The 230,686-nt window shown below is 45.1% G+C and carries 201 protein-coding genes, 1 other RNA gene, 2 pseudogenes and 1 CRISPR repeat array (2 of these 205 only partly in view); of the genes and pseudogenes, 84 read left to right on the plus strand and 120 right to left on the minus strand.

Features of this window, described 5'->3' with window-relative positions:
- On the minus strand, positions 1–1,731 hold the 5' portion of the coding sequence (gene dnaK / locus ACRRS0_RS16315; RefSeq protein ID WP_432452161.1) for a molecular chaperone DnaK. It extends 186 nt beyond the left edge of the window; the window shows 1,731 of its 1,917 coding nt (coding positions 1–1,731); it begins with the start codon at positions 1,729–1,731; its stop codon lies beyond the left edge, outside the window.
- Between the two features lie 290 nt (positions 1,732–2,021).
- On the opposite strand from dnaK, the gene ACRRS0_RS16320 reads away from it, so the two are divergent.
- On the plus strand, positions 2,022–3,356 hold the full coding sequence (locus ACRRS0_RS16320) for a dicarboxylate/amino acid:cation symporter (protein ID WP_432452160.1): 1,335 nt from the start codon (positions 2,022–2,024) through the stop codon (positions 3,354–3,356).
- Positions 3,357–3,410: 54 nt separating this feature from the next.
- Here the strand turns inward: ACRRS0_RS16320 and can are convergent, their stop codons facing one another.
- From can to grpE, 3 genes are all read right to left on the minus strand, one after another.
- Complete coding sequence (gene can / locus ACRRS0_RS16325) at positions 3,411–4,019, minus strand: carbonate dehydratase (protein ID WP_432452159.1); 609 nt, start codon at positions 4,017–4,019, stop codon at positions 3,411–3,413.
- An 83-nt stretch (positions 4,020–4,102) separates the two neighbouring features.
- Positions 4,103–4,360, minus strand: coding sequence for a DUF1289 domain-containing protein (locus ACRRS0_RS16330; RefSeq protein ID WP_432452158.1), 258 nt, complete (start codon positions 4,358–4,360; stop codon positions 4,103–4,105).
- 380 nt (positions 4,361–4,740) lie between these two features.
- Positions 4,741–5,370 carry a nucleotide exchange factor GrpE gene (gene grpE / locus ACRRS0_RS16335; RefSeq protein ID WP_432452157.1) on the minus strand — a complete coding sequence of 210 codons (630 nt, stop codon included), beginning with the start codon at positions 5,368–5,370 and terminating at the stop codon, positions 4,741–4,743.
- 153 nt (positions 5,371–5,523) lie between these two features.
- Here grpE and nadK point away from each other — a divergent pair, with 153 nt between their 5' ends.
- Both nadK and ACRRS0_RS16345 read left to right on the plus strand, forming a co-directional pair.
- The gene (nadK, locus tag ACRRS0_RS16340; protein ID WP_432452156.1) at positions 5,524–6,405 is read left to right on the plus strand and encodes an NAD(+) kinase; all 882 of its coding nucleotides are present in this window, start codon (positions 5,524–5,526) and stop codon (positions 6,403–6,405) included.
- Between the two features lie 34 nt (positions 6,406–6,439).
- The gene (locus tag ACRRS0_RS16345; protein WP_432452155.1) at positions 6,440–7,144 is read left to right on the plus strand and encodes a flagellar brake domain-containing protein; all 705 of its coding nucleotides are present in this window, start codon (positions 6,440–6,442) and stop codon (positions 7,142–7,144) included.
- Between the two features lie 57 nt (positions 7,145–7,201).
- Here the strand turns inward: ACRRS0_RS16345 and ACRRS0_RS16350 are convergent, their stop codons facing one another.
- From ACRRS0_RS16350 to ACRRS0_RS16370, 5 genes are all read right to left on the minus strand, one after another.
- A complete protein-coding gene (locus ACRRS0_RS16350) occupies positions 7,202–8,410 on the minus strand; it encodes a multidrug effflux MFS transporter (protein WP_432452154.1) in 1,209 nt (402 codons plus the stop codon).
- A 299-nt stretch (positions 8,411–8,709) separates the two neighbouring features.
- Positions 8,710–9,564, minus strand: coding sequence for an ABC transporter permease (locus tag ACRRS0_RS16355; protein ID WP_432452153.1), 855 nt, complete (start codon positions 9,562–9,564; stop codon positions 8,710–8,712).
- A gap of 11 nt (positions 9,565–9,575) precedes the next feature.
- Positions 9,576–10,433 (minus strand): ABC transporter permease, encoded by an 858-nt coding sequence (locus tag ACRRS0_RS16360; RefSeq protein ID WP_432452152.1) that lies wholly within the window; start codon positions 10,431–10,433, stop codon positions 9,576–9,578.
- Positions 10,423–11,538 (minus strand): ABC transporter ATP-binding protein, encoded by a 1,116-nt coding sequence (locus ACRRS0_RS16365; protein ID WP_432452151.1) that lies wholly within the window; start codon positions 11,536–11,538, stop codon positions 10,423–10,425. The genes ACRRS0_RS16360 and ACRRS0_RS16365 overlap by 11 nt, the downstream gene beginning before the upstream one ends.
- Before the next feature lie 57 nt (positions 11,539–11,595).
- Positions 11,596–12,666 (minus strand): extracellular solute-binding protein, encoded by a 1,071-nt coding sequence (locus tag ACRRS0_RS16370; protein ID WP_432452150.1) that lies wholly within the window; start codon positions 12,664–12,666, stop codon positions 11,596–11,598.
- A gap of 560 nt (positions 12,667–13,226) precedes the next feature.
- Between ACRRS0_RS16370 and recN the strand changes: the two genes are divergently transcribed.
- Positions 13,227–14,894, plus strand: coding sequence for a DNA repair protein RecN (gene recN, locus ACRRS0_RS16375; RefSeq protein WP_432452149.1), 1,668 nt, complete (start codon positions 13,227–13,229; stop codon positions 14,892–14,894).
- Between the two features lie 77 nt (positions 14,895–14,971).
- Positions 14,972–15,337 carry an outer membrane protein assembly factor BamE gene (locus tag ACRRS0_RS16380; RefSeq protein ID WP_432452148.1) on the plus strand — a complete coding sequence of 122 codons (366 nt, stop codon included), beginning with the start codon at positions 14,972–14,974 and terminating at the stop codon, positions 15,335–15,337.
- 49 nt (positions 15,338–15,386) lie between these two features.
- On the opposite strand, the gene ACRRS0_RS16385 is transcribed toward ACRRS0_RS16380, so the two are convergent.
- The gene (locus ACRRS0_RS16385) at positions 15,387–15,728 is read right to left on the minus strand and encodes an RnfH family protein (RefSeq protein ID WP_432452147.1); all 342 of its coding nucleotides are present in this window, start codon (positions 15,726–15,728) and stop codon (positions 15,387–15,389) included.
- Positions 15,729–15,730: 2 nt separating this feature from the next.
- Positions 15,731–16,159, minus strand: a complete 429-nt coding sequence (locus ACRRS0_RS16390; protein WP_432452146.1) for an SRPBCC family protein — start codon at positions 16,157–16,159, stop codon at positions 15,731–15,733.
- 101 nt (positions 16,160–16,260) lie between these two features.
- Here ACRRS0_RS16390 and smpB point away from each other — a divergent pair, with 101 nt between their 5' ends.
- Together smpB and ssrA are read left to right on the plus strand one after the other, a co-directional pair.
- The gene (gene smpB / locus ACRRS0_RS16395; protein ID WP_432452145.1) at positions 16,261–16,746 is read left to right on the plus strand and encodes an SsrA-binding protein SmpB; all 486 of its coding nucleotides are present in this window, start codon (positions 16,261–16,263) and stop codon (positions 16,744–16,746) included.
- An 86-nt stretch (positions 16,747–16,832) separates the two neighbouring features.
- Positions 16,833–17,199: a transfer-messenger RNA gene (ssrA, locus tag ACRRS0_RS16400) on the plus strand.
- 68 nt (positions 17,200–17,267) lie between these two features.
- Positions 17,268–18,552: a CRISPR direct-repeat array (repeat unit 32 nt; unit sequence GTTTCAATCCACGCCCCTGCGTGAGGGGCGAC).
- 177 nt (positions 18,553–18,729) lie between these two features.
- Here the strand turns inward: ssrA and cas2 are convergent.
- From cas2 to ACRRS0_RS16470, 14 genes are all read right to left on the minus strand, one after another.
- Positions 18,730–19,023, minus strand: a complete 294-nt coding sequence (gene cas2, locus ACRRS0_RS16405; RefSeq protein WP_432452144.1) for a CRISPR-associated endonuclease Cas2 — start codon at positions 19,021–19,023, stop codon at positions 18,730–18,732.
- Between the two features lie 10 nt (positions 19,024–19,033).
- Positions 19,034–20,062 (minus strand): type I-C CRISPR-associated endonuclease Cas1c, encoded by a 1,029-nt coding sequence (gene cas1c, locus ACRRS0_RS16410; protein ID WP_432452143.1) that lies wholly within the window; start codon positions 20,060–20,062, stop codon positions 19,034–19,036.
- Positions 20,059–20,691: a CRISPR-associated protein Cas4 gene (gene cas4 / locus ACRRS0_RS16415; RefSeq protein WP_432452142.1), complete on the minus strand. Its 633-nt coding sequence runs from the start codon at positions 20,689–20,691 to the stop codon at positions 20,059–20,061. The genes cas1c and cas4 overlap by 4 nt, the downstream gene beginning before the upstream one ends.
- On the minus strand, positions 20,691–21,572 hold the full coding sequence (gene cas7c, locus ACRRS0_RS16420; RefSeq protein ID WP_432452141.1) for a type I-C CRISPR-associated protein Cas7/Csd2: 882 nt from the start codon (positions 21,570–21,572) through the stop codon (positions 20,691–20,693). The genes cas4 and cas7c overlap by 1 nt, the downstream gene beginning before the upstream one ends.
- Positions 21,569–23,362, minus strand: coding sequence for a type I-C CRISPR-associated protein Cas8c/Csd1 (cas8c, locus tag ACRRS0_RS16425; RefSeq protein ID WP_432452140.1), 1,794 nt, complete (start codon positions 23,360–23,362; stop codon positions 21,569–21,571). Before cas8c ends, cas7c begins: the two co-directional genes overlap by 4 nt.
- Positions 23,359–24,021 carry a type I-C CRISPR-associated protein Cas5c gene (cas5c, locus tag ACRRS0_RS16430; protein WP_432452139.1) on the minus strand — a complete coding sequence of 221 codons (663 nt, stop codon included), beginning with the start codon at positions 24,019–24,021 and terminating at the stop codon, positions 23,359–23,361. The genes cas8c and cas5c overlap by 4 nt, the downstream gene beginning before the upstream one ends.
- A 491-nt stretch (positions 24,022–24,512) precedes the next feature.
- The gene (cas3, locus tag ACRRS0_RS16435; protein WP_432452138.1) at positions 24,513–26,795 is read right to left on the minus strand and encodes a CRISPR-associated helicase Cas3'; all 2,283 of its coding nucleotides are present in this window, start codon (positions 26,793–26,795) and stop codon (positions 24,513–24,515) included.
- 114 nt (positions 26,796–26,909) lie between these two features.
- Positions 26,910–27,728 (minus strand): helix-turn-helix transcriptional regulator, encoded by an 819-nt coding sequence (locus ACRRS0_RS16440; protein WP_432452137.1) that lies wholly within the window; start codon positions 27,726–27,728, stop codon positions 26,910–26,912.
- Between the two features lie 391 nt (positions 27,729–28,119).
- Positions 28,120–29,079: an alpha/beta hydrolase gene (locus ACRRS0_RS16445; RefSeq protein WP_432452136.1), complete on the minus strand. Its 960-nt coding sequence runs from the start codon at positions 29,077–29,079 to the stop codon at positions 28,120–28,122.
- Between the two features lie 7 nt (positions 29,080–29,086).
- On the minus strand, positions 29,087–30,295 hold the full coding sequence (locus ACRRS0_RS16450) for an MFS transporter (RefSeq protein ID WP_432452135.1): 1,209 nt from the start codon (positions 30,293–30,295) through the stop codon (positions 29,087–29,089).
- A 208-nt stretch (positions 30,296–30,503) separates the two neighbouring features.
- Positions 30,504–31,706: an enoyl-ACP reductase FabV gene (gene fabV / locus ACRRS0_RS16455; RefSeq protein ID WP_432452134.1), complete on the minus strand. Its 1,203-nt coding sequence runs from the start codon at positions 31,704–31,706 to the stop codon at positions 30,504–30,506.
- 14 nt (positions 31,707–31,720) lie between these two features.
- Entirely contained in the window at positions 31,721–32,143 is a 423-nt protein-coding gene (locus tag ACRRS0_RS16460) for a MaoC family dehydratase (protein WP_432452133.1), read from the minus strand.
- Positions 32,144–32,244: 101 nt separating this feature from the next.
- The gene (locus tag ACRRS0_RS16465) at positions 32,245–33,837 is read right to left on the minus strand and encodes an acyl CoA:acetate/3-ketoacid CoA transferase (RefSeq protein ID WP_432452132.1); all 1,593 of its coding nucleotides are present in this window, start codon (positions 33,835–33,837) and stop codon (positions 32,245–32,247) included.
- 264 nt (positions 33,838–34,101) lie between these two features.
- The gene (locus ACRRS0_RS16470; RefSeq protein WP_432452131.1) at positions 34,102–35,010 is read right to left on the minus strand and encodes a LysR family transcriptional regulator; all 909 of its coding nucleotides are present in this window, start codon (positions 35,008–35,010) and stop codon (positions 34,102–34,104) included.
- A gap of 331 nt (positions 35,011–35,341) precedes the next feature.
- Here ACRRS0_RS16470 and fabG point away from each other — a divergent pair, with 331 nt between their 5' ends.
- The 4 genes from fabG to ACRRS0_RS16490 all read left to right on the plus strand — a co-directional run bounded on the left by fabG (position 35,342) and on the right by ACRRS0_RS16490 (position 39,833).
- Positions 35,342–36,076: a 3-oxoacyl-ACP reductase FabG gene (gene fabG, locus ACRRS0_RS16475; protein ID WP_432452130.1), complete on the plus strand. Its 735-nt coding sequence runs from the start codon at positions 35,342–35,344 to the stop codon at positions 36,074–36,076.
- Between the two features lie 9 nt (positions 36,077–36,085).
- Positions 36,086–37,294 carry an acetyl-CoA C-acetyltransferase gene (locus ACRRS0_RS16480; RefSeq protein WP_432452129.1) on the plus strand — a complete coding sequence of 403 codons (1,209 nt, stop codon included), beginning with the start codon at positions 36,086–36,088 and terminating at the stop codon, positions 37,292–37,294.
- 208 nt (positions 37,295–37,502) lie between these two features.
- A complete protein-coding gene (locus ACRRS0_RS16485) occupies positions 37,503–38,777 on the plus strand; it encodes a hypothetical protein (RefSeq protein WP_432452128.1) in 1,275 nt (424 codons plus the stop codon).
- A gap of 507 nt (positions 38,778–39,284) precedes the next feature.
- On the plus strand, positions 39,285–39,833 hold the full coding sequence (locus ACRRS0_RS16490; protein WP_432452127.1) for a hypothetical protein: 549 nt from the start codon (positions 39,285–39,287) through the stop codon (positions 39,831–39,833).
- A gap of 141 nt (positions 39,834–39,974) precedes the next feature.
- Here ACRRS0_RS16490 and ACRRS0_RS16495 read toward each other — a convergent pair whose 3' ends face one another.
- Positions 39,975–40,670 carry a pirin family protein gene (locus ACRRS0_RS16495; RefSeq protein ID WP_432452126.1) on the minus strand — a complete coding sequence of 232 codons (696 nt, stop codon included), beginning with the start codon at positions 40,668–40,670 and terminating at the stop codon, positions 39,975–39,977.
- A 195-nt stretch (positions 40,671–40,865) separates the two neighbouring features.
- Between ACRRS0_RS16495 and ACRRS0_RS16500 the strand changes: the two genes are divergently transcribed.
- A complete protein-coding gene (locus ACRRS0_RS16500; RefSeq protein ID WP_432452125.1) occupies positions 40,866–41,777 on the plus strand; it encodes a LysR family transcriptional regulator in 912 nt (303 codons plus the stop codon).
- Between the two features lie 85 nt (positions 41,778–41,862).
- Here ACRRS0_RS16500 and ACRRS0_RS16505 read toward each other — a convergent pair whose 3' ends face one another.
- Complete coding sequence (locus ACRRS0_RS16505) at positions 41,863–43,230, minus strand: Do family serine endopeptidase (protein ID WP_432452124.1); 1,368 nt, start codon at positions 43,228–43,230, stop codon at positions 41,863–41,865.
- Between the two features lie 1,024 nt (positions 43,231–44,254).
- On the opposite strand from ACRRS0_RS16505, the gene ACRRS0_RS16510 reads away from it, so the two are divergent.
- Positions 44,255–44,974: a DUF5020 family protein gene (locus ACRRS0_RS16510; RefSeq protein WP_432452123.1), complete on the plus strand. Its 720-nt coding sequence runs from the start codon at positions 44,255–44,257 to the stop codon at positions 44,972–44,974.
- Between the two features lie 75 nt (positions 44,975–45,049).
- Here ACRRS0_RS16510 and cynS read toward each other — a convergent pair whose 3' ends face one another.
- From cynS to ACRRS0_RS16530, 4 genes are all read right to left on the minus strand, one after another.
- The gene (gene cynS, locus ACRRS0_RS16515) at positions 45,050–45,499 is read right to left on the minus strand and encodes a cyanase (RefSeq protein ID WP_432452122.1); all 450 of its coding nucleotides are present in this window, start codon (positions 45,497–45,499) and stop codon (positions 45,050–45,052) included.
- 220 nt (positions 45,500–45,719) lie between these two features.
- Complete coding sequence (locus ACRRS0_RS16520) at positions 45,720–47,453, minus strand: protein kinase domain-containing protein (RefSeq protein WP_432452121.1); 1,734 nt, start codon at positions 47,451–47,453, stop codon at positions 45,720–45,722.
- A gap of 17 nt (positions 47,454–47,470) precedes the next feature.
- Positions 47,471–48,331, minus strand: a complete 861-nt coding sequence (locus ACRRS0_RS16525) for a formate/nitrite transporter family protein (RefSeq protein ID WP_432452120.1) — start codon at positions 48,329–48,331, stop codon at positions 47,471–47,473.
- A gap of 537 nt (positions 48,332–48,868) precedes the next feature.
- A complete protein-coding gene (locus tag ACRRS0_RS16530) occupies positions 48,869–49,441 on the minus strand; it encodes a phosphoribosyltransferase (protein WP_432452119.1) in 573 nt (190 codons plus the stop codon).
- A 90-nt stretch (positions 49,442–49,531) separates the two neighbouring features.
- On the opposite strand from ACRRS0_RS16530, the gene ACRRS0_RS16535 reads away from it, so the two are divergent.
- The gene (locus ACRRS0_RS16535; RefSeq protein ID WP_432452118.1) at positions 49,532–50,137 is read left to right on the plus strand and encodes a phosphoribosyltransferase; all 606 of its coding nucleotides are present in this window, start codon (positions 49,532–49,534) and stop codon (positions 50,135–50,137) included.
- 164 nt (positions 50,138–50,301) lie between these two features.
- Here the strand turns inward: ACRRS0_RS16535 and ACRRS0_RS16540 are convergent, their stop codons facing one another.
- Positions 50,302–52,029: a DEAD/DEAH box helicase family protein gene (locus tag ACRRS0_RS16540; protein ID WP_432452117.1), complete on the minus strand. Its 1,728-nt coding sequence runs from the start codon at positions 52,027–52,029 to the stop codon at positions 50,302–50,304.
- A gap of 203 nt (positions 52,030–52,232) precedes the next feature.
- On the opposite strand from ACRRS0_RS16540, the gene ACRRS0_RS16545 reads away from it, so the two are divergent.
- The gene (locus tag ACRRS0_RS16545) at positions 52,233–52,508 is read left to right on the plus strand and encodes a nitrogen fixation protein NifW (protein WP_432452116.1); all 276 of its coding nucleotides are present in this window, start codon (positions 52,233–52,235) and stop codon (positions 52,506–52,508) included.
- 577 nt (positions 52,509–53,085) lie between these two features.
- On the opposite strand, the gene ACRRS0_RS16550 is transcribed toward ACRRS0_RS16545, so the two are convergent.
- From ACRRS0_RS16550 to ACRRS0_RS16580, 7 genes are all read right to left on the minus strand, one after another.
- A complete protein-coding gene (locus ACRRS0_RS16550) occupies positions 53,086–54,264 on the minus strand; it encodes a dienelactone hydrolase family protein (protein ID WP_432452115.1) in 1,179 nt (392 codons plus the stop codon).
- Between the two features lie 238 nt (positions 54,265–54,502).
- Complete coding sequence (locus tag ACRRS0_RS16555) at positions 54,503–55,714, minus strand: hypothetical protein (RefSeq protein WP_432452114.1); 1,212 nt, start codon at positions 55,712–55,714, stop codon at positions 54,503–54,505.
- A 9-nt stretch (positions 55,715–55,723) separates the two neighbouring features.
- Entirely contained in the window at positions 55,724–56,371 is a 648-nt protein-coding gene (locus ACRRS0_RS16560) for a TonB family protein (protein ID WP_432452113.1), read from the minus strand.
- A 2-nt stretch (positions 56,372–56,373) separates the two neighbouring features.
- A complete protein-coding gene (locus tag ACRRS0_RS16565; protein WP_432452112.1) occupies positions 56,374–56,781 on the minus strand; it encodes an ExbD/TolR family protein in 408 nt (135 codons plus the stop codon).
- Positions 56,782–56,807: 26 nt separating this feature from the next.
- Complete coding sequence (locus ACRRS0_RS16570; RefSeq protein WP_432452111.1) at positions 56,808–57,332, minus strand: MotA/TolQ/ExbB proton channel family protein; 525 nt, start codon at positions 57,330–57,332, stop codon at positions 56,808–56,810.
- Complete coding sequence (locus ACRRS0_RS16575; protein ID WP_432452110.1) at positions 57,322–58,674, minus strand: MotA/TolQ/ExbB proton channel family protein; 1,353 nt, start codon at positions 58,672–58,674, stop codon at positions 57,322–57,324. The genes ACRRS0_RS16570 and ACRRS0_RS16575 overlap by 11 nt, the downstream gene beginning before the upstream one ends.
- Positions 58,674–59,483, minus strand: coding sequence for a DUF3450 domain-containing protein (locus ACRRS0_RS16580; RefSeq protein ID WP_432452109.1), 810 nt, complete (start codon positions 59,481–59,483; stop codon positions 58,674–58,676). Before ACRRS0_RS16580 ends, ACRRS0_RS16575 begins: the two co-directional genes overlap by 1 nt.
- Before the next feature lie 296 nt (positions 59,484–59,779).
- Here ACRRS0_RS16580 and ACRRS0_RS16585 point away from each other — a divergent pair, with 296 nt between their 5' ends.
- The 7 genes from ACRRS0_RS16585 (at position 59,780) to ACRRS0_RS16615 (ending at position 68,208) form a co-directional block, all read left to right on the plus strand.
- Positions 59,780–61,867 carry a TonB-dependent siderophore receptor gene (locus ACRRS0_RS16585; protein ID WP_432452108.1) on the plus strand — a complete coding sequence of 696 codons (2,088 nt, stop codon included), beginning with the start codon at positions 59,780–59,782 and terminating at the stop codon, positions 61,865–61,867.
- A 9-nt stretch (positions 61,868–61,876) separates the two neighbouring features.
- Entirely contained in the window at positions 61,877–62,746 is an 870-nt protein-coding gene (locus ACRRS0_RS16590) for a siderophore ferric iron reductase (RefSeq protein WP_432452107.1), read from the plus strand.
- A 46-nt stretch (positions 62,747–62,792) separates the two neighbouring features.
- Positions 62,793–63,581 (plus strand): ABC transporter ATP-binding protein, encoded by a 789-nt coding sequence (locus tag ACRRS0_RS16595; protein WP_432452106.1) that lies wholly within the window; start codon positions 62,793–62,795, stop codon positions 63,579–63,581.
- Positions 63,578–64,513 (plus strand): iron-siderophore ABC transporter substrate-binding protein, encoded by a 936-nt coding sequence (locus ACRRS0_RS16600; RefSeq protein WP_432452105.1) that lies wholly within the window; start codon positions 63,578–63,580, stop codon positions 64,511–64,513. Before ACRRS0_RS16595 ends, ACRRS0_RS16600 begins: the two co-directional genes overlap by 4 nt.
- Positions 64,514–64,524: 11 nt before the next feature.
- On the plus strand, positions 64,525–66,507 hold the full coding sequence (fhuB, locus tag ACRRS0_RS16605; protein ID WP_432452104.1) for a Fe(3+)-hydroxamate ABC transporter permease FhuB: 1,983 nt from the start codon (positions 64,525–64,527) through the stop codon (positions 66,505–66,507).
- 771 nt (positions 66,508–67,278) lie between these two features.
- A complete protein-coding gene (locus ACRRS0_RS16610; protein WP_432452103.1) occupies positions 67,279–67,719 on the plus strand; it encodes a hypothetical protein in 441 nt (146 codons plus the stop codon).
- An 84-nt stretch (positions 67,720–67,803) separates the two neighbouring features.
- Positions 67,804–68,208 carry a hypothetical protein gene (locus ACRRS0_RS16615; RefSeq protein ID WP_432452102.1) on the plus strand — a complete coding sequence of 135 codons (405 nt, stop codon included), beginning with the start codon at positions 67,804–67,806 and terminating at the stop codon, positions 68,206–68,208.
- 1,577 nt (positions 68,209–69,785) lie between these two features.
- Here the strand turns inward: ACRRS0_RS16615 and ACRRS0_RS16620 are convergent.
- The 3 genes from ACRRS0_RS16620 to ACRRS0_RS16630 form a co-directional block, all read right to left on the minus strand.
- Positions 69,786–70,304: a hypothetical protein gene (locus ACRRS0_RS16620; RefSeq protein WP_432452101.1), complete on the minus strand. Its 519-nt coding sequence runs from the start codon at positions 70,302–70,304 to the stop codon at positions 69,786–69,788.
- Between the two features lie 185 nt (positions 70,305–70,489).
- A complete protein-coding gene (locus ACRRS0_RS16625) occupies positions 70,490–71,500 on the minus strand; it encodes a M48 family metallopeptidase (RefSeq protein ID WP_432452100.1) in 1,011 nt (336 codons plus the stop codon).
- 7 nt (positions 71,501–71,507) lie between these two features.
- A complete protein-coding gene (locus ACRRS0_RS16630; RefSeq protein ID WP_432452099.1) occupies positions 71,508–72,707 on the minus strand; it encodes a YjgN family protein in 1,200 nt (399 codons plus the stop codon).
- Between the two features lie 379 nt (positions 72,708–73,086).
- Here ACRRS0_RS16630 and ACRRS0_RS16635 point away from each other — a divergent pair, with 379 nt between their 5' ends.
- The 5 genes from ACRRS0_RS16635 to ACRRS0_RS16655 all read left to right on the plus strand — a co-directional run bounded on the left by ACRRS0_RS16635 (position 73,087) and on the right by ACRRS0_RS16655 (position 77,388).
- The gene (locus tag ACRRS0_RS16635) at positions 73,087–73,809 is read left to right on the plus strand and encodes a response regulator (RefSeq protein ID WP_432452098.1); all 723 of its coding nucleotides are present in this window, start codon (positions 73,087–73,089) and stop codon (positions 73,807–73,809) included.
- 24 nt (positions 73,810–73,833) lie between these two features.
- Positions 73,834–75,186, plus strand: coding sequence for a sensor histidine kinase (locus tag ACRRS0_RS16640; RefSeq protein WP_432452097.1), 1,353 nt, complete (start codon positions 73,834–73,836; stop codon positions 75,184–75,186).
- A gap of 180 nt (positions 75,187–75,366) precedes the next feature.
- Complete coding sequence (locus ACRRS0_RS16645) at positions 75,367–76,002, plus strand: 3'-5' exonuclease (protein ID WP_432452096.1); 636 nt, start codon at positions 75,367–75,369, stop codon at positions 76,000–76,002.
- Between the two features lie 97 nt (positions 76,003–76,099).
- On the plus strand, positions 76,100–76,429 hold the full coding sequence (locus tag ACRRS0_RS16650; protein ID WP_432452095.1) for an RNA recognition motif domain-containing protein: 330 nt from the start codon (positions 76,100–76,102) through the stop codon (positions 76,427–76,429).
- A 557-nt stretch (positions 76,430–76,986) separates the two neighbouring features.
- Positions 76,987–77,388, plus strand: a complete 402-nt coding sequence (locus tag ACRRS0_RS16655; RefSeq protein ID WP_432452094.1) for a thiol-disulfide oxidoreductase DCC family protein — start codon at positions 76,987–76,989, stop codon at positions 77,386–77,388.
- 121 nt (positions 77,389–77,509) lie between these two features.
- Here the strand turns inward: ACRRS0_RS16655 and ACRRS0_RS16660 are convergent, their stop codons facing one another.
- A complete protein-coding gene (locus ACRRS0_RS16660) occupies positions 77,510–77,689 on the minus strand; it encodes a hypothetical protein (protein WP_432452093.1) in 180 nt (59 codons plus the stop codon).
- Positions 77,690–77,909: 220 nt separating this feature from the next.
- Between ACRRS0_RS16660 and ACRRS0_RS16665 the strand changes: the two are divergent.
- The 4 genes and pseudogenes from ACRRS0_RS16665 to ACRRS0_RS16680 all read left to right on the plus strand — a co-directional run.
- Positions 77,910–78,122, plus strand: a pseudogene (locus tag ACRRS0_RS16665) (VF530 family DNA-binding protein); the annotation flags it as partial.
- 206 nt (positions 78,123–78,328) lie between these two features.
- Positions 78,329–78,952, plus strand: coding sequence for an NAD(P)H-dependent oxidoreductase (locus ACRRS0_RS16670; RefSeq protein ID WP_432452092.1), 624 nt, complete (start codon positions 78,329–78,331; stop codon positions 78,950–78,952).
- The gene (locus ACRRS0_RS16675; RefSeq protein WP_432452091.1) at positions 78,949–80,862 is read left to right on the plus strand and encodes a monovalent cation:proton antiporter-2 (CPA2) family protein; all 1,914 of its coding nucleotides are present in this window, start codon (positions 78,949–78,951) and stop codon (positions 80,860–80,862) included. The genes ACRRS0_RS16670 and ACRRS0_RS16675 overlap by 4 nt, the downstream gene beginning before the upstream one ends.
- A 75-nt stretch (positions 80,863–80,937) precedes the next feature.
- On the plus strand, positions 80,938–81,588 hold the full coding sequence (locus tag ACRRS0_RS16680; protein ID WP_432452090.1) for a DsbA family oxidoreductase: 651 nt from the start codon (positions 80,938–80,940) through the stop codon (positions 81,586–81,588).
- Here ACRRS0_RS16680 and ACRRS0_RS16685 read toward each other — a convergent pair.
- The 7 genes from ACRRS0_RS16685 to ACRRS0_RS16715 are packed head-to-tail and all read right to left on the minus strand — an operon-like array spanning position 81,585 to position 86,928.
- On the minus strand, positions 81,585–82,034 hold the full coding sequence (locus tag ACRRS0_RS16685) for a chalcone isomerase family protein (RefSeq protein ID WP_432452089.1): 450 nt from the start codon (positions 82,032–82,034) through the stop codon (positions 81,585–81,587). The two genes, ACRRS0_RS16680 and ACRRS0_RS16685, sit on opposite strands and share 4 nt — an antisense overlap.
- 34 nt (positions 82,035–82,068) lie before the next feature.
- The gene (locus tag ACRRS0_RS16690; protein WP_432452088.1) at positions 82,069–82,542 is read right to left on the minus strand and encodes a DUF2878 family protein; all 474 of its coding nucleotides are present in this window, start codon (positions 82,540–82,542) and stop codon (positions 82,069–82,071) included.
- A gap of 3 nt (positions 82,543–82,545) precedes the next feature.
- Positions 82,546–83,769 carry a class I SAM-dependent methyltransferase gene (locus tag ACRRS0_RS16695; RefSeq protein WP_432452087.1) on the minus strand — a complete coding sequence of 408 codons (1,224 nt, stop codon included), beginning with the start codon at positions 83,767–83,769 and terminating at the stop codon, positions 82,546–82,548.
- A gap of 22 nt (positions 83,770–83,791) precedes the next feature.
- Positions 83,792–84,526, minus strand: coding sequence for a DUF1365 domain-containing protein (locus tag ACRRS0_RS16700; RefSeq protein WP_432452086.1), 735 nt, complete (start codon positions 84,524–84,526; stop codon positions 83,792–83,794).
- Positions 84,523–85,776 (minus strand): NAD(P)/FAD-dependent oxidoreductase, encoded by a 1,254-nt coding sequence (locus tag ACRRS0_RS16705; RefSeq protein ID WP_432452085.1) that lies wholly within the window; start codon positions 85,774–85,776, stop codon positions 84,523–84,525. The genes ACRRS0_RS16700 and ACRRS0_RS16705 overlap by 4 nt, the downstream gene beginning before the upstream one ends.
- 1 nt (position 85,777) lies before the next feature.
- Positions 85,778–86,503 carry an SDR family NAD(P)-dependent oxidoreductase gene (locus ACRRS0_RS16710; RefSeq protein WP_432452084.1) on the minus strand — a complete coding sequence of 242 codons (726 nt, stop codon included), beginning with the start codon at positions 86,501–86,503 and terminating at the stop codon, positions 85,778–85,780.
- On the minus strand, positions 86,500–86,928 hold the full coding sequence (locus tag ACRRS0_RS16715; RefSeq protein ID WP_432452083.1) for a nuclear transport factor 2 family protein: 429 nt from the start codon (positions 86,926–86,928) through the stop codon (positions 86,500–86,502). The genes ACRRS0_RS16710 and ACRRS0_RS16715 overlap by 4 nt, the downstream gene beginning before the upstream one ends.
- Before the next feature lie 143 nt (positions 86,929–87,071).
- On the opposite strand from ACRRS0_RS16715, the gene ACRRS0_RS16720 reads away from it, so the two are divergent.
- Genes ACRRS0_RS16720 through ACRRS0_RS16730 form a run of 3 tightly spaced genes read left to right on the plus strand, consistent with a single transcriptional unit; the run spans position 87,072 to position 89,012 of the window.
- Positions 87,072–87,686 (plus strand): hypothetical protein, encoded by a 615-nt coding sequence (locus tag ACRRS0_RS16720; protein ID WP_432452082.1) that lies wholly within the window; start codon positions 87,072–87,074, stop codon positions 87,684–87,686.
- A gap of 32 nt (positions 87,687–87,718) precedes the next feature.
- The gene (locus ACRRS0_RS16725) at positions 87,719–88,345 is read left to right on the plus strand and encodes a sigma-70 family RNA polymerase sigma factor (protein ID WP_432452081.1); all 627 of its coding nucleotides are present in this window, start codon (positions 87,719–87,721) and stop codon (positions 88,343–88,345) included.
- The gene (locus tag ACRRS0_RS16730) at positions 88,338–89,012 is read left to right on the plus strand and encodes a ChrR family anti-sigma-E factor (RefSeq protein ID WP_432452080.1); all 675 of its coding nucleotides are present in this window, start codon (positions 88,338–88,340) and stop codon (positions 89,010–89,012) included. The genes ACRRS0_RS16725 and ACRRS0_RS16730 overlap by 8 nt, the downstream gene beginning before the upstream one ends.
- 66 nt (positions 89,013–89,078) lie before the next feature.
- Here ACRRS0_RS16730 and ACRRS0_RS16735 read toward each other — a convergent pair whose 3' ends face one another.
- Together ACRRS0_RS16735 and ACRRS0_RS16740 are read right to left on the minus strand one after the other, a co-directional pair.
- Positions 89,079–90,353 (minus strand): hypothetical protein, encoded by a 1,275-nt coding sequence (locus ACRRS0_RS16735; RefSeq protein ID WP_432452079.1) that lies wholly within the window; start codon positions 90,351–90,353, stop codon positions 89,079–89,081.
- Between the two features lie 297 nt (positions 90,354–90,650).
- Entirely contained in the window at positions 90,651–91,589 is a 939-nt protein-coding gene (locus ACRRS0_RS16740) for a chemotaxis protein CheV (protein ID WP_432452078.1), read from the minus strand.
- 253 nt (positions 91,590–91,842) lie between these two features.
- Here ACRRS0_RS16740 and trhO point away from each other — a divergent pair, with 253 nt between their 5' ends.
- Positions 91,843–92,829, plus strand: coding sequence for an oxygen-dependent tRNA uridine(34) hydroxylase TrhO (trhO, locus tag ACRRS0_RS16745; RefSeq protein WP_432452077.1), 987 nt, complete (start codon positions 91,843–91,845; stop codon positions 92,827–92,829).
- A gap of 13 nt (positions 92,830–92,842) precedes the next feature.
- Here the strand turns inward: trhO and ACRRS0_RS16750 are convergent, their stop codons facing one another.
- From ACRRS0_RS16750 to ACRRS0_RS16760, 3 genes are all read right to left on the minus strand, one after another.
- Positions 92,843–93,355 (minus strand): RNA methyltransferase, encoded by a 513-nt coding sequence (locus tag ACRRS0_RS16750; RefSeq protein ID WP_432452076.1) that lies wholly within the window; start codon positions 93,353–93,355, stop codon positions 92,843–92,845.
- 119 nt (positions 93,356–93,474) lie between these two features.
- On the minus strand, positions 93,475–93,942 hold the full coding sequence (locus ACRRS0_RS16755; protein WP_432452075.1) for a VF530 family DNA-binding protein: 468 nt from the start codon (positions 93,940–93,942) through the stop codon (positions 93,475–93,477).
- Between the two features lie 815 nt (positions 93,943–94,757).
- Positions 94,758–95,747 carry a Gfo/Idh/MocA family protein gene (locus ACRRS0_RS16760; RefSeq protein ID WP_432452074.1) on the minus strand — a complete coding sequence of 330 codons (990 nt, stop codon included), beginning with the start codon at positions 95,745–95,747 and terminating at the stop codon, positions 94,758–94,760.
- A gap of 436 nt (positions 95,748–96,183) precedes the next feature.
- Here ACRRS0_RS16760 and ACRRS0_RS16765 point away from each other — a divergent pair, with 436 nt between their 5' ends.
- Positions 96,184–96,669 carry a DUF2937 family protein gene (locus ACRRS0_RS16765; protein ID WP_432452073.1) on the plus strand — a complete coding sequence of 162 codons (486 nt, stop codon included), beginning with the start codon at positions 96,184–96,186 and terminating at the stop codon, positions 96,667–96,669.
- Positions 96,670–96,750: 81 nt separating this feature from the next.
- Here the strand turns inward: ACRRS0_RS16765 and ACRRS0_RS16770 are convergent, their stop codons facing one another.
- Entirely contained in the window at positions 96,751–97,605 is an 855-nt protein-coding gene (locus tag ACRRS0_RS16770) for a carboxylate/amino acid/amine transporter (RefSeq protein WP_432452072.1), read from the minus strand.
- Positions 97,606–97,918: 313 nt separating this feature from the next.
- Between ACRRS0_RS16770 and ACRRS0_RS16775 the strand changes: the two genes are divergently transcribed.
- A complete protein-coding gene (locus tag ACRRS0_RS16775) occupies positions 97,919–98,818 on the plus strand; it encodes an HAD-IIA family hydrolase (protein WP_432452071.1) in 900 nt (299 codons plus the stop codon).
- 133 nt (positions 98,819–98,951) lie between these two features.
- Here the strand turns inward: ACRRS0_RS16775 and ACRRS0_RS16780 are convergent, their stop codons facing one another.
- From ACRRS0_RS16780 to ACRRS0_RS16800, 5 genes are all read right to left on the minus strand, one after another.
- Positions 98,952–99,374 (minus strand): hypothetical protein, encoded by a 423-nt coding sequence (locus ACRRS0_RS16780; protein WP_432452070.1) that lies wholly within the window; start codon positions 99,372–99,374, stop codon positions 98,952–98,954.
- Positions 99,375–99,728: 354 nt separating this feature from the next.
- The gene (locus tag ACRRS0_RS16785; RefSeq protein WP_432452069.1) at positions 99,729–99,830 is read right to left on the minus strand and encodes a MetS family NSS transporter small subunit; all 102 of its coding nucleotides are present in this window, start codon (positions 99,828–99,830) and stop codon (positions 99,729–99,731) included.
- Position 99,831: 1 nt separating this feature from the next.
- Positions 99,832–101,319, minus strand: coding sequence for a sodium-dependent transporter (locus tag ACRRS0_RS16790; RefSeq protein ID WP_432452068.1), 1,488 nt, complete (start codon positions 101,317–101,319; stop codon positions 99,832–99,834).
- 363 nt (positions 101,320–101,682) lie between these two features.
- A complete protein-coding gene (gene sstT, locus ACRRS0_RS16795) occupies positions 101,683–102,930 on the minus strand; it encodes a serine/threonine transporter SstT (RefSeq protein WP_432452067.1) in 1,248 nt (415 codons plus the stop codon).
- Positions 102,931–103,516: 586 nt separating this feature from the next.
- A complete protein-coding gene (locus ACRRS0_RS16800; protein ID WP_432452066.1) occupies positions 103,517–104,149 on the minus strand; it encodes a YiiX/YebB-like N1pC/P60 family cysteine hydrolase in 633 nt (210 codons plus the stop codon).
- Positions 104,150–104,726: 577 nt separating this feature from the next.
- On the opposite strand from ACRRS0_RS16800, the gene ACRRS0_RS16805 reads away from it, so the two are divergent.
- Entirely contained in the window at positions 104,727–106,181 is a 1,455-nt protein-coding gene (locus ACRRS0_RS16805) for an SLC13 family permease (RefSeq protein ID WP_432456152.1), read from the plus strand.
- 56 nt (positions 106,182–106,237) lie between these two features.
- On the opposite strand, the gene ACRRS0_RS16810 is transcribed toward ACRRS0_RS16805, so the two are convergent.
- The 7 genes from ACRRS0_RS16810 to ACRRS0_RS16840 all read right to left on the minus strand — a co-directional run bounded on the left by ACRRS0_RS16810 (position 106,238) and on the right by ACRRS0_RS16840 (position 116,407).
- Complete coding sequence (locus tag ACRRS0_RS16810) at positions 106,238–107,974, minus strand: methyl-accepting chemotaxis protein (protein WP_432452065.1); 1,737 nt, start codon at positions 107,972–107,974, stop codon at positions 106,238–106,240.
- Between the two features lie 149 nt (positions 107,975–108,123).
- Positions 108,124–109,377, minus strand: a complete 1,254-nt coding sequence (gene lamB / locus ACRRS0_RS16815) for a maltoporin LamB (protein ID WP_432452064.1) — start codon at positions 109,375–109,377, stop codon at positions 108,124–108,126.
- 246 nt (positions 109,378–109,623) lie between these two features.
- On the minus strand, positions 109,624–111,696 hold the full coding sequence (locus ACRRS0_RS16820) for a beta-galactosidase (RefSeq protein WP_432452063.1): 2,073 nt from the start codon (positions 111,694–111,696) through the stop codon (positions 109,624–109,626).
- A gap of 21 nt (positions 111,697–111,717) precedes the next feature.
- Positions 111,718–112,953, minus strand: coding sequence for a glycoside hydrolase family 53 protein (locus ACRRS0_RS16825; protein WP_432452062.1), 1,236 nt, complete (start codon positions 112,951–112,953; stop codon positions 111,718–111,720).
- Positions 112,954–112,955: 2 nt separating this feature from the next.
- On the minus strand, positions 112,956–113,798 hold the full coding sequence (locus ACRRS0_RS16830) for a sugar ABC transporter permease (protein ID WP_432452061.1): 843 nt from the start codon (positions 113,796–113,798) through the stop codon (positions 112,956–112,958).
- A 10-nt stretch (positions 113,799–113,808) separates the two neighbouring features.
- Positions 113,809–115,113 carry an ABC transporter permease subunit gene (locus ACRRS0_RS16835; RefSeq protein WP_432452060.1) on the minus strand — a complete coding sequence of 435 codons (1,305 nt, stop codon included), beginning with the start codon at positions 115,111–115,113 and terminating at the stop codon, positions 113,809–113,811.
- Between the two features lie 55 nt (positions 115,114–115,168).
- Positions 115,169–116,407, minus strand: coding sequence for an extracellular solute-binding protein (locus ACRRS0_RS16840; RefSeq protein ID WP_432452059.1), 1,239 nt, complete (start codon positions 116,405–116,407; stop codon positions 115,169–115,171).
- A 282-nt stretch (positions 116,408–116,689) separates the two neighbouring features.
- Between ACRRS0_RS16840 and ACRRS0_RS16845 the strand changes: the two genes are divergently transcribed.
- Positions 116,690–117,808 (plus strand): ABC transporter ATP-binding protein, encoded by a 1,119-nt coding sequence (locus ACRRS0_RS16845; RefSeq protein ID WP_432452058.1) that lies wholly within the window; start codon positions 116,690–116,692, stop codon positions 117,806–117,808.
- Positions 117,809–118,152: 344 nt separating this feature from the next.
- The gene (locus tag ACRRS0_RS16850) at positions 118,153–119,151 is read left to right on the plus strand and encodes a substrate-binding domain-containing protein (RefSeq protein ID WP_432452057.1); all 999 of its coding nucleotides are present in this window, start codon (positions 118,153–118,155) and stop codon (positions 119,149–119,151) included.
- 175 nt (positions 119,152–119,326) lie between these two features.
- Here the strand turns inward: ACRRS0_RS16850 and ACRRS0_RS16855 are convergent, their stop codons facing one another.
- Complete coding sequence (locus ACRRS0_RS16855) at positions 119,327–119,809, minus strand: YajQ family cyclic di-GMP-binding protein (protein ID WP_432452056.1); 483 nt, start codon at positions 119,807–119,809, stop codon at positions 119,327–119,329.
- A gap of 74 nt (positions 119,810–119,883) precedes the next feature.
- On the opposite strand from ACRRS0_RS16855, the gene ACRRS0_RS16860 reads away from it, so the two are divergent.
- The 3 genes from ACRRS0_RS16860 to ACRRS0_RS16870 are packed head-to-tail and all read left to right on the plus strand — an operon-like array spanning position 119,884 to position 121,686.
- The gene (locus ACRRS0_RS16860; protein ID WP_432452055.1) at positions 119,884–120,249 is read left to right on the plus strand and encodes a VanZ family protein; all 366 of its coding nucleotides are present in this window, start codon (positions 119,884–119,886) and stop codon (positions 120,247–120,249) included.
- Entirely contained in the window at positions 120,192–121,130 is a 939-nt protein-coding gene (locus ACRRS0_RS16865; protein WP_432452054.1) for a ketopantoate reductase family protein, read from the plus strand. Before ACRRS0_RS16860 ends, ACRRS0_RS16865 begins: the two co-directional genes overlap by 58 nt.
- Positions 121,123–121,686 (plus strand): DJ-1 family glyoxalase III, encoded by a 564-nt coding sequence (locus tag ACRRS0_RS16870; protein ID WP_432452053.1) that lies wholly within the window; start codon positions 121,123–121,125, stop codon positions 121,684–121,686. Before ACRRS0_RS16865 ends, ACRRS0_RS16870 begins: the two co-directional genes overlap by 8 nt.
- 376 nt (positions 121,687–122,062) lie before the next feature.
- Here the strand turns inward: ACRRS0_RS16870 and ACRRS0_RS16875 are convergent, their stop codons facing one another.
- From ACRRS0_RS16875 to ACRRS0_RS16905, 7 genes are all read right to left on the minus strand, one after another.
- The gene (locus ACRRS0_RS16875) at positions 122,063–122,809 is read right to left on the minus strand and encodes a carbonic anhydrase (protein WP_432452052.1); all 747 of its coding nucleotides are present in this window, start codon (positions 122,807–122,809) and stop codon (positions 122,063–122,065) included.
- Positions 122,810–123,057: 248 nt separating this feature from the next.
- Entirely contained in the window at positions 123,058–124,041 is a 984-nt protein-coding gene (locus ACRRS0_RS16880; RefSeq protein WP_432452051.1) for a substrate-binding domain-containing protein, read from the minus strand.
- A gap of 455 nt (positions 124,042–124,496) precedes the next feature.
- Positions 124,497–125,480, minus strand: a complete 984-nt coding sequence (locus ACRRS0_RS16885) for a substrate-binding domain-containing protein (protein ID WP_432452050.1) — start codon at positions 125,478–125,480, stop codon at positions 124,497–124,499.
- Between the two features lie 213 nt (positions 125,481–125,693).
- The gene (locus tag ACRRS0_RS16890; protein ID WP_432452049.1) at positions 125,694–126,149 is read right to left on the minus strand and encodes a DUF1499 domain-containing protein; all 456 of its coding nucleotides are present in this window, start codon (positions 126,147–126,149) and stop codon (positions 125,694–125,696) included.
- Between the two features lie 113 nt (positions 126,150–126,262).
- The gene (gene lysS, locus ACRRS0_RS16895) at positions 126,263–127,744 is read right to left on the minus strand and encodes a lysine--tRNA ligase (RefSeq protein WP_432456151.1); all 1,482 of its coding nucleotides are present in this window, start codon (positions 127,742–127,744) and stop codon (positions 126,263–126,265) included.
- Positions 127,745–127,784: 40 nt separating this feature from the next.
- Positions 127,785–128,883, minus strand: a protein-coding gene (gene prfB / locus ACRRS0_RS16900) for a peptide chain release factor 2 (RefSeq protein WP_432452048.1) whose coding sequence is annotated in 2 segments (ribosomal slippage) — positions 127,785–128,807 and positions 128,809–128,883 — 1,098 coding nt in all. Because the reading frame shifts where the segments join, the coding sequence is not laid out codon by codon here.
- Between the two features lie 334 nt (positions 128,884–129,217).
- Positions 129,218–130,330: an adenosylhomocysteinase gene (locus tag ACRRS0_RS16905; RefSeq protein WP_432452047.1), complete on the minus strand. Its 1,113-nt coding sequence runs from the start codon at positions 130,328–130,330 to the stop codon at positions 129,218–129,220.
- Between the two features lie 275 nt (positions 130,331–130,605).
- Between ACRRS0_RS16905 and ACRRS0_RS16910 the strand changes: the two genes are divergently transcribed.
- The 3 genes from ACRRS0_RS16910 to ACRRS0_RS16920 all read left to right on the plus strand — a co-directional run bounded on the left by ACRRS0_RS16910 (position 130,606) and on the right by ACRRS0_RS16920 (position 132,589).
- Complete coding sequence (locus ACRRS0_RS16910; RefSeq protein ID WP_432452046.1) at positions 130,606–130,947, plus strand: DUF3316 domain-containing protein; 342 nt, start codon at positions 130,606–130,608, stop codon at positions 130,945–130,947.
- A 114-nt stretch (positions 130,948–131,061) separates the two neighbouring features.
- On the plus strand, positions 131,062–131,979 hold the full coding sequence (locus ACRRS0_RS16915; protein WP_432452045.1) for a LysR family transcriptional regulator: 918 nt from the start codon (positions 131,062–131,064) through the stop codon (positions 131,977–131,979).
- A gap of 250 nt (positions 131,980–132,229) precedes the next feature.
- Positions 132,230–132,589, plus strand: a complete 360-nt coding sequence (locus tag ACRRS0_RS16920; RefSeq protein WP_432452044.1) for a hypothetical protein — start codon at positions 132,230–132,232, stop codon at positions 132,587–132,589.
- 102 nt (positions 132,590–132,691) lie between these two features.
- On the opposite strand, the gene tyrA is transcribed toward ACRRS0_RS16920, so the two are convergent.
- Both tyrA and ACRRS0_RS16930 read right to left on the minus strand, forming a co-directional pair.
- Entirely contained in the window at positions 132,692–133,816 is a 1,125-nt protein-coding gene (tyrA, locus tag ACRRS0_RS16925; RefSeq protein WP_432452043.1) for a bifunctional chorismate mutase/prephenate dehydrogenase, read from the minus strand.
- A gap of 14 nt (positions 133,817–133,830) precedes the next feature.
- A complete protein-coding gene (locus tag ACRRS0_RS16930) occupies positions 133,831–134,904 on the minus strand; it encodes a 3-deoxy-7-phosphoheptulonate synthase (RefSeq protein ID WP_432452042.1) in 1,074 nt (357 codons plus the stop codon).
- 293 nt (positions 134,905–135,197) lie between these two features.
- On the opposite strand from ACRRS0_RS16930, the gene ACRRS0_RS16935 reads away from it, so the two are divergent.
- Positions 135,198–136,853, plus strand: coding sequence for a LytS/YhcK type 5TM receptor domain-containing protein (locus ACRRS0_RS16935; protein WP_432452041.1), 1,656 nt, complete (start codon positions 135,198–135,200; stop codon positions 136,851–136,853).
- Entirely contained in the window at positions 136,850–137,596 is a 747-nt protein-coding gene (btsR, locus tag ACRRS0_RS16940) for a two-component system response regulator BtsR (protein ID WP_432452040.1), read from the plus strand. The genes ACRRS0_RS16935 and btsR overlap by 4 nt, the downstream gene beginning before the upstream one ends.
- Positions 137,597–137,705: 109 nt before the next feature.
- On the opposite strand, the gene ACRRS0_RS16945 is transcribed toward btsR, so the two are convergent.
- The gene (locus ACRRS0_RS16945) at positions 137,706–138,302 is read right to left on the minus strand and encodes a DJ-1/PfpI family protein (RefSeq protein ID WP_432452039.1); all 597 of its coding nucleotides are present in this window, start codon (positions 138,300–138,302) and stop codon (positions 137,706–137,708) included.
- A 465-nt stretch (positions 138,303–138,767) separates the two neighbouring features.
- Between ACRRS0_RS16945 and ACRRS0_RS16950 the strand changes: the two genes are divergently transcribed.
- Positions 138,768–140,252 (plus strand): carbon starvation CstA family protein, encoded by a 1,485-nt coding sequence (locus tag ACRRS0_RS16950; RefSeq protein WP_432452038.1) that lies wholly within the window; start codon positions 138,768–138,770, stop codon positions 140,250–140,252.
- Positions 140,253–140,496: 244 nt separating this feature from the next.
- Here the strand turns inward: ACRRS0_RS16950 and ACRRS0_RS16955 are convergent, their stop codons facing one another.
- From ACRRS0_RS16955 to ACRRS0_RS16965, 3 genes are all read right to left on the minus strand, one after another.
- Positions 140,497–141,183 carry a TIGR01621 family pseudouridine synthase gene (locus ACRRS0_RS16955; RefSeq protein ID WP_432452037.1) on the minus strand — a complete coding sequence of 229 codons (687 nt, stop codon included), beginning with the start codon at positions 141,181–141,183 and terminating at the stop codon, positions 140,497–140,499.
- Positions 141,184–141,251: 68 nt separating this feature from the next.
- Positions 141,252–144,956: a DUF748 domain-containing protein gene (locus ACRRS0_RS16960; protein WP_432452036.1), complete on the minus strand. Its 3,705-nt coding sequence runs from the start codon at positions 144,954–144,956 to the stop codon at positions 141,252–141,254.
- A 30-nt stretch (positions 144,957–144,986) separates the two neighbouring features.
- The gene (locus tag ACRRS0_RS16965; RefSeq protein WP_432456150.1) at positions 144,987–145,613 is read right to left on the minus strand and encodes a LysE family transporter; all 627 of its coding nucleotides are present in this window, start codon (positions 145,611–145,613) and stop codon (positions 144,987–144,989) included.
- Positions 145,614–145,946: 333 nt separating this feature from the next.
- On the opposite strand from ACRRS0_RS16965, the gene ACRRS0_RS16970 reads away from it, so the two are divergent.
- On the plus strand, positions 145,947–147,218 hold the full coding sequence (locus ACRRS0_RS16970) for a GGDEF domain-containing response regulator (protein ID WP_432452035.1): 1,272 nt from the start codon (positions 145,947–145,949) through the stop codon (positions 147,216–147,218).
- Positions 147,219–147,241: 23 nt separating this feature from the next.
- Here the strand turns inward: ACRRS0_RS16970 and ACRRS0_RS16975 are convergent, their stop codons facing one another.
- The gene (locus ACRRS0_RS16975; RefSeq protein WP_432452034.1) at positions 147,242–150,163 is read right to left on the minus strand and encodes an HD domain-containing phosphohydrolase; all 2,922 of its coding nucleotides are present in this window, start codon (positions 150,161–150,163) and stop codon (positions 147,242–147,244) included.
- A gap of 244 nt (positions 150,164–150,407) precedes the next feature.
- Here ACRRS0_RS16975 and ACRRS0_RS16980 point away from each other — a divergent pair, with 244 nt between their 5' ends.
- Together ACRRS0_RS16980 and ACRRS0_RS16985 are read left to right on the plus strand one after the other, a co-directional pair.
- Positions 150,408–151,727 carry a DEAD/DEAH box helicase gene (locus ACRRS0_RS16980; RefSeq protein ID WP_432452033.1) on the plus strand — a complete coding sequence of 440 codons (1,320 nt, stop codon included), beginning with the start codon at positions 150,408–150,410 and terminating at the stop codon, positions 151,725–151,727.
- 115 nt (positions 151,728–151,842) lie between these two features.
- The gene (locus tag ACRRS0_RS16985; protein ID WP_432452032.1) at positions 151,843–153,639 is read left to right on the plus strand and encodes an ABC transporter ATP-binding protein; all 1,797 of its coding nucleotides are present in this window, start codon (positions 151,843–151,845) and stop codon (positions 153,637–153,639) included.
- A 2-nt stretch (positions 153,640–153,641) separates the two neighbouring features.
- Here ACRRS0_RS16985 and ACRRS0_RS16990 read toward each other — a convergent pair whose 3' ends face one another.
- The 3 genes from ACRRS0_RS16990 to ACRRS0_RS17000 all read right to left on the minus strand — a co-directional run bounded on the left by ACRRS0_RS16990 (position 153,642) and on the right by ACRRS0_RS17000 (position 155,067).
- Positions 153,642–154,109: a TIGR02444 family protein gene (locus ACRRS0_RS16990; RefSeq protein WP_432452031.1), complete on the minus strand. Its 468-nt coding sequence runs from the start codon at positions 154,107–154,109 to the stop codon at positions 153,642–153,644.
- Between the two features lie 217 nt (positions 154,110–154,326).
- A complete protein-coding gene (locus ACRRS0_RS16995) occupies positions 154,327–154,539 on the minus strand; it encodes a cold-shock protein (protein ID WP_432452030.1) in 213 nt (70 codons plus the stop codon).
- A 270-nt stretch (positions 154,540–154,809) separates the two neighbouring features.
- Positions 154,810–155,067, minus strand: a complete 258-nt coding sequence (locus ACRRS0_RS17000; protein ID WP_432452029.1) for a DUF3820 family protein — start codon at positions 155,065–155,067, stop codon at positions 154,810–154,812.
- Positions 155,068–155,154: 87 nt separating this feature from the next.
- On the opposite strand from ACRRS0_RS17000, the gene ACRRS0_RS17005 reads away from it, so the two are divergent.
- Together ACRRS0_RS17005 and ACRRS0_RS17010 are read left to right on the plus strand one after the other, a co-directional pair.
- Complete coding sequence (locus tag ACRRS0_RS17005) at positions 155,155–155,436, plus strand: pyrimidine/purine nucleoside phosphorylase (RefSeq protein WP_432452028.1); 282 nt, start codon at positions 155,155–155,157, stop codon at positions 155,434–155,436.
- Between the two features lie 9 nt (positions 155,437–155,445).
- Complete coding sequence (locus ACRRS0_RS17010) at positions 155,446–155,721, plus strand: hypothetical protein (protein WP_432456149.1); 276 nt, start codon at positions 155,446–155,448, stop codon at positions 155,719–155,721.
- Here the strand turns inward: ACRRS0_RS17010 and ACRRS0_RS17015 are convergent.
- From ACRRS0_RS17015 to gloA2, 4 genes are all read right to left on the minus strand, one after another.
- On the minus strand, positions 155,707–156,123 hold the full coding sequence (locus ACRRS0_RS17015; protein ID WP_432452027.1) for a MerR family DNA-binding protein: 417 nt from the start codon (positions 156,121–156,123) through the stop codon (positions 155,707–155,709). The genes ACRRS0_RS17010 and ACRRS0_RS17015 overlap by 15 nt on opposite strands.
- Positions 156,116–158,500, minus strand: coding sequence for a heavy metal translocating P-type ATPase (locus tag ACRRS0_RS17020; RefSeq protein WP_432452026.1), 2,385 nt, complete (start codon positions 158,498–158,500; stop codon positions 156,116–156,118). Before ACRRS0_RS17020 ends, ACRRS0_RS17015 begins: the two co-directional genes overlap by 8 nt.
- A 58-nt stretch (positions 158,501–158,558) precedes the next feature.
- Positions 158,559–160,007, minus strand: coding sequence for a deoxyribodipyrimidine photo-lyase (phrB, locus tag ACRRS0_RS17025; RefSeq protein ID WP_432452025.1), 1,449 nt, complete (start codon positions 160,005–160,007; stop codon positions 158,559–158,561).
- A 123-nt stretch (positions 160,008–160,130) separates the two neighbouring features.
- Entirely contained in the window at positions 160,131–160,514 is a 384-nt protein-coding gene (gloA2, locus tag ACRRS0_RS17030; RefSeq protein ID WP_432452024.1) for an SMU1112c/YaeR family gloxylase I-like metalloprotein, read from the minus strand.
- A gap of 410 nt (positions 160,515–160,924) precedes the next feature.
- Between gloA2 and ACRRS0_RS17035 the strand changes: the two genes are divergently transcribed.
- Together ACRRS0_RS17035 and ACRRS0_RS17040 are read left to right on the plus strand one after the other, a co-directional pair.
- A complete protein-coding gene (locus tag ACRRS0_RS17035; RefSeq protein ID WP_432452023.1) occupies positions 160,925–162,160 on the plus strand; it encodes an OmpP1/FadL family transporter in 1,236 nt (411 codons plus the stop codon).
- A 129-nt stretch (positions 162,161–162,289) separates the two neighbouring features.
- Positions 162,290–162,997, plus strand: a complete 708-nt coding sequence (locus ACRRS0_RS17040; protein WP_432452022.1) for an SDR family NAD(P)-dependent oxidoreductase — start codon at positions 162,290–162,292, stop codon at positions 162,995–162,997.
- A 37-nt stretch (positions 162,998–163,034) separates the two neighbouring features.
- Here the strand turns inward: ACRRS0_RS17040 and ACRRS0_RS17045 are convergent, their stop codons facing one another.
- Both ACRRS0_RS17045 and ACRRS0_RS17050 read right to left on the minus strand, forming a co-directional pair.
- Positions 163,035–163,853 carry an AraC family transcriptional regulator gene (locus ACRRS0_RS17045; protein WP_432452021.1) on the minus strand — a complete coding sequence of 273 codons (819 nt, stop codon included), beginning with the start codon at positions 163,851–163,853 and terminating at the stop codon, positions 163,035–163,037.
- A 40-nt stretch (positions 163,854–163,893) separates the two neighbouring features.
- Positions 163,894–164,487, minus strand: coding sequence for a LysE family translocator (locus tag ACRRS0_RS17050; RefSeq protein WP_432452020.1), 594 nt, complete (start codon positions 164,485–164,487; stop codon positions 163,894–163,896).
- A gap of 202 nt (positions 164,488–164,689) precedes the next feature.
- Here ACRRS0_RS17050 and ACRRS0_RS17055 point away from each other — a divergent pair, with 202 nt between their 5' ends.
- Positions 164,690–164,944, plus strand: a complete 255-nt coding sequence (locus tag ACRRS0_RS17055) for a TIGR02647 family protein (RefSeq protein ID WP_432452019.1) — start codon at positions 164,690–164,692, stop codon at positions 164,942–164,944.
- 175 nt (positions 164,945–165,119) lie between these two features.
- On the opposite strand, the gene ACRRS0_RS17060 is transcribed toward ACRRS0_RS17055, so the two are convergent.
- Complete coding sequence (locus tag ACRRS0_RS17060; protein ID WP_432452018.1) at positions 165,120–165,359, minus strand: hypothetical protein; 240 nt, start codon at positions 165,357–165,359, stop codon at positions 165,120–165,122.
- A gap of 411 nt (positions 165,360–165,770) precedes the next feature.
- Between ACRRS0_RS17060 and ACRRS0_RS17065 the strand changes: the two genes are divergently transcribed.
- The gene (locus ACRRS0_RS17065) at positions 165,771–165,989 is read left to right on the plus strand and encodes a hypothetical protein (protein WP_432452017.1); all 219 of its coding nucleotides are present in this window, start codon (positions 165,771–165,773) and stop codon (positions 165,987–165,989) included.
- 132 nt (positions 165,990–166,121) lie between these two features.
- Here ACRRS0_RS17065 and add read toward each other — a convergent pair whose 3' ends face one another.
- From add to ACRRS0_RS17115, 10 genes are all read right to left on the minus strand, one after another.
- On the minus strand, positions 166,122–167,126 hold the full coding sequence (add, locus tag ACRRS0_RS17070; protein ID WP_432452016.1) for an adenosine deaminase: 1,005 nt from the start codon (positions 167,124–167,126) through the stop codon (positions 166,122–166,124).
- Positions 167,127–167,313: 187 nt separating this feature from the next.
- Entirely contained in the window at positions 167,314–167,931 is a 618-nt protein-coding gene (locus tag ACRRS0_RS17075; RefSeq protein WP_432452015.1) for a hypothetical protein, read from the minus strand.
- Positions 167,932–168,086: 155 nt separating this feature from the next.
- Complete coding sequence (locus ACRRS0_RS17080) at positions 168,087–169,985, minus strand: transglutaminase TgpA family protein (protein WP_432452014.1); 1,899 nt, start codon at positions 169,983–169,985, stop codon at positions 168,087–168,089.
- Entirely contained in the window at positions 169,985–170,953 is a 969-nt protein-coding gene (locus tag ACRRS0_RS17085) for a hypothetical protein (RefSeq protein WP_432452013.1), read from the minus strand. Before ACRRS0_RS17085 ends, ACRRS0_RS17080 begins: the two co-directional genes overlap by 1 nt.
- Before the next feature lie 2 nt (positions 170,954–170,955).
- Entirely contained in the window at positions 170,956–171,876 is a 921-nt protein-coding gene (locus ACRRS0_RS17090; RefSeq protein ID WP_432452012.1) for an AAA family ATPase, read from the minus strand.
- Between the two features lie 182 nt (positions 171,877–172,058).
- The gene (locus tag ACRRS0_RS17095; protein WP_432452011.1) at positions 172,059–172,316 is read right to left on the minus strand and encodes a CBU_0592 family membrane protein; all 258 of its coding nucleotides are present in this window, start codon (positions 172,314–172,316) and stop codon (positions 172,059–172,061) included.
- Between the two features lie 1,207 nt (positions 172,317–173,523).
- Positions 173,524–173,991 (minus strand): OsmC family protein, encoded by a 468-nt coding sequence (locus ACRRS0_RS17100; RefSeq protein ID WP_432452010.1) that lies wholly within the window; start codon positions 173,989–173,991, stop codon positions 173,524–173,526.
- Between the two features lie 759 nt (positions 173,992–174,750).
- Positions 174,751–175,419: a class I SAM-dependent methyltransferase gene (locus tag ACRRS0_RS17105; RefSeq protein ID WP_432452009.1), complete on the minus strand. Its 669-nt coding sequence runs from the start codon at positions 175,417–175,419 to the stop codon at positions 174,751–174,753.
- A 71-nt stretch (positions 175,420–175,490) separates the two neighbouring features.
- The gene (locus tag ACRRS0_RS17110; protein WP_432452008.1) at positions 175,491–175,937 is read right to left on the minus strand and encodes a DUF1330 domain-containing protein; all 447 of its coding nucleotides are present in this window, start codon (positions 175,935–175,937) and stop codon (positions 175,491–175,493) included.
- A gap of 2 nt (positions 175,938–175,939) precedes the next feature.
- Positions 175,940–176,362 (minus strand): MarR family winged helix-turn-helix transcriptional regulator, encoded by a 423-nt coding sequence (locus ACRRS0_RS17115; protein ID WP_432452007.1) that lies wholly within the window; start codon positions 176,360–176,362, stop codon positions 175,940–175,942.
- 667 nt (positions 176,363–177,029) lie between these two features.
- On the opposite strand from ACRRS0_RS17115, the gene ltrA reads away from it, so the two are divergent.
- Positions 177,030–178,361, plus strand: coding sequence for a group II intron reverse transcriptase/maturase (gene ltrA, locus ACRRS0_RS17120; protein WP_432452006.1), 1,332 nt, complete (start codon positions 177,030–177,032; stop codon positions 178,359–178,361).
- 81 nt (positions 178,362–178,442) lie between these two features.
- Here the strand turns inward: ltrA and ACRRS0_RS17125 are convergent, their stop codons facing one another.
- Positions 178,443–178,892 carry a hypothetical protein gene (locus ACRRS0_RS17125; RefSeq protein ID WP_432452005.1) on the minus strand — a complete coding sequence of 150 codons (450 nt, stop codon included), beginning with the start codon at positions 178,890–178,892 and terminating at the stop codon, positions 178,443–178,445.
- 257 nt (positions 178,893–179,149) lie between these two features.
- Here ACRRS0_RS17125 and ACRRS0_RS17130 point away from each other — a divergent pair, with 257 nt between their 5' ends.
- Complete coding sequence (locus tag ACRRS0_RS17130) at positions 179,150–180,130, plus strand: integron integrase (RefSeq protein WP_432452004.1); 981 nt, start codon at positions 179,150–179,152, stop codon at positions 180,128–180,130.
- Positions 180,131–180,374: 244 nt separating this feature from the next.
- A pseudogene (locus ACRRS0_RS17135) lies at positions 180,375–180,500 on the plus strand (transposase); the annotation flags it as partial.
- Between the two features lie 749 nt (positions 180,501–181,249).
- Here ACRRS0_RS17135 and ACRRS0_RS17140 read toward each other — a convergent pair.
- Entirely contained in the window at positions 181,250–181,501 is a 252-nt protein-coding gene (locus tag ACRRS0_RS17140) for a DUF2960 domain-containing protein (RefSeq protein WP_432452003.1), read from the minus strand.
- A 401-nt stretch (positions 181,502–181,902) separates the two neighbouring features.
- Here ACRRS0_RS17140 and ACRRS0_RS17145 point away from each other — a divergent pair, with 401 nt between their 5' ends.
- The 4 genes from ACRRS0_RS17145 to ACRRS0_RS17160 all read left to right on the plus strand — a co-directional run bounded on the left by ACRRS0_RS17145 (position 181,903) and on the right by ACRRS0_RS17160 (position 188,519).
- Positions 181,903–183,591 carry an AMP-binding protein gene (locus tag ACRRS0_RS17145; protein WP_432452002.1) on the plus strand — a complete coding sequence of 563 codons (1,689 nt, stop codon included), beginning with the start codon at positions 181,903–181,905 and terminating at the stop codon, positions 183,589–183,591.
- Positions 183,592–183,726: 135 nt separating this feature from the next.
- Complete coding sequence (gene icd / locus ACRRS0_RS17150; protein WP_432452001.1) at positions 183,727–184,980, plus strand: NADP-dependent isocitrate dehydrogenase; 1,254 nt, start codon at positions 183,727–183,729, stop codon at positions 184,978–184,980.
- A gap of 334 nt (positions 184,981–185,314) precedes the next feature.
- Entirely contained in the window at positions 185,315–186,805 is a 1,491-nt protein-coding gene (locus ACRRS0_RS17155) for an EAL domain-containing protein (protein WP_432452000.1), read from the plus strand.
- 199 nt (positions 186,806–187,004) lie between these two features.
- Positions 187,005–188,519, plus strand: coding sequence for an EAL domain-containing protein (locus tag ACRRS0_RS17160; RefSeq protein ID WP_432451999.1), 1,515 nt, complete (start codon positions 187,005–187,007; stop codon positions 188,517–188,519).
- 365 nt (positions 188,520–188,884) lie between these two features.
- On the opposite strand, the gene ACRRS0_RS17165 is transcribed toward ACRRS0_RS17160, so the two are convergent.
- Both ACRRS0_RS17165 and ACRRS0_RS17170 read right to left on the minus strand, forming a co-directional pair.
- Complete coding sequence (locus tag ACRRS0_RS17165) at positions 188,885–189,445, minus strand: hypothetical protein (protein WP_432451998.1); 561 nt, start codon at positions 189,443–189,445, stop codon at positions 188,885–188,887.
- 146 nt (positions 189,446–189,591) lie between these two features.
- Positions 189,592–190,539, minus strand: coding sequence for a LysR family transcriptional regulator (locus ACRRS0_RS17170; RefSeq protein ID WP_432451997.1), 948 nt, complete (start codon positions 190,537–190,539; stop codon positions 189,592–189,594).
- 411 nt (positions 190,540–190,950) lie between these two features.
- Between ACRRS0_RS17170 and ACRRS0_RS17175 the strand changes: the two genes are divergently transcribed.
- Both ACRRS0_RS17175 and ACRRS0_RS17180 read left to right on the plus strand, forming a co-directional pair.
- Positions 190,951–192,723: a putative bifunctional diguanylate cyclase/phosphodiesterase gene (locus tag ACRRS0_RS17175; protein WP_432451996.1), complete on the plus strand. Its 1,773-nt coding sequence runs from the start codon at positions 190,951–190,953 to the stop codon at positions 192,721–192,723.
- An 83-nt stretch (positions 192,724–192,806) separates the two neighbouring features.
- A complete protein-coding gene (locus ACRRS0_RS17180) occupies positions 192,807–193,664 on the plus strand; it encodes an alpha/beta hydrolase (RefSeq protein ID WP_432451995.1) in 858 nt (285 codons plus the stop codon).
- Here the strand turns inward: ACRRS0_RS17180 and ACRRS0_RS17185 are convergent.
- The 3 genes from ACRRS0_RS17185 to ACRRS0_RS17195 all read right to left on the minus strand — a co-directional run bounded on the left by ACRRS0_RS17185 (position 193,657) and on the right by ACRRS0_RS17195 (position 198,088).
- The gene (locus ACRRS0_RS17185; RefSeq protein ID WP_432451994.1) at positions 193,657–195,963 is read right to left on the minus strand and encodes an FdhF/YdeP family oxidoreductase; all 2,307 of its coding nucleotides are present in this window, start codon (positions 195,961–195,963) and stop codon (positions 193,657–193,659) included. The two genes, ACRRS0_RS17180 and ACRRS0_RS17185, sit on opposite strands and share 8 nt — an antisense overlap.
- A gap of 10 nt (positions 195,964–195,973) precedes the next feature.
- Complete coding sequence (locus ACRRS0_RS17190) at positions 195,974–196,906, minus strand: formate dehydrogenase accessory sulfurtransferase FdhD (protein WP_432451993.1); 933 nt, start codon at positions 196,904–196,906, stop codon at positions 195,974–195,976.
- A 297-nt stretch (positions 196,907–197,203) separates the two neighbouring features.
- The gene (locus tag ACRRS0_RS17195) at positions 197,204–198,088 is read right to left on the minus strand and encodes an endonuclease/exonuclease/phosphatase family protein (RefSeq protein ID WP_432451992.1); all 885 of its coding nucleotides are present in this window, start codon (positions 198,086–198,088) and stop codon (positions 197,204–197,206) included.
- Positions 198,089–198,359: 271 nt separating this feature from the next.
- Here ACRRS0_RS17195 and ACRRS0_RS17200 point away from each other — a divergent pair, with 271 nt between their 5' ends.
- Positions 198,360–198,638, plus strand: coding sequence for a DUF3634 family protein (locus tag ACRRS0_RS17200; protein ID WP_432451991.1), 279 nt, complete (start codon positions 198,360–198,362; stop codon positions 198,636–198,638).
- A 13-nt stretch (positions 198,639–198,651) separates the two neighbouring features.
- Here the strand turns inward: ACRRS0_RS17200 and ACRRS0_RS17205 are convergent, their stop codons facing one another.
- Positions 198,652–199,404, minus strand: a complete 753-nt coding sequence (locus ACRRS0_RS17205; protein ID WP_432451990.1) for a substrate-binding periplasmic protein — start codon at positions 199,402–199,404, stop codon at positions 198,652–198,654.
- A 435-nt stretch (positions 199,405–199,839) separates the two neighbouring features.
- Here ACRRS0_RS17205 and ACRRS0_RS17210 point away from each other — a divergent pair, with 435 nt between their 5' ends.
- A complete protein-coding gene (locus ACRRS0_RS17210) occupies positions 199,840–200,193 on the plus strand; it encodes a DUF2750 domain-containing protein (RefSeq protein ID WP_432451989.1) in 354 nt (117 codons plus the stop codon).
- A gap of 233 nt (positions 200,194–200,426) precedes the next feature.
- On the opposite strand, the gene ACRRS0_RS17215 is transcribed toward ACRRS0_RS17210, so the two are convergent.
- Positions 200,427–200,600 (minus strand): PA3496 family putative envelope integrity protein, encoded by a 174-nt coding sequence (locus tag ACRRS0_RS17215; protein WP_432451988.1) that lies wholly within the window; start codon positions 200,598–200,600, stop codon positions 200,427–200,429.
- Positions 200,601–200,919: 319 nt separating this feature from the next.
- Between ACRRS0_RS17215 and ACRRS0_RS17220 the strand changes: the two genes are divergently transcribed.
- Entirely contained in the window at positions 200,920–202,083 is a 1,164-nt protein-coding gene (locus tag ACRRS0_RS17220; RefSeq protein ID WP_432451987.1) for an MFS transporter, read from the plus strand.
- Between the two features lie 38 nt (positions 202,084–202,121).
- On the opposite strand, the gene puuE is transcribed toward ACRRS0_RS17220, so the two are convergent.
- Together puuE and ACRRS0_RS17230 are read right to left on the minus strand one after the other, a co-directional pair.
- Complete coding sequence (gene puuE, locus ACRRS0_RS17225) at positions 202,122–203,054, minus strand: allantoinase PuuE (RefSeq protein WP_432451986.1); 933 nt, start codon at positions 203,052–203,054, stop codon at positions 202,122–202,124.
- Positions 203,055–203,170: 116 nt separating this feature from the next.
- The gene (locus ACRRS0_RS17230; RefSeq protein WP_432451985.1) at positions 203,171–203,842 is read right to left on the minus strand and encodes a GntR family transcriptional regulator; all 672 of its coding nucleotides are present in this window, start codon (positions 203,840–203,842) and stop codon (positions 203,171–203,173) included.
- A 241-nt stretch (positions 203,843–204,083) separates the two neighbouring features.
- Here ACRRS0_RS17230 and ACRRS0_RS17235 point away from each other — a divergent pair, with 241 nt between their 5' ends.
- Positions 204,084–205,541 (plus strand): NCS1 family nucleobase:cation symporter-1, encoded by a 1,458-nt coding sequence (locus ACRRS0_RS17235; RefSeq protein ID WP_432451984.1) that lies wholly within the window; start codon positions 204,084–204,086, stop codon positions 205,539–205,541.
- 218 nt (positions 205,542–205,759) lie between these two features.
- Positions 205,760–206,068, plus strand: a complete 309-nt coding sequence (locus ACRRS0_RS17240) for a DUF1330 domain-containing protein (RefSeq protein ID WP_432451983.1) — start codon at positions 205,760–205,762, stop codon at positions 206,066–206,068.
- Between the two features lies 1 nt (position 206,069).
- On the opposite strand, the gene ACRRS0_RS17245 is transcribed toward ACRRS0_RS17240, so the two are convergent.
- Both ACRRS0_RS17245 and ACRRS0_RS17250 read right to left on the minus strand, forming a co-directional pair.
- Complete coding sequence (locus tag ACRRS0_RS17245; RefSeq protein ID WP_432451982.1) at positions 206,070–207,602, minus strand: methyl-accepting chemotaxis protein; 1,533 nt, start codon at positions 207,600–207,602, stop codon at positions 206,070–206,072.
- Positions 207,603–208,129: 527 nt separating this feature from the next.
- Positions 208,130–209,056 (minus strand): LysR family transcriptional regulator, encoded by a 927-nt coding sequence (locus ACRRS0_RS17250; RefSeq protein WP_432451981.1) that lies wholly within the window; start codon positions 209,054–209,056, stop codon positions 208,130–208,132.
- Positions 209,057–209,163: 107 nt separating this feature from the next.
- Between ACRRS0_RS17250 and ACRRS0_RS17255 the strand changes: the two genes are divergently transcribed.
- From ACRRS0_RS17255 to ACRRS0_RS17265, 3 genes are all read left to right on the plus strand, one after another.
- Entirely contained in the window at positions 209,164–209,397 is a 234-nt protein-coding gene (locus ACRRS0_RS17255; protein ID WP_432451980.1) for a hypothetical protein, read from the plus strand.
- A gap of 2 nt (positions 209,398–209,399) precedes the next feature.
- The gene (locus ACRRS0_RS17260) at positions 209,400–210,329 is read left to right on the plus strand and encodes a sodium-dependent bicarbonate transport family permease (RefSeq protein ID WP_432451979.1); all 930 of its coding nucleotides are present in this window, start codon (positions 209,400–209,402) and stop codon (positions 210,327–210,329) included.
- Between the two features lie 350 nt (positions 210,330–210,679).
- Positions 210,680–212,035, plus strand: a complete 1,356-nt coding sequence (locus ACRRS0_RS17265; RefSeq protein ID WP_432451978.1) for a hypothetical protein — start codon at positions 210,680–210,682, stop codon at positions 212,033–212,035.
- Between the two features lie 340 nt (positions 212,036–212,375).
- On the opposite strand, the gene ACRRS0_RS17270 is transcribed toward ACRRS0_RS17265, so the two are convergent.
- Positions 212,376–213,560 (minus strand): aromatic amino acid transaminase, encoded by a 1,185-nt coding sequence (locus tag ACRRS0_RS17270; RefSeq protein WP_432451977.1) that lies wholly within the window; start codon positions 213,558–213,560, stop codon positions 212,376–212,378.
- Between the two features lie 439 nt (positions 213,561–213,999).
- Between ACRRS0_RS17270 and ACRRS0_RS17275 the strand changes: the two genes are divergently transcribed.
- Positions 214,000–214,278: a peptidylprolyl isomerase gene (locus ACRRS0_RS17275; RefSeq protein ID WP_432451976.1), complete on the plus strand. Its 279-nt coding sequence runs from the start codon at positions 214,000–214,002 to the stop codon at positions 214,276–214,278.
- A gap of 120 nt (positions 214,279–214,398) precedes the next feature.
- On the opposite strand, the gene ACRRS0_RS17280 is transcribed toward ACRRS0_RS17275, so the two are convergent.
- On the minus strand, positions 214,399–216,159 hold the full coding sequence (locus tag ACRRS0_RS17280) for an alkaline phosphatase D family protein (protein ID WP_432451975.1): 1,761 nt from the start codon (positions 216,157–216,159) through the stop codon (positions 214,399–214,401).
- Between the two features lie 616 nt (positions 216,160–216,775).
- On the opposite strand from ACRRS0_RS17280, the gene ACRRS0_RS17285 reads away from it, so the two are divergent.
- Together ACRRS0_RS17285 and ACRRS0_RS17290 are read left to right on the plus strand one after the other, a co-directional pair.
- Positions 216,776–216,949, plus strand: coding sequence for an ATPase (locus ACRRS0_RS17285; protein WP_432451974.1), 174 nt, complete (start codon positions 216,776–216,778; stop codon positions 216,947–216,949).
- 352 nt (positions 216,950–217,301) lie between these two features.
- Complete coding sequence (locus ACRRS0_RS17290) at positions 217,302–218,636, plus strand: ferredoxin reductase family protein (RefSeq protein WP_432451973.1); 1,335 nt, start codon at positions 217,302–217,304, stop codon at positions 218,634–218,636.
- A gap of 192 nt (positions 218,637–218,828) precedes the next feature.
- On the opposite strand, the gene ACRRS0_RS17295 is transcribed toward ACRRS0_RS17290, so the two are convergent.
- Positions 218,829–220,913 carry an autotransporter-associated beta strand repeat-containing protein gene (locus tag ACRRS0_RS17295; protein WP_432451972.1) on the minus strand — a complete coding sequence of 695 codons (2,085 nt, stop codon included), beginning with the start codon at positions 220,911–220,913 and terminating at the stop codon, positions 218,829–218,831.
- A gap of 455 nt (positions 220,914–221,368) precedes the next feature.
- Between ACRRS0_RS17295 and ACRRS0_RS17300 the strand changes: the two genes are divergently transcribed.
- The gene (locus tag ACRRS0_RS17300) at positions 221,369–222,598 is read left to right on the plus strand and encodes an aldose 1-epimerase family protein (protein ID WP_432451971.1); all 1,230 of its coding nucleotides are present in this window, start codon (positions 221,369–221,371) and stop codon (positions 222,596–222,598) included.
- Between the two features lie 114 nt (positions 222,599–222,712).
- Here ACRRS0_RS17300 and ACRRS0_RS17305 read toward each other — a convergent pair whose 3' ends face one another.
- The gene (locus ACRRS0_RS17305; RefSeq protein ID WP_432451970.1) at positions 222,713–224,836 is read right to left on the minus strand and encodes a methyl-accepting chemotaxis protein; all 2,124 of its coding nucleotides are present in this window, start codon (positions 224,834–224,836) and stop codon (positions 222,713–222,715) included.
- 899 nt (positions 224,837–225,735) lie between these two features.
- Between ACRRS0_RS17305 and ACRRS0_RS17310 the strand changes: the two genes are divergently transcribed.
- The 5 genes from ACRRS0_RS17310 to ACRRS0_RS17330 all read left to right on the plus strand — a co-directional run.
- On the plus strand, positions 225,736–226,983 hold the full coding sequence (locus tag ACRRS0_RS17310; protein WP_432451969.1) for a hypothetical protein: 1,248 nt from the start codon (positions 225,736–225,738) through the stop codon (positions 226,981–226,983).
- 9 nt (positions 226,984–226,992) lie between these two features.
- Entirely contained in the window at positions 226,993–227,946 is a 954-nt protein-coding gene (locus ACRRS0_RS17315) for a methionyl-tRNA formyltransferase (protein WP_439022889.1), read from the plus strand.
- Between the two features lie 143 nt (positions 227,947–228,089).
- The gene (locus ACRRS0_RS17320; protein ID WP_432451967.1) at positions 228,090–228,578 is read left to right on the plus strand and encodes a hypothetical protein; all 489 of its coding nucleotides are present in this window, start codon (positions 228,090–228,092) and stop codon (positions 228,576–228,578) included.
- A gap of 132 nt (positions 228,579–228,710) precedes the next feature.
- Complete coding sequence (locus ACRRS0_RS17325) at positions 228,711–229,322, plus strand: phage tail protein (protein WP_432451966.1); 612 nt, start codon at positions 228,711–228,713, stop codon at positions 229,320–229,322.
- A 126-nt stretch (positions 229,323–229,448) separates the two neighbouring features.
- Positions 229,449–230,686 carry the 5' portion of an Ig-like domain-containing protein gene (locus ACRRS0_RS17330; protein WP_432451965.1) on the plus strand. Its footprint extends 9,007 nt past the window's final position, so only the first 1,238 of its 10,245 coding nucleotides appear in the window; its start codon is at positions 229,449–229,451; its stop codon lies off the right edge, out of view.

The raw sequence follows: 230,686 nt of genomic DNA on the forward strand, positions 1-230,686 counted from the left end.
TTTACGCGCGGTCTCTAACTCTTCAATAGCTGCTTCGATTTTCTCTTTCTCGTCAGTCGGAAGCGCTTCACCCGCTTCTTCCACTTGTTTACGAGTACCGTGAACTAAAGCATCGGCTTGGTTACGAGCCTGAACTAACTCTTCGAATTTTTTATCTTCTTCAGCGTTAGCTTCTGCATCATTCACCATTTTACTGATTTCGTCATCGGATAAACCAGAAGAGGCTTGAATGGTGATTTTTTGCTCTTTAGCCGTATCTTTATCTTTCGCTGATACGTGTAAGATACCATCGGCATCCAAATCAAAAGTCACTTCAATTTGTGGTACACCACGTTGTGCAGGGCGAATACCTTCTAAGTTGAATTGGCCTAGAGATTTGTTATCTGCGGCGCGCTTACGCTCACCTTGAATCACGTGTACAGTTACTGCGCTTTGATTATCATCTGCAGTTGAGAACACCTGTGACCCTTTGGTTGGGATAGTGGTGTTTTTCTCAACAACACGCGTCATCACGCCGCCCATAGTTTCGATACCCAAAGATAGAGGCGTTACATCAAGTAGCAATACGTCGGTTTTATCACCAGACAATACCGCACCTTGAATCGCTGCGCCCATAGCTACCGCTTCATCAGGGTTAACGTCTTTACGCGGTTCTTGACCAAAGAACTCAGTGACCGCTTTTTGTACCATTGGCATGCGAGTTTGACCGCCAACCAAGATAACATCGTTAATATCGCCAACTGAAAGATCCGCATCTTTCAAAGCAATTCGTAGTGGCTCTAGTGAACGTTGTACTAATTCTTCAACCAAAGATTCTAACTTAGAACGAGTCACTTTGATGTTAAGGTGTTTAGGACCCGAAGCGTCAGCAGTGATGTATGGTAAGTTAACATCAGTTTGTTGTGCTGAAGACAATTCACATTTAGCTTTCTCTGCCGCTTCTTTTAAGCGTTGCATCGCTAGTGGGTCTTGCTTCAAGTCAAAACCTTGATCTTTCTTAAACTCATCAACTAAGTAGTTGATCAAACGGTTATCAAAATCTTCACCACCAAGGTGAGTATCACCATTAGTCGCTAATACTTCGAAGGTTTTTTCGCCATCTACTTCATCAATTTCGATGATAGAGATATCGAAAGTACCACCACCTAAATCGTATACCGCAACAACATTGTCGCCTTTAGAGTTATTCACACCGTAAGCAAATGCAGCAGCCGTTGGTTCATTAATAATGCGTTTAACGTCTAGACCAGCGATTCGGCCAGCATCTTTAGTCGCTTGGCGCTGTGAATCGTTGAAGTATGCAGGAACCGTAATAACCGCTTCGGTTACGGCTTCACCTAGGTAATCTTCTGCAGTTTTTTTCATTTTTTTCAAAACTTCTGCAGAAATTTGTGGCGGCGCTTTCTTCTCACCTTTCGCTTCTACCCACGCGTCACCATTATCAGCGGCAACAATGTTAAAAGGCATAATTTGAATATCACGTTGCACTTCATCATCAGTAAAACGACGACCAATTAAGCGTTTAATCGCAAACAAGGTATTTTTAGGGTTAGTGACTGCCTGACGTTTGGCTGGCTGACCAACAAGGGTTTCGCCATCATCTGTATAAGCAATAATCGACGGCGTAGTACGATCGCCTTCGGCATTTTCAATAACTTTAGGGGTATCGCCATCTAAAATTGCAACACAAGAGTTAGTGGTTCCCAAATCGATACCAATAATTCGACCCATGGTGGTGTTCTCCAAATTCTGTTTATTACTAATATTCTTTGTTGGATCATAAGTTGGGGGCGTCATTTTTCTTTTCAAGGGAAAAATCAAAAAAAATAAGCAAAATTTACTATCTCGTTATTTTCTTTCAGCACACTTCCACTCACCAACAAACATCATTGGCAGTTAAATAAACCAACCAACCTATAGGATTAAGCAGCTAAAATGGATTTTCTTATAACCTGTGGTACTATGCGCCAAACTTAAAGCTATATGCAGGCCAAAATCCTGCATAAAAATAGAGAAAAGAAATGATGAATACCTCTAAATTAAGTCTGACTCATAAAATATTAATTGGGATGATTACCGGCATCGCGCTTGGTGTGTTCTTGCAAACTTTTTTTGCTGAATCGACCTTTGTAAAAAGCTATATCGTGGATGGGATCCTCAACATTACGGGCTCTATATTTGTTGCCAGCTTAAAAATGTTAGTGGTTCCCTTGGTCTTTGTCTCGTTGGTGTGTGGTGTTGCCTCCATGAAAGACACCGCGCGTCTTGGACGATTAGGTGGCAAAACGGTGCTGCTTTATCTAGCCACTACCGCCATCGCCATTTCTTTAGCGATGGGCGTGGCTCTATTAGTACGCCCTGGTTCAGGTCTAGAAATGGTAAGCGATGCCGCTTTTCATGCCAAACAAGCGCCGAGCCTAAGCCAGGTGATCATCGACATGTTTCCGAATAATCCAATTGCCTCTATGGCAAAGGGCAACATGTTGCAAATCATTGTGTTTGCATTGTTATTTGGGGTCGCTATCGCGATTTCCGGCGAATCAGGTAAGCGTATTGCGAGCCATTTTGAAGATTTAAATGTCGTGATTATGAAATTAGTCACGATCCTGATGAACTTAGCGCCCTATGGCGTATTTGCCCTACTAGCCAAATTGTTCTTCGAGATAGGCTTTAGCGCAATTGCTAGCCTCATGAGTTACTTTATGGTGGTATTAGTTGTGCTACTGCTTCACTCATTGGTGATCTATCCAGTACTCCTTAAAGTGCTAACGGGTCTAAATCCGTTTTTGTTTATCAAAAAAATGCGGGAAGCCATTGTATTTGCGTTTAGTACCGCATCTTCAAATGCGACTATTCCAGTCACCATGGAAACCGCAACCCATAAGTTGGGGGTACGTAACTCAACCGCTTCCTTCACCATTCCTTTAGGTGCAACGATTAACATGGATGGCACCTCTATTATGCAGGGCGTGGCAACCATCTTTATCGCAACAGTTTACAGTATCGATTTAAGTGCTGGTGATTTCATGCTGGTGATTGTGACCGCAACCTTAGCTTCGGTAGGTACTGCAGGAGTCCCCGGCGTCGGCCTGATTACTCTCGCCATGGTGTTACAGCAAGTGGGACTGCCGGTAGAAGGGATCGCCTTAATTATTGGCGTTGACCGCTTATTAGACATGGTTAGAACCGCAGTGAATATTACCGGAGATAGCATGGTAACCGTTGCAGTTGCTAAGTCTGAGGGGGACTTAAACTTAGAGACCTACAACAACCCTCTCGCGGGTTTATCAGAAGAAGAGGTGCGCCTGCCTCACGAATTAGCAAATGATATGCCGCGCGACATAGAAAAAGCCTAAAGCCGAACCAATAAAAAATGCGGTCCAATGACCGCATTTTTTATGCCGCAAAACTTAGCTTTGCTCCAAGCCACTTTGAGTGATATTTAAATTATTTAAAATGCCATTTTGAATCGAATAAATACAGCCGTGTACCGCCAAGAGTTGGCCCTTCTCCCAAGCATTTTGCACGATGGTGGTTTGGCAAACATTCTTTACTTGCTCAATCACGTTTAGTTCACATAGTCGATCGCCACGTTTGGTTTTATCTTCAATTGCATCCAATTCTGCTTGGTGAAAACGGTAAACATCTTTGATGTGACGTAACCAATTATCGATCAAGCCTTTCTGTTCATCTTCCATCGAAGCCAATACGCCACCACAACCATAATGGCCGGTGACAATAATATGCTTCACCTTCAATACATCAACCGCATATTGAATCACCGAGAGACAGTTTAAATCGGTGTGCACAACCACGTTGGCAATATTACGATGAACAAAAACTTCCCCTGGCGGTAATCGCGCTAACTGATTGGCCGGAACCCGACTATCGCTGCAGCCAATCCATAAAAATTCAGGTGATTGTTGTTCGGATAGGTCGGTAAAAAAGGAGGGATTCTGCTCTTTTATATCTTTTGCCCAACTACGATTATTGTTTATTAGCAGATCTAAACTATTCATTAACACCTCAATTACACTTACCTCGTTAATATTGGCCATTATATTGCCCGATGCAGCAGTTCACCGCTACTGTTTAAGCACAATTAAAAAGGAAACTCAGTTTGACCGGTGCCACTTTGTTGTTTTGCCTGCTCAGCAAGTAATTGACGTTGTTTTCGAATATAACGCTGCCGACGTTGTTTACTTAACCGCAAAATGTTTTGTTGCTGGGAACTATCCAAAGTTTGCCAAGCAAATCGCTCTTGACGACTACGAAAGCACCCCAAACACAAACCACGACTATTGGTCTGGCAAATACCACGACAAGGATTGGGGATATCAAAAATCTCAAGCTGTTCCATCTAGCGAAGCCCTACGCCTACGACCAACAATACGAACAATTTCTATTTAGTTATTAACCATGGCATAGCTTACCCGATCAGGTCAAAAAAACATCGAAAATGCGGCTCAAGATAAGTCGTGGCAGCAGGTAATACCAATCTGATTAATTATATACTCAACTTATTGCGCAGAATAAATCTATCGACAACCAGCCATAAAGTGCAGTAAGCAGTGGCTCCAATTACAAGATGCATCAGGCAGTTAGCGCTGATTTAGGCCAGCAAGAATCAACGGATAATGAGTTAGATTGGTACAAAATGAAGATAACTTTCTGACCCAATAAGGCCCACAAAAAAGGGACCATACTCGGTCCCTTTCATCAATCATCAACAAATCCAGCTTAGGCGTTGGTATCGACCGATGCAGCTTTGGAGATCATCACCATCGCGGGGCGTAACAAGCGACCATTTAGCTCATAGCCTTTTTGCAATACCGCAACCACAGTATTGGGTGCGACACCTTCAACCTCTTGCATGCCCATTGCCTGATGTTTCGCAGGATCAAAGGTATGATCCTGTGGAGAAATTACTTCGATTCCGAATTTCTTCACTGCATCCAATAAAGCTTTCAGGGTTAATTCAACCCCCTCAATCATTGCAGCAAGCGCATCATCCTCATGATTGGCATGTTGCAGGGCCATCTCCATATTATCGATAACTGGCAGTAATTCATTGGCAAACTTTTCCAAAGCAAATTTACGCGCCTTATCCACTTCCTGAGCGGAACGACGACGAATATTATCTACTTCGGCTTTGGCTCGCACAACGCTGTCTTTTTGATCGGCAACGGTCTGCTCTGCTGTCGCTAAACGCTCCAATAACTCTGCAATACTAATTTCTTCAGCCGCCGACTCATTTTCTTCTGCGCTTTCTGGCTCGACAAGTTCTGCCTCAACGGCATCAACGACTTGTTCGTTATCATTTTCTAGCGGCACGTCTTCAGTCTGTGGTTTGTTTTGCTCACTGCTCATGCAGGGTCTCCGTAATTCTTCACAAATAACACTAATCTGATGCATATTATGGGGATCAAAGCCGTTGTTTCAAGTGATAGTCACGATAAAACTAGCTGAGTTTGATTTACCCGCGTTATAATCGTCAGTAACACAACGTTAAATCAACAAGTTATGACTCAATCTTTCAACACTATTGGTTTGATCGGAAAACCTCACCACGAGGGAGCCAATAACACCCTAACCGCACTCTATCAGTGGTTAAAAAAGCAATCTTTTACAGTACTGGTAGAAGAAATTACCGGTGCCCAACTGGCAATTAGTGACTTACCTTTAGTCAGTATTACCAATTTAGGAGAACAGGCCGACCTAGCAATCGTGGTAGGCGGCGACGGCAATATGTTAGGCGCAGCTCGAGTATTGGCCGACTACGACATTGCGGTGATTGGCGTGAATCGTGGCAACCTTGGTTTTCTAACCGATTTAGATCCAGATAACTTCGAACAACCCTTACAACAGGTACTGAATGGTCAATTTGTTACCGAGAAACGTTTCCTATTAGAAGCACAAGTGCTTAGACATAACACGGTAAAAAGCAGTAATAGCGCGGTCAATGAAGTGGTATTACACCTCGACAAAGTTGCCACCATGCTTGAGTTTGAAGTTTACATCGACCAACACTTTATCTTAAGTCAACGTGCTGACGGAATTATTGTTACCACTCCCACTGGATCAACCGCCTATTCACTCTCCGCTGGCGGACCAATTTTAACCCCAAATTTAGATGCCATTGCTTTAGTTCCGATGTTTCCTCACACCTTAAGTTCACGCCCCATCGTGGTGAACAGTGAAAGTGAAGTAAAATTAAAATTGTCACATGACAACAGTGAACACATGCATATCAGCTGTGACAGCCATATCTCTTTGCCAGTGTTGCCAGGCGATGAAGTCATTATTCGCAAACAAGCTAATCCGCTGCGCTTAGTTCACCCAACCAACTACGACTATTTTAAGATTTTGCAAACTAAATTGGGCTGGGGAAGCCGACTTTTCTAATAACAACAGCAGCAGCTACAAAGGATTTGAGAATTTGACAAATACCGCCACGCCAATTGTTAAGAATCGCCAACAAGTGGTTGAGATAATGCGCCACCTCAAGTTTAGCGACATTTTAGACGTACAGTTTGTCAAACAAGGGAATGTGCGTATCAAGTGTAAATTGCTTGGTCTCGATGATACTAACTTTCTAATGTTTGCCATTCCTCGCTATGCGCAACAGGGTCACAATGATGTACTCGTCGAAGGCATGGACTGCATTGTACGCTCCATTATAGAAGGAGAAGCGGGCCAATGTATTGCCTTTCGCAGTGTAATTACCGACATCATCAAATCCCCCAAGCACCTAATTTTTGTAAAATACCCCAACGAAATAGAACATTTCAGCCTACGTAAGCAACAGCGGGTAGCGATTCGCCTCCCAGCCACAATTAGCCACCGCTCCTCGGTGAGCGACCAACAAGTAGAACATGATTTAAATTTTGAAGGGATTATTTTGGATCTGTCCGCTGGAGGCTGCCGCTTCAAACTGGAATGGCCAGAAAGTTACGGTCCATTTTTATTAGAAAACATCTTTGTTTATATCCGCTTCCCCACTCAAATGGACAATAATGTGGTGATCGAAGGGAGCGTAAAAAGCCAAAGCCGAGATGGTTTAAATCATCTCGCCGTTGGCATCAAGTTCGAAGGGAAAGTCGCGCTAGATAACATTTTCAAGCATCTAGCGCTCGACATATAAAGGCAAAGCAAGGCTTTATCCTTAAGTGCTAATGGTAATAAAACTATCGCAATAAAACTAAGCGACTTCGGCTTTCTGCGGATGATCAAACAACCGAATTACAATTAAGCTAACCAAGGCCACCAATAAAAAACCAAGTACAATCGGGTAACAGGTAAAATTAAAGCTAAAACCGATTAAACTGCCGATTGGGATCCCCACCAGAGTTGATATAAAAGCAACAAAAGCTGAGCCCATCCCCGCGATAGCCCCTAAAGGCTCCATCGCCAAAGAATTCAAATTACCAAATAAAATACCAATACAAAAGAATGCCGGCATCATATAAACCATCAATAAAAAGAGCGACGGGACGCCATTGGTACTGATGAGTACACCAACAAACAAAACACTTAAACTCAGTAGGCACCACAACGCAATGTGGATCATTTTACGCATCCCAATACGGATCACCCAACGACCATTCACCAGCGATGCGACCCCAATCGAGCCAGCGGCCAACGCAAACAGTAAAGCAAAATTACTACCCTGATGGTAGAGTTGAATAAATAGCAGTGGCGCACTGTTCAAGTACCCCATAAATGCCCCAAATATCAAGCCAGAGACAAAGGTATAGGCCAAAGCAGCTCGCTCATTCATCAGTACTTTTAAACTATCCACAAAACTATTAATCGTCAGCGGTCGACGCTTTTCTGGCACTAAAGTTTCTTCTTGAAAAAAGCCGAACCATAGAGCCGTCACAACCGCCATCAGTAGCAAGACGCCAAAAATCCAACGCCAATGAGCAATGCTCATCACTAACTGACCAAGTGCCGGCGCAATAATAGGAACCACAATAAATACCGAAAATACCACCGACATCACGCGCGCCATCGCCGCGCCTTTAAGCTGATCCCTCACCAAAGCCATGGTGATCACCCTTGGTGCCGCAGCCCCCATGCCTTGTAGCACCCGTCCAGCGATGAACCAAACAAATGAATCGGCCACAATGCACAAAATACTCCCCAAGATAAACAAACCAAAGCCTAAATAAATAGGGCGCTTACGGCCCACCGCATCCGACCAAGGGCCATAAATTAATTGGCCAATAGACAAGCCAACAAATAACCCGGTAATGGTCCACTGCACTTGAGTTGCAGGGCTGAGATTGAAGTCTTCGGCAATTGTCACTAAGGCTGGCAACATGGCATCGACAGCCAAGGCAACCAACGACATCATTAATGCCAACAGAACAATAAACCCTTTTGAGTGTGCCGGAGTCGTGCCCACAATAGCCCCTTTAAAAATGTGATCCAACTCAACTTATAACATGAGCTGAACAACAATTGCGATAAGCAATAACAATAATCCGCTTAGTTGCGCGAAAAATAAGCCAATCAAGCAGCTCTTAGCTGTGCATGAAAAGCTCAGCCTGAACGCTGACAATTAAGCCAACAGCTAACGAGTAAACTCAACAGCAAAGCCTCAAGCAAAAGCAAAGCCTCGGCAGAGCAATCATCAAAATAAACCCGTTAAAACCCAAGGCGAGAAATAGTCCAGACTCTGTGTATTATAGTTCAGCCTGAGTACTAATCTTCAGACTTGCCATGACTCAATAACATCGAGAGCAAAGCCACTACCGCTGAGCTAAGCATCAGTAACAACGACACTGCATTCAGTACCGGTGTTGAGCCTTCTCTTAAACGGTCGTACATCGCAATGGTCAGTGGCGCATCCGATCCCACTAACATCAAAGTGGTATTAAAGTTTTCAAATGACATCAAAAAACTAACCACTGCGGCACCCACTAATGCAGGGCTTAAAAAAGGCAGTACCACAGTAAAAAAAGCAACCCAACGACTGGCGCCCAAATTGAGTGCAGCTTCCTCAAAACTAAAATCAAACTTACGTAAACGCGCCAAAATAATCAGCGTTGAAATCGTCGTAATAAAAGCCACCTGGCCAATAACCACTAAACTAAATCCCGGTCGCAACCACTCCCATTCCCATAAAAAATACTCTTCCAAACCATTGGCCAGCCGGCTACTGGCCACCAATATTGCAACCCCCAAAATGACTCCAGGGATGACCAAGGGCAATAACAAACCAATATATAACCAGTTTTTACCCGGAAAATCGAAACGTACAAATAGCCAAGCATTGGCCGTAGATAGCAATAACGAAAAAACCGTAACCAAACAGGCGATCATGGCGCTTACGCCAATACTAGACAGCAAAGGCTGATCGTAAAATATCCCCAGTTTGGGTTGCTGCTGACCGATAAACCAATCGAGGGTGAATCCCTGCCAAGGCAAAGACGCATACAAGCTATCGTTAAAAGCAAATAAACCAACAATGCTCAAAGGCAAAGCCAAAAAAACCAAAAATCCAACCATATAGAAACGGTAAACCGTGTTGGCTGGCCCGCGTAACTGATGCAACATACTAAAGTCCTTTAACGCCCCAGCGTCTTACTGAATGATTGGCCACTCAGTTTCAGCCCCAAGGCGACCACCGCAGAAGAAACCACCAATAACACCACCCCAAAAGCAGCCCCTAACTCCCAGTTAAAACGAGTAATAAACTGGGTGAAAATTTGCTCGGTAAACCAGAGGCTATCTTTTCCGCCCAATAAGCGCGGCGTTAAGTAATTCCCTAAACACAGCATAAACACCATAATGCATCCAGAGACGATGCCTGGCATGGCATAAGGGATCACGATCGATTGAGTCACGTTCCAGCCGTTTCCACCTAAATCATAACCGGCTTCAATCAAGCTTTGATCTAAGCCTTCCAGCGTACTCACCAAAGGCACCACCATAAACAGCATGGAGGTATAAACCAAACCAATCAACATACTCACATCATTGTATAAAAACTCGATTGGCTGCTCGGTTAAACCCAGAGCCATTAAGCCTTGGCTAATCACTCCAGATTCGCGCAACAGGATCATCCAGCCATAAGTTCGCACTAACTCACTCACCCAAAATGGCAATAAACAACTCAGCAATAACAAGCGCTTGCTACGTCCCTTAGCCACTTTTGCGATAAAAAATGCAACTGGAAAACTAATCACTAAGGTAATAAAGGTGGCCAATAACGACATCCACACGGTGCGTAACAAGGTGTGCCAATACAAGGGTTCAGAAAAGAACTGCTGATACTGATAAAGGCCAACACTGTCACCCACACTATAATCACGCTTGATTAAAGATAGCTCTAACATTTGCAAATGTGGCAATACAATCAACAGCACAAACCACAGCAGAAAAGGCAAGATTAATAAATAAAAGCCCAGAGTTTTAGCTTTCACCGTTCACCTCTTTCGTGATACAGCGCGCTTGAGATGCATTCCAATAAATACGTAATGGGCTACCGACCACAATATTTTGCAAAGCAAAGTCAGCGCCAGGGGAAACCCGATAAAGCTCATCATGATGCTGGTCTCTCACCATTAAGGTCGAGCTGGCGCCATCAAACAGACACTCCTCAACCTTCACATCAAACTGATTATCCGCTTTCACATCTTCACCCACCTTGGCGATACCAATCGCCTCTGGCCGAACAAATACATTTACGGTGGTTTGCGGACGCTGCTGCACATCGGTTTCAACGATCAAGTGTCGCCCTCGGGCGGTCTTCAATAGCGCCACCGCTTGCCGTTGCTCGACCACCACAGCCGATAGTTGATTGGTTTGTCCAACAAACTTAGCCACAAAGGCTGACTGCGGTTGATAATAAAGTTGCTGCGGACTTGCCACCTGCTCGAAGCGGCCACGGTTCATCACCGCTACTTTATCCGACATCACCAAGGCTTCAGACTGATCATGCGTAATGTAAATAAAGGTGGTACCAAACTCACGTTGTAAGTGTTTAAGCTCAACCTTCATCTTCTCTCTAAGTTTTAGATCTAAAGCACCTAGCGGCTCATCAAGTAATAATAAACGCGGCTCTAAGACCAGACTACGGGCGATCGCAATCCGTTGTTTTTGGCCACCCGACAACTGGGCAATTTGCTTCTGTTGGCTACCGTCTAAACCCACTCGGCTGAGTACATCTTTAATTTTTTCGCTTCGCTCAGCCGCTTTCACACCACGACGCTTTAAACCATAAGCGATGTTCTCAGCCACATTCATGTTGGGAAATAAGGCCAAATGCTGAAACACCATATTCACCGGACGCTTATTGGGCGCCAGCTCATTGACTCGCTTTTGATGGATACGGATCTCGCCCTCACTGGGGAATTCAAAACCAGCGAGCATCCTTAGCAAGGTGGTTTTACCACAGCCCGAAGGCCCTAAAATAGAAAAGAAAGACCCAGCTTCAACATTAAAATTTAAACCGTCTACTGCGGTAAAATCAGAAAAGTGTTTAGAGAGGTGTTCACATTCAAGATCAAATTTAGCGTTTCCCGCCATAGTACAAGTACATCCAAAGGTAAAAAAAGAAGGGCCTTACGGCCCATTGATAAGTGCTTATTGTGCCGCGTGCACGCGATCCAGCACCTTGCCTTCCATGGCTTCTAAGCCAGCAGGTACTGCGGGATACCATTTAATATTATCAATATCATCGCTACTAAAACTGGCATTAAACTGTGCTTTAGCCACTTCGTTCACATAGGCATCGGAGCCTTTCGAGGCGGTGAAGTTACCCGCAGACTCGGTAATTTTTGCTGCGATTTCTGGACGCATCACAAAATTGATCCATTGATAAGCGGCGTCGACGGCTTTTGACTTGCGTGGAATCGCAAAAGTATCAATCCAACCTAGCGCGCCAGACTTTGGTGCAACAAACTGAATATTGGCTTGATCTCGGTTTAACTTCCAACCGCCTGCATCCCAAGCCATCGCGGCAACCACTTCGTTGGCACGCATCAGGTTCATCAACTCATCACCACCAGACCAGTAAGTTTTCACGATGGGCTTACATTCCACAAGCTTCGCTTCAACCTTATCCAAGATCTGTTGGTATTTGGCAGGATCGGCGTAAGCCGCAAAAGGATCTTCGCCAAGAGCAAAAGCAAAAGCAATTAAAGTAGGACGTTTCAAACGATAAGAAATTTTGCCCTGATACTTGCTTTGACATAAATCGGTATAGTCAGCTACATCTTTGGCCATGTTACCGTTCACCACCAAACCGCTGGTTCCCCAAACATGCGGAACACCAAATACTTTATCGCCCACGGCAGTATTTTTCTTGGTCGCATCGAGCATTGAACTAATAATTTGTTTCTGGTCAATTCGGGCTAAATCGATGGGCTGATAAATACCAAACTGTAGTTGCACACCAGTGATACGGTCTTGACTAGGTTGCGCCAAATCGAAACCAGAGCCGCCTGTTGCGCGTAACTTAGAAATCATATCTTCGTTGTTTGATTTGGTAACTTTTACTTCAATACCAGTTTCTTTTTGAAACAAATCGATCACCTCTTGAGGCGCATAACCGCCCCAAGTTAGTAGACGAAGTGTTTCGGCACTGGCTTGCACACTTGCCATGGCTCCCATACCAAGTAACAAGCTGCTTATTGCAAAACGTTTATTCAACATAATATCTTCCATGTATTTCTAAGGTTAATTGGGCTACCGACTAATACAGCAGCGATACAACAACTATTTGATAAACATGCACTACTTTTATGACACAAATGTGAAGCTGCAAGCAACTAAAAAATGAATAAAAATCAAGCTAAAGCCAGCCAGGCCGCCTTAAAACAAGCGCTTACCTGACAAAACAACGGCCCAAAAAACCACCCATTGTGACAAAAATATGAATTCTAGATAACAGAATAACCAATGACCAGAAGTTAACCAGTAGTGAATTGTGCTACTTATATCGGCAATAAGCAGCTAACAATGCTACCTGCATACAATACCTCCAGTAACCACCAAATCATCGGCCATTTGCTACTTTATATAATTAAATCAATTGAATGAGTGACCTAGCTCCAGAATAATCCTCTCTCTTATGGGCGGCGACATAAGCGTATAAAAATATCCCTTGCCTCATCCTTAGCACCAGTAAACCAGCTTTTTACGATTTGCACTTGCATGCACAAAAATACCGCTATATATTTATACAGCAACTGTATGGATAAACAGGTATAGGAATGCTCACTCAACTCAGCGTACAAAACTTTGCAATTGTTCGGTTCTTAGAGCTCGATTTAAGCCGAGGCATGACCACCATCACTGGTGAAACTGGTGCCGGTAAATCAATTGCAATCGATGCCTTAGGCTTGTGTTTAGGTAACCGAGCGGAAGCGAGCATGGTGCGCCAGGGTGCCAGTAAGGCAGAAGTCAGTGCGCAATTTGAGATCAGCCAGAACCAAGCCGCGCGGCTATGGCTGCAGCAAAATGAGCTGTTAAGCGACGATGATTGCATATTACGCCGAGTAGTCACCAAAGAAGGTCGCTCTAAAGCCTATATCAATGGTACTGCGGTACCCTTGGCACAACTCAAACAACTAGGGCAATACCTCGTTAGCATTCATGGGCAACATGCGCATCAGCTATTGCTTAAACCCAGCCAACAACTGGCGATTGTCGATCAGTATGCCGCTCATCCGCAATTGCTGAGTGAAGTGAAACAAGCTTACCAGCATTGGAAAGGCCTCTGTAACGAGCAAGAACTTGCCCAACAGCAACAAAAAGAACTGCTGGCCCAACAACAACTGCTTGAATATCAGGTTAAAGAATTAGACGAGTTTTCTCTGGCTGAAGGGGAATACCAAACCATAGAACAACAACATCAGCGTCTTTCTCACAGCACCGAGCTGCAACAAAGTAGTTTTCAGCTTAGCCAGCTCCTAGCCTTAGATGAGCAAGTTAATGTACTAGACATGCTAGGCCAAGCCTGTAGAACTACCAGCCAGCTTCTCGCGCTCGATCCCAAACTCGAAAACATCAACAATCTGTTACACGATGCACAGATTCAGATTGAAGAAGCCGGCCAACAGTTAGGCCATTACAGCGAGCAGCTAGACTACGACCCAGAGTTATTTGCCGAGTTAGAACTGCGACTCAGCCAAGCCCTTGAGTTGGCCAGAAAACACCATACCAACGCCGAACAACTGCCAGCACTACATTTGAATTTACAGCAACAGTTAGAGCAGCTGAGTCAACAAAGCCAGCGCTTCGAGCATCTTACGGAAGACATTGAGCAGGCATGGCAGATTTATCTAAGTAAGGCCAATAAACTATCGAAAAGTCGCGAACGTGCCGCCAGTAGCCTCAGTAAATTAATCACCAAAGAAATCCATAAACTCAGTATGGCGAAAGCCCAATGTGAATTTGCACTACAAAGTGATGCCAGCCAGTTCACCAATTCAAATGGCGTAGATCGCGTCGAGTTGCGGGTAACCACCAACCCTGGTCAGCCGATGCAAAGTATTGATAAAGTGGCCTCTGGCGGAGAACTCTCCCGTATTGGTTTGGCCATTCAAGTGATTTGCTCAGCCAGTATTTTAACCCCAACCCTGATCTTCGATGAAGTTGACGTAGGCATTAGTGGACCAACCGCCGCAGTGGTGGGCGGCATGCTACGAAAACTTGGGCAACAGTGCCAAGTATTGTGTGTGACCCACTTACCACAGGTAGCGGGACATGGTCATCAACAGATGTTAGTGAGTAAGCAACAGAAGAAAAATGAAACCATCACCAACATGCTCACTTTAAACGGCCAACAACGTCTCGAAGAATTGGCTCGCCTGCTCGCCGGCGATGCAATTACCCCTTCTGCACTGGCAAATGCGCAAGAATTGTTGGTTGAAGACTAAATTCTTCGTAGTAGACGCTTCTTTTTCGGGCGGGGCTTGGTTATGATGCCTTCCTTAACAAGGAGCTTCGATTAACAATGCGTTTCACAGCTAAAATTTTTATTCTACTTGCCAGCCTCGGACTTAGCGCCTGTTCAGCCTTCGATTGGATGGTATATAAGGTTGATATCCCACAGGGTAACTACATCGACGATGCCAAAGTAGAACAGCTCCGCGTCAACATGACCAAGGAGCAGGTTCAATTTGTATTGGGTTCACCGATGTTAGTAGATGCTTTCGACCAAGAACGTTGGTACTACCTATACAGTTACAAAAGTGGTAATGGCTCACTCGAACGAAGAAATTTGGTGGTTGAGTTTGTGAATAACCACCTAGCGCTGGTTGAAGGTGACTACCAAATTAGTAAAGACTTTATGGTGCCTCTCGAAGACGAAACCAGCTAACTGCCCCCAAGCATATAAAAAAGCCAGATCATCGATCTGGCTTTTTGGTTTAAGCTTCAGCGCGTTGCTTGGGCCTGCCACCGGTGGTTTTATCTGCCCTCCCCGCAGCCTTTGCGCGTTCAGCTCTAATTTTACGAAGCTCTTTAGGATCGGCAATTAAGGGACGATAGATTTCAATTCTATCGCCATCACGCAAAGTTTGATCCAGTTTAGCCGCTCGACTAAAAATGCCAACCGAAGCCGACTCAGGCTCAATCTCTGGAAAGTGATCCACAATACCCGACTGCTTAATGGCGGCCAAAATATCGCAGCCTTGTGCAACACTCAGTGCCAGTAATACTTGACGCTCTGGTAAGCCATATACCACTTCAATATTAATTTTTTCGCTCACCACTAATACACCTGTTTTGCTCGGTCGACAAAAGCCTGCACCATCGAGCCGGCCAATTCTTGAAAGACTCGGCCAAAGGCCGCTGCAATCAACTTGTTGCTAAATTCAAAGTTCAAATCCAGCATCACCTTACAGGCTTGCTCATCTAAAGCGACAAAATGCCATACTCCAGTTAAGGACTTAAACGGCCCATTCACCAAATTCATCTGAATCGATTGATCTTCAGTTAAAGTATTTTCCGTCACAAAGCTGTTTTTAATACCAGCCTTGGCCACCCCAACCTGAGCCACCATGCTCAGTGGGCCCTGCTCAATAATTTCACTACTCACGCACCCCGGTAAAAACTCGGGATAAGCGTCAACATCATTCACTAATTGGTACATTTGCTTGGCGCTAAACATCACCAAGGCACTACGGTTTACTTGCGGCATAACCCACTCTTTCTTCAAATCTGGCAACATTTTAGCATTCGCACGGCTAAACCGCACAATATCAGTTTTAAACCCTCGCTGCATGCGTATAATAGCGGCCTATGAGTAAGAATAAATCAAAATCAAAAGCCGGTTCAAATACCATCGCGCTGAATAAAAGAGCGCGCCATGAGTACCGTATCGAAGATAAATTCGAAGCGGGTATTGAACTTCAAGGCTGGGAAGTTAAATCAATGAGAACCGGTAAGGTTAACATCGCCGAGAGCTACGTATATGTTCGCGACGGTGAAGCCTTTGTTTCCGGTTTAAATGTTCAACCCTTATTATCGGCTTCCACTCACGTGGTTGCCGACCCAACCCGGATCCGCAAACTGCTGCTAAACCGACGCGAGTTAGATAAACTGATTGGCGCGGTTGAACGCCAAGGTTATACCATTGTTGCCACGGCGCTCTACTGGAAAGCCTCTTGGGCCAAACTAGAGATAGGCTTAGCCAAAGGTAAGAAAGATCAAGACAAACGCGAAGACGAGAAAGATCGCGAATGGCAACGCACCAAAGACCGAGTGATGAAACACAGCTTTAGATAAACACTCAACTGGACAAATAAACAGCATTTAAACCCAAGCCGCTATCGGTTTATATCAGGCTTGTGTTAGAATGTTCTAGAAATTCCGGGGCTGAATTGGATTCGACAGGATCAGGAAGGCTTGTGGAGCATGTCGTGGGGCGGTTTGCCACGTAAAAAGCCGCAAAAAAATAGTCGCAAACGACGAAAACTACGCACTAGCAGCTTAATAACCTGCTAGAGCACTTCTACCCTAGCTTCCGCTTGTAAGACGGGGAATCATAGAAGTTCAAACCCAAACAAGATAGCGAGGGACGCTTTGACTAGAGAGCCGAACCGCGAAATAGAATTCTGGTATGTGAGTAAGTGGCGTGTTTGTTCGCAGCTTGCTAACGAGAATAAAGACAAACTAAGCATGTAGCGCCATTGGTTAGAATGGTTTTGGACGCGGGTTCGAAACCCGCCAGCTCCACCAATACCACAAAGAAAGACGTCTTAGGGCGTCTTTTTTTGTACCTGTAATTCGCCTTAGCAATACAAAGTATGTAAATCCACGCCCCTGCGTGAGGGGCGACTTGAGCATTTGAAGCGCAAAGCGCAAGCCTATCGTTTCAATCCACGCCCCTGCGTGAGGGGCGACCGTAAGCTGTTTTTATGTACTTAAAATCACTCATGTTTCAATCCACGCCCCTGCGTGAGGGGCGACATCAAAACCAAGGGGGATGCATGAGAATAAGTAAGTTTCAATCCACGCCCCTGCGTGAGGGGCGACGCTATAAGACCGTCAGACGAAACATTATCAATTTGTGTTTCAATCCACGCCCCTGCGTGAGGGGCGACCTATCGCCGTACTTAAGCGTGATCACTCAACCGAGTTTCAATCCACGCCCCTGCGTGAGGGGCGACTAGCCACTGGGAAAGCACGCCTTACTCGGTCAATGTTTCAATCCACGCCCCTGCGTGAGGGGCGACCCTAGTTCTTTTTCAGGGATTGCCGTAAAAGCATGGTTTCAATCCACGCCCCTGCGTGAGGGGCGACTCAACAAGGCGCTTGGTGATACCAGTAAAATAACAGTTTCAATCCACGCCCCTGCGTGAGGGGCGACGAGCCAGATTGCGATAAATCACCGTGATGCACTGTTTCAATCCACGCCCCTGCGTGAGGGGCGACATGAATAAGGAGCAATACAAATAATGGAAACACCAGTTTCAATCCACGCCCCTGCGTGAGGGGCGACGACAGCTACAAAAGAAACCAACGCGCAAAAACTGGTTTCAATCCACGCCCCTGCGTGAGGGGCGACGTAAACGAAGCCAAAATACTCGATTGGCTCCTAGTTTCAATCCACGCCCCTGCGTGAGGGGCGACACGGGGGGTATAGTGGCAGGTAAAAGTTACCATGTTTCAATCCACGCCCCTGCGTGAGGGGCGACAGTTAAATTGATAGCAGAACAGCAGCAAAGACCAGGTTTCAATCCACGCCCCTGCGTGAGGGGCGACTTTACGTGAGCATTTAAAGCGCGGTTGGTTTGATGTTTCAATCCACGCCCCTGCGTGAGGGGCGACGCCTGAGGGAGTAGGGACGTTATTTGTTATTGATGTTTCAATCCACGCCCCTGCGTGAGGGGCGACTTTTATTGTGATTGCGTTAGCGTAGAGATTGGGTTTCAATCCACGCCCCTGCGTGAGGGGCGACTTTGCTGGGGTCATTGGTGGCCCTCCATGTCAGGTTTCAATCCACGCCCCTGCGTGAGGGGCGACAACGGTGAAATAAAATCATTAATAACACCACTTTGTTTCAATCCACGCCCCTGCGTGAGGGGCGACTGCCGTGATTAAACGACAGGTGTAGCTTAACCTGAGAAGCCATGATTCGCTAGCCTAGTCATTAAGAACCCGAGTTCTCACGCTGCAACGGTCACTATCTCGATTAAACCTTTATTATTCAATGCGCTAAAAAAGCGCTAAACTACCGTGTTTTTAAAGAGCACTGGGGGTTAGCGTTCAAATAATCAAACTATCTTTGAATATGTCTAGTGCAGGCTTTGCACCATGGTGCTCAACCTTGCTTCGCCAGCCCTTGCCAAGCTTATAGAATCTCAGGCTATCGACTTCTTCATCATAAATATTAAGCAACTTCGCCTTAAAACTTAACCATTGTGCGTAGGTAATCTCACACTCAAAAACCGAGTACTGCACCCGCACACCGTAATCTAAACAGGTTTTCGCCAAATGACGTAAACGGCGTTGCCCGCCATCATCTTGCAAGCTTACATCGTAAGTAATCAGTACCATCATAAAAGTCTACCTATCGCGAATAAAAGGGAGGGTAATTCGCTAAATCACCTCGAATATGCCGCGCTAAAAGCATCGATTGCACATGGGGTAATAAGCCGATTTGAATTTTTTCTTTCAAAAATGGATGAAGAATTTCTTCTTGCTTTTTAGCCTGATAAGACTGGAGTAACAGTTTTCGCGTCTCATCTTTCATGGTAACCCCGCCAAGCATGTCTACCGTAAAATCTTTAGCCTTTATTTGTTGTCGGTTCACTAAAGTAAGTACTGTTCGATCCACAATATAGGCTCGAAATTCTTCCAATAAATCTTGAGCCAAACTGTCTCGACCTGGTCGCTCTGCATGTAAAAAACCAACTTGTGGATCGAGCCCTACACCTTGCAGCGCTCCGCTGATTTCCTTCCCTAATAGGGAGTACAAAAAAGAGAGCATGGCATTAATGGGATCTTTCGGTGGCCGTCGACTTCGACCATTAAACCGCAGCGCTTGATCATCCACTTTTATCAAGCCTTGAAAAACACCAAAATATTGGCTGGCAGCTTCTCCCTCCAAGCCTCTAATCTTATCTAAATCGGATTGAATTTTTAGCGCTTCGACAATTTGTTTCATTCGCTTTAAGGTTCGACTAAGAGCTGCGTTTTCTCCATGATTTCGCCGGTGACGTAACAGCAGCGCGCGTGAAGACTGTACTTTAGCGGCGACAATATCTCTCGCAATTCCCACTTTTTGGGGGTTGACCAACGCAAACTGAGCCCGTCGCAATAAAACATTGCCGCTTTGTTGACCCACCAGCCGTCCCTGAAATCGACCGAACTGATCGAAAAATGCCAGGCCAGTGCCATTTTCTCCGCAAAATCCCATCAATTGTGGCGATACCATGACATTGCCAAAGCAAAAAATACCACTGATCGAGTGGATGGGCACCTGCATCAATTTTTGCTTCACTCCATCAACCCGCTGCTCTATTAGCAAGGTTTCTCGTGCTTTGTGTAAATAAGCACCATCGCGGGTAATATACAGGGTATTTTGAAGTTTCTTCACTGGCTAACCTCATCATCGTAAAGCTGGCGAATATAAACCGAACTGGGATCGTTAGCTGATAGCAGTGGTTGGCAGGGTTCAATTAAAGAGCAAGCTTTGCAGCGTTTTGTATACTCCGCTACTGGCGTTTGCTTTGTCGAGAATAAATCATGAACTTGAGCAATCACGGCTAATGTTTGTTGCCGCAACGAAGCATCAATAGTAACCAGCTCTCGACGACGAGTTTGCCAATACCACAGCGCTCCCTGCTCTACCGAAGTGGCTGTCATCTCTTCTAAACACAGCGCCTGTGCGCAGAGCTGTATAGCATCAATATTGTCTTGTTTAGCTTTCCCTCGCTTATACTCCACCGGTGTTAATTGACCAGAAGCCAGATCTTTTTCCACTAAATCCAGCTTACCAGTCAATCCGAGCGTCGGAGCATTCACATGTACACCACGCTCGAAACGAACGCCTTGGCGTGTTTCTGGTTCTCCACTATCCACTCGCTGATGCAACAACTGGCCGTGAGCCGTGAGGTAGTTTTCGGCCCAAAGCTGCTCGTTGTGGATCAGAGCACACTGCCTTGGGCAAAACGCATAATGCTGCAAGGCAGAGAGTGGTATAAGGCGTTGGTCTTGCGCTGTCATTACCAAGCAATACGTTTGAAAAGTTCCAGCCCTTGAGGCCAGTTTTCTTCATCGATAGCGAGTTGATAATCACGAATACTACGAGCTGGACCATCGGTCGTTTTATCCACCCTTATTCGATCAAACAAACTATGCGCTGGCGCATTACCCAAGGCATTGTTATGTTTAAACACCAATAATGCCCTCGCGGCCATTTCACCTCGACTGGCAGAACGATCATGATCAAACATCTGCTCCAAAGCGGTGAAAAATAATTCCAAATCTTCATCACTAAACCCGGTCTGCTGAGCCAAATGAGCAGAAACGAAACCGTGACAGCAATAAAGGCCATAAGGTACGGTAAATTTTCGTCCCATGGTTCGATTATCACCATCTTGCGCTTCTGCTTCTTTTTCCGTTGCAACAGCCATCCTTGTAATACTGTGCTCACTGCTTACAACTGGGTCAACAGAACGAGAGAAGGTTAGTTGTACAGGCCCTCGAACCTGCCCACAGTTGACACCAGTAGACATCACCGCACCAAATGTCCGTACATCAAAAAAGTTATTACACATCCATTGTCGAGCTTCGCCCGTTTTATCACCGCCTTTTCTTTTTTTGTCATTTTTTAGTAATTCTTCTGCACCTATTCCAATATAAGCTCGTTCATGTTGGTTGTTTAGCACCGCTTTTTCCTTCACATAAATCTCATACGGCGGTTGCTCTCCCTTTACCAAAGTGACAAAATTTCGCACCTTGCGCTTCAGACAAACATCGGTGACCAAACCTTGGCCAGTTTCAGTATCCAAACGAGGTAAATTACCGGCATCAGGATCACCATTTGGATTGCCGTCTTTAACGTCAAATAACAGCACAAAGTCATATCGATTTTGCAGGCTCATAGGGTAGCTCCTTCTTCAGCCGATGATTTTTGTTGAGTCTCTTTTTTTGTATATAAAGATTGTTTCTGGTGATAATAGCCAATAGCAAACAGGCCCTGTTCATCTAAATTCAAATGCGCAGGAAACTCTTGGATAGATGTAACTATTTCTTGTATACGACGATCAGTAGTGACCCTGTAAGCGCCAGCAAGCTTATTGAGATGATGTGTTGAAAGTCTTATCAAGGTTGCAAACACAGCCTTTGGTGTACAACTTGCGCTGCTGTAATAACGGTCCCTGATCGTACTATTGAGTCCACTCCCTTGAGCATCCTGCTGCAATTTTTCGAGAACAGCGAACAGCCTACCCAAACGGTAGCCAATACGGGTATCTTCTTGGTTAAGTGACACAGTTAACTCCTTGTCTATAGAACTTAATACTTTGTTTATCTGTCGATGTCTTCGGTTAAGGCACGCCTTGAGCAAACAAGCTCTTTCGTAATTAACATAGCCACGCTCGGCTTTAATACGTCTTATAACCCCTTGAAAAAGAGTCGCGGGTAGCGGTAAACCCTGCAAAATAGCCAGATAGATATCCCCCATCAAGTTTGGCGGGAGATTGTCGGATTTTTGTAGTAAAGCGGTGCTTAAAACAAGTCGATACAAGGATGGAAAACCAAAAGCTTCATACCCTATTATTTGTATATCGCGAAACCAATCAGCAATGCGCAGCCTGAACTCGGCGACAGTTCCACATAGCCAAAAGCGCACCACGATCCTAGCCGGAGCATTCGGTGCGAGACCTAGTACATAAAATCTCTGTTGGTCATCCGCATTTTGTGCCGCACCATCATATAAACTCCGATAATGCTCAATAACTTTCTCTACGCCTTGATCTGGGGCATCGCTCTGCTGCCCAAACAGCATCGGCAGTTCCGTTTCAAGAGGAGCGTCGCGTTGCGCCCAACAAACCAATGTAGTGCCGCTAACGTATAGTTTTTGCTTAGAATCTCGGCGCAATAAATGGTTCAGCGCAGTTGCATATTGAAAAGCTGCCAGTTCACCAACTGGAAAATTGAGCCCTTGACTTTTTCCATACGATTCAAATGCTTTAGCATTTATAGACGCCAAAGGCGTGGGTTTTCCAACAATCTGCCCAATGCCGTCATGCAACCGCGCCACAGGGCCTCGTTTACCGGTGACCAAACAGACCCCATGTATGCTTTCAGCTCCGTTATCATCGGCCGCTATATACGATTGCAATTCAACCGCCTGACAACATAAGTGGTCCTCTCCTGCGCGCTGAAAAGCCAAATTACAGCCTTTAATTTTTAAACATTCGGCATAGATTGGATCTGCTCGAACCTTATCGACTTCATTGGGTTGGCTAAGGAAACCTTGCACCGCGCATGCGTCTAGACAATCAGGCAGCTGTGCCACTATCTCGTCCACCTGCCGAATAAAACTTTGATGTTGCTTATGAGCCATCTCAATGTCTTTCTCATTTGGTGGGATATCAGGTTTATCCTGTTTCGGTTGATTTAACAGGTAGCCATAATGATCCCAAAGTAAATTAGCAACTTCGTAAGATTTTCCTCCTGAGCGCTTTTTACCCTGAGGCACCAAATAATCACGAGCCACGAGTTTCTTACCTTGAGGTTCACGTGTATCTTTCAGTACAATAAAACGACCGTTATCGTCGATCACCACAACAAACGGAATGGCCTTCTGCTCAAAGCCTTTAGACGCAAGGCCAGAATCTCGATCCCTACTTTTACGTTGATAATATTCACATAGCGCTTGTAAAATCATCCGCGCACCTCGTCACTATTCTTTATTGGAACCGTAATAACCCCTTTAGTCATTCGTGCGCTGAAAAATAGCGGCTGCGGATTGGATGGGTCAGAAAAATCAAGGTCAAATAGCATCCAACCAAGTTCTCGATCTTCCTGAATAGGTAGTGTCCGCTCAGCAGCCATATCAACTAACTTAAACGCACAAGCGAACTCGCGCGTACCTAGGTAAGGTTGGTTAAAACACTGCCCTTTTTCAGCGCGACGACGAAACATTTCTGCAAATTTTGCAGCATTATCTGATGGTCCAGCTTTGTTGGTTAACACAAATTCCGCATGTAGGCGATAGGCGACATCCCTGAGCAACAAACTTGCCCGCTGCTGTCGGTCTTCCTCTATATAGCTCGCTAATTTGCCACTTCCCTGTTTCATTGCGGACTTTACGTTACCAACAGGTACCACGTTACCAAGCTCGTTACGCCGTAGGTTAAGCCAGCGAATCGGTGCTAACACCTCAATTTTTTTCACCCGCCATTCAATCGCCGGTTTCCAAAGAACCGCCTCAAAAATACTGCGAGCAGCAGAGGGGGTAATCACATCATAACTAACCCGCTCAACTTTCATTTCTGGCCGAGTGAAACAAGCGAACTCGCCGCTCACCTCCAAGCAAAACCCCATAAAAACCTTCCTTTGATATCACGCTGAAATCTGTACTATCCCTAATAACTCATATCTGTTTGACAAAACAACTACCAACTAAACACGTTAGTTAACCTATATATAATCCGACGATTACCTACAAAGCATGTACACGACAAAACAAAGCGCACTTAACACTGCAAATAATTTGAAGGGGGGCATAACATTTAACTCTCTAAGTGCTTTTGGCAACCAATTCATCTCTATCTCCCAACTAACGTACTTAACCTGATTGTTGTAACATTATGAGTCACAACACACTATCAACCTTATCAATATAAAATATACTAATTCACTCGATAGATAAGATCAACAAGTACTAATTCACTCGTTAGATATTTCTTTTTGGGTGTGATTCATTTAATATGCCACCTGTCATGCTAATGTTGTTCTTTCATTAGCGTGTGGGTTGAAACACTCGATAGATATCACTTGATGATATAGAGGGTACCGTTAGGTGCCCTCGCCCTTTAAATAATTGTGCTTTCAGCATCCAACATTGCCATTGGTGGAACAACACCAAACCGAGGATCATAGTTGCACTCTTCAACTACCCACAACCCTGCTTCTTGATAAAGTACACCAGCGCGATGCAACTGCTTGGCAAACTCTTCCGGTAAATTGATGGTATAGCGCTGCAATTTGCGATAGAGCCACTTTTGACTAGGATCCGCTTTTAACATCTGTATCCATTGAATAATCGGACTTTTATCCACTCCTTGCGGTAAAAAAGGCACCACAACCGCAATCCCACAGTTGTCAATTAATCTAAATTTTTCGGCTGCTTCACGAAATTGAATCGTTACCGCGGCCGTCGCCAAATCCTGTTTCGCAAGCAGAAGCTGATTAATCCCGTGTTTATCCCGTGAGCCTTGGTTATTCAGCTGGCGAAAGAAACGTTTAAAAGCTTCAGGCGCCAGAGGCTCAGCGAGCGCCCCCGTGTTTAAAAGTTGTAAAGTCGCCTGTTGTGACTGACGAATAAACCCTACAGGTGGTAATTCTGGCGGATTAAAAACCACCACTCGTCCTAAGCCCTCCAGCTTACCCTCACGATTGCAACGCCCGGCACTTTGTGCAATTGAATCAAGGCCAGCCATAGCTCGATATACCACAGGGAAATCGACATCAACCCCTGCTTCAACGAGCTGAGTGGAGATCACTCTCAGTGGCCGCATATCTCGCCCCTCTCGTTTCTCGCACAAGCGCAGCTTTATTTCATCTAATGTCGCTGTTCGGTGCGCCGCACACATCTGTGCCGAAAGGTGTAATCGACTGGCATCGTCCGGTAAAAGGCTAAACAGCTCTCTAGCCTGACGACGAGTATTTACAATAGCCAGCACGCAATCTTCGGCTAATAACTGCAGAGCAAGCTCTTCCCAGCTGGTCTTCTTGTTTGATGGGACAATATTCACTTCGACTCGTTGCAGTTCTACGGCTAGTTTCGTCGGGTCTTCGCAGATCTCATGAACTTTTTCGAATCCTTCAAGCAGGGTCGCACCAGATACAGGTGCTTTCTGTGTTGAAAAATCAGGTTGTGTCGCGGTACATAGCACCCAAGTAACCCCGAAGTATTGAGTCAGGTTTTTCATGCAGCGAACAATGGGGGCGTGAAAATCTCTAGGGATCTGTTGCGCCTCATCCAAAACAATAACAGCGTCTCTTAAATTGTGTAACTTCCGGCAACGACTGCTTCGACTAGCATGCAAGGATTCAAATAACTGCACATTCGTTGTCACAATCAAGGGTGCATTCCAATTTTCACAAGCCAATCTGCTTCGGTTTGATTCCTCACCACTAGGTTGATCCAAATTACTATGATGTTCAAGCACGGCATCGTCACCTAGGACATCACGAAACACCTTTGCGTTTTGTTCAATAATACTTGTAAAGGGAATTGCATAGACAATCCGCCTCTTGCCATGAATGCGAGCATGTTCCAATGCAAAACCAAGACTAGATAGTGTTTTCCCCCCTCCCGTAGGGACTGTCAGGCTAAAAACACCGGGTTCTTTTGTTGCAGCCTGTATACATGATTGGTAAATATGATTACGAATACTATTAAGTTGCGAATGCTCGCTCTTCACCTGAAATTCACTCATGTAACTAAAAAATCGGTGCTGTAGCTGAGCTAACTCCTCAAAGCCATTGCGTTTATCTGCTTGATGTGGCTGCATATAGGCTTCGGTATCCAGAAAATCAGCGTCTACCAAGGCAGAAAATAGCATTCGCAACCATAAAGCCGTTGCAGCGGGATCCCCGGCAACTATTGGTAATTTCGGAAGAGTTCCTCGTAAGATATCCTCAGGTATATTTTCCTTTAAACAGGCTAGGTATTCCTGCTGACCCCCATTGGTCAAGCGATAACTCAAACTGCCCTTACCACCACTCCAATCAGGCAACCCCGCATGATGGCCCGCAATTAAATAAGCCAACAAATGCCCATAGCCCTTACCTAATGTTTCTATCGCATGAATTGCACCAGCGGTCGAATGAGTGACCCTTTGTGACTTCCCCTGTTCTATATGCGCGTTTTCGCGCTCGAATCCACTTTGATTGCGAATGTAGTCCTGAAATGCAGCTTGATATTTACCCAGGTCATGCCATCGCCCCGCTAAGGCAACCCAATGAGTTGAAACACCAGAAGCTAAACTAGAAGCTATTTTTTCGACCTCAAGTAAGTGCGTATTCAATAAATGTGGCGTAGACCAAGAACCATCCTCCAACTTAACTACATGTGCGATTTGTTCATTCATTGGTGCTTTCCTTAAATTCATACACTGAATCTACTCTTAACCACGGACCATTTAAATACTGAGTAAAAACTCAGGTAAACTCACTTGACATGTTTTACGTGTATGGCACGGTATTTACCCAATCAGCCAGGGTTTAATGTCATCTAAGTTGTCTAACATTAATTGCTGAGCCTGTGGGTTTGCGTCGATCATCTTGGTATTCACCTGCATCTGCTTAAGCAGGTAGCTAACGAGGGCTGCCCGAGTGGTCATGTGCAGCTGGCCCTGCTGCATTTGATAATCCTCGGCAATCACCGTTTGCTGGGCAGGACTTAAACGCAGGTCTGGTTTAAAAACCAGTTCAATTTGGGTATTCCATGCCACGTCGCCAGTCACACCTTGTGAAGAACGCTCTGCGAGTTCGGGCTTGCCTCGAAAACGGCTCAACACAAAATCGCGATACTCGCGATGCTTCTCACACCAGGCGCGCAAATGCCAACGCGCGCCGGTATCAACAAAGGTATGCGGCACGATGATCCGGCCTTCTCGATCGGGGTGAGACAAAGATACATAATCGACTTCTAAGCGACGTTGTTGGCGCATTGCTGCGACCAAGCCACACATCACGCTCGGTGATACCTGCCGTTGCGGGGGCGACAATTGAAAGGTATGTTTCGCGGTTTCGGTCATTCTGCGATAGGGGGAATAAGAAGCGAGCCAAGTGAGATATTCATCGGCCTGAGTAGTAAGCAATAGGGGGCTAAAATTGTCGGGGGGTACAAAGCCCTTTACCGAGGCCGTATATACTAACGGAGTTGCGCTCGCCTGATTATAGGTACCCAGATCTTTGCTAGCTTGTTGGCGACTAATCCCAAACTGTTCGCATAAATGACGAGTAGTTAAGCGCCCTTCCCAATAGGCGATCAATTCGATAAACCAATCTCGACGGCTCATTTATTATCACCACGCTGGATTTAATATCTTTTATATCAAAATAGAAAAAATAAGAAAGCGTTTGGCGGTGATCGTTGCAAAAACTTAGACAAGCATTTGATTAAACGCAAAAAAGCCCTTCGATACAGGGCGATATTCACAACAATTCAAGCGTGGTTGTACTCTACCGAAAAAAGTAAAATTGCAAAATGAGTATTTTCCTGTAATTGAACTGCCCGTTTTTAAGCAAGTGAGCAGGCTTTAGCCCTTGCCCCATCCCTGATGCAGATGCCCATTGCGGTATCACCCGACAGATCACGATGCGGCGGCATGCAAATCTTAAAACCCCCAATCAGTCGATGGTCGGGGGGATTGATAATGAAAGCTCAATACCCCCCGACCTTCACTAAACTTACTCGGCAATGGCCGGATTGCTGCGATTCAAAAACTCGGCAATGCTCTGATATACCTTGGCGCACTCTTCTTCAACTAAGTTTTCCATATTGATAAAGGTATGGATCATGTCTGAAAAATGTAGCTGCTCGACCGCCACCCCGGCCTGCTTGGCCTTTTCACAATAGGCGATGGCTTCATCTCGTAAGGGACAAAACTCAGCGGTAATGATGAAGGTGCTGGGTAAATTGGCACTAAAGTCACCGTATAAGGGAGACGCCTGCTTCCGATCCTCATGGTGCTGAAAATAGTTGTCGAAGTACCAAGCTATTTTGCCTTTTTGCAATAAATAACCGCTGCCATTTTGCTCCATGGAATGACTATTCATCGTGTAGTCGAGACTCGGATAAATCATCACCTGCTTGTCGATCTGCAGCGATTTATCAAATTGAGCTTTTGCACTAACGCTTGCAACTAGTGCGCCACCACCGGAGTCTCCCACAAGCGACAAACGAGGAAGATAGCGTACATTGAGTCCCGCTAAAGTTGCCCCTATATTTTTAGCCACCGCATAAGCGTCATTCACCCCCGCAGGATAAGGGCATTCTGGTGCGAGGCGATATTCAACCGACACCACAATATGCTGCGACGCTTGAGCAAGCTTACGACAAATCGGGTCATAAACCGTCACACTCCCCGCCATATGCCCTCCGCCATGATAGTAAATCACGACTGGTAGGGCTTGTTCGGGCGCCGGATGATAAATTCGAACCGGTACGTTATATTCGTCACTCAAGACCAAATCGTCGTGAACCCATGCAATAGCTGGGCTATCGCCCACCAGCCCTCGGGTTAAATTTTCTAAACCTTCACGGGCATTGGTTGCGGTGGGTTTAAATCCGTTTTCGATCAAAGTAGCGACTTGTTGATTTAACTCGTCTAACCATGGAATAAGCTTTGGACTAACTTTACGCATCATGCTCTCCTTAAGCTTTGGTGGTAGATAACTTCACATTGCTGTCGTGGCTTTTGTTACCGGTTTCGGGCAAGAAGAAGCTAGCAAGGAAGAAGGTTGATGAACAAAGCACTGCAAAGGATGCGGCAATGGCTATGTTACCGCTTGAGTCTGCAATCCAACCCGCAAGGTACATCAGCACGGTTTCCACCATATAAGAAATAGACCAGAACATACCAAACACCACCGTGATGCGCGCGGGAGTCATATTGGGTAATTCTTGAGGGAGGGTGATTAAAGCCGTCATCGGCGCAAACATAAAGAAACCAGCCATAAACGCGGCACCGTAAGCAACGCTCGCACTAGAGGTGGTCATCATAAGCGCCGCAAATAGGGTCATCGCCAAACCACAGTAGCGGATCACCGGAATGCGCAAAGCAATGCGCTTGGTCATGATAATGCCGGCGACCGTTCCAAGCATACCTGCTGCAATCATAATCGATGATAAATATTTAGCTTCGGCCGCAAAAGTTGGTACCAGCGGGAACAGTGCAAACACCGCAATATAACAAAATAGCAAACCAGAATAGGCAATTGGCAGCCAAATATTCACGGGCTCTTTAAAGCCATCTTTGAGGGTATAAGAGGCATTTTCTGAGCTTTCACCTTTGCCACCCGATAACGAGAAGTCATCACTAATCATCCACCAAATAACTAACAAGACGAGGCTCACCATCGAAATGGCTAAAATAACATTTTGCCAAGATTCTAAGGTCGACAGTAAGGAACCGGTAAAAATAATCGCTAACAAATTTCCGGTATTAAAGGCAGCAGCATTAATCCCATTCACCAATGGGCGCTCTTCGGCAGAAAAATAATTAATTACAATTGGATTAAAATAAACAATCGCAAATGCGCCCCCAAAGCCCATCACTAAACGGGTAAACACGTACCAGGGATAGCTTGATGCATACGCCCCTGCCGCCCCTGCCATAATCAGTAACAAAGCAAGCGAAAACGCCTTTTTAGGGCCCATTTTAACCAGCAACCAAGCGGCCGATAAGTTACCAATAATTTTTGCAATGGTGATTGCGTTGGTCATCCAGGTGGCTGCTGCCATTCCCTCGATATTGTAATAACTCATGATATCTTTTGTCATCATCGAGCCCGCAACCCACGACATGGCAAATAATGCGTAGGTCATGAATATGGTAAATTCAATAAGATATTTTTTCTTCATCTTCGCTACCTTTCTAGGCTGTATTCAAGTAATAAATCCAGCTTTCATCTTACTAAAAATAAGCCTCCTCATTATCCTGAATTCGCATTAATGTATTGTGTGAAACTCATCGCAAAAAACTATAACCATTTGTTTGTAAAACAATTTTTAATGGGCAATAAAAAGCCCCGCTAAAATGCGAGGCTTTTTTAGGTGCACTAAATTGCAGTTATGGCTTTAATGCAAGTAACTCGCCTAAGCTAATATCCGCTTGATAATCCACGCCCGCCAAGGCAAAGCCGTTCAGCTGCATAAAGTCGTTGATATAACCTTGATAATCGCCCACTTCTTTAAAGTTTTCGGGGGTGATCTGAGCCATCAATGCCGCGACTTCTTGCTGAGTTTGTGGTTCGAGTTCCCAATCATCGATTCGAATTAAACGCTGCGGATCCACAACAACCGTATTCTCATCGTTATATAAACGTTGGGTAAACAATCGCTGCATCTGCTCTATGCAGCCTTCGTGGGTTCCACGGGCCTTCATCACTTTAAATAGAGCCAGCATGTAAGGTGAAAAAGTCGGAATAAAAACACTGGCTTTGGTGACTAAGGCTTTGCACACCGAGACATATGCCGCTCCGCCCATGGTCGCTAACTGCTGGTGAAGTTGATCCGCGCTAGCTTGTAAATGAGTTTTGGCCCTGCCTAACGTTCCTTTATGGTAGATAGGATAAGTCGCCTTTGGCCCAATGTAAGAATAAGCCACGGTTTTACATCCATAGGCAAGTACCTTGGCATCTTCTAAAATATTAATCCAACTGATCCAATCTTCACCGCCCATCACCTTCTCTGTCGCATAGATCTCTTGTTCGGTGGCGGTCTCAACCGTCATTTGCTGCATGCTTTCAGTTTCAATATTAATAGTTGGCCCGGTCACGGCTTCGCCAGTGGTTTTAATTGCAGAGCGCCATAATTCTCCCGTTTCTGGGTTAGGCCGAACCCCGGTCGCTAAGCTGTAAACCACTAAATCGACCTTGCCACCAAAATTGTGCTTAATATAGTCAATAACTTGCTCGCGCATTTGCGCTGAGAAAGCGTCGCCCACAAAATTTTTCGCGATTAAGCCCTTCGCTTCTGCTTGTTGACGAAAATAGATATTGTTGTACCATCCAGCGGTTCCCACACCCTTTTCACTTGGGCCTCGCTCAAAAGAAACACCAATGGTGTCGGCGTTTGCGCCACCAAAGGCCAACGCAATACGAGACGCCAAACCAAAACCAGATGAGGCGCCCAAAATAAGGACTTTCTTAGGGCCATCAAGCACTTTGCTGGTTGCTCGTACATAGTCAATTTGATTCTTGATCGACTGTTGGCAGCCGTAGGGATGTGCTGAACGGGCAACCACCCCTTTCACGATAGGTTTAATAATCATGGATACTCCGAAGGTTATGAATTCAATTTGGGTGGCATTACCGTTGCGACACCTGAGATCACTAGCTTGCCATGCTGATTAATACTGCGAGTGGCTAGTTTCACGATATTCTTTTTAAGATTAATCTCGATCACTTCTACTTCGGCGCGGATCGTATCCCCAATGTACACTGGTGCAGTAAAGCGTAATTCCTGACCAAGGTAAATGGTGCCAGGCCCAGGCAATTGCATGCCTAATACCGCAGAGGTTAATCCAGCAACCAAAATGCCATGCGCAACGCGGTCGCCAAATACACTCGACTTACCCGCAATAGCGCTCACATGAACCGGATTAATGTCGCCACTAATGCCACTAAATAGTTGAATATCAGACTCACTGATAGTTTTTTCAAAGCTTGCTTGTTGGCCAAGTTCAAGCTGATGAATGGTATAAGTCATCGCTAATTTTCTTCTATAAAAAACTTTGTTATTACATTGATGTATAACAAAATATTCTGCAAAAAAAGGCCCACCACAAGGCGCAAGTGGGCCCGGAAAAACTAAGCCACAATTTTCGCTTTATCGCATACAGGGTAGAGAGCCTCAATCTTTAAATCCATTGCTTGCTCATAAAAAATTCGCGCATCCATCAGCTTCAAGTTAGCACTAATCTGCGGCTTAAAGTCCATCTGCGACAGAATGTCTTTTTCCAAATCAACTCCCGGCGCAATTTCAATCAATTCTAAACTTTCCGCCGCTAAGCGAAATACCGCTCGCTCGGTAATATATAACACCGGTTTATTATTTTTACGGGCGATATCCGACGCAAAGGTGATCTGCTGAACCTGCTTAATAAACTTCCTAATCGGTCCATCTTGGATAATCGTTAGCTTTCCGTTACCCGTTTCGATGCGTGATTTACCGGCGGTAAATGTCCCACAAAACAACACTTGCTTGGCATTTTGGGTAATATTGATAAAACCTCCGCAGCCCGCGATTTTAGAACCAAATTTAGAAACATTCAGGTCTCCTTTTTGGTCACATTCAGCCAACCCAAGAAACGCTTGGTCGAGGCCTCCCCCATCATAAAAATCAAACATTTGATCTTGAGTAATAATGGCTTCCGGATAAGCCGATGCGCCGAAGCTTAATCCACCAGCGGGGGTACCACCAATCGCGCCCGGCTCAATCGTTGCGATCATTTGTTCGGTGATCCCTTCTTCATCGGTCACTTCAGCAATTACCTCGGGTACACCAATACCATAATTGATCACCGCCCCTTGTTTGAGTTCCATCGCAGCGCGACGCGCAACAATTTTTTTAATGTCTAGGGGGCGTGGGCGCGCGGGCTGATGTTCCATCATCCCTCTGCCGCAATAGGCTGGATTCATCGCTTCAGCAAAGGTTTGCATATGCAGGTCTGCGTCGGCAATCACCACTGCATCCACAAAGATCCCTGGAATACGCACTTGCTGCGGATCCAGCTCACCAGCTTTAACCATCTGCTTCACTTGAACAATTACTCTGCCTCCCATATTGGTCACCAATTGAGCGGCGGCTAAATTTTCCAGAACAAGACACTCATCCTCCATGGTTATATTGCCATTTTCGTCGGCAGTGGTGCCACGCAGTAAGGCCACATTGGCTTCGATACGTTTATAAAAAAGATACTCACTACCGTCGATGTCGATCACCGATACCCGTTCGCCTTGGGTACAAGCGTTAATTTTGCCGCCCCCCAAACGAGGGTCAACAAAAGTACCTAAACCTACATGGGATAAGGTTCCCGGTTTACCTGCCGCAGAGTCTCTTAATAACTGAGCAATCACCCCTTGAGGAAAGTTATATCCCTGAAGTTGATTGTTATTTGCTAACTGCTGTAAACGAGGAATGAGCCCCCAATGCCCGCCATAAGCCATACTCACCATCCCTTGATAGGAAAGATGGTTAGTGGCTTTATCAACCCCATCTCCTTGGCCTGCGGCAAAGTACAACTCCAATTGATTTGGATGCCCCGTGGCCAGAAAACGCTCACCCAGTGCTTGTTCAATGGCTTCGGGAACCACCGCTCCAATAAAACCACCAAGAATAACTTTATCGCCATCTTTTATTAACGACGCTGCTTGCTGAGCAGAGAGTACATTGGCTTTCATCACTACTTTCCTTCATCACTTACATTGAGGGTCTATAGCCAACAAGGCGTAGACGCCGGGGCAAGTGTATGGCTTAGAGATTGATGAAAAAATAGGTAAAAAAAGGAAATATAATTGCATATATGGGTTAATTAAGCAGGTACAGTTTACTTAAACTAATCTTCCATGAAGACCATCACATCCACTAGACAATAAAAAAGTAAACCCTTGGGCTTACTTTTAACGGGATAAACTAATCTGTCAGCATTGGCGAACGAAAAGTATTTACTCCTGATCACTCAGGGCTCTAACTCTTTGTATTAAGAAATCTTTAAAATTAACACAACGAACCGGCATTTGTTTTCGTGGACGAAAGTAGAGACTAAATTCAAATTGGCTATTAATGTAGTCTTCAAGTACTGGAACCAAAATCCCTTGATCCAGCTCGTCTTTGACTAAGGCGGTGGGCAAATAGCCGATCCCGCCACCATTTATCGCCACCGTTTTAATAAACTGGCTGTCTTCAACTTCAACCGTTTGGGTAATGTGCACCGTAGTAAATTCACCATCACGTTCAAATACCCATTTATTACCACCGATTAAAGTTGAAGCATACAGGCAATTGTGTTTCTTTAAATCTTCAGGTTGTTCCGGCCTTGAATACTGCTCAATATAGCTTGGCGCACAGCAAGCAATCAGTGGGTAACTCAGTAAAGAGCGTTTCACCAATAAACTGTCTTTTTCCTGAAAACCCTGATAAACGGCACTTGCTCGGATCGCAAAGTCGATTTGGTCGATATGATCCATATCAAAAGCGGTTTCAACAATGCGAAATGAAACATAGGGATGTTGTTGTAAATATTCGCCCACAATACGGCTCAAAAACTCTTTTGCGAATAAAGGGGTACAGGCAATTCGAATGATCCCTCTATCGTCATTCCCAAGATTTTGGATTTCGGTAACGATGTCATCGATTTCATCATTCACCCGACTAAAACGATCATATAAACACAGACCAGCCTGAGTCGGGACCACTTTGCGGGTGGAGCGTTTAAGTAAACTAATCCCCATATTATCTTCCAACTCGATAATCCAACGGCTCCCCGCCGAGGCTGAAATACCGTATTGCTGAGCTGCCGCACTAAACGACCCACTGCGAACCACATGAAGAAAGTAGACCATTTTATCTAACATACAACACCCAGAATATTGCGAATATACAGCCAAGGATTCTACCTCTTAACAAATTTAAATATCGAGTTGATTACCCCAATAATGCCAGCGAACGTCACATAAATGCCCATCGGTTGCCCTTTCCAATATGACTTATGTAAGCCTAGTCGATCGAAACCACTGGCTAACTGTAGAAACAATCATAGTTAAATTATCCCATTTTAGGGATTTTGTTTTGTCTCGTTTTCGATAAACATTCTACGCCTGCAGCCCTAAACTAAACCCAGTCAAAGGAAGCCCCGAGCAGCATGCCGAGGCTTGATAACAACATACTGCAATAGGTGAATAAAGAATGCTTACCGATAAAATCTGTATCGTAACGGGTGGGGCGCAGGGCATTGGTCGCTGTATCGTAGAAACATTTGCAAGCCAAAATGCCAGCATGGTTTACGCCTGTGATATGAATCTAGAGATGATGTTAGACCTAGAAAAGCGTTATCCAAACGTTCGAGCAAAACAGCTCGATGTTTGTGACCGCCAAGCCATTTTTGATTGGATTGAGGCGCTAAAAGGACGCCATGGGAAAGTCGATGTATTAGTCAACAATGCTGGCATTACCCGCGACAACCTACTTGACCGTATGAGTGAGAGTGATTGGGACATGGTGCTAAACGTTAACCTCAAAGGCGTTTTCAATATGACTCAGGCTATTGCGCCGCTCATGATTGAAAACGGCACTGGTGCCATTGTAAGCATGTCTTCGGTTGTCGGAACCGACGGCAATATAGGGCAAAGTAATTACGCAGCGACCAAAGGAGGTGTCATCGCCATGACCAAGGGATGGGCCAAAGAGTTTTCACGAAAAGGCGCACAGGTAAGGGCTAATTGCGTTGCACCTGGATTTGTAGAAACCCCCATGACCATTAATTTACCAGAAAAAGTACTCAACCATATGAAGAGTAAAACGCCACTAGGGCGTATGGGCAAACCGCAAGATATTGCCGATGGGGTGCTGTTTTTAGCCAGCGACAAGGCCTGCTTTATTACCGGACAAACATTGAAAATCGATGGCGGCTTGGTGATCTAAGGAACGACGATGAATAAAGTATATATAGTAGGCGTAAAACGGACCGCCTTGGGTAGTTTTGGTGGTAGCTTAAGCAAAACCCCTGCTTTTGAATTGGGCGGACATGCCATTCAAGCAGCACTAAGCCAAGCCAACATCGCCCCCCAGCTAATCGACGAAGTGATCGTTGGCAATGTATTAGCGGCTGGTCAAGGTATGGGGCCCGGTAGACAGGCCGCAAAATTTGCCAACATTCCTGATGTGGTGCCAGCCTATACCCTAAATATGATCTGTGGCAGTGGCATGAAAACAGTGATGGAAGCCGCGAGCAAAATCAAGGCTGGTGATGCTCAGTTGATTGTGGCGGCGGGCATGGAAAACATGTCGAAAGCACCTTATTTGGTGGATGCGACCAATAGATTTGGCTCCAAAATGGGAGAGCAGACACTGGTCGACAGTCTTATTTACGATGGACTCACCGACGCATTTAACCAGTATCATATGGGGATCACCGCTGAGAATATCGCCGACAAATATCATATTAGTCGAGCCGCTCAAGACACCTTTGCATTACGTAGTCAAAGTCTCGCCAGCCAAGCGGTCAGCAGCGGCCGTTTTGATGATGAAATTGTTGCAATCGAAGTACCACAACGCCGTAAAATGGTGTGTTTTAGCCGCGACGAATACCCACGCGGTGACACCACAATCGAGAGCCTAAGCAAATTACGCCCAGCGTTTAAAAAGCAAGGCAGCGTGACCGCTGGCAATGCTTCTGGGATCAACGATGGTGGGGTTGCATTTGTATTGGCCTCAGAAGCAGCACTTGCCAAGCATCATCTTGAACCCTTAGCGGAAATACTTAGCTATGGGCAAGGCGGTGTGGATCCGGCCTATATGGGTTTAGGCCCCGTGCCCGCGATAAAACAAGCACTCACTCGCGCTAATATGTCGCTGCAAGCAATACAATTACTTGAGCTTAATGAAGCCTTTGCCGCTCAGGCATTAGGGGTGATGCATGGTCTATGCGACGAACATCAGGTCAACATGGATTGGTTTGAAGATAAAACTAATGTGAATGGTGGCGCAATAGCCTTAGGTCACCCACTTGGCGCATCTGGAGGGCGAATTCTAAGCTCTCTTCTCTATGAAATGAAAAAACGACAAGCCACTTATGGCCTCGCATCACTGTGTATCGGCGGCGGTATGGGGACCGCCATGATTATTAAAAATATTATTTAATAAGTATAAATTAAAAATTAATCATAAGGCTCTACAAGAGCCTTTTCTATTTTCTATTTTCTATTTTCTATTTTCTATAAAACTAAACCCAACCCAATTAAATAAACAATATCCATTTCTAGAAATTATCTTTCCCTATTTTGATGGTAATCGGCCATTCAAGTGAATGATAAAATATTCGCGATTTTAAATATTATGGAAAATAGAAATGAAATTAAAAAAATTACATTACCTACTAACGACAACACTACTCTTATCTTCAGCGAGTTTTGCCTCTTCATATAATATTGCAGACGATGCCAAATTAGACTTTGCTATGGATGCTTATGTTCGAAGCCATGTAATAAAACCCGATAATGATAGCTCGGAGCACGGTTTCACATCTCGGATGCGGATTAAAGCCAACCTTCTTTTAAACGATGGTTGGTCGATTCACAGCCGCTGGCAAGCTTACTATAACTGGGCTGGCGACAGGCGTCACAGTGGCAGCCCCGCCACCAATTTTACCGATGGCGAAAACAACGATGGGCTCTCTCTCGATTTAGGCTTTGCTCAATATGCAAAAGACGGACTCCTGCTGCGAGCTGGTCGTCAACGAGCCGATTGGGCTTATGGATTCAATATTAATAATGACCGAAGAGATCGCTTATTGGCGATGAAAAGCTATAACTTTGACCACGGCAAACAGATTAATTTGATTGGTATTTACGACTTACGTTTTTCAGAAAGTGAGTATGATACAACTGCCAAGCTAGATGATTACTATGCAGATGTAAGTATGTACGCCCTGGCCGCAATGGGCAAAATAGAACGCTGGGACTGGGGAATGTTATGGGCGTACTTCGATGGTAGCGAAAATAACATTGGTAACTCAGCGATTGGCGCTGGCTCGGTCGGTTATGGGATCGACTACTTCCATAATATTTCACCTTTTTTCACTGGTCATTTTAATGACTTCACGGTGAAAGGGGCGATGAATATTATTCTGTCGGATTCCACAGAAAAAAACGGCTATTACACCACTTGGGGAAATAATGGTTATGCTGGCTTCCTAGAAACCAGTTATCAAATCAGCCCCGCATTTAAGCTTCAGGCCCAAGCTCTCGGCTTTGTTGATGGCGGGCTAATAGGACGAGGCTTCGACACCTACTCTGGATTAATCAACAATAGCAACCGCAATGATGCCAGCCCCATTTATCGACAGTTTTTTGGTGGCCTCGGTCATGAAGATAACGACGGTCAAATCATCGCCAGCCGCCTAAATTGGCAAGTTTCCAAAGCGTGGCAGTTACAATTTGCTGCCGGGCATATGAATATAGATAACTACCTTGGGACATCGGAAGATTTAAAAGCAAGCTTCTTAGATGCTAAAAGTCATTACCAATGGAGTAAATATACTGACTTAGGCTGCCAAATAAGTTGGGCAAATGAAGATATTGATGATTTAGCAGCGATGTTTATCATTAATATTAAATATGATTAATATAACATGCCAAAACTAAATAAATGGGTGCGAATACAGGCACCCATTCCATAAGCAACAAGAGAAAACCGAAGTAAAAACACTCACCTAAAAAACTAAACAGCACTCCATTACATTTAAAGTAAAAACCAATGACCATCATTTAAAAAATCAGCTCTGGATTATTCACCCGCCTATACTTTCAAGCATCATGATCTTTGATCGATGAGTGTCGGCTTCATGCTCCAAAATGGCCTCGTAACTCCCCCCTTAAGCCTTAGATAACCAAGGAGATTGCCAGTGTCATGGTAGAGCAGACCCAAAGCTCCGGCTACCAAATGATTCATTTTAAGAATAGTGGACATCTAACGATTCACGCTCACAGTCGCATTAAATTTTTAAGCGAGAATCGTTTACTAAAACATCTAAATTATATATAACACAATCAGCCGATTTATATCTCTTAGAGCAAACGATTGGCACGCAGTAAATAATACCATTATTTCAATGAACGAAAAGGAAGTACACATGAGTGATTTACGTTCACCAGCTTATTGGATCGGCCACTTTTTTACCATCGCTGCAACCATCGTCGGCGTTTACTACGCGGCGATTGTTGGCTTTGACGTTGCTTTAAAGCTGGAGTTGGTGAAAGCGGATAGAGGTACCTATTATGTTGCCGAATCCATGTATCAAGAATTAAATTTTAATGTAGAAAATATGGATAAATACATTGAGCGCGTAAAAACCAAGGAGTATGTCTATAAAGAGCATATTGCTGGCATTAAACTCAATGATTATGTGTTTCAGGCAGCAAAATACTCTGATTCAACCTTTGAACTTGAACCCAAATTGCTATCTGAAATATCAATCTATTACTTTTCTATCGGTAATGCGATTAAGCAATATTACGATACTGGAATGCAATCGCCAAGCAAGGTGATGACCGTGGTGAAGCGTGAAACTGAGAAGCTAAAAAAACAAAAAACCTTAGAACGTTTAGCGAAATATAACAAAGCACTTGCCGATAGCGTTGAACAACGTGGGGTTAATCTTGCCCAACCTAATTTTAATTAATGCGTTAAAATGCGACATATTTCAAGCTAAAAGCGTTTAGCGCAACCAGAGGTATCCAGCTCAGTAAAGCTAGCGAATACCTCTCTGCTTTTTCTTCAAAAATCTCACGATTCAACATCCCCAAAGCCCTTGTCGGTCTGCCTAAGGCAAATCAAACAATAGCGCGAGCACTCGCTGCTCCCCATTATTGATGAACTCTAGATGCTCCAAGTTTTCAACTTTTAGCCCATCCCCAGCCTGCAGCGATAATTGGTCCACCATTAAATGGCCTGCAATTTGATGGACATAAAGTCGCCGTCCGGCTTGAATGGAAAAGCTGAGCTTGTGTTGCGGCTCCAGGATCAACTGATGCAAACGCGCATCTTGCTTAATTTGCAAGCTGCCCTGCTCACCGGTCGGTGTTAACACGGTGGTTAAACCGGGCTCTTGACCAAAATTTTTCTGTTGATAGCCCGGTTGCTTGCCAAAAATATCCGGCTCAATCCAAATTTGTAAAAAATGTAATGGTTCGGTGGCCGAGGCATTAAATTCACTATGGTAGATCCCCCGCCCCGCCGACATCAGTTGAAACTCTCCAGCTGGTAAATTCTGCATATTGCCTTCGCTATCTTTATGCTGAATACAACCCTCAAGCACATAGCTAATAATTTCCATATCACGATGCGGGTGGGTATCAAACCCTGCGCCAGCTGAAACGACGTCATCATTGATCACTCTTAATGCAGAAAACCCCATCTGTTGCGGATCGTAATACTGACCAAATGAAAAGCTATGTTGACTATCTAACCAGCCAAAGTTAGCTCGGCCACGCTGATTTGCGGCTCTTTTTGTGAACATAAGATAGTCTCCTCTATTCCAGTCTGAAGGGTGATAATGACTTAATCTGCCAAAATCACATCAATATTTTTTAATCGCTAACTTAGCAAACAGGTCGCTACCGATTAACGACTTTAAGTGTAAGCGGGTTAAACTGATTTAAAAAACGGAACTTTTTGAGCTTTAAGTTCAAAAAATTTGAATATGGAGCCAATCATGAATGATGCCATTACTCTCGAAGCCTTAAAAGCACTGGATGCCATTGATAAACAGGGGAGCTTTGCTGCTGCAGCCGCATCTTTATACAAGGTGCCCTCAGCCTTAAGTTACACCATAAAGAAACTTGAACAAGACATCGGCGTTGCTCTGTTTGATCGAAGCAAGCAACGCGCCACGCTAACCCCAGCAGGGAAACTCGCCTTACAACACGGTCGAGAACTGTTACTCGCGAGTCAACGGATGCTGGATTCGATCCAACAACTAGATTCCGGCTGGGAAAGTGAGCTCCGCATTGCTCGCGATACCGTGATCCCAAGTGCCCCCCTGTTTCAGCTGTTACAAAAATTTAGTCAACTGGAGCAGCATGTCAATATCACTCTTGGCGTGGAAGCCCTCGGCGGCGGCTGGGACGCGCTGCACAGTCGCCGTGCCGACATTGTGATTGGTGCCAATGGAGAACTCCCCAAAGGCCTGTTTAATATGCATAAAATTGGCAGCTTAATGTTCGTGTTTTGCGTCGCGCCTGAACATCCGCTAGCGCTTGTAGAAACGCCGATCAGTGCCGAACAACTGGCGCAATACCCCGCAATTGTGGTGACAGATACCTCACAGCAATTACCGGTACGCGATAGCGGTTTGTTTATCAGTAAACAGGTCATACGGGTAAATACCATGCATGCTAAAATTGTTGCCCAGCAACAAGGTTTAGGGACTGGCTTTTTACCGAAACACCTAATTAAGTCTCACTTAGACGATGGATCGTTGATAGAAAAAAACTGTCACTTGCCTCGGCCCGCACAAGATATTTATATTGCCTGGCACAAACAGCAAACGGGTAAAGCCTTTGATTGGTTTGTTCAACAACTATGTAAGCTTGATTGGAAGATTGAGTGCCCGCTTAAACCATAATGTTTAAACATATGGCAGGTTAGCTCAGCGCGTTGGGCCAGAGAAAAGCCTTGCAGAAAAGGCCAGCCGAAGCTGGCCTACTGGCTTAACGAAGTACAATAAACAACGAACCGCCACGTCGATTCACTTGCAATAGCACCGCTTTTTTATTCAGCGACAAAGCTATTTGCAAGCTGGCAATGTCTTTTACCGGCCGTTTGTTGGCGGCCACAACCACATCGTTCGGACGCAATCCACCATAGGCTGCAATCGATCCCGCGGCTACATTTGCCACCAATACGCCATTACCCTCTGGATCTTTCGCAAACTGCACGCCGTCAAGCAAATCATGCAACTTGCCTTCTGCGCTCACGGCTGACTGCGGTTTGGCAATGTTCACCTTAAGTTGTAGTTTCTCGCCATCGCGCAAAATAGTTAACTTAGTTTTATCACCAATGGCTTTCGAACCAATTTGACTGCGAAGTTGTCCGGTGGAACCAGTGCTTTTGCCATCAACGGCAATAATCACATCTCCCGCTTTAATCCCGGCCTTCTTCGCTGGAGAATCTTCTAATACACTGGTAACCAGCACTCCTTTTTGACCATTTTCTAGCTCAAAGGCCTTTCTTAAATCAGCATTAATATCTTGAATGCCGACACCAATTTGACCTCGCTTCACTTCACCATGGTCAATGATTTGCTCCATGCTCGCCTTGGCCATGTTAATCGGGATCGCAAAGCCAATCCCCACGTTACCGCCCGAAGGCGCAATAATTGCGGTATTAATGCCCACCAGCTCGCCGGCTAAGTTAACTAAGGCTCCCCCTGAGTTACCGGGGTTAATCGAAGCGTCGGTCTGAATAAAGTTTTCGTAACCTTCAATCCCCAAACCACTGCGACCCAAGGCGCTCACCACCCCAGTGGTCACCGTTTGTCCTAAACCAAAAGGATTCCCAATGGCCACCACAAAGTCACCCACTTCCAATTCACTGGAATCGGCTAATTTAACTTCGACCAAATCATCGGCTTTGATTTTTAAAATCGCAATATCTAACTCAGCATCCTGTCCCAGAACCTTCGCTTGAAAACTTCGACCATCGGCCAAAGAGACCTGTACTTCATCGGAGCCCTTAATCACATGGTAGTTGGTCATCACCAAGCCTTCATCGGCGTTAATAATCACCCCCGAGCCAGCACTTTGTTGGCGCTTTTGTGGCTGTTGCTGCGGTTGCTGTTGTTGCTCTGGAATATTAAAGAAATGCCTAAAAAACGGGTCGTTAAGTAGTGGGTTATTACGGTATTGCTGAGTTGAAAAAGTGGCGATATTAACCACTGCAGGATGAACTTTCTTAATCATCGGCGCCAATGAAGGGAATGGCTTACCTTCAGTGGTTACATTGGGAATTGCCGCGTAGGCTTGGGTGCCGCCTAGCGTGAACAACAATAAAACGAGTATAGAAATTTTACGATACATTTTTTCCTCCACACCTTTTACTTTGACTAACTTAAAATTAACGGTTGTGCCTTTTCAGGACGACATTGAAGTAATTCCACCCTTAGCTTTTATGCGCAATTAGGGGGTCTTACAAAACACCATTTTAATTCTGGCAACAATGACTTCCATTTCGGCATCATCCGCTAAAGACAAAGTGTGTTGGAAAAACCAAACAATTGTCAGCTTGATGATACTGCTGCTTTAACTTCCTTCGTTTACTCCTTCCTTATCGCCAATGAGCAGAACGCAACTACCCAAGGGATTCGCTGAACACGACTGCACAGCACTCATCGGCAAACAATGACTAACTCGATAATCAGATCCAAGATGAGACTAACCAGTCCCAGCTGATGAACCAAAGCATCGCCTTGGGCGATCTTAGATTATCGGTTCAGTCATCGCCAGCAAACTCATCGCATGCACGGCTTCGCTTGATCGTTTAAGTCTGAAACATCAATAATATTTGCAAACTTGAAGTCCATTTATCTCTCTCCAGTCGCCAAGCAATAAGCGCTAACCACCAAAGAAAAACCAACCCGAAGAACAAGCTACCCGATTTTTGAAGATGAGGTCAACAAATTATTTTTCAATAGCTTGTTGATTAAATACATTTAAAAAGTTTATTTAAATGCGCCTAAATTCCCCTAAAAAGCACCGTAGGAGAAGATTTTCGAGGCTCACAACGCGCCCATTCAACATCATTTATCGACTCAGAAGTACGTTTTTAGCGAACAATTCGCAGCACAGAGAGCGCCTTAAATTGGGGAGAAAATGTGATCTACGCATAGTTTTCGTGCAAATTTATATCACTAAATTCAACAAAACTTAGCCTAACTTTAATTTTTTGTTTCACGCAAGCACTTAATGTTAAAGAAAAAGTTAAAGGCATCTCAGTTTCTCCCTGTAATAACCTGACCACTTGGCCAATTTATTGCTAACTCTACAGACTTGACCACACAGTCAGTTTTAATTTTGGTTCGTTATTTAAGTAAAGGAATACACAATGAAAAAACAAATAGCCTTGGCAAGCATTGCCTTGTCTGGATTATTCTCAGCGACTCAGGCCTCAGCAGAAATGCAATGGAGTACCTTTAGTTTGAGTTACCTGTATGGTACTGAATATGAGTTTACCCCCAACGGTAAAATGCAGGTGATGACGGTTGAGCATGCCAGTGGCCATAGTTGGGGAGATAATTTCTTCTTCATCGATAGAACCATGCCAAAGGACGGCGATGCCAGCTTTTACGGTGAGCTCTCCCCTCGCCTAAGTTTCAACAAACTCACCGACAGCACATTTTCGCTCGGACCAATTAAAGATGTACTCTTCGCCAGCACCTGGGAAATGGGCGACGGCTTTAATAACTATTTATATGGCGTGGGAGTGGATATCACCGTGCCTGGTTTCCAATACTTTAATGTAAATGTTTATCAGGTGAACAACGACATCAGCGCCAACGATGAACAGCTCACCATCACTTGGGGGGCACCATTTAGTATTGGTTCACAAGACTTCCTGATTGATGGTTTTATGGATTGGTCTTCGGCCAGCGAAACCAACAAGTCAGAAATGAACTTAACCCCCCAAATTAAATGGAATGCAGGCAAAAACTTAGGCTTCAGCTCACCACTCTATGTCGGTATCGAATATGCGTATTGGAACAATAAATACGGAACCGATGTTGACGAACGAGTGGCTTCCCTATTGGTGAAATGGCACTTCTAGTCGGCTGGAAAGAGGGTGAGTGTTTGCTCACCCTTACTACAACTAAATCCCTGCCTGGCAACGCTCACGCATATTTTAGTAAGATTTATAGGGTAAGAATTTTCCCGACAGGATCACTTTTACCCGATCCCCCTTCTCATCTAACTCCCTACTGATATCCATTGAAAAATCGATAGCACTCATGATGCCATCACCAAATTCTTCATGGATCAGCTCCTTAATGGTCGTTCCATAGACGTTCACCACTTCATACCAGCGGTAAATCAGTGGATCGCTGGGGATCGCCGTTGGCAACGAGCCTTTATAGGGGGCAATTTGCAACCAGGCCACCGCTTCGTCGGGCAAGTCACAGCGCTCACCGATAAGCTCGGCCTGACGTTTATTTAAGGTCATTTGCCCCAGACAGGCGGCGGTGGTCCACTCCTTAGACAAGCCAATGGCCTGTGCCAGCTCGGCCCACTTGAGTCCCTTGGCAACTTTCGCCGCCATAATAAGTTGGCTTACTTGTTCTCTATTGGTAATCATTGCAGCATCCTTTCTGATTAAGTGATAAGGGTCGCTTTAAGGCGGACTCACGGGTGGACAAACCAGACGTTTTTGGATCCAGCCCCTTATTTGCGCCTGAACGAGACAAATCCCCCTTTAGCTGGTATTTGCTCCCGAACCAGCAACATGGGCTGCCGCCTTGCTGAAATCACAGCCAAACGCGCCGCAACAAGCATCCCGGCGAAACAAGCCGAGGGCTTTAACGGGTGTTTAGTTGCGTGAGTAAAAAAATCACCAGCATCGCCAACATTGCGGCGATCCCCTGCCATAGCGCTAGCGGATTACGCTCGGCCAGCGGCGCTCGGCTTTGGTTTAAAAACTGGCGGTTTGGCCGGCGTAGATCGGCCAGAAATTCGCTAATTTCTGAATAACGTTTATCTGGATTCAGCTGCAGGGCCTTGGCTAGAGCATCGTCGATCCATGCGGGGATCTCGCGGTCTTTGTCTAACACCGATTGATAATGCAAACGCTGCTGCGCGGCAGAGCTTTTCGCCCTCGCCACCTTGGTTGCGTAAGGGTAACGCCCCGACAACATATGGTAGGCAATCACCGCCAAAGAAAACTGCTCGGAACGGATGCTCCCCGGCTCACCTAAAAAATACTCCGGCGCAGCGTATAATGCGGTCCCAAGCAAACAGGAGGATTCCCCCTCACTGCTCGTTTCGGCTAAACCCGCCGCCCACACCGAGCCAAAATCAATGATCTTTAAGGTGCCGGTAGCATCAATCATGATGTTGTCGGGCTTTAGATCCTGATGCAACATATCCATACGATGAAAGGCGCGTAACCCCCTGGCAATTTGCTCCACCATGCCCCTTACCGTGCCGAGTTCGGCCTTGGGATGATCGGTGATCCATTGCGCTAAGCTTTGTCCTTCGATGTATTCAAATACACTATAAAAATATTGGCGCGGACGCGTTTGCGACGCCGCCTTCACAACATAGGCACTGTTGATCCGGCGAGCGATCCATTCTTCGCTCACAAAACGCTCCAAATAAGCGGGATCGGCACGCATCTCAATCGACGGCGTTTTTAAAATAACCTGGCTGAGCGTTTGCTCATCTATGGCCAAATACACATGGCTGCGGGGACTCGCGTGCAATTGACGGACAATTCGATACCCGTCAAATGAGCAGCCAGCACTTAAGTCGGGTGGAACAGGGCGTGAACCCAGGGTTTCCAGTAAGGGATGCGCCAAGGGCTTTGGCAGCTGTTCAACCCGAACAATTTGCAGGCTCAGGTTGTCATCACTCCCCGCTTGATAGGCCTGCTCGACAATCTGTTTTGCGGCGGCCTGTAAGTCGGTTGCATGCTGGCTAAGCGCCTGTTCAAGCACCGCGGCGGTAATAAATTCATAGACGCCATCGGTGGCCAGAATAAACACGTCAGCGGCCTGTACCCGCAGCGACTGGTAGTCGAACGGGCAGTGAGCCTCAATGCCCAGGGCACGACTTAAATGACTCTGCTGCTCAGAAACCCATAAGCGATGGTCGTGGGTGAGCTGTTCCAAGCCATGCTGATTCAAACGATATACCCGGGTATCCCCCACATGAAACACATGGGCAACATCACCTTTCACAACCAAGGCACTGCAAGTGCATACGTAGCCCTTGTCTTTGTCGTAACGGTAAGGGCTGTGTTGCGTTTGACTAAACAACCAGGCGTTGCTGGCAGCGAGTACCCGCTCGACCGAATGTTGAACCGACCAGAGTTCTGAGGTGCAATAATAGTCATCTAAAAAACTATTCACCGTGGTCTCGCTGGCAATATGACTAAGCTGGCTGGAGCTGATCCCATCGGCCATCACCACCGCCACGCCTTTGGAGGCAAGCAACGAGTCGCGAGGGATCAGGCTGCCATGGCAGTCCTGATTCAGGGGCTTGCGCCCCTTATCAGAATAGCTGCCAATGCTCACTTGCAATAGGCTGGTCATCGTGACGTCAACCTTGCTTAAGCATTCACTAAAGCGCTGGCTTTTTCCGCGGTGACACGAGGTGCCTTCGCCAGCTGACGTTTAGGTGCGGTTCTCACGTGAGTGGTATACAGAGTTAAACCGGTAAAGGCTAAGCCGCCAACCAGATTACCCAGTGCGGTTGGAATTTCATTCCAAAGGAAGTAGTCCATAATCGAGAAGTCTCCCCCCATAATTAAACCGAAGGGGAATAAAAACATGTTCACCACCGAGTGCTCAAAGCCCATATAGAAGAATAAGAAGATAGGCATCCACATCGCTATCACCTTCCCGCTCACCGAGGTAGAGATCATCGCGCCAACAACCCCCATTGAGACCATCCAGTTACATAGCATGCCGCGTACAAAAATAGTAAACCAGCCCGCAACCCCATGCTCTGCATACCCCAGAGTACGTGCTTCACCAATGCTGGCCGCCTTTGCCCCCACCGCGCCAGCTTCAACGTTAAAGCCGTAAGTAAAAATAAAGGCCATCATCACCGCCACGCTTAACGCGCCGCCAAAATTACCCAAAAACACTAAACCCCAGTTGCGGAGTAAACCCTGCACATCAACCCCGGGGCGTTTGTCGAGCAAGGCCAGCGGTACCAGTACAAATACCCCGGTGAGCAAATCAAAACCCATGAGGTAGAGCATACAAAAACCCACGGGGAACAAAATGGCCCCCAGTAAGAAGTGTCCGGTATTCACCGCGATGGTAATCGCAAAAATAGCAGCCAGCGCTAAAATAGCCCCCGCCATAAATGCACGAATCACAGTATCGCGAGTGGACATAAATACTTTAGATTCACCCGCGTCGACCATTTTGCTAACAAATTCTGCTGGAATTAAATAAGACATAACTTTCCCTTTATGACTAATTGAATAAAATTTCTGATGGCTCATAAGACCAACGACCCACCTTTACAAAGCAGTATCAAGGATCACTGCAACTGGTTGATGCGATCTTTGCTTGCGCAACATAGTCTCTATAGCAATTGCTGAGCCAAGCAGAACCAACCTCCAGCAAATTGATAACAAATCAGTAACAGTAAGCTATCGAGCAACGTTTAAGTCTAGGAATCACCAGCAACAGCCAAGATAAAGCGCACCAATATATAGCCTAAGCTATTCAATTTAATGAAAAATACTACTTTATGGGTAGTTTTCAGTGCGGCGTGTACCTCTCTCACCAACAGGCTCGTTCAAGGCAGAACTGCGGTTTAAAGACCTCTTAGTATTGCGGAAGTGTTACGGCAGTCCTCAGCAACATCCATCTGCAGGGATGCCCAAGGAACACCGATTTTGAAGATAGCTTCGAGACGAAATAAAAGCCGTTTCATCACTATCAGGTATCTGCTTGGTCAGGAAAGCAAATACCTGAGAGCTAAACAGCAGTTAAGCTTTGGGGAGGTGGGCTTTGATAATTTGATAAAGCTCGGGACGATACTCTGCGATCTCATCCGGACTTAAGCCTTCCAAGGAATGCGGATACTTCAACCACTGGCTGGTTTCATGTAAGAAGTAATCGGGCACCCGCTCGGTTTTATTGCGTTCCGGTTTAAAATAAGGCACGGCCACACGAATATCGCTGGGCGTGTTCAGCCGCGCCAAACGCGTTAATTCGCTGATAATTGCATCGATGGAACGTCCGGTATCAAACACATCATCAACAATCAATAAGCGGTCATGCTGCTGCACATGTTTCACCAGATAGTTTAGGCCAAACACCTTGACCTCTTTGGCCTGATTATCAATCGCCGCAGCATAAGAAGCGGTGCGGATGGCAATATTGTCGCTAGTGATACCGTGATAAGCCAAAAACTCCTGTACCGCAATACCAATCGGTGCCCCGCCGCGCCATACCGCAATAATAAAGCTGGGACGAAAGCCACTGCTCAGAACTTGCTCAGCCAAACGGAATGAGTCTTCTAAAAGATCTTGGCCGCTAATATAGAGTTTTTCACTCATTTCCATGTATCCTATTAAAAAGCTGACCTCAGGGTCAAAGTTGTAGTATAAAACTAGCATTAATCAGCCCGCTTATTCAAGGATACTAAGATGCCATTGAACCAGCCCACAGACCAGCTGCAAAAACATTATTTAGATGAAGATACGCTGATCCAAGACTCTTTCCGACTCGGCGTGAAGATATTTGAAAGCGGATTCCGTCCAAGCTTTATTGTCGGGCTTTGGCGTGGCGGCAGCGCAGTGGGGATTTACGTGCAAGAGTGTTTGCAAACCCTTGGTTTAGTCACCGATCACATCTCGGTACGTACCTCTTATCAGGGCCAAGCCAATTATCAGCAAATCTTAGAGCAACCAGACTCGATTCGGGTACACGGTATTCAATACCTCCTGGAAAACCTCAATGTTGATGATAGTCTGCTTATTGTCGACGATGTGTTTAGCAGCGGTCATAACGTAGTGGCGGTGATTAATCGGCTGCAAAGTAAACTAAAACGCAACATGCCAACGCAGGTCAAAGTGGCCACCCTTTGGGAGCGTCCTAAGTTTAACCAAACCCAGCTAAAACCCGACTTTTGTCTGCATCAAACCGAGCAGTGGCTGGTATTTCCCTACGAACTCACCGGACTCAGCCCCGCAGAAATCGCCGAACACAAACCCTTTGTCGCCCCGCTAATCAAAACCGAACAAACAAAATAAACGAACTGCTGCTCCTCAGCACCACTCCCAGACACAAAAAAGCGGCTCATCGGCCGCTTTATCTTTATTAAGACTCACCGCTTAGTGCTGATATTCATAAGCTCCGGTGTTAAAAGCGGCCCTACTCGGTCGTGGATCGCCATCGAGGTCCTCAGCGACAGCCACTAGTACTGCTGATTGGCTTTTCTAAAATTGCCTTGATAGTCGAAGATGCGATGCTCAATTCGCCAATAGTGTTTTTGTTGTTTGGCGATCACAAAATCGGGGGCCACCAAGTGCTGGATCGCTTGTTCGGCTTGTATGGCGCTATCAAGCGTCTGCTTTTCACCATCGACACGACGACAAAATAGCTGATTAAACTGCTGCTTGGCCTTAGCGTAACTAAAATTGAAGCTTTCGCTGAGCTCTGCGCCATCTTCATCATGATAGGTAATACGCAACTTGTCGCCAGCACAACTTGCCGAGATCCCGCTGCAACGCAAGACCTTACGATCTTTTAGTTGCAGCGCATCTTTGAGCTGCTTATCTGGGTCAATCATCTGAAAACCACAGGCGTGGCACTGACGCGCGGCGATGTCGTTTTCGGCATTGCATTGCGAACACTGTTTGTACTTATAACGATAGTTACATTGCACTAATTTTTCGGGATAATTTGGATCCTCAACTAAGCCCTGACAGCGCCTTCCATAATGCTCAATGATGTCGCCATCTTTGTCGGTAAGTCCCCAGAAAATATTAGCAAACTGGCATTGCGGACACTCAACCTGCACCAAAGTGCTATTCGGATTGGGCTTGGTTTCGCCAATTTCCGGCTGGTAGAGATCGTAATTATTGCCCGCATAATCAACGATTAGGCAGTCGCTTTTATCCGGATATAAACGTAAGCCCCGCCCGGCAATCTGCTGATACAGGCTTACCGAGGCGGTGCGCCGCAGAATCGCTATTAAATCAACATGTGGTGCATCAAAGCCAGTGGTAAGCACCGATACATTCACCAAGAACTTAAGCTGCTGCTGTTTAAATTGTTCGATCAACTGGTCACGCTGCTGATGCGGCGTTTCCGCCGTCACCACCGCCGTTTGTTCGTCGGGCAAATAGTGAGCGATTTCCCTGGCGTGATTAACCGTTGCAGCAAATACCATCACCCCGCGCCGCGATTCGGCCAGCTTGAGTAATTGCTGGCAGATGGCTTGAGTCACTCGAGGACAGCCAGACAAAAATTGATCCAGCTGGGCTTCACTGTATTGGCTGGGCAACTCGTCGAACTGATAGCGTGCCGCGGGAGCGTCAACCAACAAGGGTTGCGTTAGGTAACCTTTGTTTATCAAATGCCGCAGAGGTAATTCATAGATACACTTGTGAAAGGGGCGCGCCTGCTCGCTGCGTACATAGCCGTGATAATGCTGTTGGTAAATCCAGCCCTTGTCTAAGCGATAAGGGGTTGCGGTCAGGCCGAGTACTTTGAGCTGGGGGTTTTGCTGTTTTAAATGCTCAATAATCACTTGATATTGGCTGTCGCTATCATCACTCACCCGATGACATTCATCAATCACCAACAGCGAATAGTAGCCGCTAAACTGCCCCAGATTACGACTCAGCGATTGCACGCTGGCAAAGGTGACCGGAAACTGCGCTTGCTTTTGGCCAAGGCCCGCCGCAAAAATGCCCGACTCGAAGCCATAGGCGCTAAACTTACTCTGGTTTTGCTCGACCAACTCTTTAACATGCGCCAATACTAGGATGGGGTGTCGTGCCAAGCGCGCCAGCTCGGCGATCACGATGCTTTTTCCTGCACCGGTGGGCAATACCACAACGGCAGCCTCATCACTTTGACGAAAGTGACTCAATACAGCATCTACCGCCGCTTGTTGATAATCGCGCAGTTGTAACATGAAAGGCCCGGGTTCCTGCGATTAATAAAGATGAGCTCGATTATGCCATGTTTCAATAGGCCTCGCAGGCGTTTGCTTCCTCGGGAAAAGTGAAGCCCTTACCAAAACTTTCAGTGGATGATGCCGGTGAACGGGGCGATATCAAAAAAAGTCCCTTGAAACTTGGCTACACTGGGACTCAAAGTTTTGTATGATCAATCACCATGAGCCAAGCACAGATCCAACAAACCATCGCCAGTTTTAGCTGTATAGAGCAAGCGCTAAGCTATTTTGAGATCGACTACGATCAAATCTTTATCGAGCAATATCGGCAAGCCTTAATGAAGAATTTCATGGGGAATCTGTTACTAAGCAAACCCGAAGATTGGTTTGCTGCACGCCGCGCACTGAAAAATGCCTATTGCAAGGTGCAACGCAGCAGGCTCGATCCACACACCCGATCAGCCTGTCGTGGTTGTACTTCCTGCGAGCGACGCTAATGAAAGTGGAATTGACTCAAGGGTGCTTCAAGCAAGCTAAGCCCCCTTCACCACTACCTTAACCGCTACCTTCACCACTACTAGCAAGCAAACTGCTTATCTAGCCAATCGAAACAACGCGCTCTGGCTGCCGTGGTGGTACTTCCTGTGAGCGACGCTAATGAAAGTGGAATTGAATCAAGAGTGCTTCAAGCAAGCGAAAGCCCCCTTCACCGCTACCTTAACCACTACCTTAACAACTACCTTCACCACAACTAGCGAGCAAACTGCTTATCTAGCCAATCGAAACAACGCGCTCTGCCTGTCGTGGTGGTACTTCCTGTGAGCGACGCGAATGAAAGTGGAATTGACTGAAGGGGGCTTCAAGCAAGCTAAGCCCCCTTCACCGCTACCTTAACAACTACCTTAACAACTACCTTAACAACTACCTTCACCACAACTAGCAAGCAAACTGCTTATCTAGCCAATCGAAACAACGCGCTCTGCCTGCCGTGGTTGCACTTCCTGCGAGCGACGCGAATGAAATTGGAATTGACTCAAGGGTGCTTCAAGCAAGCGAAAGCCCCCTTCACCACAACTAGCGAGCAAACTGCTTATCTAGCCAATCAAAGGCCGCCTGCTGCATATCTTCGGTAAAGGTATGACTTTTATCGGCCCACAACTTGGTTTCTAGCTTATCGCCAGCACCATTGGCGTCCCAAACCGAATGCAGGGTATAGAAGGCCGACTTCACCGAATCCACCGGAAACAGCTTATCTTTAGCGCCCGCATAAACCAACATCGGTTTCGGCGCGCTCAGGGCGGCGATATCAGGGTAATCGAGATAACGCGCAATATAGGGATGCAACATCGAAAAAGCCGATTGCCCCTTCAGCTGATTGTTACCCGGTACCATCAAGCCCTTCATCGTCCCCATCCAGCAATCAACAATGCTGGCGGTAATCGCATCCGATAAGGCAGCCACCTGCCACGAGCGAAATGCCCCCATGGAAAAACCTATGGCCGCAACCCGCTGTTTATCCACCTGCGGCTGGCTGGCTAAAAACTCTGAAGCGCGTACATCTTCCAGCGCGATAATACCGGCGAAGGAAGCACCTAAGTTAAACAAGTTGGAGGCCAGCGCTTGTTGTGAACCGGTGACAAAGCCAGGCACCGAACGATCGCCCCAGCCTAAGGCATCGATGGACAATACCACATAGCCGCGTTTTGCCAGTTCATCCCCCGGAAAGCGCCCGGTGAAAAACTTATCGGCCCATTTTTGTGAAGAGGCTAAACGAGCCTCGTCATCCCAGGTTTGCACAAACTTTTCTTTGCCAATATCAAATTTACTGCCATGATCGTGCAGAAATAACGCGGCGGGGAATGGCCCTTCGCCCTTCGGCGTCAGCAAAAACGCCATCACCCGACTCTCGTTACTGATATTAAACACCACCTTTTGCGCAATATAAGAGCCGCGATCAACTTGGTCGATCACCATCGGTTTAAAGGGGGTGTCATCTTGATAAGGGAGGATCAACTCACGCGCTTTGGCTAAACCTTGCTCCCGCCACTGTTGGGGACTCAGTTGCTTATTTGCCCAGCTCATGGTAAATGGCATCCGCTGTTTAAGCTTCTGATAAAAAACCGGAAAACTACGCTGGGCTTGGTCAAATGCTTGCATTTGATACGTCGCGCCTTCGGCGGCTTTGGCATGCAGTAACTGAGGTGTTAGTGCCATTACAGCACTCAGTAAACTGGCAACAACGAGTGGCTTCATAAGCATCCTTAATTGATTAAAACCAAAATGAAACATCGGTTTAAAATACGATCTTTAATCAAGGATTATCGTTAGCGGAATCACAATTGTTAAATTAAGTAAAAGCAGATAAAACATACGTTTAACTGCATAGAATATAAAAAATCGTGTCTACCGTCGTTTTTAGATTCTTGAGCGGCAGCGCCAGCGAAGGAGGCAACAACTAGAGAGTATCAAACGGAGCCCCTCAAACAGGCTGCTAGCCCGCCTGTACCTGACTAATATAATTCAGCCACACTTGACTCTCGTTGCGTAACTTATCATCGGTTTCTGCTTTAGCAATCAGCTGTTGCGCTCTACTTAACTGCCCCAGATGAATATTGGCGATCCCCATCATTAACCACAAGCGTGGTTCAACTTTAGCTTGTTTATCCGCCAAATGCTGTAACACATCAAGTGCTTTATTCCACTGTTGCTGCTGCAATAACAATTGCGCATACTGACGTAAATTCGCTTCACTATCGTCAATTTTCAAAAGTTGCGCTAAGGCAGCACTCGCCTGCTTTTGCTGCTTGGCCAGCAACCAAGCTTGACTAAGCAAAGACTGATAACGCTTATTTCGCTTTAACTGCCCACGCTGCATCGCTTGCTCTAAGATCTGCGCCGCCAAATAGGCATTGCCTTGACGTATCAATAATTGGCTCAACAAAGTGTACTGGCTTGGCTTCTCAAATAATCCTTGCTGATAGGCCAAGCGTAAACTGGCCAAAGCAGCAGGCTCATCTTTATTTTGCATCAACAACGCCGCAAGTTGATACCAGTGCGACATTTTTTTCGGCTCGGCTGACAGCAGCTGCTTTTGCCATTTGATCGCCAAGCGCCATTGCGACAGCTGAGAGCGACTGACCATCGCCATCTGATACCAATTTATCGGCACCGTTGCTGATTTTTGCATACTGATGGCCCGTTCAATCGCCTCCGCCCCAGCGCGCCATTGCTGCTGCTGCAATTTTGCCTGAGCCAACAGCTGATAATGGCTAGCCGCAATTGAGCTTGGCTCGGCTTGGCTTAACCAAGTCTCCAATAGCTCAGCGCCAATCGCCCAATGTTGTAAGGCTAGATTTAATTGTGCTCTGACTAGCATCAGTTGCAACAGCTGTGCTGGCTCGAGCGTATTAGAGTCCACCGCGAGCTGATAATAATTAAGAGCCTGTTGGTAGTGATCACCGCTCAAGGCTAACTGCGCCAAATTAAGTCGAGTAATTGCCAGAGCATAGGCCCGCGCCGCAAGTGGTTTGAGTGTCTGCTCAAGCTTCACTAACACCCGCTTCGCCTGCTGAGGCTGCTGTTGCTCAATCAAACTCAAGGCGCTATTAATTTGCTTATACTCATATTGATTGAGCTGATTAGTCTTGGCAAATCCCGCAGCACTCACGCAAAGTAAAGCCAGCAGTATCATATGCTTTAACATAAACATTCCTTAATCACCGCGAGTAAATTCGAAAGTTTGTAAGGCTCTAAAAGAAACCGCCTTACCATTCTCGGTTTTAACCTGAAAACGCCAACGCATTAAAGCCTGCTTAACCGACGCTTCAAACACCCCTTTGGGATCCGATTTCACCACCTTAATACTGCCAATCGCGACCTCACCATTTTCTTTTACCGTGAAGTGCACCGTGACTTTACCTTCAATCTTGCGTCGCTCCGCTGAACGGGGATAAATTGGCGATACCCGAGACAAAGCCATCGGATTGCGATCAATCGTCACCGCAACCGGAGCCGGTGGGCCTATATGAATTAGATTACTCACCGAACTAATCGCGACTTGCGTACTACTGATGCTCGGTAAATTTAAATCGATTTTAGGCTGTGGCGCTTGGCTTAAAGTTTGCGAGGGCATTGGTGGCAGTTCTGGGACAGCCTCGAGCTCTGGCTCTGGTGGTTTTTGTCGCTCTCGTAAGCGATGTTCTACATCGCTATCTTGTTTTACAGCCAAAAAACTTAAGTGCGGCGCTTCGCTGCGTTCAAACTTCGCCGTTTGACCGATGCCAGCAAGATGCGCTAAGGCCCAGAAAAAACTCGAGGCAAACAAAATACCCAGAGGCGAAAATGCCAGCAAGCGCAACATAACTAACCACCCATCCGGGTTGCCACCGAGTACGGCAAGTTTGCTAAGCGCAATTGATCCAGCAGTTTCACTAAATCACCAGTGCTGGCCTTCTCGTCAGCTTGCACCACGACCGCTAAATCGGCTTGCTCAGACTTTAAACGCTCCAAAGTTGGACGTAACATACGAATGTCTATCGCCTGACCATCCAACCAAATTTCGGCCTTAGCACTTAAGGCAACCATCACCGCCCCTTGGCTTTGCTCGGTACTGGTTTGCGACTGGGGTCGATTCACTTCAATACCGGCTTCACGCACAAACGAAGTGGAGACGATGAAAAATATCAACATGATGAACACGATATCCAGCATCGGCGTCATATCGATCTGCGCTTCATCCTCTTGCTGGAATAAAAACTTAGTTTGTCTCATTGTCTACTCTACTATTTAATCTTTGATTATCCATGTTGAGTCCCTAGTGAGGCCGCGCTCGCCTGAATGCTGGCCCGTTGACGAATGGTCCAACGTGCCAAGTGCGTATGGAAAATCAACCCAAAAACCGCGATAGCCATACCTGCCATAGTGGGTAAGGTGGCTTTGGCAATGCCTGCTGCCATTAAACGAGCATTGCCTGTTCCGTTAAGCGCTAAACTATCAAAAACCTGTACCATACCGGTGACCGTGCCCAGCAAGCCTACTAAAGGGCACAGTGAAATCAATAACTTAATAAATGATAAATGCTGTTTAAGCTGTAGATCTAAATCGCAATATTCACTTTGCCAGCGATACAGTTCTCGTTGCGAGGCACCGTTCTGATTAAATTGTTGCCGCAACACTGGAAAACTAAACCAACGAAACCAATAACGCTCCAAAATAAGCGTCATCAACAAAGCAGCTAAAGCCAAAATAAGGCTCAGCACCCAACCACCGGAATGAAGAAACTGCAGCAGCAAGGCTGTAAAGCGACTCCAATCAAGCAGCATGTTTGCTCCTTACTTGCTGAGCTTCACGTCGATCAGCCAATAAAGCGGTACTTTTTTGCTGTAATATCTGAATCACTCGGCGAGAACGGCTACTCAACAAGTTATGGCTAAACAACAGTGGAATGGCCACAATCAAGCCCAGTACCGTGGTAATCAGAGCCTGAGAAATCCCTCCTGCCATTAATTTCGGATCGCTGGTACCAAACAGCGTAATACTCTGGAAAGTGCCGATCATTCCGGTCACGGTGCCCAGCAGCCCCAATAAAGGCGCAACTGCCGCAAACAACTTAATCAGACTTTGACCTCGCTCTAAGCCAGGAACTTCCTCTAAAATAGACTCTTCAACTCTTAAGGCTAAATCGTCCACTGCTAATTCACTTTGCTGGGCTTTATTCAATACTCGCCCTAAAGGGTTATTATCGAATAGTTGGCCTGAACTGTTTTTTAACTGGCGCTTCACCTTCATCTCGGTGATGCTTAACAGCAACATCCGCCACAGGGCCATCACCAAACCAATCAGTCCCAAGGCCAAAATGATATAGCCCACATAGCCACCTTGTTTAATTCGCTGCTCTAAGCTGGGCACTTGGCCGAGTAAGGCCAATAATTGGCCACGGGTAGGATCGATCACTAAATTGGCTTGCTTGCCCTCTATATAGGCTTTCGCCTGATTCACCGCCGCGCCGTCTGGCTGACGACTCAACACCAATAATTGATCCAGCTTGTTTTGCCAGCTCAAATAATGCCCTTGTTGGTCAAGCAACTGAAAATTACCAATGCGCAACACTTGGGTACTGCGAGTTTGCCCGGAAGGCTCCACCACATCCCGCTCAAATAAAACGATTTTTCCAGACTCATTTAACTCATCATATAAGCTAACCCACAAAGTCTTAAATTCATCGATACTCGGAATTCGTTGTGCCGAAGCAAAATCTAGCTGTTTGCTGCGTCCCGGAAACTGCGCACTAACCAAAGAATCCTGCAACTGCCCTTGCGCCTCACTGGCTTGTTGCTTCACGACACCAAACACTTCGCCGAGCTGGCCACTTCGCTGAGTCAACAATTGCTGTATTTCAGTTAAATGCTGTTCGTTTTGGTCAAAGGCTTGTTTTAATTCTAGTTGCCGAGCATTCGCCGCGGCCAAACGTTGCTGGCTTTGTGCCAATAGCGCCTTTTGACTATCTAGGTGTTGTTTAAATTCGGCTAAACGCTGCTGATTGACTTGGCCATCATGCTGAAGAATGTCTGTCGCGAGCGATGCTAAACGATGACTAGGCTCGGCGGCTGATAGCGGTGTTGAAAAACTGAATAAGGTAAATAGTAAGATCGACAAAATGCGCATTACAGCCCCCGCTCGATCGGATTAAGTGGCAGCGTTAATAGCTCGGGAATACTCTGTTGCCAAGCGATTTGAATCGCCGAGCGTAAGTCCAAATTGTGTTGTTTAGGTAAACTCACCCAAGCTTGTTGCTGAGGATCCCATAAACCGCTAATCTGGCTATCTAAACTTTGAAAATACAAGGCGGTGCGACCCAAGCGGAAAAAGTCGACTTGCAGTTCGTCCCCATCGTGGGTAGGCAATGTTTTAAAAGACTTTAATTCAGCGCTGGTTAACTTACCTTGGTAAGCCTCAATGGTACGTCCATATTCTATTTCAATTTGGTAGGCTTCTAATACTTGACGGTATTTCTCGGCCAAACTCACATCAGCTCGCACTAAATTATTTTGCAGTTTAGCTAAACGTTGCTGACGTTCCTGCGGCAAAAAAGGCAAATCTTGCGCCACAAAATGGGCTAAACCCTCAAGCATATCAGCCAACAAGGGTAAGGCCGCTTGCTGAGTCGCCTCTAAAGAGCCAAGCTGACTTTGTAAATCATCCAGCTCTTGCTGTTGAGAAGCCACCATCAAGCTCAACTGTTTGTTATAAGCCTCTACTAAATCGGCTTGTTGCTGATTTTGCTGATAATCTAAAAAGGCTTGTTGTGCCCGCTCATCTAAACCATCAAGCTTCAACTGAGTCTGCTGATTTTTCCGATGACTTTGCTCAGTTGTTTTAAGACTGGCATCAATTTCACTCGCCTGTACCACATGAGCCAAGCACATTCCGGCGAGTAAACATGACCAGCTCAACCGGCCCTTTAATATCTTCATTTTTTTACCACTGATAAACATTCTTTCACAAGATGAATAATGAGGATCCCAACAACCCAGAGATTGCATGTCGATGAAATAACAACACTAATGCTTAGTGCTGGCAGCGACATTTATCATCAAAATTCGCCACCAACAAAAAGTTTACAAGTTCAGCCTGTCGCAACATTTCACCAACAAGCAACCACAACCATTAACGCAAATAAGAATTGTTCTTATTTGTGTTTGATAATATCATACCGTTTATTGAAAGGAAGTGAAACTCACTGAATTAACTTAATGCAGGAAAATTAAGGATGAACCGTACTTACATATCGGTGTTGCTAGCAGCCGTACTTAGCCAAAATGTCAACGCTGAACAAACCACTGCCAATCACGAGCAATTAGAGGTTGGTGATAAGCTCACCGTCGTCGCTGAAAAAGGAATTGCTAACTCAACCACAACTGGCAGCAAAATGGATATTCCGATCAAAGAACTACCATTTTCCGTTGCAGTGATTGACCAACAATTTATGCGAGATACCGGCGTTAAAAACCTACAGGACGCATTACTTTATACTTCCGGTGTCTATAGTAGTGCCTTTGGTTTAGATTCACGTGGTGACTGGAGTCTGGTCCGTGGTGTCGCCCCCACCCAGTATGTGGACGGCATGAAATCACTGTTTGGCTACTATAACAACATTCGCCCCGACACCTTCTCTATGGAACGAATTGAAGTTCTCAAAGGCCCCTCATCGGTATTATTTGGTCAAGGCTCTACTGGGGGCATTGTGAATCTGGTGTCAAAATTGCCACAACAGCAGGCCAGTCATCAACTATTGGCCCAAGGCGGTTCCCATAATCGACGCCAAATTGCAATTGACTCGACCGGACCAATTGCTAACAGCAACCTACTCTACCGAATGGTCGCTTTAGCGCGCGAAGGTGATACCCAAGTTAATCATACCGAAGACAATCGCTACCTGATTAATCCTTCCTTAACCTGGATGATGGGTGACGCAACCAATTTAACCCTATTGGCCAACTATCAACGCGACGAATCGGGCACAGTACTTCAATTTTTACCTACCGAAGGTACACTGTTCGCGGGACCGAATGGCCAGTATATCGACAAAAGCACCTTTTTAAGTGAGCCCGGCTGGGATAGTTATGACACCGAACAACTATCGCTAACGGCCTTATTTGACCATCGTTTTAATCAGATCTGGTCATTGCAAGCCAATATGCGCTACACCGATAGTGAATCCGATTACCGCTCCATGTGGTCTTATGCGCCGAGTACCAGTAGTGATGGCGCTCCGATTATGTATAACCCCGATGGCACGATCAACCGTGCGGCGTACCATAAGCAAGGAAATAGCAAAGTGCTCACCAGCGATGTGCGCGCCTTGGCTAATTTTTCTTTGGGTGCGACAGAACATGCGCTATTAATCGGCGTAGACGGCCAGCAGGCAAAAACACGTGACGATGTCTGGTTTGGCAGCGGTGGTACCATCGACCCTTATAATCCGGTTTATGGCAACATTCCCAGCGGCTATACCATTACACCTGGGGCAGAAGTGACGGCCTCGCAACTTGGTATTTATCTGAATGACCAAGTCAATATTGCTCAAGTGTCGGTGAATGCTGGTTTACGCTACGACACCACCAAAACCAAAACCGAAGGTAGTATCGCCAATACTAGCGAAGATGCGGTGACCGGACGCTTCGGTGGAATGTACCACTTTGATAACGGACTCTCTCCTTACCTAAGCTACTCGCAATCATTCGAGCCTCAGCAAGCTGTCTCGGATATGAATAACGGTAAACTGATCTACCTCGATCCGCTACGTGGCGAGCAATATGAAACGGGCATAAAATATCAACCCACTGGTTCAGACCTACTTGCAACCGTTTCTTTGTATGACATTACCCAGAAAAATCGAGTTCAAACCAATCCCAATGGTGGTGTTCGGCCACTGGCTGATGTCAGTATTCAAGGCGCTGAGTTCGAAGTTCATAAAAAATGGTTACAAGTTGATTTAATTGCCACCTATACCGAACAAAGAACTGAAGATGAAGAAACCGGTTACCGGATCGCCTATGTGCCCGATAGACTCGCTTCGGTATGGGCGAATTATCAATTCAAAAGCTCGCTTGAAGGTTTACGAGTCGGTTTAGGAAGCCGTTATGTAGGAGATACCACCGATGGCACTGATCTGTACACTGTACCATCAGTGACTCTATTTGACGCCATGGCCGCTTACCAAACCGGTCACTGGGATCTGAGCTTAAACGCGAAAAACTTATTCAATAAGACTTACGTGGCATATGCGTCTACCTCTGGAACCACTGGTTATGGTGAAGGTTTATACGTCACCGCCGATGTTCGATACAATTTTTAGGACTCAACCATGGCCTCCGTGCATTTTCGCCGCAGGCCAATTGAGCCAATATTGCTCATGACATCGTCTAACTTGGATAGCATCAGCCAATACCTGCTCGCCGCTTTTCAAAGCAGCAAGCCTTTGGCTGAACTGGCGCGACATTTAAGCCCCAGCTTAATTGAATTACACACTCACCAGCTTAACTCGCAGCCGTTGATTGATGCCCAATCCCCACAAATAAGTGAGGTAGTTTGCCAATTGTATCGCAGCTGGCAACATCAACATCCCGAAGCTGGCGAAGTGTATTGGCTCATCCAAAGTTGGAGGATGCTCATTTGGCAACCCATTACACTAACATTGATTGCGGTATATGCCCGCCAAACCAGTTTAGACCTGAGCCAATTCAAGCAAAGACTTAACTTAGAGAGTGGCATTGTGAGTGGCTATCTGGATCTGCAACTTAGCTCCCCCACAGCGGCTGATGATCAGCAATGGGTATTAAATCAAAGCTGTCGCCAATTAAGCCAATTATTACAAGACTACCGCTCAGCCTTAGGACAACAGGGTAGACTGAGCGAAGCCGTCGCCATGCGTCTCGTCAAAGATCAAATCGCTAATCTGATGCTCAAGTTAGCTGCAGCATTCCCGCAACTCAACAGTGTGGCACTCAGCCATTTATTAAGTCCCTGGAGTGAACAACTTCAACTCGGGCCCAAATCACCATTTTTTGATTTTGAGTTAAACCCAGAACGCAGTACCGTTCTGGCCAAACCTTCAGCCTGTTGCCAGCACTATCGGCGAGCCGATGGTGATTACTGCCTCAACTGTCCGAAGCTGCAACGCGCCGAGTTAGCACAGCGCTTAGCGGCACATAAACAATCCTTGCAAACATGTTAAACCCCAGCGCGGCATGTTCAGTAAGCCATAAAAAAGTAAACCTCCGATGTTAGAGCTACACCACGTCATCGTACGTCATCAACAAAACACCGTGTTAAATATTCCAGAGTTGCGCATTGCTGCGCAGCAAATCACCGTCATTCTGGGCCACAATGGTTCCGGAAAGTCGACCTTAATGAAGCTATTAGCGCGCCAACAAAACCCAACTCAAGGACGTATTTGTTTAAATCAACATTCCTTGGAGAGGCTTTCCCAGCGCCAATTGGCTCAGCAGCTGGCCTATCTGCCACAACGACTTCCAGATGTTGCGGGATTAACGGTGACCGAATTAGTCCGTTTAGGCCGTTTCCCCTGGCGTGGAACTTTAGGCCGCTGGAAATCCAGTGACCATTTAGCAGTCCAGCAAGCCCTACGGCAAACCAATGTCAGCCACTACGGTGAGCAGCTAGCCGATCAACTTTCAGGGGGGGAACGTCAGCGCGCCTGGATTGCCATGTTACTTGCCCAGCAGGCCCCGATGCTGCTGCTTGATGAACCGACATCCGCCTTAGACCTTAGTCATCAATACGACTTAATGCAATTACTGCGTCAGCTCAACCAACAGCAGCAGCGCGGTATTGTTGTGATCTTGCACGATGTCAATCTGGCCTGTCGCTTTGCCGATCGCATTCTGGCTTTAAAACAGGGGCAAATCTGTTTTGATGGCTCACCTCAACAATTACTGACACCTGCGAACCTGCGAAAAATTTATGGCTTGGATTTTGATTTAATCAAACAAGCCCAGCAAAACCTCCCCGTGGCCGCGGTCGCTTATCCCGAAGAGGAACAATTATGATTCAAACTCATTGTCGCCGAACTCCATTCATCATAAAAACCGTTTTATTGATGCTAGTGCTTCAATCAAGCCTGGCACTGGCTTTAACCATCAACGATGACATCAAGTCGCATCACTTTGCTAAGGTGCCGCAACGCATTGTTGCACTCAACTGGTCCATGGCAGAAAACGTGTTGGAATTAGGTCTTGTCCCGGTGGGTATTGCCGATATTGCCGGTTACCAAACCTGGGTCGTCAAACCAGCCATTCCGGCAGGCGTCACCGATGTGGGGACTCGCATGGAGCCGAATCTCGAGTTAATCGAAGAACTCAAACCAGATGTCATCTTACTGAGTAGCTCACAGGCCGATCTACTGCCGCGTTTAGAAAAAATTGCACCAACGCTGTTTTTTGATTCGTTTAACGCCAGCCAGGATAACTATCAAAAGTCCAAAAAAATCTTTATGCAATTGGCCGAGTTATTTGATAAACAAACGGTCGCCGCACAAAAGCTCACCGCCTTAGAGAAGCAATTTGTAGATTTAAAACAACAAATATCCCAACATTTTTCGGGGCATATCCCCAAAGTAACCACCATTCGATTCAACAATGCCTCAACGATTATCGTCTATGGAGATAATTCACTTTCCCAAGCCGCAGCCGAGCAATTAGGGATCGCCCCCGCGCTCCCTTTAGGCCCCTCTAAATGGGGGATCGCCCAGAAGAAACTAAGCGATTTAGCTCAAATTGAAGAGGGCATCGTGGTCAACATTAAACCCTTTGATCAAGAAAAACAGTTGCAAGCCTCACCGCTATGGCAAGCTCTGCCGTTTGTCCGCAAAGGCCACTACACCACCATGGAAGCTATCTGGAGTTATGGTGGCGTAAACTCGGTTGGCTACTTCGCTCAGGCCCTTACCGACAGTTTATTAAACATCAACAGTCCCGAGTAAACCCAACACCGATGAGCATATTATCCAGATACAGCCTTAGTGGCGGCATATTCATCGTCGCTACCCTCGGCTATTTACAAATAGGCGAGGCACCCAGCCTCTTCCGTCAGCTGAGCCTGATTCACCACTGGCAGAGCCAGCAATTTTCCGAGGTGATGTTTTTGTATGCCAGCCTGCCAAGACTCAGCTTAGCGATTATTGTGGGCGGCGTATTGGGTTTGGTCGGTAGCCTTTTGCAGCAGTTAACACAAAACTATTTATTATCGCCGATGACCTTAGGCGCGTCTTCTGGCGCGTGGTTAGGCTTGGTCTGTTTAAGTGTCTTTTTACCCAGTCTAGTCCCCCTTTATGGGCACTGGTTTGCCATGGGAGGCGCCATACTCAGCACTGCACTGGTCATTTTTATTGCGGGTCGTCAGGGTTTGGGGGGCTTACCGGTGATTTTATCGGGTTTGGCCATCAATCTACTGTTAGGTGCCATCGCGACGGCTATCGTGATGACACATGATCAATATGCTAAAAACCTGTTTATTTGGGGTGCTGGTGATCTCACTCAAAGCGACTGGAGTTGGGTGACTTGGTTACTACCAAAGTTGTGGCCCATGCCCCTGTTGTTATATTTTGCCCCTCGCCCACTCAGCCTATTACGTTTAGGTGAACAGGCGGCCGGGGCTCGTGGTTTAAGCCTCATTCCCACCATGGTCACGCTGATTGGCTTCGCCATTTGGATGCTCTCCTGCGCGATTACCGCTGTGGGATTAATCGCTTTTATTGGTCTGCTGGCACCCAATATCGTGCGTAGTTTAGGTGCCAGAACAGCCCGTGACCAATTATGCTTTAGTGTCTTAATTGGCGCTTTATTGCTGCTAATAACCGATATGATTGCCCTGATTGCCAGCGGCTACACAACCAATATGATCCCAAGTGGCACCGCGGCGGCTTTAATTGGGGCCCCAGCACTGATTTGGTTTAGCCGTGGCAAACTAGGCGCGAAAGACCAGCAAAGTCTAAGCCTGCCAAAAGGCGCCGTCAGCTTACACAAGCATCTGCCCCTAGCTTTAATCTGCCTATTGTTAAGCATATTATTTGTCGCCTTATTTGTTGCACCTTCATTGCATGGCTGGCAGTTATCCATCAGTAATTTACACACCTGGCAGCTACGCTGGCCACGAGTATTTGCCGCCGTGGCGGGCGGTGCAGCGATGGCCATGGCCGGGGTAATCTTACAGCGACTGATCCGCAACCCCTTGGCCAGCCCCGACATTTTAGGGATGTCGGCTGGTGCTACATTTGCCTTGGTCATCACCACTATCTTCACCGGTGCGTCAATTTTTGAGGTGGGAAGTTTAGTCGCATTTATTGGCAGTAGTGCGGTCCTCGCCCTACTGCTGCTACTGGGTAGAAAACATCAGTTCTCACCCGCAATGATGGTATTAATTGGCATTGCTTTAGCGGCGCTCATCGACGCCCTCATCGCCTTTGTTTTGGCCAAAGGCAGTGATGAGGTTTATAGCATCCTGGGCTGGTTATCCGGAACCACCTATCGCGTGGCTCCCTCACAGGTCATCTTGCTGCTCGTCTCGGTGACGCTGTTAGGGCTGCTCAGCCTGTCACTGAGTCGCTGGTTAACTCTGATTTCGGCGGGAGATGACATCGCTAAGGCGAGAGGCCTGAATATAAGCCAGGCTCGGCTGATATTACTCATCATCGTGGCGCTATTATGCGCACTAGTAACCGCCGTGATTGGCCCCTTAGCCTTTGTGGGTTTATTAGCTCCGCATATGGCGGTGATGCTTGGCGCCAAGAAAGCTGCGCCGCAGTTACTACTGGCATGCATCATTGGCGCATTATTAATGTTGGTATCCGATTGGTTAGGTCGAGTCTTGCTCTATCCGGTACAGATGCCAGCGGGCACCATTGCCTCTATATTAGGTGGCAGTTACTTGATCCTGTTACTGAGCAGAAGCGGTCACCCGCCAAACCAAAGCCAGTAGAAGATACATCTTAAACCGCTTCGCGCCCACGCGCTGGCGATCCCAAACACCAAAGGCTGCGCCATCTGGCCAGCCGAAAGGGCGCAGTAAATTGCTTTCGCCAGCAACAAGCCCGTGCTGGCAGAGCGCTCAAAGGATTGAGCCCCCCAGTTCGTGATCGTTGCACGGCAACTGCGAGGCAATTAGCGCAGTTAAATTGAGCGACTTATCAAGTCTGCTATCATTCAAAAGCTTACCGTCTTGTTTGGTTTTTTTGAAGCCCGAATTGAGGACATGATTCTGCCGCAATTAAGTACCGCCAGCCTGACGATTTGGAGCGCAAAAGCCTCATCTGTAATAAACCTTCATCCCACAAGCGCCGCTCTCTCGGTGAGCAGTGGATGAATTGATGAGTGATTATCTGTACTAGATAATCTGGATTAGTCTGGATTAGTCTGGATTAGTCTGGACTCAATCTACCACTTTGCTTCGCAAGGGCGAGCTGTTCTGACTGGTTACTCTAACCCATTTATGTCCCGCTCTGTGTTAGCTACGGGGTCAAAGCTTTCGCCTACGGCGACGTCATTAAGCTTCAACGAGCAAAGCTTAGCTAAGCAAAAAGAAAGCTCGCCCTGCATCTTCTTAAACCCTGCGTTGCTCATTCTCAAGGGCGTTGAAGTAAACACTACGCTCAAACAGACTTCAACTTTGCACCCTTGTTCATTTGCGCTACTCGGCGAAGATGATGGGATTTAAAAGCGTAATCTTGGCTATCGAGAGTATGAAAGGTTTTTGTTTTTAGAATGGGGGGCTAGTTTATTTCCGGCAGGTTTTGTCGGCACTGGCACTTTGAGGGGGGGGGCTGCTTATGGTGCTCTCTCTGGAGCGGTATTTGGTGGGATTGGCGGAGCCTTTAAATCAAGCTCCGGGTTCTTCCAGCAAAATGGCGTGGCACATGTTGCGGCGCATGCCGCAGCGGGAGGTGTGCTTTCTAAGCTTCAAGGTGGTAAGTTTGGTCATGGGTTCTTAACGGCTGGTATTATGAAAGGCGTTGGATGGGTCAAAACAGGTACAAATGCTCCCCGAGTAATAGTTCAGGCAATTGCTGGCGGTACGGTTTCTAGGTTGACCAGTGGGAAATTTGCCAATGGGGCGATCACCAGTGCGATTCAGTATGTGGTTAATAAGGTATCAAGCTCTGTTGCACAAGAGGGATTTGGCTCATTCATGTAGAACCGACTCAAAAGTAGGCAAGTTAGGGATGATTTATTTAAAGCCATCGGTAGTTTAGCAAAAATTGGTGCTGGCACTGTTGGAATGGGCGGAGACTGGTTACTGAAAAACTTTAACCCAACAGTTGGTGGTTATTTAATGTTAGGTAGTGCTTCTATGTATGCATCTGGCGTGGGTGATTTATCAAATGCTATCTATGGCGGTAACCGCAACTACGACTTCTTGGGACGTGGTTATAGGAATGCTGCTGAATTCTACGGGTTTGATTTTAGTGTTGGTGATTATGCAAGGGCTGCTGCTGAGCTTGTTACTATATATCGTGGATGGACTACCCTTGTATCTCGAACTGTAAACAGTGGCGCTTGGGGGACATCTGCTATGACTTATACCAAAATGGTTCCCGCAATAAAAACAAGCACATCGGTAACTGGAGCAGCCGACGCATGGGCTGCAAAAGATAATTTAAGTACTTTTGCACCGAATAACTAAAGAGGGTTAGTCTTGCAAGTAAATATAATGTGGTTGATTGCTTTTTATCTGCTCCTTCTTGGGTGCCAATATTTATTGGCACCATTACTGATAAAGCGATTTTCATTGAGGGCAAATGGCTTTAGCCTGATTGCTCAGCTTCAAGTGTTAATTGTTCTCTATAGTTGTTGGGTGGGGGCTTCTAAAGATAGTCTGACTAGCTCATCAGGGGCTGGAATGCTCATATGCGCAGTTATTCTATTTAGTCGGTATTTAATGAAAAGAAGATAGCTATTAGTTTCTAAGCCGCTCATCCCAGAGCGGCTTTTCTTGAACAGCTAAGCTGACTGCTGCTGTTTAATCAGAGGAAATAATCGAGACATATATGGACGCCCCGTGTTTTGCAACTCCTGATTGAAGATCGGTTCGCTGACATATATCCGGCGTCTTTAAATAGGGCAATTCATGGCTTGCAGTTGCTTGTTATAACTAAGTTCTTATTTTATAGGGGGCGGCCGTGTAAACAGATTTAGCACACTCAATACCTGTAAAAATAAACTAGACACCCATTCTAAAAACAAAAATCTTTCATACTCTCGATAGCCAAGATTACGCTTTAAATCCCATCATCTTCGCCGAGTAGCGCAAATGAACAAGGGAGCAAAGTTGAAGTCTGTTTGAGCGCAGTGTTTACTTCAACGCCCTTGTGAATGCGCAACGCAGGGTTTAGGAAGATGCTGGGCGAGCTTTCTTTTTGCTTAGCTAAGCTTTGCTCGTTGAAGCTTAATGACGTCGCCGTAGGCGAAAGCTTTTACCCCGTTGCTAACACAGAACCGGGCATAAATGGGTTAGAGTAACCAGTCAGAACAGATCGCCCCTTGCGAAGCAAAGTGGCAGATTGAGTCCAGACAGAAATAAACTAGACACCCATTCTAAAAACAAAAACCTTTCACTCTCTCGATAGCCAAGATTACGCTTTTAAATCCCATCATCTTCGCCGAGTAGCGCAAATGAACAAGGGAGCAAAGTTGAAGTCTGTTTGAGCGTAGTGTTTACTTCAACGCCCTTGTGAGTGAGCAACGGAGGATCTAAGAAGATGCAGGGTGGCCTTTCTTTTGTATACTTTTCTTTGGCCAGCAAAGAAAAGTATATCGCCGTCAGGGCGAAACCCTCACTAACAGATCTATCCAAAACTAAAAATAATAAACTAGACACCCATTCTAAAAACAAAAACCTTTCACACTCTCGATAGCCAAGATTACGCTTTTAAATCCCATCATTTTCGCCGAGTAGCGCAAATGAACATGAAGTCTGTTTGAGCGTAGTGTTTACTTCAACGCCCTTGAGAATGCGCAACGCAGGGTTTAAGAAGATGCTGGGCGAGCTTTCTTTTTGCTTAGCTAAGCTTTGCTCGTTGAAGCTTAATGACGTCGCCGTAGGCGAAAGCTTTTACCTCGTTGCTAACACAGAACGGGGCATAAATGGGTTAGAGTAACCAGTCAGAACAGATCGCCCCTTGCGAAGCAAAGTGGCAGGTTGAGTCCAGACTAATCCAGATTATCTGATGACCAAGCAGCCAGAACCATCTGCCAGCCTCATTAGCCAGTAAACGGCTGCTCTGGCGCTGTAATAGTGAGCTTGAATATGGCGAATTCAGATTTACTTTTTAAGGGCTTGCAACGACCACAAAATTCCGGCTCAAAGGTGGGATGCTGGGCGCTTATATCCTGACCATTCGTATCATAGGTTCCATAAATGGCTTGCCCTGCGATGTGCTCTGTCACAAACACTACGCCAGGAGTTTCATATACGCCAACCACCGTAACCCCATCGCTGTACGGACCGTGGCTGGCATATTGGGCGACCTTATCGGGGTGTACATAGGTCGTCAGTTTGGTGCCTTTGCCATCGTTAATCCAATTGTAAGCCGCAACCGCTTCTTGAATAAACAAAGGCGTATCGGCAGGCAACACCACATCTTTGCCCGGTACCATACTCACATTGGCAATCGGCCAAGAACGCCAATCTTGTGGGTAACTCGCGACCGACACAGCAAGCACATCAACACTAAACGATGCTGCCGTCCAAGCCAGCATCAAAACAAATATTCTAGCCATAGACAATCCCTGTTCTATAAACTGATGAGCACGGTTTCCCCAAGCCCAATGCTCTCCGACTATATCAAGAAAAGTTTCACCAAAAGCTATAAGCAACGCAGAGTAAGCATCCCCGCCAAAGAAAAAGTGGCTCGAAGGCCACTAATTTACAATCAATAAAAACGTTGTAGAGCAGTCTGTTCGGCTTATTCCATTTGCAAGCAAGACTTCAATTGTAAGATCCGCTGCTGGTCTTCTGGATGGCTACTTATCCATTGTGGTATTGCGGTCTGTTGCTGGTTAAACAGCTGCTGATAACCCGCCAGTATTTGCCCGCCAGATAAACCTAAATGGGCCGCGCTATGGCAAGCAAATAAATCGGCTCGGCTCTCAACCTCACGCGAATACCCCATATTTAAGCCCAAGACTGCGGCCCCCATTAAACCATCAACCAAGGCGCTCGCATCACCCACCAGTAGCATCACCGCGCTAGTGACCAGAGTCGAACGAACCAAGGCTGTCATCCCGTCGTGGTGGACAAAGTGGCCCAGCTCATGCAGTAAAATGCCGTTCAGTTGCTCTGGCTGTTGCATCAGTGAAACTAAACGGTCGGTCACAATAATACTGCCGTCGGCTAAGGCAAAAGCATTGGCTTGTTCACCCATGTTGTAGAAGAACAATTTTGGCTCGCCTGGTAGCTCCCCAGTGCCTTCAACTAAGCGCGCAAAGTTTGCGCTAATTTGTTGTTGTAGGGACGCATCCAACTGGCTGTCTTGAAAGCCGAAAGCTTGCAATTGACTCAAGGTTTGTTGACCCAATTCTTGCGAAACTGAATACGGCACAAAACCGGCCAGATAGTGTGCCAAACGCGGCAGTCCCTTATCGATACTCCAAAACATCAATAGGGCACTCAGCAGCACGCCAAACACTATCGCTAAAAGGTTACTCTCGATGCGCTTCGCCAGAGAACCTTTGCCATGGAGCTCTAGCCAAGCCGCTAACTGCTCGGGCTGTTCCGCGACAAAGCGGTGACCATTGGCAAATATCAGACTACGTGGCTGACGGCCAATCGCCATCGACACTTCGACTTCGGCCAAAGATGCTCGAATACAGCCTTCCTCATCACGAAGCTCCAGCTTCCCTTCATCGGAACAACTTAAACAGGCGGCTCGAATTAGCGAGCTATTCGCCACAAACACTTTTCCAGAAATAAGCATGTCAGTCCTAAATCACGCCAATTTCAATACTAAATGCATCGGCTACTTCATCGGCAATCGCGACATTACCGTCATCCACTTGATTATGAGTAGTCAGTTGATCGATATCGCCGTCAATTGCGGTGGCATTTGCCATAAACCGAGCGTACCTAACCTTTACCAAGGGTAAGGCCAAACCTAAAGAGAACACAGTAAGCAACAAATTGCTAAGTAGCAAAGCTAAAAACGCCCAAGGTTTCACTGTTGAATTTAGCTGCAATTTATCAGCTAAAACAGTTTCACCAAATTGATAGTTACGTAAGCAGGCTTTTAGATAGGCACTCACAAACCAGCCAAGCAAAAACATACTGATATAAATTGCCAAGATAGCCCCAAACAAACCATAGTGAACACCAAGATCACTCTCTAAGTTTTCCGGGTTAAGCTGCTGTATTAATCCCCCCAACTGAGAGAAATCAATACCAATCGAACCCACAAAAATAGCGACTCCGATTGCAACAATGACTAATAAACCGCTTAAGCCGATAGCCGCTGTCTTTAAATAGATTTTAAATATGCGTCCGGTACCAATCTCTGCGCCAAATTGTTGCTGCCCCCAGCGATAGCCATTTAAAATAAACTGACTCATTTGGCTGGTAATTAAAGCATAGATAAAGGTTAAACCTAGTCCACAGGCCACAATACTAATGATACCGAGGATCCACGGTGAGCTCATTTGGGCGAGAAATGTCAATCCCCCGGCAGCGATAGCGAAGCCAACAAAATATAACAAAGGCAGTACCAATAACACCATATAAGCACGGCCATAACTGCCTACAAAATCGAATCGAACATTCCGATAGCGCGTCATCCGAGCATCAAAACGTAAATTACGCACCACTAACACAGGCGTAGCAAGCACAAACAGAAGCACCATTAAGCCACCAATAGTGGGGTGAAATGAAGGTAGCGTAAGCCACCCAAGCACCAAAATTACCGCAATAATTCGGCCAATAAGAATTTGTATAGGTTTTGCCAAATACTCAAAAGACTCACCGGCAAGTTCGGTATTGCCGTAAAAATACTGCTTATTGCGCACTTTAGCCCAAGCGGAATAAATCCCCAAAGTAATAACGGTGAGTAAGATATTCACGATCCAAATGCCAAAATATTCACCGGCACGCCCTAAGAATGTAAATTGGTGACGCGGCTGTTGCTGACTTTCCATGTAATCGATTCCTATTGGGAATAAAAAGTAAAGGTTAGGTTTAAGCTACTGACAAATAAATTTTTTATAGTATTTGATTTGCTTAACAAAAACCAACTTTAGCATCAATTTTTGCCGTTCCAATCGCTCGCACTAGCAAACCATTATTCAATAAAAAAGCGAGAGCCATACTTTAATAAAAAATAAAAATGCTTTATAAAATCCAGCTTTCAGATAAAGATACTGGATATACGAATATTGCGCGCATTTATGCTGCCTTTTTATCTATAATTCATCAAGTCATGATATTTGTCGTTTTTTTGTCAGCACTCATTGCATCAAGCAAGCGGCTCTCTAGAATGACTGGTTTGGCTAACATTTGTGCATGGGAGGATAAAATTTGAATCAAGACAGAAAACGGATCGTATTAATTGAAGATGACTCTCGACAACAGCAATTGGTAGCTACATTTTTACGCAGTGAAGGTTTTGATGTGATCTCCTCGGAACGAGGAGATGATGCGCCGGTATTAATAGCGAAACATTTACCCGATGCAGTGCTACTCGATCTGATGCTACCCGGTATGGATGGTATCCAAGTCTGCCAAAAGGTTCGAGAGTTTTATACGGGGCCGATTTTAATGGTGACAGCTCAAGGTGATGAGGTCACCGAAGTATCGGCGCTCAATCTAGGGGTTGATGATTTCTTAAAAAAACCGCTGCGGCCACATGTATTATTAGCGCGTTTACGCTCGATGTTACGCCGCAGTCAATGCTTAGCAGAAACTGACAACTACACAGAATTTCGCCCCAACCCCAACCGTATAGTTTATCAAGAGCTGCTGGCCGACAAAACTCAGCGACGAATTTGGTTAGCGGACCAATTGCTCGACTTGACTGATGCCGAATTCGACTTACTCTATTTCCTCATGGATAATGCTGGACACGTGCTTCCCCGAGACCTTTTGTTTAAAGAAATAAGAGGTATCGACTATGATGGTTTAGACCGTTCTCTAGACATGCGAATATCCACCCTACGCAAAAAAATAAATGACAATGCACCACCTTATCGCTACATAAAATCAGTTCGAGGAAGAGGCTATCTGTTTGTTAAAGAAACTTAATGATCTTCAGCTAAGGTTCTTAGCATGCTAACCCTATTTCTTCGTTTATTCTTATCATCGATCTTTGCGATCTTTGCCGCCACCATCCTCTATGCCTCTTTGATACAAGAGCATATCCAACAAATTGAACGCCAACAAATCCGCAAAGTCGTACTCCCCATCTACTATTTATTAGAACGAGATATTCTTCAAGCCAAGCAACCCGATATCAACGCGATCCTAGAAAAGTACCAACAAGAGTTTCCTTTTTTCATTCGACTGATGCCACTGAGTCAAATTGATCAAGATAAGCGTTTGCAGCTGCTACGCCACCGAGAATACATACAGGTTGTGACGCATATTTTTAATGAAGACGAAATCACCTTGTATTATCTATGGCCAAATCAACAAGTTTTGGAACTGACTTTAGATGAAAAATTTGTCGATCGCGGCGGGTGGCTATTTTGGTATATGGTGGTATTTATTACTGGGAGCCTAGCGGCAACGGTGATGTGGTTTTCTTTTTCAATGACCCGCCATACCTATCACTTAGCGAAAATAACCAAGTTATTAGGCGAAGGTAATTTCGACGTCACCGCCAATGAGAAAACCCCTGCACCAATCAACCATATGGCGCGTAGCCTAAACGCCATGGCTTACCAATTGAAAACTCTCATCCAAGAGCAAGACGCCATGACCATGGCGGTATCTCATGAACTAAAGAACCCGATTAATAATCTGCGTTTTGCTTTAGATATGACCCGATCGATTCATGATATGCATACCATGCACCAACATATTCAAGATATGGACGAAGATCTAGATAGCCTTGAAGAGCTGACTCATGAATTAATCAGCTTTTCCCAGCTGTCGAAAGCAACCACCAGTAAACTTGAATTCGTTAAGCCTAATCCTTTGCTCGTGAGTGACTGTGAACGCTTCGCAAAATTAAATCCAGCTCTCAATATTCAAATTGAATGTACTGAAGATTTATCATTAATGGTGGATCCCAAGTTGCTACGCCGAGCCCTTAACAATTTAATTGTAAATGCGCAAAAGTATGCAAAATCGCAACTGTTAGTTCGAGCCTATCAGCGTGGAACATCGGTATTTTTTGAGGTTCACGACGATGGCATCGGGGTACCTGAACAGCACCGCTCGTCAATTTTTATGCCCTTTGCCCGAGTCGATGATAGTCGTAGCAGGCAAAGTGGCGGCCACGGTTTAGGCCTATCGATAGTCGAAAGAATTGTGATTAATCACGGCGGCAATGTCAGTGTCGGCGATAGCCCCTTAGGCGGTGCACTATTTACCATAGAACTACCAACTCATGGAAAACAAGCCTCTAGGGCTCACAAACCAAAATCACAAAACAATGGCCATGAGCCCTGTTCGTGATTATTTTACCGCCGTTTGTGGTTGATTTAGGCAAGGCCGAGCCGAGGTGACAAGCGATTGGCCGCAACCATTTGTAGAACCAGCTATCAACCCGCAATACACAACGCTAAAAATAACCTCGAAATATAAATCGAGCTTGGGTAAAATCCCCCCTTCTTTTCAAATCTGTGAATCCGCCTTTTGAGTACATCTACCCCTGCTAACACGGTTATTATTCTCGATTTCGAAACCACTGGACTATCGCCAAATCAAGGTGACCGAGCCATCGAAATTGGCGCCGTATTGCTAGAAAATGGACAAGCCACCCAACGCTTTCAAGAACTAATGAATCCCGGGTTTCGAATTAGTTCCTTTATTGAAAATTACACCGGCATTAGCAATCGAATGATCAGCAATGCCGCACCATGCGAAGAAGTGATGGAACGTTTCTGTGATTTTATTGGCGGGCACAACTTAGTCGCTCACAATGCGTCTTTTGATCAACGTTTTCTCGATGCAGAACTCAAGCAAATTAATCGTCACTATACGGGGCAATTTAGCTGCTCCATGTTACTTTCGCGACGTATATTTCCAGCGGCGCCCAATCATAAATTAGCTAGTTTAGTGACCTATCGAAATATCGCCAACGACGGCATATTTCACCGCGCTTTAGCCGATTCAGAGATGACCGCAAAGTTATGGTTAAGCCTCCTCGAAGAGTTACAAACAGGTCACCAAATCACTTCACCAAGCTTTAAGCTGATGCAGCAAATTAGTGCTAAAAGTAAAACCGCGGTGCCTAATTTTCTTCGCCGCGTCGCACAAAAACAGTTTTAATTGGCAGCATAAAAACGAACCGAAGGTTTGATAGCTTCGCGCGACATGATATGGGACAATTGGCAATTATTTACAATCGCCAAACAATGGATCATCGATGAAGTTATTAATTCGCAACCTTGCCCGCACCACGAGTGAAGCTGAGTTACTCGCTCTATTTTCAGAGCAGGGCAATGTGCAAGAGTGCACCTTAGTTCTCGATAATGAAACCGGTAAGTCGAAAGGCTTTGGCTTCGTAGAAATGGCGGATCCAACGGAAGCTGAAATCGCTATAAAAGCTTTAAACGGCAAAAAGATAGCAGGCAATAAGATCCGAGTGAAACAAGCAGCAGAAAATCCCCTCGCCAGCCGTGCCCCTACAGCAGCAAGTGCTTCTATTTGGCCTGAAGTCAGCGAGCAACCAAACAAACCTTCAGAGCAAGACTAGAACTGTTATTTTACCGCCACTCGAGAGAAGCAGCATGATTCACCACGCTGATGATCTCGAGGCAAAGTGACATAGACGACTCAGTTAAGGTGAGCCCTCACTGCGCGGACCGCAACGAACTGCGCATTTCCAACATGACTTCAATCATCCAATATACATCTTGACGAAAGCTAAATTGAGCCAATCACACAGAAGCCCATCGAGCGATCATTTCCCTTTAAACTAATGATCGCTTGGTCAAGTCTATTCGTAGTTCTAATACCAATCTGATTAATTATGTGATCAACTTAATTGTGTAGAATAAATCTGTCGATAATCAGCTATGAGTGCAATAACTAGTGGCTCTTATCACAAGATTCATCACGCCGTTAGCGGTGATTTAGGCCAGCAAGAATAAACAGATAATGACTTAGATCGGTATCAGTCAGTCACATGCTGGCTGAATCACCACCGCCAATCATTGATTAAAACCAACAACAATCCTCGAAACGGATTTGTTTGGGATCGATCCGAGTAAAGATTTGGCATATTCACCTTTTGAATGACAGGATACAGAAATGCAGTTAAGAATTTTCTATGATGCTCAATGTCCACTCTGCGCGGCGGAAATGCGCCAGCTGAAGTCCTTTGATACCCACCAATTGATCGAATTACAAGACATCAATCAAACCAACTTTAAGCAGCGCTTTCCTCATATTAATAGACGTAAAGCCGCAAACATTTTGCACGCAGAAAATGCTCAAGGCGAGCTTCTATTGGGTTTAGATGTGACCGCCAAGGCTTGGGGCCTAGTCCAGCAAAAACCCTGGATCCAATGGCTACGCAAACCAATCATTCGCTGCGTTGCCGATCGAGGCTACTTATTATTTGCCAAGCACCGTTACCGTATCTCCGCACTAGTGGGTCGTCATACAAAATGCGACAGCCAACATTGTGGCACGGGTAAAAACCTTAATTAAAGCTTAGCCAACAGGTCTTCGTTAACGCTTACATGGAAACAAGCGATAAAATGAGCGAAGCTGTCAAGAATGGACGCTTACTGGTCGCCAAAAAATAAGCCGCAACAGCGGCTTAGTCTATTTACACTTTAATATTTATAGTTTCACCGAGTCCCGGTCTGCTCGCTGGTGCGGCGTCAGAAATATCGGTTGCGGCCACTAATTCTTGCACCGCCTTACCATCTTGCTGCTGCTGACCTTTAGCCAGCTGCGCTGAAATAACTTCCATAGACTGCGAAGCATTTGTACTATTGATTTCCATTCTACCTCCTATTTCATGGACATCAGCTACTCATCGGCCGCTAGAATAAAAACTTTAGAACTATTTTATATAAACTAAAGATATCTAACCCGAGGGACTTCGCCCCAATTTACGCTAACTTAATCTCACTCAATTAGTCCATAAATAGCGGCTGACACTGTACTTTACCCCCACCAAAGCAGTGGTACAATAGAACGCTATTTTTTAAGGTCTCTGTCATATGCAGCAAGCAAATAATCCTCTTCACGGTAAAACGCTAGAAACCATTGTCAACGAACTAGTCGATTTTTATGGCTGGGAAGAACTCGGCGCTCGAATTAATATTCGCTGCTTTACGCTTGATCCCAGCATCAAGTCTAGTCTCAAGTTTCTGCGAAAAACTCCGTGGGCTCGCGACAAGGTAGAAAATCTATATTTACGCATGAAAGGTCTTTCTTGAGCCTACACATCGATGCGCTTTCGAGCGGATTAATCACATCCCCCCTGAATAAGCGCTTGATGATAAGCGCTTATTCAATGAGCCATCAGCTTTACGCCACAGCAGCTCACAAAAAACTTAATGACTTTCGCTTGTATCTAAGGTCCTAATTTACCTATATTGACTTATCTGCATTACCGCATAGCTTAAAGGAAGTCACTATGCCGAACGCGCTCAACAGCATTCTTTTATTATTTGCCCATCCTTCACTCGAGCGTTCTGAAGTCAATGCACCGATGTTTGAACTCGCACAAACCCTGCCACAAGTGACCGCAGTTGACCTCTATCGGGAATATCCCAGCTTTAAAATTGATATTGATAAAGAACAGCAGCGCTTAATCGAACACGATATTGTTATTATGATGTTTCCCCTCTATTGGTACTCCGTTCCTGCCTTATTAAAAGAATGGCAAGACTTAGTCCTCGAGTACGGTTTTGCCTATGGTCATCAAGGGAACAAGCTACAGGGAAAAACACTACTATGCGCAATCACGGCGGGAGGAGCCGAATCGGCCTATACAGCCGATGGTTATAACCATTTTACCATCAGGCAATTACTTAGTCCGATTGAACAAACCGCTTCATTAACTGGCATGCATTACTTACCCCCCTTTGTATTATTCGGCTCACGGACAGCGGTTGAAGAAAATCGACTGCAGCAACATCTCGATAATTGGCATCATTTGTTAAGCGCCCTACAGCATGGACAAATCGATCTTGAGATGGCGGCCCACCTTCCTCAATTGAACCAGCGGCACCTAGCACTGTTCAAGGAGCGACTATGACAGGTTATTTATTACAAACCTTTGTCTATTTATGTGCCGCTGTCATCAGTGTGCCTTTGGCCAAAAAATTTGGTTTAGGCTCAGTCTTAGGCTATCTGATTGCGGGCGTGATTATTGGACCAGTGATTGGTTTAGTGGGAACCGAAACCGCCACCATTCAGCACTTTGCCGAATTTGGCGTCGTGATGATGCTGTTTGTTGTGGGTTTGGAGTTAGAACCCAAAATGCTCTGGGGCATGCGCCACAAACTACTGGGGTTGGGTGGGCTACAAGTGAGTTTAAGCACTGTGGTTGTGATGTTGATATGCCTATTATTCAAGTTTCCATGGACCATTGCCTTGGCTATCGGCCTGATATTTTCACTCTCATCTACAGCCATCGTGTTACAAACCTTTAATGAAAAAGGACTCAACCGTACCGACGGTGGCCGTTCTTCATTTTCAGTGTTGCTGTTTCAAGACATTGCGGTGATTCCGATGCTGGCCTTAATTCCCCTACTCGCACTGCCGGAACTAATTGAAAAGGCCCAGCACTTAGGAAACCAAGCCGCAGCCCACAGTTCCGAGCTTAATTTTGCAGCCCACCTGCCCAGCTGGGCTTATGCCTTAGTGGTAGTTGGCGCGATTGTGGCGGTGGTGATTGGCGGGCACTACCTCAGTCGCCCGATATTTCGGTTTGTTGCAAACTCAGGGCAACGAGAAATATTTACCGCCGCAACCTTAATGTTGGTGATAGGCATTGCGACACTCATGAGTTTAGTGGGTTTATCCCCCGCTCTCGGCACATTTTTAGCGGGCGTCGTCCTCGCCAACAGTGAATTTAGACACGAAATGGAATCCAATATAGAACCATTTAAAGGTTTATTATTAGGACTGTTCTTTATTACCGTAGGCGCAGGCATCGATTTTGAAGTCCTCAGTAATCATTTACCAGTAGTGCTCGCGATTACGTTGGCAGTGATCCTCATCAAATCGTTGGTACTCTTTGGCTTAGCCATCACCTTTAAAATCAAAAATAGTGACCGCTGGTTATTTGCCTTAAGCTTGGCACAAGCGGGAGAGTTTGGTTTTGTATTGCTCAACTATACCCAGCAAAACCACGTGATTCCGGAAGACTTGGCAAAAATTCTGTCATTGGTGGTCGCTTTCTCGATGTTCTTAACACCCGGCTTATTTATCTTCTACGAGAAGGTGATTCTGCCACGTTATGCACGGGTCGAAAACCAGCGAGAGCCCGATGAGATCGACGAGAAAGGCACCGTCATCATTGCTGGTATCGGTCGTTTTGGGCAAATTGTAAACCGCTTCTTGGTGGCCAATGGGATCAATACTGTGGTTCTCGATCATCAAGCGGGCCAAGTTGAACTAATGAGAAAAATTAACATTAAGAGCTACTTTGGCGACGCAACCCAACCCGAACTATTACATCGTGCAGGCATCGAACAAGCGAAGTTAATGGTGGTAACCATCGACGATAAGGAACGAGTCAGAGACATCGTTAAATATGTAAAACATGCCTTTCCACATATCCGTTTAATGGTGAGGGCCTTTGACCGTGGCCACGCTTATGAGCTACGCAGCCTAGGAGCTGACCACATCATCACCGAAGCTTACTACTCGGCACTGGAAATGGGAGGCAGAGCGCTAACCGAACTTGGCTTTCACCCTTTTAAAGCAGAACAGCTTAAGAGTACTTTTGATCAAATCGAAAAAGACAATAAAGATAAATTGTACCAAGCATGGTTGGCCAGCAGCGATGATAAGCACATCAGCACAGACTACCGTGAATTATTTTTAAAACTAGAAGAATTACTCGGTGAAGCGATGAATCGTGATAGAAGTGATACTCACTCTCGCAGCGAACGGGGTTGGACGCCGCCCCCCAAAGGCTATACAGACGAATTAAAATAGAGCGCAGCAATCCATCGCTCTGTCCGAGATCTTGCCTTGAGCTAACTCAAGGCTGTCGTAACCAACGGAGGCACTATGCCCGCTATAACAGATTTAAGAATTGATATTGTTTCTGATGTCGTCTGCCCTTGGTGTATTGTCGGTTACTTACGGCTACAGCAAGCTTTGGCAAAATTAGATTCCAAGCTGAATGTTCAGCTACATTGGCAACCCTTTGAGCTAAATCCACACCTCCCCGCCGAAGGGCAAAACTTAAGAGAACACATTCAACAAAAATATGGCAGTAGCGTGGAACAAAGTGAGACGGCTCGTCAGCAACTGAAACAGATTGGTTCTGACTTGGGCTTTGATTTTAACTTTAATAGCGACTCGCGTATTTACAATACCTTCGAAGCTCACCAACTGCTGCACTGGGCGGCGACTTATCAAAAACAAACTGAATTAAAACTAGCCCTATTCGAAGCATATTTTAGCCAACAACTGGCCCCCTCCGATCGAGAAAACTTACTCGCTGTCGTCGCCAAAGTGGGACTCGATAGCAGCCTAGCGGAGCAAGTACTCAATGAAAAACTATATGCCGAAGAAGTAAGAGAGAAAGAATATAGCTGGCAAAACCAAGGGATTAAGGCGGTCCCCGCGTTTATCTTTAATCAACGCTTCTTACTGTCTGGGGCGCAGAACAGTGACACACTGATACAAGTGATTGAGCAAAGCTTGCAGGATTAATTTGCCCCCACTAACTGTCGTTGTTGCTTAGGAAAGTGACTCTGCTCAGATAACCAAATATCTAAAAAATATTGACTAAAACGCAGCGCTTCTAAATGACCGATGAGCTGACCATTCAAGTAGAAACGCCCACTGTCAGCAGAATCGGCCACCAAACGTAATTGATCTCCTTGCCTTAAATTTGGCCAAATATTTGCCAGTTTGCTTAACCACTGCTGGCAAGGCGCTTGCTGACAAACCCCGAGCTTTTGCCACTGCTCTTCAGTAGCGTCTAATAGGGCTTGTCGTTCAATATCACGCAAATACTCAATACTCAAAAGCAAGGGATAGCGGTCCGCTTGATAGCGCCCATCAGCGCTATACAGGCTGACATTATAAATCGGCCAAAATAGAACTTTTAATTGAGCATTACCGACTAGCTTTAAATGCTCAATCGAATTGCTCATGGACGTGCCAAGCATCAATGCAAACAAAGCCAAATTAAACATCGCTGTTCTCCAGCAAACGGTGGGCGAGATAAGCAAATACCGCCCATAGCGGGAATAAAATAGCGAGTCCTTGCCAAACCCCCGAATGAAAGGAAAATAATTGTGCTGTACTTGCCAAATAATAACTAAGCGGTCCCAAAATACTCACCAACAAAGCCAAAAAAGGTTGCGGGAAAATCCGTAAGCTGGGTAACAACAAGGCAAAGCTGCCCCACAATAGCAGCATATAAAGCGGTAGACCCGGTTGTGCAAAATCAAGGACGCCTAAGGTGACCAAACTCCAATCCAGCAATATGCCAAGCATCGCCAACATGCTACAAGGGATTAAGATCCGCCAGCGATAGTTCCTCACTTGCAAGATAATCAACAGCAACAAACCCGCCACTAGGATCGGCTGAGCATGGTCCCCCCAGAAAAAGGCACTCAACCAATTTAGCTTAAAAGCGATGAGAACTGGCCATTGCATGCCTCACCAAGCCTTATGTAAAGTCAATTGCTCGGTGCCAATATTATGACTACGGAAACCCGCTTCACAATAAGCGAAATAAAAGTGCCAAAGCCGATAAAACTGTTCATCAAAACCAAAGTCGAGCGACTGCTGTTGGTGCTGCTGCAGACGCTGATGCCAATATTGCAGAGTTTGTGCATAATCAAGACCGATTTCCAAACGTTGCACTGGCTGCAAGCCCTGTTGGCTAAAAAGACGCTTTAACAAGGATGGAGAAGGTAGAAATCCTCCGGGGAAAATATATTGCTGGATAAAGTCCACACTATTACGATAAACGGCAAAACGACTCTCCTCAATCGTAATCGCTTGTAACAACATTAAGCCGCCACTTTTTAAGCGCTCGGCACAAAGCTGAGCAAATCCGGGTAAATATTGCTCTCCGACGGCTTCGATCATTTCAATTGACACCAGTTTATCAAAGGTACCGCTCAACTCTCGATAATCTCGATTCAGGACGGTAATTAAGTCACCGCAGCCTGCTTGCTCTACCTGCTGACAGGCATAATGGTATTGTTCATCGGAAATGGTGGTGGTGGTTACCTGACAGCCATAATGCTGAGCCGCAAATATCGCCAAACCTCCCCAACCAGTACCAATCTCCAATAAGTGATCACTTGGCTTGAGCTGTAACTGCTCACAGATCCGGCTTAATTTATTATGTTGGGCCGCAGCGAGGCTTAAGGGCTTACCGCCAAAAATAGCCGATGAATATTGCATCTGCGGATCGAGAAAAGACTGATAAAAGTCATTCCCTAAGTCGTAATGCGCCAAGATATTTTTCTTGGCCTGGCGTTTATGGTTACGCCGAAAAAAATGTTGTAACTTAAACCATGCGTTAGTGAGCCAGTGTAAACGGCGATCTAGATTATCCAGATGAGCTTGATTATTCGCCAACAGCTGCAACAAACGATGCAGATCGGAACATCGCCATAAACCCTCCATATAGGTTTCACCAGCCGCGATGCTGCCTCCTTTAAGGATCTTCGAAAACACTTGGCTGTCTAGTATATGAACTTCAACCGCATGTGGATGGTCCTTCTCTCCTAAATGCACCGAGGGATAGCCCGATTGACTCATTAAAATTGCGCCGCCTTTTAAACCATCAAAAGTTTTAAGTACCAGATGCCGAGTCCAATCTAAACTATTGCTAAAAGTTGTCGAAGAGAGCGATTTTGCAGTCGTCATAGCTTTTCCTTAAAGACATGTCTTATTTGTTTTTGGCGCTGATCGGATGGCCATAAAAAGGAACTTTCTTCCACCACAACTTCATCGCTTGCCAGTAAATACCGCCCACCACTTTTAAGGTGAGTAAAGGATATGATTGAATTACGCGACGAAGACTAGAAGAGTTCAATGGTTGCTTAAATAAACGAATACCAGCACTGAATTCTTTCTGTTGACGCCAGCAGTCAATGACCACTCTAAGTTGTGATTCCAGCAATTCTACTTGCCAGTGATAAACCATATCCATCGGGTTAAAGGGCGAAACATGAAAGGCCTTATCGTGTGCAGCCAGCTGATTTAAATCTAGCCAATACTGGTGTTTCTCTTTCCAAGGTGTATTGGTCACTTCGGCTAACATGTAATCAAAAGATGTCCCATCACCATACAAGTAGAAATTAACCGGACTAAAATACCAGCCCAAGCAACGCAGTTGCCCTAATAACACAACTTGTTTGGCTTGATAATCGCTCTGAAAATGCTGTTGGGCAGCGATCGCTTTGTCTAAAATACTGCCCGCCTGATGGCCTAAGTAATCACTCGCTCGCAACCGAAACCACGGTAGCCAACGACCAAATGCTTTAAGCTCTTGCTGCACCGCCTGTTCTTCTGCCAAATCAACCCATGCATAATAAAGACGATAAGAAAAACCATGTTTTTGCGGCACAAAGCGCTGATGAAAGGTATCCCCAAATGCGATCGCGGAGTGTTTTAGACTCATAGTTCAACCCCAAATTGCTGGCAAACTTCCACCGCAGAACGAACCCCATCTTCATGAAATCCATTGTGCCAATAAGCGCCGCAAAAATAGCTTCGGTGTTGACCATTGATCTTGCTACGCTGCTGTTGTGCCTTAAAACCATCGACCGAGAAGACCGGATGCATATAATTAAAGCGTTTCAGCACTTTGTCTTCGGCGATGGGCTGCAAGGGATTGAGGGTGACACAAAATTGCGGTGCATCTTTTAACCCCTGTAAACGGTTCATATCGTAGCTAACACAGGCTAAACGGTCGCCGCGTTGGTCACTCGGCGGCAACAAGTAATTCCAGCTTGCTCTCGCCCTATGAATGCTTGGCAATACCGTATCATCGGTATGCAAAATCACTTGGTTGGCCTGATACTTCAACTTAGAGAGGATTTGTCGTTCGTCTTCACTGGCAGCAGAATCCAAAATCGACATCGCTTGATCACTATGACAAGCAAAAATCACCGCATCCCCTTGCCATTGCGAACCGTCAGCGCAATCAATACTGACCCCTTTCGAGTCTCGGTGAATTGCAACCACATCACTGTTCAAGCGGATTTGCTGCTCTAATCCCGCGAGCAAAGGCGCAATATACTGTTTAGAGCCCCCAGGGATCACATACCACTGCGGACGATTACTCACATCTAATAAACCATGATTGACAAAAAAACGGGCAAAAAACTGCATTGGAAATTGGTGAATCCCGTTCAATGAAGAAGACCAAATGGCCGCGCCCATCGGCAGCAAATAGTTTTCTTGAAAGCGTTTGGAAAAGCCATGTTGCGTTAAAAATTGTCCTAGACTAACCGAGGTATCTAAATCCACAGCCTGTTTGGCAAGAGTATTAAAACGTAATATTTCACGAATAAATTGATAAAACCAAGGCCGCAACAAATTACGCCGCTGGGCGAATAAAGTATTTAAGTCGTGCCCGTTGTATTGCAAGTTCAACTCAGGGTTAACCACACTAAAGCTCATTTCGGTGGCTTGAGCCTGAATACCTAATTTCGTTAAAAGCTTATTAAATAAGGGGTAGGTACGATCGTTAAAAACGATGAAACCACTATCTACAGCATAACTTTGACCATTCACGGTTAGCTCATTGGTGGCAGTATGACCGCCGAGATAATCATTTTTTTCGAACAAAGTGACTTGATGTTGTTGCTTCAACAGATAGGCACAGGTCATCCCGGAAATACCAGCACCAATAATCGCTATTTTCATTTTATGGGGTTCCTTCCTTGCGAGCTAAGCGACAGCAAATTTTGTTCTGCCAAGTTAAGGGTAAAGCATGTAATAGCCGTAATAAGCAACTAAAAGCCGTAGGAAAATTAATCACTAAACGACCATTACTGAGCCCTTTAATAATAGCTTGACTAGCCTGTTCTACGCTAATTAAATAAGGCATAGAAAAATGATTTTTATCAGTTAAAGGCGTTTTAACAAAACCGGGTTGTATACAGTGCACGCTGACTTGCTTAGCGGCTAGGTCGGTGCGTAGGGCATGAGCGAGGTAGTGTATGGCAGCCTTGCTACTGCCATAAGCACCAGCCTGACTAAAAGGTAATAAATGCGCCAGGCTTCCCACCAAAGCCAACTGCGACCCCGGCTTCAATTGGCTCCACAAGGCATCCAAACAATTGGCCATGCTTTGCACATTATTTTGCCAAACTCGCTCAAATAGGCTGGCGTCAAAACACTGCGGATCGAGATATTCACAACTTCCAGCCCCCAACACCACAATATCCATCGCGGGCAGATCGAGTACCAGCTCACGCAGGGCTTGCAAGTCACCCAGTTCAACTTGCAACGGCTTCACACCCTGCTTAGCAATTGCTTGCAAGCGAGAGCTATCTCGGCCTAGTCCCCATACCTGATGCCCTTGGGTGCAAAAATCCAAGGCTAGCTGTCGACCAATCCCAGAACTGGCACCTGTAATTAAAATATTCATTGACCAAGTCCATTTTTTAGCTTCTTGGATACCCAACCAAGCACCGGTATATGGTCATGTAACATTGCACTCACATCATAATAATCTCGGTGGTAGTAGATTTTGTCGCGACATTTAAGATGACTGATACCGTCCAGTTTAATGGTTCGACCGTTGCCTAACTTGGGATGAGTAAATTGCATCTGCCATGTCAGAGTGAACTCTCCTTCAGTGACCAAACGAGAGTCAAAAATAAAATGACATTGCTGAGTATTTTGTAGCAAATTCTCAAAGTAGTGACCTAAATCCGCCAAACCGAATAGATGATGCAGCGGATCAATAAACTCAATATCCGCAGTGTAGATGTCATCCAAATGCTTCATCTGGGCTAAATCTAACTGTAAGTAAAACGCTTCGAGTTGCTGTACTATGGCCTGAGTTGACATCAGTTTTTCCACCATTAAAAAATATAAGCATTTGTTTCCATTATCGTTAATCATAGTACGTGAAGAGTACGAATAAAGATCAGTCATCTTTTTATCGCTTTACTGCGTAGTAACAAAGACACTCTTTAGCGCAGGACTTTGCCTTGAACAGCCATCAGGTTTTACCACTCATCATTAACAGCGAACACTTCATGCCGGAACGCCAAGGTCGCTTAAGTGGTCAAGGAGGTGAATTTATCGCGAGCATTCGTGCAGCCGAAAAGGCTGGGGGGATGTGGTTAGCGTTTCAGGACAGTAACGGTCATTGTGCCATTAGCAAACACGATTTGGTAAGCCGAGGCGAGATCAAGCAGGTGGACTGGCTTAGTCGAAAACAAATTATCGTTGAATTCAATGTCACAGGCTGGGGGTTGATTAGTACTAACCATCCGGAATTTTCTAAGGAATGGTTCACCGATACTATCACTGCCCAGCAACTGATTCTTTGGCCAACGCCCGAGACTTATCCGCCACAGCCTCATTTGCAACAAGCCTTATTACAGGTAAAACGTCTCTACCCCGAGCTACACTCTTACTGTACCAATCAAGCGCAAGACCTAAATGATGTCCGTCTGCTATGTTGGCGTTGGTTAGAGTTACTCCCTCTCTCGATTGATACCAAACAACGCCTACTCAAAGCTGCGACACCAGCCCTATGTATCCGCTATTTAAATTTTATTTTGCGACAAAACGATCGTTTTCTTCATTTACGACGTTAATCAGTTATTAATCCGACAACGAATTTGGCAATATGGAATTATCTAAACCCCAAACGACGATCGGCGGTAATCAAACAGCCATGGCTTCTAACAGTTTTAAGCCCCATGTAGATGATGAGATAGCCTTGTTACTTGACAACATTGCCAAGCAACAATGTCGTGCTAGTTATGAACGGTTGTTTCGAGAGGTTGCGCCTCGTTTATTAAACCTAGCAAGAAAGCAATTTGTTGAAGAATCCTTGGCACTAGAAATGGTGCAAGAAACCATGCTTAAACTTTGGCTAAAAGCCGGTTTGTATGATGCCTCCAAGGGACTCGCAATGACTTGGATATTTTCAGTCTCAAGAAACGTTAAATTTGACCTGATGCGCAAAGGCAAACATCAGCAAAGTTGGGTACAAGGCGATGATCTATGGCCGACTTTAGCGGAAGAACAGGACCACGACAAAGTTGCATCGGAGGATCATTCGTTGGTACGCGAAGAGTTACAACAGGTCCTCTCACAATTACCCAAAGAACAAGCCGATATTGTGAGGCGAGTTTACTTACACGGTGAATCCCAACAACAGGTTTCCGAAATGCTTAACCTACCTCTAGGAACGGTAAAAAGTCGCCTACGATTAGCGCTTCAAAAAATGAAGGAGACCTTGAATGACTAATGTTCAATTTCATCCCTCGGATAACAGCCTTGAGCTTTACGCAGCAGGTTTACTCGATCCGTCCATGAGCATTATGGTAAGTGCCCATTTGGAGTTTTGTGGTGCATGTCGCCAACGAGTTGCGCAGCTGGAAAACAGCTTAGCCAGCCAACTACAACAGGCTGAACCAGTGGCAATCAATCCTCAGCTGGATAGCATGATGCAAATGATTATGCAGCAAACTATACCGTCGCAACCCACGGAGCCTCAACAGCTTCAAGCCAAAATCAAACTCGATGATAAAAGCTTTGCACTGCCCCGTGTATTACAGGCCCATGCTAAAAAAATTGGCCCGTGGGCACGCCTGCCAGGTAAACTGCAGCGAGCCAGAGTTGATTCTGTCGGTGACAGTAAAATGAACTTTATTTATATGGATCAAAACAGTGCACTCCCTGAACATACCCATCAGGGACAAGAAGTCACACTGGTATTAGCAGGCCGCTTTATTGACAATGGCGGCAGCTATGGCCCGGGAGACTTTGTGATCCGAGATACTCAGCATACCCACACGCCAAGAACCGAAGCGGATCAAGACTGTCTGTGCTTAACTCTATTAGATGCTCCCTTACACTTTACCTCGGGTTTAGCATCTTTACTCAACCCCTTTAGTCAGTTGTTTTTCCGATAAAGTTGCTCACTAAAACCAATAAAAAAACCAGCGACGTCGCTGGTTTTTTTATGCAAATGAAATCGCTCAACTCGGCTTGAATCCAATCCGAAAAGCGCCCCAATGTTTTCCCTCAACCCAAATTGGTACCGATAAATCATGCATTACCTCACCTGTATCACGCTTGTAAGTTTGTAATAACATACTTTTGCAATGGGTCGCACTGCGGATCCCGATAGGATCATCAAACACTCGCTTGGTTCTATTATTCTTTATATCACGTTCGTAATCGCCCGTCAGGGCTTGAGAATAACAGCGATTATGAGTTGGAAAATACCCCCGCTTATCCACAGCACCGGCATACACGATATTGGGCAAGGCTTGCAAAATAGGATCTTGTACATCGGGGAAGTGTTGATCGGTATAGCTGTCAAACGCAGTGCTATACTTGGTTGGTTCGGTATTTTCGATGGGCTGGTAATCAGGCTCAAATAACTGCGACTCAGTAAATTTCTCTTCAACTAAGGCCTGCTCGAGCAAACCGCCACAAGCCATTGCCGCAGCCCGAGCATGATTTAAGATCCGTTGATCAAACATATCCCTTTGATCGGTATCAAGCGACATAAAAATAAGCTCACCAGTACCACTTTGCTGCCGCAACGATTGCTCTATCTGCATCTGCGCAAACGCCTCTACGGCTTTCTCTGTGCGACTCAATACTCGTTCGAAATGTGTAATACAGTCTTCTACGGTGTCCATTTTATCGATCATGTGTGCCATCAACTGGCGACTATTCGCCGTATCATCGCCAAAATTGGTTAATGCACCCGCAATATCTTCGCTGATCTGAGCAGTATGCTTAGCGAACAGCTTCAACTGATCGGCCATCGCCGCCCGCTCACCAGACTGCTCACCCGCTTTAAAAACAGTCTGCTGGGCATCATCGGCTAATTGCTCTGCCTGCTGCGCTAGCGCATTTGTCAACGCTACAAAATTTTGAACTTGAAAGGCCTTATTTTTAAGCCTTGTGAGATCACTGGCAACATGGCTAACAGCGGAGCGTAAATCTTGAATCGCCTGTATCCCACCTTGCACCGACTGCTTTCCACGACAGCAATCCGCTGCGGACTGTTTGCGACCACTCTGCATTACATCATTTTGCTTAGACGGGTTCGAACCACGTCCACCGGAGTGCTCAACGCTAAAGACAATACCCTTGTTGGCAATATTTACTTCAGAAACAAGAATCGCCCCACTGATTTGCGATGATTGAGCGATGGGGATTAGCAGCAAGCCATGCCACCCCAAAATCACTAGGAACACCATCAATATCAAGTACAAGCACTGAATATTGTCAGTCATTTTACACTGCAATAAAGTGATAACACTTAAGCTCACCAAAAATATGAGCCATCGACTATTTATCTTCATACCGCCAGCCTTCGTTAACCTCCAGTGATTATCGCCCTGCAGTTAATAAGCGCGGGTCACAAATGATAAACTAGATAGGTAGACTTTAGTTTGAACTAGTCATTTTTGATAGATTTTCGACAAGTAACAATAAAAAAAACACCACGAAACGTGATGCTTATCTTCAATTTACAAAGAAACGAATGCAACTTTAAAGCTCAACAGAGGCGCCCAAAAGTACTCGCTCAGTTAGAGCAATTGGCGCATCCGCTCCTGTACAACATCGACCAAAAGGTCGGGTTGAAATTTAGAAATAAATCGGTCACATCCCACCTTTTCTACCATGGCATCATTAAAGCTGCCACTTAATGAAGTGTTTAAAGCAATGAACAACTCGTTCATCCGTTTATCTCCACGGACTTCTGCAGTTAAACGATATCCGTCCATCTCCGGCATTTCTGCATCGGTGATCATCAACAATATTTCGTCGTAAACCGACTTGCCTTGATCGGCCCAGCCTTTCAACATATTCAAGGCTTGTAAACCATTTTCAGCTTCAATGATCTCCATGCCGAGTTGACTAAGGGTAGCCTTAACTTGGCCCCGCGCAGTTGATGAATCATCAACCACTAATACACGTTTACCGTTCAAATACTCTGTAACCTGAGAATCTAAGGCTTCTTCCGAGATAGTCACGTTATAACTAACAATTTCGGCTAATACCTTTTCAACATCGATAATTTCGACGATGCGATTGGTATCTTCATGCTCAATACGAGTGATCGCAGTAAGGTAATTGCTCCGGCCTACCGTAGAAGGTGGCGGTAGAATATCCTTCCATGAAGTGTTCACAATATGCATTACTTCGCCCACCATAAAGCCTTGCACGGTGCGGTTGTACTCGGTAATGATGAGATTACAATCTTCCTGAGTCTTAGACGGAGGCATCTTGATGGCCGCACGTAAATCAATCACCGGAATCGAATGACCACGACTACTAACCACGCCAGAAATATTGGAATGTGAGCCGGGTAGTTTGTTCATTCGAGGCAATTTCACGACCTCTTTCACTTTAAATACATTGATCGCAAACAACTGCATTGAGTTGAGTTTAAATATCAATAATTCTAAGCGATTTTCGCCCACCAACTGGGTGCGTTGATCCACAGAGGCTAAAACACCTGACATACTACCCAACCTATTCAATATATTTAGTCCATAGAGTATAGCGGTCTTAGGCTAAGCAATAAAATCTCTAGCACCAACGGTACCTTAATTTAGCGGCCTAGCACACATTTTTACCACTTGTCTCCTCGAAACAGCAACCACAAAAACGCAACATAGATTCACATTATAGCTGCAATTATTAGCAATTTAATTACAATGGCCGCTTTTAACCATTGCTTCGGGTTTACGCCCCGCTTGGCAACAAGGAAACTGCATGAGTCAAATCACAATTTGCGCCCTCTATAAATTTGTTCGTTTAGACAATTTTCGCGACTTACAAGCCCCCCTTCTACAAATAATGCTAGATAATCAGGTACGCGGTAGTTTATTACTTGCTGAAGAAGGCCTTAACGGCACCATTGCTGGTCAAGAGAGCGCTATAGCAGAAGTACTCGATTGGCTAACAGCAGATCCTCGTTTGGTCAATTTGTCGGAAAAACGCTCCTATAGTGAACAGCAACCCTTTAAACGCTCCCGAGTCAAACTGAAGAAAGAAATCGTAACCATGGGCATTGAAGGTATCGATCCCAATAAAGTCGTGGGCAGCTATGTTAAACCAAAAGATTGGAATACCTTAGTCAGTGACCCTGAAGTGCTACTGGTTGATACCCGCAATGACTATGAAGTGGAACTCGGTAGTTTTAAAAACGCACTAAATCCCAATACGGAGAGCTTTCGTGAATTTCCAGCTTATGTTGCTGAACACCTAGATCCAAAGCAGCATAAAAAAGTTGCGATGTTTTGTACTGGCGGGATCCGCTGCGAGAAATCAACCGCCTATTTAAAACAGCAAGGTTTTGAAGAAGTTTATCATCTAGAAGGGGGGATCCTAAAATATCTAGAAGAGGTCCCCGAGCAAGACTCTCTATGGCAAGGCGACTGCTTTGTGTTTGATGAAAGAGTGAGTGTCGATCACCAACTTCAACCAGGTGATTACCAGCTCTGTAAAGCCTGTAGAATGCCCGTTTCCGTTGCACAACAGCAAAGCCCACTATTTGTGCCCGGCCTCAGTTGCCCACATTGTCATGCTCAACAAAGCCAACAGCAAAAGCAACGCTTTATGGAACGTGAAAAACAAGTGAATTTGGCTAAGCAACGCGGCGAACAACATGTGGGTATGGAAGCTAGCAAACACAGCGAGCAACGGCGCAAACAAAAACTGCGCCTACGTCGAACTCAACGGGAAAAATCAGCTGAATAACCACTATTGCTCATCACTGCGACTTTGCCTTCAGGCGATTATTCACATCGCGACTCTTGCGGATCAGTGGATCGCCTGCGAGGCCTTGGGCTAATTTGGTCTGCCGATCGTAGAGCAGTACATTCACCGTTGCCGCTAAATTCAAACAAGCTTGGCTCGGGATATACACCACCGAATCAGCTTGATCCACCACAGTTTGACTTAGCGAACCGTCTTCCGGACCAAAAATATAAAGAGCCTTTTCTGGGTGAGTAAACTCTGGCAAAGCAATGGCCCCTTCCACCAGCTCCACGCAAACAATTTGCATGTCTGGTGTTACCTGTGCCACCAATGAATCCACCCCCGAGAGTGGGATATTCAAACTCTGATTCTTCGTATCCGTATTGAACCGAGCTGCGCGAGCATAACGCTGCCCCGTATAAAAGACCGCATCCGCTTGAAAACAGCCTGCAGCGCGCATCACCGAGCCCACATTACTGGGACTTTTAGGGTTAACTAGGCCAATATGGACCAGAGTTTGAGACATAAATCGTACCGCACAAAATTAACTAAACCGACTTAACTAACAGCACTCAAGGCTTAGTCAAGTATTAAGTCGTCAATTGTACCTGAAGACCGACAAAGACGCAGCGAAACTGTGACTACTTAGCGAGACGCAGCCCAAGGATCAAAAGGCTTGTCATCATCGACGCGGGGATTAACATCGCGCGATTTGTAGGGTGCATTTCCCTGAGCGCTTACTTTTGCCTTAGCGCTACGCTTGGACTTCGGCTTATTTTGCGGCTGTGCAGGAGCACTCATATCTATCACCACTGGCGCTCTTGGTTTTTGCTCTGAGGGGATGATTCGCTCCCGCGGCGGCAAAGCATATTGACGATCGTCGGGCCGCGGTAAATGTTTAAAACGATATAAATAGAAGGCCTCAACTTTCTCACGCGCCCACTTGGTTTTATGCAAAAACTTTAGGCAAGAATCAAGATCAGGCTTGTTTCTAAAGCAATTCATATTCATCGCAAAGGCTAAGGTTTCCCAACCATAATGGGCGACAATTTCATCTAGAAGCACTTCTAACTTAAGGCCATGTAAGGGATTGTTGTGGTATGGATTGCTCATAGAAAGTCCTGGGCTCAATATAACGACTTGAAAACAATAAGCTCAAGTCAACTCAGCGCTAAGAGTAAGGCCAAAGCCAAAGAAGTCCAAACTATATTCTGCACCGTACCCATCTTTGGTGGGTATCAGGCAAGCAATCCGCACTTTACGGCCAGCTTTTATACATCACTGTTATCTGCGCTTTGTTCTTCCCCATGTTGCATTCGTCAGCCATAAACCGCAATACAATCTGGCGATGCTTCGAGGCTTATAACACGCTTCGGTCAAGCCGATGACTAATTATATGAACAACTTATTGGGCAGAAAAAATCTGCCGATAACCTGGCATGAAGTGCAGTAAGGAGTGGCTCCAATGACAAGATACATAACGCAGTTAGCACTGATTTAGTCCAGCATGAATGAACAATAATTAGTTAGATTGGTATTCCCTCATCAAGCGCAACCATAGCACTTAAATCGTAGCGATTCACACGCCTAAGCTGCCCACACAAATCCCATATCCTGTAGAATTTGATGATCGGCGTAGATAGCTGCGTATGAACATAAAGTAATGCTGCGCAGTATGGATATTAAATTGCTAAAGCTTCAGCACATTGTAACCTGTTACCACACCGCGCCATCAAATTACACTGCGGCAACCATGACCCCTTTACTACCACAAATTGAACAATCACAAGGCGGACTACCAACCCAACGGCCTCGCAATAACATCTGGTTTTGTAGTTCACTTGAATATCGGCATTACCGACTGTATGACTCATGATCTAAGACCTTGCGACGACACGTTCAGGGGATATAGTTCACCAGGCGATAACTCACTGCCTTTGAGCGAAGCAATCCATTAAGGCCATCACTGCTCTCGCCTCGCTCACACTACAAGGATTGTCTCGCTCATCGCGAAAATAAGCATTCACTTGCTCAATAAAGGGTTGCTGAATGTGCTCTGGGTTGTTAATCATAAACTCTTGCGTGCCTTGTGCGTTCTCTAAACGAATCACTTGCTCACCAAAAAAATTAACGCTGAGCTTGCCATCACTACCAATCACTTCACAAACATCGCGAGTTTGTTGCGCTTGCACCGCAAAATGCCAACGTCCTTGTAGGATCAGTGAATTCTGCAGACACGCCCAACCATGTGTACAGTCATCAGCCGCTGAATGTTGCTGTTGATTAACACTAAGCCCTTGGGCTGAAACGACGGGGCCAAACCACTGCAGAATTAAGTCTAATTGGTGGGGAGCAAGATCATAAAATAAGCCACCGCCAGAAATCTCAGGATTGACCCGCCAATTGTCTTCGCTACTAGAAATAATATCTGATGCCGCTGGCTGAAGTGTATCGATTTGAACCATTAAGGGCCGGCCAATGGCGCCATTCTTAAGCAACTCAGCCACTTTTAAAAAACAAGGTACATGGCGACGATAGTGTGCCACAACCACTTTAGTCGCAGCCGTTTTTTGAGCCTCGATAAGCTCATCACACTGCTTCGCATTCAGTGTTACCGGCTTTTCAATATACACATGTTTACCTGCTTTTAGCGCAGCTAAAGCGTAATCTTTGTGTTGTGCTGGTGGTGTAGCAATATATACCGCGTCGATATCTGGATTGGCGAGCAGAGCCTCGGCATTGTCATACCAATGTGGCACTTGATGGCGCGAAGCAAAATCTTTGGCCTTTGTGCCGTTACGCCGCATCACCGCAAGCAATTGCGAGTCTTTTGCTTTATAAAATGCAGGACCACTTTTGACTTCGCAAACATCACCGACACCAATAATGCCCCAACGGATTAGTTTTGATTGTTGCATCTGATTTACCTTTTATTTCAAGAATAATGAATACTAACGATAAAAGCCGAGCAATATTTAGGTTTAAATATACGAAGCAAACTACCGAGCATGCGCAGATTTGCTAGAATCATTACGCAGGTGTTACATCCGCCACATTCCTGAATAATTGCTATCTATCTACTCAAAGCTCGAATCAGTCGAGCATTCGAATGAGCAAATTGTGACAAAATATAAAACTATTTCAGGATCTTGCTCCCTCTGTTCAAAATAATAAACCGCAAAAAACAAGACTAAAGCGCGATTTACGGTTTACCTATCGGACACAACTTAAATATCCAAATGCAAGACGATAAAATCATTTACTCTTATTATCGCAACAGCGTAGGATCAAACACTCAAAATATCACTAAACCAGCCAGCTAAACTGGTTTCGGCTTTGATGCGAGGATCGACTTTGATACTCAACACCCTAGATAAAGTCATATTCACTGCGCTATTACTGGTCTTTTTTCAACTACCGATATTGAGCAATCACTACTTACAGTTTGTCAGTGGTTACTATAGCGCGGCTAAAATTCAGGTCGAAGGTTACCAACGCAATGCGACGGCTTATCACTATGCCGACGTCGATGCCATGATCGAAGATTTTAAGCATAACTCTAATCCCGCCGTTAGAGCCGATGCTGAACAAAAACAACAAACTCTGCACCAATTCGCTGACTTAGCCCAAGCCCTTGAGGTTCTCCAACATGGTAACTTACTAGAAAAAACCATCTATATTTTTGCGCCAGCACGTTGGTCAAGATTGAACGAGGTTTTAAAAAACTTTAAACCAGACATCCCCCTTGAACCGATGGTTGTGGGCTACAGTGTATTAATGGCACTGATAATTGGCGGCTTGTTTATGTGGCCAATCCGCCGCTTGAGTAAAGCCCGTTAGCAGTCGTAAACAACCGCCATTACCAGCGGCGTGATACAGCCATCAAACTTGCGCCAGCGCTATATGCTCAAGCACCTTGGGCTAAACCCGCCTCGCCCAACGCTGATTCAATGCCAAGGCTCCGAGGATAATCGCCGCCCCAATGCTTAAACGCAAAATATCGGCATCACGATTCCAAATCAGCAAATTGACCGCAATACCCGCTGGAATCAGCAAGTTATTCGCCACAGCTAAGGCGCCAACATTGACCATGGTTGCGCCCTTGTTCCAAGCAAAATAGCCAAGCCCTGAGGCGATGACCCCTAGATAAACCAATACCCCCCACTGCAAGTTTGTGCTGGGTAGGTTTTGGGTATTACCTAGCAGTGCAAAAGCCATACTGGCCACCAGTAAAGCTCCGATAAAAAACCAGGCAAATACCGTTTGCTGGGCCAACTTTACCGGTAAGCGAGCCATCAAACGTTTATAGGCAACTTGCCCACTGGCAAAACATAAATTGGCCCCCTGGACCAATAAAAAGCCAGTAATGAAGCCCTGATCGATGCCTTGATAACGGATAGCCACCGCCCCCATAGTTGCGAGCAGTGCAGTTAACATGAAACGCTGATTAAAACGTCGCTCGAAGGCATCATTGACGAGAGTCACATAGATCGGTGTCATCACCGTAAATAACAACACTTCTGGCACCGACAAATATAAGAAGGACTGATAATAAAAACCATACATACAACCAAGCTGCACCGCTCCAATCGCCATCAACTTCAAGGCGGTACTGGCAGCTAACTCTCTAAATTTAAAAAAAGGTAAGAACACCAAGGTCGCAAGGGCAATTCGCATCAACACTGAAAACCACGCATCTACTTGGCCAGCAAGATAAACACCAATCAAGCTAAAAGAAAAAGCCCACAACAAGGTAATCGCAATTAAATACGCCATAGTCACTCTAATTTGATATAGGCCAGATAGGCCATTGAACGAATGTTTTAATTTTACTTAAATTACAAGATGTTAATCTTTAATTTAGGCGCGGCAGCTTAGCACTTTCGGCAAATACCTCGCAAGCATCCACAGACAATTTATCTTAAGTTAGGATGCCAAGTACGGTTGTCCACGACTTGATGCAAACAACCAATGTATACCGCCTTACCACTCGATGCCCGCACCAAAAGACGGTTACGAAATGATTTAGTTACGCGTCGGCTGTTACTTCTTGTTAGAATCTGGTCTTAATCTTAGACAGGTGAAAGCAATGTTTTTTAGTCCCGCCGAGGCCTTTTCCGCTTATTTGGATATGGCGCAACGATTACCCGCCATTGTTCCCGTCCCCTCAAGCCAAACCATCCAACAAATCACCGATTTGGTCGATGATATAGACGTTTTTTTATTTGATGCCTACGGCGTGTTAAACGTTGGAGGAACAGCCATTGCGGGGGCTGCAGCCCAAATCGCTAAGCTACGAGCCGCCGGAAAACTGGTGTATGTGGTGACCAATGCGGCGACTCAAAGTAAACCTCAACTACTTCAAAAATTCATTCGCCTCGGCTTCGACTTTAGCGACCAAGAAATCATCAATAGTCGTGAAGTATTACTGCAACATATGCCGCAGCCAGCAGACCGTCCACTAGGGATTATCACCTTATCCGAGTTTCGTTTAGATTTAGCCCGCCCCTGCTACTACCCAGAAGATGAAGCTTTTTGGCAAGCCGACGAGTTTCTATTTTTAAGTGGCCAAGCCTGGAATGCTCAGCGTCAGGCACGCTTTATTGAAGCCTTGAATGACCGACCACGTCCAGTCTGGGTTGGAAACTCAGACTTAATTGCCCCCTTAGAAAATGGAGTTTCCCAAGAACCCGGCAGTTATACATTAACCCTACCCGCACATTTATTTGAACAGGTACGCTGCTTTGGCAAACCCTTCGCGCCAATTTTCGACACCGTTTTAGCAAAAATTAAACCGCGTCTGGCAAACATCAACCGGCAGCGTATTGCAATGATTGGCGATACACTGCATACCGATATCTTAGGTGGGAACGCCATGGGATTTAAAAGCGTATTGGTGACCCAGCATGGTTTTCTACGCGATTTAGATGTTGATGCGCATATTCAGCGCAGTAATATTCACCCGCACTTTCAACTCAAAAGCATCTAAATACGACGCGAGACACAGTGCGATAAATGAGGATAAAAAGATCCATGACCGTGTTGCTTATACCAAGCAATTCACCACTAATAAAGGCTTCCACATAAAGCGGAAGCCTTTATTTAATCAACCGAACAGCAAACTATAAATTTAAGCAATCGTCATAGGTTTTTAACCTACCAGCAAAACCGTTTGGCCCTTCCAAATTAATTAATAAGGCAAAACCAGATTGAAGGGCATCGGCCATTAGTGTGTCATGACACGAATATTGAAGTTCTCTATTTGTCACACTCGTTGCGGCTTGAGGGTTCCAGGTCCAACGATTATTGGTGAGGCGCACATTCCGCACTAAAACATCACCAGAAAGGTAGCAACTTGCTTCGATTCTAATTTCCGTATAATGATAGTACTCACACATTTGAGTCAACTCTTGACGGATGTCCTCTTTATACGGAGTATTGATCTCCGAATGGTAACTGGCTATGACCTCTTCAACACTCGGTCTTGTCATCGCACAACCACTTAAGGCCAGCGCCAATAAAACACCACTAATAATTCCTTTCACACATCATCCTTAGATATCAATAGAGACTCAATTTTAAGCAAAAATTAACTATAAAATCAATAAAATAGCTTAACTCTGTTTATTTCGATAGCAACAGGTGCTGGTGCTCCGCCGAAAGCACCGCTTTAATACCAACCTGATTTATCATATGAACAACTAATTGCGCAGAGTAAATCTGCCGATAACGAGGCATGAAGCGCAGTAAGGAGTGGCTCTCATGCCAAGATACATCACCTAGTTAGCGATGATTTAGCCGAGCAAGAATGAACAGATAATGAGTTAGATTGGTATAATATCGATATAAAAAAGCCAAGCAAAGTGCTTGGCCTTTTAACTCATCGCAGGTTTAAACCACTAGCCTTTATCTGCCTGCATGGCACGGCGAATACAAAATATCGCGCCGCCCCAAGTACAACCCAAACCGATGATCATCATCACAATGGCACTTAATTCCATCTTAGTTTTCCTCCGCTGTAAGTTCAGCTGTCGGTAATTTACGTATAATAATTGCGAGCACCGCCATAATTGCCACGAGGCCCCAACCAAAACTCATCAAGTCAAATTGGCTATAACCACCGTAACCTTCTGATAATAGCGACACAAAGTTGGTTGCTAAGATAATCAGCAAAATTGCAGGGCTAATAAAACGTAAGCACCAAATAAACCAGTCACCAACTTTCAATTCGGAGCGTCGATTGGCATATTCTTGAAGCTCAGGCAAGCCTTTGAGCATCCAACCAACAATCAGCAATTCCAATAAACAGCTACCTAAGATCCCTACATTATTCATGAAGTAATCCACCACATCTAACAGCAACAAACCACCGTTACAGGTAAAGGCCAAGGATACGATTAAAGCCACACCACACACCAAAGTGGCCGCTTTACGACGGTCGCAACCAAACTTATCAATCACAGCTGAAGTGACTGCTTCGATAATGGAGATCATCGAGCTTAAGCCTGCAACGGTGAGCGCGAAGAAAAACAGAGGCCCCAAAATATAAGGCGCAGGTAGCAGGTTAATTGCTGTCGGGATCGTCACAAAAGCTAAACCGACTCCCGCTTTCACCACTTCGGTAATGGCAACCCCTTGCTGATTAGCCATGTAACCTAGAATGCCAAAAATCATGATGCCAGCCATGATAGAAAAACCACAGTTAATCAACACCGTCATAAAGGCATTGTTACTAATATCGGAATCTTTTGGCAAATAACTGGAATAAGCCAGCATAATTGAAAAACCAACACTCAAGGTAAAGAAGATCTGCCCATAGGCCGCCGACCAAACGGAAACATCAAGAATTTTGCTAAAGTCCGGCTTGAATAGGTAATTTAGGCCTTCCAGTGCGCCGGGCAAAAACACCATGCGAATAATGAGACCCAAAACCATGACAAATAATAGCGGCATCATGATTTTACTTGCTCTTTCAATGCCTCCTTTTACCCCAGTAAATACTGCAGAGTAAGTGATCAGCCATGCCAAGATCACAGGTACAACAATATGTAGCTGTATGCCGCCTAAGCGGCTTGGGCTATTATCGCCAAGCTTTAAGTACTCGGTGAAGAAAAAGGTATTGGGATCTGCCCCCCAACTTTGTGAGAAAGAAAAACCAAGGTAGGAAATAGCCCAGCCGATCACCGCTACGTAATACACCGCAATCACAAAGGCCACTAAGACTTGAAACCAACCCAGCCACTCTAGTCGTCGACCCAATTTGGCAAATACCCGAGGGGCGGCGCCACGCATTTTATGACCAAGGCTAAATTCCATGATCATAAATGGGATCCCCGCAGACAACATCGCAAACAGATAGGGAATAAAAAATGCCCCCCCTCCATTTTCGTATGCCATATAGGGAAAACGCCAAATGTTACCTAAACCAATAGCGGAGCCAACTGCCGCCATGATAAAGCCTGCCCGAGAGCCCCATTGTTCTCGTTTCATATTTGTTACCTCAAACTGCTTAAGCGGAAAGTCAAAGAGAATTGTTTAAAATGCACTTTGACTTCCATATATGAATAATGTTGTGCTACTGGAGAAAATTATATTTATAAGTATCTACCGCCAGAAGCTGGCGATTCTATAAAATAATCATCTGTGAAAACAGAGAAAACTCACAATCTATTGAGTTAATGACGATGACGCACATCTTCAGCCCACTGGACTCAAATCATCGAAATAATCGCCTTGGTTTACCAGTTCGCCATCGAAGTGAGCCTCGATAGGCCGGTGGCTACGCCAACCTCTGACAGCAGTAATAAAAAAACAGCGCTTGACGGCGCTGTTCTTACTTGCAAGTAAATTAACCTAGCGTTGGTCTTCTGCGACCTGAGCATATGGTTCTTCCGCTGCCATACAACAGGCGGCGGTAAACAAAACATCGGTAGAGCTATTTAATGCAGTTTCAGCCGAATCTTGTAATACACCAATAATAAAACCGACAGCAACCACTTGCATCGCGATATCATTCGAGACTCCAAATAGACTACAAGCCAGCGGGATCAATAACAATGAACCACCAGCTACACCCGAAGCACCACATGCAGATACCGCAGCAACCACACTCAACAATAATGCGGTCGCAAAATCGACGTGAATTCCCAAGGTATGTACTGCTGCAAGTGATAGCACCGTGATGGTAATTGCGGCACCTGCCATATTAATGGTTGCGCCTAGCGGAATAGAGACTGAATATGTGTCTTCATCCAGATTAAGCCGCTCAGCAAGATCCATATTCACCGGAATGTTGGCCGCTGAACTACGGGTAAAGAAAGCAGTCACACCACTTTCACGAAGACACTTAAAGACAAGAGGGTAGGGATTGCGACGAATTTTGTAGAAAACCAACAATGGATTCATCACCAAAGCAATCAACAGCATAGAACCTATCAACACTAATAACAGTTGACTGTAGCCCCATAGCGCCGAAAAACCAGTTTGCGCGATAGTATTTGCCACCAGGCCAAAGATCCCAAGTGGCGCTAGGCGGATCACAAAACGCACGATGCTAGAGACGCCATCCGCAACATCATTAAACAAAGCTTTAGTCGTTGCAGAAGCACTATGTAGCGCCACGCCTAAGCCAATTGCCCATGCCAAAATACCAATGTAGTTACCATTCATAATGGCACTCACTGGGTTATCCACAATTTTAAACAATAAGGTATGTAATACTTCACCGATCCCCTGTGGTGGATTAGCCACGGTATCGGTACTCACCAAAACCAGTTCGGTGGGGAAAACAAAGCTCATGACAACTGCAGTCAGCGAGGCGGCAAAGGTGCCAAATAAATACAAATAAATAATTGGTTTTAGTTGAGTATCTTGACCTCGTTTATGGCTCGCAACAGACGCCGCCACCAATACAAAGACTAACACTGGTGCAACCGCTTTTAGTGCACCAACAAATAGGCTACCGAATAAACCTAAAGAGATGGCAAACTCTGGCGCGACAACGGCCAAGATACTACCGGCGATAATACCGATCAGGATTTGTAGCACGAGGCTACCTTTAGTTATAAAGCTAAATATGTTGTTGTTTGAATGTTGATTCATGCTTCTTATTATCCTTGATGGAAGCTATATTGTTGGTTAAGGCGCAACCATATAGTATGAAGCACTAATTTTAAACAAAAGATCGATATTAAATTGACACATCACAAAAACTTTTTTTAGCCAAGCTATGCCGAGTCATAAACGACCGATCCTCGTCACAAATAATTAAGCGAACTCCCCTTTATCACGCTTAAGTAACAAGCAAGCACCCAAGCCTTTTTTACCAAAGAAAATGACACATAAAACGCTGTTAACCGTCCTCTTTGGCTTGGCTTGGCTTGGTTTGGCTTGAGTTTGAGTTTGAGTTTGAGTTTGAGTTTGAGTTTGAGTTTGAGGATATGCTGCAGCCGAAGCCAAGATGGATCCAGATCCAGATCCAGATACCGGCACTGCATATGATCGCGCGGACTAAAACCAAGCACCATCATTCAGATACAATGAAACAACATCACGGCGCACGATAACGGTAGTTAGGTTGATGTAGAAGAGAGAGGACAAAACATAGACTTCACAGATCTGAATACTCACGCTGCGAAGCCATCGATGCAGGGGTTCACCGATGGCGTTCACAACTGCTTTAATTTAGTTAGACACTAAAGCTAAATTCACCAATGGACGGTTCTTGCTTAAGCAGCTCAACTTCTTCGGATAAGTAGAATCCGAAATTTAACTCTCGCAGCGCATCTTCAGAAAAATCAGCTGGGGTATACTCATTTGCAGGCTTAGTCTCATCTAGAAGACCTAAGCGCTGGTAAGCCGCTGCCACTAACTCACTGCAAAATAATGAAGACAAGTCTTGGCTATTTCCACCCCATGGCCCATCCCAACCAGCACGAGTCAATTGCCAGAAGTCTTGCTCATAACGGCGCCCCTGTAGCTGTTCCAGTAATTGCATCAAATTGTCTAACGCGGCTTGATTAAGTTCTTCGCCCATCAATTGGCGTACCGCAACATCACCTTGATGCTGTGCAACCCGCTCTTCCAGGGCAACCACCTGCACGCCCTTACTCGCGCGCTGAGCATAAAGGCAAAACCCATCTCGACTCGGTACTGCCTCCCACAAGGTTACAAAATCATAATTTGCTAACTGCAATACCATGCCGACATGTGACCAAGGACTAAAAGTCCCCACACGAATGAGACTACTGCCAAGCCCCTTACTCGAAAAAAAGACTAAATCGCCAGTTTTAAGCTGATTCAATAACTGTTGCTGCATCATCCATTAACGCTATATATGATCAATTACATTTTACCCATTCAAACAAAACCTACCATTATGCGAATTTATTGTAAATATTCACTGAAAATGCCATTTATAACAATTGATGCTAACAAATGTTCCCCCGATGAAATTTTGTCAAACCTATATCAACTATATACACATCTGTATTTGTGACTAAAAATGCATATTTTTTACCCTTAAATATCTTGCCCCCCATTCAAAGCAATCAGAAACCATGAAGTAAAATAATTATATATCTATAAAATACCGTTTAAAATCAATTAACTAATTTTAAAATTGTCATAAAAGCAGACTTTGTATATTTTTACTATAAAAACCCCAATAATCCGTGGTTAAACCAACAATAAACGACCTCTAAATAGAATTACTTTTCTAGATTGGACGATAAACCATCACTTAAAAAAGTAGATTTGAACAAGGACTTGCTATTGCTTTACACAGAAGCCATCAATGAGTAACGCAAACACACCTTTTTGTTCGGCGTAGTCGATAAATTTCTGCTATAGCTAATAGCAGAAAACCCCTTAAATCTTAAGGTATTATTATGAACTCGATGGTCAGCCATCCCAATTATCAACATCAACACCTCGCCAAACTATGCGGCTTACTACTTGGCCCATTAAGCTTAATTGCGACTCTCTTTATTCCACCTCCCTTTGAAGGGCTGCCCCAACAAGCATGGGTGACCATGGGATTGGCCACCATGATGGCAATTTGGTGGGTCAGCGAGGCAGTTCCGATCCCCGTCACCTCATTTTTACCAATGGTCTTGTCCCCACTACTCGGCATCGCCAGTTTAAAAGCTGCCACCGCATCCTTTGCTCATCCCTTAATCTTCCTATTCATGGGCGGATTTATGCTGAGTCTGGCGATGGAACGCTGGGATCTGCATAAACGAATAGCACTAGTCGCAATGCTCACCGTCGGGGACAAACCAGCGCAACAAGTAGGCGGATTTATGCTGATCACCGCTTTTTTAAGCATGTGGATGAGCAATACCGCCACCGCAGTGATGATGCTCCCCATAGGGCTGTCGATCATTGGGATGATGTCCAAACAAGAGCAGCAACCAGACTTCAGTGCCGCGCTACTGTTAGGCATTGCCTATTCAGCAAGTATTGGGGGGGTAGCCACCCTGATTGGTACCCCCCCCAACGCTTTACTCGCAGCGTATTTAGCCGACTCCTACGATATCCACATCGGCTTTGGCGAATGGATGCTCATCGGTTTGCCACTCTCAATTTCGATGTTATTCATTACTTGGATATGGCTAACTCGAATCAACTATCGCTTACCCAATCGAAGTCAGGGAAACTCAGCTGAAATGTTACGTCAGCAACTCCATCAATTAGGCCCAATGAAGCCACCGGAGAAAGTTGTCGCCGTTGTATTTACCCTAGCCGCTTGTGCATGGATCTTACGCCCCTTGTTGGCGTCTTATAGCGGCTTGGCGATCAGCGATACCGGGATCGCCATGATGGCTGCCGTCAGCCTGTTTGTCATTCCAGTGGATTGGCGTAAACAAGTCATGGTGATGGACTGGGATACAGCCAAAAAATTGCCATGGGGAGTATTGATGTTATTTGGAGGAGGCTTAAGTTTAGCGGCCCAGATCAAAAGTTCGGGGATGGCTGATTTCATCGGGCTCAGCTTAAGCGCAGCCTCTACCTATTCACTGATTTGGGTGATCGTTATCGTCACCACAGCAATCATCTTCCTTACCGAAATCACCAGTAATACCGCCACCGCGGCAGGTTTTCTGCCACTGCTCGGGCCAATTGCCGAGTCGATGGGGTCGAACCCGATGATATTAGTGGTTCCGGCAGCCTTAGCTGCCAGTTGTGCTTTCATGATGCCCGTTGCAACTCCACCCAACAGCATCGTATTTGCTTCTGGTCAATTACATATTAAACAAATGGTTAAAGCTGGCTTTATGCTTAACCTCGTCGGTATCGTATTGATCAGCCTTTTTAGTTACTACTTAATCGAAATCATACTGCTGTCTTAATACGAGCCCAGCATGTGCGAGTCAGGTGCTGACTCGCGCTATCAATCACTCATCAGCTAGGCAAGTTTGAAACGCGCAATAAAGTGAGTCAGCTCATTAGATACATCTTGCAGCTCATCGCTGATTTCAATACTCGTCAACTCATTGCTACGGATCTTTTCAACAAAACTTTCCACCCGAGACATGTTAGTTCGAACTTCCTGCATAATAGTATTTTGCTGATTAGCGGAGCCTGACATATTAGCGTTCAATTGATGAATTCGCTCAGTAGATTCACGCATCAAATCGAGTTTTTCCATCATCACTTGAGTAATAGCTTGAGAAGAATCACAGCTCGCATGAGTATCATCCATTCTGGAGCTAATATGATGACTGGTTCTCCCCCAAAAATTCAACATGTCATTGATTTGGGTGGTACACGCCGTTGTTTTTGCCGCCAAGGCTCGCACCTCATCCGCCACAACCGCAAAACCTCGACCTTTATCGCCTGCCCTGGCTGCTTCAATCGCCGCATTCAAAGCCAGTAAGTTTGTTTGATCGGCAATAAAACCAATGGTAGAAAGAATATCGCCAATATTTTTGGCCCCTTCATCCATCTCAGATATCGAGTTCGCCACAACACTAATATCTTCAATTAACACTTGCACACTATGAACAGCCTGCTTGCTAGACTCACTGGACTGCTCAACATTAACACGAACATTTTGGGTATATTCGGCGGTTTCGTTGGCCCCTTCTGCGATATTATCGGAAGAAGCACTCAACTGCTCGATAGAGCGTACAATTTCTCGGCTTTCAGCATTATGTTCCTCAATCGCCGAAATATTACGCTTAGATTGCTGACTAAGCTGTTGGATCACCGTGTTAATATGCACATTAGATTCTGAGATATGTACAAAAATCTTCTGCAATTGGTCGGTAAACATATTAATTGAATGACAAATCTCTCCCAACTCATCCTTAGATTTAACTTCCAAGCGCTGAGTTAAATCCCCCTCTCCCTGGGAAAGACCATAAACCAGAGTTCGCAAACGGATTAAGGGTTTAAAGGTAAAATGTAATATAAAAATACTCAGAGAAAGCATAATCAAGGCACAGACTATCAAATAGAAGTTGATGCTTTCATTAATAGACTTGGTGATTCTATGTATATCCGCCACGTCGATAAAACTATTTAAGTGCCAAGTCTGGCCATAAAAATTTAATGTTCCTTCATTCACTTCTAAATTAACACTTGGCTTATTTGAATAAATCAAGGTGTCATTATCAGAAGTAATTTGCAAATAAGTGTTGATTTTATGAAAACGTTTAACTAGAGATTCTAAGTATGTCAAATCAAGCGTAAAAAAATCGACAATATTATTTTTCTTCTTCGAAATAATAACGACAGGTACACCATCTAATATCGATACCTGGCTAACCTGAATACCATCGGGGTGATTTTTAACCTGCTTGATGTAAAGGCTCGCTTCTGCTTTAGGCATGCTTCCCTTATCACTAAGGGCTAAATTATTAATCACCTTTACGACACTTAAAAAACCCAATTTATCCTTGGTTGAACGGATCGCCATAATTCCAAAGTCGACACTTTGAATGAGATCAACTTTCGCTTGAATACTTCTTTCAACCTCTCCACGGATCAAGTTGACCTGACTTTCTACATCACTCACATAGGATTTATAAATATAGGCACTAATCACATGGCGAACACTAAAGTAGGATGAAATGATAGTGACCATAATGGTTGCTATCATCAAGGCGATGATCTTGTTTTTAAACGAGAGATACTTCATTCATTTACGATCCTAAATAACCTCAACTCAGCATAAGCAACAGCACTCTATTACGATCTAAAGTCCATTCAGCTCTAAGCTTGCCTGCTACCGTTTGATAAAAAACGAAAAAAAGCGGTGCAATCATGCACCGCTCTGTTCTAATCGGCCTACCACCAAGCTTCGATTTGAACACCTAGTTTGACTGAATCTTCATCTTGAGCAACCTGATCAACAACATTAAAAGATTTTCCTTCGGTATCTTTAAAGTAACTTGCGTAGAAACGAATTTCAGGGCGAGCAAAGAAGCCTTCACCAGTGGCTAAGACTTGTGAAATAGTCACTTTGTTACCACCAGTTTTGCTTTCAGAACCGCTAACCAATTTCTTAGTTTGCGTAAAGTAGCCTAGTTCTAATACTGTTTTATTGTATTTAGACCAGTTATAGGTCGGGCGAGCGACTAACGAAAGCAGCGTTTCATCGTCAACTTTAACACCATTTACAACACCGTGGTCTTGCGCATAACCGTAGGTAAACACATGATCAATAATGATATTATCACCAATGTTAATATCACCAGTATTAATCAAGCGATAACCTTTAGCGCTATTTACATCACCACTCCATACATCGTACCAACCACCGCCTTGCGAGACCGCGTTTTGCGCCAGTCCTTTGTCCATGTATTGCAATACAGTTTTGTTGTAACCCATAGAGAAGCTTTGACTTAGTTCTGCAGTAAGCATCAAGCCATTGTCAAAATCTACGTTATCCTTTTCTTGCTGGTCGGTAGGATTGGTCATACCGTAATCAATACCAACTTCTACCCAAGCGCCCTGCCAAGGTTTCATTCCCGCATAACGAACATCAACATAGTTGATGTTTAAACCATCCTGGTCACCACGAATAATTGCCGTAGACAATGCACCAGGGCCCATTTGAACCCCCTCCAGACCAAAACCGTAACCCGATACATTCCAGTATTTGGTATCGATAATGTGCAAATCATGACGCTGATAAAAACGTTTACCCGCCCAAACGACCGCTTCTGGAGCAGCAGCAATATACCCTTTGGCTTGCATATTTAACTGCTTGATCGAGAAGTTCGCACTGTCATCGGTGGTCTTTTCTGTCTCAGAAAAACCATCGGATGACATTTCAAACATGCTTTGAAAATAGACACTCTTGCCATCGTCGTTAAATAATTCCTGACCTAGGCCAATTTCAGAATAAGTATCAAATTCATTTCCTAGACGACCAAGCTTTTGCTTCTGAAATTCGTCGCCGCCTTGCACACCGCCGCCGGCTGTATCAATACCTATTCCAGCACGCACATAACCACTAAAATCTACCGCAGACGCTGGCGCTGCCACCATTGCAAGAAGTACCGCAGAAACAACCGGTTTTAAACTATTTTTCATCATAACATCCTTATACTTTTTGTAATTATTGCATCTAGCTTTGCTTTTATAACAAGCCTTAGCCAGAACACATTGTAATATTATTAAACAACAAAAATTCGCGACATTCACCCAACAAATGGAAACGTTTACATTTTTTACTTAATTTTATTAACTTTTGCTATATGAGTCACATATATTGATGGAACTAAAAAAAAGCCAGCTTTTAATAAGCTGGCTAAGACATTACAAGGAATAAGGTTTATAAGGCTATATTGGTCTGCTAAATACTTTTACTTCATAGCCAGAAAGTTTAATTTGAGCATTTATTAAACTATGCTGAGTACTTTCATCAACATAGTTTGTATCATCTAATAATAATTCTTTCTCTTGGGTTGAAAAATTCATGACAAATAGATACTCAGTGCTTTGATTGTGACGCTTGGTGACCGATATCCCCTGAGGTAATTCGCTATTGATCACCCTCGTTAAGTGATGGCGGCGGATAATCCCTTGATAAAAGTCACGGTTAAAATCGAGACTGTTCTTAGACGTAATATAATAGGCGTAACCTTCGCCTTGGCGATTACAGGTGACAGCTGGCATCCCCGCAAAAAAGTCACTATTGTATCGCGCGATAATCTCAGCCCCTTCGCAATGGATTAATTCACATAGATGGCGCGCTTGGTATGCTCCACTCAGACCCAATGGATTAATTGGCTCTGCCACAACTTCTATCCGCTCTTCATCGTAAAGGGAATCTATCTCTTCGGCCCAAATGCCAAGGGTATGACGTAAAGGACTGTCACTTCCGCCAGGGAATCCACCTAAAAAGCACAAATCATTTTGATCAACAATGCCACTCCAATAGGTGGCAACAAATACCCCACCCTGATTAACGAAGGCTTCGATACGCTCTGCAACACCGGGTTTAATCAAATAAAGCATAGGAGCGACAATCACTTTGTATGTAGAGAAGTCAGATAACTGTTCGATGACATCACAGTTAATCCCCTGCTCCCAAAAACCACGGTAATTATCATTCACCGTTTGCTCATAAAACAAACCTTCATTACGTGGGCCTTGCGCATCATCCATAGCCCAACGACTTTCCCAATCAAAAATAATGGCAACTTCTGCTGCCGTTCGACTGCCGGCGAGTCCCGAAAGCTGTTGTAGTCGTTGGCCGACTTGTGCCACTTCTTTACCGACTCGCGTATCAACATGACCGACATGATCGACCACTGCACCATGGAACTTCTCTACCGAACCACGGCTCTTACGCCACTGAAAATACTGCACCGAATCTGAACCATGAGCAACAGCCTGCATTGAGGCAAGCAAATGCATCCCTGGTTTCTTCAACTTTGTCACTGGTTGCCAGTTGGTTTGGCTTGGCGTTGACTCCATTAATAGGAAGGGTTGGTCTTTCAAGCTGCGCATCAAGTCGTGATACATTGCGGTATAACAGGCCAAACCCAGATCATCCTGCCCCTGATGCCACAAGGGATAACTATCCCAAGAAGCAATATCAATGGCCTGACTTAACTTCCAGTAATCATAATCGTAGAAATACTCCATTAGGTTTGCAGTCACCGGCAGCTTGGCATTCACTTTTTTCAAGGGCTTAACTTCTTGCACGCAAAAGTCGGTGACTTGTTCACTCACAAAACGTTTCCAGTCCAACTTCAAACCATGCACTGAATTTTCGCCGATTGACGAAGGCGACTCAATTTGTGACCAACTCGAGTAATTATGACTCCAAAATTGGCTCCACCATTTTTGATTCAGCTCATCCAGGCTCTGATACTTATTTTGTAACCAAAGCCGAAATGCACTTTGACACTCATCACAATGGCAATCGCCACCATATTCATTAGAAATATGCCATGCTATCACCGCTGGGTGGGAGGAATAACGCTCAGCCAATTGCTGATTAATCATTGCCACCTTGGCGCGATAATCGACCGAGGTATAACAATGGTTATGCCGTTCGCCATGCAATTGCTTCACCCGTGCATTGTTCACGCGCAGCACACTGGGATATTTTTGCGATAACCACGCCGGACGAGCGCCACTAGGGGTTGCTAAAAATACCGAGATATTGTTCTCGGCCAAACGATCCAGCACCTGATCCAACCAGCCAAAATTGAACTGGCCTTCTTGAGGCTCTATCGCCGCCCAACTAAAGATGCCAACCGACATCACGTTGCAGCGAACTTGCTTCATTAATTCAATATCTCGTTCGAGAATATCGGGACGATCTAACCATTGCTCTGGATTATAATCCGCCCCATGGAGCAAACCCTTTACATTTGGAATAATTGGCGAAAAATGACTCATAATATGTCCTTAAAACAATGACTACTGACCGTTAAACACTTGCATTGAAGGCAAAACATTTCCTTCAAAATCAAATAAGGCTTGGTTATCCCAAGAATTACCCGCCTGCCAATGATCATCGGTGTAAGTCATACCCTCTTCAGTTGCCCAAGTTGCATTTGCCACCGGTAACCATGCAGGTTCCCAGTAGAAGAGTCCTAAGCCCTGTTGATCAGGCACATTATTTAGTAATTCCATCATGTCTTTGAGAAACTTAGCTTGGCCAAGCACCGATACCGGATAGCCCTCAGCAGGCGTTTCACCGGTATAAGCGTTCGCCAACTGGTCACCATTTTTAGCGGTATAGGCGTAAGACGTTTCGGCAATAATCACCGGTTTGTGGTAGCGTTTCACGACATCCGCAATATTGGCTTTCACCGCCGCCACAGGCCCATGCCAGAAGGGGTAATAAGACATACCAATAATGTCAAAATCAACATCACGCTTGGTTATCTCGTCGAACCACCATCTAAACAGACCGTTATCACCCGCCTTCGCGAGGTGAAGCATAATTTTTACTTGCTGATCACTCCTGTAGGCGGCCTTTACTGAGGTGATACCTGATTTAAGTAACGCAGCCAAACGATCAAATTCTTTGCCATCGCCTCCCCAGCTTTTTCCTTCAGGCCATAACATGCCACTGTTTAACTCATTTCCCACTTGCACCATATCTGGCATTACCCCAGCGTCACGGTGGGCCTGCATCACCTCGGTTGTATAACTCCCCACTTTGCCTACCAATTGCTCAAAAGATAATGTCTCCCAGCCCTTCGGTTTAAACTGTTTTCCCGGATCGGTCCAAAAATCACTGTAGTGAATATCCAACAAGTACTTCATGCCGAGTTGATGAGCGCGTTGGCCAATATCAATTGCCCGAGCTAGGGTCGAATTACCACCACCATAAGGTTTACCGTCTAGCGTTTGTGGATTCACCCACACCCGCATACGTACATAGTTAATCCCATGTTGCTGCATAATTTTTAAGGGATCCATCTGCTGGTGATCTTGATAGTATTTTCCACCAAGCGCCTCAACTTCGGGGATCATCGAGATATCTACCCCTTTAATAAAGTCACTGCGTACCTGAGCTGGAACGATTGACTGTAGCTGAGGTTCAGCATTGGTCTGAGCTGACGAAGACGTGACTGACTGACAGCCCGCTAAGATAACAGAGCTTGACAACACGGCTGCCAAAGAAAGTAGAGTTAAATGTTTCATGGTTACCCTTTTGTGCTTCCTGCGGTTAATCCTGATACAAAGTATTTTTGTAGGGACAAATATAAAATGGCGACTGGAATAGATATCAATACTGCTCCAGCTGCGTAAGTTGTATAACTGGCACCCATTTTTTCGACAACCAAGTTGTACAAACCAATTGGTAAGGTGTAATTGTCGGGGGTACGTAAAATAGTGGTCGCCAAGATAAAATCGCCTAATGGTCCGGTAAAGGAAAACAAAGCGACGACCGCAATAATCGGTTTGGACAAAGGCATAATGATTTCGATGAAGATCCGAAAACTTCCCGCACCATCCATTCGTGCAGACTCGTCCAAGTCCTTAGGAATCGCATCCAAGTAACCTTTCATCAAGTAGGTATTCATTGGGATCATTCCGCCGACATAAACCAATACCAAAGCGATATGGCTATTAATGAGTCCCAACATTTGTGCCAGAACAAAAATGGCGATAAGGGCTGAAAATTGCGGCACCATTTGCAGCAGCAAAAACAGCACTAAGCCATTCTTTCTGCCTTTAAACCTAAACCTAGAAAAGGCGTAAGAAGTACAGCAAACACTAATTAGCGTTAAGACCATAGTCATGACACTAATTTTCAAACTATTCCAATACCAAGTTAAATAAGACACTTTGTCATTTTTAAATAGGGTCAAATAATGACTTAAAGTCGGTTGATCAGGGAATATTGAATCGCCCATGATGCTATTACCAGGATAAAAAGATGCCCCCACCGTCCACATCAAGGGATAAATAATGATGATACTTATCGCGATAATTAGCAGATAACTTAAAGATAACCGAATATATTTACTACGTTTAATGCTCATCGTGAATCCCTTAAGCGACTTCTTTGAAAGACTTGGTCATACGGAATTGCCATAGAGCAATACCCACTACAAAGATAGAAAGAAGCAGAGTAATCGCCGCTGCGATAGAATATTGGGAAGAAGACATGGTTAATTTATAAATCCATGACACCAGAATATCAGTTCCACCTGCATTACTGCCAATCACCGCCGGACCTCCATTATTAAACAAGTAAATAATATTAAAATTATTAAAGTTGAAGGTATATTGAGTAATTAGAATGGGTGCTATCGAATATAAAACCAAAGGTATGGTAATGGTTTTTAATTGCTGATATTTACTCGCGCCATCAATAGTCGCCGCTTCATACAGGTCATTCGGAATCGCCTGTAGTACCCCAGTAGTCATCGCAAATACAAAGGGGAAACCAAGCCATGTTTGAATTAAAATTAATGCTGTTTTAGTCCAGAAAGGGTCAGTTAACCAAGACTTAGGATCAATCCCAAAGGCATGTAATACGACGTTATTTATTACCCCAAAGGTTTCATTAAACATCCCAGTGAAAATAAGGATGGTCACAAAACCGGGGACCGCCCAAGGTAGGATAAAAATAGTTCGAATCAGCGGTTTAAACTTAAGATCTTTTTGATTCACCAGAATCGCTAATAAAACCCCCACCGTGCACTGCAGAGTGGTCGCAAGCAAGGTCCAGATCACGGTCCACTGCAACACATCTATAAAGGTCTTCCGCCATAGATTAATTTCAAAGATATTGATGAAATTTTTAAGGCCAACCCAATCCACTAACTTCGCTGGCGGAGAATTGTATAAATTGTAATTAGTGAAACCAATAGCAAAACCGAAAACGATGGGAAAAACCACCACAAATACCAACAAAATAAAAGCTGGCGAAATCATTAAATAGGGGAAACCAGACTCTAGCACCGTACGATATTGGCGACGAATAGAATTAAGTTCTTTGCCTTGATCTCTCAGTTTTCCATTAATATAGGCATCGTAAATCGATAAGGCGTAAACCCCGATCCCAAACACAGAAACGATCACCGAAATAATACCCTCGGCAAGTAGAAACACAGAGTTATCTTCTGGCAGTGATTCACCTAAAGTGAATAACCCCCAGTAGCCTGATGTTAAAAAATCATGAAAAACCCCAACAAAACTTAGTACGAAAATAAAAAATATCACCGATTTTGCCAGCTGCTTATTATATAACTGACCTAGCCCGGGAATAATAGACAAGCAAGCCGCATAAATACGGTGCTGAGTATTAGAATTAATATTGCTCGGTGATATATCTTGAGACATCGAAGGCATAAATTTTTCCTATACAACTATGTCAGCCTGAAACACTCAGGCTGACAACCACAGACTATTGGCCCATCATCGCTTGATTGGCTTCAATCTGCATTTCAATCGCTTGTACTGCACTATCTAATGCATCTTTTGGCGTCTGTTTACCTGTAGCAATCAGTTGCAAGGCACTATTAGCAGGCCCCCACACTTCATTCATCTCAGGAATCGACGGCATTGGAGTGGCATGTGCTGACTGCATAGCAACCGCTCTCGCACCAGGATTATTTTTAACAATCGGATCATCAATCAAAGCTTTTACTGCTGGAACTTCACCAGTCAGTTCGAAACGACGTTTGGCGTTGTCATAGTTATTAATGAACTCGATATATTTAAGAGCTAGATCTTTATTTTTAGAGTAGGTCGAAACACTGTAACTCTTCACCCCCATGAACGAACTCATCGGTTTACCGTTAGGTAAAGTCGGCAGCGGCGCAACACCGAAGTTAATGCCAGCTTCTTCATAAGGTTTAAAAGACCAAGGGCCGGTCTGTACAATGGCAGCTTTTTTACTAGTAAATAGTGAATCAATCGCATTCGCACCAGAATCGCCTATGATACCGCTTGGAAATGCACCATTTTTAAAGAATTTCTCGATATATTGACCACCTGCAACCGCACCATCAGTATTCAATAGCAAGTGCTTCGCATCATAAGAACCATCGGCGTTTTTAGCGAAGATATCGCCGCCCATTGCTTTCACAATTCCGTAGGCATAATAAATCTCGTCCCATTTAGCCAACAGACCATAGTTACCCTGCTCGCGGGCTTTTAACGACAACTGATAAATCTCTTCCATGGTGGCGGGCAGTTCGGGTAACAAATCTTTGTTATATACCATAACTACGGTTTCTACCGCCTTAGGGATCCCATACAACTGACCTTTGTAACTCAAGGCGTCTATCGATGATTTGGTAAAGGTATCAAGAACTGCAGCATCCACCTTCAACGGCACCAACAAACCTTGAACCACCGCACTACCAATTTGATCGTGAGGTAAGTTAATCACATCAGGACCAGTCCCTGCTGGGCCATCCATCCGTAATGACTCAACTTGACCGCCATATGGCAGTTCCTGAACCGACACTTTCACATCAAATTTTTGTTCAAATTGCTTCGTTGCTTCTTCATTACCAACTGCTTTTTGAATGTCTTCCCAGACCAACAACTTAGATTGAGCAAACACTGTTGCAGAGCTCAAGGCACTCCCCGCAATAAGTGCGACCGATACTGCTTGGCAAATCGTAAGTTTTTTCATCACGTCTCCTGAATTATTTGTGTAGGATTTATCGCTTATATTGTCGTCAGCCCTGCTCCAGAGAAAACGATTACACCGCAAAGATACGCCTACACAATGCGCAAATTCCACACTGAATAACTATATTCGTGAGCACATACGCAAAAAAAAAGAAAAAAAGGGGTAACGTTTACACTCTCTACGTATAATCCAATGAAAACCTTATCTATCTAATTTGGGAAAACGCCTTTGTCCTCTGATGAAACATATGGCAAAGCGAAAACTAACTCGAGGAAATCCCCTATGGCTTCAATTAAACTAGAGAATGTTGTAAAGCGTTTTGGCGCGACACAGACAATCCATCATGTAAATCTGTCCATTAATAATGGGGAATTTGTGGTTTTTGTTGGACCATCAGGTTGTGGTAAATCAACCCTGCTACGTATGATTGCGGGTCTAGAAGATATCAGCGAAGGTACTATATCAATTAAAGATCGGGTCGTTAACGATGTTCAACCGTCCCAACGAGGGGTGGCAATGGTCTTCCAATCCTATGCCTTATACCCACATATGACCGTCGCCGAAAACATGGGCTATGCCCTAAAAGTGAGTAAAACCCCCAAAGAACAAATTGCAAAGAAAGTTCACCAAGTGGCGCAAGCCCTGCAACTTGAAGCCTTGTTAGACCGAAAACCAGCGCAACTATCTGGCGGTCAACGTCAACGCGTCGCCATTGGTCGAGCAATTATTCGTAACCCAGATGTATTCTTATTTGATGAACCCTTATCCAACTTAGATGCCGAACTACGAGTCGATATGCGGCTACACATTGCCAAACTGCACCAAGAACTAAAATCAACCATGGTCTATGTTACCCATGACCAAGTCGAAGCCATGACTTTGGCAGATAAAATAGTGGTGCTTAAAGAAGGAGCCATTGAGCAATTTGGGAGTCCAATGGATCTTTATTACCATCCAGCGAATAAATTTGTAGCTGGTTTCATCGGTTCACCCAAAATGAACTTTATACCCGCAACCGTCTGCCATTGGTCAGAAGAAACGCTTCGAGTAAAAATTGCAGGGCAAACCCAAGAAACCAGCTTAAATATTAGCACCGAGAAATGCGCACTAGGTGACGAGTTAACTTTAGGGATCCGACCAGAACACCTCAACCTAGATGCAGGTGAGTTTGCTATCGAATTTCAATCTGAAGTGGTCGAGCGTTTAGGCAGCAGCACCTATGTATTTGGTCAAAGCTATGGCATCGAAAACTTTAAATTCCTTAATTCTGGAGATTGCCCACTCAAGCCTTATACATCAATGACGCTTTACACCGATACTGATTCTATTCATGTATTTAATCCGCAAGGGCAAAATATTAAACAATTTAAACCAGTCCTTGAAAACGCAGCCAACGCCTAAGGTCAGCAGAGTATTCAAGATGATTGCGGCAGCGGTTTGTCGACTGTTTCGATAAGGAGAAACCTGTGCTATTTAGTTGTAAAGCAGGCAATATTTCCCTCGACAAATGCTGCCTGGCAGTTTAAGTGGTGATTGAACGATATTTGCGCTGTTCACTCTGTTTCATGGTTCTTAGCGCGAAAGATCGACCGATCGATAAGAGCCCCCAAATAGCTGTGCTTTTATCATTTTTGCTAAGCCCCTAGTGTTAAATATGCTCATTTTCATGTTTAATGAGAATCTAATTTTTAATGATTGTACGCATGGAATGCGTCACAACAGCCCATTAATACAAAGAGGTAATAATGGCAACCATCAAGGATGTCGCCAAGCAAGCGGGAGTCTCCGTTGCGACTGTATCTCGAGTCATTAATAACTCCGGGAAATCTAGCCAGGCAACCAAGGTTGCGGTGAAAGCGGCAATGAAAGACATTGGCTATCGACCCAACGCCAACGCCAGAGCATTAGTCAACCAATCAACCAATACCATCGGGGTATTAATTGGCGATGTTTCCGATCCGTTTTTTGGCGGCATCGTCAAAGCAATCGATATCATCGCGCTACAACATGGAAAACACTTGCTCATCGGTAACGGCTACCACAATGCCGAGATCGAACGCAAAGCCATTGAACTGTTAATTAATAGTCGCTGCGAGTCACTGATTGTTCATAGTAAAGCCTTGAGTAATGAAGAGCTGATAGAATTTGCCCATGAAATACCTTCGATGGTACTGATCAACCGCTTTATCCCCGAAATAGCTGAGCGCTGTATTGCCTTGGATAACCACAAAGGCTCCTATCTCGCGACCGAATTTCTGATAAAAAAAGGCCACACATCCATCGGCTATATTTGTTCGAATCACAATATTGAAGATGTAGAACAGCGGAAGAATGGCTACATCGATGCCCTCAAGGCTTACCAGCTTGAGCACAGTGCAAGCCATATCGAATACGGTTCTCCCGATGAAAAAGGTGGAGAGCAAGCCATGACCAATCTACTGACCAAAAACTTACCCATTACGGCAGTGGCAGCCTATAACGATTATATGGCAGCAGGGGCACTATCAATCATTGAGGAAAATGGCATCAAGGCCCCTGAAGAGATGTCATTAATTGGTTTCGATGATGGCCTGATTGCGAAGTACTTACATCCCAAATTAACCACGATCCGCTATCCGATCCAAATGATGGCAGAAAAAGCGGCTAATTTAGCTTTAAAACTGGCAAACAAAGAGCCATGTTATAATGACATACAGATTTTTGTGCCCACTTTAGTACAGCGTTTATCGGTCGCAAATAAATAATTCACTGGTACGAATCGTACTTGTAATACGGCCCTATCGCTCAAGCACTAGCCACGCAAGCGATTCGACCCGAGCGAGCACAACAAGCCACTGATCCATCACCCACGATCAGTGAATGCCAAGCCGCATCATCAAAAAACTAACGAAGGGTGTAATAAAAAGTTAAATACACCTTTTAATCGCGAAAGTTATTAAACTGAAAGGGCTGTTCAAAATCAGCAGCGCGCATCAAGCTCATCACCGCTTGAAGATCGTCGCGTTTCTTACCCGTTACTCGAACTTGGTCACCTTGAATAGAGGCCTGCACTTTCAATTTTGCATCTTTAATTTGCTTGACGACCTTTTTAGCAATAGCTTGATCGATACCATTTTTAAAATTAACCATCTGCGAATAAGTCTTGCCAGTATGAACAATATCCGCAAGATCGATAGCCTTGGTATCAACCGAGCGTTTCACTAAAGTTCCCCGCAATATATCAAGCATTTGATTAAGCTGAAATTCAGCTTCGGCGGTCATTTTGACGCTGTCGTCTTTATATTCAAAGCTGGCTTCCACCCCGCGAAAATCAAAACGGATCTCTAATTCACGAGCGGCATTCTCACACGCATTACGAACTTCTGCGCTTTCTATTTCTGAAACGATGTCAAAAGAAGGCATGTTTTCTCTCCCTTTAGATCTGACCTTATGCGAAAATATTGCATTATATCCCTTTGTCAGCAAAAGAGTATGGTGTGGTGGCGAACCAACGCAGATTAATCTTCCGTAGCCTATTTTTCATTAGTCTAATTACAGTATTTGTATTAGCGCTACGCCCCATGGCACTGCAAGGTCCATTACAAAACACCGATAAAATTTTACACTACGGCTGCTTCTTCTATTTGGCTTGGTTAGCTCAATTAGCCCTATTTTCAAATAAAATAAACCTACTCTGCTTGCTAGCATTTGGTGCGCTGATCGAGTTATGCCAAAGTTTTACCAGCTATCGCCAAGCATCGGTGGCAGATCTACTGGCCGATTTGCTGGGCATTGGTAGTTATCTATGGTTGAGTCGTTGGGCATTATTGAAAAAGGTGAATCGATGTATCACTGCGCAATAATCGGCGCTGGCGCCATTGGGGGCTGGTTGGCCGGACATATAGGGCTGCAAAATTCGGTCTGTTTTGTCGATAGTCGACAAACAGTTTCCAGCCAGTTAGCGCTGAGCGTCACCAGTTTAACCAAAGGTACAATCCAGCTGGATGTACCGGTACTCACTCAAATACCCGACTGTCATTGGCTTATTATCTGCGTGAAAGCCCATCAAGTGCGCCCAGCCATCCAACACCTCAAGATCCCCAAAGATTGCCAAGTATTACTAATGGTGAATGGTTTAGGCGCCCACACGCCACTATTAAGCCGCGTTGACACGGGTCATCTTTGTTTGGCCAGTAATACCCATGGCGTTTTGCTACAACAAAAAACAGCCGGGCAATTAAGCGTGAAACATACCGGTTTAGGTAGAATAGACATCGGCTCGGTGATCCGCAATCAGGCCGCACCTGAGCATTTCAACTCGATTCAAAACGCCATCGCCCCTTTACTGTGGCAAGACAATATCTATCAAGCCTTGTGGTTAAAATTGGCAGTAAACTGCTGCATCAACCCGCTCACAGCCATCCACAATTGCACCAATGGCGAGCTCCTACAAACGCGCTACCGCCAACAAATCGACGCGTTGAGCCAAGAACTTAGCCAAGTGGCCCAAGCCGGGGGGATAAACTTATCTTCGCAAACCTTAACTGACACGGTATTAATGGTGGCTAGCAATACCGCCCACAACTATTCCTCAATGCAGCAAGACATAAGACATCACCGACCCAGCGAAATCGACTACATTAATGGTTATGTAGTTCGCTTAGCCGAAATCCACCAGCTGCCTTGTCAGCACCATAAAGCATTGTTGGAACAAATTAAATTATTGGAGAGTCACCATGGATAAAGTGATGGTAGCACTTGCTTCTGGCAGTGAAGAAATAGAAGCGGTGACCATAATCGACGTATTACGACGCGCTGAAATAGAGGTCGATGTAGTCAGCGTCGATGCCGATGAACAACTACAAATCACAGCGTCTCGGGGTGTGAAGCTGGTCGCAGACAAGTTGCTCTCGCAGATTTCCGCTAACGACTATTGCATGTTTGTACTACCGGGAGGGGTCCCCGGAAGCGAACGTTTTCGAGATAGTGAAGACTTAATCACCATGCTGCAACAACGCCATGCTCAGCAGTGGTTAGCGGCTATTTGTGCAGCCCCCGCTATCGTACTGGCACACCATCAGCTGCTGGGTCGAGCTCAGGTAACGGGTCATCCGGTTTTTCAACAAAGACTGCCCAAAACGCAACGAACCAAGCAACGAGTAGTGGTGGATCACCCCCATAAACTCATTACTAGTCAAGGACCGGGAACAGCCATCGAATTTAGCCTGGCGCTAGTGGCACAAATTAAAGGGCAAGCACTCGCTGACTCGATTGCAATACCGATGATCATGGCCAAATAGCCTCAACAATTTTCTTAGTCCAGCCAACAAAAATTTATGCTTCGCCTCGTGATTGCAAGTAACAATGTCGATGACGAGCCGACATGTTCTAATAGCAACCGCTGTAGACTCAATAATCTTGAATATGCCAATAGTCTCCGGCCACTTGCAAGTGTGAATGACCCAGATTTTGGCTAATTCAGCGACAACATCTTGATTCGAAAAATCTATGAGCGCCAACGCCATCAAACAAAGAACAATAAAGCCTTCTTAGTTTAACCTCATGTATTTTCAAGCAACAATGATCAAATCAAACTTGGAAAAAAATGAAAAAGAAGATTCTATGAGGGAGTCAAACTTAGCGCCATGGGCGCTAAGTTTGACCAACAAGCGAGGATTATTTAATCACAACGCGGGCATTACGCGCCTGTACTGGGCGATTATTAGGGTGATGTAATACTTCAACAAATTGCTCGATTTGCTGTTTCGATGCACTCACCGGCTGTTTCATCACTAACCAAACCACACCTTCGCTACAAGGCGGCGTTGTTAACGAGCCATTAAAACGATAGTAATCATGATCTTCCGGAAGCAGACTAAGGGCACTCACTTGCTGCTCAAGCTTGAATTTCTCACCCGTTTTATGCGGCAATTGTGCCCACGCTTTGGCAAGCTCTGGATTTGTTTTACCTGCTTCAAACATCACCGCCACAACCGCTAAATGGCCTTCAGCATCGGCATGTACAAAATGAGCTTCCATTGGGAAAGACTGGCCTTCAATGGTATTTTCACTGGGAGCATGAAAATGAAATTGCTTCAGCTCAAAACTGTGACCGTCAACACTCAGTTTGCTACCAGCTGCATAATTGACTTGCACCGCATGGCCATTGTTCAAAATTTGCTGACCCGCCACTTGATAGTCAAAAGACAAGGGCGCTAATTCGCCTTCGACACTGTCACTGATATCGATAGGTGACTGATTGACACCACTCGCGCAAGTCGCAAAAGCGGGTGACAATTCAGCCCAATGCTCCGGGCCTTGATGTCCGGTATAGCCCCAATGATTACCTTCTTGAGCAATGACGGTACTAGATATAAGCAGCGCTGAAGCCAATACACTCAGTTTAATCGAAGCCTTATTCATTCATTATTTCCTTTTTATTGATTACACGATATGTCATAAAATTATGCTGATGACTTTTATACGGCCTGCTAAGCAAAACACCAACCATTAAGTCGAGATAAACTTGTTCAGCTAAGCAAAGTAAAATTTACGCCCACAAATGCCTCTTCAAAATATCTGGAACAAATCATCAGTTTTAACAATAGCTGCAAGCGCGACGTACCGGTCGGTATCATCTGAGGCAAGTAAGGCAAGGCAAACTCAGCTTATCACTGACAAAGCGGTTGTTGCCCCTGTTCGCAAATTTCCAAAGCGGTATAGATGATCGGCGCAAGTGTTTTACCCTGACCAATTGAATGGAGTGCATAGATGGCCTGATACCCCATATCAAAGGGCCTTTGGCCGACATTGCCATGGGCGAAACCTTCCGCTAACAACTGCTTTTGCTTCGGTAATGTATCCCCAAACAACAAGATCAATTGGCGTGAGTTAAGTCGGTCAAGGTAAGGACTGACCGAGTCAGTATATTTTAAGGGCGTTGCTTGGGCCCCCATACCCAAGGTAATCAATACATTTAGCAAGTCTGGAGAATACATATGTAAACGGATCATTTTATCTAAAGTGGTCAGCCCTCTATCGGCATCGTCATCGGCAAAAATAGGACAGCGGGTATGCTCTTCCCAGAGCGGCGCTTCATCTTGATTATTATTCCCTAACGCGGCATATAGGCCACTGATGCGTTCCTGCATATTAGTCGCGGCACGGTGACCGGAAAGCACGCAAAATACCCCGCCTTGTGGCCTAAGACGCTGAGCAAGTAGGCCCAGTTGATAGCCAAACTGAAAGTTATCGCTACCGATATAACTATAACGTAACTGAGGATTTTTCAGCAAAGCGACTTCAGAAAAATCCGAATCAAAGGTAATCACCGGGATATTTTTTTCGGCAGCTAACAGCATACTTCGCTTGGTCAACACCCGAGAGTTAATCACCGAAACCGCAATCCCATCAATTCCCGATTCTATTTGCTGACTAATAATCTTATCTTGAAAGCGAGCATCGGCTTCTTCGGGGCCTAGATAGAGACACTCAACATTTAGCTCTGCCGCTGCTTGCATGCAGCCTTTTTCCACAGCATCAAAAAAGGGAGAATCGATACTTTTTGGGATCACTAAATAGCGGAGTTTATGCTGCTGCGCCATCGCCTCAAAGCTCAGAAAAAAAACCGCTAAAATGATCAATAGAGATTTCATGGTGACACCGCGTCTGATTAAGCACTGTTATAAGCTAAGTCAATAAATCAGCCTTGGTAAAGAGAATATCCAGCATTTGAATACCTGATCACGCTTTGTGAAGGGGAGGCGTAAAATAAGCACTAAATACAATCTATCCGCAGCTAAAAATAACTATTTGAGGTTCAACGAGTCTGTTGATTAACGGAACGCATCGCTCGGAAATTGAAAAGGGAGAGCCGATGGCTTGGTTTTTTTGTATGGTAAAGACAAACAAACAGATAAGAGGTAAGCGCTATGAATATCAACCGTAGTGGATTCTCGGCTCTTAGTAGAGGGCGTTCAGTATTCTGCGATGCTGATTGTAAACCTTATAATCATTGTTGAGGGCTAAAGCCAAAAGCATTAACCAGTCGACAAAACGGTTATTAAGGAATGCTAAAACGCCCGAGGCTCGGCGAAAGCCACGCACTACATCAATGGCAAAGTGGCTGTTGCCCCTGCACACAAACTTCTAAATCAGTATAAATGATTGGCGCAAGTGTTTTGCCCTGCCTAATGCTATGTAGTGCGTAAATCGCCTGATACCCCATATCATAGGGCCTTTGGCCTACATTTCCATGAGCTAAGCCTTCGATTAACAACTGTTTTTGCTTAGGTAAGGTATCGCCAAACAGCAAGATCAATTGTCGTGAGTTAAGTTCCTTGAGGTAGGGGCTAACAACGTCGGTGTATTTTAATGTTAATGTTTGAGCGCCGGTACCTAGATTAATTAACACATCTAATAACTCAGGAGCATAGGCATGTAAGCGCAGCATTTTTTCTAAATTAGAGAGTGCTCTATGTGCATCATCATCAGAGTAAATTGGGCAGCGAGTATGTTCTTCCCAAAGCTCATTCTTATGCTCATCATTGAGTTTTAAAGCCGCATACACGCCAGCCATGCGCTCTTCCATATTCGCCGCAGCTCGATGTCCAGACAAAATACAAAAGACCCCTCCTTTCGGTTTTAAGCGCTTGGTTAGTAGGCCTAATTGATAGCCAAACTGAAAGTTATCACTGCCAATGTAGCTATAACGTAATTGAGGATTATCTTGCAGGGCTTGCTCCGAAAAATCCGAATCAAAGCTAATGACCGGGATGTTTTTTTGGGCTGCCAACAACATACTACGGTTAACCAACACCCGAGAGTTAATCACCGAAACCGCAATCCCATCAATCCCGGCGTCTATTTGCTGACGAATGATGGTATCTTGAAAGCGAGCATCCGCTTCTTCGGGCCCGAGATAGAGACACTCAACATTTAACTCGATCGCAGCTTGCTTGCAGCCTTTTTCCACGGCATCAAAAAAAGGAGAGTCGACACTTTTGGGGATCACCAAATAACGGAGTTTTTGCGCCTGCGCCATAGTCCCAAGACTCAGAATAAAAACCGTTAAAATAGTCAGTAAAGACTTCATGCTGATACCGCGTCTAGTGATAATCCTTTAATAAGCTAAGACAACAAATCGATCTTGGTAAAGAGAACATCTAGCATTTGGACACTCGGTCACGCTTTATTGAAAAAGAAAGTACCCAGTAAGCGCTGAATTTTTCCTATCGGTAAATGTAAAACAAGCATGCCTAGACAACACCGCTAAGTCTCAAGTTAAAAGCGAGGCGCTATGATTTGCTCACTCTTGCTCCGTATAGAGCTTGGCAAACTGCCGATAACGCGCCAAATTTACTCCTCGATCAGAGTAACCGACTCGAGACTGCGAACGAAAATGAACTTGCTGTTGTCGTGGGTCAAAGTACAGCTCAACATCGTCGCGAAAGCGCAGCTTAGCGGTAATAAACACCGTGTGAACATAAACTTCATTACGGAGCATCACTTGGTTGTTCCCCATTTTCGCCAACGCGCCTAAAGCAGCCAATTGAGTTTGTTTTAAATCCCCTTTAAAGGGTAACGCCGCAACTTTTTTACTCTCGTTTTGAGCTTCTGTTGACACGCCATTAGGCGTGCTCGCCAGCGCAGCTAAATGACCATCCTTGAGGCCGAGGTTGCTTGGCATTTTGAGGTTTTGATAACTCATCCCCCCAAGCAATACCAGTAGTACCAAAACCGTCCCAAGCAACACCATCTTCATTATCTCGCCTATTCACCACTCAAACCTGTATTCACGACTATAGCTCACTGTAAAGCAAAAAAAAGCCAAGCACTTCGCTAAAAGTGCTTGGCTTGTTCAGTCTTTTTAAATAGTTAAGCTTGCGGGCGCATCGCTGGGAATAAGATAACATCACGAATAGTATGGCTGTTGGTGAACAACATCACCAAGCGATCAATGCCAATCCCCTGCCCAGCAGTCGGTGCTAAACCATGTTCTAGCGCAGTAATATAATCTGCATCGTAAAACATCGCTTCATCATCACCGGCATCTTTTTGTGAAACCTGGTCTTTGAAGCGTTGATCTTGATCTTGTGCGTCATTTAACTCAGAGAAACCGTTGGCAATTTCACGCCCACCCACAAAGAATTCAAAACGATCGGTAATCATCGGATCGTTATCATTACGACGAGCTAAAGGAGACACCTCCGCTGGATATTCGGTAATGAAAGTCGGTTGAATCAAACGGTGCTCAACGGTCTCTTCAAAGATTTCGGTAATCACTTTACCAAGACCCCAATTGGCTTGCACTTCAATACCAAGTTGCTTCGCCACTGCGCTGGCAGCCTCGAGACTTTGCAACTGTTCAACACCCAGTTCAGGGTTGAAATCCAGAATCGATTGCTTCATTGGAATACGCTGATAGGTACTCCCAAAATCAAATTCTTCGTCACCATAACGCACTACGCTTGAACCCAATACTTCTTGGGTAATGCTGCGCAACATCGATTCGGTGAGATCCATTAAATCTTCGAAGGTTGCATAAGCCATATAGAATTCCATCATGGTGAATTCTGGATTATGGCGAGGTGATAAACCTTCGTTACGGAAGTTACGGTTAATCTCAAACACTCGCTCAAAGCCACCTACCACTAAACGCTTCAAATATAGCTCTGGCGCAATCCGCAGGAACATCTCTTGGTCGAGGGAGTTATGGTGAGTCACAAATGGACGCGCAGTCGCGCCACCAGGAATCACTTGCATCATCGGTGTTTCCACTTCCATAAACTGATGTTTAATCATGAATTGACGGATGGCTGAGATAATTTTAGAGCGGATCATGAAGGTCGTACGTGAATCTTCATTCATGATCAAATCAACATAACGTTGGCGATAACGTTGCTCTTGGTCGGTTAAACCGTGGAACTTCTCAGGCAAGGGACGTAGGGCTTTGGTCAATAAAGCGTAGTCATCCATATTCACATAGAGATCGCCCTTACCCGACTTGTGTAGCGCTCCTTTAACACCAATAATGTCACCGATGTCTAAGCCACCGATTTCTTTAAGCGCTTGTTGTACCGGCTTTGGCGCATAAGCTTGAATACGACCAGAAACATCTTGTAACACCAAAAATGGACCACGTTTCGCCATAATACGACCTGCAATGCTCACCACATTACCGGCTTGTTCAAGCTCATCTTTAGACAGTTCACCAAAACTTTGCAGTAAACTGTCTGCTAAATGCTCACGTTTGAAATGATTTGGATGGCCATTGGCTGCACAGTTTTCGCGGATCTTGTCTAACTTAGCGCGACGCTCTGCAATTAGTTTATTTTCTTCTTGTGTTACTTGTTCCAGACTTTGTTCTGTTTGTTCCGACATGTGAAAACCTTGCTCGTTACAGCCCTGATTTAAGGCTAGCTTCAATAAATTTATCTAAATCACCATCTAATACTGCTTGAGTATTTCGGTTCTCAATACCAGTACGTAGATCTTTAATACGTGAATCATCTAAGACATAGGAACGAATTTGACTGCCCCAGCCAATATCCGATTTAGTGTCTTCTGCTGCTTGCTTTTCAGCGTTTTGCTTTTGCAGTTCCAGTTCAAACAACTTGGCTTTTAACTGCTTCATCGCTTGATCTTTATTCTTGTGCTGAGAACGGTCATTTTGGCACTGCACCACAGTATTGGTAGGCAAGTGGGTGATCCGTACCGCAGATTCAGTTCGGTTCACGTGCTGACCACCTGCGCCAGAGGCACGATAAACATCAATCCGTAAATCGCCGGGATCAATATCAACTTCGATACTATCGTCGATTTCAGGGTAAATAAATGCCGATGCAAATGAAGTATGGCGGCGACCACCCGAATCGAAAGGCGACTTACGAACCAAACGATGTACCCCTGTTTCAGTCCGTAACCAGCCATAGGCATATTCACCACTCACTTTAATGGTGGCACCTTTAATCCCCGCGACGTCGCCATCAGAGACTTCGACAATTTCAGTTTTAAACTGATGGGCCTCACACCAACGCAAGTACATGCGCAACATCATGTTGGCCCAATCTTGTGCTTCGGTGCCACCGGAGCCGGACTGAATATCGATATAACAATCGCTTTCATCCATTTCACCAGAAAACATTCGGCGAAACTCGAGTTTTTCTAACTGAGTCACCAAGTCCGCCGCTTCTACTTGTGCTTCTTCAAAGGTTTCCTCATCTTCCGCTTCCACCGCTAGTTCAACCAAACCAGCAACGTCTTCAATACCTTGCGTCAGATTATCAATGGTTTTTACCACTAACTCTAAAGCCGAGCGCTCTTTACCTAAAGCTTGGGCGCGAGCGGGATCATTCCAAATTTCAGGTTGCTCTAATTCGCGACTAACTTCTTCTAACTGCTCTGCCTTGGCATCGTAGTCAAAGATACCCCCGGAGTACTTCTGTACGCTCTTTAATATCTGCCAGAGAATTATTCACCGAATTAATTTCAAACATCTTGTAATGACCTACGTCTGAGTACCAAAAACGCGCAATTTTAACCAATTATGCAGGGAATAAACATAGCTGAAATCAGGATCCACTTAAAAAAGTAGTTATTTAAGTGGAACTGGGGATAATGCGCCTTGTGAGCACGATAGCAATCAAAATTTATCCGCTGTACCACAAGGGATCAATCAAGGTTGGTTTGCACAGCAGTCTCTCACGAGGGTGTTGCATACTTCATCAGGAAAAGCATAAAAAGGCGATGCTGAGCCCTTTCAAGCCAAGAGTTCGAGTCAACGCTCACGGTTCATTAAAACTGCTCACACGACTGAAACTAAGATGAAACTCATGAGAGTGCCGACTTCCAAGCCTGTTCGGGCAAGAGATGTAAGCTCACGGGTAAATCCTTCCCTTGAAGTAACATGTATTTCAATCCTCCCGCCATAATCGCCAGCGTCACATCAAAGGCATTAATACTATCGCCAAACCCAGCGGTTAAATTAAACATCGCACCATTCGCTAGTACATACACCGATCTACCATCGATATAGTATTGGTGAATATGTGGCATCACTTCGCTGACGGGGTCATCACTTAACTCGGCCATTTTAATTTCACCACTGCCATGGCCCACATTCATAACAAAAGCACCGGATTTGAGTCGACTTAACTGCGAACGCCCAACCACCGCTTTAGCGCCAGTGGCCGTCACCAACACATCGGTACTGGCGAGTACATCGTCAAGCGCTGCGGTTGCCCAGCCATCGTAAGCCGCCATAAGCTGGCGTGCCGGATCTCGTTCGATCACTGTGACCTGACCGCCATAGGCCCGCGCCGCCGCCGCAACGCCCTGCCCGACCAAACCATAACCTAATAAGGTCACTCGTTTTTCATGCAGGGTTAAATGAGTACGCTCACAGAACGCTTGCCAGGCGGTGAGCCCCACCATATGACGATTATGTAAGCCCTCTTTGGCATCCAAATCGTCCCAATTCAATACAGGGACCGACAAAGCTAAGGGCCTTAATTTGGCAACACCAGAGCCCGTGCCTTCCATCGCAGCTACCAGACCAGAAGCCTGCTGATGATGATAGAGGGCGGTCAGCTCGCCACCAAATTCACAGATATATTGTGGCTGCCAAGCCACAGCTTTGTCTAAGGAAGCCAACCACGCTTGCTGTGACATCCCCTTCCAAGCTTCGGCCTCTGCGCCTTTACTCACTAAGTAAACAACCACTTCATCACGCACTGTATTCGGATCACAGGTGGTGATAAATAGTTGGCAGCCCGCATTTAACAAACCTTCAAATACCGGGACCATCTTAATATCAAGGTGGGTGCAAATGGCGATTTTGACTGGCGGTAGGCTAGAAAATTCATTTAAAACCCGTTCCGTGCGAGGCATCTGACCGCAAACCCAGTTGAGCTGCTGCAAAAACTTATCCGATAGTTGAGACATCTATATTCATCCGTTTCATTTAGGTATTGCCATTGTATGATTATCTATTTTTAGAACAAGGGCAGGCCAAAGTTTCATAGTAAGGCTACTGCAAGGTCGCAGACCAATTCAGCTAACTCAAACATGCTTCAATAGTCGCGCTCAATCTTGTTCGAATATTCCGAACAACTTGTCTTGTTTTTCCCGATATCATCTCCACAGCCTTAGTCTTACTATTTATACATGCCTGAACAAACAGTTTCAGGAATATAAATCAAACACTTAAGGATTAAATTATGAAAAAAATTATCGTACTATCAATGTTATTCGCCAGCTTTTTTACGCAAGCTTCAGTTAACAATATACAACACAGCAATGCCACACTAGAAACTCAAAGCCTTTCCAGCAAAGCAGAAGCTTTTGACCAAGGTTGGCAACTGGTCGCACAACTCAACGACTTAAGCTCAAGAGATTTAAATCAAAAACTAAACTTGAGCCAACAACAATTCAACAGCAAAGTAGCCTTAGGCAAAAGCACCGTAAAAGTAGAGGAATTATCGACTCAACAGGGTACGGTCTCCTATAAAGCCATCGTGACCACTCCGGTTAGCTATCAACAATGGGGAAGCGATCGTTAAGCGAGCACATCATTACAGCTTATATTATGATGGCAGAATCAATCCCAGTAAGAGGATTGACTCTGCCATTTGCCATGCTTACGCAGAAAAGAACAAAAACTTAAAGGATCCGTCGTGAAAAAGCCCCTCTCATTAAGCAGCATTATGATGCTTGATCTTATCGAGCGCTATGGCAGTTTCTCTCTTGCAGCAGAGCAACTGAATCGTTCTGTATCCAGTTTAAGTTATCAAATTCAAAAACTAGAACAAGAACTCGACCTGATGATCTTTGATCGCTCTGGCCATAAAGCAAAGTTTACCGCGGCAGGACAACTCTTGTTAGAACGCGGCCGTCAGTTGTTATTAGCAGCGGATGATTTGGTGTTAGAAGCCAATGCCTTAAACAATGGTTGGGAATCGAAGTTAACCATTGCTTACGATGGCATTATTGGCTGTGAAGCATTGTTCCCATTAGTTGAGTCTCTCGCATCAATTGCCAATACCCAATTAATTCTACGTGAAGAAGTACTCGCAGGCTGTTGGGAAGCGCTTCGCTATGAGCATGCGGATATTCTTATTGCAACACCCTCGTTAAGCGCGCCCGTTGAAACGAAAGTCGCTCAGGTGGGTAAAATAGACATGGTGTGGGTTGCGGCTCCCCAACATCCGATTCACCAGGCCTTCGATCCTTTAACGCCTGAAACCCGCCAAAGCTTTCGCATCATTAGTGTGGCCGATAGTGCTAGAGAACTCCCACCACTGAACCACAACATTTTAGATGGCCAACAGTTTCTTAGCGTTTCAGACTTCCATAGTAAAGTGAAAGCCATTATCCGAGGCTTGGGGATCGGAACTCTGCCTTACTTTATGATAGAGCCCTATCTGCATTCTAAAGAGCTGGTCATGATTGGTCCGAATAAAACCATTGATGTGGTTATGGCTTGGAAAAGAGATCCCATGGGACAGGCCAAATCCTGGTGTATTAATCAACTTAAAAAGTCATTGAGTGCTCAACTAAAACACTGCGAAATAAATACTCATTTGGTTCAATAACCGTTAAGCAAACCATCATATGGAGATTGAATGCACATCCCAGGGTTGATTTTTCACGCGGCTATTGCTGAAACGAGTAACTCAAGATAAGTTAACTTGAACATGGCATAAACCGCATTGTTCACAATGCTTTTATCCCCAGTTCAAGTTCATACAGAGCTATCGCCATTTCCAACGGATAATTTTGCTGGAGTCAGTCACTTTGCTTAAACCACATGGTTCCATGACGTTCTCCGTTCATGGGAAAATTATGGAGATTGAAGGGACCGGACCCTGGAACCTCATTCTCTTGCAACAAGGCGCGATGAAAGCCAAACCGATACATCAACAATTACTCGGTGCGCCTTGGGCGGTACTTGCGACCTTTCATGGCGATACTTTTTATACGGAAGAGGCAGCCAATGTGCTGATCGAATGGTTAAAAGATGATAAACAACGTGGCCGAATTGCCACCGCCTTCGTGCTTTCTGATATAGACATTTGTGATGTGGCAGTTTGGCATTTAAAAAAAACCTACCGAGAAGGCCATGAAACAGTGCAATTCTTCACTCGTAGAACAGATGCATTAAAATGGTTGGAGCAAAAAATTGCCAAACCGCAAACCGCTTAAGCCTGTCGCAATCGCAATCACAAGCAAATTCAAGTTGGGATAAAACCGAATAAAAAGCCAGTCATATAGACTGGCTTCGGATAAAACCTAGATAAATCGAACTTATAAACGGCGACTATCGTTGGCTTGTTGTAGCAGGCTGCGACTTTCTTGCAAGAATTCTTGAGAGTAATCACCAAACCATTGACTAACACGCTCAAAAGACGCGATGAAACCATCTCGATCTTTACGTTCAACCAAATCCACCAGCTGTCCCAGATGTTGATGATAACGTTTAATCATCGAGATACTCTGCTCTGAGGCCATAATAATATCGGCGTAAAGATCTGGTGATTGTGCAAACAAACGTCCCACCATCGCCAATTCTAAACGATAGATAGGCGAGCTTAAGTCCAGCAATAGCGGCAAATCGGCATTTTCTTCAGCCAAATGCTGACCATAGGCAAACGAGGTAAAGTGACGCAACGATTGGATCAAAGTCATCGCTTTATCATGACTTTCGGCAGCCACCGCATGTAAGCGAGCCCCCCAAATTTGCATCTGCTGCAACAACCATTGATAGCTGTCACTTCCACGACCATCGGCATAGACAACCACCTGTTTGGCCAAACTCGGCACATCCGGGCCAAACATTGGATGTAAACCCACCACCGGCCCTCGATGCACCGCGAGCATTTGATTTAAGGGTGCCGCCTTAATACTCGTGATATCCGCTAATACACAATCGGCAGGCAACTCACTTAACTGGGAAATCACTTGCTCAGTCAGATTAATTGGTACCGACACGAGCACTAGGCCAGCGTTAGCAAACAGCGCGGGCGCTTGCTCCCAATCATCTTTACCAATCACATCCACTTGATAACCCGATAAGCGAAACATCTGCACAAACAGGCTACCTAATTGACCTCGACCACCAATGACCACGATCCCGCCCAGCGCTGGTTTCACAGTTTTAAAACCGCTGTCCTTTTCGCTGGTATAAGATTCACGCATGACCCGGCGTAAAACGTCTTCAATTAAGGCTGGAGGAACGCCTTTATTCGCCGCTTCTTCACGGCGCTTGGCCAACATTGCAGCCTCACGATCGGGGGCATAAATGGGTAAACCATGTTGGGTTTTAACTTCACCAACCTTATGCACCAATTGAATTCGTTGCTGCAGTAAATCAAGCAGTTGCTGATCAACCGCATCAATTTGGTCACGCAACAGATTTAGAGCTTGAACCATGTCGTTTCCGTCTTCTAAGATGCCAAACGCTTGGCTAAGCTATCGCCAAGTTCATTAAACATTTTTTCCAATAATGTGGCGGTAGAGTCCCAATCAATACAAGCATCGGTTACTGATACACCGTATTTTAAATCTGATTTAGGTGCTTCACTTGGCTGGTTACCTGCAGCCAAGTTGCTTTCTAACATTAAACCAATAATTGATTTGTTGCCTTCTTCAATTTGATTAATCACATTTTCTGCCACTAAAGGCTGTAGTTCGTGATTCTTACTCGAGTTTGCATGACTACAGTCCACCACTAAGCTCGGACTTAACCCCGCTTTAACCATCGCCTGTTCGGCTAAGGCAACGTTCACAGAATCATAATTTGGCTGTTTACCACCGCGTAAAATCACGTGTCCATCAGGGTTACCCTGGGTTTGCAACAAAGCCACTTGCCCCTGCTGGTTTATCCCCATAAAGCGATGTGAATGTGCCGCCGATTGCATCGCGTTAATCGCTGTTCCAAGATTGCCATCGGTGCCGTTTTTGAAGCCAACAGGCATCGATAAGCCACTCGCCATTTCACGGTGAGTTTGTGACTCCGTGGTACGCGCACCAATTGCAGCCCAAGAGAATAACTCAGATAAATACTGAGGACTAATAGGGTCTAAGGCTTCGGTTGCGACTGGTAAGCCTAACTCCGCTGTCCACGTCAACAACTCACGGGCGTTATGTAAGCCAGTTTCCACGTCGAAAGTATTATCCATATGTGGGTCATTAATAAATCCTTTCCAGCCCACGGTGGTACGTGGTTTTTCAAAATACACCCGCATCACAATAAACAAACGATCCCGATACTGATCATGTAATTTTTTTAAGCGAGTCGCATATTCTTTTGCTTGGTCTAGATCATGAATAGAACAAGGGCCAGTAATCACCAATAACCGAGGATCGCGGTGATGGCAGATCTCCGCAATGGTTTTACGTGATTCGAGCACAAACTTGAGCGCTTCTGGCGAGGCAGGGAGCTTTGTTCTAAGCTGTTCTGGGGTAATTAGGATTTGTTCTGACGAAATATTAATATCGTTGATCGGATCGTTTTGCATTTGCTCTTATACTCCGGTGGCGTTGCGTCCACACATTCCTTCCCCTTAAGGGGATTAATTATTATGAAAACCCATCACCATACCAGTGCTTACACCATTTGCAAGCAGACAAACATGACTCTGTTGCCACAAGCTTTCACCAAGAATGTGCTTAGTCCTATAGCTTGCTGCAAACAGTATGCTAATATCCTGTAATCTTAGAAAAAAAACATATATCCTTCCGCCAACAACCGAGGCGCTCATCATCAATGATAATCAGCGATTTTTCTCTCCTATTATCGTTAGCTCAACAAATGAGCGTCTTTTTAGTAATCGCCTACTTACTCAGTAAAACACCCGCATTTTTACCGCTTTCGAATCTGTCGCCACGCTTACCCAATGCCTTTACCATTTACTGTTTGTTTTCGGTTTTTTGCATCCTCGGCTCTTACTTCGGTTTAGGTATTGATGACGCAATTGCCAATACTCGAGCAGTTGGAGCCGTACTGGGCGGTTTATTTGGTGGGCCTATTTTAGGTTTACTGGTGGGCTTAACTGGCGGTATCCATCGTTATTCCATGGGTGGATTCACCGACCTAGCTTGCGCCGTATCAACAACCTTCGAAGGCCTGGTTGGCGGACTATTCCATCTATGGATCCGCCGTAGAAGTCACCACAACGAGCATATTTTTTCCCCCAGCATTGCTTTTATTGCCACATTTTTAGCCGAAACGATGCAAATGCTGCTGATCCTAGCCATTGCTAAGCCGTTTGATCAAGCACTAGACTTAGTTGAAAAAATTGCCATTCCAATGGTTTTAGCAAACTCCGTTGGCGCCGCGCTGTTTATGATGATGATCCGTGACCGTCGCCACCTATATGATAAATTTAGTAGTCATTCTTCGGCCAAGGCACTGATCATTGCACAACGCATGGTCGGGATATTCCATCACGGTTTTAAACAAGATGATGCGGTGCGTATTGCCAATATTATTCACGAAGAAACGGGCGTATCGGCGGTGGCAATAACTGATACTCAAAAAGTATTAGCTTTCATTGGCTTAGCCTCAGACCATCATCAAGCTGGGCGTCCAATTTCCTCTGAGCAAACTCATCGAGCCATTAGTGAAAATAGAGTGGTATTTGCCGATGGCGTAGAAGAGCCCTACCGCTGCAGTCGTCACGATAAATGTCCATTAGGTTCAGCCTTAGTGGTGCCAATCCGAGGGAGTGACAACGAGGTAATAGGTACCGTAAAACTGTATGAATCCAAACGGCGGCTATTCCTACATATCAACCGAACGCTGGGGGAAGGAATTGCGAAAGTGATTGCCGAACAACTACGTGATAGCCATGTGCAACAGCAACAACAGCTACTCACCGAAGCCGAACTCAAACTAGCACGCGCCCAAATTAATCCACACTTCTTGTTTAATGCATTAAATACCATCAGTGCGGTGGTGAAACGTGATGCTAGCGCCGCGCGCGAATTGATTGCCGATCTAGCGCTATTTTTACGGATCAACCTAAAGCGTAATTCTCAGACCAGTATTGTGAGTGTCGAACTTGAACATGTGAATGCTTACCTGCATATTGAACAGGTTCGCTTTGCCGACCGCTTAGTGGTGGAACAACACATCGCTGATGATTTTCTAAGACTAGAGCTGCCCACATTTACCCTGCAACCCTTAGTCGAGAATGCAATTAAACACGGTACGGCTCACCTCTTAGATAGAGGGAAAATCACCATCTACAGTCGAGTGAAGGCAGGCTTAAAACAATTGGTTATCGAAGATAATGCAGGCTTGTACCAAAAGCAGGAACAGGCCAGCAGTGATGGCTTAGGTATGCACATCGTGGATACCCGCTTACGTAACGCCTTTGGTAGCGCTTACGCTTTACAAGTAGAATGCCAACTGAATCAGTATACACGAGTCATTATTTCGCTGCCCCAGGAGCCAAGCTCATGAGAGCCCTTATTGTTGATGACGAGCCCTTGGCCCGTGAAGAGCTTGCCGAAATGCTGCAAGCTCATCCACAAATCGAACTGCTTGGCCAATTTGGCAATGCCATTGAATGCTTAAAAAATCTTAAAAAACTCAAACCGGAAGTGCTATTTTTGGACATTGAGATGCCTCAAATTAGTGGTCTTGAACTGGCCAACATGCTCGATAACGAGGAGCCGCCAGCAATTGTTTTTGTTACCGCCTACGATCAGTTTGCCGTTGATGCCTTCGAACAAAATGCGGTCGACTACCTGCTCAAGCCAATCGATAGCAAGCGCTTAGCAAAATCGATTGATCGCTTAACACAACGCTTCAATACACAGGGCAATGATACCCCGCCACTCGCTAAAGAACCTCACGCTTATCAAAAGCTGCTCAAAGATCAGGCGCTACGCCTGATCCCTTGTTATTTCAACCAGCGCGTCAAATTGATCCGTTTAGAAGATGTCGAGTACGCTTCCTGTGACTTAAGTGGTGTGCATGTCGCAACCGCTAAAGGCTTAAATCATACCCAACTCACGCTCAAAGTCCTGGAAGAAAAATCTCCGTTACTACGCTGCCATCGCCAGCACTTGGTGAACCTTGATGCAATTTCAGAACTTAGCTTGGAAGAACATGGTGGTGCCCTGTTAACCACCAAGAGCGGCAATCAACTACCAGTGAGCCGTCGCTATTTTAAAGCCATTAAAGAACACTTCGGCTTATAAGCAATGTAGCGGCAATTGAATTAAAATTGCGATGCACAACGCTAATCAGCGAGTTATTTGAACGTTCATACCCAACAACACATAGTTGAATCTGAGTTTTGTCGTCCGACTACAGATACGCACTAACCAGTGACATACAATGTTTCACGGTGCTTTCTTTTTCACCAACCGGAGCAACATAATGAATTGCGGATTCAGCTTGGGACAGCCCTGCCAGCTTACATAAAACCCATGTTGCGAGGTACTTCGATGATAAGCAACCACCAGCGGTAGCCAGATTGCCTTGTGCATAAAACGGCTGATCTAAAACAGCCACACCCGACTCAATAACCCAAGGCTTGGTCGTCAAATCGGTACACGCTGGGACTTTATCTAACAAACCGAGAACCGACATCAGCAATGTTCCCGAACACTGGCCAGCAATTAGCTGACTTTGTGGCTTAAGCTTTAACCTTGATAACAAACCGCTATCTTTCGCAATATCTCGAGTCAGCAGCCCACTACCAAATAACACTGCGTCTGCGGTATTTGCAAACTCTAAAGGCTGCTGAGAACATATACTGACACCATTCATCGACGTGACGGATTCACTAGGGCTGGTGATTTGTACGTTCCAACCAGATTCTTTCATCCGATTCAAAATTCCCGCGACAATGAATGAGTCTAATTCATTAAATCCATCAAAAGTGAGTACTGCAATATTCATATTTTCATTCCTATGTATATAACCCATGAGCAACCTGCCGAGGCAGAATTCCATTTTAATGGAAGTAAAATGTGCAGATGAGCTTAGATTAACCTAACTAAGTTCATATAGCGTAGCCGTATATTAATCAAGGGGAGTCTTTTATAGAAAAAACACAATTGATCATAAGCGATTGATAATTAGAATCTAATAACGAGCCAATGGCAAGGACATGAATGCGAGAGAATGACGACTTAAACCGCCATCCTAGCCCCATGATTTGATAGAAAACCGTATCGGATAAACCCACTTGAGTGCTCTCAAACGAAGTATCGCGACGACGTCCAAAGAATAACTATTGCCGCCACTCAGAGCTTCTCTCGACCACTCACTCTTATATATGACCACTCACTCAAAGCACGACGGCATCCATCTAATGACTTGCTTACACTAGGCGTAATTACAACTAAGTATTGAGAGGATGACATGCTTTGGTTTTTATTCTGCGTCGCAGCACTGCTCGGCGGTTACTTCATTTATGGCGCTTTCATCGAGAAGGTGTTCGGTGTTAAACAACAACGGAAAACCCCCGCTTATACCAAACAAGACGGCGTTGACTACGTGCCAATGTCGCAGAAGAAAGTGTATTTAATTCAACTGCTCAACATCGCTGGTGTCGGCCCAATCTTCGGTCCTATTATGGGCGCATTGTACGGCCCGGCAGCGATGCTGTGGATCGTCATTGGCTGTATCTTTGCTGGCGCAGTACATGACTATTTCTCAGGGATGTTATCGGTACGCAACGGTGGGGCTTCTGTCCCCGCGTTATCGGGTCGCTACCTCGGATCAACCGCTCGCCATTTCATGAATATCTTTGCCATTGTATTGCTGCTACTGGTGGGCGTAGTGTTTGTTTCCGCCCCCGCTGGCATGTTAACCAATCTGATTAACGACCAAGCGGACCTTAATCTCGGCCTTGGTACCATGGTTTCGTTAATTTTTATTTACTACATCGTTGCAACCATTGTTCCCATCGACAAAATCATCGGCCGCTTTTATCCCTTATTTGGCGCACTACTGATCTTTATGTCGGTTGGTCTGGTAACTGCCTTAGCGTTCTCCAGCGAACACACGCTGATGAGTGACTACAAAGTATCGCAAATGTTCAGTAACATGAACCCTAGAGATTTGCCGCTTTGGCCCGCACTATTTATTACCATCGCCTGTGGCGCAATTTCAGGTTTTCATGCCACTCAATCTCCGCTGATGGCGCGTTGTGTTGAAAATGAAACCAATGGCCGCTTTGTGTTTTATGGTGCCATGATTGGTGAAGGGGTGATTGCCTTGATTTGGTGTGCCATTGCTCTGTCTTTCTTCGACTCAGTTGACGCGCTACAAGCCGCAGTATCTAGCGGTGGTCCAGGTAAGGTGGTATATGATGCATCATTTGGCTTATTAGGCGTGTTTGGTGGGATCTTAGCCTTCCTTGGCGTGGTGATCTTGCCGATTACTTCTGGCGACACAGCATTCCGTTCCAGCCGTCTGATTCTGGCCGAATATTTCAACTTATCGCAAAAACCAATTAGAAATCGTCTGTTGATCGCCCTTCCGATTTTCGTGATTGGTGGCATTCTCACCCAAGTCGACTTCGGGATTATTTGGCGCTACTTCGGTTTCGCTAACCAAACCACCGCAGTGATGATGTTATGGACCGCCAGTGCTTACTTACTGCGCCATAACAAATTCCATTGGGTAAGCACTGTTCCCGCAATGTTTATGACCACCGTGGTTCTCACGTTCATCTTAAACTCAAGCACGCTAGGCTTTGGTTTACCGATGACCATCTCAACCATTGCTGGCTGTGTGACCACGCTGGTGATTACCGGTTTACTGATTGCTCGTATGAAAGGCATTGGTGAAAGTGACATCGACGAGGATGAGACCTCAATCGGCTCAGGAGAGAAAGCTTAAAGTTTAAGTATTAAAGCTAGGTGCAGAGCCACATGAAAGGCTCTGCACTTAGGCATCAACCATTCAACTACAGCAAGCAATGCTCACTCATTTCCCTATCAAGCTTTGCCCATGCCGCGAACCAATAACGGTTTAGATAGGACCCCATCGATCAACGAAACAACATCGACCCAGCGAATCGCTGAGCCACAACCTGATTTAAAGTCTTCGCTTTTGATGAAAACTTAAGCTTGACGGATCACCGTCAATTCGCTCCAAGGCGTGGAAATGGAATATCCCAAGGTTTAGCCAACAGTCTAATTTGCTCTGCCATCGCCGTAGCAGCAAATTCACCATCGAGATTTTCTTCAGCAATAAAACTTTGTGGTTCACCATGCCACACAAAATGTAAAGCATAGGCGTGTAAATAACCTCGTGCTGCTGCCTCTCCAGCATAACGCTGATCGCCTAAGATTGGTGAACCTAAGCTTTTTAGAGCGACTCGCAATTGGTGAGTTCGTCCGGTGCGAGGTTTAAGCAAAAACAAACGCCGCTTAGCCTGCACCGCGTAACTAAAAAACTGAGTGATAGCGGGTTTATTGGTGGTTTTTGCCAGCTTCCAGCTGCCGTTACGCGCCTTCAGCATATCGCCTTTAATCAGACCTTGTTTCTTTTTTGGCTTAGCACTGGCAATCGCTAAATAATATTTATCGACCTGACCTTGGCTAAACAATTCTTGAAACTCACTCGCAGCCTGCTTGGTTTTCGCTAACAATAACAGGCCCGATGTAAGTTTATCTAAACGATGCACTGGCCACAGCGGCATTGCAAACTGCAGCTTGGCAAGTTCAACCAAGCCCAGCGCACCATCTTCAGTATGAAAATTCAGTCCACAAGGTTTATTAAGCACTAAAAAATCGGGATGTTCGGCGACTAAAACTAGAGTCTGCATGACAGGCTTCCTTAACAACGGAGCGCTATTATCCGCCCCCCCTTAATTAACGCAAGCCCAAGACCCTGTTAATCCGCAATCACACTCAGCGTCACTATCATCGCTGAAGGCTGTTTATCTAAGGTTTGGCGCTGTACAAAGGCGCGCTCATTGGGCAACTGATATTGTTTGGTTAAGGCATCCTTCACGGTGATAGCTCGATGTTCGGCCAAAGTTTCTAACTGCGCTTCGCTCACCGTCATCTTTTGCACCAGATACTGATACCAAAGGCTATGTAACTGTTGATTGAGATGTTCAGGGCTTAACTGTTGCTGTTCTTTTAAACTCTGACTCAAGGTTTGTCGATCGAGCTCTCGACGACTTTCTTCTATATTTTGCTGAGCCAAGTTCACTAATGCGCTGCGCAAGCGCGTATCCTCTAATACCGAGCTTAAATTAACTTGCTCGATAGGCAGCGTTAAACCCGATGCTTCGATCAACAAAGATGCAAGTTGCTGACGTTTTAAGGCTGGCACATCTTGTGCTTTTTCAACCGATCCTGTTAACGCGATTTTTAGGTGCGGTCGTTTATTTAAACCTTTCACTAATTGCGCTAGTTGCTGAGTTTGGCTCTCACTTAATTGGCTACTACCAGCCGCAAAGCTAAAATGATTTAAGGTTTCGTCAGAGCCAACTAAAGAGCCGATGATGGCAAAGGGTGACGTGACAATTTTAGTCAGCGCCCCCCCCAAGGCTTTAAACACTAAACCAGCAACATTAAACTCAGGATCATTCACATCTCCACTAACTTTTAATCCGAGATCGATCACCCCTTGATCATCTTCCAGTAAAGCAATAGCCAAAGAAACCGGCAATGAAGTGGCCTTCTCACTGTCAGTGCGCTTACCTAACTGTAACTGTTCGATATAAATCTGATTATTGCCCTGTAGCCGATTCTTCTCCATCTGATAAGCGAGAGATAAAGACAATTGCCCACGCTCAATCACATAGCCAGCATAAGTCCCGGAGTAAGCACTTAGGCGGGTTAATTCTAGATGTTTAAAATCGAGCTCCGCATCAAAAGTTGGCTCGGTAGCTAACGGGGCGACTTTACCCACAAAATTTACCGGTGCATAACCATCAACCTGCCCGCTCAACGCCACTTCGGCAGCCATACCAGGCGCTTGGCTTAACTGACCAATATGACCAGAAACCTGTTCGATATCGGCTGAAAAATTAGGCTTTAATGAGCGGTCAGTGAAATTGACCAAACCGTCGCTAAATTCGGTTTTTTCGATACTCACCCGCCAATCGTCTGGTTCGGAAACACTCGATTCCGTTGACCTATGACGAGCCACTTTAGCAGGCTCCGCCGCTTCAATCGGCTTAATAAGGCCATTCAGGTTGGTCGAAAAATCTTCATCGATATCCACCAGGAAATACGGCTTGATAAAACTCAGTTCACCCAAGGCCAAGCGCCGCTCGGCGCTATTAAACTCGAAGTGACTCAGCTTCAATTGATTCCATTTCAACAGCTCAGATTGAGTCCGCGCATCTTGTAACTGCAAGTCGTCTACACCAAGCTCACCTTGCATCGCCAACGCAAAAGCCTGTTGCCAGTTTAAACTTAACTGTAAATGTGAACTTAGCTTGGCCGAAATAAGTTCCAATTCGGAGTATTGCGCGATATAGGGTTGGTAATGATTTAGCGCGAGTGCATCAAGCGTGACGTCAAGTTGAGCCTGTTGCTCAGCTAATTGTACCAGCCCTTGCAGCTGCACTTTCCCACCTTGTTGTGCACTCAGCGCTGCCGAAACATTCACCGGCTGTGCCAAACTCGAATCCAGAGGGCCTACATTAAGACTTTTGATCTGCCAGTGATGGCTCAATGCTTGCCCCGAAAAAACTTCGCTCAAAGCCAACTGGGAGTTCTGCGCATGAACCTGTTTAATCCGTACTTGCCAGTCAGGTTGAGAGCCATCATCGCTGGCCTTATCCCTTAAAATCGCAGCAGGCTCTAAATGAGGAGAGCTCTGCGATGATGTCTGAGTCACCAGCAACTGCTCAAGCACATCGAAATGGCCGTCTTGATCGACATTCATCGACAAATTAAGACCTTCGCTATTGACCCTGTCAATTTGAACTTGGCGTGTGGCAAGGTCGACCCCTATATCTTCGACCTGCAATGTTGGCCAAATGATCCAAGCTTTAGCGCCATCATGCGGCGAATTTAGCACCCTCAACTCAGAGAGCTCCAACCGACCTTGCTGAGAGGTAAAACTCATGAAGTCATTCAGATCAATGGATAACCGGCTACTAAAAGCCAGCTTGCCCTTGGCCGAAGGTAAGTGAAGCCAAGGGGAATACCACTTTTGCAGCTCGGCTATCGACAAATTAGCGATGCTCAGTTGGCCATTTAGTTTCTGTTTAGGCCCCTGAAACTGTAGTTCGGCTCGAATTGGACTCTCACCATAAAGTTGGGCCGCCAAACGCACATCTGTGGTTTGATTCATTGCACTGGAAAAAGCACCGAGCTGTAATTGCTGTAACAACAGTAAATGATTTTTACTTTCGGCCTGCCACTGTTCATCAATATTCAAGGCAAACTGCTGCAACGACACACTGGAAAAGCTCACTTCCCAAGGCTTAACAGCTGCCTCTGGCGCATTACTGATAGACCTCGCTGGCTCGACCTCAGCCGCCCCGCTCATTTCCGCCAATAACCTATCGAAATGAAACCACGACAACCAGTCTAAATGCGCTTGTTGATCAAGCATCCCCTTAAACATGCCATCACTAATTTGGATGTCACCGAGGCCAAGCTGCCGTTGACGCAGATCGAGCGCGATACCTTTTAATTTAAGCTGCGCTAAATGACTACGGGTTTGCTGCAGCGCCTGTAAACTCAGCGTATCAATAAGCAACTGGCCCTGCTCCGTAGTCAATTGAAAATCATCTTGGTAATCAATTAAATACTGAGTGCTAAGTTGTAAATTGCCCTGAGTGATGCGCAAATCAGTATAAGGACGAGCAAAGGCGAACGCATTGGCTAACTGAAAGTTCTCTAAACTCACATCACCAGAGATTTGCGAAGCGGGTAAGTCCACATAACCGTTCCACGTTAAGCGCCCCTTATCTCCAATCTGAGCATTCACTTGGTAAGCATTAACGCCCGCACCGGTTTTTTGGCTATAGAAATTCTGTAAGGATAAAGAAACTTCCGAAATATCGAAATCTACTGCTTGCTCAGGTAAATAGTCACTGATCCGCAAACTCGCATCACGTAACAAAAATTTCCCGAATCCAAACCTTGGTAAACTGCGACCAGAGATATCCGTTGGTTCTATTTCGGGTTCAGCGGCTGTCGCAAACAAGCTATCAATATTCAGACGACCATCTTGCAAGCGACTCAAATGAACAAACAAGCCATCGAGCTCAACTTTGTCAAACTGCCAGCGCCAATAAAATAGGGAACTCAGACTGAAATCAATATACAGTCGTTCAAAACCAAGCAGGGGTTGAGATGGCTGAACCGCCAATTCGGCCAAAGAGAATTGGCGTAAAGTTAATGCAAGCTTTAAAGGATGATAACTCAGTGCTTGCACTGAGACCGGATGGCCACTACTGCGACTGAGTTGGCTCTCAATTTGCTGTTTCAATAGCCATGGCAAGAAAGTAAGAGACAACAACAAATACGATATAAAAGTGAGCGCTAAATAGCTGGTTATCTTTTGCCAAGGCCGTAAGGTCTGCCAACGTTTTTTTAGTGGTTTTATCCATCCAACTAAACTCATAGCGCTCCCATAAAACTAACTTACCGCGACTTACTTTTGACTACTAAACAATAAGCGAATACCCAAGCTCACTAACACCAGCCCCATGCTGCGATCAAACCAATGACCCACTTGCAAAAACTTACGCCTGACTCGCTGAGTGCTAAACAACCAAGAGATCATCATAAACCACAAAGCGGTGGCCATAACCATATATAAACCATAGCCTATTTGAACTAACATCGGGGTTGCAGGACTAATCACCACGGTAAATAATGACAAGAAAAATAAGGTTGCTTTAGGATTTAAACCATTGGTCATAAAACCACTGATAAAGGCGCTGCGATCACTGAGTTCTACGGGCGCAGTCTGGTGAAGATCGTGCTCGGTTCGAGCCTTGGAACGTAAGGCATGAAAGCCAATCCATAATAGATAAGCGGCACCTAAACATTTGATTACATTAAACAACCAAATAGATTGTGAAATCACCAAACCAATACCAAGTACCGAATAGACCACATGAATCAAAATACCACAGCCCACCCCCAACGACGTCATAACGGCAGCCCGCCGCCCCACGCCAATACTATTCTTTAATACCACTGCCAAGTCTGGGCCAGGTGAAGCAACAGCCAATAAATGAACCACTACTACGGTCAAAAACTCCATCCAATACATCACATTCCCTCCTGAACAATACTATCTACAAACACAAGCCCAATATCTCCGGTCCAGAGAGTCACAGAGCAAGGCCAAGCTGAGTGAAACTGCTGAATCACGCAGCAAATAAAGCTTTCACAACGATTACTTTTCACAATCATAGTCTGCACCATGGTGCGACAAGCACAACAAGCGCAGCTCCTGGCCATTATACATTGAAGAGCAAGCGTCTCTCCAAACGGCCACCTTCAACCAGCCCTTGGTATTTATATTGAGAAAAACTTGGGTCATTTACTAAACATTAAGCTCTCTTACTCTACAATCAAACAAGCGCTTATTGGAAGTCATACAATGCAAAAAGTACTCATTGTCGAAGACAGTGCCACAGTTTTAAAAATACTACGTCATCTATCACCGATGCTTCGTGATTTAGTTCCTGTTTTTGCCGCCGACTTCGAGCAGGCAAAACAAGCGTATTCGGCACACCCAGAGCATTTCTTTGCGTCTCTCGCTGATTTCAATTTGCCCGATGCCCCTAATGGCGAACTCATCGATTACTTACTTGAACAAGGTTTACCAACCGTTGTTCTTTCAGGCTCATTTAATCAACAGAGCCAATCCTTAATCCATAAAGGTGTGGTTGATTATGTATTAAAAGAAGGTCGTTATGCCTACCAACTTGCCTTCGATTCAATTAATCGACTCTATCAAAATCGCCATACTAAAGTACTGGTTGCCGAAGATTCTGGCTTAGCAAGGAAACACATTTGCAGTTTACTGCAACGCCAATTATTCCAAGTATTTGAAGCCGAAGACGGACCAAGTGCGTATCAACTTTTGCAACAGGAACCTGAGATTAAATTACTGATCTGTGACTACCAAATGCCACACTTAAATGGCTTTGAATTAGTCCAAAAAGTCCGTCACGAAATGACTCAGCGACGGATCAGCATCTTAGGACTTTCTGCGGCGGATGATCCCCAAGTATCAAGTAAATTTATTAAAAATGGTGCCAATGATTATCTGCCAAAGCCCTTTTCCATTGAAGAGTTTCAATGTCGGGTGAACCACTGCCTAAATACTCTCGCCTTGGTCGAAAAACTAGAAAAAGCAGCCTATCAAGATTACTTAACCGTCATCCCCAATCGACGTTATTTTATTGAACATGGCCGAAAACTACACCAAAAGGCTCTTCAGAAAGGCTCGCCACTTGCAATAGCTGTGCTCGATATCGATCACTTCAAAAATTTTAATGATCAATATGGACATGAAGCTGGCGACGCGGTGTTAGTTCACTTCGCCCGCCTACTAAAGTCAGGATTAACAAATTTTTTGTTCGCTAGAACTGGAGGCGAAGAGTTCAATGTCGCCTTAGCCGGATTAAATAACGATCAGGCTTATCAATTACTCGATGCTTTTCGAGCTCAAGTGGCAGCCACTGATTTTTACTACAACGACCAAATCTTATCGATCAGTGTCAGTATTGGCGTAACCAACCAGCACCACGAACATTTAGAAGCTCAGCTCAATTATGCCGACGAATTGTTATATCACGCAAAAAGTGCTGGACGGAATATTGTCGTTGGTGACGAGTCACTTACTCACAAAGAATCACCGGAGTGAGCAAATCATGACTTGTCGAAGCCTTATACGCCTTGTGGCATATAATCATCAAGGTTAATCTCATCAACTTGCGCTGGAGCTAAATAATGCTTGGCGTAATCAAGATAGATCCCCGAACTTAAGAACAAACGGAACACATCTGCGTCAATATGTTGATCTTCACACATGCGACACATAATCATCAACGACTGACTCAACGTTTTACCTTTTTTATAGGGTCTATCAGCGGCGGTTAAAGCTTCAAATATATCCGCCACCGCCATCATCCGGGCCGTGAAAGGCATTTGAGACTTGATCAGCTGTTTGGGATAACCGCTGCCATCCATTTTTTCATGGTGGCCACCGGCGATTTCGGCAACCCGCCGTAAATGATCTGGAAAAGGTAATTTCTCTAACATAATGATGGTTTGCACAATATGATCATTAATTTTATAGCGTTCTTCTTCCGTTAAAGTGCCGCGTGCAATGCTCAAATTATAGAGTTCACCGCGGTTATATTTATATTTAGGAACCTCAAGTTTAAAACCCCAAGGATTATCATCAGCAATTTTTTCATCTTCTCGCCGATAAATAATATGTTCTGGTTTATCATCGATCAGCTTCTCTTTAACAGGCAGTGGCGACACCTCAGCACTACGACGCTCTAACTCCACATGAGATAAACCTAAACGATCATCTAATGTTCTCAACCAAGTTCGTTGGGCAATGCTCTCTAAACGTTCGATGTCATCTACACCAACAAATTCACCGCCAATATTCAACTTGGCAACAAAAGCAAATTCATCGTCTAACACCTGCAGTTCCTGCGCTAGCTGTTGCGCAAGACGCTCCTGCTCTGGCTGGCTAATTCCATCAGCAACTTGCTGCCAATAACGTAGCTGTGCATCTCTTTTTAACACTTCAAAGCGCATTCTTAACTCGTGGATCCGATCATAGATGGTTTCCAATTTAGTGGCTTTGTCCACCACATACTCAGGGGTTGTGACCTTGCCACAATCATGCAACCAACTCGCGATATGCAGTTCTTCCCACTGATGCTCAGTCATGGAAAAATCAGCAAACACCCCTTGTTGTTGCGCAACCGCAGCGCTCGCCAACATTTTTGTTAACTCGGGGACGCGTTGACAATGCCCGCCGGTATATGGCGATTTAGCATCAATTGCACCGGCGGTCAGACGAATGAAAGACTCAAGTAATTGCTTTTGTGATTCCACTAAGTGACTGTTTTCAATGGCAATCGTCACAACACTACTCAAGGCGTCGATAAACGACAGGACTCGAGAAGATACTTCGGTATTTTCGAAACCAAAAGTGGCAATAATACCGACCAACTTATGTTGACGATTAATTAACGGCGACACGACTAAATTCAAGTTTTGCTGTTGAAAATTCAAACGTTCGAATTTGCTGGTGGCAGTCGTCGTAGCATCTAACAAATGCTTTACGAGAGGTTGTGACAAGCTATCAACATAGTCAAACTGCTTGGGCAAAGAGATGGTATTACCAGATTGGGTTTGCAACACAAATTGCTGATCCTGCTTCAACCATATGGCCCCATTGTTCATGTTCGCCACTGTTTGCATCTCTTGGACACTTTTTTCTAATAAGCGAGAGAAGTTACTCTCCTCACCGAGCATGGTTGAAACATCGGCAAACTGTTGAATGGTTTTCTTTAATTGTTCGGTAATTTTACTCAGCTGATCCACCTCCAATACGACCGAGTTCACGGGTACAGTGGCATCGAAATTGAAGGCCATGATCGCTTCACTTTGTTTCATTAACGCCCGTAACGGCGTAGCAACTAAGCGCGAGGCATACCAAGCAACAGGTAGCGAAATTAAAATAATGATAATGCTAAATATGACCGACTGATCACGTATCGCTCTTACGTCCATTAACAGCTCATCTTCCGGAGTGACCAAACCTAAATACAGATTTTCTAAGCCTTGTTCATTCCCAGAGCGAGCCCCCGCCAGCTTCAATTCGATCACATTTCCCATCCACTGTTGATCTTGATAGTCAAACAGAAAGCTTTCTCCAGAAACTAAATTCGCTTGCTTAGTTAAACAAGACAGTACCCCTAAGTCTTGCTGTTCAAGTTTTGGTAAAACCACCGCTGCGTCACTCACTTGCAAGTGTTCACTAATCCACGACGGTTGTTGATGGGCTAATACCGAAAAATCTTGATCAAACATCACCAACTGCGAAGATCCACTGATAATATTTTTTTGCAGGCTGGAAGATACACTGGCCAGTGTAATATCTACCCCTACGACCATCGATTGACTGGTATTTGCGGTGGCGAGGGTCACCCCGACCTCATTGGTGGTATAAAACACATAGGGTTTGGTTGTCGCCAAACCAGGCTTACTCATCGCCAGCTGATACCATGGCCGCTCACGAGGATCTAACTGATAATTTCGGGTGTGCGAATCAACTAAGGTCTGCATTTTTTTGTTATAAAAAGTCAAACTCGATTTTCCCGCCACCACTTTGGTGACTAATACCACAGCGCCTAAGGGCGCCTTTAGTTGGCGATGCTTTTCTAGGGTATCCAGCGGACGAACTAAATAGAAGTCACCGTTTTGATACCCCAGATAAGCCGCCGATAAGCCCCGCTGCTGGTTCAGGCTGGCATACAGCATCGGTAACCAACGCAGCTCTTGTTGATCAAGCTGCTGCATACTTAAATCCAGTGCCGCTAAATCGCGGATGAAATGCTGCGCCGGATAAATAAGCCCCTCTAATTCAGACACCGTAGCGTTCCCAACTTGCTCAAAGGCATGGGCCTGATTTTTACTCACAATATCGCTGGTATGGTAATAATTGAGCGCCCCTATCACCACGCCGCTCATAATCAACATAAACATCATTACGCACACCAGGTGAATGTGAAAAGAAAATCGCCAAGCGGGTTTTTCACTTATATTTTGATTTGTGTTCATGATCGATCCATCAATAAAGAGCTCTGTCCTAATTGATAACTATCGCAACATGAGCCAATACAGGCAAGTACAACCCGTCGTTAAATTGATATGTAACCAAAAAGGTTCATTCATCAAACCCAGCCTGATAGTCAATCAATCGCGTGATAAACCAACAAATTAATCCCATGGCTATGAATCCTTTAGGTAAGCATTCCGCTTTACGGTTATAATCAACACACATTCATCATATGAGAGTAACAACTTGCAGTTTTCCGAACTTGGCTTAGATCCTCGCTTAAATAAAACCATTGAGCACTTTGGCTTTGCCGAGGCAACCGAAATACAGGCTAGAGCGATTCCAGCAGCCATTGCAGGAAAGGATCTGCTCGCATCTTCAAAGACTGGCTCCGGTAAAACCTTAGCTTATCTGCTACCCGCAATGCAGCGGATGTTAAAAACCAGAGCACTTTCCAAACGAGATCCTCGGACCTTGATCCTCACTCCTACACGCGAGCTAGCTAAACAAGTATTTGCGCAACTGCGCCTCTTGGTTGCCAATACGCAAACGCGAGCTTGCTTAATCAGCGGTGGAGAGAATTTTAATGATCAAAGTAAAGTCTTGCGCAAAGACCCGCATATTATTGTCGCCACCCCCGGCCGTTTAGCAGACCATTTGAGTAAACGTCATTTATATCTAGAAGGTTTAGAACTGCTGATCCTAGATGAAGCCGATCGAATGCTCGATCTCGGATTTGCCGAACAATTAAATATTGTTGACCAAGCAGCCAACCATCGTAAACGTCAAACCTTGATGTTCTCGGCCACTTTAGATGATGCTGCGATTAACTCTTTCGCCCTCAAGCTGCTTAATGAGCCAGAGCGGATTGCCGTTGGCTTTAGCTTTACTCAACACCAAGACATTAGCCAACATTTTGTATTAAGCGATAACTTGGAACAAAAACAGTTACAGTTAAGCCACTTACTGCAACAGGCGCATTTAAAACAAGCCATTGTCTTTACCGCCACTCGTGCCGACACTCAGCGCTTGGCCGAAGAGTTTAACCAACAAGGCTTAAAATGTGCGGCTTTGAATGCAGATCTCAACCAAGGGGCTCGCAACAAAATTATGGATGAGTTTAGTCGCGGCCATCAACAAGTCTTGTTTACCACCGACTTAGCCTCTAGAGGCTTAGACATTGTGCAAGTTTCCCACGTCATCAACTTTGATATGCCAAAACATGTGGAAGAATACGTGCATCGTATCGGTCGCACCGGGCGCGCGGGTAACTCAGGCACCGCCTATTCCTTGATAGGGCCAAAAGATTGGCAGAGCTTTAAAAGCTTAGAAGCCTTATTGGAACAAAAAGTTGATTTCAGCCTACTTGAAGGGGCTGAGTTAAAGGCCAAGTTTAAAGGCTTACGAGCACCAACGAAGAAGCAAATGAAACACAAAGCCCAGCCTGCGGCGAACAAAAAGCGCGGCGCAATTAAAAAAGACAAAGTAATAAAATCGAATCGAACCTTTGATGTTGGCACCGATATGGGTGATGCCCCCATTGTTCGCCAGAAGAAAAGCGATTAAATTCAAGTTGTTCAGGGTACCACTAATTCTTTAGCCGTACCCTGCGGCTAGCTTTTTCAATCAAGTGTCCGTAGACTTGGCAGCATCTCAAATGAAAAAGATTCTTATTTAAACTATGGATTCAGCCTCAGTCTCTCCGACTTTTACTTGGGCAAGCATTCGCCAACAAATTTTCCAATACAAACGGCCGCTCGCTTATGCTCACTTGATTGCCATCATCGCGACCTTGGTCAGCGTACCAATCCCGTTAATGATGCCGCTACTGGTTGATGAAGTGCTACTTAAGCAACCGGGAACCGCCGTTGCGATAATGCAAACACTGCTTCCCGAAGTTTGGCACAAACCCAGTGGTTATATTCTAACGATTTTGGCCCTAGTGATTAGCCTGCGACTACTATCTTTAATTGTTGGAGTACTACAATCTAGACAATTTACTTTCATCGGCAAACAGATCAGTTTTTTAATCCGTCAACGTTTAGTCGAACACCTACCCAAAGTTCAGCTCCGAGAATATGAAACTCAAGGCTCCGGTGGGATCAGCGCCCGTTGCATCACCGATGTGGAAACCTTGGATAAATTTATTAGTGAAAGCCTGTCAAAGTTTTTAGTGGCGGTGCTCACGATCATCGGTACTGCGGCAATTTTACTTTGGATAGATTGGCAGCTAGGGCTGATTATTCTGCTGCTTAACCCAGCAGTCATCTATTTTTCTCGATCTTTTGGTAAGCATGTTAAAGAACTTAAAAAACAAGAAAACGCAGCCTTTGAGGCTTTTCAATTAGCCTTGATTGAAACCCTAGACAGCATTCAACAATTACGCGCAAGCCAGCGCGAAGACCATTACTTCTCACGGGTGGTCACCGCAGCCAGCCAACTCAAAGATCATGCGATCGCTTCGCATTGGAAGACCGATGCGGTTAATCGTTTAAGCTTTACTGTCTTCTTAATTGGTTTTGAAGTGTTTCGCGCCGTAGCCATGCTGATGGTGATATTTTCCGGTTTAACGGTTGGCCAAATCTTCGCTGTATTCGGCTACCTTTGGTTTATGATGGGCCCCGTTCAAGAAATACTCAATATTCAATACAGTTACTTTAGTGCCAATGCAGCGATGGCAAGACTCAACCAAATATTTGAGTTAAAGCAAGAACCTCGTTACCCCTGTCAAGTAAATCCCTTTAGCCAATCGCAAGCGCCCGACATTCGTTTTGAAGATCTTTGTTTCAGTTACACGGCCGAAAGCCCTGTATTAAAAAACATTAATATTCAGCTCCCCGCAGGGAAAAAAGTGGCCATCGTATCGGTAAGTGGAGGCGGAAAATCAACCTTGGTCAACTTACTGTTAGGTCTCTACCAAAAAGACAGCGGTCAAATTTATTTTGCAGGTCACCCTATTGAATCCGTTGGTTATGCCACGGTCCGTAGCAATATCGCCACAGTATTACAGCAACCGATCTTATTTAATGCCAGCGTTAGAGAAAATCTCAATATGGGGCAACAACATAGCGACCGCGAATTATGGCAGGCCCTAGCGCTCGCAGAACTGAAGACCACCACCAAAAAACTACCTGAGCAATTGGATACGATCGTAGGGCGCAGCGGTGTACGTTTATCTGGAGGACAAAAGCAACGTTTAGCGATTGCCAGAATGATTTTAGCAAAACCTGCGGTGGTGATTCTAGACGAAGCAACATCGGCCCTAGATACCGAGACCGAAGCGAAGGTTCACCATAATTTACAAGGATTTTTAGATAATCGTAGCACCTTGATTATTGCTCACCGTTTAAGCGCTATCAAACAGGCCGATCTAATTTATGTGTTGGATGATGGGCAAATTAGCCAAGTAGGCGAACACCAACAACTGATCCAACAACAGGGCCTATATCAAACCCTTTATCAGCACCAAACCGAGTGAGACTAGCCAAGGGCGAGCGCAACTCGCTGTAAATATTCCTCTGGACTCAGCTCTACCTGTTCAAGGTACGCAGATAAAGCCTGCTCAGCTGGCTGACCACCAGGATAGCGTTGTTGGCTAATCACCAACTTTTGCTGCTGACGTTGCTCCAATTTTAATTCATGCTGTAATAACAGATCATATTGACGTTGGCTAATCAAGGGCTTCACTACGCTGCGGTAATCCCGAAATTGCTTCAGCTTTTGTTCGCTATCGTCAATATTTCGTTGTAAGTAATCAAGATTGACCATCCATCGCTGCTGCTTACAAAATCCTAACCAAAGTAGCAAATTAACATTGCATTGATATTTATTTTGTAAGGACAAACACAGGCTTTTTACCTCAGGCGCAGCATAAACTTGTAGGGAGTAACGCCAAAACTGATCGACGATGACCTGCTGTTCCGGTACTAAAGAAGATTCTTGCATCATAGTCTAACTCACTCCATGTCAAACCAATTTAAGTAATATTCTTATGCCTGATCAAAAGCTAAAAAAGCTAAAAATCTGCTAATTACCAAAGTCCTACCCTAACAAAGTGGCTAACTATCTGACAACTCTTGAACTATTCCTTAATCAAACGAACTGTAAAGAAAAAAAAACGCCATCTGAAAGATAGCGTTTTGACTAAAAATCTTAACTGTACGATTTAAATGGCAGTTACATTTTCAGCTTGAGGGCCTTTTTGACCTTGTACCACTTCAAAAGTCACCGCTTGACCTTCAGCCAAACTACGACGACCGTTACCATTGATCGCGCGAAAGTGAACAAAAACGTCCGGACCTTTCTCTTGAGCAATAAAACCAAAACCTTTTTCGTCGTTGAACCATTTCACGGTTCCTGATAATACCTGACCTGACATTATCGTCCTCTCATATATCATGTGCAAATTAACGTATTAGCTAGGCAAGCCAGCGACAAAAAGTTAACCACACCTAAAATAGACAGGCTAAAACCTTTGACATATCAACAAGCATTGCTACAGCGCATTACATTCTCTACTAAATACTCAATCAGTGCATCTTTTAATCAACTAGTTACGGCTTAATTTTGATTAAATGCATAATAAGAGTACTTAGATTTAATACGCTAGCAAAGAGATGAGCAAAAAACAACCAGGTATAGACGAAAGTTAATCGACTCCTCTCTCTAACAGTGGCCAAATCACCTTCTCTAAGCCGGCTATTTTTATTTCTAATGCAAAGGCCATCAACTGACCCAGCTCACCTTCTGGAAAACCATCTTTATTGAGAAACCATAATAAATATTCTTCGGGGAGCATGATAATCTCTCTCCCAGCATATTTGCCAAAGGGCATTTTATGCCGGGCTATTTTGACTAACATCGCCTTATCAAAAGGCTCACAGGGATTCAAATTCTGTTCATTCATTGTTCAACTAACTCTTAGGACGATCCAAATTAGTTCACATTATGCTAGCCTGCTATTTTGTACAATCAATTCAAACAAGGATCTTTAATGTTAAAGAGTAACGAGTACTTTAACGGGCAAGTGAAATCTATTGGCTTTGCAGGGAAAGAAAAGCCTAGTTCAGTCGGCGTGATGGCTGTGGGTGAATACGAATTTGGCACCGCCGAAGCAGAGTTAATGGTGGTTGTATCGGGTGAATTGATCGTCAAACTCCCCGGAGAACAGGAATGGCGAAGCTTCAAAGACGGTCAACAATTTAATGTGCCCGGCAATGCAAAGTTTCAATTGAAGGTACCTTGCGAAACTGCCTATTTGTGTGTGTACGGCTAGGTCTTGATGATGAATAAAGATCCCGACTCTCTTCTAAAAAAGCGCCCAGCACTGATCCACTCCGAGCATTTGCAAGTAAGTTCGCATGTGCAGCGCGAAGAAGGAGACTGGATCTTACATACCCTGATGATCAGCAATTACGATGTGCCCTTTATCTACAAGCGCAAACAACGATATAAAAACTTAGTCGGGGCGAGAGTCAATCTAAGTTATTATCCGAGTACGCAAAGTCGTGGCGGATTTGATTTTGAGATCATGAAAGTGGTGCGTCTACGACGTAGCTAAATGCTGCAAGCGACTCGCACCAGCCAAGCCTTCCAAAATAGGGCACTCTGGCCGCTCTCCACCATGGCAACAATCGACCATCGCCGTAAGACTCGATCGCAACTGCTGTAATTGCTGAATCCGCTGTTCCACCTCTTTAAGATGTTGCATGGCGATAGTTTTCACCTCCGCAGCATGACGTTGCTGATCACCATATAGAGAAAGCAGCTGTTTACTTTGCGGCAGGCTAAAACCAAGTTCTCGGCAATTCCCAAGAAATTGCAAATGACCAAGTTGTACAGGCTGATAATAACGATAGCCATTGTCGCCTTTAAGCGCCTCGACCAAGCCAATATCATGATAGTAACGTATTGTTTTCACCGACAAGCCCGTGAGCTTAGCCACTTCACCAATCTTATACATCTGTCTCTCCTTGAGGGGCATGCCAATACTTAAGCCGTAAAGCATTGCCGACCACACACACCGAGCTTAAGGCCATAGCTCCGCCCGCAAATGCCGGATTAAGCCAGCCCATGGCGGCAATCGGTACGCCAAGTAAATTATAGATAAAAGCCCAAAACAAATTTTGTTTTAAGATCCGCCAGGTTTGTCTGGCCAAGGCAATAGCCTGAACAATCAACAAGGGATCATCACGCATTAACACCACATCTGCCGAATTTAGCGCGATATCACTACCGCCACCCATGGCTATACCAACATCTGCTTGCGCCAGTGCCGGCGCATCATTCACGCCATCCCCCACCATCATCACGGTCGCCTGCTGAGCCTGTCGTTGTTTAATCTGCGCTAACTTTTGTTCGGGCAGTAGCTCCGCGTGCCAGTCATCAATTCCCAAATCACTGGCTAAACTCCGACTCACCTGTGAGGCATCACCACTCAACATGCTGACTTTAAGCTTAAGCCGTTTTAACATTGCAACCGCTAACTTGGCACTAGGACGTGGTACATCAGCAAAAGCCAGAGCAGCAAGTAGTCGCTGCTGATTCGCCACATATACCACCGTGAGGCCTCGTTGCAAACATTGTTCAGCTATATCTAACTGAGCTTGGCCAAGTACTATACCTTGCTGTTCAATGAAGCGCTGATTTCCGAGATAAAGCCGATCCTCAAGCTGCTCACCTTGAGGCAGTTGTAGCAACTGCGCTTCGATGCCAAGTCCCGGATAACTATTAAAATAATCTAATGCGAATAGCTGTTGCGAGTCAGCTGCCGCGATCATCGCCGCCGCTAAGGGATGTTGACTCCCTTGCTGTGCACTGGCGCATAAGCGCAGTAAATCGCTGTCGGCCAGTTCACTGAAATTATGGCTGTTCACTAATTTAGGCTGACCTTCACTCAAGGTACCGGTTTTATCGAGCAATACCTGTTCCACTTTATGACTCAGCTCTAAGGCCTGAATGTTTCGATATAAGATCCCTAGTTTCGCTCCCCGCCCTGTGCCAGCCACCAACGCAGTTGGCGTAGCTAAACCTAAAGCACAAGGACAGGCTATCACCAGCACCGAGACCGCCGCTAACAACCCTTGAGCCGGCTGGCCAAGAAGACTCCAAACCAACAAAGTTGTGAGCGCAACCAATAAGATAGCAGGCACAAAATAATGGCTGATTTTGTCGACTAAGCTTTGGATCGGAGCCTTACCCGATTGTGCTTCACTTACCAATTGAATAATTTTACTCAAGGTGCTATCGCGGTTTTCAGCACTCACAGTGACCTTGAGTAAACCCGAGCCGTTGATGCTACCAGCCAGTACTCGATCTCCCACTTGCTTCTTCAAGGGTAGGCTTTCTCCGGTAATCACCGCTTCCGACACTTCACTGCTGCCCCACAGTACATCGCCATCGGCGGCTAAAACTTCTCCCGGCTTCACCAAGATGATATCTGCCACCTTTAAGCTTTCAACCGATACTTGTTCAGCAATGCCTTGCTCATTTAAACGCAGCGCTTGCTGGGGGCTTAAATTAACTAACTCGGCAATATTGCTAGCCGCTTGGTATTTGGCCCGTTGCTCCAGGTATTTACCGAGTAAAATAAGGCTAATAATCACTGCGGCCGCTTCAAAATATAGATGCCCCGTTTGACCACTTTGCCACAGATAAACACTGTACCCATAGGCGGTGCTGGTTCCCATCACCACTAAGGTATCCATTGAACTACTACCGCGCTTTAAGGCTAACCAGGCACCGCGATAAAAAGGCAAGGCAATATAAAACTGCACTGGCGTGGCCAGTAACCACTGCCATAAGGGCGCTAAAGTGAGGGAAGAAAGCAACATTGGAAGTAATAAGGGTAGTGATAACAACAAACTAAACAATAAGCGCCAAGGAATAACAGCTTGCTGAACATGCCCTTGCACTTCATTTTGCGCTTGCTGAACCGCAAAACCGCAGTCAATGATGGCTTGTTTCACCGCACTCAGATGCTGAGCCTCAGGCAGTATGTCGATGCTCAGTTGATTTAAGGCTAAGTTAACACTCACTTTATCAACCCCTGGCAGTTGATTCAGTGCGCTTTCTAACTTCGTCACACAACTTGCACAATTAAGACCAGTAATCTGCCAGATATGATGCTCGAAGGGGATCTCAAAACCTTGGGCACTCAAGGCTTGACGCAGCGCTGGTAGCACCGAAATTTGTGCTGAGCGGATCCGCACCTGATTCAAGGCTAAATTAACACTGCCCTCTTCTACCCCAGCTTGCTCGGCTAAGATCCCTTCAACTTTTCGTACACATCCAGCACAGCGTAAACCCTGTAAAGGAAACACCAGTGAAGCACTCATCATCAACGCCCTAAATTAACCTCGTGATGAGTATAGTGTTAACCCTCCCATAACGGGAGGGTCAAGCGAAATTTTTAGCCTGTTCGAAGTAACCTAAAATTAATTGACGCTGTTCGGCATGGTTCACTACGGGTAAGGGGTAATCAATATACCGCTTATTTTTATTCGCCCAAGCATGGGGTTGATGCACATACTTACCAGGAATATCCGCTAGCTCAGGTACCCATTGGCGAACAAATTTACCTTCTGGATCGAAACGTTGGCCCTGAGTGGTCGGATTAAAAATACGAAAATAGGGTTGAGCATCGGTACCCGTAGACGCCGCCCATTGCCAACCGCCATTATTCGACGCGAAGTCGCCATCAATTAAATGCTGCATAAACCAACGCTCACCCAGCCGCCAATTGAGCAGCAGATCTTTACTTAAAAAACTCGCCACGATCATCCGCAAACGATTGTGCATCCAACCCGTCTGATTTAACTGGCGCATCGCTGCATCAACAATCGGATAACCCGTTTGTCCCTGCTGCCAAGCCTTTAGCAAGTCTTGATTCTCATGCCAGGGGATCGCCTCGGTCCAACCGATAAAGGCATGAGACATCGATAAACGTGGATTTGCAGCCAGTAAGTGGCGGTAAAATTCACGCCAAATAATCTCACTTAACCAGCAAAATGCGCCCCCCTCAGGTTCAACTAAACAGTGGGGATGGTCTAATAATAAACGAGCCAGACATTGTCTTGGACTTAACATTCCTAAGGCCAAATAAGCGGATAATTTACTGGTGGCAGGCTCAGCTGGAAAATCACGCAGCTGTTTATAAGCAGTTGCTTGACTCGCGCTAAATTGTCTCAGCTGAGTAATGATCGCCTCATCATCCACTGCCCAGGCACTGCTATCTACTCGCGGATAATTAATGTCAGGGATTGCTGCTGAGTGAGCCAGCAAATGTCTAATGCCTGTACTCAAGCGACGACTAACCAGCGCAGTTGGGCTGCGTAGTGGGCTCAGCTCGCTTTCACTCAAGTGAGCCAACCAGGCTTTGCGAAACGGCGTAAACACTTTAAAGAAATTACCCGCTTGAGTTTTCAGTGAACCAGGCGCAATACCACACTCGCCATGATACTGACACCATTGAACATTGACGGCTAACAATTGCTGCTGGCATGCTTGGTCACGGCGCTGCTCATTCAGCTCATATTGGTAATGACTGTGCGCAGCAACTATTTGATATTGCTGACACAGCTCAGTCAAACATTGTGGAACATCGCTAAAATGCGGACATTCTCGTAACACCAGTGGGATATTTAAAGCCGCGAGCTCTCTTTGCAAAACTTGCAAACGTCGCCCAATCAAATCGGCTTGAATTGGTGCCATTGCATGCGCCTGCCATTGCTCAGGGCAGCCAATATAAATGGCTAACACATCCCTGCCCTCGGCAATCGCAGTGCTCAGCGCTTGATTATCTTTAATTCGTAAATCGTTTCTAAACCAAACCAAATGGGTGGCCATGGGATCCCTTTCGCGATTATTATATTCAAGCTGTACTACGTAGCGACTCACCAAATTGATCAGCCGCTTAAGCGATTCGCCCATTGTTCGACTAAGAACCCAGACCTGAATTATCTCGACAGCTTATTGCTCGTACAACTCCAAAGGTAAACCGTCAGGATCATGAAAAAAACTAAAACGTTTTTGGGTATAGGGGTCGACTCGAACAGGTTCAACCGCGATTTGGTGCTGAGCCAAATGGCCAATCGCCTGATCAATATTTTCCACCGAAAAAGCCAGATGTCGCAGGCCTTGCGCCTCTGGGTAACTTGGGCGTAATGGCGCACCAACAAAGGAAAACAACTCAATTTGACGACCGTCAGCCAAGGCTAAATCGAGTTTGTAAGAATGACGCTCGGCTCGATAATGCTCAGCCACAATCGTCAAGCCCAAAATTTCACTGTAAAACTGTTTAGAGCGGCTATAGTCAGAACAAATAATCGCAATGTGATGGATCCCCTGAAACATACTGAATTCTCTCCTATTAATAATTATCGATTCAAGCAAACAAAACTCATGTAATGAGCCACGAGGCTAAATAGCAACCCTTAAAATCAACGACTAAATGTACTTTAGTCTGCAAATTAAACTCAGAATGAAACAATGGGAGCTAGCTAGCATTATCACAAGGACCCGCCCCTGCCTCGAACAAGTCCCTAAAAAAAGTAGGACAGAGAAATAATTCACTAAAAAAACCATTAAAAGCAACCAACTTTAGAATAAACAATGCCGTGGTGCTGGATAAGCTCATAATATTCCATCTGGTCGGAGTTGTAGCAAAGCCTTGACTTGCCTAAGATGCGCCAGCAAATTCCAATCAATAATATAAAAGCTGCGCTAACCATCGGCAAAAGCTCCTACTTAGAGACCATTTCTCAATGAATAAACGTATATTAGGCCTAATGTCTATTAGTGCTTCATTAATCAGTGCCCACAGTCTGGCGGCAGGCTTTCAACTCAACAGCCAATCTGCGACAGGGATTGGTCGTGCATTTTCCGGTGATGCGGTGATCGCCGATAACGCCTCCGTATTATCGCGTAACCCTGCTTCAATGGCCATGTTTGATAGCCCAGCCTTGTCACTGGGCCTCACCTATGCCGATATTGATGTCACGATTAAAGACGTGAACTATGGTCCCATCAACTATGGCAGTGAGCGCGACGCTGCAGAAGATAAAGTCATTCCCAATGCCTATTACATCCATCCGATCAATGAACGTTTAGCGATTGGGGTAGCCGCCTTTAGTAATTTTGGTACCGGCACCGATATTAGTGCACTCAACAACAGTGGCGCAGCAGTGACTCCGGTTGATTTATTCGGTAAAACCGAAATTGTCACCATGAACTTTAATACCAGCCTATCTTATCGAGTGAATCAACAACTAAGTGTGGGTGCAGGCCTTGACTTGATTTACGGTGAAGGCACCCTCAACCGAACGGGTGAAGTGATTGGTGGCAGCACAGTGCAAAGCACTTTAGTTGATGTCGAAGCCGATGGATGGGCGATTGGCGGTATTGTCGGCGCAACTTATGAGTTCAATGATAAAAACCGCTTAGGCATGAGCTATCGGATCAGCCCCGAGTTTGTCGCTGAAGGAAAAGTTAATTATGGCGGTCAAAGTTACGATGAAATCCATATTCCACTGCCCAATATCTTGCAAATTGCCGGCTACCATGAATTAAACCCACAGTGGGCGGTTCACTATACCGCGCAACATACCAGCTGGAGTGATTTTGATCACATTACCGTTACTGGCTCTCAAGCCGAGCAAACCGTAAAAAGCTACCAATGGAAAAACTCATGGCTATTTAGCCTGGGAGCCACCTATCAGATCAACAGCAAATGGACCGCCCGCGCGGGTTACATGTATGATCAAGGCGTGGTCGATGAGTTAAGTTCCTTATCCATCCCTGATTCCGACCGTAACTGGTATACCGCTGGCGCTACCTACCACCTCAGCCGTCATAGTAGCATCGACTTCGGTTTAGCCTTGGTTCGAGGGGAAGATGTTGAAGTCAAAGAAAACAGTAGTATTCCAGGGCTTGGTCAAGTCGTTGGCCACACCCGCTCCAACGCAGCTTATTACTCGATGCAATACAACTACTCTTTCTAAGTTAAACCAAGCGATGATGAGCGAATTCATCATCGCTGCACCAGCTCTGCCCTTCCTTTTCGATCGGTGAACTTTATCGTTCAGCAATACGTATTAATGCCATAACTCACCAAACACTAGCGATTGTATATGCATGCTCTGGTCATCGGCGGCTCAGGCGGTATTGGTTTGGCATTAGTCAAACAGCTGTGCCAAGACCTTCGTTTTACTCGCATTAGCGCCACTTGGCATTCACACCCTGCCAACTACCAACATCCAAAACTCCATTGGACACAACTAGATATCCGCAAAGAAAATGATATCTCAAAGCTGTTTGCCGACATGACACAACTCGATTGGCTAATTAATAGCGCGGGTCTACTACACAATTCAGCACTTAGACCAGAAAAAAGTCTCGCTGAATGTCACAGTGAAGCCTTTATGCTCAACATGCATATCAACGCACTGCCCTGCATCTTGTTGGCAAAACATAGCGCTAAGTTACTCAAACAAAGCAAAACAGCGATATTCGCGAGTATTTCAGCTAAATTAGCTTCCATTGAAGATAATCGTATCGGCGGCTGGTATAGCTACCGTTGTGCCAAGGCGGCACAAAATATGGCGCTGAAAAGCATTAGTATCGAATGGCGGCGCAGCCATCCAAATTGCTGTGTTGCAGCACTGCATCCCGGCACCACCGATACCCCGCTATCCCAGCCTTATCAAAACAATGTACCCGCAGCACAATTGTTTACGCCCGGGCAAAGCGCCAACTATCTATTGGCAATACTACACCAACTCAAAGCCTGTGATAGTGGTCAATTCTGGTCTTGGGATGGGCAAAAACTGCCATGGTAAACTGCGTGTTCAGCATTTGTTGACACTAAGTTTAAGCCTAAACAAAAAATCCCTGATACTGCTTAGGAGTTAAGGCCAGCCGTTTCTTAAAGTTACGTTGAAAATGACTTTGATCGGCGAAACCGAGCTGTAAGGCGGTATCGGCTATACTGTTACCGGTGCGTAATAAGGCTTTGGCTTGATTGATCCGTTGATTCAATTGAAAAGCATGTGGTGATAAGCCATAAACTCGCTTAAAGCTTCTAACCAAATGGTAGCGGCTTAAACCTGCGACATCAGCTAATTCACTTAAACTAACAGTCTCCGCCAACTGATCTTGAATACACTGTTGCACCCTTGCCAGCTGAGGTAGCGCTAAGCGCTCAACATCAGAACGTAAACCCTGTTTAGCGCTAAATTGCTGCTCAAAAAAACCGATCAGCAACTCTTCTTGTAATAAAAGCGCCTGCTCCTGGGCAATACGATTAAACAACTGCGAAATAGCTCGATAACTGGCCCCGCAACTCAAATAATCCTGGCCAAAGGCATGGTAGTCAGTTGCCGGTTTGGCCAACATTTCAGCTTGTAGTTGACCCACCCACCGACTATCTACAAACAACATCCGGAAGGACCAAGCACCTTGTTTTGGGTTGCAAGAATGAACATCGCCAGGATTAATCGTGACGACCTGCCCTTGCTGAATACGATGCAGCTGACGCAAGTTCTGGTAGTTTGCCTCTCCAGCGTCAATCACACCAAAAGAAAACTCATCATGAGAGTGACGGTGGTAGCAAGCCCGCGATTGGTAAGCCTGACGCAATTCCACGCTAGGTAAACCAATACTGCGTTTCAACATCACTTTCTCGCTTGACGCCATTCCCCCTCCATCTGCAAGTCGATTAGACCAGTAAGCAGAATTACCAAAACCAAGAACACACCGATAACACCAATAAGCTTGCCATCAACAAATTAAAGCCGCGCATCCGCCGCGGAGTCGCTAAAAAGGAGGAAATTAAGGTGCCAAGCGCAGCCCAAGCACCCACCCCAAGTAAACACACGATAAAAGAAACCAGACAAAAAACCAACAAGTAATAAAATGCTGGCTGCTGGCTCGATACAAACAAACTTACACCAGACATCGCCACCAGCCAGGCTTTAGGATTGAGGCCTTGAACCAAAACCCCCTCCAGCAATTTTGGAGGCATTGCTAAGCTGAGTTGCGCTGTTTGACTCACTGGCGCAGCGCCAATGCGCAAGGCCATGTACAATAAATATGCCGCCGCAAGATATTGCAATATGGGGTTCAACAATGGCATCACCAAGCTGAGGCTATTCAAACCAAGCCCTGCCAGCAGCACCACACCACTGTAACTTAAACTGGCACCAAGCACATGCGGTAGTGCGCGACGAAAACCAAAATTTACCCCGGCACCCGTCGCGATAATATTAACCGGTCCCGGCGTTATCGCCCCAATCAAGGCAAACAAAAACATCGATACAAACACACTCATCTCGTTCCTCCCCATTCAATGCGTCACGCTAACATAGAGGATCGCCTCAACGTTTTATTGAACAAAATTGCGCTAAGTTATCGACCGATGAGAAAGCTATCGAGAAAAACACTGCGTTAGTTATCACTTCTGCGCCACTTCGCTTGCGCGCTGCGAACAGTCTTTTTATGGTGAGAACAACACAATAATAAAGGAACACCCTATGAAATTTGCGACGACCAATATCGCCGAACTTAATTTGTTATTACAGTTTGATAGCAGCAGCCTGCAAACTGGCATTAAAGTTCACCAAGACGCCCCTTCAGAGTTAGTTGCAGCCGCCCAAAGCCTATTTGACAAGGGGCTAACCACGCTCCCCGATGGCGGGTATCTTACCGATTTAGGCGTTGAAGTATTGGAGCATGGGCAAAGACTACTGGCGGTTCTGAACACCAAACCAGAACACGAACCCGCTTAAACAAATCTCAAATATTTGACAGCCAAGCAGCAAAAAGCTTGGCTCTATTTTCAATTAAAAATCCATCATCACCCAATCCATTTCTGCCGCTCAGCTTCAATTTAAATCATCAAAAACTGACTCCTCATCTATACATTTACACAAGTGAAGATGAAGACTCGTTTAGTCATTGATGTTACATATCAGACAACAGGCACGACATAAATTGCTTACTGTCATCCATTTCCCCTTCCACTAAATGACGGATTTGAAGCGCACCAAGGGTATCAAAAACCGCCCCTCTCGCTAATACTTGCTTTATCATTAACAGCATTTGCAATTGCGATGAAATCAAAATGGAATTAATTTCATGGTCAACAAGCAATTTCAGTGCATGACACTCAGAAATAAACGAACTAGAAACAAATGCCTTCAAAAGTTAAATGCTCGCGAGGGAGCAGAAGTCGATTTGTATGTTTTACATGGCCAGAATTTATTTCTGTTTGGCTCGCACAACAAAGATCCCGAGGGTTGAAAAAAAAGATAAGCCAGAAATTGAGAAGCTTAGGCCGACATGATTTAGCCCAAGAATGACTCATTTCATCTTTCGGTCTTGTGAATCAATATGGCGGGCTAGTACTCGACGTAAAAAACATCGTGATTTTAGCCTCAGATATGCATAAAAGTGGCAATTTATTTACTTAAAACGAGGAAGAAAACCCTTAACCATTGAAAACCCTTCAGGAAAAGCATATGCAATGTCGATCGTAGTTGGTTTTCTATTCATTTTTCCCTGACTCCTGCTAGAAAAGTCTCGTTTAGAAGCGATTGCTATGGCTAATGGCTAATGGCTAATGGCTACCAAGCCTGCCCCGCTTTTAGCTTATTAATGAGCTCAGTAAGTATTGACGCATGGGTGAAAGATTTAAGCTTATGCTCCGATCCAGAAGTCGACAAAATCGCGATGTATGGTTACGCCACTGAACCCGCGAAGATCGCCAAGCTGATTGCAACACGCAATTCAAGTAGCAAAACTCATGCTCTAAAATCTAATCATTCAGGTTGATGTTATATCACCCACTACACCAAGAACTTTCGCCAGATAACAGCAAGCACGGCTTGCTTCGCTACCAGATAATTGAGGCATGACAGTCGGCAGAAGCCGCATCAGCCTAATACCGCTGTTCATTGACAGAATTTACGCTATGCGTTTTGCTGCTTTCTCGCGCAGTCTTCTGCGCTCTTGCTCACTCACAAAAGCCATTTTTAAGCCATTACTTTGTAACAGTGCCATTTGCTCATCAGCAAAACCTAAGATCTCTCGGGCAATCCGATACTCATCAGACAATTCAATAGCCGAGACTCCGGGATCGTCAGTATTCAGGCTAGCTCGAATACCCGCCGCTAAAAAAGCTTTTAGAGGGTGCTGGCTTAAGTCAGCCACGGTATTGGTTTGAAAATTTGATGACAAACAGGCCTCGACGCCTATTTTATGCTTCGCCACATATTCCATTAACTTCGGATCTTCGATGATCTTCACTCCATGACCAATACGCGTCGCGCCTAACTCGCGAATCGCCTGCCAAACACTCTCTGGCCCAGCAGCTTCACCAGCGTGCACAGTGATCGCAAAACCAGCATCACGAGCGTGAGAGAAGTGTTCTACAAATAACCCGCCAGGTTTGCCCAACTCATCACCCGCTAAATCAACAGCAACAATGTGCTCACGAAAGGCCATACAGGCAGCCAACTCTTCACGACAAAACTGCTGACCAAAAGTGCGGCTCATAATGCCAATTAACTTCACCTGCACATCATATTTTTGCATGCCACGGCGAACGCCTTCAATCACTGCTTCTACCACACCTTCGGGCTTCAACTGGTGACTCATCGCCATATAACCCGGACTAAAACGCAGTTCGGCGTAATCAATCTTCGCCTTCATCAAATCTTCTACGTTCTGTTCGGCCACCAGCGCGCAAGCTTCATAATCACCAAGTACCTTAACGCCCCAATCCAACTTAGACAAAAAGGCGATTAAGTTCGGTTCTTGTTTGGTAATTTGCACATGTGGAACCAATCCAGCTAATTGGTTAGCTGGTAAGGCTACATTAAACTTTCGACCCAGCTCTAAAATAGTTTCGGCGCGAATATTTCCGTCGAGATGGCGGTGTAAATCAGTCACTGGATATTGGATTAACATCGTAAAGCCTGCTGTTATTTTAATGATTGAACTCAGTGTAGTCAGCGGCTCAGGCGAGTCCAACTTAGATTGGCTGAAATAACATCGCCTAACTGGAATAGTTTCAAACCGCTCACTATTTTAACTTAATATGTTGATTTAAAGTAAGCAATTACTGAGCTTAACAAGCCAATTACCAATAGCGCCCTTAACTCAGGCGGTACACAAACAAATCATCACGATGACGATAAGGCTTAAATCCCATCTTGACTAAGTATTGCCGATGTTTAGAAATTGTCGTGTAACTGACTATTTTAGTCACTCCTAAACGCTGAAAAAATTCGGAACGATGATAAAGGTAATCACCAGTTTTAAAATCTCGATAAGCCGGAAACACATAATCTAACTTAATATCGAACTCTTGTTGTTGCCGCAAACCCACTAACATACCGGCAGGTTCAGAATTTCGCATCAACAAATAACATTCTTGCCCCGCAACCGAGGCTTCACTAAACTGCGGAAAATACCGCTCAATATCATCCTGATGCTGTTTGATCCAAAATGCCAACAATGGACTGTTCGCCCCGACATCAACCATATGAAACTGGTCAACACGACGAAAAATACCGTACAAGTAATAAATATTGGCGAACACAATAAACAAGTTGAGGAGCGCTACGGGCATTGCGCCAATCACAAAACCATAGCTGGAAAACAGCGCTGCACCGAACATATTTAAACAACGTAACTTCACCAACGAGCTCATGGTTAACGATATTGCCACGACCACCGAAGCCAAATAACCAAACCATTCAACCCAATCCATTAATCCTCCCTTAACTGCACTCTAATCGCTGGACACTTTACGAGCCAGACAGACAATAATCTGGTTAGTTCAAACAAAAAATCAAAAGAATTACACTTTTAAAAAGATCTTTCCCAGCTATGTTGATCACAAGCCGTCAATAAAGCGTTTCACCGTTATTCAAGGTAGCGACGCTGCTGATAAGCTCGCACCGTTTGGCGTAAGGCAGCAAGATGTTTCGGCGATTCTAGCTCGACACGCGCCACAAACTGATCAAGGGTCTCCCCTGAGCGACGATGAATATCATGTCGTTCGAGTAAGTATAACTGCCAACGTAGCGCCCTTAGCTCCGCCGGTGGTAAACGCCAACGCCAGGGTTTGGCAAGTGCCACTGCACTAAGCAAGATCCCAAGCAACAATAAAGAAGTCGTTAACATCCACAAAGAACTTCCCGGCAAACGCTTTAATAAGCGGGAAAATAGAGACAACTGGCGAGTTTGATCGAAATTGAGCACCCAAGTTGCCCACCAAAAATCGGCTTGTGCCATTAGCAACCTTAATTGGTTTAAACCTTGGCTATACCATAAACGTTGTCCCCAACTATGAATATTTTGCCACTGAGCTGCTGTCGACGGGCTCTGCTGCAAGTTAAATTCAAGCCGATCCGGAGCAATCCAAGCGGTAGGATCAAGCCGCAGCCAACGCTGGCCATTCCAGTACTCTGCCCAAGCATGCGCATCATAATGACGCACCGATATTCGCAGTCCCGGTTGCTGCCACTCCCCGCCTAAGTAGCCAGTAACCATTCGCGCAGGGATCCCCATCAAACGTGCCAATACCACAGCACTCTGCGCATAATGCACACAAAATCCACGCTGCTGCCTAAGCAAAAATTCTTCGACTCCTAACCAAGCGGGATACGCGGGCGGGTTTAAGGTATAAACAAAAGCTTGTGCTAAAAACCACTGTTGCATCGCTGCAATCGCTTGTTCGGTGCGCACAACTGAGCTTTGAGCGGTAGCTTGCGCGCTAAATTGCGAGGCTAAACGGCTGACAGCATCAGGGATCCCTTGCGGTAAAGTACTTAGGCGACGCTGTTCAGCCTGCGGAAGTGGCTGTAACTCGGCATCGGAAAGTTGCCCAAAACGCAGCAACTGTCGAGCAAAGCTATCACCACTTCGCAACCAGCTACCATCAGCTTGAAACTGCGCGCCACTGCCGTTTAGCACGCTTGGATGAAGAGTTGCCAACCAGTTATTGGACGCTGGTTCCAACAATAATTGGTAGCTTGGGAGCGTAGTGAGCGGCGCGTCGGGCGGCTCAACAATTTGTTTAGCTAAAGCACTGCGGGTCCATTGTTCACCATCGAATTGATCTAATACCATAGCCCGCCAATACAACGATGTGCTGATTTGTGCTTGGCTAAACTCGGCTCGAAATGCCAGTTTGTCGGAGCGAATTAACTGACTAATATCCCCCGGTCGAACCACCTCGGACAAACCGGTTTGAGCAGTGTCGGGACGAGGCATTTTCCATAAGGGTGCAAGCCGCGGTGTCAATACAAATAGCGCCACCGCTAAGGGACTCATTGCCAACAACCATAGCCCCAGCATTTTTCCCTGTTTAAACGATAAACGAACATCCAGACTGAGCAAAAGCAACAAATGGATGAAGCAAACCAACAGCGCCAACACTGCCGCGAGAGGCTGACTGGAAAACACTAACGAAAATGATGCTAAAAAAAACCCAGTAAGAACAAAAACTTCTAAGTCTCTGCGTTGATGTAACTCAATATATTTCAAACTATAACCGAGCATCACCACATTCACTAACTTGTCGAACAAATCCATCGAGTAACTTAACCATAAGGTCAGCAATACCATCAATAACAGGATCAACTTCACCCACCTGGGTTTGGGGAGGCTAGCTAAACCTTGTACCACTCGTAAGCGCCACCAACCACAAGCGCCTCCCACCAATACGAGCAACCAAGGCAGATGTGGCATTAATATCAAGGCGCTGGCCAAGTAACAGACCAGAGATAAATGAATACTGCGAGCACCTAAAGTGTTCATCAAGGCACCTCAGCCCCCGCTAGCATCCGCAGAGCAGCTTGTAAGTGTTCGTTACCACTAGCGCTGGCAAGCCGCCGCTGCGCCAACTGTAAACTAAAAGCTTGTTGCTGCTGATTTAGTTGACGAACCCAGAAGACCAGGACCGATAAGGACTGCTCATAGGGTAAATGAACTAAAGCGCGATCGGTCAGCTGCAACTCGAGTGCCGGATTATCACTAAATTCCTTACTTTGTAGCCCTCTACCTGCGGCAAATTGCTTCCAGGCTAACAAGCTTTTACGCTCACCACTGCGATAAGCCTTTAAGCCAGAAAACTCGTTCGGTTGTGGACCTGTGCTCAGTTGTTCAACATCATGCTCTCCGGCCAACTCAGCCACAGGACAAGGAAACCCCGCAAGAGGTACCGGATAAGCTGTGATCGTGGCGTTAAAATCAACCCGTGTCCAACATCGAAATAGACCTAAAGGATAAACACTCGAAATATCAATTCGAGGCAAGGGCCAATGACCACGTTGACTCACGGTAATATCAATCGCCAAGCACCCTGCGCTATACTCACTCGCCTGAGGCCCCTGCCAAGCGCTTAATTGCCCGACGACTGCGAGGGCTCTTTTATCGGCGGTTTTGTCCAAGGCTAACAACAAACGTAACGGCTGGTCACATTGACCTTCAGCGGTATAACGTAACTGCAGCAGGCTCCCTGACAAATTCTGATGGCAGAGAATTAAACACAGTAACCACAACGCCAACAGCCACAAACTCAGAGCCAAAATAAGGTTATTTTGGTAGTTGGTCCCAATCGTGAGTAAGGTCATTAGGGTCAATAAAAAAGACCAACCAAAGGCGGTTGGCAAGATAAATAAGTTCTTTCGATTGAGCGTCAACGAAGACGCCGCAGGGATCCGCCGAGCCAACCACGCCTCCACTCGCTGCTTTCGCCAATGCTTTAATCGCTCAGTCAGCCGCAATGCTATTCTCCCGAAGGTAAATCGCGATAGGGATCAACTTCTGCCAAAATATGTTTAGCATAGGCTTCACCACTGTCACCGCGTCCCAAACGATGTGCGCTAACCGCTGTAAAAACCGCCTGTAAATCATCTGGCGAAACATGTTTCTTATGGTGAACAAAAGCCCAAGCTTTGGCGCAAGCTAACAGGGTTAAACTGCAGCGAGGAGACAAAGGATGAGCGCCTTCCAATTGCCGACTAAAGTGAATTAAGCGTAATAAATAATCGAGCAAGGCATCACTACAATGCAGCCGTTGAACCTCATGTTGCAGGGCTAATAATTGCTCAATGGTCAGCGACGATGGGGCTGGTGTGGCATTTTGCTCCCGTTTCAGCATCGCCATTTCAGACCCAAGGTCGGGATAGCCAATACTGAGGCGCATTGCAAAGCGATCCAACTGCGATTCAGGTAGATCAAAAGTGCCGAGCTGTTCGCGTGGATTTTGAGTGGCGATCACAAAAAATGGTGAAGCCAGTGGATAGCTGTTGCCATCGGTACTCACCTGTTGCTCTTCCATTGCTTCTAACAAAGCGCTTTGGGTTCTTGGACTGGCACGATTGAGTTCATCGGCCAGCACTAAATGATGGAAAATAGGACCCGGATGAAAACTGAATTGTTGAGTCGATGGCTCAAATACCGATACTCCAATGATATCGGCCGGCAACAAATCGCTGGTAAATTGGATCCGTTGAAAACTCAAACCAAAACTGCTGGCCAACCACTTTGCGAGGCTGGTTTTACCGGCTCCGGGCAAATCTTCAATTAACAAGTGCCCCTTAGCCAGTAGACAACTTAAAGCCAAACGCACCACTTGCGGCTTACCTAAAAGCTGTTGCTCTAGTTGACAACTAATTGCCTGTAACTCGGGATGTAAGGATTCCACATGCGTCTACTGCAAATAAGCCATAGTATTAGCATACAAAGCTTTCAGGATTTTAGGCAATGTTCGTCACTAGAGTTCCGACAAGATCGCTTTAAGCAAGATGGTAAATTATATGTTAAAGGATAGAAGGATAGCCATTAAAGTTAAGCACTCCGTATATAGAATGCTTAACTACACGGGACTTAAGCCATCGCAGGCGAGCGTTTAAGGTATTTGACAATGCCTACTAGCGAAGCACTAATCCAGAACAGTTCAATAATAAAACTGGCTAAATTAAAGTTGATGCATAGGCTAATCAGCAACAATACTGCACCACTGAGATTCATTAAGTTGTAACTGAGCTGTTTTGGGTTTAAGCGTTCTAACTGGAGTAGGAAGAAAGCTCCTACGACTAAAGCGGTCCCCGAAAGGCCGACGATATTAGCAAATAAATGTTGCATAAGATTCTCATTAACAAGCGAACTGGTTCGTCCAAATTGCTGGCCCGCTCCTTGGGGTGGACGCTCTCAACTGCAATGCAGTATTCCCTGAGACAGCTTGTTAGTGGCATATTAAAATGCGAGCGTAATTTACCAGAAATGACAGCTCGATGCAGGTTTATTTTGACAGTTTTTTAGAAAGCGGGCGAATGGTGTCGCTGGAACTATAAAGTGACATAAGGACCTGCGTTACATCTAATGCAAATCCAAAATTTGAACCATAGTTTGACATAAAATAGAACCATAATATGGCATAGTGCATTTCGTATGTTTGCCGCCCCCAAACACACTTTTGGACATTTCCGAGTTAAAGCCTTAACTCTAAAGCGTCTGTTTCGGATAAAAATTTCTATGGGTTAACGCCCCGCTCACCCGCACATACTGCGGAGAGCGTTTTTGTGTAAAGTGGCGCGTAGAGACACACAAAAACGAGCGTAGCAGTATGTGTCGGTGTGCAGCGGTTTGTGTACGCCCAGCATGGGCATGAACTAATGAGGTGAAAGTCCTCTGTAGGAAGGTCACCGTTTAATAATATTTTGATTATTAAACGCTAACTACTAGCGAATGGCAAGGGCATTGCCGCGAGGGAATGTCTGAAGGAAGCCGGACGCAAATCTGCGAGCTGATGAACAAGAACATCATATGAGGCGTAGGCTGGAGGCGAGTTGGCACAAGACAACGAAGCCATGTGATCTAACGGCCACCGTAAATGATGCAGCAGTGCAGAGACAGTACATGTTCTTATCTGGGGAGATCTGCTTAACAGGCGATCGTTAAACTCACTAGCTTGGCCGCTAACTCAAACAGGCCTGGCACTTAAGTCTCATCAACTTAAGTGAGCAAATACGATGAACAACGATAGCGCTATTTGGGGTAACTCAAACGGTGATTAAGCAGAAGTCAGCAGACGGCATAGTAGCCCAACGCCCATCGTAATGGTTGGGACATGGTGAAGGCCTGAACCTGAAAATCAATGAGGAGCCTGTGCAGCTCATTGTCTCCGTATCCGACCGGACTGAGGAGTCATGGCGCAAAAAACAGAAGCCATCATTGGAATGCAAAGGAGCTAATCGGCCGTTGTATTTTAACCGTTTTCAGGAAACGCCCTGTGCGGAGCCGCATGCAGGGTGTTGTGGGGGCTGGAGGTTAGACACCTCCGGCTACCCGATTAGACGATGATCTCAGTAAGTATCTCTGTTTTTACTGAGTTTGCTAGAAAACATTGCTCATGAGATTGATGATGCATTTTCTCAAGTTGCTCCATTGTGGGTTGTTTTTCACCAGAAAACTTAACATTTGGTCTAAGAGTAATTTGAGTCATTTCAATATTACCACCCTCAACTTTCTCCATAACACCCACTGCATTGTCTAGGTATGAATCGACAACAAAACGTCTTTTGGCTGCGATTCCTAAAAAGAACAACATATGACAACTTGAAAGCGATGCAATGAAAGCCTCTTCAGGATCCACGTTAGCTTCAACGGAGTATGGTAATGGGACTATATGCGGAGAAGATGATGCTTGAACGGTTACACCACCATCAAAACTCCACTCGTGACCTCGGCTGTATTTATTATCAATATACTTTTCATCATTGGCTCTCGTCCAATTAACTTTTGCGTAATACTCTGACATCGGAACTCCATTTGCGTAATCGTCTAACGCTCGGTTAATTTGAGCCGCGCTTTTTGCGGCGTCAAATTGAACCGCTTGTGTACGCCCAGCATGGGCATGAACTAATGAGGTGAAAGTCCTCTGTAGGAAGGTCACCGTTTAATAACATTCTGATTATTAAACGCTAACTACTAGCGAATGGCAAGGGCATTGCCGCGAGGGAATGTCTGAAGGAAGCCGGACGCAAATCTGCGAGCTGATGAACAAGAACATCATATGAGGCGTAGGCTGGAGGCGAGTTGGCACAAGACAACGAAGCCATGTGATCTAACGGCCACCGTAAATGATGCAGCAGTGCAGAGACAGTGCATGTTCTTATCTGGGGAGGTCTGCTTAACAGGCGATCGTTAAACTCACTAGCTTGGCCGCTAGTTCAACAGGCCTGGCACTTAAGTCTCATCAACTTAAGTGAGCAAATACGATGAACAACGATAGCGCTATTTGGGGTAACTCAAACGGTGATTAAGCAGAAGTCAGCAGACGGCATAGTAGCCCAACGCCCATCGTAATGGTTGGGACATGGTGAAGGCCTGAACCTGAAAATCAATGAGGAGCCTGTGCAGCTCATTGTCTCCGTATCCGACCGGACTGAGGAGTCATGGCGCAAAAAAACAGAAGCCATCATTGGAATGCAAAGGAGCTAATCGGCCGTTGTATTTTAACCGTTTTCAGGAAACGCCCTGTGCGGAGCCGCATGCAGGGTGTTGTGGGGGCTGGAGGTTAGACACCTCCGGCTACCCGATTATGTTTTTGTAACTTCTTAGCCACGACAAAATAGCTAGATGCATCTTTATATATCTCCTCAGATTCAACTGTTTGAAACCCGCCTGCTTCTAATATACTTTCCACATCTGAGCTTGTGATCCTTCTTATAGGAATGGGAATTAATCCAAGTTTACACAAGATCCGCACTAACTGGATTTGAAGATTAACTAAAAATGACATCTTTTGACGTAAGCAAGGTGTTACAGAAATGAATAAACCTTCTGGCTTTAGTAATTCACTTATTCGAAGGACTACATCCTCTGGACTAGAGACTGTATGCAACATGTTAAAAGCCAGAATGACATCATATGACTCTTTAGAATATTTGCTGTCAAAAATATCCGATTGCTCGAACCTTACGTTCTCTATTTTTTCAGCTGCTGATTTCTCCCTCGCTATTTCAATCATCTTCGATGATATATCAATAGCGTGAACCTCTTTAACCTGACTGGAAAACTGGCAAGCTGAGGTTCCTGTCCCGCAGCCATAATCGAGAACGGTATCGCTATCTTTTAGGAATTTTCTAGTATTTTCTCTAGATTTACTATGAATGTACTCAAATCGCTCTTCGGTCTTGTCGTACTTTGTAGATGCTCCGTCCCAAAACTCTTCCGGTTTACTCATTCTCTATACCTTTGTGGGGGAAACATAACGCTTGGCTCTGGGGCTGCATGGAGAGCAGCATAATGCGCTCCCTAGCAGCCACTTGTTATGTTGTGATTTCTACTTTCCACAATTGGCAATAACCGAGAGTCAAGAATGGCAGCAGTTCTATGGCCTATTCCAGCTGAGTATTCAGCATTGGAGGCGAAAGCAAAAAAGTTTTCAACGGAGCTTTGCTTTACAAGCATGACCACATCCCATTGCTCATCATCAGGCCCAATAAAAAATTTTCCTCCATCTCCGAGAAATAGGAGTTCACCGCCATTCTCCCTCAAATGAGGCATCGTGTGTTCTATATATTTCTGGAAGGCCTCTCTGCCAGATATTTTTGTTTCAGGAGAAAGTTTTGGATTACTTGAATAATCAGCGAACTCCCTAAAGCGCAGCATATTGAGCATTACTACTTCCCCAGAAATGTTACGCTGGAACAAAGCAGCCCCAGTCTCTTGGGTCGGTTCGATGTAAGATTTGCTTGTCATCTTTAAATTACCTTCGTATACAGTTCTGCTAATTTTTCTAGTTGGTTTTGGCTCAAATTGGATGTGAGGTCGCTTGCGATATGAGAAAAACTATCACGGGCCTCTTCAAATAACCGTTGCCCGGTGGCTGAAAGTTTAACGAGACTCTGTCTTGAGTCTCGAGGATTTTTAGTCGTTTCAATAACTTTATTTTTTTCCATAGGCATGAGCAGGCGAGTGACACCAGAAGCGCTCATGCCTAAATGATCAGCCAACGCAACTCTTGAAACTCCTTGGTGAAAATCATAGCTCAAACAGTGCATAACGATATACTCAGTTAGACTGATACCATGGACACTTAGACAATTCCCTACTCTTTTCGATAGCCTCGAAGCGAGAAGAGCGTTTTTGATAATAAATAATGAACTGACATTTTCGTTTAACATGGAAATACCTTCACTTATGCTTGATTATGCAAGTATAAGTGAAGGTATTTGAAAGTCAAGAACAGCTTTGAGTGGAAACATAACGCCCGCAGCAGCGGTATTTTTGTAGTGAGGCACGAACGGAAAAAATATCCGACTGCCTGCGTTTGTGTACGCCCAGCATGGGCATGAACTAATGAGGTGAAAGTCCTCTGTAGGAAGGTCACCGTTTAATAACATTCTGATTATTAAACGCTAACTACTAGCGAATGGCAAGGGCATTGCCGCGAGGGAATGTCTGAAGGAAGCCGGACGCAAATCTGCGAGCTGATGAACAAGAACATCATATGAGGCGTAGGCTGGAGGCGAGTTGGCACAAGACAACGAAGCCATGTGATCTAACGGCCACCGTAAATGATGCAGCAGTGCAGAGACAGTGCATGTTCTTATCTGGGGAGGTCTGCTTAACAGGCGATCGTTAAACTCACTAGCTTGGCCGCTAGTTCAACAGGCCTGGCACTTAATTCTCATCAACTTAAGTGAGCAAATACGATGAACAACGATAGCGCTATTTGGGGTAACTCAAACGGTGATTAAGCAGAAGTCAGCAGACGGCATAGTAGCCCAACGCCCATCGTAATGGTTGGGACACGGTGAAGGCCTGAACACTTAGAATAAAGGAGGAGCCTTGTTAAACTTGAACACCCATTCGCCGTCCGGCGTAGATGCGATTCAGCGTAATAACTCGCAGCCAACCTTTAGCCAACATCTATTCGAACATATGCTAACGCGGCAGAATATTCAGCTCGCGTGGCAAGGTGTTCGAGCCAATAAAGGGGCTGCTGGAGTGGATAACATGTCCATTGATGCATTTCCTTCTTGGGCAAAACTACACTGGAAGCAGGTTGCTGCTGCGCTGCGTAATGGCCAGTATCAGCCTAAACCGGTACGCCGTGTGGAGATAGATAAACCCGATGGCGGGAAGCGCCTACTGGGGATCCCAACCGTGCTCGACCGTGTCATCCAGCAAGCCATTGCCCAAGTGCTAACGCCTACCTTTGACCCTAGCTTCTCAGCGAACAGCTTTGGATTTAGGCCAAACAAGAATGGGCAGCAAGCGGTGAAACAAGTGCAAAGCATCATCAAGCAAGGCCGACGCTTTGCCGTTGATGTCGATTTATCTAAATTCTTTGACCGAGTTAACCATGATCTATTAATGAGTCAACTGGGACAAAGCGTGCAAGATAAACGGCTACTGACACTGATTGGAAAATACCTGAGAGCGGGTTTTATCCATAACCAGTGCTATCAGGAAAGTCGAGAAGGTGTACCGCAAGGGGGACCATTATCGCCCTTGCTGGCCAATATCATGCTCGATCCATTGGACAAAGAGCTGGAAAAGCGAGGGCATAAGTTTGCTCGTTACGCCGATGATTTTACCATTTTGCTGAGAAGTCAGCGTGCGGGTGAACGAGTGCTTACGAGCATTAGTAGCTTCTTGCAACGGCGCTTAAAACTTGTGGTTAATACAGCCAAAAGTCAGGTGGTTAAAACGGCGAAGAGTAAGTTCTTAGGGTTTACCTTTAAAGCGGGACGGCTGCAAATTCATGCCAAAACGTTACACCGTTTTAAACAACAAATTAGGCGTCTAACAAACCGTAACTGGGGCGTGTCGATGGGCTATCAGCTATTTAAAGTAAGCCAATACTTGCGAGGATGGATAAACTACTTTGGGATCGCGAATTGCTATCAACTGTGCGTAGATCTAGATCACTGGATAAGGCGCAGAGTGCGAATGGCCTACTGGCGACAGTGGCGAAAACCGAGAACCAAAGTAAGAAATCTGATGCGTAGAGGAGTACATGTTCAAGCCGCGGTAGCCTGTGGCATAACCAGTAAAGGCCCATGGAGAAGCTCGAAAACACCGGGGATCCAACAAGCATTATCGAATGCTTATTTAGCATCCCAAGGTCTATTTGCGCTTCGAGATGGATGGATTAAGCTTCACCATTCTAAGTGAAACGCCCTGTGCGGAGCCGCATGCAGGGTGTTGTGGGGGCTGGAGGCTAGATACCTTCGGCTACCCGATTATGTGATAATTTCATGCGACTAGCTCACCGTTAACAATAAACACGCCTTCTTTACTATTCTCTGGGCATACTAAGTAGCGCGACGAACCAGTTACAACCTTTATCTCCTCAAGAATACTTAAGAGAGCGAATAATTTCTCCTCGCTGTCAATTTCAGAAGGTGAAACATCACACTCCAACTCTGATTTTTCATAGAACCGTAAAAACAACGTTATGTCGCCAACCAACATTGAAACAAAGCAATAAAATCCGCTAACATCGATATAGGCGTTGATATCTTTAGGGAATTTTTCTGAGTTCTCATCAGATTCTGGAATATAGCAATTAATTGATGTCACATTTGAATTAGCTGAAAGCCACCCGAACAGCTTTTCCCAGCCGCTAGTGGTCATATGCTCATAATAAACATCTACAAGCATTCCATTGTCTTCGAAGTACTCTTTCGCTAATTTCCAGTTCATCAATTTCGATTCACATAACGCTAAGTAGGCCGCACGTGCGGTCTATCCCATTCAATGAGCGCGCGTCCTATCACAAAAAACATGATCTTCATCACGTTCGCCCATCAATTTATGATTTGATATTAACCCATTGTCTACCTTAGTTTTTTACTCGGAATCAATCAATCGTCGATCCATTTCTATCATTGATTACTTTGACAAATGACGCAAACGAAACTAAAAACACTGTATGCATATACAGATAAAAAGTGCACAACATGTCAAACACACCATTGCGGCTCCAGCAGCGATTTAGAAATACGATTTATCAGCACCATTACAGTATTCGCACCGAGCAAACCTATTGGCATTGGATAAAACGTTTTTTGTATTTTAATCACAAGCAGCACCCAGCAAAGCTCGGAGCTGCTGATATTGAACGATTTCTAACTCATCTAGCGGTCGATAGGCAAGTCGCTCCGGCGACTCAAAACATCGCATTTAATGCCTTAATGTTTCTCTATAACAAAGTACTACGTATCGAAATGATTGGAATTCAGGCGAAACGCTCGAAAAAACAAGTCAACATTCCCGTAGTTTTTACTCGAGCTGAAGTGAGCCAAGTGATTGCGAATTTACCCGCGGATTATCAGATCATGGCTTCACTGCTTTACGGTTCGGGACTAAGACTCAGTGAATGCTTGAGATTACGGATTAAAGACTTAGATTTTGATCAAAATACAATCACCGTACGGCAAGGCAAAGGAAATAAAGATCGCGTAACTTTGTTACCCCCTAACTTGATCCCAAAGCTTCGCGATAACATTCTCCTGAGCAAAAGTGTTTTTGCTCACGATATGAGTCTACATTATGCTGGAACGACGATGCCTTACGCGTTAGCCCGTAAGTACCCACATTCTCAACGGTCGTTTTCTTGGCAGTTTTTGTTTCCTTCAACTCGCCTGTGTATCGACGCTAGAACAGGTGAGCTCAAACGCCATCATATTCATCATAGTGTGCTCCAAAAAGCAGTCACCAAAGCCGTGCGTAATGCCGGTATAAATAAGCCTGCAAGTTGCCATACCTTTAGGCACAGTTTTGCCACCCACTTATTAGAACAAGGGACTGATTTAAGAACTATACAAGAATTACTTGGCCATCAGGATGTAACAACGACTGAGATTTACACGCATGTTATCGGTCGTCATACCACGGGCGTCAAAAGCCCTTTAGAGTGCTTGGTTCAAGCTGCAAAATAGATGATTTTTGACAAGACCATCGAACAGGTTTTTGCATTCTAGCTGGTGATTAAACTTGGCTTGTAAAATCTGATTCAAAACCATTAGTTTTGGTATGGAAAGAAACATGGGTGATTGCGTTGTTCGTTAGAAGGCGTAACACGGAATGGGGCAAAAGCACGTTAGTGTTGCGATAACTCGACAAAAACTATTGGTTAGTCATCATTCTTCATTAGATGCATGCTTACCCAGCACGACATACATGACCTTGCCGACCTTCACATTCTTAAAGCTTATCTTGCAGCATATATTGCCCAAGGGCTTACAGCGGGTGAGAGATTATGGTTTCTTACGGGGTAACGCCAAACACGTATTGCGGCGCATTCAGTTAGCACGATTAACTTTGACGCTAGCAAACTTAAAGATGTTTTTATTCGGTGAGGGTTTTCACAAGCTTCTGATGTACATAAAAATACCCATGTGCAACAAACCTTAAACCAACATACCTTACGTCAAGGTATGGGGCAAATTTGTCACACAATGGGTAAATTATGTCACAGTATGATTCAATTATGTCACTCTATGGTTCCAGCGACAAATGGTGGTTCGGCCAAATAAACCCTGAGTCAATCAAAGCCAAATCAATAAAAACGGTAAGATCAACTAGGGCAATATAAAGAATCAGCGAAATAGCTAAAAAACGACTCAGCTGATTCTATTTCACTTAGCGTCGCGCGCGGCGAACCCATAACAGAATAGCCAACATCGCCGACCGCACCCCACCAAAGGCTCCCCCACCGGAAGAGGTAGCATCAACGACTGGTTGGGCACACAGAGTTTCATCTTCTAGCTCGCTGTCACTGCTTGCTATAACTTGGTCAAGCCATGGTGAAAATGGGCCAACAGACGGTGCCTGCTAACTTGTAGGTCCCACCCTCATCGATAAATATCGAACAGCCACAGAGAGCCTTGTCTCTCCCCCTCAATATAGGGAACAGCATTGTTGTCCGCATATAGATTGCCGACCCTGCTTAATGCCAATAAACCAAACAGCGCTCTGAGTCGTATTTCCACTTAAGGACCTAGCTAGACCCCATCTCTGATTAAACAGCTGCCCTTGCCCAACTAACGACAGCAAGCCTAAGTTTTTTCTTCATCTTTTAAAAAACGAATATGACTAAAGCCCAAACGTTGAAACTCTTTTTCACGATATGCTTTCAGGGTTCCTTTATCGCGAGTTGACATGGCAAGCTGTTTTTCCATTGCCAAAAAAGCATGAAGATCGATCCCTTCCGCGGCCGCCACCGCTTCGTGAATGTCATAATATTTATCGAAAGAAAAATTAATCACCTTGGTGGTGTTTTGATAGGTGTATGTAACCTGACGCGCCATTGTAAACCTCTAAAACTAGCTATGCGGCTCGATCATATCGCAAACGACCACAGGATGTTACGTAAATTACAGCGCCCTTAATCGCAATCACCAGTCATAGGTACAATGAGACAAAACCTCCACTCCAATCTAATTAGTAGCCCAAGATATATAGTTCAAAAAACCAACAAGCTACTGTATTCATAAGATTTCTGCTGAAAATTTGGCTAAAGCTATAAAACCTCCCAATAATCGGACGATTTAGCTCAACCATTTACAAAAATGCGCTAGGGTTTATGCAGCTGATAGGCTAACCTTGCGAGCGTTAACAAGTAGCCCATCGTTAGTGAGATCACTAACCCATTGTTGATGCTGAATTTGATCAAGCTGTCGCAATGCTAAACCGAGGGCGAGGATAGAAAATGAATTCAACAGAACAACCTTGGCTAAAAAGCTACCCAGAAGATGTTCCGGCAAGCATTGACACGGAACGCTTCCAAAATATTTTGGAATTATTTGACCATAGTGCCAAAAAATATGCTGAGCAGACCGCTTTTGTCAACATGGGGCACAAACTCAGCTACCAAGAACTCGATCAACAGTCTCTTGCCTTCGCCGCTTACCTGCAATATTTAGGCATGCAGCAGGGGGAGCGGATCGCGCTGATGATGCCTAACTTACTGCAATATCCTATCGCTTTATTTGGCGCTCTGCGGGCGGGTTTAGTGGTGGTCAATGTAAATCCACTTTATACCCCGCGCGAGCTAAAACATCAGCTACGTGATTCTGGCGCCACAGCAATCGTCGCGGTCACTAACTTTGGCAATAGTCTGCAACAGGTGATTAAGTCGACCCAGCTCAAGCATGTGATCCTCACCAGCATTGGCGATCAATTAGCACCGCATCGGCGAACACTGGTTAACTTTGTCGTGAAGTACGTTAAAAAAATGGTGCCTAAATACAATCTGCCTGGCGCAATTTCGATGCGTAGAGCACTCACCCAAGGCAAGAGCTTAGTTTACAAAAAACCTCATCTCACTGGCGATGACATCGCCTACTTACAATATACTGGCGGAACCACTGGCGTGGCTAAAGGCGCAATGCTCACCCATCACAATGTCGTCGCGAACGTGCTGCAAGTCTACTATCACTTTGGGCCTCGCACCCTCTATGATAAAGAGCACGCCGTGACGCCGCTGCCGCTATACCATATTTTTGCCAATACTGTGAGCATGATGTTTATTATGCATATTGGCGGAAATAACTTATTGATTACCAATCCCCGCGACCTCGACAGTTTTGTTCGCGACTTGCGTAATTACCCCTTCACCATGATTTTTGGCCTGAATACCCTATTTAATGCCTTGCTCAATCATGCCGGTTTTCGCCAACTGGATTTTTCGAAGGCTCGCTTTACCATCGGTGGCGGGATGGCTACCCAAAAGCATATCGCCGAACAATGGCAAGAACTCACCCAAATGCCGGTAATTGAAGGTTACGGTTTAACCGAATGTTCACCCGTTGTTGCAGCAGGAACCCACCAGCAGCAATCCTTCATTGCATCTATTGGGGTGCCGATGCCCAGCACGCAAATACGCATTGTCGATGAACAAGGACAAGAACTAGAAATGGGCGGTATTGGCGAATTGCAAATCAAGGGGCCGCAGGTGATGAAAGGCTATTGGAACCAACCCGAAGAAACTGCCGAAGTACTTAGTGACGATGGATGGATTAAATCCGGAGATATTGGCCGGATGGACGAAAGAGGGCATTTCTTCATCGAAGATCGTAAGAAAGACATGATTATTGTGTCTGGCTTTAATGTATTTCCGAGCGAAATTGAAGAAGTGGCCACCTTACACCCCTCGATCGTCGAAGCCGCAGCGATTGGCATTGCTGATGATATCACCGGAGAACAGATCAAATTGTTTGTGGTCTGTAAGGCGAGAGTCGGTCGCGAAGAGATTAAAAAGCACTGCCGTAAACACCTCACCGGTTACAAGATCCCCAAATTGATCGAGTACCGAACAGAGTTGCCTAAAAGCAATGTTGGTAAAATTTTGCGCCGGCAGCTGCGCCAAACTAAGCAAGCCCAAACAGAGCTGAACTGAGCCAAGGTTTGTCGCTTGCTTATTCAGTCCGTCATAAAAACCGCGACAAGTTCACTTCTCGCGGTGACGACAATTGCCCTTGAGCTTCGCCCCAAGTAGAGTAAACATTTGTTGTTACACTCAAAGGCCACTCGAATGGATTACCAACATATTATCGTTCCCGCTGGCGGAGAAAAAATAACCCTCGACCCACAGCATGGCTTGCAAGTACCCAATACTCCAATTATTGCCTATATCGAAGGCGACGGAATCGGAGTCGATATCACCCCTGTGATGCTTAAGGTGGTCGATGCCGCAGTGGCCAAGGCCTATGGAAAGCAACGTCAGATCATGTGGATGGAGGTATTCAATGGTGAAAAAGCTGCTGCCATGTACGACGGCGATTGGTTTCCACAAGAAACTCTCGGCGCGATTAGAGAACACCGAGTTGCCATAAAGGGGCCCCTCACAACCCCCATTGGCGGCGGTTTTCGTTCTCTAAACATTTCGCTTCGCCAAGAAATGGACCTATTCGTTAATATTCGCCCAATCCGCTGGTTTAAAGGCGTGCCCTCCCCACTCAAACATCCTGAACTAACCGATATGGTGGTTTTTAGAGAGAACTCCGAAGACATTTATAGCGGCATAGAGTGGAAGGCCGATAGTATTGATGCCGAGCGCATCATCGAATTTTTACAACAACAAATGGGCGTGACTAAGTTACGTTTTAGTGAACACTGCGGCATTGGCATTAAACATATTTCAGAGCAGGGCTCCAAGCGACTGATCCGCCACGCCATCCAATATGCCTTAGACCACCAGCGGCAATCGGTGACCCTGGTGCATAAAGGCAATATTATGAAGTTCACCGAAGGAGCCTTTAAAAACTGGGGATATGAATTAGCCGAACAAGAATTTGCTGCGCAAAGACATCCCAATGGCTATTGGTTAGAAATCCCGCGTGACGATGGACGAGCACCATTGGTACTAAAAGACGTGATTGCCGATAATATGTTTCAACAAGTCACCTTACATCCAGAGCACTATGATGTAATTGCCACCATGAACCAAAATGGCGATCTACTGGCCGATGCGCTAGCCGCCCATGTCGGCGGTATAGGCATCGCCCCTGGCGCTAATTTAAGTAGTGAAGTGGCCTTTTTCGAACCCACCCATGGCACGGTCCCACGTCTAGCGGGGCAAGATAAGGTTAATCCTTGCTCAATTATTCTATGCGCCCAAATGATGCTGAAACACATTGGTTGGACGGAAGCCGCACAACTGATTAGCCAAGGCGTAGAGGGGGCCATTGCGGCCCGCACCGTCACCTACGACTTTGCCCGAATGATTGAGCAAGCCAGCGAAGTCAGTTGTTCTGAATTCGGCGTGGCAGTGATCAAACATATGTAAAATATCAAGGGATAAAGGCATTTACCTTCTGACAGTTTGGGGAGTCGTCCGACTGGAGGTCTTGAATACTGGTACTCTCAACGATGTCTAAAAGTGACCCATCGCACAAAGTATTACTTATTCCAAAACCACCTTTGTTGCCCACGATAGTAAACTGGACTTCGTCCTTTATGACCCAAGATGCTGTTCAAGCGCGAATACAGATACATGAGCAATTGAGCAAGCACTCAAAACTGATAATTAATTAACTTAAGAGTGAATATTTATGTCAACATAGTAAATTTATAATACAAAATTAATAATCTTCACTATGCAATTATCAAGCTATATTCACATGAGAAGCTTTATTTGGAGTTCAAACCTAATTGGACTCGCTTTCATCTGTATATTTGCGTATCAAGACATCGAAGACAAAGCGAGCACGCACTCCGCATCGGTCTACCGACAACTCAATTCAATGATGAGTGAGGTAAAAGACTTATATAGCACTTCATTTAAAGATATCCATTTACCCGAAGACTGCCCTCTGTTTACCCAGCAGGCAACCAATACCATACTCAACAGCTCGGTGGTGAGAAGTGTTAGCTGGGTGTATCAGAAAACATTACTCTGCAGTAGCTTACCCAATTATCAAAGCGTGTCACTTTCCCCCAAATACAGTGCGGCCCAACATCAACAGATATTTTTTGTTCCGCAGACCATCTTTAGTGTTAATTCTCAGATTGCAGAAAAAGGGGTGGTACTGATAACGATCTCGGTATCAAACGAGCACTATATTTATTTTGGCATACACCCTCAGCATCTCATGGGGTTGTTAGAAAATGTTGAAGCAAACTTTAATAGTTACTTAAAGCTAGGAGATTACATTTTTAGTCGTTCATCTATCAGCCAAGTCCAAATGTTCAAAAAACTGGCTAAGCCACGTTATAGCAATGACTTGTTTCAGGTCTATTATCAATATTCGTTAAAAACTTATCTGCAATACCTCTTCAACAAATTCGGCATACTCATGGCACTATGGCTCATTATCAGCACTGTTGGAGCAAGAGCAGTTTATAACTATATCGACACCTTCAATTGGCTAAGTTTTAGTATTTCACGAGCCATAAAAAATAAGCACTTTACCGCTTATCTACAGCCCGTATTTGATGCCTCTGGCCTGCCAATTGGCGGTGAAGTGCTAGTGCGCTGGCAACATCCAAATAAAGGACTGATTTTGCCGAGTGACTTTGTTGGCGTCGCAGAACAAACAGGGCAAATCAGTGCCATTAGTAGTCAATTATTTCAACAAGTGAGTATCGCCTTAAACAATATTCCCGAGGTCAATCGTAAGCCCTTACATATCGCCTTCAACATCTGTCCGATCCAATTAACCGAGCCCGTTTTTTTTACCGATTGCCAGCACTTTATCGAAAACTTTGCCAAATATGGCTATGTTTTGATCGTTGAACTCACGGAACGTGAAGAACTCCCCAATGGCGATGAGTATCTTGTCGCGATCGAACGATTGAAATCAATCGGCGTGAAAATGGCCCTCGATGATTTTGGTACTGGTCATTGTTCTCTCAAATATCTACATCAAATCGACACTGATTATTTAAAAATTGACCGGAGTTTTGTGCAAGCGATCCACGATGCCCACAAAATAGAGTTACTAGAAAATATTATCGACCTCGCTCAACGCCTAAAAGTGCAAACGATTGCCGAAGGTATAGAACAACAGTGTGAGCTCGATTTTCTGCTCAGTCGAGGGGTAAACTATTATCAAGGCCACTACTTTGATGGACCGCTCGCGCTCGCAGCGTTTATCCAAAAATATGGTTAATTGATCAAGGTAAACGGTTTTTTGCTACCTTATGCTACGTAATAATAATTTTGCGAGATCTTACAATTATTTTACAGTGTGACCGATCAGCGATACGAACAGATAAGAACGGCGACATCATCGACAATAAATTAACTTGCATATCATCGTTTATATCAACATAGTATGTAAAAAAGATAAAGCGCCGCACATCGTCACTATGCAATTATCGACCTATATCAGTAGCAGAACCTTTATTTGGATTTCGAACTTTTTTGGACTCGCTTTCATCTGCCTGTTAGCCTACCAAAATGTTGAGAATGAAGGGATGGCCCACTCCGCCGCCATCTACCAACAACTCAATTCAATGACCAAAGATATGAATAACTTTTATGAGTATTCATTTAAAGATATGCAAATGCCCAAGGATTGCCCGCTGTTTAAGGCTCGAGCAGAAAATGCGGTATTAAGTAGCTCCAATATAAGAAGTATCAGTTGGGTAAATCAACGACAAATACAATGCAGCACACTACCCAACTATCAAGATATTAAGCTCTCGAACAATAATCATGCTGCGCAATCAAAACGGATGTTTTTTGTCCCTTCAACTATCTTTGACGTCTATGATCAAGAGCAAGAAAAAGGCGTGGTACTAATTGCCATCCCAGTTTCCGGTAGCAACTTTATCGATTTTGGAATACACCCACAACATATCAAAGAAATACTGGAGAATGTGGAAGGCAACTTCAATAGCTATTTAAGGATCAACGATTACATTTTTAGTCATACCAGCGTCGTCAAGGTAGAGGACTTCAATACGCTACCTCAAGCCAGTTATGGCAATGACTTATTTCAAGTGTACTACCAGTACTCCCTAAAAACTTATGTACACTACGTGTTCAACAAATTTGGTCTTATGATAGCGCTATGGCTGGTCATTTGTAATATAGGTGCAAGGGCGGTTTATAAATATATCGATGCCTTTAATTGGCTTTCTTTTAGTATCGCTAGAGCGATTTGTTATAAACAGTTTACGGCTTATCTTCAACCAGTGATTGATGCCTCTGGAAAGCTGAATGGCGCAGAGGTATTGGTGCGTTGGCAGCATCCTACCAAGGGGCTAATATTGCCCGCAGACTTTGTCTCTATCGCCGAAAAAAGTGGTCAAATTAGTGCCATTAGCTCACTATTATTTGAACAAGTGACTACCGCTCTGATCAACATTCCAGTCGCCAACCGTAAGCCCTTACATATCGCATTCAACATCTGCCCTGTGCAATTAACAGAACCCGCATTTTTTGTGGAGTGCGAACGTTTCATCAAGAACTTCGCCGAAGATGGACACACGCTCATCATTGAGATCACCGAGCGTGAAGAACTCCCCAATGACATGCTGTATTTCACCGCGATTGATAAACTAAAGTTAATCGGCGTAAAAATTGCCCTCGATGATTTTGGCACGGGGCACTGTTCATTAAAGTATTTACATCAAATCGACACCGACTACTTAAAAATAGACAGGAGCTTTGTACAAGCAATTCATGATACTCATAAAATCAAATTGCTGGAAAATATTATCGATCTGGCCCAACGTCTGAAAGTACAAACCATCGCCGAAGGTATTGAGCAGCAGAGTGAACTGGATTATCTACTCAGTCGTGGTGTTAATGCTTATCAAGGTTACTATTTTGACAAACCGCTACCACTCGTAGAATTTATGAAAAAATATACTTAGAATATGCTCAATGAAGAATAGCTCATCAAAGGCATGTAGCGCATACATATATATGCACTCACCGCTGTTTTACAGTTGAAGTGCGCTCAATCACCACAAATATGCCCTTCCTATAAGCGCTTCGCTGACACCGCCGGTTAAGCTTGTGTGTTATTTTTCAGCCATTTGGTGAAGATTAGATTGGCACCCGCAACCGTCTTCGCTATATCGTTCTCGGCAAAGAAGATAATAAAGCTGTAAAAATAGTCAATTGCGGTGTCCGAAGAATTCAATTCAAGGCTTTTACGTTTTTATCTGCGTCGCTCACAAGAGGACCTCTCGGCTTACCGCAATAAAAAACGTGCACTCGGCAAAATTCAACAGCCCTATGCATGGCTCACTAAAGACCTTTCCGAAAAAGTAGCTTGCTGACGAGCTTGTGCAATACAGGCCACATTATCTAATGGAGGTAATACCTCAACTTGCACATCACTCAGATTCATTAACTGCTGAGCACGCTTAAACAATGCTTCCATCAGAACAGCCTCTAATGGCTTGCTCGTACTTAAGGACAATACCCATCCACGCTGGTGAGCAATCATCGCGGTCAATAGCGCATCAAAAATACAACTTGGGATCGCACAGCTGTGTTGATCCAGTACCGCCTTACTACTACCGCGACTAATATTAATTGCCGTGGACATCGTTAAACTTTGCTGACACCGAGAGAGGTGTTCATCACAGCTCATCTCCTGACTATTTTGATTTAAGCGTCGATAGCGAGGGCCAAATTCGTCGACCAAAATGGCTAAGGCTTCAAGAAAGTCATCCACGGCCCCCCCCTCATGACTTGAGAGTTGTTGTTCGACAAACACAAGTAACGACCCGTCAATAAAAAGCTCATCTCGATGTTGGTAACCTTGAGTGCTGTGGGGTGATATATTCATGGTTAACTTCCTTATACTAATCATTATTCTGTTGTGTTGAATCAAGCGCCGCTCAACCAAGCTTCACCTTTAAGGTAACGTCCATACACAACTAAATAAAATTTTACTTTTCAATATAAGGTATAGATTTTATGAATAGTAATCGCTCAACGGTCAACCACAGTACTCGCAAAGGTCGATAACGAACGCCGCAACCATTGATGCGCCTTCGAATGTTGCAGCAAAGGACTCCAAATCATCTTAATTTCTATGGGGACAATTTGAAATGGGACTCGAACCAATCGTAACTGAGGATCATCTTTGTATAACATGGCCTGACGGCGAGGCAGTGTCGCAATCAGCTTAGGTTGCCTCAACAGCCAGGATGTGAGGCCATAGTGACGGGTATAAACTCGAATATTGCGCGTTTTATCCAGTTGCGCGAGCGCTTCATCAACCCACGAAAATTGCTGCCCTCCTCTATTGTTCACAAGCGAAGTTTCCGCTCCCCAACCCGTTTGGTTTACCCAGATGTGCTCTGCCGTCAAATAGCTGTCTAGATCGAGCGCCTGCGCATAAGGATGCTCCTGATGTACTAAACAGCAAAAGTTGTCACGCCAAATACTCGATTGATGAAAAGTCTTCGGTAAACTGGTAAAGCGGTTCAAGGCTAAATCAATGTGGCCCTTTTCCATATCGGCCAGTCCAATATCACCCGGTCCATACAAGTCGAAACTAAGATTAGGCGCGCACTCTAACAAACTTTGAATAAATGGTGCTAACAAGGCTGCCTCAATATAATCGTTACACATTACACGAAACGTAAGCCGACTTTGTGCGGGCGAGAAGTCTTTATCTGGTTGAGTTATTTTTTCCGCCAGACTCAATAAACTCACGATCTCAGGTTTCAATTTGGTCGCTTTTTCGGTGGGACTCATCCCTTCTGCAGTACGCACCAGCAAAGGATCATCGAACAGCTCACGCAAACGCTTTAAAGCATTACTCATGGTAGGTTGAGTCAAAGCAAGCTTATTCGCCGCACGAGAGACGTTACGCTCTTCTAATAGCACATTTAAATACACCAAAAGATTCAGATCGACCTTCTTGATATTCATTTTGCATATGCCTTTTAAAAAAACCATTAGTGATTTCTATTATTAACGGCGACAAAGCTTAGAGTAAAGCGATGATTGCTAGCTTTCACACATTAGGTCTATGCTTTGTTTGAACACCAAAAGCGTCATTTAATCATCAGCGAGTAAAGCTTCTAGATTAAAGGCCGATAAGCAACAGCACGCTAAAACTTATCCGTCTACCTGACGATCCGTTTTGATTAAATAACAACCTAAAGGTAAACAACCATCAATCAGGACCAACTCATCGCTCATAGCCAACGAGATGCGGCTAATTTACTCTATGACAACGCTTTTTCGGGAGTATTGATTTCAATAATTGCCTCCTGCATACTCGTGTTCGCCTTTAATATCCCCCAAATTGAATCGTTTAAACATGCTTGGTGGCTACTCATGAGCAGTTTGTTATTGTTGCGTTTAATCGATTTATGGTGGTGGAAACGTCACCAGCAAAGCACCAAACTCGATGAAGTAAAAGCGATTCAACGCTTTATTATCGGTGCCAATCTAACCGCTTTAATGTGGTCGACCTATATTGTGTATGTGATCACCAGTAAATACAGCTCAGATCTCGATCTAAGTACACATATGATTATCGTTGCCGCAATGGCTGGCGGCTCGGCCACGACTCTGGCTGGACATAAATATACCGCCATGTTTTATGCGTCGAGCACGGTTGCGTTTCCAGCCTTAGCGCTGTTGCTCTCAGGTCAGTACGAGCGACAGGTCTTGGGCATGTTAGGTATTATTTGCAGCTTAGCGATGTTAGTCGTTGCCAAACGCAATGCAGCATTCACTCAGCAAGCAATTATGCTAAAAAACCAAAATGTCACCTTAGTCCAACAGATGGAAAAAAAAGTAGAACAACGCACACGGACTATTTACCAGTTGTCAAATCTAGACCCACTCACGGGTCTATTTAATCGCTCCGCATTTTTACAGCATTTAGCACAACAACTTCAACAAAGTGCCCAAGCCAAGCAACACCTTGCGCTGCTATTTATTGACCTAGATGGCTTCAAAAAAATTAACGATGCCATCGGTCACGACACCGGAGATCAGGTGCTGACCAATACCGCGACTCGATTAAAACAACTAGCCACCAACCAACAATTACTTTGTCGTTGGGGCGGCGATGAATTTCTATTGGCACTAGAAAATAGCGACCATCAACCCGCCATTGCATTAGCAAATAAGGTGATACAAACACTCTCAGAGGCCTATAGCTTTGAAAATAATCGTTTATCGGTGGGCGCTACGGTGGGGATCGCGTTTTATCCTGAACATGCCCAAGATGAACACAGTCTTATCCGTTTAGCCGATACAGCGATGTATGCGCAAAAAAAACTAAGTCCTTCTACAGTGGGCCTATTTTCGCAACAATTAGAGCAGAAAATTCACCGAGAATTACGCCTGAAAGATGGACTGAGTCAGGCCATCGATAAACAACAATTCAGTTTAGTGTATCAGCCTATTTTACGCTCTTCCGATAAACAAATAGTATCCTTCGAAGCGCTAATCCGCTGGCAATTTAATGGTGAATGGATTTCACCCGATGAATTCATTAGTATTGCCGAGCAATATGGATTAATTAGAAAAATAGGCGTCTGGGTGTTAAATTCAGCCTGCCAAGAAGCCGCTCTTTGGCCCGCCCAACAGCAATTCGCGGTGTGTGTGAACGTATCAGTCATACAACTTCAAGATCAGGACTTTATTGAGATTGTTGAGCACGCATTAAGTGCGAGTCAACTACACCCTGAACAACTACATATCGAGATGACCGAATCAGTGTTCACCTCCGATATTGTGCTGCTCTCGCAGCAAATTAAAGATCTACAAGATAAGGGAATAAAGGTTTCTATCGATGATTTTGGTACGGGTTATTCTTCATTATCAATAATGCAAGACTTAGCGGTTAATACCGTGAAAATTGACCGCTCATTTGTCAGTCGTATGGAAACCAATGGCTATGCCATCATTAAAGCCGTGATGCATATTGCCAAGTCCCTGAACCACAGCGTGGTTGCCGAAGGCATAGAAACCGAACGGCAAATGAATCAATTAACCGAGTTAGGAGTTGATTACTTGCAAGGCTATTACTTCGCAAAACCCTTGCCTGCCGAACAAGTTAGACAACTGATAGAACCATCCAAGCTAAATCACTGAGCCTGGCACCCAATTAAAGCTCAATAAAACCAACTGATCCTTTAATGATAAGCCTCCGTAAATGTTATAAACGGAGGAATGCGATGCGCCTTATATTTATCAGCTTGTTATTTATAAGTCTTAGCGGCTGCTCAAACAAACTTTTCTTTTCCCCTTCAAAACCGGACACCATCAATCCAGAAGTTCGTTGGATGAAGTCTCGTTCCGGTAACGATATCGCCTATCTGTGGCTTCCTCGCAGTCAACAGCTTGAACCTGCAGGCATCATCGCCCACTTTCATGGCAACAGTGGGCACATGGAACAAACCAAAGAAAAAGTTGATTGGTTAATCGAACACGGCTACGACGTCATGGTTTTTGATTACTCTGGTTTCGGCCACTCTAGTGGTCAAGTCAGTGACCAAGCTGCCTATTTAGACGCGCTTAGTATATTAGATTACTTTGAGCAGCTTGCGCTCCAGTCGCAACAAGCCAGCTTTATTATTGCGACTTCCACCGGCGGTAATATTTTGATGAGAGCCTTAGCTGATAACCCAATTCAAATCGACGGTATGATTATCGATTCATCCTTTAGTAGCTATGTTGAAGAAACCAAATACATCCTAAATAAAGGTAAGTTAAGTCAGCTTTATGCTTGGCTGGCAGGTTGGTTAATGCGGGATGACTACGCCAGTGCTGAGTCACTGTCTCGGCTCCCAGGACTCAACTCGCTGGTGATTCATTGTGCTTCAGATCAAGTGGTCCCTATCGAAGCTGGAGAAACGATTTACCAGCAACTTAAAGGCAACAAGGATTTTTGGCGGCTCGAGTCCTGCGCGCATGCGCGAGCCCTGACCCGTGACCATCCCGAACATCAGCAACGAATCATCCGCTGGCTAGCAACCTCGCGAGAAAGCGACACGGCAACGCTAGACCAACAATTTGCCAACAATCTCAACTAAGCGCAATCGCAATCTCCGAGTCGGCCGACGTAGTCAACACCACTGCCACGGATTTAGAGGTGGGCGTGTCACTCAGGTCACCCTTGCTCATTAGGGGAACAAGCGGATTTGCCTCTGGAAAATAAGCAGCAACATTCCCTTGTGGAATATCATATGCGATCAGTTTAAAACCCTTCACCTTGCGTTCAATATTATCGGCCCAGAGGGTTTCAATATTAACCAAAGCTCCTTCTTTAAAGCCAAGTTCAGCGATATCGAGCGGGTTAATAAATAATACCTCTCGCTCATCGTAGATCCCCCGATAACGGTCTGCAAAACCATAAATAGTGGTATTGTATTGATCATGAGAACGCAAAGTTTGTAACACAAAAATACGATTATCACTCAAGGCTCGCACTTCAGCACTAATAATATTTTCGGGGAGTGAATGACAGGTGATTTGAGCTCGATTAGTCGCGGTGTTCCAAATTCGTCGACGCGCGCTATTACCTAAATAGAAACCACCAGGTTGCTGTAGGTTCTGATTAAAACGTTCAAAACCAGGAATCGTTTGCTCAATGAGATCCCGGATCCGATCATAGTCTTCCACCAGCGACAACCAATCAACTGGCGAAGCCCCAAAGGCCGCATTGGCAATACCAGCAATAATCGCTGGCTCAGAGCGCATATGTTCACGACTTTCATCAATTAATCCAGCAGAAGCATGAACCATTGAAAAGGAGTCTTCAACCGTCACTCGCTGTGGACCTGCGAGTTGCTCATCGACATCTGTGCGACCTAAGCAAGGTAAAATGAGAGACTGTTGACCAGGGGTAACATGAGTACGATTGAGTTTGGTGGCGATGCTCACCGTGAGCTCACAGTTGGCCAAGGCTTGAGTACTTAATGCCGTATCAGGCGCGGCAGCAACAAGGTTTCCACCGAGTCCAATAAAGACCTTACTTTTCCCTTTGAGCATCGCCGTTAAAGCCTGCACTACATTGTGCCCCGGTTTCTTTGGTGGCGTAAAGCCAAACACCTGCTCAATGCTTTCAAGAAAGGCGCTGCTGGGACGTTCATTAATGCCCATCGTTCGATCGCCTTGCACATTCGAGTGACCACGTACTGGACACAGACCTGCACCATCTTTACCAATCTGACCAAATAAGAGTTGCAGGTTGGTTAATTCATGGATGGTGGCTACTGAATGTTTGTGTTGAGTAATTCCCATGGCCCATGCAATGATCACTCGGTCTGACTGATGATAAATATCTGCAGCCGATTCAATTTGGGCTTGGCTGAGCCCCGATTGCTCAACAATCTTCTGCCAAGAAGTCTGTTCGACTTCAATCAAGTAACTTTCTAAACCTTGAGTATGTTGCTTAATAAAATTCAAATCGAATACGCTATCGCCGTGCAGCAGGGCCTGCTGATGACGCGCCAACAACACCTTAACTATCCCCCGAACCGCTGCCATATCACCACCTAACTTAGGAGTGAAATAATGACTGGTAGTTGGACTTGAGCCGCCGCTAAGCATTTCTGCTGGTTTTTGAGGATTGGCAAAACGCTCCAATCCACGCTCTTTTAAATTATTAAAGGCTACCACCTTGGCACCACGATGCGTTGCGTGAGCCAGTGTTTCGAGCATTCGCGGGTGATTGGTTCCAGGATTCTGACCAAACAAAAAAATGGCATCAGCCATCTCAAAATCTTCAATGGTCACAGTGCCCTTACCAGTGCCAATACTGCTACTAAGCGCATAACCACTAGCTTCGTGACACATATTTGAACAATCAGGGAAATTATTTGTGCCCAAACGACGGCCGAACAGCTGATATAAAAATGCCGCTTCATTACTCGCTCGTCCAGAGGTATATAGCTCGGCTTGATTAGGGGTTTCCAAGCGATGCAAATGCTTTGCAATCAATTGAAAAGCCTCATCCCAAGCAATCGCTTGGTAGTGACCACTCTGCGAGTTATAAACCACGGGTTCCGCTAAACGACCTTGATATTCCAAAAAGTAATCACTCTGCTTGGCAAGCCAAGCCACCGAATGCTCAGCAAAAAATTGGGCATTCACGCGACGCGACGAAGCCTCCCAATTCACCGCTTTAGCACCATTCTCACAGAAACGAAAAGTGGCCCGGTTGCCCTTTTCTCCCCAAGCACAACCGGGACAATCAAAGCCATGGTCTTGATTGGTCTTTAACAAGGTTTTTAAATTTTTGGCTACATTTTCACTTTTAACAAGATGTTTTGCCGTACTCGCTAAGGCAGCCCAGCCTCCCGCCGCCCCCGTATAAGGTTTATGACTCATCAATATTCACCTACTTATATTTAATCCGCCAAGGCGCGTGATACACGTTAAACTGCTTTGTTTTGGTAAAACCAATTAAACTAATATTAAACTGCCGTGCCACCGCTAAGGCTAGACTCGATGGTGCCCCTACCGCGACCACCACTGGAATATTAGCGCGTACTACTTTTTGCATTAACTCAAAACTCACCCGACCACTTAACACTAAAACCGAGCGCTCGGAATAACAGTCCTGTAATAACAACTGCCCCAACACTTTATCGACGGCATTATGTCGACCGATATCTTCTTCTACAATTAACCACTGCTGATCCGCGAAATACCCCGCACCATGCACAGCTCCTGTTTGAGGATAAAGCGTTTGTAAACCTTGTAGCTGACTAGGCAGTTGATAAAGCAACTGCTCATCGAGCCATTCAGCGCGACAATCGATGCTCGCTTGATGACTTAATGCCAGAGCTTGAACACTACTTTTACCACATAAGCCACAACTGGAATAGCTGGCAAAGTTACGCTGCAAAATAGACCAATCAGGCACCAAGCCTTTAACTAGCTGCACTTCTATATGATTGGTTTGGTTTAGCGTGGCGTCCGCTTCGCTCACAAACTGTAGCGCCTCGATCTCGTCAAGACGACTAATAATGTTTTGACTAAACAATAAACCGATGACAAGCGCTAAATCATCACCGGGCGTGCGCATCGTTAAGCTCAGTTGTCTTGTTTGATAACATTGTTGCTTCGGGCAATAAGATGTCAAATTCAGCAGCAGAGGCTCTTCGATAGCGATTAAATCGGGACATAAAATCGGCTCAGCTTCGCGAGTATCATTAAAGCGCATCAGCGAAACATCACCAAGCCCGTGCTCTAAAATAGTGCTGTGGGATAATTGCTCGGGCATTGCAGAAAGGCAAGCCCACTGAGAACGGCGTTTAGGCTTTAACATAGATTACCTGCTGTAAGATACGAGTCCGAGCGAACACTCTCGACTGCTACACTAGGGCCTGTTGAATTTGAGTATCGATCTTCTCTTCCAGATAAAAACAAGCGCCAAAGCTCGACGACCACTAATCTACAGGTTAATCAAAAGCCTAGGCCAAGGCTAGTGCTTTTATCAACATTACATCAAGTTATGAACTAGTTAACAACTTATGAATCAGTAAGATAACCAAGTCCTTACTCACAGCTTTAAACAAACACCATAACCGCGGCTCTGCTTGCGCTTCACAAGCTTATTGGTTCACTATTTTCTTGGCCTAAGTTCAAGCATCACCGCTGCATGATCACTGGCTTGACTGTCGATGGAAAAATCGGCGTGAGTGAGATGACGATCAAAGCATTGATAGCGCACAACTTCGGCCATTTGTTGCTGATAATCTGGGGCAAACTCTGCCGACAACAAAATATAATCAAGTACACTGCCTTGCCCTCCCCAGTAATGAGTGGCAGGCCGCAAGTCGGTCTGCAGACTTAAAGCAAAACCATCATGCAAACGCCAAGTATTTTCCACTCCTACATTATGAGGCTGGGGACAATCAAAAATATGCGCTAGCGCTCCCGCCGACAAGTCATCATTAAAGTCTCCCATGATGATCACAGGCTCAACTTTATGGCGACGACAAGCAACAATATCTTGTAGCAATAAACGAACTTCTTTTGCCCGCAAATTATCTGCCTTCCAGCGCCCAAGATACTCATCAATATCACTAATGGGCTCAGGTAAGTCATCTAACATCGGTCGTTTAGATTTTAGATGTAGCACGTAACATTTAACCCAGGCAATCCCTGGCAGCTTTATTCTCGCCACTAGCGGCTGTCGACTAAATTGCTCAGATCTTGCACTTTGATACAAACTCACTTGCCGCAAAGGATACTTACTGGCCAAAGCTAAGCCGGGTTTACGATAAACATAACTTGTCTCATCTAAAACGCTAGCAGTCGCCAGGAAATAGGGATAGCCTAATTGCTGACACTGCAGCGCGAGCGCCTCTGCGCTAAATACCTCTTGAAAAGCCATCACATCGGGCTGAGCTTGATGAATCAAGCCCATTAACCACGCTTGCTTTTGCTGCCACTGCTGGCTATCGAGGATATTATCAAACTCGTAGGCAGCATAAGGCGGCGCCACATAGTTCAATAAATTGAGACTTAAAATTTTGATACAGATTCCTTAGTGCTTGGTGTTGCCTATTGCCACCGAGCCTGCTGAGCGCCCCTTCATCACGAACGTCCTATAAGCTTAAATAGCTTTGAGACTAAAAGTAAGTACAAACTTCAAATCAAAATAAAAGGTTCCCCTCACAACCGCTATGGATAGACTACAGATACCTAAGTGGCCACTGGCAATATAGTTTTGTTATGATAAGAAGCAATATCGGTAAATCAGAAAGTGGGGATAGATGTTAAAAGCAATCAGTGCAGCATTTGTCATAAAAATCGATGGGATCCGAGTTGAGGTGACAAAAGGCCGAGTGCCCGAGTACTTTATTCGTGAAATAAAACTACTTCAAGGCAATAGCGGCGCCATCAACGGTAAACTCTATGGCATGCGCCGAGGACGACAAATAAATTTAGAGTGTTCATCTTCGATCCCGGACAACATCTTACAACGCCTGCGTAATGTATGGCGCCCCAATCCGGACCCAAGCAATAATAATCAAGGTCGGCTGCGCCACTAATCAATCCGCTAAATCACTCCAGACTTGGCTCATCATCAATCGGCGTGGCGATATTACGAGATTGATAAAAATCATCGATCACCTGCCTAATTTCACCGGAATCGGTTAAACCTTGCAATAACGCGTCTAATTGCTCCCTTTCTACATACAAACTTGAGCGCTTAGAAATAGCAATATACACCGGCGTATCATTCCCCCCCTGAAAGCTGGCAAGTTTAAAGCGCCCCTTCCAAACCTTGCCATTAAGAGCAAAATGTCGACCGACTTCACCAACAATACAAGCATCCAGCCGCTTACGATATAACAGTTCTAAGCAAGCACTATTGTCATTTAAACTCACCTTAGTCATTTTGCTATCATGATCAAAAGGTTCGAAATAACGGGCACCTAACTTAACCCCAACTCTCAAGGCATACAGGTCCTTATAGCGAGCTAAAGGTAGTAATTCCTGCTTTCGCAAGACAAAGAAATGGCGAGAAGAATCTAGATAAGGGGGCTTCAAAAAATAAAGTGATTTCTCTCGGTCCTTGGTTTTATGCAGACCAGCACTAATATCAATACTTCCCAGCTCTAAGCTTCGCAAACGGCGAGCGAAGGGAAGGTAATGATTCACACTAGTCACACCCGATGCTTTTATAAACATGTCCATAATCGCTTGGCTTAAAATATATTGCTTATTTGAACGGCCAACCTGCCAACTTGACTGAGCAGCATGAGTCTTATTTGCCACCGTTAGCAATAAAACGACCCAGATTACCTTCCGCATGACTGAATGATGTTCCTTTGCATATAAAGAAAGCCAGTGAGTCACTACTATTAGTGACAAGCCCGCACGAAGTCAATCCTGTAATATATAAATTCGCTATATCGAGCTAACAAAATGGATTTTGCTACTCAAATTTCGATAACCTAATCTCGCTAGATTATATTTCAGCCAGCAGTAAACCCCTCCTATCCGGCTAAACACACAAAATCTCCAACCCTTAAACGAGTCCAAATTAGGCAGAATATTTAATAAGCATCAGAAATATCCCTTACCGTAAAAGTATTCCGCTCAAAACATCGGCCAAAACGCCCACCAGCTAGCTTGCTTGTTAACTGGGATGGTATTGCGACTTCGACAGCAAAATATATATAGATAATGGTTGCCTAAAATCACGCAATCGACGACGATCTACAATCAATAATTTGGGAGCAATAAATGTCTACTTCAGAAAACAACCTATCAGACTTTAGCAAGGCCGTGATTAAAGCTGGCGAGCTTTGGGTACTTAGTGCCGACGACGAGTTTGTAGTCGTTGATTCCATTAATTATGAAAATACCGACGTGATGCCATTGTTTTCAACGGCGGCCAAGGCTCAAGCCCTATGCCTTGATGATTGGAGTGAATACCAGGTTGTTTCCATCAATTTAGAAGAGTTTTTTGAACAATGGTTGCCAAACTTAGACGAAGACAAAGTCTTAGTGGCCATCGATCTCGATGAAAATTTAGTTGGCGAAGAAATCGAAGCCTTTCATTTAGCCAAACAGTTAGCAGCAGATGACGCAAAATGACCGCCAAATAAAGGCGCCCCAGAGATGACTAAAACGCCACTTAACAGTGGCGTTTTTTATGCTGTGGCGTAGGCCTTTCAAGCCAACTGGCAATCTAAAATCAATGATTGCCAGAGACGTACACAGCTAACGCTCACTCAGCAGCCCAAGCGACGCTATCTTAAAGCATCCTCTTGAGTTTAATTGGATGCACTTTCGCCGCCCACAAGCCAAGCTAAGCTGATCATGCAACTTTACGAAAAGTCGACAAAATCTGCGATATAGTTATCTAGCTGCTTTTTCTCGTTATATTCATCGATACGTCGGCGAACCCGAACATCACTTTTGGCTTTCTTGTTCTGCTTTGAATACTGAGCCTTATCTTCTAAGTCCCATTCATCTATATCATCAAACTGTGAGTATTTCATGACTCTTCAACCCAATTAAACATCTAATAATATCGGCACCTAACTTTACTAAGCGCCAGCGACTCGCCACGACGAGTACTAAAAATGTGCAATAAAACCGGCCATCGGTCAATACAAATTAAAATTGAAACAAAGCGACAGAAACGCACATAAAGATAACAAAAACAATCAGTTATTGATTTACCAAGAAAATAAGGCCCATCAATTTATCTTAATCGTGACGACAAATAAGCTTTGTTTTACCTACTAAGTGATCGCTGGCATCATCGCGCCAATTTCCAACAAACCGACTGATCTTTAACCCTTCTGGTATACGCTGATGCTACATTCAAATTCCCTCAACTCGCACGCTTCCGGACTGCTTTCCCCCTTAGCTGGCCTCGGTTTATTTGCGATAGCGACTGGCTACCTAATGAGCCTTTTACCGCTGGCTTTAAGTTATTTCGAGCTCGACAAATCATTAAGTCCTTGGCTTGCCAGTGCGTTTTACTCCGGGCTGCTACTCGGCGCGCTAAAAATACAAGTAGTGATTAATACACTGGGGCATCGACGGGCACTTATCCTATTCTTCAGCGGGATTCTGGTAACGGTTTTATTAATGCCACTCCTTTCGTACTCAAGCGTATGGTTAATCCTTAGAGGTATCGCTGGCGCAGCCACCGCAGGCGTATTTGTGGTGATAGAGTCTTGGTTATTGCTGGTCGATGATGACAAACAGCGCGCGAAGCGTCTTGGCTTATATATGGTGACACTCTATGCAGGCAACGCCTTCGGTCAACTACTTATTGAACACTTAGGCAGCCAAGGTCATCTCCCTTTTGTTTGTATTATCAGCCTACTCAGCTTGGCGATATTGGCGCCGATATTGAGCCGCAGCACAACACCACAAGTGACTCGACACCAGTCCTTGTCACTCAAAGCCATTGGCCAGTTAAGTACACCGGCAGTAATCGGCTGCCTAGTCTCAGGCTTAATTTTGGGCCCCATCTATGGGCTGATGCCAAGCTTTCTTAACGATAATGATTTATGGCAAAACCAACTCGGTCAACTGATGGCGACGCTGATTTTAGGTGGTATGTTAATCCAGCCTTTAGCTAGTTATCTATCGGCTCGATTCAGCAAGACTCTGCTTCAGGCTTTATTTTGTTTGATGGGGTTTGCAGCCGCCATTGCAATAACCTTGGCTAACTCTTTGCTGAGCCTTGGCCTCAGTCTATTTGCTTTGGGAGCCGCTGCATTTTCGCTTTACCCCGTGGCTATTTGTCAGGCGAGTCTTCAGGCTAAAGCCGAACATATTGTCGCCATTACCGAACTCATGTTACTCAGTTATAGCATTGGTTCGATCATTGGGCCGCTCATCGCTGGACTCGGAGAAACAACTATTGCTCGCTTACCGCTCTATTTAGCCGCAACTTTTGCCAGCACCTGCATCTATATGCTAATCGTGGCTGCTAAAAATACAGCTATCGCGAGGGCCATTTAGCGAGCAGCTGATTTAACTTAGCTTCAAAAACTTAAGCGCTAAGCTAACTCAGGAGGATGGTTGGCAATCCAATGTTCGGCGATTTGCTGACGAGTTGCCACCCAAACCTGCTGATGTCCTTGCACATAATCCAAAAATTTCTTAAGCGCTTGGAAACGTCCAGGTTTACCAATAATTCGACAATGTAAGCCTATCGACATCATTTTTGGGGCGCTATCACCTTCCGCATACAGACAATCGAAACTATCTTTTAAGTATTGGAAAAACTCTTCACCATGACTAAACCCATAAGGTGAAGCAAACCGCATATCGTTGGTATCTAGCGTATAAGGCACGATAAGATGAGGCTTGGAGCCTTGCTCACAGGGCTGCGATACCCAAAATGGCAAATCATCACCATAATAATCCGAGTCGTAAATGATATCTTGATGCTCGGCTAACAGCGCCCGAGTATTGGGAGAGTCTCGCCCTGTATACCAACCATTGACCGGCTTACCGGTTAATTGTTGCATCAAACTTAAGGCTTGTTGCATTTGCTCGCGCTCTTGCTCAAGGGGCATATGCTGGTAGTGGATCCATTTTAAGCCATGGCAAACAATGTCATGTTCCGCAGCAACAAGCGCCTTGGTCACATCGGGATTGCGCTGTAATGCTGTCGCAATAGCAAAAATAGTTAAGGGTAAATCACGCTGTTTAAATTCATTCAAAACTCGCCATACACCTGCTCTAGAACCATATTCGTACATCGATTCCATACTCATATGCCGAGCATTATAAGCTTCCGCACCAGCTATCTCGGATAAAAATGTTTCCGAATGAGGATCTCCATGCAATACACAGTTCTCGCCCCCCTCTTCAAAATTTAATACAAATTGCACTGCGATTTTTGCGCCTTTAGGCCAATTGGCGTGAGGCGGCTGACCAGCATAACCGCGCATATCCCTTAACGGAAATCCTTGCTGTTGACTCATGTTGATTCCTTTTTAATCCAACCATTATTGAAATAACCTCGGGCATATTCACTCAAGGCTAAGCCATACTTAAGTACTCAAACCCAACGGCCCATCCGAAGCACCATTAGCCAAACTTAAACCTCTGGAGAAAACAAGCGGTCAAAGTCTATCGACTGTTGGGGACGGGGCTCCAAACAAAGACTTTGCCGAATCATCTCCAGATGTTGAGTCATCCACGCCATCGCTTGCGCACTATCCTGCTGTTCCAATAAGCGGAGCAATTCAGAATGATTCCCACAATTGCAGCCAACGCTATGCTTTGATCCATAAACCGCAATAATTAACGAAGAACGATAGACCAGTTGTTGCACAAATTGACTCAAACTACGATTGTGAGTAATTCGGGAAAGTTCGATATGAAAATAAGCCGTTTGCAACACCAATTGGGCAAAATCACCTTTTTGTTTGGCCTGCCCTTCTTTGATGATAATGGCGCTTAAATTCTGTTGATGTAAGCGATTAAAATTAGCCATCACCATCGGTAACAACTGAGGTTCAATGAGACCTCGACTGTCAAAAATCTCCTGCGCTTCAGCAATACTCGGGCGCTTAACTTGCGCCCCTTTATTTGGCTCCAGACTCACCAAATGCTCCACCGCTAACTGCTGTAATACCTTACGGATCGCAGTACGACTCACCTTAAACGAGTCGGCTAACTTATCTTCGGGAAGGCGAGCACCAGGTTCAAGCTTTTGGGCGACAATCGCCGACACAATTTGATTATGTATTTTTTCGTATGGGATCATCGAAGCCACTATTACCAATCGTATACAATCAGACTAATCCAATTTTTTATTGGATAGCAATCACTATTTGCGCTTAATAATAAATTCGATGATGACTGCACTAGTCCAGCTCAAGCTTGCACCAAAACAGCTCGCTAAAATGATAAGCAAGGTTTAATTTTTAGTAATTATTGAATTTAACGACTGCTATAAGTTGGCATACAACTTGTACCTTCAATTGTATACAAAATGGAGGACCATTATGCCTACAGTGGCAACTAAGTTTAAAGAAAGCGCCCGGCTCATTAACCCCGACCTAGCCCCTACCCAACAAAAACAATGGGGTTGGTATAGTATCTTTGCGTTTTGGATGTCCGATGTTCACTCAGTTGGCGGCTACGTTTTTGCGGCTAGCCTGTTCGCCTTGGGGCTCGCCAGTTGGCAGGTATTCTGCTGTTTGATTGCCGGGATCATGATTGTGTTATATTTTGCAAACTTAATGGGCAAACCAGGACAAAAGGCTGGCGTACCATTTCCAGTGGTTTGTCGCATGTCTTTTGGGGTGTTGGGAGCCAATATACCTGCCGTAATCCGCGGATTGATTGCAGTGGTTTGGTACGGCATACAAACCTTTCTCGCCTCCAGTGTATTTATCGTTTTAGTATTGTACTTTAAGCCTGAATACCAAGTTTATACCCAGGGGGGGATTTTGGGCTTATCCCCGCTGGGCTGGTTTGGCTTCCTGTTTATGTGGGTGGTTCAAGCTTTAGTCTTCATGTTTGGCATGGGCGCAATTAAAAAGCTCATTGACTGGTCGGGACCCGCCATTTATCTTGCAATGGCATTATTGACCGCCTTTATGGTCTACAAGGCTGGTTGGTCAAACATCGATTTAAATCTAAGCGAGCAACGCCTTAACGGCTGGCAAGCCCTCAACCAGATGCTGGTTGCCACAGCTCTCGTGGCCGGCTATTTCGCAGGACCAAGCTTAAATTTCAGTGATTTTTCCCGTTACTGCAAATCTTACAAAGAGTTGAAAATAGGTAATATTTTAGGTTTACCCCTCAACTTTATTCTGTTCTCATTTTTCAGTGTAATTATCGTGGCAACTTCAATTCCGGTGTTTGGAGAAATGATTACCGATCCAATCGAAACCGTGAGCCGTCTCAATTCAGGACTGGTGATTATCTTAGGCGCTCTCACCTTTATTCTCGCCACTGTTGGCATCAATATTGTGGCTAACTTCGTCGCGCCCGCGTTTGATTTTTCAAATGTAGCCCCCAATAAAATTAGTTTTAAAACGGGGGGATTTTTGGCCGCTTTTGGCTCTGTACTGATCACGCCTTGGAATTTATTCAACAACCCCGAGATGATCCACTATACGGTGGATATCTTAGCGGCCATGATCGGTCCGATCTACGGGATTGTCATCGTTGACTATTTTAAAGTAAAACAGCAACAAATCGACCTAGTGTCTCTCTATACCTTAGATCCTAAAGGTCGCTACTGGTATCAAAGTGGTATCAATCCAAAGGCGCTATATGCCTTGATTCCGGCAACATTCGCCGCCTTAATCTCTTCCTTTATTATTATCGAAATGGCGAACTTCGCACTATTCATTGGTGGTATTTTCGCCTCAGTTATCTATTACGGTCTAATGAAACCAGAATGGCAAAGCAGCAGCCATAAACCACAATATGCATCGCTTGATGAAGTCTAAGCACAAACCAAGCGTTATTCGTCAGTCCCCAGCCAATCCTTGGCTGGGTCTTACATTTTCCTCAAATGAAGTGCGAACACTAAGCCCAAATTTGGGTTCAGCCATAGTGAATCCAGTTCACACAAATAAAAGCTTTAGGCAGCCTATTCAACTGGCTTAGCATAAGTTGTCAATACAGACTACAGTTAAGCACTTACCCTGCTGGCTCGGATGAAACCATGGCTGCTTATTTAATTGGTCAAATAAAAGTTAAAGATCCTCAACGATGGAAGCGCTATGTAGCGGGCGTGGATATCAGCCTAGAACCATTTAAAGCCAAGCTACTCATGCGTGGAGAACAACATCAAGTGCTCGCCGGCAACAACAGTTTCGAGTTCGCGGTGGTGATTAAGTTTGAACAAGTCACAGAGCTAGAGCGCTGGTTTCAATCAGAAGCTTATCAGGCACTCATCCCCCTACGAGAACAGGCTGCCGATGTCTCAATTATTAGCTATAAAAGCAGCGACACCGAACCACAAGCGGAGTAATTTAAGCAAACATATCCGATAGAGATGCAATATCGTCTGACTTTTTCGCTAGATCATTGCTACTCGCCTTTAGCTCTTTTGCATGCTGTTTGGTTTCTTGGCTTAATTGGCTGATTTTTGAAACATTTTCAGAAATATTAGCGCTAACAACAGACTGCTGTTCAGCGGCCACCGAAATTGATGTAGAAATATCACACACTTCGTTCATCATGTTTGAGATATCAGCGACTAACTGTGAGCTTAAGTTAGCCGTATTTAAACACTGCTCTGCTTGCTCTCGGCTCGACTTCATTCGAGCCCCCCAACTTGCCAAACTCAGCTGCATTTTTTCCACCGATGTTTCGATTAACCCCGTCGCTTCGTGAGTTCGCGTTGACAACGCTCTAACCTCATCAGCCACCACCGAAAATCCTCGCCCCATCTCACCGGCCCTTGCCGCTTCAATCGCTGCATTTAAGGCGAGTAGATTCGTTTGATCCGCAATACCCTGAATTTCGCCCATAACCCGAGCAATCTCCTCAGCATCATGTGTAAGCTCATTGGCTAAGTTTTCCGCCTGAGTTACATCCTGTGAAAGAGCTTGTACTTGTTCAGTGGTTTGACTCATATTGGATTGCGTTTGCAGACAATGATTCTGTGTTTCAGTGATTTTGTCATTGGCGGTCACGGTAGAATGACTAATCTCAGCGGCGGTCATCGACATTTGATGAATGGCTGCTGATAACTGTTCCAACTCCTGCGTTTCAACATCCACACTATGACTGGTCGTTAAAGAGATAGAAGCTAACTCTTTAGATAATAACTGCAAACGTTTGGTCGAATCAGCGGTTCTACCCAAAATCGTTTTAATTCTCGCTTCCAATAACCCGATATGAAAACGAGCGATATCGAAGGGTTTCGCGCCTTCATAAATGTAACGGCTAGGACTGTCAAAAGATGCTTTAAGTTCGTTTATCTGATTCGGGAGCTTCACCAAAACATCAAAGTTAATGGCAACTAACAATATCAATAGTAATGCTAAAAAACCAGCGGCAGCCATTCCCCATTCACTTACCGCACCGATGAAAGCAAACAGTAATACCAGCATTGTGGCTCCAATACGCATATTGGAACCTCGCCATACAGACTCAATGGCTTTTCCCTGATTTAACTTGTTATAGATCAGCTGGGCACGCTGTTTCAACTCTGGTTTAGCCGAAACCCGAACGGATTGGTAGCCAACATGACGCCCCCCTTCATAAAGTGGAGTCACATAAGCATCGACCCAATAATAACGACCATCCTTACAACGATTTTTCACCATTCCGCGCCACGCCTGACCTGCCTTCAGCTTAAGCCACAAATCAGCAAAAGCGGCTTTAGGCATATCGGGATGGCGTACAATATTATGATGTTGTCCCATCAGCTCATCTAAGGAATAACCTGCCACTTCACAAAAATCATCATTAGCGTAAGTAATATCCCCTTGTAAATCAGTCGTTGAAACGAGCTGCTGGCTGGTACTAAACAAGACTTCTTCATCAGTAATTTTCATTATTGAATTGCCAATAATCTTCATCGGTGATTTAAATATAAGTCAACTATCAATTATGTTAGGGAATTAAGAGTATATTTGTCATTAATTAGCGACTCCCAACACAGTTTTCTAAATCAGCATCGATTCCTTAACATATGAAGGTCTATGAAATCATCCACGTTTACCACAGCCAGTCACGCAACCCCCTCAGCATGCCTCGCGCCTATTCATTTTTCATAGTCGATGTGTATTCAGACAACTCTTTGATCAATAGGCTTTGATATACTCATTTCGAAATACAGCCATCGGCATAGTTCTTAACGTGGTGAAATAACTTTTACGGCACAGACTCATCTCACGACTATCAGCAGTCACTCAGTGGCTTGCTCATTGATACCGACCCATTACAATAATAATGGCAAACAACAGTCCGAAGGGTTTGGCTAAATCACAATAGAATCGATAACAACAAAACCAACAAAATAAACAGCTTAGTTTGTATCGGGATATATAAAACCTGTGTCAGATAAGCCGATGCTCTAGACTCACTTGTCGAGTAATAATGAACCATGCTGTTTCACATATTGCAGAAACGTTTCTGCAATAGGCGACATCGGACGAGAACGTCGTCGAACTAGATACCATTGAGTGACTATTGGTAAATTTTCAACATTGACAATACTCAAGCCTTCTAAGCCGCCATAACTCAAGGTGTGTTCCGATAATATGGACACCCCAAGTTCCGACATCACCGCATATTTTATAGCTTCATTACTCTCAATCGTCATTCGTACATTCAATTGGCAGTTCTGCTGCCTTAAAAAACCATGAATCGCATGGGCGGTGCCAGAACCGGGTTCGCGCATTAAAAAAGGGTAGCTGACAAATTGCTCCAGAGAGACTTGTGCTTGTTCTGTTAAAGGGTGATGTTCTGGGGCAATCGCCAATAAGCGATTCGGTAGAAAATCGATCAACTCTAAATCGGGATCTTCAGGGGGGTGACTAAATACATAAAAGTCATCTTCGTCAGCAAAACTTCGCGTGATAGTTTCAGCGCGATTTCCCACCTTAAATTTGATGTTGATATTGGGGTATTGCTCTGAAAAATCGCCGACTAAACGGGGGATAAAGTATTGTGCAGTGGTCACCACCGACAACGAAAGCACCCCACTATCTAAGCCTTTAAACTTATCGAGTTTAATCTCAAGATACTTAAACTGTTTAAGGATCTCGCGCGCAGATTCTACAAGCATATTGCCCACTTCAGTAAAATGTAGCCTTTTCCCCGAAGTGTAATAAAGCGACATGCCGATAGTCGTTGCTAATTTATTCAGCTGCATCGACACCGTCGGTTGAGTGAGATGTAAAATTTCCGCAGCACGAGTGATACTGCCTTGCTCATGCACCACAACCAACAACTCTAGTTGGCGTACAGTTCCCACTTGAGAATGCGAACGATAAGGATTGTTCATATAACAACTCATAGACTTTTATCTATGTATATTATAGTTAATATCTAATTTTATCTATTATGATTGAAGTAGATAATCCTTGTTCCTATATCAACAGGGCTTATTCAATGACTAAAACTCAACTCTTGTTTGGCTTAAGTATCGGCTTAATATTAAGCGCCATTGGGATCACAACTTGGCAACAACAACTCACCAGTGCCGCATTACTCATGGTGGGACTTGGCCTTTGTGCCCTCAACTTAATATCTTGGTCAATTGAGCTGATCAAACAAACCAAGCAAAATATTCACCGACAAGCGCCACATGCCCTGACTAGCTCAAACTTCAACGGGAATCCCTAAGCATGCAAATCGATGTTGTTGTCGGCTTCTTCGTTTTAGGGGCATTCGCCAAACTGATAAAAAGCGATTTAAAATTACCCTCGGGCTTGTATCAAAGCTGCTTGATTTTTTTACTACTTGCCATTGGCCTGAAAGGCGGTATGGCATTACATTCCAACAGTAGTTTAGAGATCCTGCCACAATCACTCGCGGTGATGATCTTTGGTGCGCTATTACCCTTACTCGCTTTTCCAATATTGTATTTTATTGCAGGTTGGTCACGCTTAGATGCTGCCGCCACAGCGGCTCATTATGGCTCAATTAGTGTTGGCACCTATGCCGTCGCAGTTGCCTATGCTCAATCATTGGGGCTCGCTTATGAAGCCTATTTACCCCTATTTGTGGCGCTACTCGAAGTGCCAGCGATTGTAGTTGGAATTTTACTCGCGCAAAACCAATTCAAGTGGAAAGAAATGCTGCCAGTGCTACGTGAAGCACTATTGAATAAGGGGGTCATACTGCTGTTAGGTGGGCTTGCAATCGGCGCTTGGGCGGGGCCTAGAACGGCATCTATCATGCCATTTTTTGGCGAACTGTTTCATGGGATGCTGGCCTTGTTCCTTCTGGAAATGGGTCGTGTGGCGGCCGAACGGATCCGTGATATTCGTAAACAAAGTGCCTTTCTAATTAGTTTTGGTATCGCGATGCCGGTGATCGGTGGCTTTTTAGGCGCCATGCTTGGTGCCGCGATAGGCCTTTCGGTAGGCGGTACATGTTTGCTAGCGGTGTTAGGTAGCAGTGCCTCTTATATCGCAGTGCCAGCAGCCCTCGCAGTGGCGCTACCCAAAGCGAAGGTGAGTGTCGCCCTTACTGCCTCACTGGCGATTACTTTTCCCTTCAATGTATTGGTAGGGATCCCTGTTTACTTCGCATTAATTCAGCATTGGTTTTAAGTGAAGAATAAAAAGAGATAACCACAACAGAGTCATTTGAAGCGAAAAGTTTTAATCGGCGCAGCGCCTTACAGAGCCTGCGCCTGACTCCGCACCGCGTGATTTATCCCTATCCACATAAACCAAATGGTTCCGCGTCCGATAGCCGGCACCTCTTCCTAAAATAACGACAAGCAACAAACTCTTTAACTCACCACGTATCGGCTCAGTTACGCCAAGCGGTAACAAAAATAAACCCAGCGCTTAGCCAAGCCAACTAGTTGTATTATAATCAATATTACTAAGCCGCTTCATTTTCTCATTAAAAATGAAGCGGTTCCCTCTACTCGTATTTCTCTAAGGTTAGCTTATTGCCAAATATTCAGTTAAAACAAGAAGACAAGATGGTGGTGAAAATTAACCACCAAATGGAAATGCACACCCATCGACGGGTTGATGTGTACCTGTCCCTTCCCAAAGAAATGGGGATTAGTGCCAAAACATTAAAAGAAAGCAATTATTTTACCAGCAACGTCATCAGCAAACACAGTTATTACAGCCCTGGCTTACATTTGCCTTTATTGCAAAGCCGTTTTGCCAGCATGAATAATTTGGCCATCGAAGAGTACCGCGTCAACTTAAATCTGTTTGCTTATCAATATGCAATTGCACTCGACGTCGATTTAAAGCTGTTGTTAAAAGAGCAAGACATCGAAAATTTCTACAATCTTGCGAATAGTCTGATGGAGCAGAGTAGTTCTCTGCTGAAAAAGTTTCGCCGTAGCACCCCCACCGGAGCAGCCCAACTGGCTCACTTCGAAAATGCCGACAATTACTTATCTTGGCATACCGAGCAAGTATTTATGAAACTCATCGCAACTCGCCCTCGCAATGGTGAATTCTCAGAGCAACTGAAGCTTATCTTAGATTATACGCGAAGCGAGAAAAACTATCGTACCGAGCGAGCCTATAACTCGACAGCAACGATTAAAGACCCCAACCGAATTGCCAATAAGATGCGTTTAATTCGCCGCCTAATTGAGTACGGCGTTGTGTTTAAAGAAAAGACCTATGCCCTTGGCAATACCAGCCGAAAATTTGTCACTGGATTGGCAACAGCCTTAATCATGGTGGTGGTATTAAGTTTAATCATCAAGACTCAGGGAGCCTTAAGTGGTTTAACGGCTTTAATGGTAGTTGTACTTGCCACCATTTATGGGGTGAGGGAGGTCTTTAAAGAAGACTTAAAAAATGCCCTGTGGCGATGGATTAGCAAAGGACGAGCAAAATGGTCTAGAGAACTACACGATAGCGCAAACAATACCTTGATTGCCAAGCAAAAAATTTGGCTCGATTATATTAGAACCAAACATTTACCAGTGCCAGTGGCCGATATACTCGCCCACCGCCATCGCCGTAATCGCCAAGCTGAAGAATTACTCCACTACCGGATAGAAAGCCGGGTGTTTGGCCGTAATTTTAGGGCTGGTTATAGCGCGATTAACGAATCCTTGTACTTCAATTTAAGACCCTTCGCTCGTTATTTGGAAGGAGGGCGAGGCGTCGTTTATCAAGAAGACAAGGGGAAAATATCCAAAGAATCCATCGAACGTCGTTATCAAATTAATCTGATATTGGCCATCGCCGATGGTGATCAAGAACCAATTTACCAACGCTATAAAATCACCTTAAATCGTAGCAAAATCGCTGATATTGAAGCGGCATGAAGGCTTTTCTTGCTCAGCCCGGTCGCGAACTAAATCAAATACCAATCTGACGAATGATATAATCGGCTTATTGCACAGAATAAATCTGCCGATAACGAGGAGTGAAGCGCAATAATTCATGGTTCTAGTCCCACGATTCAGAATGCAACTAGCGGTGATATCTAGGCCAGCAAGAGTAAACAGATAATTAGTGGGATTGATATAAGCCCAGATAGATCGACATTGATCGCAAACAATATCCAAGAGCAACGCTGCGGCTATCCATTCGAGGAAAGCCGCTCAAAATGTTCACAATAGGGCCTGCAAAGCTTACAGTTACCAGCTTAGCCCGCGGTAGTCGCTAAGCACCAACCGCCAAACAAGCACTCACTAATTGCGGAATCGACTGCTGCGCTAGCCCTGCAATATTGATCCGGCCACCACCCACAATGTAAATGCCATACTGTTCACGCAACTGTTCGGTTTGCTCAAAACTAAAACCAGTGAGCGAAAACATTCCTTGATGAGCACTTAAATAATCAAAGCGCTCACTGTTAGATTGTGTTCTAAACTCTTCGGCTAAGGCTTGGCGAAGGCCGCGCATTCGAACACTCATAACATTCAGTTCTTGTTGCCACAAATCTCGCAATTGCTCATCCCCTAAAATTTCGCTCACAATTGCAGCCCCCCAATTTGGTGGCATAGTGTAACTACGTCGAGCCAATTCAAATAATTTACCTCGCGCATTCATCGCTTGCTGTAAACTTTTCCCAACCACAATGGCTGCGCCAGTCCGCTCACGGTAAAGGCCAAAGTTTTTTGAATTAGAACAAGTCATGACTAATTCAGGTAAACTGTCAGCTAACAGTCGAAGCCCTGCGATATCTTCGTCGACCCCTTGACCAAAGCCCTGATAAGCCAAATCGATAAAAGGCAAAAATCCATGATTTAACGCCAACTGATTAATCTGCTGCCAAGCCGCATAAGAAATATCGGCACCAGTAGGATTATGACAGCACCCGTGGAGCAACAATACATCCTTAGGGCCTAGCTTCGCCACCTGTTCTAACATTGCGGCTTCATCAACCTGCTTAGTCTGCGGGTTAAAGTAAGGATAATAGGCGACCTTCAAACCTGCCGCTTCCATGATCGGTTGGTGATTCACATAACTAGGCGTTGATACCCACACCGTCGCATCAGGGCGAATACTGGCGATTAAATCGGCTAACAAACGCAAGCCACCACTGGCGCCCGGCGTTTGCATAGCAATAGAGCGAGCATGCGCAGCCGTATCGCCTAACAAGAGATCTAATATGGCTTGGTTATAACTTTGGTTTCCAGCTAAGCCCAGATAGGCTTGAGTGGTTTGCGCCGCTAACAAACGCTCCGAAGCCAAAGTGACCGCCTGCATCACAGGAGTAATGCCCTGCTCGTTACGGTAAACGCCAATACCTAAGTCGAGTTTATTAGGACGAGGATCCTGCTGGTAGGCAACGCCTAAAGATAAAATAGGATCGTCTTTGGCTTGGTCGATGGCTTCAAACATGGGGCTTCCTTTTAGTAAATGCCTTGAATAACAGCAAAAATGCTTCATCTATATATCAGACATCTGCACAACTGGCTAGAACGAATATACACCTTAGCTAAACTCACCTCATGATATGCTCAAAATAGCCCTTGATAAGACCAGCATCGAAGCCAAAACAAGCTTGGCCTATGCACTAAATCTGCATTCAATTGGTGATTCATATTGACCTGCTAGTTAAAATCATTTTCCTAGTACCGATATGGCTCCTCTGTAACCAGTCAATCATCCAGAGATAGCCATCAAACTCAATCGCCGAAAGTCAGACCGATAATGGTAAAAGCCTCCGCGAATTTGACAGCTCAGTAAGTTTGCAACTAAAGTTGCACACTCTCACTGCAGATCATCGTACTCGCTTGGTGTGTAGTGCTCATCATTTCAATAGATTTAAGGAACGTTCATGGCTAGAGCAAGTGCTCGTCACATTTTGGTTGATAGCGAACAACAGTGTTTAGAACTGAAACAGCAAATCGAGAATGGCGCAGCCTTCACCGAAATTGCAAAGCAACATTCGAGTTGCCCATCAGGCGCCAATGGCGGTGAACTCGGCGAGTTTGGCCAAGGCGACATGGTGCCAGAATTTGATCAGGTGGTATTTAACGAAGCGCTCAACACCGTTCATGGCCCAATCAAAACCCAATTTGGTTATCATCTGCTAGAAATAACCAGCCGCAGTTAAGTTCAAACGGTTCCATAAAGCCTTGGTGATTGCCAAGGCTTTTTTTAACCGCCGGAGTTGGTGCAGATTTACAGTGTTTAATGCTGTCTATACCACTCAACCATATATCACAGCTTATATTTAAGACATCGTGAGGCCAGCTTGACCCGCTGTCGTTGTTGCTCTCATTTGGCGTGCAGTTAATGGCTGATAATGAGTGGATAAAATCGTATCCACAAAATACCAATCTGCACTGGCGCTGGTTTGACTAAAAGTCACCGTTAAGAAACCACGATTATTAACATTCATATATTTTAAACCGTCAATTAAAGAAACCAGGCCCGCCTCAACATTCGGCACCGCAGCTTCATCAATGGCTAAATACTCTTCTAAGCCGGGAGAGCTCACCGATGAAGTGGCAAACTCGACTCCAACAACCGCTGAACTTGCGTCACTTAAATCGTTAGCCCAAGCATTATGTGTATCCCCGGCTAACACCACTAAATTTTTTGATTGCTGCTTAAAGAGTTGTAATATTGCTTCACGCTCATCAGCGTAGCCATCCCAAGCATCCAAGTTATAGGGAATATTCGGCAACTGTAACTGAGCGAGCACTTCAGTGGTCAATTTGTCAGCGTTAGCGGCTAAGTAAGACAATTCGTCGGCAGTTAAACTAGGATCGCCAGCGTTTGCACGTGCGGCCAGCTGAGCCAAAGCGCCCAATGAGGCATAGCTTTCAACCGACATTAAACCCAGTACGATCGCTGCCGGTAGGTGCATTTTCCCCATTAAGACTTGCTGACCTAATACCTGCCAGCGGGCACCACTAGCCGAGACGTTATCTTGCAACCATTGAAGCTGTTCACTACCAATCATGGTACGTGTTGGATCACTCAGGTCACTGGTCAGCGTGGTTTGATCCAAACTCCCGGTCGCAGCATCGAAGTAATCCGCGTAATCGAGTTGCTTGTCTCTTGCTAAGACCCGGGTATCTAACATATGTAAATCGACTAAATCACCAAAGCTAAAGCTTCGGTATATTTCCTGATAATTCCCTTCAGTCCACGGCCGGATCGGAAGCCATTCGAAATACGCTTGTAAGGCCCCCAGTTTACGCTCTTCAAAATCACCTTCGCCATCATTGTGATTTTCGGCCCCCTCACGCCAGGTATCATTCGCGACCTCATGATCATCCCAAACGCATATAAAAGGCACTTGTGCATGTAGTTTTTGTAGGCTTAAATCCGTGTGATATTGAGCATAGCGAGTACGGTAATCACTCAGTGTAAATAACTCTCCAACCGGCAATACTTGGCGATCGATTTGCTCTGCATTAGCACTGGCATAGCCGCCTCTCGGATATTCATAAATATAGTCCCCAAGGTGCAATACGGCATCTAAGTCTTGATGCTGCGCGGCCAAATCATAAACATTAAAATACCCCGCAGGATAGTTAGAGCAAGACATTACCGCCAGTTTAACCGAGCTTGGAGAACCTTGTACTAAGGTGCGGGTTTTCCCCACCGGCGATTGACGCCCTGCGCTAATAAAACGATAAAAATAGCGACTCCCAGCTTCTAAACCAATCACATCCACCTTGACCGTATAATCGCGAGATGCATTGGTTACCATTTGCCCATTGCTCACCAATTGAGTAAACGCCTCATCGCTGGCCACTTCCCAGGAAACGGTAATATCTCCCGCATACGCGGGCGTAACTCGAGTCCATAGGATCACCGCATCGGCCAGTGGATCACCACTTGCCACACCATGGGTAAACTCAACCGGTATTGCCGACTCTTGACTGCTACCACAGCCCATTAAACCATAAGAAATTACTGCTGCGCCTGCGCCTTTGGCAGACATGATTAAAAAATCACGACGAGAAAGTGAAGCTGTCATTACTACTCCATTAGCATTAAATAAATAGTGGTCAGATGACTAACAGCGCTTAGTGTGGGAGGTGAATATGACAACTTAATTAAGTACTATAAATAAATCTAAGTAATTATTTTTATCATTTAGAGTCCATGAATGAGCGATAATGGCCTATCGGTGCATGTTGCTTCGAAACCAAATCTGTAATCGCAGCGAAAACTCTAAAATAGAGCTTTCTAAGCAACGACTTTGCAACTTTCCCATCCAACATAAAGAGAATAAATTCAGCCGCAGCTTTCTTACTAGAGCGATCCTTGATGGATTTGGCACTGATCCCGCTGCACAACTGAATGCTGCTCAAGCAAGCGCCGAAATCATCATTAAGGGTCAAATGCACTTCGATAACAAGCGGCTCGAAGTTCGATGTCGCGCCTCCAATATTTGCTTTTTCAAAACCACAAAACGGTCTGCTTACCTTACCAGGGATCGTGTTTTCTAATCAATTTAAGATCGATCAAGGACTTATTCGATAACGCTAATACAGCTAAGCCTGCCCTGAGGGTTTGGAATAAAAGCAGTGCAATGATCAAACAAATTACTGGTATACTTATGCGATTAGTTTTAGCAACGAGACCAGTACATGTTAGACAATCTTAAAATCCCCGAAAACATAGAGCAGGAACCTGAACTCCCCATTCCTAGTATCGAAGAGCAGAAAAAAATTGTCGCAGAGTTAAAACGCTTAGAAGAAGCTGGTGAACTCACGCCGGAAATTCTCGAGGCCTACATGACCGGCAAACGTAAGCCTGAGTAATCTTCTTCGCTTCATAGGGATAAACAAATGCCATCCAATCGTTTATCCCTAAGCGTCAATCATTAAACAATGTACTCAGCCTGAATATATATCTTCCACATCCCCCCTTCATTGATTCTCTGTATCGATAATTCCACCAAGTAAACTCAGGCTAAAATCAACATTCAGTTCATATCATTCAACATGTCGCGACTCATGATTGCCGTTGAGCATTACCAAACAACTATTCCCTGTGAACATCAATCTATCCGCCGCAAAAATAGCTGACGTTTTACATTTCTTTACATAGCTTGACGTTTTACAAGATTGTATTCAGTAAACTTAAAGTGACGATATGTATTTGGGAACCACCATGAAAAAGCTTTATTATGCTGTAGCGCTATTGTTAATCGTTTTGTCAGCATTTTGGTTACAAGCCGAGCCTCAGCTCTGGTCCTATGACAACTTCTTTCAATATCGCTCGGCGCTGGTGCAATATAGTGGCATGCTCGCATTGGCGTTAATGACTCTAACGATGATCCTGGCTTTAAGGTTAGCCTTTGTAGAAAGGCTCACTCAGGGTTTAGATAAATCGTATCGCCTGCATAAATGGTTGGGCATAGCGGCCTTGGTGACCGGGATCTGCCACTGGTTATTGTCGATTATTCCACGATACTTAGTGAGCTGGGAAATTCTCAGTCGGCCAAGTCGCTCACATGGTCCACGCAACCCCGATTCCTTCTATGCCGTCATTCAACCGCTACGCCATACCGCCGAAGATATTGGTGAATGGGCTTTCTATGCCTTCGTTATTCTGGCGGCGATTGCCTTAATTAGCGCGATCCGTTACAACAAATTTAAACTATCCCACCGTTTGATGTCGCTCTGTTATTTGGCGATTGCGATGCATTCGCTCATATTAATTAAACACAGTTATTGGCCTTACCCAATCACCTATATTTGTATCGGTCTTGCTGTCTTAGGCTCTTTGGCCGCACTTTGGAGTTTATTGGGCTTGATCGGTAAGTCCCGTCAACATCAGGCGCGTATTACCAAACTTGATTTTGCTCCCGATAATCGAGTACTGGCGCTGCAACTTGCAGTCCCGTCCTGGCAAGGCCATCAGAGCGGACAGTTTGCCTTTTTACGTTTTGCCGGTGAGCCACCTCACCCCTTTACCATTGCATCCACCAGTAATAACAGTGGGCAACTGCGGTTCTTAATCAAAGAACTCGGCGATTTTACCTGCCGCCTGAAAGAGCGCTTAACAGTGGGCGATGAGCTTCGAGTCGAGGGTCCCTATGGCTATTTGGCATTTAAAAATCCGGCGCCTCAGCTTTGGATCGCCGGCGGCATTGGCATTGCCGCATTTGAAGCCATCTTGGAGGAACGTCAGTCCTGTAAAGATAGTCCAGATGCGATCCTTTATTATTGTACCAGCGCCCCCAATCAGGCCTTGATTGAGAACTTAATTGAACAAGCGCAACGCGCTCGGGTCGACCTGCGGATCATCAACCGCTGTAAACAGCAAGCAATATTGCCTGCGCGGCTCAGTGTCGCCCAACTTCAGGCAGAGGTGGGGGATCTATTCGCTCGTAAAACCTGGTTCTGCGGCCCCAGTGCTTTTTCCGGCGATCTGCGACGTGACTTCGCCGCCATCCACTATCCACTCAAACACTTCCACGAAGAACTTTTTGAAATGCGCTAAACCACGTCGCTCCCCACGTCGATGCCAAAGGGACCCGCCAGGGTCCCTTATGTCAACGCGCCAGATCTCTGGTCTGCAACGGCTTTACCCAAGTACCGAGGGCCAGCGCTTCGAGCTGCCCCTCACATCATAAGACCTGCATGCAAGAACATTCAAGCCTCTGGCGAGCCAGCTTACGGCTGCTCAAGCGACTTAGAGAATATGAGCGATCACCGCCTGATTACGGTACTCAAGCCGCAGCTCAATATCTCCGGCATCCACTCGAGTAAACTCACCATAGCGCTGACCGGCCTCAATGAGAGGAATTACATCACCTGCGTTTAAGTCCAGCGCGCTTAAATCCAAGTGGAGTTCTCCCCCCTCAATAAACAACTGCTTCACAACATTGACCGGCGTAAAATCAGCCCCTGGCACCAACTTTAAAATCCCGCCTTCCTGAGTAAAGTGACCAGCAATATTTAAAGGCTCGCTCAGAGCCACGCTTAGACCGCCATCTAACAAATAAACATCACCGGAACCTAGCGCATGAGCACTCTCGGCAACAATCCTACCCTGCTCAATTAAGCTGCCGCCGCGGTAAGAATTATTTCCGGCAAGATGCAAGCTGCCCGAGCCCTGCTTGGTGAGTTTGCCGGCCCCGCTGATATCGTTATACCACCAATCCCGAGCGTGAAAACCGCCCTTACGCGCATCCATATTAACCGTTACATCGCCGATAAATGCCCCATAACCATCGGCAGCGGTGACTAAGTCAAGCCGGCCCCAACCTTTGCTGTCATCTAAAATAGGGTAACCGGAATCGAGCGCCGTGGTATATAACACCGCACGACGTTGCATATCACTCAGATAGGGCTGGCGAGTCTCTAACAAACGTTCCGCACCTTCCGGGATCTCTGGCGCTTGACCCGCAAGTTGAAGGTTTTGGCTAAACCCGTAGCTTAAACGTTCACGATAAACCCGTTTATTCGCCTGACGATCTGCATAGCGATTATTATTCCCAACCTCGACAATAATGTTATCGCCATCAATAAAACCTAACTCATGTTCGACCCAGCGATGTGCGTAATCATACAGCTCTAGTCCTTCAGCTTGCGCTTGCCCAGCAAAATACGCTTGCGCTTGCTGATAGGCAGCTTGTGCATTCTGATAGATGTGGTCCTGACCTAAGGCATAGGCCGCAATCGTTTGAAAATGTATCCGCGCGCCCATAACATCTAAGGGAGAATGCATTCCGGTAATGATTCGGTTCTCACCCAATTGTGAGCCACGAGTCAACAGCTCTGCATAACGCTGCGGGAAGGCGTAGGCGTAGGCCATGGCTGCCAAATAACCCGCATTGGTATGGCCACTGGGGTAACCACCGTCCTTGCGACGATTTTCCCCTTCATCAGTTAAGGGATCATTTCCATGATGCCGAGCGGCGCAGCGCAGACCCGGCAATACCTTCACCGGACTCTGATACCAGTCGTAAATTCTTTGCTCGGTGCTGCCATCCTGTTGTTCACAGTGATGAAGATAGGTCCCCAGATAGTCAACTTCTCCAGATGCCGTCATCCGCCAGGGCCGAGGACTAGAGAAAATATATTTAGAACCATTCGCCGAAGCTGGCGAATTTTGGCGAAAATCGTTCACCAACTGCACCACTGCGCCGAGGTCGGCGTGAATATCACCTGAGTAATCGCCACCATCATTATGAACCGCAAAGAAGTTCTCATTTTCAAGCACATCGCTCACCCGTGGAACATCCAGATCGACATAGGCACCACTCCCCGCAAGGTAGGCATGAGTCAGGGGACCAAAACCATCGATGACGCTGTAGTTTTTACTACGCCGATCATCGGAATAACTCTCGATGGCTTGTTCCGGGGTTCGCTGCTCGGTCACTTGCAACACGTAGCTCATATTATGTCGCCAGGCATCGGCATCGATGATCTTTTGCTCCTTGAAGCTTTCCGGCCCATCACCATTTGCATCATTTTGCCAGCCCGATAAGCCCAGGTGCCAGATACGATTAAATCCATTTAAGATGGTGGCTACAGGGTTGTGCTCAATCATAAACCGTTCGGGATCTTGAGCATTATGCTCGGCATGCTCGACGACTGGCAAAGGATAAACGCGAGACGGAATCGCCACATCGAGTTCATGGCCCACTCCTTCAGGCTTATTTGGCTTCGTCGGCGAAGGGGATGAAGAGCTAGAAAAATTACAGCCCAGCAGACTAAGCATCAGCAGTGAAGCCAGGCTCAATTGTATTTTATGGTTTGCAAATGTTGTCATATTTTTTGTCAGCAATAAGTAAGTGATAAATTTGAAGAGCCAAGACCTTATATGCCGAATATGACCCGACCATTGCAAAAAAGTAAAAACCAATCCAGCAAAGGTAAAATCCATAAAAAATAATATAAACAATTGATATAAATAGAAATATTTTATTTTTTGGTGGCTTATTAATGCCTAAAACGCAACGAAACCTGAATAATCAGGCCCGACCAAGCGGTGCCTTTACAACACCCGGATAAATAACTGAGCCAAGCGCTCTGTCGCCCTTTCGACCAGCCAAGTGAAATGCTGCTGAAAGTGATTCAGCAATCAATTATCACACTGTGTTGCTTGCTGAACCTTGCTGAAATCACGTTCACTCATTCTCTTATTGAATAAATCATCGGTAAGCGTATGGTCTTGCTGAATCGATTCAGTTATGTGTACTTAGATAATTAATGAAGGAATATTCAATGAACATTAAATACTCGTTAGCTGCTGTTGCTCTAGGTTTATGCTCTGCAAATGCTTACTCAGCCGAATTCCTACTCACCGACTCCAGCTCGTCTTTAGATGTAGGGGACTGGAAAGTAAGCAGTGCCTCTCTTGGCTATCAAAGTGATACCCCATTCTCGATTGAAAAACGCAGCCTAAAGGGTGGCAAACAAACCGGTGTCGATGTATTGGTCATCAATAATGGAGAAATGTCGATTACCCTTGTGCCGACTCGCGGCATGGGGATCTACAATGTACAAATGGATGGTAAACGCATTCTAGGTTGGACTTCACCAGTCAAAGAAATTGTAAACCCCGCCTTCATTGACTTAGAGAGTCGCGGCGGTTTGGGTTGGTTAGATGGTTTTAATGAAATGTTAGTCCGCTGCGGCTATGAATGGACGGGCCACCCGGGCGTTGACGATAATGGTCAATTGCTCAGCCTGCATGGCCGCTTACAGAACACCCCAGCTTCCACAGTAAAAGTGATTATTGACGATACCCCCCCTCACAAAATTACCATTCAGGGTGAAGTGAGCGAACGGACCTTTAAAAAAGCAGAGCTGGTCACCATGACTGAGTTTCAGGTGACGCCAGGTGCAAACAGCTTCTCCTTGCACGACAGTCTCACCAATAAAGCCGATTATGATGATGAATACCAAATCATTTATCACTCCAACTTTGGTCGTCCTATTTTGGAAAAAGGCGCCAAAGTCACTGCTGCCGCCAAGGAAATATCGCCATTTAATAGTTATGCCAAAGCTGGACTCAAAGATTGGCAAACTTATTTAGGCCCCACCAAAGACTATGACGAAATGGTCTTCAATTTGAAACCCATCGGCGATAAACAAGGCAACAGCTTGGTGGTGCTGCACAATAAACAGGGTAATCAGGGAGTTGCGGTTGGCTATAACGTAAAACAATTGCCCGTATTAACACTGTGGAAAAATACCGATACCGACCAACAGGGTTACGTCACTGGTATTGAGCCCGGCACTAGTTATGCCTATAACACCAAATTTCAACGTCCGCTTGGTTTAGTTCCCACCATCAAAGCAGGAGAAACTAAACACTTTGATGTGAGCTATACGGTTTTACGGAATAAACAAGAAGTGAAGTCTTCTTTAGCTCAAATTAAAAATATTCAAAAAGGCACAGAGCTGAAGCAAAGCATGGACTTAATCGTCGACTTGGATAAAGTTCAATAAGCGACGCTTATCATTCATAGCACATAGCAGCCTCTCAACGAAAATAATAAGATAGGCTTTACAAGCCCTGAACAACATTCATGTTGCTCAGGGCTTCACTCAAAAACACACAAGCTAATGTATACGAGACACGTCAAAACGTCCCACTAATAGCTCTAAACGCTGAATCGCATTCTCCATTAAGGTGGTACGACGCGACATTTGTTGGGCCGAGGTTTGCAGACGAACGGTAATATCCTGCGCACCACAGGCAGTTTGCTTATGTTTCTCACTATTCGCTGATAAATCGTTGATAATATCGAACAGAGACGATACGGATTTTTGCAGTTGCTCGTTGCGGTTAGAAGATTCATTATTCACGCTGCTACTGTCAACGTTCTCGATGCCTTGCTGCATAAATTTAACCGCAGTTTCAGACTCTCGGTGTAGTTTATTCATTAACTCGCCAATATGATTGGCCGCCTGAGAAGTTTTATCTGCTAGATTTCTCACTTCATCAGCCACCACCGAAAATCCGCGCCCATGCTCGCCAGCTCTCGCCGCTTCAATCGCCGCATTTAAGGCCAGCAAGTTAGTTTGGTCGGTAATCTCGGTAATCAACTTAACAATACCACCGATCTCTTGCATTTCTTTATTGATATCGTTGACACTTTTAGCTGAAGACTCAACAATTTCACGAATGGTGTTCGCTCCTTCTAACGCTTTAAAATACTCTTGCTGAGCACTATCAACCACCTGTTGCATCACCGCCTGCATGGTATGCGCAGAGTCACTGGCAAGCGCAATTTCATCTTGCTGGCTAGTTGCCAAGTTCAACATTGAGTCGATAGACTCAGCAGTTTCCACTGTGGCACCATCCATTTTTTGACAACGCCGTAACATCGAAGCCGAGACCTGTTGCACTTCATTGGAGGCCTGAACCAGTCGGCCCATTAATTCTTCCAGATTATCGATGAAACTATTCACCCAACGCCCCATATCACCAGTCTCATCGGCCTTAAACTGACTGGCATCCAAACGTTGATTTAGGTTGCCATCCCCTTCGGCGATGGTTTGAATCACTCGAGTCATCCCCTTCAGGCCCTGAGTCACCGGAGATGCGCAAAAATGCTTAAAAGCCAAGGCGCTAAATAAGGCCATTGAAAGGCTCAGTCCCCACTGGCCCACTAGGCCCATCTCCAGCCAGTGATTCGCCAGCAAAGGAGCAAATAACACCATCAACATACACAGTACATATTGTCGGGTTAAGCTATAGGTCAGCGAGCGATGACGATACACCTCCTCCAGATCGGCCTCACACATCATTCCCCATCGATCAGCTGAGCCCTGCATCTGAAAGGTGACCCCTTTGCCAATAACCGGGATATGCCGATAGTCTGAATAACCAGGATAGTCGACGTAAAGGTTGCTGCCATTGGCGATGGTTTCCCTGACCCCAGGATGTAACTGTCCGGTGGCAGGATCGGTAAAACGGATCTCAAACTCGGTATGTTGCTGAACTTTTACCGTTCCCCACTCAGTTTTCACCCCTGACTTTAAATTTTCGCTATGGGAAAAGGTATTATCTTCAAAACGAGAGCGGGACAGAGCGGTTCCGGGCAAAATACTCGAATCAAAGTTCGATTCCACCATAAAGATATAATTATCGCCAGATTCGCTATAAATATGACCCGCTTCGCGTTGGATCAAATCGCCTAGCACATCATTCGGCACCCGACCACATAAGCAGCCACTCACCTGCTTATCTGAATCAAACAGAGGCAGGTAAAACATCAAAGTCACGGCGTCATGAAAAGACGAGCTGGAAGCCCCTAAGCTTAAGGTCCGCGGATCCACATAAGGGCCATGTAAAAACTTGTCCTGCAAACCTTGTTGTAAGGCTTTACTATCGCATTGGGTTTCGGCCAGTATCGCAGCCGATGAATGACTTACCTTCCCCTTATGATCGACTAAAAATAGCTCGGAGAAATCAGCACCACGAGAAATTAAATGCTGCAGGGTATCAACTTTATCTTGCGTCTTCTTGGTCTGTAAATAAAGCGCCGCATTTTCTAAGAAAGCCCACTGACTATTCACCCAGGCTTGCAATATTTGCACTCTGGTTTGCGCAACACTCTCAAAGGTCTCCGCCAACAACTCGCTTCTCCCTCGATTTAGCCAAGTTGCCTTCTTCATAGCCAATTTACCGGTACTTCCCATCCAGGGGAGCCAACGCCGCTCTGCATTAGTCAAATTCATCCGTCTATCTCGCATAATTATTTTTATTGAGTCACGCCAATGCAATCAATAAGCCAGCCAAGCAAAATAAGCACCAAGCCAGTGCGGTAAATAATAAATCATACAATTTTAAAAAACCAAGTACGAAAAATGGAACCAATTTAGTGCAAGCGCACCAAACATAAGCCCACATATAGTGCCTTTTGGTTGAGTGCGTAGACGAGCGCACAAAAACAGAAATATTTTTTTATAAAATAAACAACAACATAAAATTAAATTAGCGTCTTTTTAGCACAATAACAAATAACAAAATAATGAAAAGGGAGGGCTAGTAATAAACATAGTGAAATTTAAAAATCTCACTATTGTCTGCTACTTTTTTATGATTAAATTACTTAATAAAACCGTGATACTTCTCCAAAGCAGCACAAGCAACTGAACAAAAATGAATATTTATTTAAATTTTACGCAAACATCAAAATTGAATATTAACTTCAGTATTCAGCGTTGTGACAAGTAAGTTCAAACGTCAAAGTCCTACAGGGCCCTAAAGCTGATTGCACTTCAGCGAGGTTTTACATCCAATCAACAGCCGAACCATTGAAGATTGCGCACAATAATTTGAACACCAACACTGTCGAACAAATGCAGCGACAAATTTTATCTGAAACGAAAATATCTGACCAAAACTCAGTAAACCTACCCCATGCACCGTCATCGAGACGACTGAACAAAAACAAACTCAGCTAAGCATCAGATTAGTTTGTGATCCCAATAACGAATTAATAACAGCAAAGTTAATATGGCCAACTATAGTTAATTCTGACATTTATGTTATTTAGGGATGTAATTGCATGCTTGTGCTGCAACCATTTAGCTAAATACTTAATGAGATTTTCAAGGCTTAATAGGCGACAGAAATGGAAAACCCTCAAGCTGACAACGTTCCAAATGTCCGTCCACTCACCTTTGCGGATCCTTTAGCCGACGAGCTGTTAAAATACTCACTCAGAACGCAACTTGAGTCTCTTTTCAAGACTGAAATGACGATTCAGCAGCGACAACATCAACTTCAACAAAGCTTTGTTGAGGCAATAACCTTAGTACTCGCAGACAAATCAGCAAAGCATCAGCGGTTAGTTGCAGCCTTTGAGCAAATGTATGAGTCGGCGACGCAATCAATGGCTTTAGCTGAATTAAGTCAAGAATTACTGACCCGTCAGTACGTATCGAGCAGCGGACTGATTATGTCGCCTCTCAATTGTCGTCACACCATTAAAGATGTTTATCGTATTCAAGGTTATGTGCGTGGTATCGATCTCGCAATTAAACAACAGCTACGTCAAAAATCAGTAGTAAATGTTCTCTACCCTGCCTGCGGCCCATTCGCCCCGCTATTACTCCCCTTACTTAAATATTATCAGCAACAAGGTCAGATCAAAGCGGGCCAACTTAAAGTTACTCTGCTCGATATACAAGCTGGTGCGATCCTCTCGCTTCGCCAGTTAGTGAGTGATCTGGAGATTACTGACTATATCTGCGACATCGTCGAGCAAGACGCCACCGAATATATTCCCGAACAAAGCATCGATTTATTGATCTTGGAAGCAATGCAACATGGTTTCACTCAAGAAGGCCAGCTGAGTATTGCCAAACACCTGGTGCACTACCTAGACCTAGAAGGTAGCCTGATCCCGCAACAAGTGTCGGTACGCGGCATCATGGTGATTGGAGAGACCGAGTTTAGCCAACAATGGCGAACTGCAGCATTTACTCACTCACTCAATGTGGACCCAACGGCACAAGCCGACCGTATTGAACTTGGTGAGATTTTCAGGGTCAACAAATCCAGCTTATTAAAGGCACAGCCAATTGCTCTAGATGGCGGGATAAAGGTTCTCACAGCCAACCAATTGACCATTCCAAAAGGCATTGAAGATATGTCTCAGCGGATAATGGCCATTTATGCGCATGTTCATACCTACGGCCAAGAAACTGTTCAGCAGTATGACTCTGGTATCACTCATCCTCGACCGGATATGAGCTTTTACATCGATGCCCAGCCAAATCAAATTGATCACCCTTATTTTGTCGCAAACAGTGGCGATACAGTGCAGTTTTTTTATCAACTCACAGGACTACCTGGTTTTATAGCAAGCAAGTTATAGGGAATGATGATGAAACAACAATATGCAATTTTTACTGGTAGCTGTTTTGCATTTCCCACGATTCAGCGATTGCAGCAGCTGGATATGTTGGCTTGTGTCGTCCTGGTGAATAGCCCAGCGAATCCAGATCTGACCCAGTTACAAACGCTTCTCGCGCAACATCAGATAAAAGCGTTGCAATATTCCCTCCAAAGTGAAATTCAATTATTGGCAGAGCTTGATGCATTGCAAGTCAGCGCTGGTCTTGTGTACTGGTTCAGGCATAAGATCAGCCCTCAAGTCATCCAATTTTTCAACGGTTGGCTATTCAATATTCACCCAGGAAAGTTGCCCGATTACCGAGGACCAATGCCGCTGTATTGGCAGTTGCGTCATGGAGAGAAGCAACTTTGTTTAACCCTACATCGAGTCGCAGCCGAATTTGACAGTGGGGATATTGGCATGGAACAGCTCGTGCCAATCCACCCCTTCGATAGCTTGCAATGTTTATATCAAAAGGCCGCACAATATGCACCGCAGCTCATTGAACGCTTATTGGACGCTATCCAATCTGATGATATCTGTTGGCAAGCTCAAGCGCAGAAAGATGTTACTGGCGCGCCGAAGATCAGCGAACAAGACCTAGTAGTAGATTGGCATCGTCACTCCAGTGAAGACATTGTCAATATGGCTCGGGCAGGAAATAGCGATTGCGGGGGCGTAATACTGCCTTTTCCCCAAGGTTACTTTCATCTATATCAAGCAAGCAAGGTCAACTGTGAACTATCAGGGATAACTGTTGGAACGGTTTTAGAGGTGAGCATTCAAGCGGGAATGCTCATAAAAACCAAAGATAGCGCGCTAAGGCTAGACATCATTTCCTGCCCACAGGGCTTTTTTGATGGCTACCGTTTTGCTTTGTTATTTGGTTTAGACGCTGGCACCTGCATCGACATGGCGCTTCATCGAAAAAATAATGTTTAGAGATGGAGAGCACTGACTAAAGCGTTCCCTCTGACAATAAGTGAATAGAGAGATAAACAGCAAATTTAGACAGATACGATAATAGCCTTAGCGATATATTTATCATATCTCGACTGAAACCCTAACCTAGAAGCGAGAGAGCGATGAAGATCAAAGTTAATGTTACCAATCACTACCTCTATCAATTGGCCATTTTACCTTACAACCATGGGCTGCTCCCTGATTCAATACAGCTTTCAGAGACAGAGCGTATCGCCAAATCAAAAGGAACGGGGTCATTTCAGGTGCTCAGTGGAGAAGCCACCATTGTTTTCGTGCCGGGGATGGGCGAGTTACTCATCCATTTTTTAGGTCAGCAAAAAATTGAAAACTGCCATGACAAATTTACCGAGACCTTTAGTGATTTTGATCACTATCAACAGATGGTATTGCTCCGTTATAAAACAACAGAATTATATTGGCGATTTCCAAGTGCAGAAAGCGATGCCGAGCTGGATATCAGTGTCAATGAATTAGGCACTCTGTGCCTCGATAAAGTCCATCATGGCGAAGCCAGAAAAATATCGCTACCTGAATTTTTTATTCCGCCGGTGTTTCTGGTCGACTTACCAGAAAAATGTGAACCGATTTAAAGCCTATGAACATTCACCCTATGCTTTCCAACAACGGCAACACATGTATCGTTATCGGCAAAAATACGCCTTTTAACATGCATGAAGCTGAGCAAAGTAAACCACGTTTAATCAATATGATGAGGATTAATTATGTCTGCTGAACCCTATCTAGGCACCATGACACCATTTGCTGGCACCTTCACGATCGAAAAATTTGCGATATGTCTTGGACAACTGGTCGCTATTTCGCAAAACCCGTCACTTTTCTCAATACTCGGAGCGACGTACGGCGGGGATGCTCGAACCACCTTTGGGATCCCCGATATGCGTGGCCGCTCCCCTGTCGGTGTTGGCACAAGGCCTGGCGGGAAAACCTATTATCAAGGACACATGATGGGTAACGAGTACGCTGTTCTTGCGCTATCACAAATGCCGGAACATACGCACGCAGCAACATTCGCGCCGAGCGGGAATATATCAGTCTCAAGTAGTTTGCAGGCTGCCACTGACACTGCAACAACGACCACCCCAGCATCGAACACCCACCTCGCTGCTGGAGCCTCAAGTATGTACGTTGCACCCGGCTTTCAACCCCCCACCCTAACCGAGATAGAAGGCTTGACGGTAGAGTTGCAAGGAAGCACTGGTGGCAACGTGACTGTAGACAACACTGGAGGTGGTAATGCCATTGATATTACTAATCCGGTGCAGGTGGTGAACTGGCAAATATCGTTGGATGGACTGTACCCACCCAGAGCTTAGCTCGTCCCTGAAATCTAAATGGCGCAGTGAACAACAACTTCGCCATTGATTTGCAAACAGCGAAAGGTATCGCATCGAAGTGAGTTAAGGCAATTAAGATAATTGTATTTGATAGGGAAGACTCGAATGAAAAGGAATAAAAAGATGATTGATCTCACCTCCGCGTTCGCTGGATTACTTATCACTGTCTCGGTCAGCGCTTTTGGTGCAGATAGCTGGGAAACATCCTCATCATCGGACAGGGAACCGTCTATTACCACGCGGTCAATTGAAGAGGCCAAGCATCACTTAAGCCCTCTGGTTGGCGAAGATCAACACATTTTCCAGTCGGTTCCATTTGACCGGCTCGTGATCATCGATGCAGACGTCCCACACAGTGCTGTATTACAGAGAGCTTTTGGCATGGATATGGATATGGATAACCAGATTATTCAGCTCTCTGCACTAGATACCTTAGCCACGCTTAGCGAAAAACTGGCAAGTTTTGTAGATCTAGACGCGATTCATCTCATCTCACATGGTGCACCCGGACAACTATTCTTGCTGGGTGAAACTCTCTCCTCAAACACCCTTCGGTCCTCTAATCAATTACTCGCAGCATTGAAACACGCACTCAAACCAAGCGGTGACCTGCTTATTTATGGCTGCCAAGTTGGTCAAGGTGCGCAAGGTGCCGAGTTTGTTAGCGCATTAGCCCAACTGACTCAAACCGATGTCGCTGCATCTATTGATAATACCGGGGGTGTTCAGCAAGGGGGAAACTGGATTCTTGAGCGTCAGTTCGGCAAGATAAATACGGCGCACCTCTTTAATTCAAACGCTCTATTATTGGCAGATTATCCAACCGTGCTTGGCCAACAAGTCGTGAAATATGGAAACATCAGTTCTGCGATTGTTGATGATGTGACAATGACCGTGAATATTTCTCCCACCGTCGATTTAACCATCGACTGGGGAACGGGAACCCAAGGCAGTAATGTATACACAAATAGTCGGGTACAGCAGTTAACAGCGCTTGGCGGAGCGGTTGGTCCCGTTGATGTGGATGACACTTTTTATAATAATCGAAGCGGAGGATTGCAACTCACCGCTACAGGCAACTTCTCGCTGGATGCGTTTGAACTATTTCGAAGAGGTGCAGCGAATGGGAATACCGAAGACTTTACGCTGATTGGTTTTGATAATGGCTCACAAGTTGTTTCAGATACCCTAACTTGGGTGATTACTGGCTCCTTTGCTGCCGAAACCTTTACCCGAGGTTCAGGCACTTGGGCAGCCAATCCCGCATGGCAATCGGTAGATAAAGTGGTGATAGTCTGGCCAACTGAGGTTGCCGGGAATACGACCGGGATCCAAGGAACGGC

Origin of the sequence: Agarivorans sp. QJM3NY_29 (genome assembly GCF_050870835.2) — a bacterium.
Lineage (GTDB): Bacteria > Pseudomonadota > Gammaproteobacteria > Enterobacterales > Celerinatantimonadaceae > Agarivorans.

Coding starts and splice junctions, on each gene's coding strand:
- ACRRS0_RS17235 (WP_432451984.1), top strand. CDS start 204,084: ATGCCTACAGTGGCAACTAAGTTTAAAGAAAGCGCCCGGCTCATTAAC.
- ACRRS0_RS16485 (WP_432452128.1), top strand. CDS start 37,503: ATGAAATTAAAAAAATTACATTACCTACTAACGACAACACTACTCTTA.
- ACRRS0_RS16625 (WP_432452100.1), bottom strand. CDS start 71,500: ATGCTTATTTCTGGAAAAGTGTTTGTGGCGAATAGCTCGCTAATTCGA.
- ACRRS0_RS17290 (WP_432451973.1), top strand. CDS start 217,302: ATGAAAAAGCTTTATTATGCTGTAGCGCTATTGTTAATCGTTTTGTCA.
- ACRRS0_RS17220 (WP_432451987.1), top strand. CDS start 200,920: ATGCTACATTCAAATTCCCTCAACTCGCACGCTTCCGGACTGCTTTCC.
- ACRRS0_RS16675 (WP_432452091.1), top strand. CDS start 78,949: ATGACAGGTTATTTATTACAAACCTTTGTCTATTTATGTGCCGCTGTC.
- ACRRS0_RS17270 (WP_432451977.1), bottom strand. CDS start 213,560: ATGTTTGAAGCCATCGACCAAGCCAAAGACGATCCTATTTTATCTTTA.
- ACRRS0_RS16535 (WP_432452118.1), top strand. CDS start 49,532: ATGCCATTGAACCAGCCCACAGACCAGCTGCAAAAACATTATTTAGAT.
- ACRRS0_RS16855 (WP_432452056.1), bottom strand. CDS start 119,809: ATGCCTTCTTTTGACATCGTTTCAGAAATAGAAAGCGCAGAAGTTCGT.
- ACRRS0_RS16465 (WP_432452132.1), bottom strand. CDS start 33,837: ATGAAAGCCAATGTACTCTCTGCTCAGCAAGCAGCGTCGTTAATAAAA.
- cas7c (WP_432452141.1), bottom strand. CDS start 21,572: ATGAGCCTGCAAAATCGATATGACTTTGTGCTGTTATTTGACGTTAAA.
- ACRRS0_RS16585 (WP_432452108.1), top strand. CDS start 59,780: ATGAACCGTACTTACATATCGGTGTTGCTAGCAGCCGTACTTAGCCAA.
- ACRRS0_RS16875 (WP_432452052.1), bottom strand. CDS start 122,809: ATGAATAAGGCTTCGATTAAACTGAGTGTATTGGCTTCAGCGCTGCTT.
- ACRRS0_RS17065 (WP_432452017.1), top strand. CDS start 165,771: ATGGCTAATGGCTACCAAGCCTGCCCCGCTTTTAGCTTATTAATGAGC.
- btsR (WP_432452040.1), top strand. CDS start 136,850: ATGAGAGCCCTTATTGTTGATGACGAGCCCTTGGCCCGTGAAGAGCTT.
- lamB (WP_432452064.1), bottom strand. CDS start 109,377: ATGATGAAAAATAGTTTAAAACCGGTTGTTTCTGCGGTACTTCTTGCA.
- ACRRS0_RS16680 (WP_432452090.1), top strand. CDS start 80,938: ATGCCCGCTATAACAGATTTAAGAATTGATATTGTTTCTGATGTCGTC.
- ACRRS0_RS16700 (WP_432452086.1), bottom strand. CDS start 84,526: ATGAGTCTAAAACACTCCGCGATCGCATTTGGGGATACCTTTCATCAG.
- ACRRS0_RS16835 (WP_432452060.1), bottom strand. CDS start 115,113: ATGCCTTCGATGTCTCAAGATATATCACCGAGCAATATTAATTCTAAT.
- ACRRS0_RS17005 (WP_432452028.1), top strand. CDS start 155,155: ATGTTAAAGAGTAACGAGTACTTTAACGGGCAAGTGAAATCTATTGGC.
- ACRRS0_RS16355 (WP_432452153.1), bottom strand. CDS start 9,564: ATGTTGCATCAGTTACGCGGGCCAGCCAACACGGTTTACCGTTTCTAT.
- ACRRS0_RS16950 (WP_432452038.1), top strand. CDS start 138,768: ATGCTTTGGTTTTTATTCTGCGTCGCAGCACTGCTCGGCGGTTACTTC.
- ACRRS0_RS17165 (WP_432451998.1), bottom strand. CDS start 189,445: ATGAATATATCACCCCACAGCACTCAAGGTTACCAACATCGAGATGAG.
- ACRRS0_RS16545 (WP_432452116.1), top strand. CDS start 52,233: ATGAGCCAAGCACAGATCCAACAAACCATCGCCAGTTTTAGCTGTATA.
- ACRRS0_RS16540 (WP_432452117.1), bottom strand. CDS start 52,029: ATGTTACAACTGCGCGATTATCAACAAGCGGCGGTAGATGCTGTATTG.
- ACRRS0_RS16785 (WP_432452069.1), bottom strand. CDS start 99,830: ATGGAATTAAGTGCCATTGTGATGATGATCATCGGTTTGGGTTGTACT.
- ACRRS0_RS16845 (WP_432452058.1), top strand. CDS start 116,690: ATGGCTTCAATTAAACTAGAGAATGTTGTAAAGCGTTTTGGCGCGACA.
- ACRRS0_RS16985 (WP_432452032.1), top strand. CDS start 151,843: ATGGATTCAGCCTCAGTCTCTCCGACTTTTACTTGGGCAAGCATTCGC.
- ACRRS0_RS16960 (WP_432452036.1), bottom strand. CDS start 144,956: ATGAGTTTAGTTGGATGGATAAAACCACTAAAAAAACGTTGGCAGACC.
- ACRRS0_RS17245 (WP_432451982.1), bottom strand. CDS start 207,602: ATGAAAATTACTGATGAAGAAGTCTTGTTTAGTACCAGCCAGCAGCTC.
- ACRRS0_RS17010 (WP_432456149.1), top strand. CDS start 155,446: ATGAATAAAGATCCCGACTCTCTTCTAAAAAAGCGCCCAGCACTGATC.
- ACRRS0_RS16560 (WP_432452113.1), bottom strand. CDS start 56,371: ATGTTGCGCTTGCTGGCATTTTCGCCTCTGGGTATTTTGTTTGCCTCG.
- ACRRS0_RS17115 (WP_432452007.1), bottom strand. CDS start 176,362: ATGTTAAACGAAAATGTCAGTTCATTATTTATTATCAAAAACGCTCTT.
- ACRRS0_RS17055 (WP_432452019.1), top strand. CDS start 164,690: ATGAAATTTGCGACGACCAATATCGCCGAACTTAATTTGTTATTACAG.
- ACRRS0_RS16955 (WP_432452037.1), bottom strand. CDS start 141,183: ATGCAGACTCTAGTTTTAGTCGCCGAACATCCCGATTTTTTAGTGCTT.
- ACRRS0_RS17155 (WP_432452000.1), top strand. CDS start 185,315: ATGAGAAGCTTTATTTGGAGTTCAAACCTAATTGGACTCGCTTTCATC.
- ACRRS0_RS16365 (WP_432452151.1), bottom strand. CDS start 11,538: ATGGCGGGAAACGCTAAATTTGATCTTGAATGTGAACACCTCTCTAAA.
- ACRRS0_RS16755 (WP_432452075.1), bottom strand. CDS start 93,942: ATGAGCAATCCATACCACAACAATCCCTTACATGGCCTTAAGTTAGAA.
- ACRRS0_RS16945 (WP_432452039.1), bottom strand. CDS start 138,302: ATGAATATTGCAGTACTCACTTTTGATGGATTTAATGAATTAGACTCA.
- ACRRS0_RS17215 (WP_432451988.1), bottom strand. CDS start 200,600: ATGAAATACTCACAGTTTGATGATATAGATGAATGGGACTTAGAAGAT.
- ACRRS0_RS16695 (WP_432452087.1), bottom strand. CDS start 83,769: ATGACGACTGCAAAATCGCTCTCTTCGACAACTTTTAGCAATAGTTTA.
- ACRRS0_RS16975 (WP_432452034.1), bottom strand. CDS start 150,163: ATGAACACAAATCAAAATATAAGTGAAAAACCCGCTTGGCGATTTTCT.
- ACRRS0_RS16865 (WP_432452054.1), top strand. CDS start 120,192: ATGGTTGAGTCGTTGGGCATTATTGAAAAAGGTGAATCGATGTATCAC.
- ACRRS0_RS17050 (WP_432452020.1), bottom strand. CDS start 164,487: ATGAGTGTGTTTGTATCGATGTTTTTGTTTGCCTTGATTGGGGCGATA.
- ACRRS0_RS16390 (WP_432452146.1), bottom strand. CDS start 16,159: ATGCCGCAAGTAAACCGTAGTGCCTTGGTGATGTTTAGCGCCAAGCAA.
- ACRRS0_RS16555 (WP_432452114.1), bottom strand. CDS start 55,714: ATGTTAAAGCATATGATACTGCTGGCTTTACTTTGCGTGAGTGCTGCG.
- ACRRS0_RS16760 (WP_432452074.1), bottom strand. CDS start 95,747: ATGCAACAATCAAAACTAATCCGTTGGGGCATTATTGGTGTCGGTGAT.
- ACRRS0_RS17205 (WP_432451990.1), bottom strand. CDS start 199,404: ATGCGGAAGGTAATCTGGGTCGTTTTATTGCTAACGGTGGCAAATAAG.
- ACRRS0_RS16480 (WP_432452129.1), top strand. CDS start 36,086: ATGAATAAAGTATATATAGTAGGCGTAAAACGGACCGCCTTGGGTAGT.
- ACRRS0_RS16550 (WP_432452115.1), bottom strand. CDS start 54,264: ATGAAGCCACTCGTTGTTGCCAGTTTACTGAGTGCTGTAATGGCACTA.
- ACRRS0_RS17325 (WP_432451966.1), top strand. CDS start 228,711: ATGTCTGCTGAACCCTATCTAGGCACCATGACACCATTTGCTGGCACC.
- ACRRS0_RS17130 (WP_432452004.1), top strand. CDS start 179,150: ATGTCAAACACACCATTGCGGCTCCAGCAGCGATTTAGAAATACGATT.
- ACRRS0_RS16450 (WP_432452135.1), bottom strand. CDS start 30,295: ATGAAGAAAAAATATCTTATTGAATTTACCATATTCATGACCTACGCA.
- ACRRS0_RS16750 (WP_432452076.1), bottom strand. CDS start 93,355: ATGTCTCAAACTCTGGTCCATATTGGCCTAGTTAACCCTAAAAGTCCC.
- ACRRS0_RS16730 (WP_432452080.1), top strand. CDS start 88,338: ATGACTAATGTTCAATTTCATCCCTCGGATAACAGCCTTGAGCTTTAC.
- ACRRS0_RS17045 (WP_432452021.1), bottom strand. CDS start 163,853: ATGGCGTCAAGCGAGAAAGTGATGTTGAAACGCAGTATTGGTTTACCT.
- smpB (WP_432452145.1), top strand. CDS start 16,261: ATGAGTAAGAATAAATCAAAATCAAAAGCCGGTTCAAATACCATCGCG.
- ACRRS0_RS16820 (WP_432452063.1), bottom strand. CDS start 111,696: ATGAGTCATTTTTCGCCAATTATTCCAAATGTAAAGGGTTTGCTCCAT.
- ACRRS0_RS17170 (WP_432451997.1), bottom strand. CDS start 190,539: ATGAATATCAAGAAGGTCGATCTGAATCTTTTGGTGTATTTAAATGTG.
- ACRRS0_RS17260 (WP_432451979.1), top strand. CDS start 209,400: ATGCAAATCGATGTTGTTGTCGGCTTCTTCGTTTTAGGGGCATTCGCC.
- ACRRS0_RS16505 (WP_432452124.1), bottom strand. CDS start 43,230: ATGTATCGTAAAATTTCTATACTCGTTTTATTGTTGTTCACGCTAGGC.
- ACRRS0_RS16965 (WP_432456150.1), bottom strand. CDS start 145,613: ATGTATTGGATGGAGTTTTTGACCGTAGTAGTGGTTCATTTATTGGCT.
- ACRRS0_RS17015 (WP_432452027.1), bottom strand. CDS start 156,123: ATGTATAAGATTGGTGAAGTGGCTAAGCTCACGGGCTTGTCGGTGAAA.
- ACRRS0_RS16930 (WP_432452042.1), bottom strand. CDS start 134,904: ATGCAAAACGATCCGATCAACGATATTAATATTTCGTCAGAACAAATC.
- ACRRS0_RS16775 (WP_432452071.1), top strand. CDS start 97,919: ATGTTTTTTAGTCCCGCCGAGGCCTTTTCCGCTTATTTGGATATGGCG.
- ACRRS0_RS16600 (WP_432452105.1), top strand. CDS start 63,578: ATGATTCAAACTCATTGTCGCCGAACTCCATTCATCATAAAAACCGTT.
- cas3 (WP_432452138.1), bottom strand. CDS start 26,795: ATGAATGAACAAATCGCACATGTAGTTAAGTTGGAGGATGGTTCTTGG.
- ACRRS0_RS16740 (WP_432452078.1), bottom strand. CDS start 91,589: ATGTCAGGTGTTTTAGCCTCTGTGGATCAACGCACCCAGTTGGTGGGC.
- ACRRS0_RS16595 (WP_432452106.1), top strand. CDS start 62,793: ATGTTAGAGCTACACCACGTCATCGTACGTCATCAACAAAACACCGTG.
- ACRRS0_RS16935 (WP_432452041.1), top strand. CDS start 135,198: ATGAGCGTCTTTTTAGTAATCGCCTACTTACTCAGTAAAACACCCGCA.
- ACRRS0_RS16650 (WP_432452095.1), top strand. CDS start 76,100: ATGAAGTTATTAATTCGCAACCTTGCCCGCACCACGAGTGAAGCTGAG.
- ACRRS0_RS16380 (WP_432452148.1), top strand. CDS start 14,972: ATGCGTTTCACAGCTAAAATTTTTATTCTACTTGCCAGCCTCGGACTT.
- ACRRS0_RS16810 (WP_432452065.1), bottom strand. CDS start 107,974: ATGAAGTATCTCTCGTTTAAAAACAAGATCATCGCCTTGATGATAGCA.
- cynS (WP_432452122.1), bottom strand. CDS start 45,499: ATGATTACCAATAGAGAACAAGTAAGCCAACTTATTATGGCGGCGAAA.
- ACRRS0_RS17210 (WP_432451989.1), top strand. CDS start 199,840: ATGTCTACTTCAGAAAACAACCTATCAGACTTTAGCAAGGCCGTGATT.
- ACRRS0_RS17255 (WP_432451980.1), top strand. CDS start 209,164: ATGACTAAAACTCAACTCTTGTTTGGCTTAAGTATCGGCTTAATATTA.
- ACRRS0_RS17305 (WP_432451970.1), bottom strand. CDS start 224,836: ATGAATTTGACTAATGCAGAGCGGCGTTGGCTCCCCTGGATGGGAAGT.
- icd (WP_432452001.1), top strand. CDS start 183,727: ATGGATTACCAACATATTATCGTTCCCGCTGGCGGAGAAAAAATAACC.
- ACRRS0_RS16995 (WP_432452030.1), bottom strand. CDS start 154,539: ATGTCAGGTCAGGTATTATCAGGAACCGTGAAATGGTTCAACGACGAA.
- ACRRS0_RS16500 (WP_432452125.1), top strand. CDS start 40,866: ATGAATGATGCCATTACTCTCGAAGCCTTAAAAGCACTGGATGCCATT.
- ACRRS0_RS16580 (WP_432452109.1), bottom strand. CDS start 59,483: ATGAAGATATTAAAGGGCCGGTTGAGCTGGTCATGTTTACTCGCCGGA.
- ACRRS0_RS16850 (WP_432452057.1), top strand. CDS start 118,153: ATGGCAACCATCAAGGATGTCGCCAAGCAAGCGGGAGTCTCCGTTGCG.
- ACRRS0_RS17315 (WP_439022889.1), top strand. CDS start 226,993: ATGAAACAACAATATGCAATTTTTACTGGTAGCTGTTTTGCATTTCCC.
- gloA2 (WP_432452024.1), bottom strand. CDS start 160,514: ATGTTTCAGGGGATCCATCACATTGCGATTATTTGTTCTGACTATAGC.
- ACRRS0_RS16495 (WP_432452126.1), bottom strand. CDS start 40,670: ATGTTCACAAAAAGAGCCGCAAATCAGCGTGGCCGAGCTAACTTTGGC.
- ACRRS0_RS17250 (WP_432451981.1), bottom strand. CDS start 209,056: ATGAACAATCCTTATCGTTCGCATTCTCAAGTGGGAACTGTACGCCAA.
- ACRRS0_RS16575 (WP_432452110.1), bottom strand. CDS start 58,674: ATGCGCATTTTGTCGATCTTACTATTTACCTTATTCAGTTTTTCAACA.
- ACRRS0_RS17040 (WP_432452022.1), top strand. CDS start 162,290: ATGCATGCTCTGGTCATCGGCGGCTCAGGCGGTATTGGTTTGGCATTA.
- ACRRS0_RS16530 (WP_432452119.1), bottom strand. CDS start 49,441: ATGAGTGAAAAACTCTATATTAGCGGCCAAGATCTTTTAGAAGACTCA.
- ACRRS0_RS16735 (WP_432452079.1), bottom strand. CDS start 90,353: ATGACTGACAATATTCAGTGCTTGTACTTGATATTGATGGTGTTCCTA.
- ACRRS0_RS16470 (WP_432452131.1), bottom strand. CDS start 35,010: ATGTTAGATAAAATGGTCTACTTTCTTCATGTGGTTCGCAGTGGGTCG.
- ACRRS0_RS16460 (WP_432452133.1), bottom strand. CDS start 32,143: ATGACTTATACCATTCATCAGCTTGAACTTGGCCAACAAGCAAGCTTT.
- ACRRS0_RS17185 (WP_432451994.1), bottom strand. CDS start 195,963: ATGAGTCATAAACCTTATACGGGGGCGGCGGGAGGCTGGGCTGCCTTA.
- ACRRS0_RS17190 (WP_432451993.1), bottom strand. CDS start 196,906: ATGTTAAAGCCTAAACGCCGTTCTCAGTGGGCTTGCCTTTCTGCAATG.
- ACRRS0_RS16905 (WP_432452047.1), bottom strand. CDS start 130,330: ATGTCTCAACTATCGGATAAGTTTTTGCAGCAGCTCAACTGGGTTTGC.
- ACRRS0_RS17100 (WP_432452010.1), bottom strand. CDS start 173,991: ATGTCAGAGTATTACGCAAAAGTTAATTGGACGAGAGCCAATGATGAA.
- add (WP_432452016.1), bottom strand. CDS start 167,126: ATGTTAATCCAATATCCAGTGACTGATTTACACCGCCATCTCGACGGA.
- ACRRS0_RS16970 (WP_432452035.1), top strand. CDS start 145,947: ATGCAAAAAGTACTCATTGTCGAAGACAGTGCCACAGTTTTAAAAATA.
- fhuB (WP_432452104.1), top strand. CDS start 64,525: ATGAGCATATTATCCAGATACAGCCTTAGTGGCGGCATATTCATCGTC.
- recN (WP_432452149.1), top strand. CDS start 13,227: ATGCTCACTCAACTCAGCGTACAAAACTTTGCAATTGTTCGGTTCTTA.
- ACRRS0_RS16370 (WP_432452150.1), bottom strand. CDS start 12,666: ATGTTGAATAAACGTTTTGCAATAAGCAGCTTGTTACTTGGTATGGGA.
- ACRRS0_RS16445 (WP_432452136.1), bottom strand. CDS start 29,079: ATGATGCGTAAAGTTAGTCCAAAGCTTATTCCATGGTTAGACGAGTTA.
- ACRRS0_RS17125 (WP_432452005.1), bottom strand. CDS start 178,892: ATGAACTGGAAATTAGCGAAAGAGTACTTCGAAGACAATGGAATGCTT.
- cas8c (WP_432452140.1), bottom strand. CDS start 23,362: ATGATTTTACAAGCGCTATGTGAATATTATCAACGTAAAAGTAGGGAT.
- ACRRS0_RS16440 (WP_432452137.1), bottom strand. CDS start 27,728: ATGAGCCGTCGAGATTGGTTTATCGAATTGATCGCCTATTGGGAAGGG.
- ACRRS0_RS17020 (WP_432452026.1), bottom strand. CDS start 158,500: ATGATGAGTGCTTCACTGGTGTTTCCTTTACAGGGTTTACGCTGTGCT.
- ACRRS0_RS16565 (WP_432452112.1), bottom strand. CDS start 56,781: ATGAGACAAACTAAGTTTTTATTCCAGCAAGAGGATGAAGCGCAGATC.
- ACRRS0_RS17110 (WP_432452008.1), bottom strand. CDS start 175,937: ATGACAAGCAAATCTTACATCGAACCGACCCAAGAGACTGGGGCTGCT.
- ACRRS0_RS16570 (WP_432452111.1), bottom strand. CDS start 57,332: ATGCTGCTTGATTGGAGTCGCTTTACAGCCTTGCTGCTGCAGTTTCTT.
- ACRRS0_RS17300 (WP_432451971.1), top strand. CDS start 221,369: ATGAACATTAAATACTCGTTAGCTGCTGTTGCTCTAGGTTTATGCTCT.
- ACRRS0_RS16840 (WP_432452059.1), bottom strand. CDS start 116,407: ATGAAAAAACTTACGATTTGCCAAGCAGTATCGGTCGCACTTATTGCG.
- ACRRS0_RS16715 (WP_432452083.1), bottom strand. CDS start 86,928: ATGTCAACTCAGGCCATAGTACAGCAACTCGAAGCGTTTTACTTACAG.
- ACRRS0_RS16630 (WP_432452099.1), bottom strand. CDS start 72,707: ATGGAAAGTCAGCAACAGCCGCGTCACCAATTTACATTCTTAGGGCGT.
- ACRRS0_RS16690 (WP_432452088.1), bottom strand. CDS start 82,542: ATGCAATGGCCAGTTCTCATCGCTTTTAAGCTAAATTGGTTGAGTGCC.
- ACRRS0_RS16830 (WP_432452061.1), bottom strand. CDS start 113,798: ATGAGCATTAAACGTAGTAAATATATTCGGTTATCTTTAAGTTATCTG.
- ACRRS0_RS16490 (WP_432452127.1), top strand. CDS start 39,285: ATGAGTGATTTACGTTCACCAGCTTATTGGATCGGCCACTTTTTTACC.
- ACRRS0_RS17285 (WP_432451974.1), top strand. CDS start 216,776: ATGTTAGACAATCTTAAAATCCCCGAAAACATAGAGCAGGAACCTGAA.
- ACRRS0_RS16890 (WP_432452049.1), bottom strand. CDS start 126,149: ATGAAGATGGTGTTGCTTGGGACGGTTTTGGTACTACTGGTATTGCTT.
- ACRRS0_RS16880 (WP_432452051.1), bottom strand. CDS start 124,041: ATGAAATCTCTATTGATCATTTTAGCGGTTTTTTTTCTGAGCTTTGAG.
- fabV (WP_432452134.1), bottom strand. CDS start 31,706: ATGATTATTAAACCTATCGTGAAAGGGGTGGTTGCCCGTTCAGCACAT.
- ACRRS0_RS17280 (WP_432451975.1), bottom strand. CDS start 216,159: ATGACAGCTTCACTTTCTCGTCGTGATTTTTTAATCATGTCTGCCAAA.
- ACRRS0_RS17240 (WP_432451983.1), top strand. CDS start 205,760: ATGGCTGCTTATTTAATTGGTCAAATAAAAGTTAAAGATCCTCAACGA.
- ACRRS0_RS16710 (WP_432452084.1), bottom strand. CDS start 86,503: ATGAATATTTTAATTACAGGTGCCAGTTCTGGGATTGGTCGACAGCTA.
- nadK (WP_432452156.1), top strand. CDS start 5,524: ATGACTCAATCTTTCAACACTATTGGTTTGATCGGAAAACCTCACCAC.
- ACRRS0_RS16320 (WP_432452160.1), top strand. CDS start 2,022: ATGATGAATACCTCTAAATTAAGTCTGACTCATAAAATATTAATTGGG.
- ACRRS0_RS17275 (WP_432451976.1), top strand. CDS start 214,000: ATGGCTAGAGCAAGTGCTCGTCACATTTTGGTTGATAGCGAACAACAG.
- cas2 (WP_432452144.1), bottom strand. CDS start 19,023: ATGATGGTACTGATTACTTACGATGTAAGCTTGCAAGATGATGGCGGG.
- ACRRS0_RS16725 (WP_432452081.1), top strand. CDS start 87,719: ATGGAATTATCTAAACCCCAAACGACGATCGGCGGTAATCAAACAGCC.
- ACRRS0_RS16825 (WP_432452062.1), bottom strand. CDS start 112,953: ATGAAACATTTAACTCTACTTTCTTTGGCAGCCGTGTTGTCAAGCTCT.
- ACRRS0_RS17075 (WP_432452015.1), bottom strand. CDS start 167,931: ATGGATTGGGTTGAATGGTTTGGTTATTTGGCTTCGGTGGTCGTGGCA.
- can (WP_432452159.1), bottom strand. CDS start 4,019: ATGAATAGTTTAGATCTGCTAATAAACAATAATCGTAGTTGGGCAAAA.
- ACRRS0_RS16870 (WP_432452053.1), top strand. CDS start 121,123: ATGGATAAAGTGATGGTAGCACTTGCTTCTGGCAGTGAAGAAATAGAA.
- tyrA (WP_432452043.1), bottom strand. CDS start 133,816: ATGGTTCAAGCTCTAAATCTGTTGCGTGACCAAATTGATGCGGTTGAT.
- ACRRS0_RS16670 (WP_432452092.1), top strand. CDS start 78,329: ATGCCGAACGCGCTCAACAGCATTCTTTTATTATTTGCCCATCCTTCA.
- ACRRS0_RS17295 (WP_432451972.1), bottom strand. CDS start 220,913: ATGACAACATTTGCAAACCATAAAATACAATTGAGCCTGGCTTCACTG.
- ACRRS0_RS16660 (WP_432452093.1), bottom strand. CDS start 77,689: ATGGAAATCAATAGTACAAATGCTTCGCAGTCTATGGAAGTTATTTCA.
- ACRRS0_RS16805 (WP_432456152.1), top strand. CDS start 104,727: ATGGTCAGCCATCCCAATTATCAACATCAACACCTCGCCAAACTATGC.
- ACRRS0_RS17095 (WP_432452011.1), bottom strand. CDS start 172,316: ATGCAACATTTATTTGCTAATATCGTCGGCCTTTCGGGGACCGCTTTA.
- ACRRS0_RS17200 (WP_432451991.1), top strand. CDS start 198,360: ATGTTAAAAGCAATCAGTGCAGCATTTGTCATAAAAATCGATGGGATC.
- ACRRS0_RS16590 (WP_432452107.1), top strand. CDS start 61,877: ATGGCCTCCGTGCATTTTCGCCGCAGGCCAATTGAGCCAATATTGCTC.
- grpE (WP_432452157.1), bottom strand. CDS start 5,370: ATGAGCAGTGAGCAAAACAAACCACAGACTGAAGACGTGCCGCTAGAA.
- ACRRS0_RS16640 (WP_432452097.1), top strand. CDS start 73,834: ATGCTAACCCTATTTCTTCGTTTATTCTTATCATCGATCTTTGCGATC.
- fabG (WP_432452130.1), top strand. CDS start 35,342: ATGCTTACCGATAAAATCTGTATCGTAACGGGTGGGGCGCAGGGCATT.
- ACRRS0_RS16920 (WP_432452044.1), top strand. CDS start 132,230: ATGGAGATTGAAGGGACCGGACCCTGGAACCTCATTCTCTTGCAACAA.
- ACRRS0_RS17320 (WP_432451967.1), top strand. CDS start 228,090: ATGAAGATCAAAGTTAATGTTACCAATCACTACCTCTATCAATTGGCC.
- ACRRS0_RS16800 (WP_432452066.1), bottom strand. CDS start 104,149: ATGATGCAGCAACAGTTATTGAATCAGCTTAAAACTGGCGATTTAGTC.
- cas4 (WP_432452142.1), bottom strand. CDS start 20,691: ATGACAGCGCAAGACCAACGCCTTATACCACTCTCTGCCTTGCAGCAT.
- ACRRS0_RS17230 (WP_432451985.1), bottom strand. CDS start 203,842: ATGATCCCATACGAAAAAATACATAATCAAATTGTGTCGGCGATTGTC.
- sstT (WP_432452067.1), bottom strand. CDS start 102,930: ATGAATCAACATTCAAACAACAACATATTTAGCTTTATAACTAAAGGT.
- ACRRS0_RS16770 (WP_432452072.1), bottom strand. CDS start 97,605: ATGGCGTATTTAATTGCGATTACCTTGTTGTGGGCTTTTTCTTTTAGC.
- ACRRS0_RS16620 (WP_432452101.1), bottom strand. CDS start 70,304: ATGGCTAGAATATTTGTTTTGATGCTGGCTTGGACGGCAGCATCGTTT.
- ACRRS0_RS16705 (WP_432452085.1), bottom strand. CDS start 85,776: ATGAAAATAGCGATTATTGGTGCTGGTATTTCCGGGATGACCTGTGCC.
- ACRRS0_RS17310 (WP_432451969.1), top strand. CDS start 225,736: ATGGAAAACCCTCAAGCTGACAACGTTCCAAATGTCCGTCCACTCACC.
- ACRRS0_RS17180 (WP_432451995.1), top strand. CDS start 192,807: ATGCGCCTTATATTTATCAGCTTGTTATTTATAAGTCTTAGCGGCTGC.
- ACRRS0_RS17035 (WP_432452023.1), top strand. CDS start 160,925: ATGAATAAACGTATATTAGGCCTAATGTCTATTAGTGCTTCATTAATC.
- ACRRS0_RS16685 (WP_432452089.1), bottom strand. CDS start 82,034: ATGAGCAATTCGATTGAGCATTTAAAGCTAGTCGGTAATGCTCAATTA.
- ACRRS0_RS16790 (WP_432452068.1), bottom strand. CDS start 101,319: ATGAAACGAGAACAATGGGGCTCTCGGGCAGGCTTTATCATGGCGGCA.
- ACRRS0_RS16990 (WP_432452031.1), bottom strand. CDS start 154,109: ATGATGCAAGAATCTTCTTTAGTACCGGAACAGCAGGTCATCGTCGAT.
- ACRRS0_RS16525 (WP_432452120.1), bottom strand. CDS start 48,331: ATGTCTTATTTAATTCCAGCAGAATTTGTTAGCAAAATGGTCGACGCG.
- ACRRS0_RS16655 (WP_432452094.1), top strand. CDS start 76,987: ATGCAGTTAAGAATTTTCTATGATGCTCAATGTCCACTCTGCGCGGCG.
- phrB (WP_432452025.1), bottom strand. CDS start 160,007: ATGGCCACCCATTTGGTTTGGTTTAGAAACGATTTACGAATTAAAGAT.
- ACRRS0_RS17140 (WP_432452003.1), bottom strand. CDS start 181,501: ATGGCGCGTCAGGTTACATACACCTATCAAAACACCACCAAGGTGATT.
- ACRRS0_RS17160 (WP_432451999.1), top strand. CDS start 187,005: ATGCAATTATCGACCTATATCAGTAGCAGAACCTTTATTTGGATTTCG.
- ACRRS0_RS16520 (WP_432452121.1), bottom strand. CDS start 47,453: ATGACCAGCCTATTGCAAGTGAGCATTGGCAGCTATTCTGATAAGGGG.
- ACRRS0_RS16330 (WP_432452158.1), bottom strand. CDS start 4,360: ATGGAACAGCTTGAGATTTTTGATATCCCCAATCCTTGTCGTGGTATT.
- ACRRS0_RS17105 (WP_432452009.1), bottom strand. CDS start 175,419: ATGAGTAAACCGGAAGAGTTTTGGGACGGAGCATCTACAAAGTACGAC.
- ACRRS0_RS16615 (WP_432452102.1), top strand. CDS start 67,804: ATGGGCGGAGACTGGTTACTGAAAAACTTTAACCCAACAGTTGGTGGT.
- ACRRS0_RS17145 (WP_432452002.1), top strand. CDS start 181,903: ATGAATTCAACAGAACAACCTTGGCTAAAAAGCTACCCAGAAGATGTT.
- ACRRS0_RS17000 (WP_432452029.1), bottom strand. CDS start 155,067: ATGAATGAACAGAATTTGAATCCCTGTGAGCCTTTTGATAAGGCGATG.
- ACRRS0_RS16910 (WP_432452046.1), top strand. CDS start 130,606: ATGAAAAAAATTATCGTACTATCAATGTTATTCGCCAGCTTTTTTACG.
- ACRRS0_RS17175 (WP_432451996.1), top strand. CDS start 190,951: ATGAGCAGTTTGTTATTGTTGCGTTTAATCGATTTATGGTGGTGGAAA.
- puuE (WP_432451986.1), bottom strand. CDS start 203,054: ATGAGTCAACAGCAAGGATTTCCGTTAAGGGATATGCGCGGTTATGCT.
- trhO (WP_432452077.1), top strand. CDS start 91,843: ATGAGTCAAATCACAATTTGCGCCCTCTATAAATTTGTTCGTTTAGAC.
- ACRRS0_RS16510 (WP_432452123.1), top strand. CDS start 44,255: ATGAAAAAACAAATAGCCTTGGCAAGCATTGCCTTGTCTGGATTATTC.
- cas5c (WP_432452139.1), bottom strand. CDS start 24,021: ATGGGGTTTTGCTTGGAGGTGAGCGGCGAGTTCGCTTGTTTCACTCGG.
- ACRRS0_RS17080 (WP_432452014.1), bottom strand. CDS start 169,985: ATGAACACTTTAGGTGCTCGCAGTATTCATTTATCTCTGGTCTGTTAC.
- ACRRS0_RS16885 (WP_432452050.1), bottom strand. CDS start 125,480: ATGAAGTCTTTACTGACTATTTTAACGGTTTTTATTCTGAGTCTTGGG.